Raw genomic sequence first — 230,686 nt, 5'->3', positions numbered from 1 at the left:
CCGTATGTCCCAGAGCGGCGTCCACCAAGACGTCGCGCAGCGCAGGATCGATCCGGTCCAGGTGGCGGAGGCTGAGCCGCGCCTCCACCTGCCCGAACGGCGACGGCATAGGGTCATCGATCGCCGCATGCGCATACGAATCGCGGCCTTTCTCCCACCGACGCTGGAACTCCCTGTAATGCGTCGTATGGTGCCACACGACCACATCCAGCCAGCGCCTCGTGGCCTGCTTCATCGACAGGTGCTCGCGCGCAGGGACCGCTCCTGCCTCGACTGTCCTCCATACGGAGAGCAGGATATCCTGCATCACGTCGTCTCGGTCGCACTCTGGAACCTGGAGGCGGCGCAGCCTGTCCCTGATCATGGGCCTTTGCTGCACGATGGCATCGAATGCAACGCGTGCCTCGGGGCGCATGCCCAGGTCCACCGCATCCGAGGCACGGTGGCGCTCACCCATGGCTCCCTACTCCCGGAAGTGTCGTTTTTAGCGGCGAGCGCTCTGCATCCTCCCAATCGGACGCGTCAGCGGAGCTCGCCCCCGCTTCGTCACGCTGTAGCGGGACGCTCGTCAACGTCGCAGCTCGCCCGGCGAGCTCCGCCCCTGCGGCGGCGCGGACAGGGAGCGGCGATCGAAGCCGCGGCACCGGTGGCGGAGGGAGCTTCGCCCGCGGGCTCCTGGCAACGAGCTCGGGAGACGGCACCACGGGCGGAGGAACGTCGAGCGCGCGAGGAGGCATCGTGGGCGGAGGCGGCGGCGCCGAGCTCGGCGCCGGGGACGATGCCGACGCGGGACGCGCCGAGCTCTCGCGCCTGGTGACGGGCTCGCCCACCTGGATCACCGGGGTCTGCTCTGCGTCGGTCCGGTAGTCGTCGTGCAGCCGCCACAGGCGCTCCCAGTACCGAGCAGGCGTGCCGGTGAACGCCTCCAGCTGCCGGGCAAGGCCGGGCGTCATGGGAAGGTCGCTCCTGAGCAACTGCTCCACCTCCCTCGGCGATAACCCCGTACTCTCGGCCAGCTTTCTCCTCCACGAAGGGTTCGTCGCGCAGAGCGACTCGAGGACCCTGCCTGGCCTGGGGACGGGGCGCGCGCGGACGTCTGTCAGCTCTGCGAGCGCCGCATCGATGTGACAGTCCAGCAGGCGCCGGTATCGGTCCCGCTCCGCCGCTGCCTGCTCCTTCGCCTCGGTGAGGGCTGCCGCCTCGTCATCCTGCGCATGCTCGCGCGCCTCGCGAAGCCCGCGCTCGCGTCCCAGCGCTTCGCGCGCGGTGACGGCGAAGCCGATCGCGACGCAGGCTATCATCGCGAGCCCGAGCGGCGAAATGAGCCACATCGCACCGAGCAGATCCTCCATCGTCGTCATCGCGTTTCGTTTCCTGGACGTGACCGTTCTTGTCGGGAACAAGGCGGATCGAAGCCTTGTGCTGTCCGAAGACATCACGAGCGTCCCCGCCTGCTTGCCGTCAGAGCACTGCCGGTGGCTCAGCGCAGCTGTCGGAGCATTGCCTCGCGCTCGGCGGCGAGCAGCCCATCGGGGAACTCCCGCGCGTGGGCGTGCAGCAGCTGGAGCGCCTCGACGTCGGCCATGGCATTGCCAGCCTCGATAGCCCTCCGGGCCTGGTCGATCAGGCTCCTCTCGTGCTCGCTGATGACGGTCGGTCGAATGGCCCTCGCTGGAGATGCGGGCCGCCCGTTGGTCCTGGTCGAGGGAGCGGGCGTGCTGCTCGCCGCCGCCTGCGCACGCGCGCTTCCTTGATCGCTGACCGACGATATCTCACGCGCGATCGGCGCGGCGGGCGCCGCGGCGCCGTGCGCGCCGTCTCGCGCAGGGGACGCCACAGCATCCTGCGCTGCAGGCGGGGTGACGGGGACGCGGACCGCCGCCGCCCCGAGCCACGATTCCAGGTCGGCCAAGGGCGGCACAGCGGAGACGATCGCGCCGGTCACCAGGACGAGCGCCGACTGAACGAGGATCCTCACCCCCAGATGGCGCAGCGAGGCCACCCACGACGCGCGACGGCGGAAACCCAGCGCGAGCGACAGGAAGGCGCTGTCGTCCCTTCCCTGCGAGCGCTCCTGCGCCTGCCACCGCTCCCGCTGCACCCGGAGCTCCTTGTGCGCCCGCCAGTGTCGCGTCTTCACCGTGGCCAGCGGGAGTCCCTGCTCGGCGGCGATCTCGGCGAGCGGGACGTCCTGGAGATCGTGCTTGATCACGAGATCCCTGTACTTGGGATCGAGCTGGTCTATCAGCTCCCGCGTGAACTCTTCCTGCTGCCGTCTCCGGAGCAGCTCTTCCGGGGTGGGGCACTCGTCTCGGATCTCGCACTCATCGAACGACGTCAGCACCTCGCCGCGGCAGCGGGCGTCACGGACGTGGTTGCGCGCCTGGTTGACGGCGATCGTGACGCGGTACGGGGCTGGGTCTCCCCCCGGGTCGAGCCGCTTGTCGGCCTCCAGCCCCCGCAGCAGCGCTTCCTGGGCGACATCCTCGGCGTTTCGCTCCGGCACGCCGTGGCGCCGCGCGAGGCGCCGGAAGAGCTCGAAGCCGGGGGAGACGGGTGCTGGCTTGTCCACGGTAGGCAGCACACTTGAGCCGGTCGAAAGGCTTCAAAGAAATGAGACGGTGACCAATTTTGGTCAGATAATGTAGTGCAATGTAGAATAATTACCCACATTCAGTCGACCCTTGCGAACGGCTGAGCGCATTCAACTGATCGGCCGAAAATTCTCACAAAAACGGATCCAATCTGGCGATTTCTGTCGATTGACGCCAAGAGGACGGCATCACTAGCGTGACTGGATGCGTTGCATCGCGCATTCTCTCTCGATCTTTCTTGCGCTCGGGGTCGCGACAGGACTCACGCGCTCGGCCAGCGCGGACGACATTCAAGCGAAGGCGAAACCGAGCGGCAGTTCCTCGGTGAAGGACCATGTTCGCCGTGGTCAGAGGGCGCGCAATGCCGGGCAGTGGGTCGAGGCGCACGCTGCCTACAAGGCTGCTTTCGACGCCGCAGACCCGACGACCAGCACCGAGCGAGAGCGCGCGGAGCTCGCCGGTGAGCTCGGCCTTTGCGAGGTCGCGCTGCACAGGTACCGCGACGCGGCCGAGCACCTCTCCAGGAGCCTGGAACAGCGCGAAGCGCTTCCGGACGCGCTCCGGCGGCGGTTCGAGGCAGGACAGCGCGAGGCAGCGAAGCACATCGCGACGCTCGTGCTCGGGGTCGATCCGCCCGACGCCGAGGTGTTCATCGACGGCGAGCGCATCGACCAGGTTGCACGGACGTACACGCGCTTCTTCGAGCCAGGCAAACACATGGTGCGGGCCCGCGCACCGGGCCGTGAGGAGGCGCTCCATTCGTTCCTCGCCGTGGCAGGCGCGGAGCACGAGATCACGATGCAGCTGCCCCGTGCGGCGGCGAGCAGCGCCAAGGAGGCGAGCAGCGCCAAGGAGACCGCGACAGCGGCGCCGGCCTCAGCGCGCAGGTTGCCCGCCGCGCGCGCGCAGGCTCCCAGCCCGTGGGCCTCCTGGCCGGGGACGCTGCGCATCACGGGGATCGCCGTCTCGACGGCGGGCGTGGCGGTGGGCACCATCCTCATCGTTCGGGCGGGCAAGCTCGATGACGACCTGAGCGCCCGGCGTGACCTGCTCCAGGCCGAGCCGTCATCGAGCGCGTCGATGTGCTGGCACGCGCCTCGAAACTCGCCGTGTGGCGAGCTGGCGCGCCTTCAGGACGCGCGCAACACGTACGGCCGCGCCGGGCTGGCCGCGGTGATCACCGGCGGTGTCCTCGGGGCCATGACCGCCGCGTCATTCTTCACGGACTTCTCCTTCCTGGGAGTCAAACCGGCTGGGGATCGAGTCAATGTCTCGCCCGTGGCGAATGGGAGCGAGATCGGCGCGCGAATCGAGGGCGAATGGTGAGCACGAAGGGGGCCGAGAGAATGGCGGCGATGACGGGCCGAGGCGCCGTGAGGCCGGTCATCGCCCTCACAGTCTGCTTGTGGGGAGCCGGTACGCTGACGGCTTGCGCTAGCTATTCCGATGATTGCTCGGAAAAGCTCGCGTGTGCTCCCGAGCCGGAGCCTCCGCTCGACCCGTGCGCGGGAGAGCCCAGCACAGCGCCAGCGCTCGACAAATGCGGCGTGTTCGTCAGCGAGAACGGTGACGACAAGCACCCCGGCACGAAGGATGCGCCCGTGAAGACCTTGCAACACGCGGTCGGGCTCGCCGCGCACGGGCGACGCCACGGCGAGGCAGCGACCCGGCGCGTGTACGCTTGCGGCGGGAGGTTCGAGGAGGCGCTCGTGTTGCCCTCGGGCGTCGATTTCTGGGGCGGGCGGCGCTGCGAGGACGGCGAGTGGTCGTATGAGGGGTCCTTCGGCGGGCCGGATCACCCGACGATCATCGCTCCGGCGGAGGGGATCCCGCTGCGGGTCCTCGGGGGGAACGACGCGGTCATCGTAGGGGACGACGCGACCTCCGTGATCTTCGGCGTGCACGCCGTGGCGGCCGACGCCTCCGCGAGCGATGGAAAGTCGTCGATCGCGATGATCTTGAGTCCGGGTGCCAAGGCCAGGGTGGCGTCGAGCGATGTCATCGCGGGCAACGGCAAGGACGGGGAGGCGGGCAAGGACGCGCTCAGCGTCCGCGCGAAGGACGGCGAGCAGGGGAACCACGGCGCGGACGCATGTACCGCGGACGCCGCCGTGGGCGCCCTGCCCGTCGTGACCATGTGCGACGATGGGAGCGAGTCGACGGGCGGATACGGCGGCGACGGCGGACTCGACGTCGGCCGCGATGGCATGCCAGGAAAGCCGGAGCCTGCGGAAAATCCGCAAGGCTACGGGATTGCGGGGCTCGGCGCGGGCAGCGATCCGTGCACGAAGGGGGGAGACGGTGCGCCCGGTGCCAGCGGTGGCCGCGCTGACAGCGCGGCAGGTGAAGGCTACCTCAACATCCACGGATGGGTGGGTGTCCGGGGTGAGGATGGAAAGAAGGGCGGCGCCGGCCAAGGGGGGGGCGGCGGCGGCGGCAGCAAATCGCGTGGGCCCATGGTTGCGTGTCCTGGAGACCGCCCTCAAAGCGGTGCGGCCGGCGGCTCGGGGGGGAGCGGAGGTTGCGGCGGCCAGGGAGGCCGGGGCGGCGGCTATGGCGGAGCGAGCATCGCCATCGTTGCACTGGAGGACTCGGAGCTAGAACTCGACGCCACGAAGGTTGTCGCAGGCAACGGCGGCAATGGCGGGGTCGGCGGAACTGGTCAACCAGGCGGCGTTGGGCGGTTCGGCGGCCACGGGGGGAAGGGCTTCACTAACACGAACATGTGGGAGGCATGTGCTGGTGGCCTCGGCGGCAACGGCGGCCGCGGAGGTGATGCGGGCGGCGGGCTCGGCGGCGCTGCCGTCGGCATCGCGTACGTGGTCCCCCATCTGACCATCCTGCCCGGCACGACCTTCGAGGTTGGGGGAGCTGGAGAAGGCGGCCCCGCAGGCAACGCCGATGTCAATGAGGAGGTGGGCAGCGGCGCGCGCGGCCCACGAGGTCAACTCTATCGTTTCGGTGCGGCAAACGAGCCGCCCCGTTGAGTCGCTCACCGCGGCGCCGCCGTCGAGGAATACCGATGATGTCAAAAGACACGATGGTCTTGCCCCTTGCCCTCTCTCTCGCCACGGTTGGCTGCGAGAGCGCGCCAGGCCCCATCGGCGCCGATGATCCGCCGTGTGCGCTCACATCGTCGTGCCAGGACGAAGCACCGCCGGAAGCCCTCTGCCTCGAGCACCTTGCGGCCGATCGGTTCGACGACGGCTGCGGCATATTCGTCAACACTTTTTTCTTTGGCGGCGATGACGCGAATCCAGGCACCAAGGCCAGGCCGGTTGGCTCTCTCCGGCGCGCGATTGCCCTGGCGCGCATCGGTCGAGGAAGGGTGTTCGTGTGCAGCGACGTCTTTGAAGAGTCCGTCATCCTACCCTCTGGCGTGGACCTCTACGGAGGCCTTCATTGCCAGACATTCGAACGCTTCAAAGAGAGTGTCACGACCGGCATCACCATCCGGGAGCGCCCATCTCCCATTGTTCTGACGGTCGAGCCGGCAGGCGCCGGCGACACCGGGGCGGCCGATGGCGTCTCGACGATCGACCACGTCGACATCTCCGGCGGAACCCATATCGGGATGCTCGTTCGTTCGGGCTCCGTGGTCGAGTTCACCCGGGGCGCGATCCACGGATCCTACGGAGTTGGTGGCGGCCATGGCGAGAGGTGGCCCGGGTTGAATCAAGCCCCTGACGGGCGGCACGGAATCTACGGGGGGGATGCGTGCTCGGCAGCCACCGTCGCCGGCGGACCCGCGGTGGTGAACCCGTGCGAGGACGGGCTCCCGAGCGTCGGCGGCAAGGGCGGCGACGGGCGCGCCGACGGCGCTGGAGATGGAGAGGCCGGCGAGCCCGTACCCGCGCCGAACCCCGGCCACGAGGGGCAAGGAGGACTCGGCAACCGCGAAGACGGTGGTTGCGCCAGCGGCTTCTCCGGGAAAAGCGGCACGTGGGGCGCGGCCGGCGCAGCTGGCAAGGGCATCGGGCGGCTCACGGAGACCGGATGGGAGGGCGACAAGGCAGCCGAGGGGGGCCGCGGCATGCCGGGCCAGGGCGGTGGCGGGGGAGGCGGGCGTCGCGGCGGGCTCGCTGTGTGCGACGTGGCCTCCAAGGGGGGCGCAGCGGGCGGTTCGGGCGGCGCGGGGGGCTGCGGAGGTCGAGGCGGCCAACCGGGCGGGAACGGCCGTCCAAGCATCGCCATCGCCGTGCTTCACGCCAAGCTGACCGTGCGCGACAGCCTGCTCACGACGGACAACGCCGGGGGAGGTGGTGACGGCGGGCCGCCCGAGCGAGGCGGCGACGGCGGTCGAGGTGCACCGGGCGGGGCCGTGGGGGACGGCACCTGGTCGTGTGGCGGCGGCGAGGGCGGCCGAGGAGGCGACGGCGGCTACGGCGGCCCTGGACGCGGCGGCGACTCGATCGGCATCGCCTACCTCGACGAGGACCAGCTCACGCTGGAGGGCGTCAGGTACGAACTGGGACCGCCGGGTAAGGGCGGCGTGAGCTGGGATTGGTCTGGCGAAGAGTTCGCGGGGGAGGACGGCATCAAGGTCGAGACGCTTCGGTTCAGCGAATAGCCCCGGTCATCGGTCAAGGGTTCAACGAGAGAGCCTTGGTTTCATATGCCACCGAGCATGATGACGATATCGCTGGCCACGGCCTTTGTCCAAGGCACATTACCCCCAATTCAAACAGGCCCTCTCGCTCACCCTGCACCAGCGAATGGCGGACGCTGGGAGGCACGTCCACAGCAACCAGCCGCGGCAGATCGCTCGTAAGTCTTCGCCCTGACCTGACGATCGCTTGACCTGCTGCACCTTCGACGTCACCGTCCGCAATTTTCAAACACAAAATGAAATGTTGTCGACTAGGTAGCCGTTCTCGTGGTGGAGCGCCCATACGCTCTCGATCTCGATGTGGTCGGCGACGTCGCCATCCTATTTGAACAGCAGCTTGACGCGTCCCATGGATGCATCACCGGTCCGACTTGCGTGGCCGTGCGCGTCGTGGTCGTGAGCCACGACGAACGGCGCCGGGTAAGTGACCGTCTCGACGAGGCCGAGATCGTCATCGGGCTCACGGATGTGATGTGTGTGGCCGCGTTCACGTGCTTCTTGACGAAGGCCGGCGGGAGCGTGGTACGCGCAATCTCGGGCGGAACCGCGACGCGGGCAGCCGCAGTGCGAACTCAGACGCGAGGAAGCGCACCTCGGCGTAGAGCAGGCCAAGGGGCGCGTTGCGCAGCATCGGACCGACGACCTGGACATGGTCGGTTTCCGCGCGACGAGCCGATTCATTCGCGCAATTTACCCACCGGCACGTGCTGGGGATCGATGAACGCGTCATGTCGCGCGTAATGAAGAACCGCTACGAGCCGCTCTTCAGCCGACGTATCGCGCCGAAGCTGGGCCTCGAGCCCGACGATGGCGTCCCTGACTTGCTCAAAACTCAGGATGTACTCGAGGTCTTCGACCCTCCGAGGACGATGCCGATCGAACGGAAGAATGACGACGGGTGTGTTCAAGGTGACACTCGTTCCAGATGGAACATATAGGTCGTCATCGGGCTCGTACTTTTCCCACTCCTGAAGAACTTCTTTTAGTAGAGGTGTCCCCATTCACTCATCCCTCCCTGTCCGTTTGGGTGAAGTAGATTTTGCCAGGACGAGCCCGACGCGTGTTGCTCGATTGGAACCAGCTGAAGCACACCAGGTCTACCGGGAACGTGATGCCATGTCCACCCCGTGGGTGATCTTCCAAGAACGCGACCTGTTGGACTCAGGACCGTGCTCTCGAACTGTTGCCCTAGGGTTTGACGAAGCATTTGCGCGAGCTGTGGATCTGCCATCGCTTGAAGCAAGTTTTCATTCGCTGCGGCGAAGTGCGCAGGGTATCTGCCGACCCCGGCCTTCGGGATGGTGGTCTCGAACACCACCGAGTACGCTCTCGGTGTTGCCGTCGCGGCTCCCGCCGCTGCCGCCTCCTCCGCCGCCCCCAGCCCCCTTCCCATCCCGAAGACGGTGGCCGCGGCGATGACCATCGCCTTGGTCCCCGCCGCGCCCGCTGTCCGATAGTCATCCCGATCGATGGCAAGGGCCGTGTCCGCCGCGCCGCGGCCGATGTGGTAGAGCGGGTTGACGGCGTTGAGCGCGCCGACGGGGCCGGCTTCGTCGTAGCCGTGCCACATCGCGCTAGCGAACTCGTAGCCGCTGTACATCCCAAGCGTCAGCGCATTCAGCACGAGCATCCGCGCGATCCCTGCTCCGAGGTCGCGCGTCCCCTCCGCGGCGCCCAGCAAGGTCTGGCCGACGACGGTGCCTGGGCCGCCGACGCCCGAATGCTCCGGCGAGACGGTCACCGGCTGCGGCACATACCCAGATGAACTTCCGGTCGTGCCCACGTCGATAGGCGCCGTCGTGGCGCCGACCTCCACGGCCTCGCGCGGCCCTTCTTCAGGCTGGTTTGCTTTCGGCCGCGAGTAGAAGAGCTCTACGGCGTATTGTTCCGGGTGCACCACCGAGGAGACCGGCAGGATCGGCGCCTCCACCGGCTCTTCCTGGAACCCGCTCGGATCCACGTGATTGAGCGGGCTGTTGCGCACGTAGCTGTACGGATTCCAGCTCTGCCCGAAGGACGGAATCGAAATGATCGGGTCCGTCGTCAAGAACCGCCCGATCCTGGGATCGTAGATCCTGCCCTTCATGTTCACGAGCCCGAGGTCGTCGTCGCTCTCGTGTCCGGTGAACCCCTGCGTCGTCTCGCTCGGGAACGACGCGGGCGGGCGCTCCCCCCACACCGGGTTCCTGCGCTGCCCGAACGGGTCGTAGCTCCGCCGCTCGATCAAGCCGCCGTCCTCGTCGGTGAGCGCATCGATCGAGCCGAGGTGATCGACATGCACGTAGCGCGTGCCGTCGTCCGAGCCTCCCCGGGTCACGATCGCCACCACGCGCTCCGGCGAGTGGACGTGGAACCGATGCTCCACGGCGCCTGACGCCGCATCGGTGACCCGCTCGTACAGATCGCCGAAGTAGAGCGTCTCCTTTTCCGGGGTGATCTTGCGGATCCGCTGCTGGTCGCCGTCGTAGCCGAACGTGATGGTGCTCGCACCCTGCGTGATGCGCTCCGGCAGGTCGAACGCCCTATAGCGCACCGTCGTGCCGCCAGGCCGCGCCGTCTGATTGCCGACAGCGTCATGCGCGTAGCTGTCCGTACCCGCGCCGGTGATCGCATGCGGGTGCAGCGGGTCGTCATACGAGAGGTCACCGACGTCGGACTTGAAGCTGAGATTGCCGTTCGGGTGGTAGCCGTAGCGCAGGGCGCAGGGCGCCGACGCGCTCTCGAGATCGCTGAAGTACGCGCACGTCAGCCGATGGAGCGAATCGTACCGGAAACGCTCCGTCGTGTTCTCGGGCTGGAGCGCGTCGGTGCGGCGCGTGAGATTCAGGAGATCGTCGAACCCGTAGTCCAGGTCCTGCACCTCACCAGCGCGGCTCTGCGTCGCCATGTGCCTCAGGCGCTGCTTGTCCGCGAAGTAGCTCCGCTCCGTGACAGCGCCGTTGCCGAACACCTCCTCCCGGAAGCGCCCCGCATCGTCCACGTCCGTCAAGCGCCAGTAGGCGAGGTTCGTTCCGCTGTCGCGCACGGCGAGCACATGACCGTGCGCGTCGCGATCGTGGGCCACGACGAACGGCGCCGCGCCGGCCGGCGCCGGGTACGTGACCGTCTGGACGCGGCCGAGCTCGTCGTAGCCCAGCCTGGCCTCCAGGGGAGAGCGCTCGCCGTCGAGGCGGAGCGCGATCGTGTCGAGCTGCCCGCGACCGGTGTACCCGTACGCCTTCTCTCCATCCGGGCTCGCGAGCGTGTGCAGCTTGCCGACGCCATGCGCCGCGGTGTCCCAGGTCCACGTGGTCGTCAGGCTCTCCGCGCCGTCCTGGTCCACGCGTGAGCGGGGTCGACCGAGCGCGTCGTACGTCCACGTGACCTTTCGCTCGAGCGCATCGGTCGACGAAATCAGCTCGCCGAAGCCGTCATGGATCGAGACCGTCGTGCCCCGATCGGGATCGTCGAGCTGACGGACGCGGCCGAATGCGTCGAGCGTCGTGCGCGTCAGCGCCTCGCCCGGATCGGTGACCGTGTGCAGCAGTCCGAAGGGGCCGTACGCGTAACGGGTGATCCCGTCGGCCGCGTCGGTGACGGTCTTGATGCGCCCCAGCGGATCCTGCTCGGTCACGGTCACGTGGTCGAGCGGGTCGGTGACGCGCACGCGAAGGCCATCGTACTCCGTCGTCGTGACAGCATTCCACGGCGTCGTATGGCGCACCTCGCGGCCCACGGCATCGTACTCGTAGCGATCGTACAGGATCGCGCTCTCGGGCGTGTCCTCCCTGACCGGCACGGAGCGCCGCGCGATGTTCTCGCCCAGCGCGTCGTACCCGATCTCCTGCATGATGCGCTTCGCACCGCCCGAGCCCTCCGACGGTTCCGGTTCGGGCCCGTATCCCAGCCACCGGATCGGGCGGCCGAAGCTGTCGAACTCCACCGTATCGTCGGCACCGCCGGTCGTGATCCTCTGCTGCCTCACCCGCCACGCATCCTGCGCCGGGCCACCGTCCTCGGTGCGGGAGAGCGTGACCGTCGTCGTCGTGCCGTCCGGACGCGTCTCGATGCCGAGTCGCCCGAATCCGTCGTGTGCCCACGTCGTCACGAGCTGATTCGGATCAACCTGCTTGAGGAGCACGCCTAGCGCGTCGTCGAAGTCTACGAGCGTGGCATGCCCGGCCGCGTTCACGTACTTCTCGGGGAACATGCCCTCCTCGTCGAAGTCCGTGCTGGATGTGCGCTTGTGCCCGAAGGCGTCCTCCGCCGTGACGCTGGTGATGTTCCCGAAGTCGTCGCGCGCGTAGGTAAGCTTCAGCTTCGTGTCCGGCAGACCGTCGTCGCTCTCGGTGGACTCGGTCTCGACCTCGCCGTAGATCGTTGTCGTTCGCGTGAGGGTCCTGCACTGCGACATCCCCGCCGCCGCGCTGCACTCCTTCTGCGTCTCGAGCTGGCCGAGGACCCAGCGCTCCGTGTCGTTCTTGAACGACCGCGTGACCTTGAGCGTCAGGTCGACGCCCTCCGTCGAGACCTCCTCGGCGCGCACGTTGCCGAACGTGTCGAAGTCCGTCACCTTCGATGCCGAGTCGCGCAGCAGCGTCGCGCCGTCGCCGCCGCGCCCGATCTCCCGCACGTACGCCTCGACAGAGGGCACCGCGCCGCCCGGGGGCGGATAGACCCCTTGCGCTCGCCTCACCCGGCGATCGGTGGGCAGCGTGAAGTACGTGGCGCCGTCGTTGGTCGGCACGAGCGTCCGCGTCACGTCGCTGAACGAGAGCTCGATCTGCTCCGGTCTGGGCTGGCTTGCGAGCCCCGGAGCGCCGTGCCACGTCCGCTGGACGCTCCCCGCGAAGGGAAAGACCTGGAGCCCGTCGTCGAAGGTGACGTGGTCGTAGACGTCAATCGTCACGGCACCCGTGTCCAGGTCGGTGACGATCCGCTCGCCGAACCCGAGAAATCCGCGGCCCAGCCGGTGGTAGCGTCCGTCGCGGTAACCGACCTCAAAGCGCCTTGCTCGATCCGCGCCGTTGTTGAGCGCGTACGCGCTGACCACCCGGCGAGGGCCCACGACGCAGCGCCGCGGATAGCCGCAGTCGTCCGCCGCGCCGGAACGCGCGACGTAGAGCGCGCTCCTCCGGTTCGGATCCTCCTCTGCGCCTCCGCTCGTGACCGGCGCATCGGTCAGGTGGCCGTACGAGATGCTCACGTTGGGCACGAAGCCCGGCTCGGTCGGCTCGTGCGCGTTCATCCCGTCAGAGACCGCGACCAGGAGATCCTGGTCGGCCGAGAGGTTCTGGAAGACGTTGAACACACCGCCGAGCGGCAGGATAACGTCCTGGGCCCCGTCCCCATTGAGATCGCCGGTGCGCGGCCCGTGCGGATCGGCGAGCGTGATCGCATCACCGAGCTTGGCCTCGAAAGGAACCCCTGCGTCGACGAGCTTGAACGGCGGCCCCTCCAGGTCGCCCGTCGCTTGCAGGACGGCCCAGGAGGGGAGGACATTGGAGCCACTCAGCAGCATGCCTGGTGGGACGGGCATGAGGAGATCCTGCCGTCCATCGCCGTTGAAGTCGAGCGGCACCGCCAGGCGGAAAAGCGCGTCCTGGTCCTGGACCCCCAGCAGATCCCCGAAGCTGAACGCGTCGACGGTCCGGAACGGCGATATCACGAACGTCGACCCCGTGTTGAGGTAGGTGTAGAGCTGGCCGCTAAAGCCGGATTCGACGGCATCGGGCAGGCCGTCGCCGTTGACGTCGAGAAAGACGACGCGGCCCTCGCGCGGCACGACAGGGAGCTTGGTGTCGATGACCCCCCAGCGTCCCTCGCCCCGGCGCATGATCGCCTCGTAGCTATCTTTGATGAGGGCCGTCCCGTCGTCAAACAACCTCACGGAGGGCACGATGAGATCGATCTTGCTGTCGGCGTCGATGTCGAGCGTGTGGAGCTCCATTGCGCAGGGATAGCCGGTGAGCAGCTCGATCGACTCGCCCGTGGGGTCGAATCCCGCGGGCGTCGTGCCGCGCGCGGGCCTCCAGAGGTGGACGGTCCACACCGCGGAGAGCGGGTCCGGCACCAGCTCCTCGGCGTGGTCCTGACACTGGATCAGATCCGGCACCGAGTCGCCGTCGAGATCGGCGAGGTGCACCGAGGCGCCGGCGCGTCTCAGGCTCGGCGGCGCAGGCGTGACCCCGAGCGGGAACGGCCGGCGGATGCCCGTGTCATGGAGCGCGAAGGTCCGGTTTGGCTGGGACAGGAGCACGTGCCATGTGGTCTTGGTGTCGAAGACGTCGTGGAGAAATACGTCCATCTGCCCATCGTCGTTGTAATCGAGCACCGTCCCGAGCTCGGGCTGAAGAAGGGCCGGGTCGGACGGTCCATCCGGATCGGCGACGAACAGCCAATCCTCGAGGAAGGCGAGCTCCGGCGCCGCGAGAAAGGACGGCGAGGCGCGGGGCCCGAGGTTGCGCGCCACCCCCCACGCGGTGATCGGATGCGACGGCGTGCTGGGCCCCGCGACGATGTCCGGAATCACGAGATCGTCGAGGCCGTCGGCGTCGATGTCGAACACCATCGGGCTGGCCTTCTCGGAGACCGGCTTGTCGATGTCCGTCGTGAGCCGCTCGAATCCGGGCTTTCCGCGGCTGTACTGTAACCGTGTCGGAGGCTTGCAGACCCCGTCGCTCGCGCACTCCTCGACCTGGGTCAGGAGCGTCCGGCTCGTCGTCGGGCTCAGCTCGTAGCGGAAACCGTAGCTCCGGACCAGCGCGTCGCCCGGACCGAGCATCTGGATCTCCTCCAGGCGGAGCGAGCGCTGGAGCGCCACGCCGCCCGAGTAGCCCGTGCGAACCGCGGCGGCATCCTTGGTCCCATAGACGAAGCGCACCGCCCGGGAAGGCTCGAGCGACGGCGTGCCCTCGAAGCTCGTGTAGCGGATCTCGTCCACCGCATATTCGGCCGCATGGCCGTCCTCGGCCTCTGCGAGGCAATATGCGTACGTCATGGCGTTTCCGCGGCCGTCGCGGGCCTCGTTCGCCAGCCACGCGCGCGGGACGCCGCCACGCGCGAGCGGCTTGCTGCCCTCGGTGCGCCCGTACTCGACCATGCGGCCGGTGGGCAGATAGGCCTCGAAGAAGAGCGCCTCGGCGGGCGCGCCGCGTTCCGGAGGGTAGTGACCGACCACCTTCACGAAGGTATCCGGGAACGTGCGGTACTCGATGGTTCCCGGCCCCTCTCCCACGGGGACGAGGCGCTGGCCGTCGAGGCAGAGCGCGTCGTCGCCGCCGTAGCGCACGCCGCGGATCTCCCCGTCTTGCGCGAGGCTCTTCGGACATGGTGTGATCGCGGACAGCCCGGTGAGGGAGAAACCGTTGCCGAGCACGCCGTCGCCGCCGTCGCTGCGGTAGACGATCTGGAGCCCAGGACCCATGCCCGCACGCGAGGGCGGGGTGGCCAGGTCCATGGCGTACACGGACTCGCCGGTGCTCGTGATGGAAAACGTCCCCGGGATGGTGCCGGCGGCGACGGTCTCTACCTCTGGCGCGGGGCGGGACGTGGCAGGGCTGTGCGCGCGCTGTGTCCGGCAGGCGACGAGGCCAGGCGGATCCGGAGGCGGCTCACCGAAGACGCACTGGCACCCGCCCGACCCGAGCACGCAAGCGAGAAACATCCAGAGCGGGACCAACGCCCGGAGCGACCAACGCGGAAATGGCGACATCGCAGCCTCCCCGGCGAACAGCAGTGCCACGGCGCTGCATCGCGCGTCAAGCGCTGCGCTCCTGCTGAACCGCACCATCCATGCCGGGGTCGAGGCATTCGTGAATGCCTCTGCCGCTGTCCGACGTGCACGCGGCGGACGCCACAGCTTCGCTCATCGAGGCGCGATTGGCCGTTTATGATAAAGTCACGGCGAGGAGAGGGCCATCCGAGCGTGAACGCGCTCATGGCGGCGTGCACACTGCCTCGCGATCACAACCGCGGTTCCCGGCTGAGCCTCGGATAACCCCAGCTTGAGTGGATTGAGCCGGTACAAAAGGTCAGCACCCGCGACGGCGTGCTCGGGACGCTCGCGGACGGCCCGAGCTCAGCGACGACTCGATCGGCGTTGCCTACCTCGACGAGGACCAGCTCACGCTGGAGGGGGGTTACCTACGATGTGGAACCGCCGGGCATCGGACGCTGGAGTCTCTGACACGGGGAGCGCTCGGCGCGCCAGCGCCGGCGCGACCCGTGTTAGGATCTCATCATGGCCGAGCTCATGCCGACGCCGGACGCCGCGCCTTCGCATCGCCTCGGAGCGCGTCCGGCGCTCGGGGCACGCGCCCAGGAGCTCTTCGAGGAGCTCTGCCCCTACCGCGGCGACGGGCTGCGCAACCACTGTCTTCGCGTATTCCACTTCACGACGCTGCTCCTCGAGCGCCGCCGCCAGAAGGCCGATCCCGACCTGCTCTACGCGCTGGCGATGATTCATGATCTCGGGCTGCTGTGCCCGGGCGAGCAGGGCGGAGACTACATGCAGCGCAGCCGCTCGCTGTTCCACCGCGCCTTCGCCGCGAAGTCGTTCGAGCTCTCCCCGTACGACCTGCGCGTGGCCGACGAGTGCCTCCTCTACAACCATCGCCTCCGCCCGACGCCGGCGTTGTGCCCTGAATCGACGGCGTTCCGGCAGTCGGTGTGGATGGACCACTCCCTCGGTGTGCGCCGCTACGACCTCGACGCCGCGTCGGTGCGCGACGGCTTCACGCGTCATCCGCGGGGCGACTTCAACGCGGTCCTCCTCGACTTCGCCCGGCGCGTCCTCACGCGCGAGCCCTGGACCCTCGTCGACGGCATCTTCATGTGAGGGATGGACGGCATGTCGACCCTGCGTGGCGCCATGTTCCGGGACCCCGCCGACGCGCGGCGGCTCGCCGTCGTCGCGGTAGCCGAGGTGACCCTTCTGGGGATCGTCGTGTGGAGCGGAGTCGGCGCGCTCGCCGGAGGGCTCCTCTGGGCGGCTGGGCTCGCGGGCTGGACCTTGATTGAGTACCTGCTCCACCGCTTCCTCTTCCACCTGCCGGCGAAGCACCCGCTCGCCTTCCTCGGCGCCCGTATCCACCTCGCGCACCACGAAACCCCTCACCGAACGCCCATCGTCAAACCACCCGTTGCCACGCTCGGGGCCTTCTCCGCCGGCTTCTGCGCGACCGCGGCGGCCGCGGGGGTCTCTCGCGCCGCGCCGCTCTGGGCCGGGCTCGTCGCCGGCTATTTTCTCTATGAGCTCTCCCACCTCGCGGCGCACCTGCTCGGCGAGGCGGAACACCCTCTTCCAGCGCAACGCCGCCACCACCTCCGGCACCACGCCGCGCCGCGCGCGCGCTTCGGGGTGAGCTCCGCGCTCTGGGACCGGGCGTTCGACACCGGGCGCGAGGCAGGCCGGTGAGCGCGGCTGGCCACGACGGCTCCCCCGACCCTGCCCCGCTCGACGACGCGGGCCGGGCCGAGCTGCGGCGGCGCCGGGTGATGTCGATGCCGCGGTGGTACTCTCCCTGGCTCCACCTCGCGAGCACGGTCGGCCTCGGCTGTGGGCTCGCGGCGCTCTCGCTCACGCGGTTGCGAAGCCTGCAGGCCTGCGAGCTCGCCGCGATCCCGCTTTTCTTCGTCTTCTGCAACGCCGTCGAGTGGCGGGCGCATCGGGGTCTGCTCCACCGGAGGCGGCGCTTCCTCGAGGCTTTCTACGACCGGCACACGCCGGTGCACCACCGCGTGTTCGTCGAGAGCGACATGGCCATCCGCACACCGCGCGAGCTCGGCTTCGTTTTGATCCCTTCCTACGGCATCGCGGGAGTCTTCGCGCTGACGCTCCCGCTCGCCCTCGCGCTCGGCGCGGCCGGTCAAAGCAACCTCGCTTCGCTCTTCGTGGCGACGTGCATGGGGTACATGGTGCTGTACGAGTGTCTCCATCTCTCGTACCACCTCCCGCCGGACAGCAGGATAGGCCGCAGCCGCCTCGTGGCGCGGCTCCGGCGTCACCACAGCGCGCACCACCGGCCGTCGTTGATGCGGCAGTGGAACTTCAACGTCACCTTCCCGCTCTGGGACCTGGTTCGCGGGACGTACCACCGCGGCGGCGGCGCCGCGGACGCGGCGACCCGGGATGGGCGCTCCAGATCTGCGCTCGAGCGCTAGGAACGGTGATGTCCAGAAGACACGCAGGTCGGCACGAAGGGCAACGAGGTCGGCTGGAGCGCGCACCAGGAGTGAATGAACGCCGGCGCGATCGTCTCGACCGGCCAGAGCCACGCGATTGTGATCGCTCACATTTTTTCTGATGTCAGCGATGATCCGTCGGTCCACGGCCAAGCTCGACGTCGGATGGCTGGCAAGTCTCCTCCGGAGCGGCGCGTCAAGAGGGCGGGCGCAGGGCCACGGTATTGTTCGATGTGGATTCCAATTTCGGGATCGAGGCTCGCCTCGCGCCGGTTCATTTGAGTTGACATGGTCAATGTGAACGTTCACAATTTCGTTTCAGGGTGTCGTTCCGCTTTGTCCCGGGTAGCCGTCGTGCGCACCGGACTCTTGATCCTTTGTATCGGGATCGATCTCTGCGCCGACTCCAACCGGGTGTCGTGAATGCAAGCCATGGCGAGATCGTGGGGGCTCACCCGCGCTGGGCTTGCTCAGGTGGAGCCGATCCAGGTGAGACAATCCTGGCGGAGGGAACAGCATGGCGATAGATAGGACGAGATCGTGGTTCGGATTGACGATGACGGCGTGCCTCGCCGGCGCATGCGGCGGCGCGCAGACCGTCGACACGCCCCCTGCGGCGGCGCCGCCCGCGCCGGCGGCGGCCCCCGCGCCGGACGCCTCTCCGGCGGCCCCGGCCGCCAAGCCCGAGCCACCTGGTGGTGAAACCATGAACGCAAAGCCCGCTTCCGTCTCCAAGGCGCCCTTCGGCAACGCCGATGGCAAAGAGGTCATCCTCTACACGCTCACGAACGCGAACGGCCTGGTCGCGAAGGTGATGACCTACGGCGCGACGGTGACCGAGCTCCACGTCCCCGACAAGACAGGGAAGATGGGCGACATCGTCCTCGGCCACGACAACCTCGACGGGTACCTGAAGAGCAGCCCGTACTTCGGGGCGACGGTCGGCCGCGTGGCCAACCGCATCAAGAACGCGCAGTTCCAGCTCGATGGCAAGACCTACAAGCTCTCCGCGAACAACGGCGCCCACACGCTGCACGGCGGCAAGAAAGGCTGGGACAAGGTCGTCTGGGACGCGGAAGCGACCGAGACGCCGGATGGCCCGTCCATCAAGCTCACGTACGTATCGAAGGACGGGGAAGAAGGCTACCCCGGCACGGTCAACGCGACCACGACCTACACGCTCACCAACAAAAACGAGCTCAGGGTCGAGATGTCGGCCACGACCGACAAGACCACGATCGTCAACATGGCCCACCACAGCTACTTCAACCTGGGAGGGCACGGCTCGGGCTCCGTCGCCGACCAGGAGCTGACGCTGCACGCCGACAGCTACACCCCGCCGGACGCCACCGGCGTCCCCTCGGGCCAGATCAAGCCGGTGAAGGGGACGCCGCTCGATTTCACCGCCGCCAAGCCGCTCGGCAGGGACCTGGAAGCCATGGGCGGCAAGCCGGTCGGATACGACCACAACATGGTCGTCAGCGGCGACCCGCACACGCTCCGCGAGGCGGCTCGGGTCAAGGATCCGAAGACCGGTCGGGTGCTGACGATCGAGGCCGATCAGCCGGGGATCCAGTTCTATACCGGCAACTACCTCGACGGGTCGATCAAGGGCAAGGGCGGCGCGGTCTACAACCAGTACAGCGGCCTGTGCCTCGAGCCGCAGAGGTTCCCGAACTCGATCAACGTCCCGGCCTGGAAGAACGAGGTCATCCTCAAGCCCGGCCAGCGCTACGCGCAGACGGCCGTCTTCCGGTTCACCACCGAGTAGCTCGTCGACGGTCACCCGCGCGGCCTCGCGGCGCCTGCGCGCTCACACGAACGTCACGATCGGCTTCACGTCCGCCGACCGGCGCGCGAGCGCCCCGGCCCGACGTCGGTGCCGCACACGCCGATGGCGTGCAACGCAATCCAATCCCAGGAGGATCCATGACCCGCTCGATCCCATGCAGTATCTCGCTCCTTGTCGCGCTTTCAATCGCTGCTTGCGGGTCCGACAAAGACGCCGCCGACGGCTCGGGCGGCAGCGGAGGAAACGGAAGCAGCAGCAGCAGTTCTTCGAGCAGCAGCAGCAGCAGCAGTTCTTCGAGCAGCAGCAGCAGCTCTTCGAGCAGCAGCGGCAGCACCTCGGGCGCGGGCGGCACAGACGACCCGAACCCGAGCGGCGGGGGAGGACAGGGCGGGACGGTCGATCCGGTCGGCACCGAAGGCGACGGCGATTTCGAGATCGGGCCCAACTACCAGGACGCCCCGGAGATCAAGAGGATCGACGGCGTTCCCCAGGGGCGGACGTTCGCGTTTTCCCTGTCGTCCCGGGAGAGCGAGATCTTCACCGGCCACGATTCGACGTTGAACGACAACGCCAAGGGGGATTTCAACCGCCGCGTGGAGGTCGCGATCCCCGCGACGTACGTCGACGGCGCGGAGGCGCCGTTCATGGTCGTCCAGGACGCGCGCGACAGGAACGAGATCATCAACACGATCAACAACTTCGTCGCGGACCCGAACAACCGTTTCCCGAGCGTCATCGCCATCTTCGCCGCGAGCGGAGGGGGCGACTCGTACGGCAGCGAGCGGGGGCTCGAATACGATACCATGTCGGACGCCTATCAGAGGTTCGTCGATACGGAGCTCCTCGAGGCGGTCAAAAACGACCGAGCCGTCCACGCCGCGTACCCCAACCTGAAGTTCACGACCAACCCGGACGGCCGCGCCACGTACGGATGCAGCTCGGGCGGGGCGGCGGCGCTCACCATGGGCTGGTTCGGCCACGACACCTACCGCAAGATCGTCACCTACTCCGGCACGTTCGTCGACCAGCAGAACCCCATCGCGCCCACCGAGGCCGAGTATCCCGACGGCGCCTGGGAGTACACGGAGGGGCTCATCCGGGAGAGCCCGCCCAAGCCGTTGCGCGTCTTCCTGCAGGTCGGCGAGAACGACCTCGGCAGCACTAGGGATGAAGCCAGCCACCACAACTGGCTGATGGCGAACCAGCGCGTGGCGGCGGTCCTCAAGGAGAAGGGATATCATTACCGCTTCGTCTACGCGAAGGGCGCCAGCCACTGCGACGGGAGGGTGATCAAGCAGACGCTCCCCGACACGCTGCGCTGGATGTGGCGGGGCTATCCGGTCGATTGACGGTACGGACCTGGGCCTGGGTAACGGTTCAGGCCGGCAGCCTCGGCTACCTTGAACAACGATCACGTTGTTCAAGCGAGGAATGAACCGTCAAGGCGCCATGAGACGCCAAGATGCCATGAAATAAAACCAATATATTGGCGTCTTTTGGCGTCTTGGCGGCTCGAATTCTGCGCATTTCGGGCAGTTTCAACCCGTTTGTCGCTCTAGGGAGTGTCCTTGCGCGGCGGAATGACGTCGAAGCGCCGGGTCCCCGGCTTCCCCAGGAGGACCTGATCAGCGAAGTCGAAGATGGCGTTCCAGTCCTCCTCGGTGGCGCCGTGCCCGCCGGGCCGGAAGTTCAACCCCACATGCTCGGGGACGCCGAGGAAGTCGTACGCCGGTCGAGCGCCGAGGTACGACTGCACTGCCGCGTAGGCCCTTCCGTACTGATCTTTGAGCGAGTTGCACAGGATGAAGAGCCGCGGCGCGGTGAGGGCCGGCAACCAGTGTTGGTCCGAGGGAAGGCGCTCCGTCCGGTTCCTGAACTCCGGAAGCAGCGGCCCGAACCAATAGGTGTTCTGATCGACGATCTCGGTGATGCCCTGCCCGAGCCCGCCGCCCATCTCGGCGCCCGAGAACCGAAAGGCCATGCCCCCCGCCACCGGGGCGGTGAGCGCGATGCGCTCGTCGAAGGCGCCCGCGAGCAGGACCGCCTGGCCCGTACGCGTAGTCCTCCAGGATCTGCATCATCTCCTTGCGGCGGGCCCGCCACTGCTCCGCCGTGCTGACCTTGGTCCCGTCGGCCATGGTGAGCGGATCGGGCATCTCGGGGACGACAGGGAGCTCGTCGACCGGGATCGGGGGGGAGTCGTCGACCGAGGAGCTCCCGCCGCTCGGGTAGGGATCGCTCGGGGCGCCCAGCCAGCAGCACCGCTCGCTCGGGACAGCGCAGCTGCCCTCCACCTCGAGAGCGCCCAGGGCAGGACAGTCGTCGTGGCAGGTGAAGGCGCACGGCACGCTGGCCGAGCCGCCGCCGCCGCTGCCACCTTCACCTGCCGACGTCGTGCCCCCGCTCGAACTCGAAGGCGAGCTCTCCCCCACCCCGCCGCCTCCAGCTCCACCGGGGAGGGGCGGCGCCTCGCTATCTGCCGCGGGGCCTCGCTCGCTGCAGCCCATGAGCGTCCCGCACAACGCGCCGATGAACAGGCTCGTAAAGCGGGTGCTCCGACGCTCGATCATGGAGGTCGCTCCAGGGGAAAATCAGGGCATCGGGATGACGAAGGTGGTGATGGAAAAGGCAGGGACCATGACCACCAGGCGATAGTCTTCGATCGCCATGTCGGGGAGCCGATCGAGGTCCTCCGTGCGCGAGGTGCGGTGCACTTCCGCGGCGGGACCGACCGCGGGGAGCCGGGTGAGATCGAGCGTGTAGCCGTGGCTCGCGTCGCGATCCCCGTTGCGGACCACGAGCGAGAGAGAGCTCCCGTCGGCGCTGACCGCGGCCACCATGTCCTCGCTATCGACGTCGACGAAGCGCGCGCCGGGCCGGATGTAACGGCTGAAGCCGGCATGCATGTAAAAGCGCTTGAGGGGCGCGTAGGACTGCTCGCTGTCGTTCAGCGTGAAGCTCGCCCAGCTGCGCGACGGATCACCCGACTGCCAGTCCACCCAGGCCTCCGGCTCCAGCTCGCGCAGATCCTTGATGATGCGCTCCGCCATGAACAGCGCCGCGTCCGTGTCGTCGCTGATGCTCTGCCCGAGCGGTCCCGACTCCGATTGCCACAGCCGCTTGCCGAGCCTCGTCGCGAGCTGCCGGAGCTGGCCGCGCTGGCTGCCGGCGTACGAGTGGACGTTGAGCTGCTGGAACGCCGCGTTCGTCTCCGCGCCGAAGGCGCCGATGTTCCGGACGGCGTCATCCATGCTGTTCTCGTCCGACGCGCTGACCACCGTCTCGCCGAGGCCCTTGCTGGTCAGCTGCCTGGCCACCTCCTGGATGATCTTCTCCTGACTCGCCCGGTCGAAGTGGCAGCCCTCCTGGGAGCCGTTCGATTTCCACCAGTCGGCGAAGGGCTCGTTCAGCGGCTCCAGCGTGCGAAAGGTGATCCCGAACTCGTCCCTGTAGTGACGGACGACCTCCGTGAGGTAGTGGGCGAAGTCGTCGTAATGGTCCGCTTTGAGGTTGTCTTTGCCGTTGCTGCTGCCCGAGGCGCAACCGCTGTTCGTCATCCAGTAAGGGGGAGAGTTGGAGAACGCCTCGAAGATCAGATCCGCTCCGCGCTCCGCGATGCGCAGGAGGACGGCGCGCTGCCTGGCGTCGTTCGACCACGTGAAGGTCCCGTCGGCGCTCTGGAACCCCGGCATCTCGCGATGCTCCTTCATGTGCTCGTGGGACGGGTTCTCCCCGCCGCCGATGTTGTAGCGGAACACGTTATAACCGAGCCCATTCACCGGATCGACGACCGCTTCGACCACGGCGTTGCGCTTGGCTTCCTGCCATCCGCCCACGTGATCGGCCCACCAGCACAGGCTCGTGCCCCAGCCCTCGAAGGATTGGTGCGCCACGCTCGTGTCGACCGTGACGAGCTCCGTGCCCGGAGCGGCGGTCACCGTGGGGCGTGGCTCGCCCGGCGCGCCCCCGCTCCCGCCCGACGAGCCGCCGCTGGTCGAAGCCGCGCTCACCGCCCCTGCCCCGCCGGAGCCAGCCAGCGCGCTGCTGCTCGAACCCGCCTCTCCTCCCGCTCCGGTCGAGGGCGTGCCGCCGCTTCCACCGTGCGACCCGGCCTCGTCCGAGGGAGCTGCCGAGTCACGACCGCAGCCCGATACGAGGACAAGGGCGATCGCGAGGATGGACGAGGTTCTCGACGTCCTGGTCATCATGGGCTGTCCCCGAGCTCCGGCGCCTCCCGGTCGCTCTATGGTGAGAGGTCTCAACAGCTCTCTCAGGTGGTCGATGACCTGTCCGGCCGGACAAGGCGACGAACAGGCAGCGTCTTCCCGAGAACGGCGACATGAGAGCATGACGGCGCGGAGCGTGGAAGATGGGACCCGAGCCGACCCCATCTTCCCGCCTTCATGTAGTTCTCTTGCGCTGTTTCACGCGGCCCGGCGCGTCAAGGGATCCAGCGCGTCAAGGATCCAGGGTGACGGGGGAAGCGCTTGCCTCGGCGGCTGTTCGCAAGCCCACCGTACCGGGGGCGCTTGTGCGACCTCGTCCGCGGCTCGGCCGGGTCGAGCCTGAGGGCGGGCCTTGGACCAACGGCTGGAATGACTCTACAGGCCGTTGTCGCCACCGAGCCCTGGTGCTAGCCATGATCACGAGATCGGCTGCGGGGAATTGAATCACTTCGCCAAGGAGGAGCCGTGAGTTTAACTTTGTTAAAACATTTTACTATCATCGTGGGTTTGGTTGCCGTGGGCTGCGCGGGGCCGGACGACGACTCCTCTGCAGAGACCGGAGCGGGTGGCAGCTCGTCTGGGACGGGCGGCGTGACCGCGGGCAGCACCGGCACCACCGGCACCACCGGCACCACCGCCACCACCGGCAGCACGGGGGGCCCGGGCGGGTCGACGACGAGTGGGACCACGGGCAGCACCACCACGAGCAGCTCCACCACGAGCAGCTCCACCACGAGCGGGACCGGGGGCTCGGACGGGGTCGGGGGCTCTGGCAGCACGACGACGAGCAGCTCCACCACGAGCAGCTCCACCACAAGCAGCTCCACCACGAGTAGCTCCACCACGAGCAGCTCCACCGCGAGCACCACAGCCTCGACCGGAACCGGCAGCACGCCTGTGGCGTGCACGGAAGGCGACGCGAAGATCTGCGACAACAAAACCGGCCAGCACTGCGGGTACACCTACGAGTACTGGAAGGACAACGGAAGCGGATGCCTGGTCAACACGAATGAGGGCTTCAGCGTAGACTGGAGCAACATCAACAACCTGTTGGGTCGTAAAGGCATCAGGCCCGGAACCAAGGACCTGGTCGTCACCTACGATGCCGACTACCAGCCGAACGGGAATTCCTACCTGACTATCTATGGGTGGACGAAAAACCCGCTCGTCGAGTATTACATCGTCGACAGCTGGGGCAACTGGCGTCCGCCGGGCGGAGAAGGAAAGATGGGCACCGTCAACAGCGACGGAGGCACCTATGACATCTATCGGACCCAGCGTGTCAACCAGCCTTCCATCGAAGGCAACAAGACGTTCTATCAGTTCTGGAGCGTTCGCACGCAGAAACGCACGAGCGGAACCATCACCGTCGCCAACCACTTCGACGCATGGCAGAAGGCGGGGATGAGCATGGGGAGCTTGTACGAGGTCTCGATGACCGTGGAAGGATATCAAAGCAGCGGGAAGGCCAACGTGAAGTTCTCGATGGAATGAGCGCTGGGCCTTGAGCATCGTCGTTCCGGCCAACCGCGAGACAACATAGGCGTTCACGGGCTGAGGGGGCTCCGGCTCATCGGAGCCCAGGACGAGTGAACGGCGCTTTCCCGGAACCTCGGTTGGCAGGGCGCGGTGTCAGGCGGCTCGCGGCGGGCGGCGGCGCGATCGGTGGAACGGGCGAACGGGCGGCACGTGCACGAACGTTCGCCCGACCGGAGCGAAAGTCCGGATTTCTGGCGGGCGGAACCCGTGCGGCGCTCGAAGGTGGACCGCCCGTCGGGTACGCTGCGGCCCGGACATGAAACAGCACGCGCCGCGCTCCCCTGACGCCCCGGCCCCCGGGGCCGACGCGAACGCGCCATCGCTGCCGTCGCCGCCTTCCAGCGCCACCACGCGGGTCCACAAGACGCGCGTCCCCGAGGCGTTCGGGGAGGCGCCCACGATCATGTACATGCCGGGCGACGAGCCCGATCGCGGGCCAGAACCTGCCCCGCCCGCCGCAGCCAAGCAGGCCCGGCCCACCGCGGCCGGCGGCGCCGCTGCGCCCGGAGACCGCGACCGAGGCGCTATCGACGAGGTCACCTTGCGCATGCCCTCCAGGGCCGGCGCCCAGGCCGGCGACGAGGCCACCCTGCGCATGCCCTCCAGGGCCGGCGCCCAGGCCGGCGACGAGGCCACCCTGCGCATGCCGCCCAGGGCCAGCACCCCGGGCGGGGAGCACGACGACCGCACGCTCAAGATGCCCGAGCGGCCAGCGCGCGGCACGGCGGCGGACGAGGACAACGCGCCGACCGTCAAGGCAGAGCCCAAGGCGTCCTACGTCGACCTGAACGCCGAGGACGAGGACAAGCCCGGGGACCTCAGGTCGTCCGCCCGCGCCTTCCTCAAGCGCCATCACAAGAAGCTCTGGTGGCTGCACACCGCGTATGCGCTCAGCCTCGGCGCCTTCGTGGTGACCTTCGCGCAGAAGGGGTTCCAGCACGCCCGCTTCCTCGCGGTCACGGTCAGCGTCGCCTGGCTGCTCGTGCTCCTCTTCTTCCGGCTCTTCGGCACCGGCGCCCGCCAGGACTTCGCGACGGCGTGGCGCGGCGCCCGGCTGCGCTTCCTCGTGATGACCTATGTCCTGAAGAACCTCTATCAGGGCATGCTCTTCTTCCTCCTCCCGTTCTACTGGAAGAGCGCCAGCCTGGACGCGCCGAACCGGTGGTTCGTCCTCCTCCTCGCCGCCTGCGCGGTGCTCTCGACGCTCGATCTCGTCTTCGACCGCGTGCTCATGCGCTGGAAGACCCTCGCCTCGGTGTTCTACGGGGTGACGCTGTTCGCGTGCCTGAATCTCGTCATCCCCGCGCTCCTCCCCGACACCCGCACGCTGTACACGCTGCTCTCCGCCGCCCTCGTGTCCGTGCTCGGCTTCTGCACGCTGCACCTGCCGTTCGGGGCGCTCTGGAGCCGGATGGGCGTCGTGTTCCTCGTCGTCGCGATGGCCGCCGGGGTCGGGCTCGCCTACGGGACGCGCGAGCTCATCCCCCCCGTCCCGATGCACCTGTCCTCCGCGGCCGTGGGCCCCTCGGTGCTCCAGGATGGGCGGCTCGCCATGTCCGTGAAGTCGCTTCATTTTTCCGTGATCCGCGAGCTCCGCGCGGTGACCGACGTGGTGGTGCCGGGCGGCGACGGCGATCGCCTCCTCCACGTCTGGCGGCGCGAGGGGCGCGAGGTCCTCCGCGCGCCGGAGGAGACGCTGCGCGTGCCCGGCCCGGAGGGCGCGGTGCGGCTGAAATCGCAGCTCGTGGGCGGGAGCCTGCCGCGCCGCCTGGCAGGACACTGGACGGTGGATGTCGAGACCGAGGACGGCCAGCTCGTCGGCCGCACCGCGTTCGAGGTGACGGAATGAGCTGGCCGCTCCGGGGTGAAGGTGGCGCGAGCGCCGCAGAGCGGGCGCGCTGGGTCGACGCCGGCAACATCGCGAACGGGTTCCTCGTGTTCGGCAACGTCGTCACGGGCTTCATCGCGATCGGCAACGTCGCGCGCGGCTTCATCGCGATCGGCAACGTCGCCGTCGGCGTCGTCGCGATCGGCAATGTCGCCTTCGGCGTCGTCGGCGGCTTCGGCGCCACGATCGCCGTGGGCGCGTTCGCCGGCGCGGGCGTGATCGCCCTGCCGGTGCTCGACGGGATGGCGGGCGTGGCCAGCCTGCTCGATCTGAATCCGTTCCTGTCGGCGCTCCCGATCGCCCTCTGGCTCTTCGCCGCGCGCGTCTTCCCGGGGCAGCGCGCGCCCCGGCTGGGGCCGGATCCCGAGCTCGCGCCGCTCTCGTCGGTGCTGGGCGGCGAGCGCTCCGAGGGCTGGGTCCGCGGGCGGGTCGAGCGCGCGGGGGACGGCGCGCTCCGCCTCACGCAGCGCGGCCGGTCCGTCGAGCTGCCCGCGACCCCGGAGGCGCTGCGCGCGGGCGCGGCGCTGCTCCCCGAGGGGCGCGGCGCGCGGCTCTTCGCCCTCGTGCGGGCGGAGGAGCACGTCCGCGGCGGCGAGGGTGGCTACCGCGCGGCGCAGGAGCGCGAGCGGGTCCTCACCGTCGCCGATCTGCTGGCGCCGCCGGCGTGGGTGCCGCCGTGGATCAACGGCGCCGAGGTGCAGTGGTGGCTCGCGCGCGCGTGGAACGTCGGGGCGGTCGTGGCGCTCGTCCTGAGGGCGGCGCAGCTCATCGCGGGCGCGATGGGATGAGCGCCCGCGACTCCCCTACTCCGTCCCTCCGTTGCTCCGCTCCTCCGCCGCCTTCCGCTCGCTCTCGGGCACCATGGCGGCGTCGCCTCCCTCGATCTCCGGAGGCAGCGGCAGCCGGACGCGGAACGTCGTGCCCTGGCCAGGCTCGCTGTCGACCAGGATCTCCCCGCCGTGCGCCCACACGATCAACCTGCAGACGTAGAGCCCGACGCCGAGCCCGCTGTGCGCCTCCGGTGTCCACCGGAACGGCTCGAAGAGCCTGTCCCGCTGCTCCGGCGTGATGCCGATGCCGCGATCGTGCACGGAGATCACCGCGAAGCCCCCCTGCCGGACGACCGACAGCGTGATCGGCTGTCCAGCGCCGTGCCGCGACGCGTTCGACAGCAGGTTCGTGATGACCTGCTCGATGCGCGCATCGTCCCAGTAGCCAAACACGGATCGGTCGAGCTGGAGCTCCAGGGAACACCCGTCGGCCTCGATCTGCTCTGCCACCTGCCGGGCGGTCCTGCGCGCGATCTCGTTGAGCTCCGTCCTCTGCAGGTTCAGCGCCGGCGGGCCGGTCGCGAAGCTCGCGACGACGAACATGTTGTTGATGACCTGCGTGATCCGGGCAAGCTCTCGCGACGACACCTTCAAGAAGCGGCTGATGTCCTTCGAGCCCAGCGTCACCATGAGGGGCTGCGATCGCGATCGCAGCATGTGCTCGTACAGGAGCCGCAGGCTCGTCAACGGCGTGCGCAGCTCGTGCGAGGCGAACCGCAGGAACTCCTCTCGGACGCGGATGGCCTCTTTCAGGTCCGTCTCGGCGCACTCCAGGCGACGGACACGATCCTCGAGCTCCGCGCGCAGCGCCTGCTCGCGCCGCACGCCGGTGGCCAGGTCCTTGGCGCGCCGCTGCAGCAGGATCGTCAGGACGAGCGTGGCGAACACCATCACGCCCCAGGCGGTGAGGACCACACGGCGCGTCACGACATACACGCCATAAGCGCTGGATTTGTCGATCTCGGTCGCCAGGCCCAGGTCGAGCTCGTGATCCCACAGCCACGAGCCGACGACCTCGACGCCGCGGTAATCGCGGTATCCCTCGACGTCGACCCCGGCGATCCCCGCGACGGCGCTCGTCGCCATGCGCGTGAGCGGCTGCTCCATGCGAGGCAAGGGGCGCGCGGAGCCGTCCGGCACCTCGCCCCCGGGATCGCGTATCTCCACGTTGAGGCTCGTGCGCTCGCCGGCCGCGAGGAGGCCCATGTCGCGGAGGTTCTGGGCGAACCTGAGCTCCGTGACGACACGGCCGTGCCTGTCGAACGCGTAGGTCTCCCCTGCCGCGCCGACCTGTCCGCGATGGGCGATCTGCGTCAGCTCCTTCCCTGGATCGATGCGGAAGGCGAGCGCCGCGATGATCTCCCCTTCCCCGGCGATGGAGCGCACCGGCGCCGCGATGACGAGGACGGGGGTGACCCTTCCGATGACCGTAGACCGCATGGCGAAGGGAGTACCCATGACCGTCGAGCCGCGCAGGGCCGCGGCGATGGTGTCCGGATCGTGGGCGCTCAGCGTCTTGGTGGCGAGGAGCTCATCGCGATCCGAGGCGATGTGGGTGCCATCCAGCGCGATGACGTCGAAGCCGAGGAACTGCTCCCGCTCGACGACGTTCTCCAGCTCCAGCCGCAGCTCCTGGAGGTACGGGCTATCGCGGAGCGGGCCATCGCTGCGGCGCAGCTCGACCTGGGCGGCGATCGCGCGCCGTACCCTCGGCTCGTTCGCCCAGAACCCCGCGGCGCCCTTCGCCTGCCGCGCCCACGTCAGGAGCCCTTCGCGGGTCGTCGAGAGCACCGCCTGCAGCGTCGCCGCGATGTTCCTGCGATGGACGTCCTGGATCTCGTGGAGGCTCAGGAGCAAGACGACGCCGATCGGCAGCAGCGCCGCCAGGGGCATCCAGTCGAGCCATTCCTTGCTTCGCCGTTCGTTTCCCATGCATGACGCAGGCGAGACGCAGGGAACGGCTCCTCACAAACCACGCCACACACCACGTGTGAGCGCGCTTCACGCTCGCCCGCTCGGCCCGGGCCCGCCTCGATCCCCCGGCGCCGAGGCGCGCCGGCGCATCGTGTCGATCCATCAATGCGCAGGCGGGCCCGAGGGCGCGGGGCTCCCCTCCACCATCGAAGGGCTCCCGCTGTACACCACCGCGTCGAGCAGCCGCTCCTCCCGCACCATCGCGAGCGCCGGCGCGTCCCGGCGCACCGAGATGCTGCCGCCGGGATCCGCGAACCCGCACGCCTCCGCCCCCCGCTGCGAGCCGATCTCCCAGAGCGCCTCGGCCGGCGTCGCCCCGCCTTCGCCCCGCAGCGTCACACGCCGGCCCGTCCGCAGCCGCTCGCCCAGCTCGACGCCGCGCATGTCCTCGAATGGATCGGTGATCACGTGGCTGTCGATCCCGACGCACAGCCGGGCGCCCGCCGCGCGCAGCGCGCCGACGTCGGGCAATCCGTCGCCGAGGTCGCGCTCGGTCGTCGGGCACAGGCACGCGAACGCCCGCGCCGCGCCGAGCAGCGCCGGCTCGTGCGGCGCGAGGTGCGTCGCGTGCACCGCAACGAAGCGCTCGCCGAGGACCCCGCGCTCGGCGAGGAGCTCCACCGGCCGCCGGCCCGTCTCGGCGAGGCACGCCTCGATCTCGGCCGGCTGCTCGGCCACGTGCATGTGCACCATGAGCCCGCGCTCCGCGGCGTAGCGCGCGATCTCGCCGAGCCACGCCGGGGGCACGGCGCGCACGCTGTGGGGCGCCACGCCGACGCGCACGTCCTCGCGGCCCGCGTAGCGCGCCCGGAGCGCCTCGACGTCCGCGAGCGCCGCATCGAGCGAGGCGTCCGAGAAGCGCCGCTGCGCCCCCTCGGGCGCCCTGCCCGCGCCCGCGCGCGCGTAAACGACCCGGAGGAGCGCGATCCGGAGGCCCTCCTCGCGCGCGGCCTCGATCACCGCGTCCGCGAGGACCGTGCGATCCGCGTAGGGCGCGCCGCCCGGCTGGTGGTGCACGTAATGAAACTCGCCCACCGTGCGCACGCCCGCGGCGCGGAGCTCGCGATAGGCCACCTTCGAGATCGCATGAATGGACTCCGGCGTGAGCGACTCGGCGAGCGCGTACATGGCGCTCCGCCACGACCAGAAGTCGTCCGCCCCCGACGGCCCCGGCCGCTGCGCCTCACCGCGCATCCCGCGCTGGAAAGCGTGGGAGTGGGCGCTCGCGAGCGCCGGCAGCTCGATGGCTCGCTCGGTCAGCCTCATGCCGCACGTCGCTCCCGTCGGTCCCGTCCATTCCGTCTATCACGCCGGGATGGCCGGGGAAAGGCGCGGTCGGCAGCGCGGCTGGCGCTTTGCCGCGAGCCAGCGCGGCGTTCGGTGCCGGAGCGGGGAGCAGGCGGCCCGAGGCGGGCCGCGTCCGCCTCCGATCACCCGTCGTTCGGCGTCGTGAAGAGCTGGAAGCAGCCAACGCCGAGCTTGCCACAAGCCCCGTCGAGCAGCGTGTCGCCCCTGTCGGTTTGCTCGTAGAAAGCCATGGTGAGCGCGCTGCACGCGGGGAGCACACCGCGCGTGTACGCTCGCATCTCGGCGGCGCAGGCGTCGATCTCCGCGATGGTGGCCGTGCACTGCCTCGGCTGGCCGCAGGGCTCTGCTTCGACCTCCACGAGGGCCTGCTCTATCAGCTGCTCTGCCTGGCTCGGGTCGGCCATGCACCCCTCGACCAGCTCGGAGCACTTCGCCTGCAGCTCGGCGTCGTTGGTCCCGGGGTCGTCCCCGTACGCCGCGCCGAGCACGCCCTGCATGAGGCACACGTACTCGACGGTCACCTCCTCGGCGCTGCAGCGGCGATACCCCTTGCACGCCTGATCGACCTCCGCTGGCGAGAGCTCGCTGACGAGCGCCGACGTGTCGAGTCCGGAGCAGGACGCAGCCCCGGAGCCCCCGCCCTCCGTCGAACCCGTCGAGCCCGTCGAGCCGCTCGGCGTCGCCCCGTCGTCGTCTCCCCCGCAGCCCAGCCCCGAGAGGCCGCAAGCCACGCACGCGCCCACCATCCCAGCCCAGAACGTCGTTCGCATTCCTCTGCACTCCCGATGAAAGGTCAAGAATCGAGCCCTGCCGCGGCAGAACCACGTTTCCTTACGCCGAGCGGCTTCGATTCCTCCCTGACGAGGCCGTCACGATGCTGCTCGCCGCGCCGCCGCAACCCCAGAACGTGGTCGTTTACGTGGTCGTGGTCGTGGTCGTGGTCGTGGTCGTGGTCGTGGTCGTCAACGATAGGCCGTGAACGACCACGACCACGACCACGTAAACGACCACGACCACGTAAACGACCACGACCACGTAAACGACCACGACCACGATCCGGCCCCGGTCGTCCGGCTCTTCCCCGGGCCTTCGTGGCCCGAGCGCGCTTCACCGCTTCGGCTCGACCTCGAGCTCGGGCAAGCCCGCGAGCTTCACCTCGACATCCGCGGCGGGCGGCGCCTCACGCGCCTCCTCGCGGCGGGGCGCCATGACCATCAGGGCGCGCGGGAGGCACTCCACCACGAGCGGAGTCGTCCCGGACTCCTCGCCGTCGATGAGCACGTTCTGGGGCGGCTCGGTGGTGATGCTGACCCGCCGGGCGGCGAGGAAACCGACGTTGTCGCGCTCGGCCGGCTCGCCGTCGATCGCGGTCCTCAGGAGGTGCAGCCCGGTCGCGACCGCCTCGACCAGCGTCGTGGCCGACACGATGGTGAGGTCGAGCCGCCCGTCGTCGGGGGACAGGACGGGCGGCCCCTGCGCCAGCACGGTGCGCGGAGGCGCCATGTTCGCGACGGTCACCGCGACCGCACGGCAGTGGATCCGCTGGTCCTCCGTCTCGATCTCGACCGCGAACGGCTCGAGGCTCATCAGCTTCTTGAGCCCGGTGCGGATGTACGCGAGCACACCCCAGCGCTGCTTCTCGTCCTGCGGGGTCTCGCCGACCGTGTCGGCGTGCAGCCCGACCGCCGAGAGCAGGATCATGGTCTTCCCATTGGCGCGGGCGGCGTCGATGCGCGTCGGCTCGCCGTGGACGAGCACCTCGATCGCGCCCTCCAGGTCGTCGGGGATCCCCAGGGAGTGCGCGATCGAGTTCGCTGTTCCGAGCGGCAGGATGCCCAGGCACGCATCGGTCCCGAGGAGCGCGGACGCCACGCTGGAGATCGTCCCGTCGCCGCCCGCCGCGATCACCAGGGAAGCGCCTTCGCGGCGCGCTGCATCGGCGCAGGCGGCGGCAGAGCGATCCGCGCTCGTCTCGTAGACGCTCAGCGTGAGCTCGCGCTGGAGCCGGGCAGGCAGCGACTCGACCACATCACCCGCATGGCCCGCAGCAGGGTTGACGATCAGCGCCGCTCTCCGCTCGGTCATGGCGGCATCGTAGAACGCCGAACCGGTTGAAACCCCAAGAAAAATCGGCAGGGTGGCCGCGAGCAGCGCCAGCGCGAGCGGCCGCGCCGCGGCCGTACGGCTGTGCCTGCGTGCGCCACGCGCGCGACAGCGACGCCCCGCCGCGCAGCCCCGAGGCGCCGCTCATCGCACGGTGGCACGGCAGTTGTACCGCGATGTTGTTCATGAGACTTCAGCGAATCGGTCGACCGGCTTGTCTTGCGCTCGCGCTCCTCGGCGCGGGGACGCTCGCCGCCTGCGGAGAGGACTCGTCAGAGGCGACGGGTGGCAGCGGCGCCACGAGCAGCGGGGGCGCCACCGGCGGCGAAGGAGGCGCGGGCGGCGACGGCGGGGGGAATGGCGGGAGCGCCGGAGGCGGCGCTTCATGGCCCGTCGACACCTACCCGATCGACATCACTCCATCGGAGGACTGGAAGAACCAGATCACCTTCCCCTTCGAGCCCTTCGTCGCCTGGCCCGCGACCTTCGAGACGCCGGGCTGGGTGAAGTTCACCGTGCTGATGCACGATCCCACCAAGGTCTATTACCAGGACAGCAACAAGTTCCCGTTCCACGGCGAGTTCGCCACGACGCGGCTCGACCCGTTCTTCGACATGTCGCAGTCCGAGTTCGACCAGGTCTCGCTGCACGAGGAGGGGCAGAAGGCCATCCTCGGCGCCGTGCTCTTCCCGCCGACCCCGGAGAGCGTGCCGGAGTACGGCATCCAGCTGGTCCGCCAGGACGCCTACGATCCCGAGGTGGCGCGCGTCGTCCTGGAGCTCGTGAAGGACAGCGTCATCGCGCCCCAGGGGGCGAAGCCCTTCTATTTCCCGACGTACGAGCAATCGGCGTCGGCCGCGGAGAACAGCGCGTTCTTCGAGGCGAGCGGGTTCCCGGTGAGCTCGGTCGAGCGGTGGCTGGACGGCGACGCGTGTTATGCGACGGGCTGGGCCGTGGGCCGGCTCCGCTATGTCCCGCCGGACGCGATCGACGCCGCCTATGCGAGCGGCGAGCTCCGGGCCGAGGACATCCTGCTCACCGACTCCATCCCTGCGGAGGTGCCTTATGTGGCGGGCATCGTCTCGCTGTCGCCCGCGACGCCGAACGCGCACACCGCCCTCCTCGCGACCTCGTTCGGCATCCCGTTCGTCTACCTCGGCGATCCGGCCGCCGCGGAGGCGGCGAAGGCGCTCGACGGCGAGGAGGTCGCGCTGCGGGCCTCGCTGCAGTACGGGTCCATCTGCCGCGCCGCGCTCTTCGAGGCCGGAGGGATCGCGCCGGCGGACAGGGAGCAGCTCCTCGCGCTGAAGCGGCCCGGCAAGCTCGAGATCCAGCCCAAGGAGCCCCTCGGCGCCTACGCTGGGTCCACCGAGGATCTCGGCCCCGCGGAGTTCGTCCATTTCGGGGGCAAGGCCGCGAACTATGGCCTGCTGCGGGACGCCATCCCGGAGAGCTCCGATGTCGCGGTCGCGCTGTCGTTCGATCTCTGGGACGATTTCCTCGATCAGGTCATGCCCGGCGGCCGCACGCTGCGCGCCGAGATCGCGGAGCGCCTCGCAGGCCACAGCTACCCGCCCGACATGCCGGCGCTCAAGGCCGATCTCGCGGCCATCCGCGCGCGGATCACCGGGGAGACCGCCTTCTCGGCGGGGCAGCGGCAGGCGATCGAGGCGGCGCTCGAGGGCTTCACGCCCACGAAGAAGATCCGGTTCCGGAGCTCGACCAACGTGGAGGACAGCGCCGTCTTCACGGGCGCGGGCCTCTACGACAGCTACAGCGGCTGCCTGGCCGACGATCGGGACGCGGACCAGGAGGGGCCGAGCCTGTGCGACCCCGGCGAGGCCGGCGAGCGCGGCGTGTTCCGCGCGATCCGCAAGGTGTACGCGAGCTTCTACAACGACAACGCCTTCCTCGCCCGGCTCCTCCATGGCGTGGACGAGGCGGAGGTCGGCATGGGCGTCCTCGTCCATCACTCCTATCCTGACGAGGACGAGATGGCGAACGGCGTCGCGACGCTCACGCGGCGCGAGCTGGTCAATGATCAGATCCAGATCGTGACGCAGCTCGGGGCGACGTCCGTCACCAACCCGGAAGGCGGAGCGCAGCCGGAGGTCGTGACCGCGAGCCTCTTCGACGATGCGACGTCCGTTTACCTCCTGTCCGGCTCGACGCTCGTCCCGCTCGGCGGCCACGTGATGCGATGGGAGGACGATTACCAGGCGCTCGCCGCCCTGCTCGGCCGCGTCGAGGCGCGGTTCAGCGAGCTGAACCCCGGCAGGAAGTCGCTCCTGCTCGATTACGAGTTCAAGAAGATGAAGCCTGGGAACCTCGTCGTGAAGCAGGTGCGCGAGGTCGCGCTCCCGGACACGACGCCGAGCCTCACGCCGTTCCTGCTCGACGAGCCCCGGGAGGTCTGCACCTTCCAGGGCGAGTTCGGCGACGTGTTCGCGAACCACCGGCTCAAGGTGCGCGCGAGGCTCTCGGCGAAGAGCGGGTTCCTCACGCCGGCGGCGCTCGCCGGCACGCTCTTCGAGGACGCGCGGCTCGACTACCTCTCCGGTGGATCGGTGGCGACGCTCTCGGGGAGCCCCGCTGCGTGGCCGGCCGCGTCCCACGCGTACGATAGCGAGACGACCACGGACTCCTTCGTGGACGGCGCCGGGGCCTCGGAGATCACCTATTCGCTCGCCGCCTCCCCGGTGCCCGAGCTCCTGCCGCCGTCGCTGGGCCCGCTGGTCGCGCTGCGCGACGTCGGGATGATGCTGAGCGCCGCCTACGCCACGCCCGTGCCGGCGCTCGACTGGGACGGCACGCCGCTCGACGTGTCCTCGGAGGTGGTACAGCTCGACGCCTGCCCCGCGGACGGCCCCGCGATGGCGGGCGCGCTGCTCCAGGAGCGCTCGCTCTCATGGACGTCCGGCGTCGCGGTGGAGACCTTGTTCTACTGGCCGCCGGGCCCCACGGGCCCCACGGCGGGGTACACGGCGCCGCTCCACAAGTGGGTGGGGACGCGCATCGAGGGGCTGACGAGCGCTCCGATCGTGCTCAAGGGCTACCACGCGCAGACGTACCACCCGCAGCACCACAACTTCTCGGAAGATTTCATCTTCGAGCCCCGCCTCGAGCCCGGCCTGGATCCCGCGATCCTCGCCGAGCTGGAGCAGAAGGGCATCCGGCTGATCTACGTCCGGACGTCGGACGGCGGCGGGGAGAGCGCGAAGCTGTGGACCCTCGATCCAGCGGGCGTGTTCCACCAGGTCGACTGATCGGCGCCCGGGCGGCCTGCGGAGCCCGGTGAGCCCCGCCGCCGCCTGAGGCTCCGCCGGGCGCGTCACTCGTCCTCGAAGCGCACAACCGGGCTCGGCTGCCGCTCCAGGCGACCGCGCGGCGTGGACCGGGGCCGGCGCGCGCGCGGAGTTGACGCGCGGAGGCCGCGGGTGGACCAGCGGCGCCTGCTGTTCCTGCTGACGAGGAGAAGATCATGAGCCTTTACGACAGCTCGTTCCCCCAGATGACTCGCATGCTCGGCCAGGTGCTGGTCTGGCTCGACAAGGCGGAGGCCTACGCACAGCAGAAGAAGTTCGATCCGGAGGTGCTCCTCGCCGCGCGCCTCGCGCCCGATCAGTGGCCCTTCAGGCGTCAGATCCAGACCCTCATCGCCTGGCCCGTGAGGCTGGGCGCGCTCCTCACCGGCGCGGAGCCGCCGCAGTTCGAGACGCGCGACGAGACGATCGCCGAGCTGCGCGCGCGCATCGGCAAGACGATCGAGCAGGTGAAGGCGCTGAGGCCGGAGCAGCTGAAGGGCGCGGAGGACCGCACGCTTCCGCTCTTCTTCCTGCCGGGCAAGGGCATGAAGGCCCCGGACTTCGTGTTCCAGTTCGCGCTCCCCAACTTCTACTTCCACGCCACCACCGCGTACTCGATCCTGCGGCACAACGGGCTCGACGTCGGCAAGTCCGACTTCATCGGGTCGCTCGACCTCCGCGACCTGTGACCGAGGCGGCCTCCGCCTCCCCGCCGGCCTGCGACCCCGACCCCTCCCCGCCGGCGGTGGACGTCGGCCCCGCGCGGCGCCCGCTCAGCGCACGCTCTCCCTCGGCTCCTGCTCGGCGAGCGCCGCGAGCGTCTCCTGCGCGACCCGCGCCGACGACGCAGGGTTCTGCCCGGTGACGAGCCGGCCATCCCGGACGGCGAACGGCTTCCACACCGGCCCTCGCTCGTAGCGCGCGCCCAGGGAGCGCAGCCGCGATTCGAGGGCGAACGGGACGACGGCCGCGAGGCCCACGGCCTGCTCCTCCTCGTCCGAGAAGGCGCTCACGCGACGCCCCTTCACGAGCGGCTCGCCGCTCGCGAGCCGGACGTTCACGAGCGCGCCGGGGCCGTGGCACACGGCGGCGACCACCTTGCCCTGATCGAACGCGCGGCCGAGCAGCCTCGCCGTGGCGGCGTCCTCGGCGAGATCCCACATCACGCCGTGGCCACCGACGACGAAGTACGCGTCGTGGTCACCGGCGATCCCGTCGATGCGGAGCGTCGACGAGAGCTTCGCCTTCGCCCGCTCGTCCTCGAGGAACGCGCGCACGGCGTCGGACGGATCCTCGGCGCTCTTCGGGTCGGCCGGCGGCTTACCCCCCTGAGGCGAAGCGATGTCGACGTCCGCCCCGGCCTCGACGAACGCGCGGTACGGCGCGGCGAGCTCCTCGAGCCAGAACCCGGTCGGTTGCCCGGTGTCGCCGAGGCGTGCGTGGCTGGTGACGATCAAGAGAACCCTCGCGTTCATGGCGTCTCGCTCCTCTGGGCGCCTCTGCGCCCGTTGCGGTCGCGCCCCTCGCGCCCGAGGCGCTCGGGCCCGCGGTGACGGGATGAACCTAGGCCTTCGAGTCGATGCAAACCAGCGAGATGATCTCACGCTATAGATGAGCCATGCTCATCAATTACGAGCTGCTCCGCACCCTGCTCGAGGCCGGCGTCGCGCCCACGTTCGCCGAGGCGGCCAGGCGCCGCCGCGTCACGCCGTCGGCCGTGAGCCACCAGATCAAGGCGCTGGAGGCGCAGCTCGGCGTCCCGCTGTTCGAGCGGGTCGGGCGCAACGCGCGGCTCCTGCCGGCGGGCGAGGGCCTGGTCGGCGCGCTGCGCGAGGCGTTCGCGCGCATCGACGACGCGCTCGCCGCGGCGTCGGACGACCACCGCGAGGTCCGCGGGGCCGTGCGCATCGGCGGACCGGGCCCGTTCTCCCGCATGTGGCTGCGGCCCCGGCTCGCTCGGCTCCTCCGCGAGCACCCCGAGCTCGTCATCGACGTGCGCTTCGACGTGCCCTCGGTGCTCACGCGGCGCCTGCTCGCGGGGGACGACGATCTGAGCCTGCTCGTGAGCGCCGAGGACACCCCGGGGCTCGAGGCGCGGCCCGTCTACGTCGAGGAGTTCTCGGCGGTCGCGTCGCCTGCACTCCTCGGAGCGCGCGGCCGCCCGGAGACGGCGCGGGAGCTCGGGGAGCACAGGTTCGTGGTCTTCGACGCGGATCTCGCGATGCACGCCGCGTGGTGGCGGGCCTCGTTCGGCAAGAAGGCCCCGCTGCCGCCGAAGATCGCCTGCCGCATCACGAGCCTCGACGAGATGCTGGCGCTCGCGATCGCGGGCGTCGGGATCGCGGTCCTGCCGAACTACTTCATCGCCGAGGCGGTCGCGGCGAAGCAGGTCGTCGTGGTGGGGCCGCGGCCGGGCAAGGGGCGCCGGGGCGCCCGGAACACGATCCACCTGGCCTGGCGCAAGGGCGCGGCGCAGAGCGCGCGCTTCCGGGCCGTGCAGGCGGCGCTGCTGGAGGAGGGCTGAGCGCCGAGGCCGAGCGCGGGCTCACCGACCCGTACCGCGGGGCGTGCTGGGCCTGGAACGTCCGCCGCCTGTCCAGAGTCCGCACGCTTCACCGGGCGCGGGCGCACCGTCGAGCGATTCAGCCAAACGACGGGCAGCGCGGCGGCTACACTCCACGCCGAGAGCCCATGCTGACCTCGATCACACTCGAGAACTTCAAGAGCTTCCGGAAGGCGGCGATCCCGCTGGGCCCCTTCACCCTGCTCGTCGGGACGAACGCCTCCGGCAAGAGCAACCTCCGCGACGCGTTCCGCTTTCTCCATGGCGTCGGCCGCGGCTATTCGCTGGCGGAGATCTTGGGAGAGAAGTACGGCGAGGGCGGCGAGCTTCAGTGGAAAGGGCTCCGAGGCGGTACAAAGGAGGTCGTCTTCGGAGGAGGAGCGGAGTTCTCGATCGGAGCAGAGCTCAACGAAATCGAGAACCAATACCACATAAAGTATCGAATCTCCGTCGCGACCGGGCTCTCGAACGCTGCTCCCAGGGTCATACGCGAGGCCCTCTACGGGAGCACAGACATGGACTTCGACTCGCACCCCGCTGAAAACGCGCCTACGCAGAGAGACAACGACCGCTTGCTCGTGCGCCTCGCGCGAGGTGGTGAGGAATCCACCTTGTCAAACTCGCCTGCGATAAGCTCGCCTGCGATCGCGCAGGTCAGGGATCCCCGTTACGTCCGGAGACAAGCAAAGCGGACGCTGCACACGCTGCGCTCGATGCGCTTTTTGGATCTCTCACCGGACGCTGCGCGGCTCCCCTCGTTGCCAGGCCGACAGGTGCTCGGGGATCGCGGCGAAAACCTCTCGTCCGTGCTGCAAGCGATCTCCCAGGATCCGAAGCGAAGAGACACTCTCCTCGAGTGGATCCGCGCCCTCACGCCGCTCGACGTGATGGATCTCGAATTTCCCCAGGATTTCGCCGGACGCGTCCTCGTGCACCTCGTGGAGCAGGGCGGGCGCAGGATCTCGGCCTACAGCGCCTCGGACGGCACGCTGCGCTTCCTCGCGATCCTCGCCGCGCTGCTCGACACCGACTCCGCTCACTTCTATTTCTTCGAGGAGATCGAGAACGGCATCCACCCGACACGCCTTCACCTCCTCGTGCAGCTCATCGAGCAGCAGTGTCGCACCAGAGATGTCCAGGTGATCGCGACGACCCATTCGCCCCAGCTCCTCGGCTTCCTCAGTCCGGAGTCCAGGGAGAGCGCCCTCCTTATTTACCGGCTCCGCGGCGCCGACGAGTCCAGCGTGCGCAAGGTGGTCGACCTCCCCGACCTGAACCGGGTCCTCGAGACGCAGGACCTCGCTCGCCTCCACGCTTCCGGCTGGCTCGAGGACATGGTCGAGCTCATGGCTGACGACGCAGGCGAGGCCGCCCAGTGAGCTATCGCGTGCTCGTCATCCCCGAGGACTTTCGCAAAGATCAATACGTCCTCGAGCCCATCGTCACAAAGATGTTCGATGCGATCGGCCGTAAAGCCAAGGTGCTCGTCTGCCGCGATCCGCTCCTCGGCGGCGTGGACCAGGCGCTTCGGTGGGAGCGCCTCCGGGAGATACTCCTGCGCTACCAGGCCATGATCGAGTGCTTCCTGCTCATCGTCGATCGCGACGGCAAGGCGGGGCGGCGCGAGGCCCTCGATAGACTGGAGTCGCTGGCCAGCACCGCTCTTCCCCCGGGAAAACGCTTTCTGGCCGAGAACGCCTGGCAAGAGGTTGAAGTGTGGCTCCTCGCCGGGCACGATCTGCCCTCCGAGTGGGCGTGGAAGGAAGTACGGGCCCACGAAAACCCGAAGGAGCAATACTATCAACCCCTCGCCGAGAAGCGCGGTGTCCTCCAGGAGCCGGCAGAGGGGCGCGGGCTGCTGACCCGCGAAGCGGCCTCGCGGTACAGCCGCATTCGCTCCCTGTGCCCGGAGGTCGCGGACCTCGAGCGACGCCTCGGCGCGTAGCGCCCCCGCGCCCCGTACAGGCTCACCCGCCCCAGTCGACCTTCGGCCTCCCCGGCGGCGTGACGTTCGGCATCTCGTGGAAGAGCCCCCGCGCGAGATCGGGCAGCGGCGCGCACGCCTGCTCGCCCAGGTTGGTGAGCTCCAGCGGGTCGTCGAGCACATTGAAGCAGTGGTACTCGCCGTCCCACTCGCGCGCCTCGATCTTCATCGGCCCCTGCATCATCCCCCAGTTGCGGAACGCGCAGCCCCACACCCACGTGCAGTTCGTGAGCGGCATCGGCGCGACCGTGCGCTCCGGCCGCGTCAACGGATGCCCGATCATCCGCCGGCGGAACGGATCGAGGCCCGGCTCGTCCCAGAGGCCCATCAGATCGAGGAACGTCGGCGCCAGGTCGAGGTGCCACACGAACGTGTCCTTCGCGCCCTCGATGCTCGCCCGCTCCTCCGGCGCGAGCGTCCCCTCCGGCGCGTCGACCCACGTCGGGACGAGGATCTCCTCGTCCCAGAGCGAGCTCGTGTGGCCGAGCTGCCAGTGCTCCCGGAACGACTCGCCATGATCCGACGTGTAGACGATGACCGTGCGCTCGCCGCTCGGCGCCCCGCGGATGTGCTCGATGAGCCGGCCGACCGCCATGTCCGACAGGTAAACGACGTTCTTGTAGTAGTTCTTGAAGTGCTCGTTCTTCTCGGGCGCCTTGGTCAGCTCGCTTGGTTGAAACGGTGAATGGAGCGGATCGCTCACGTACGGGAAATGGACGTTCGAGTAATGGACGACCGCGAAGAACGGCTCGACGAGCTCGTCCCACTCCTCGATCACCCGATCCGTGAGCTGCCGATCATAGGCGCCGTAATCGAGGTCGGCGCCCGGATCGAGCTGGGTCGCGACCGCCCTGTGCGAGACCGGGATATCCTGCACATAGAGCCGAGCGTTCCCGAACATGAGGTTCTGGCTCGTCCAGTACGCGGTGTCCCACCCGGCCGCATGGGCGTAATCCCAGAGCAGGGGGGCAGAGCCAAGCACAGCGAGGCTCTCCGTCGGAGGGACGCCGGACCAGATGTTCGAGATGGAGATGGCCGTCGTCGAGTCGTGAGCGCGCATCTGCAGGAGCGGCATGCGGCGGGGCGCGGCGGCGTTGGAGAACGGCGTCGCCTTGTCGCAGGCCGGGTCGTACGCGACGCACGTCACGTCCGCCCGCTGGCTCTCCTGCAGGATGAGCACCACGTTCCGCGGCCGCGCAGGCCGCGCCGAGAGCCGCGGCACGCGCTCCGGGTGGCGGCGCTGCACCCGCAGATCCGGCGAGTCGTTCGTGATGCCGAGGTGCTCCTTCACCAGGGCGGTGATGCCGTGGAAGTAGATCATGTCGGCCGACGACGACTGGATCACCCGGTAGCTCACCGGGATCATCGCCACGCCGGCCAGCGCGAGCGGCACGACCGCGGCGGCGAGGCGCCGCCGGAGCCGCCGGGGGCGCACGAGCCGGCGGGAGAGCCGGAGCGCCCCAAGAGCGAACCCGAGCGCGACGGCGAAGTGGGCGATCACGCTCGGGTGCCCGAGCGGGAGCGTGCCCACGATCGACCAGGGGATCGACTGGGAGTGGATCTGGGAGTCGATCGAACAGTAGATGTTGTAGAGGGCGTGGAAGCCCCCCTGGACGCCGCACGCGAGCGTGAAGAGCGCGACGAACAGCGCGCCCACGGCGCCGCGCGCCGCGCCGCGGCGGCCCGAGGCGACGTAGAGCAAGAGGCCCCAGAACCCCAGCGACGCCGCCACGGTCGCGGCGTACCCCGCGGCGTGCGGCCGATCGAACGTGGTCATGTGGCGGGCCCGGCGCAGCACGTCGAGGACGAGGAGCCAGAGCGCCGGCGAGGCCAGGAGAGCAACGCTGATCAGCCGGCCGCGGCGGAGCGCGGCCTTCCGCGCGGCGCGCGGGCGGGCGCGGGCGGCGCGAGCGTCGGCGCGCGCGGGGCGATCGTCCGCGTGCGCGGGCAGGCTGATGGCGGGGGACGCGGGCGGCTCGGCGAGCGCGCCGCCCTCTCGGTCGATGTCCTGGGTCATCCGGATCAGTCGTGGCGAGGCACCGCCGCGAGGTCGCGGAGGTGGGCGGGGACGTCGACGCTGCCGGCGGGGCCGCCGTAGAGGGCGTCCGCGAGCCGGGGCAGGTCGCCGCAGGCGGCCGGCCCGAGGTCGCGCTGCTCGCGGGGGTCGGCGAGCACGTCGTAGCAGTGCCAGGCAGTGTCCCAGGCGCGGGATTCGAGCTTCATGTTGCCGCGCATCATCCCCCAGTTCTTGAACGCGCAGCCCCAGATCCCTGTGCAGTTCGTGAGCGCCAGCGCCGCCGGCCCCGGCGACGGCCGGAGCAGGCTGTGCCCGACCATCGCCGCCCGGTACTCCGCGAGCGCCGGCTCCTCCCAGAGGCCCATCAGGTCGAGCACGGTCGGCGTGACATCGGTGTGGAAGACGGGCTCGTCCCGGGCCGCGCGCAGCGCGCCCTCCTCCGCGGCCGTCAGGGTGCCCGGCGGCGCGTCGACCCATCCGGGCACCCGGATCTCCTCGTCGAGGATCGAGCCCGTGTGGCCGAGCTGGCCGTGCTCCCGGAACGCCTCGCCGTGGTCCGACGTGAAGACGATGACCGTGCGCTCGCCGACCGGAGAGCTGCGGACGAAGCGGATGAGCTCCGCGATGGCCGCGTCCTGACGGTGGACCGCGTTCCTGTAGAAGTTGCGGTACGCCTCGTTGTCGTCCGGCGCCTTGCTCTCGAGGGCGGGCTGGAACGGCGCGTCCTCCGGGTCGACGAGGTAGGGGACGTGGGTGTTCCCGAAGTGAGCGACCGCGAGGAACGGCTCGCGCAGCGAGAGCACCTCGGACTGGACGTGCGCCGACAGCAGCCGGTCGTCGGCCCCGAGATCGATGTCGGCGAGCGGATCGAGCTCGGTCGCGCCGCACTGGTGCGAGACCGGCAGGTCCTGCACGTAGAGGCGCGAGTTGGCGAACATCATGTGGTGGCTCGTCCAGTAGGCGCTGTCGAAGCCGGCGGCGTGCGCGTAGTCGAAGACGAGCGGCGCCGTGTGGAGCGCCTCGCGGGTCGCTGTCGGCTGGAGGCCGGACCAGAGCACCGCGAGCCCGATCGCCGTCGTCGAGGCGTTCGAGCGCATCTGCGTGAGCGGGAGCCGATCGGGGACCGCCGCGTCGATGCGCGGCGTGCCGGGGCACGCGACGGGCGCCTCACCGGCAACGACGCCGACGCCGACGGGCACGCGCGCGGAGCACGTCGCGTCGGCGCGCACGCTCTCGGTCAGGATGAAGAGGACGTTGCGCCGCGGGCCCGGCCGCGGGGTGACCGGCGGCAGCGAGGGCGGCGTGCGGAGCCCGGGGCGCACCTGCGCGGTGGTCTGGACGCCGGCGAGCTCCTTGAGCAGGCCGCCGATCGCGTGGAAGTAGATGACGTCGGGCGTGGAGGCCTGCACCGTGCGGTAGGAGCACGGCAGGACGAACGCGGCCACCACGACCGCGGGCGCGGCGAGGCGGGCGGCGCGGGCCCACGCCGTGCGGCCGGGCCGCACGATCCGCCGGCCCAGCCACACGAGCCCGATCGCGAGCAGGAGCGGCGGGAGGACCGAGCGGAGGAAGTTCTCGCCGTCGGCCCGGAGCTGGCCGAAGAGGCTGGCCGAGAGCGAGGTCCCGAAGAGCGTCGCGTCGAGGTTGAGGTACGTCGCGTACTGGCGGTGGAAGTAGAGCTGGCCGCCGAGCGACAGCGTCGCGAGCGCCACGAAGAGCAGCGCCGCGAGCCACCGCGACGCGCCCCGCCGCGACGAGGCCGCGAAGAGCAGGAGCCCCCAGAGCGCGGCGCTCTCGACCATCGCGCCGACGTAGCTCGCGATGTGCTTCCCGCCCAGATCGAGCAGGCGATCGCCGCGGATGTGGACGTCCGCCACCACGATGAGGAGCAGCGGGAGCGCGAGGAACAGGCGGCCGTAGCGGCGGCGGACGCGGGCGACGGCGCGCAGCCGCGCGCGCGCCGCGGCGCGATCTGCGCCCAGATCGCGGGCGAGGCCGCGAGACGAGCGGCTTGCGGCGTCGGCCTCGACCGACGGGGGATCGTTGAGCGCCTTGGAGCGGAGCACGGAGGCGCGCGAGTTTACCGGGGACGTGGCGTACCGGGAACGTTTCTGAGTCGGCTCGGTGGCATCGGGGTGACGGCGCCGGCCGGGATTGCCCGCCCGGGGGACGAGAAAACCCTTCGACCGCCGCGCGAGGCGTGCCATGGAGGCGTTCGCATGGCGGAGCAGCTCTTCCTGAACGGGATCCGCGGCGCGCAGCAGGCCCCCGGGGCCGCGGCGCCGCCGGCCGAACCCGCGTCGACCGAGGCCGCCGCGCAGCCCGAGCCGCGGCCGTCGCCGGGCGCGCCGGCGCCCGAGCCGCCGCTCGAGGCGGCGGCCAGGCTCAGCGCCGAGCTGGAGGCCGCGCTCGTGCGCGAGCTCATGGCGGCGTACCAGAGCCTGAACTACACGCATTTCCGGCGAAAGCTGCGGTCTGCGTCCATCGAGCTGTCCGACGCCGCGAGCCGGCTCGGGCGATGGGTCTCGGAGGCGCGCGCGATCGAGATCTCGCGGCCGCTCGTCCTGACGCAGCCGTGGGGCGTCGTGATCGAGGTGCTGAAGCACGAGATGGCGCACCAGTACGTGCACGAGGTGCTGGGCGTCAGGGACGAGGCGGCGCACGGGCCGGCGTTCCGCGAGGTGTGCACGCGCCTCGGCATCGACGGGACGGCGGCCGGGATGCCAGCCGCGGGGCGCTCGCCGGCGGATCCGGCCGCGCGCGGCGACGGGGACGCGTCGGAGGCGAGCGTGGACGCCCGGATCCTCGATCGCATCGCGCGGCTGCTCGCGCTCGCCGACAGCCCGAACGCGAACGAGGCGCAGGCGGCGATGAGCGCCGCGCAGCGGCTGATGCTGAAGTACAACCTCGACGTCGCGAAGGCGCGCGCCGCGCGGCAGTACGGCTTCCGCCACCTCGGCGCGCCGAGCGGGCGCGTGGGCGAGACCGAGCGGATCGTCGGCGGCATCCTCGGGAAGCACTTCTTCGTCGAGGCGATCTGGGTGCCTGTCTACGTGCCTCTCGAGGGCAAGCGGGGCAGCGTCCTCGAGATCTGCGGGACGCCGGCGAACCTGGAGATGGCGGCCTACGTGCACGCGTTCCTGCACCACACGGCCGAGCAGCTGTGGCGCGAGCACAAGCGGACCCACGGGGTGAAGGGCAACAAGGACCGGCGGACCTACCAGGCCGGGGTGATGCTCGGGTTCCTGGAGAAGCTGAACACGGAGCGGAAGGTTTCCGTGGAGCAGGGGCTCGTCTGGGTGAGGGACGCCGATCTGGACGGCTACTATCGGACGCGCCACCCGCACGTGCAGCACCTGCGCCACGCGGGCAACCAGCGGACGGCGGCGCACGCGCACGGGCGCGAGGCGGGGCGAAAGATCGTCCTTCACCGCCCGATGCAGGGGGCGACGGGCAACCGGGGCATGCTGCTGCCGCCCGGCAAGAAGGGCTGAGCTCGCGACGCCGGATCCGGGCCGCGCGACTCGGACGGACGACGGGGACGAAGAGGACGACGAGAACGACGGGAGACGCCGCAGCGCCGGCGTCTCGGCGGCGGCGCGCGCCCGACGCGCTCGTTGACGGAGAAGGAGCGGTTCCGGCACGATGGCACGGCGCGCGGGCCAACCTGGGAGAAGAACGAGATGCCGCTCCTGTTCACCATTGAAGAGCGCTTCGATGCCTCGCCCGAGGACGTCTTCCGGCTCGCGACCGACATCGATTCGTTCGGCGACTGGATGCCCAATTTCGTGCGTGCAGAGAAGCTCACGGGCGCCGTCATCGGCAAGGGCGCGATGTGGCGTGAGACCCGCAAGATGTTCGGCAAGGAATCGACCGAGCTGTTCGAGGTGACGGCGGCGGAGCCTGGCAAGCGTCTGGACCTCTTCGTCGACGGGCAGAAGGGCACCACAGGGCGGGGGGCCTACCGCTTCCGGTATGTCTTCGAGCCTGAGGGCGCCGGCACGCTGCTCAAGATGGAGGGCGAGATCGCCGGGATGGGCTGGTTCATGGAGACGGTGGGGCGGCTGTTCATCGGCAGCTTCAAGAAGGCGGTGCACGGGGATCTCAAGGCGATGAAGACGCACCTGGAGCGACGGCGGGCGAGCTAGCGCTGCGCCGACTGGCCCCTGGAGAGGGCGCTGGCCCCGGCCGCCCGGCCCCCGGAGAGGGTGTCCGTGGGGCGGCGCGGGGGCCCCACCGAACTCGCCCGATCGACGTTCTCTCTCCGGCGCGCTACGCACGCCGGAGAGAGAACGTCGATCGGGCTCAGACAGCGGTCCGTCCCCCACGCCGCCCCACGGACCCCCTCTCCGGGGGCCTCTTCGGTGTTCATCAAGCTCGTTCGGTCGCGCTCAGAGCACCAAGCGCGATCCCCCAGCGCTCACCAACGTAATCGTGAACGTGGTCAGTTTATCATCCCTCGACACGAGCCGAGGGGACATATCCCTCGACACGAGCCTAGACGACATTCGCTGATGCAGCGAGGGCGATCCTGCGCGGCTCCGGCGCGCTTCCCGCGTTGCGCTGGGGCGGACGGCGTAACAGCATCCCGGAATGGAGATGCGAGGGCGGAAGGACGCGGCGAGGTCGAAGTCTTCTCTTATGCTCGATCGGCTGCCGTCCATCCTGCTGCCGCTGTTTGCGGCGTTCTTCGTGGCTATCGCGAGCTTCGTGATCTCCGCTGGCTACGCAGAGCACCGGGCCACCGAGATCGACGAGGCGGCCATGAGCTTGGCGGAGAACGCCACGCCGAGCATCATGGCCCTGGCGGCCGCGCGCGCCGAGCTGAGGCATACCCAGGCGCTCCTGAGCGACCTTGTCAACGACGCCGCGCTGGGCCGCCCGCGCGACCGCCGCGAGCTCGACGAGGCGCGCGACAATCTATCCCGGAGCATCGACGTTTACCTCGGCATGCCCGTCTATCCGGGCGAGCTCAAGCAATGGCAGACCGTCGCGCAGGCGCTCGGCAAGCTCGATCTGGACACCGATCGGGCCCTCTCGCTGGTGGCGAACGGCCGTCCGGACGAGGCCAACAAGCTCGTGGACGGCGCGCTGCGGGCGGACTTCAATTCGACGAGCGAGGCTGTGATGGACAGCATCGAGCTCAACGCGCGGCAGGCACGTCATCTGGCGATCGAGATAGCAGCCAACCGTGTCCGCTCTCGTCGGATCGCGCTCGTGCTCAACACGGTGAGCGTGACGTTCGCGGTGCTGGCCTGCGCGGCGGCCGCCGTGCAGATCCGGCGCCATGTGAGGCTGCTCTGGCAGCAGGGCGTGCTCCTGGAGCGTCGAGCGGATGAGCTCGAGCAGTTCGCCGGCCGGGTCGCGCACGACGTGCTGAGCCCCCTCGGCGCGGTCGCGCTCGCGCTCGATCTCGCCCTGCGGCGGTACGGTGAGGGAGAACCGGCGCGCAAGGCGCTCGAACGGGGCCGGCAGGCCATCATGCGAGTCAAGCGCATGACCGACGGACTCCTGGAGTTCGCTCGCGCGGGCGCGAGGCCGGAGCCAGGCGCGCGCGCCGAGGTGCGCCCCGTCGTCGACGATCTCATGGCCGAGCTCGTCCCTGCCGCGGCAGAGCTCGGCGCGGAGCTCTGCGTCGAGCCCTTCGCTCCGTGCGCGGTGGCCGCGAGCCCCGGCGTGCTGACCAGCATCCTCGCCAACCTGATCCGCAACGCGCTCAAGTACCTCGGCGACGCGGCGGTCTGTCGCGTCGTGATCCGGGTGCTCGACGAGAGAGATGCTGTGCGGATCGAGGTGGAGGACACCGGGCCCGGCATCGCGCCGGCCCTCGAGCAGATGGTGTTCGAGCCCCATGTCCGAGCGCAAGGCGCTCGAGTGCCGGGGCTCGGCCTGGGACTCGCCACCGTCAAACGCTTGACAGAGGCGCACGGCGGCCGCGTGGGGCTCCGCACGGTCGTGGGCAAAGGGAGCCTCTTTTGGTTCGAGCTGCCCAGAGCGAGCGCCGCGTCAGCGCGCGCGTTCGAGATCGGCTCGAGCACCAGCCCGTGACCTCCGGGATACTGCGCCCGGTCGCTCTGCGAGCGACGCGAGGACGCCGCTCGCGAAAGAGCGGCGCATCGGCGAGCGGGAGACCCACAGGCCGTGGAGCGAAGGCTGCCTCATCGTCGATGCATGGATCCCCATGGCGCCTCGAACTTGTACAAGGTTGCCCCCTCGGGCGACCCGCGGCGCCTCGAACTTGTACAAGGTTGCCCCCCTCGGACGACCCTGGTTTCTTTCCGTTCACACCGATCCGTCTTTGTTGACCCGGTGCGCGGCCCCAGGCACCATCGGCGCGCAGCGCCCGGCCGGCCTGCATGGCTGGAGGCTCGACTCCGGCTCGCTCCCCTTCCCCTAACAAGCTGTTGAGGTGCTTTGATGCCCGTTCGTACGATGCTTTTGCTCTGCTTCGCGCCCTTCGTCATTGGCGCTCTCCAAGGTTGCGGCGGTGATGACGGCGGGGGCGACACCTCCGGGGGATCGCCGCTCGGTGAATGTCCGCCGGACTCGGCCGCGCAGGCGGATACGGGCTACCAGGCGCTCCAGACCCAGTGCGCGCCCTGTCATTTGTCGAGCTCGGAGGGCGCGTCGCGCATCGGCGCTCCGGAAGACGTCAACGTCGACGACGCCGCCAGCGTCAGGGCCGAGGCGGCGGAGATCCTCGCGGAGATCCGGATCGGCGGGGCGAATGGCGGGGACGGGATGCCCATCGGCTCGAAGCTCTCCGACGACACGATCGAGGCCATCCGGGTCTACCTCGCCTGCGACGCGGCCCAGTAACGCCGCGCCCGCCACGCCCACTTTTCTCACGTCCGAACGCCGGCGCGCCAGCTCACGAGAGGGCGCTCCGGCGGCTCCCCGGCGCGCCGCTCGCCTCGATACGCTGTGCGACCGCGCGATCCGGAGTATGGTGCAGGCATGTTCAGGCTGGATGCCCGCTCCGGGGCCGCCGCGCTCGTGCTGGCCACCACGCTCGCGCTGACCGCCTCGCTCGGCGCCTCGTGCGCCGGCGCGCCCGCCGCGCAGCGCGGGGCGACGGCCTGCCCGCCGCTCTGCCCGCAGCCGGCGGCCTCGCCGAGCGCAGCGCCGCCGGGGCCCGTCGTCCCGGGCACGCCGGGCGAGGCGCCGGCGTTCGACCCCGAGCGCCTCACCCTCGTGCTCGATGACCCGCGGCTCGCGCAGGTGCAGAAGCTCGTCGAGCAGGAGGCGTACGCAGGCGCGGCCGCGGCGATGGCCCAGGCGCTCTCGGCGCCCCTGTCGCCCGCGGACGCGGCGGCGTTCCGCTACCAGCTCGGGCGGCTGCGCGCCCTCGCGGGCGATCCCCTGGGCGCCGCGAAGGAGTACGACGCCGCCGCGGCGGCGGGCGGGCCGCTCGCGGATCACGCGAGGTTCGCGGCGGCCGATCTCCTGGCCAGGGCGGGGCAGCCTGACGCGGCGCTCGAGCGCGCGCGCGCCGTCGCGTCGGACGTCGCGATCGCCGACGAGCTCGATCGGGTCGTCGCCGGCGCGCTCGCCGACAAGGGCGACATCGAGGGCGCGGCCGCGCGCTGGCGCGCGTACCTCTCCCGCAGCTTGCCGGCGTCGACGTGGGTGCCCGAGGCGCTCCGCTTCGCGCGCGCGCTGCTCCGCCACCCGAGCGAAGAGCACGCCGAGGAGGCGGTCCGCGTCGCCCGGCGCGTCATCGACGAGGCGCCGGGCGGCGCCGGCGCCGGGGAGGCGAAGGAGATCCAGGACCAGGCCCTGTCGACGCTGCCGTTCGCGCAGCGCAAGCCGTTCCTCGATCTGGGCCCCGCCGATCTGCTCGCCCGCGCGCGCGCCTTGCTCGCCTCGCGCCAGGACAAGGAAGCGCTCGCCGTCACCGACGCGCTGATCGCCCTCCCCGAGGCGCAGGCGCCCTCGGCCTTCGCCTGCGACGCGTTCGCCGCGCGCGGCGAGGCGCTCGGGCGCCTCCGGCGGCGGGCCGAGGCCGCCGACCTCTTCGGCACGGCGATCGAGCGCTGCGGGCCGGCTGCGCCCGCCGCTGCAGGTGCGAGCGCGCCCACCGCCGCAGGCGTGACGCCCGCCGCCGCAGGCGTGACGCCCGCCCCCGCGAGCGGACCGCCCGCCCCGCGGCGGCCCGAGACCCTCTACAACGCCGGGCGCGCGTCGCTCCGCGTCGATCGGCACGCCGAGGCGGCCGCGCGCTTCGCGCTGCTCGAGAAGGAATACCCGGATCACCGGCTCGCCGACGACGCGCGCTACCTCGGCGCGCGCGCGCTGCTCGGGCTCGGGGACCAGGCGCAGTTCGTGCAGCTGCTCACCGCCATGCCCGACGACTACCCGTCGGGCGACATGGTCGCCGACGGCCTGTTCGAGCTCGCGCTCTTCGAGATGGAGCGCGGCGACTGGGCGGGCGCGGTCAGGCCGCTCGAGCGCGCGCTCGAGCGGTTCCCGCACGAGCGCGCGTACCACGCCGCCGGCAGGCTCCCCTATTACCTCGGGCGCGCCCACATCGAGACGGGCTCGCCCGACAAGGGGAAGGCGCTGCTCGAGCAGGTGATCCGCGACTACCCGCTCTCTTTCTACATGGCGCTCTCCCACGCGCGGCTCGCCGACGTGGACCCGGCCGCCGCCCAGCGCGCCCTGTCCGCGGCCCTGGAGCGCGACGCGAGCGCGCCGTACACCGAGCTCAGGAGCCCGCTCTTCGCGCAGCCCGCCTTCACGCGCGCGGTCGAGCTCGCGCGCCAGGGGGAAGCGAGGCTCGCGCGGCGCGAGCTCGACCTGCTCGGCGTCGGGGGCAAGACGGCGCCGCGCGAGGTGATGTGGGCCTCGGCGTTCCTGCTGGCGCGCGCGGGCGCGCTGCCGCAGTCGTACAGCATCCTGCGCACCGCCATGGCGGCGCCGACGGCCGTCGAGCTCGCGGGCGAGTGGGTCGATCACTACCCGGTCGGGCGCTGGCGCGGCGCGTGGGAGCTCGCCTTTCCGCGCCCCTTCGTGGACGTCGTCACCGCGGAGACCAAGCGGAGCGGGATCCCAGAGGCCCTCGCCTACGCGATCATGCGCGAGGAGTCGGCCTTCGACCCGAGGGTGGCCTCGCCGGCTCAAGCGTTCGGGCTGATGCAGCTCATCGTGCCGACCGCGAAGCGGGTGGCCAAGCCGCTCGGGCTGCCGTGGAGCGCCGACGCGCTGAAGCGCCCCGAGGTCAACATCGCGCTCGGCTGCCGTTACCTCTCGGAGCTGCGCGGCCAGTTCTCGGACAACCCGCTGCTGGCGATCCCCGCCTACAACGCGGGGGGCGGCGCGCCGAAGCGATGGATCGCGGAGCGCCCCTCGCAGAGCTTCGACCTGTGGGTCGAGCGCATCCCGTACGAGGAGACGCGGCTCTACACGAAGCGCGTGATGACGAGCCTCGCCGTCTACGAGCTCCTCTACGCCGGCGCTCAGCCGGGCGAGGCCCTGCGGACGCCGCTCCCCGCGAGCCCGGCCGCGCGCTCGGCCGTGGCGAACGCCGCGCCCTGACCCGCGCTGGCGGAAGCCGCGCGCCGAAGCGCCGGCGGAAGCCGCGCGCCGCCGAGGTTTCGGCGAGCGGGCCGCGGTGAAGCTTTGGTAGAGTCCGCGTGTGATCGACCCATCGAGCCCTTCCCATCAGCTCGTGGGCGCCGTGCTCAACGGGCGCTTCCGGATCGTGCGTCTCCTCGGCGAGGGGGGCATGGGCGCGGTCTACGAGGCCGAGAGCCTGCGCGGCGAGGGCAAGCGGGCGATCAAGGTGCTCCACCCCGAGTTCACGCAGGAGGAGCAGGTCCTCCACCGGTTCTTCGCCGAGGCCGAGGCGACGAGGGGATTCGCCCACCAGAACATCGCCTCGGTCTTCGAGGCGACCCGCGCCGAGGACGGCACGCCCTACCTCGTCATGGAGCTCCTGCAGGGCGTCCCGCTCTCCGCCTACATCGACGCGGGCAACCCGATCCCGCCGCAGCAGGCCGTGCCGATCATCCACGAGGTGCTCCAGGCGCTCATGGCGGCGCACAGCCACAGGGTGATCCACCGCGATCTGAAGCCGGAGAACCTGTTCCTCATCCGCGATCCGCGCGGGGGCTTCCGCGTGAAGGTGCTCGACTTCGGCATCGCGAAGGTGATGGACGCGGCCGGCGGAATGGGCCTGAAGACCCGCGCCGGCACGCTCCTCGGGACGCCCGGCTACATGAGCCCCGAGCAGATCAAGAACGCGCAGGGCGTCGACGCGCGCGCCGATCTCTGGAGCGTCGGCATCATCTTCTACGAGATGCTCACGGCGACGCAGCCGTTTCCTGCCGAGAACGAGTTCGCGCGGCTCACCGCCGTGCTCGCGAAGGAGGTGCGCCCGATCGAGCAGGTCGCGCCCCACCTCGCGGCCTGGGGCCTCTTCTTCCAGCGCGCCCTCTCCAAGGACGTGGCGGGGCGCTTCCAGACGGCCGAGGAGATGGCGCAGACGCTGGGCGCCATCGCGCATCGCACGGGCATCACGACGCCCAGCGCGCGGCCCGATGCGCCGGCGTCGCCCGCGCTGACGCACCAGCTGCCCTCGCTGCCGCCGCCGCAGCCGCTCCCGAGCGCGACGCAGCCGCCGCAGAACATGGCGCTGCCGCCGCAGAACATGGCGCTGCCGCCGCAGAACGTGACGCAGCCGGTGCAGAGCGTGCCGCCGGTCGGGTCCAGGATCCCGACGGTGCCCCCGCCGCGCATGTCAGCGCCGCCGGTCCAGGCGTCCCCGTCGGTGGCGCCCACGGCGACCTTCTCGGTAACCAACAGGCCAACCCACATCAGCGCGCAGCAGCCCGCCGGCGTGCCGACGCTCACGGGCGGCCACTACGACGTGCGGGTCGTGGAGGTCCCCCTGGCTGCCGAGGGAGGTGGCTCGGAGGGCGCTGCCTGGTGGCTCGTGGGGCTCATCGGGCTCGTGTGCCTCGGGGTCGGCTTCGCGCTCGGCGTGCTGGTGAGCCGGTGAGCGCATGAACGGAAGCGCCCGCATCCGCGCCCTGCTCGCCGTCACCTGCGCCGCCGGCGCCCTGGGCGCGCCGCAGCCCACGCTCGGCGACCCGCCCGCGGAGCCCCCCGTGCCGGTCGTCGATCTGCACGTCGACGTGCCCTGGCAGGTCCACTTCAAGGGGCGCGACAGGCGCCTCGGCGAAGGCCACGCCCGCAGGGAGACACTCGTCGCGGGCCACTATCTCGGCATCGTGCTGCCGATCTACCTGCCCGACCAGGCGCGCCCCGAGGGCCCGCAGATCGAGGACGCCAGCGCGGTCCTCGCGACGATCGAGGCGATCATCGCCGCGAACCCGGTGTTCCTCCCGCTCGGCGCGGCGCGGGCCGAGCCGGGGAAGATCAGCACCTTCCTCTCGATCGAGGGGGCCGGCGCGTTCGCGGCGGACATCGCGCAGATCGACCGCTTCATCGCGCGCGGCGTGCGGCTCATCAGCCCGAACCACGCGAAGAACTCGCGGCTCTCGTCGTCCGCGACCGGCGAGCCGGCGGCGTACGGGCTGACCGAGCTCGGCAAGCGGTTCTGCGAGCGCGTCTACGAGCAGGGCGCCCTGATCGACGTCTCGCACATCTCGGACGCCGCGTTCGCGGATCTCGTCCCGATCGCCGCGGCGCACGGCGCGCCGATCGTCGCGACCCACTCGAACGCGCGCGCTGTGGCGAACCGGCCGCGCAACCTGACGGACGAGCAGCTGCGGCTCATCGCGCGGAGCGGCGGGGTCGCGGGGCTCAACTTCCACGCCCCCTTCGTGAACGGCACGAACGAGGCGGACGTCGACGACGTGGTCGCGCAGGTCGATCACATGGTCCGCGTGGCCGGCGTCGATCACGTCGCGATCGGCTCGGATTTCGACGGCGGCATCGTCCCGCCGAGGGGGCTCGGCGACGCGTCGGCGCTGCCGTCGCTCGCCGCGCGGCTCAGGCAGCGCGGCATGTCGCGCGAGGACGTCGTGAAGATCTTCTCGCAGAACGCGCTGCGCATCCTCGGCTGGCGGCCGGCGATGGATGCGAAGAGCGCGAGCGCGGCCGGCGGCGCGCGCCCGTAGCCGGAGGCCGCCGCGCGCGGCCCGCGCGATCGTGGTAAACGCCACGCATGCGCAGGGAAGGCGCTCGGTCGGCGCGGGGGCTTCTCGCCCTCGCGCTCTTCGCGTCCATCGCCGGCCCGAGCTGCGCCGAGCTCCCGCACGTCGAGGGCGCCGCCGATGCCTCCTGCCCCGAGCTGCGCTGCCAGGGCGACGTCCTCCGGGCCCAGCTCGCCGCGAACCTCGCGCACGTCGAGGGCGCCGGCGAGGCCTCCTGCCCCGAGCTGCGCAGCCCGGGCGACGTCCTCGGGGCCCAGCTCACCGCGGACGCCCGGGCGAACGCGAAGGTGAGGACGTTCGTGCAGGCCGCCAAGGACATGGCGGTCGTGTCGGTCGTCATCGAGGCGCAGGTGGCCGACGCGTGCCGCCGGATGGGCGCGGATCTCGGGGTACCCCCCGCGCAGATGGCGCCGCGCGACGAGGTGGGGGGCCAGGCCAGCGGCGCCTGCGGCCCGGTCTCGGCGGCGCTCGACGCCATCTTCCTCCAGGACGCCGGGGTGGGGGTCACGCTGATGCAGCCGGACTGCGAGCCGAGCGGCGCGCGGTGCAGCGGCTCGTGCAACGTGGAGCTGACCCCAGAGGATATCGTGGTGTACTGCGAGCCCACGCAGCTCTCCGGCTACTGCCAGGGCCGCTGCTACGGGCCGTGCGACGGGCGCTGCACCGGGCAGTGCTGGGGGGGGCAGTGCTCCGCCTACGACGCGCAGGGCCGCTGCGTGGGGCAGTGCGACGGCAAGTGCGACGGCGGCTGCGACGACACGTGCCACGAGCGCTGCGCGGGCACCTGGCAGGCGCCGCAGTGCTCCTGGATCGAGTGGCCCCCGAGCGGCGACGCCGAGTGCGAGGCGAGCTGCCGCGCGTACGCGGCCGTCCACGCGGCCTGCACGCCCACGCTGGTCCAGACGCGCGTGGTGCAGGGCGGCGAGATGGCCGCGCGGCTCGCGGCGACGCTGCAGGCCAACCTGCCGGCATTGCTGCACGCCCAGAAGGCGCTCGGCCACCGGCTCCTCGGCGACGCCCAGACGGTGGTCCAGGTCGGCGCCGCGCTCCCGCGGCTCGTGGGCGACGTGGGAGCTCACGCGCTCGCTTGCGTCGCCGGGGCGGCCGAGGCCTCGAAGAGCGCGTCGGAGCGCATCCAGGTGAGCGTGCGCGCGAGCTCGAGCGTCACGGAGCTCGTCGGGTACGGGTTTACGCACCAATGATCGCGGGGCTGCCGCGGGAGAGAGCGCGCGCCGCGCGGTGCGCGCGCTCTCCCGCGGCAGCCCCGATCGACGCGCGCTCGCGCCGGCGACGTGCGCTCGCGCTGCCAAGGACGTCCCGGTCGCAGCGCCCGGCGCCCGCGCCCGAAGCGGCGCCGAGCGCCTTCGCCTGCATCGATGGCATGGACGGCGCCGCGCCGGTCGGACTACCCTCCGGCTCCCGCCGGGAGGATCCCATGACCGATCTCGACGACCGCTGTCTCGACACGTTCCCCGAGTGGCTGCGCAGCCTCGCCTCGGACGCCACGGATCTTGCGGGCCTGCTCGCCTCGCCGGACAGCCCGGAGGCCACGCGCCGCTCGCTCGCGGGGGGCCTCAACTACCTCTTCAAGTCGCTCGACCTCATCCCGGACGGCATCGAGGATCTCGGCTTCCTCGACGACGCCTTCGTGCTGCGCGTCGCCGCGTCCTTCGCCGCGGCGGAGAGCCCGGAGCTGCGCGACCAGGCGCCGGCCCTCGCGCGGCTCGCCCGCGACGCGGAGCTCATCGCCGAGCTGCTCGGCGGCGACTACGCCCGGCTCAAGGGCTACGTGCGCTCGCTGGAGAAGGGCGCCGCGCGCGGCCGCACCGTCGACGACATCCTCGGCGACGAGCAGGTCCGCACCTCGTTCATGCACGAGATCACCGGCTGGGCATCGAGCTACACCGCCCCGAGCTTCAGCCGTGACGCGAAGAACCTGATCAAGCTGAAGTCCTTCCTCTCCGCCAAGCTCCCGGCCTGATCGCGCGCGTCGAGGCGCCGCCGCGGCGCGCCCACCGCTCGCCATGGTACACCCCCGATCATCCCCTGGAGGATCGCGTCCGATGTCAGCCGCTCCCCGCCTCACCGCGCTGCTCGCCGTACTGCTCGCCGCGGGCTGCGACGCCGACCGACCGGCCTCGACGGCGCACGGCCCGGCCGCCGCCGCCTCGTCTCCGCCCTCGCGCTCCGCCGAAGCCACGGCCTCGCCGCCGCCCGACGCGGATCGCTCCTACGCCTACCCGGCCGCCGAACGCGTGGTCGCCATCGGCGACGTCCACGGCGACCTCGCGGCGACGCGCGCGGCCCTGCGGATCGCGGGCGCGATCGACGGCGCGGATCGCTGGATCGGCGGCAAGCTCGTGCTCGTGCAGACGGGCGACGAGATCGACCGCGGCGACGGCGAGCAGGAGATCGTCGACCTCTTCGATCGCCTCGCCGTCGAGGCGCGCGCCGCCGGCGGCGCCGTGTACGCGCTGAACGGCAACCACGAGGTGATGAACGTCCAGCTCGATTTCCGCTACGTCACCGAGGGCGGCTTCAAGGACTTCGAGGACGTGCCGGGGCTCGACACGTCGGGCCCTCGCCTCACGCCGGTGCCGCCCCCCGCGCGAGCCCGCGCCGCCGCGTTCGTCCCCGGCGGTCCCTACGCCAAGAAGCTCGCGGCGCGCGACGTGATCATCGCGGTCGGAGACACCGTCTTCACGCACGGCGGCGTGCTCCCGGCCCACACGCGCTACGGCATCGCGCGGATCAACCGCGAGGTGCGCGCGTGGATGGAGGGCAAGAGCCCCTCCACGCCGGCCGTGATCGCGGCCGAGGACAGCCCGGTGTGGGCGCGCCTCTACTCAATCGAGCCGCCGCCGAGCCCGGGGTCGCCCCCCTGCGCGGCGCTGGACCAGACCCTCGCGGCGATGTCCGCGAAGCGCATGGTCGTGGGCCACACGGTCCAGAGGCACGGCGTCACGTCGGCCTGCGGCGACAAGATCTGGCGGATCGACGTCGGCATGGCGTCGCATTACGGCGGAAAACCAGCGGCGCTGGAGATTGTCGGTGACACCGTGCGCGTCTTGACGGCCGACGCAACCAAGGCGGCCGAGGCGTCCAGCGCAACCGATGCAACCGCGCCTGGGGCGACCAACGCGACCAACGCGACCAACGCGGCCAAACCGAAAAAATAGACGTGATGGTGAGAAAATTTCAGCGCCGTCCGCAACGCGATCGCGTGTCGTCATCGACCATGTTTACGTTCACAATCACGCCGAGAAGCGCTGGAGGCAGAAGGCCCCCGGGAGCGCCCGAGCTCCATTGACGGGCGCGGTGAGAACCGGATAACGTGAATAGCAAACTGGGGTTCTTCGATCCCCAGGGGAAGGGAATCAGATGCCCGAGCGGCCGCTCGCGCTGATCCACGAGGCGAATCTGAGCGACGGGGTGACTACCCTGACGCTCGGCGAGCGGCGCCCTCCCCTCCCGGTCCCCCCTGCTGCGCCGGCGCTCCTGAGCCGGTGCCGGCGGTTCGAGCGCGGTACCGCGCGGCTCGACGCGGGGAGCTGTTGATGGACGACGACGAGCTGCTGCGCGCCCTCACGCGCATCGCACAGCGGGATCCGACGACCGATCCGCGCTGGCGCAGGCTCGCCGAAGAGACGCGCCCGGAGGACGCGCAGAACGCTCCGGGAGACGCCGCGGACACCGCGGCGCGCTCGAGCGCCGAGCGCGAGGCGCGCGAAGTCCGGCCGCCCCTCGACGACGAGACGCGCGCCCGGCTCGCCGACCAGCTCCTCGCCCAGCTCCGGGAGCCGCGCGGCGGTGCGCCCGCGCCGTCTCCGCTGGCGCGTCCAGCGGTCGATCGGAAGTCCGGGATCCGCTTCCGGTGCCCCGAGGAGTGGGACTGCGACGCGGAGGAGGCGAGCGACGTCGCCGACGCCTCGCCGCTGGGCGCGGATGCCGACTCGCTCAGCGGGACGAGCGCGCCGTCCACCACGGACGCGCCGGTGTGTCGCGCGATCGACGGCGAATCGGTGCCGCCCGGGACATCGGAGCCGCCGGGGGATCCGCGCTCGAGCGCGGCGCCTGGGCAGCCTGCCCAGCGCGCGCAGGACGGCGCGGACGCCATCGCCAGGCCGCCGCGCAAGGGCCTGCCGTACCCCGAGCTGGCGGTCGAGCGGCGGACCGCGCGGCGGACGGCTCCGGCGGCGCGGGCCCGGGCGGCCGTGGGCGTGGTCGGCTGGGTCGTGTCGGCGGCGCTCGTGTCGCTGCTCGCGCTGCGGCCCGCGCCGTTCGCGCCGGGCGCCGCCCCGCTCCCCGACTACACGCTCGCGACGACCCTCGGCGACGGCCAACAGCAGGGCGACCGCGGGCCGGGCACCCCGCGCCACGTCGGCAGGGGCGAAAGGCTCACGATGGCGCTCTCGCCCGGCACGCGCGTGCCAGCGCCGGTCGCGGTAAGGGCCTTCCTTGTGCAGGGCGGGAGCGCACGCCCGTGGTCCGTGCAGGTCGCGCTGGACGGCGCCGGCGGCGGGCGCATCTCGGGCACGCGCGAGGAGCTGTTCCGGGACGTCGCCGAGGGCCCCTGCGAGGTCGTCCTCGTGGTCGGCCACCCCGACGCGCTGCCGGGCCCAGACGACCCGCTGCCCGATGAGAACGCCGTCCACCTGGCAGGTGGCCGGCTCCTGCGGCAGCGATTGTTCCTTGACTGACCGACGCCTGCGCGCATGAGGTAGCCCGTCCTTTCCCTGGCGGGGGAGGCCCGCCTCGCCCGCGGGCCTGCGGCGCGCGCCGCCGTCCCTGGTCGGGAAGGGCAGAGGGCATCACGCATGAACCGACGGATGTTCAAGAGCAAGATCCACCGCGCGACCGTGACCGACGCGGATCTGCACTACGAGGGCAGCGTCACGATCGACGCCGACCTCCTGGAGGCCGCCGACATCCTGCCCTACGAGGCGGTCGACATCTGGAACGTGACGCGCGGCTCCCGGCTCACCACCTATGCGCTGGCGGGGGCGCGCGGCTCGGGCGTCGTGTGCATCAACGGCGCGGCGGCGCACCTCAATCAGCCCGGCGACCTCGTGATCATCGCGACGTTCGCGGACATGGACGATGCCGAGGCGCGGCGGCACACGCCGCGCGTGCTCCGCGTCGACGGGCGCAACCGGCCGCTCGCCGACCAGCCGCCCGAGACGCCGGGGCCGCTCGCCCCCAACTGAGCGTGCGCGGGCCGGCCGGGCGCCTCGCCCGAGGCGCCGGCGCCGCGCGCCCAGCCAACCAACGGAGCGCGCATGTCACCCGGCGTGCGGCAGCGCCCGCGTCACCGGCGCGCGGGCCAGCCGGACGAAGCGCGCCGAGAGCCCCGCCGCGACGGCGATGAGCCCTGCGGTGAGCCCGAACCAGAGCCCGCGGACGCCGAGGTCGAGCCCGAAGGCGAGCCCGATCGACAGCGGCAGGCCGAAGGCCCAGTGGGCTCCGAGGTTGGCCCAGAACGGGAACCGCACGTCGCCCGCCCCGCGCAGCGCGCCGGCGGCGACCGCCTGGACCCCGTCGAACAGCTGGAAGAGCGCGGCGATGCGGAGCAGCGGGACGCCGATGGCGAGGACGTCGGCGTCCGGGGTGAACGCGCCGATGAGGGCGCGAGGGAACGCGGCGTACGTCGAGGCGCTCACGCACATGAGGCCGGCGCCGAGCAGGAGCCCGAGCACGCCGGGGCGCAGCGGCGACCGGCCCGCGCCGACCGCGTGCCCCACGCGGACGGCGGTGGCGCCGCCGACGCCGATGGCGCCCATGAACGTGAAGGAGGCGAGCCCGATGGCGATCTGGTGCGCCGAGACCACGGTCGCGCCGAGCCGCCCGGCGAGCAGCGCCGTCATCCCGAACACGCCGACCTCGGCGAGGAGCTGCAGCCCTATCGGCACGCCGAGCCGATAGACCGCCGCCACCGGCACCGCGCCCTCCTCCTCGCGGGGCGCCGCGCGCCGGCGCCGCGCGGAGAAGAGCACGATCGACGACAGCACCGCGCTGGCGAGGCTCGCGGCGAGCCCCGCGCCGAGCGCGCCGAGCTGCGGCAGGCCGAGCGGCGGAAGGCCCACCCAGCGCAGCGCCTCGTCGCCGCGGACCATCAGGTTGCAGGCCACGACGTTGACCGCGTTCGCCGCGATGACGGCGACGAGCGCGGGCCGCGTCGCGCCGTGGGCCTGGAGGAAGTTTTTCCCGGCGAGGAACACCGGCCAGAGGAAGATCCACAGCGCGTGGCCGAGGATGTACCGGCGCACGCCGGGGACGAGCGCCGGATCGACGCCCATGGGCGCGAGCGCGAAGGTCGCCGCGAGCGCGGCCCCGAACGCGACGGCGCTGACGGGCAGGCTCGCGCGCAGGGTCGCGCGCAGCGCCGCCCACGCCAGCCCCGGGCGACCGGCGCCGATCGCCTGCGACGCGAGCGGATCGACAGCGGCCGAGACGCCGGTCCCGAGCGCGTTGCTCGTGTGGACGAGGGTCCTCCCCATCGCGCAGGAGGCGAGCTCGTTCACCGAGACGCGCCCCACGATCGCGACGTCGACGAGCGCCATCGCGATGAGCCCCGCCTGCGCCACCGCGATCGGCAGCGCAAGGCGCGCCAGGACGCGCAGCTCGGACCGCGTGCTGTCCGCGGCGAGAGGGGCGGAAGCAAGGCTCAAGGGGTCACCGGCTCGACAAAGGGGCGCCACCATAGCGCGCCGGGGTGGGAGCGCTCGCCGGAGGTGGGGCAAAGATCTAAAAGATGAGCAGTTACGAAAGCTTATAAAGAAACGAACGAGCCAACCCGAGAAGAGAAGAAGAAAAAAACGCAAAGGCGCAAGGAGAGAGATAGAGCCTCTCTCAGCTCCGGGCGTCGTCTTGCACGGACAGCACATTTCCGTGCTTCGGCGCGTCGCCGTGCGCCCAGCAGCGCTCACTCATTCTTCTCTCTTTTTTGCGCCTTGGCGCCTTGGCGGTTTTTCGCCTTCCCGCTGCGCGTCGCTCCGCCCTCTTCGCGCCCGCGCCCCAGGCCTCACCAGGCGAGGTGGACCCTGCCGTCGAGGTACACGCGCTGCGCCTCGCCGAGGCCCGTCGACTCGCCCTCCACGACGCGCAGGATGCCCGTCGCGGGCCCGAGCGCCACATCCCGCCCTGCCTCGAAGCGCTGCGCTCGCACCAGGGCGCGGTAGGCCTTGTCCAGCAGGAGGGCCCGCTCGCGCGACGGCGCCACGAGGTACGCGAGATCGCGGTCGCCGCCGGGCGCGCCGCGCCGCACCTCCGCCTCGTCGAGCGCGCCGCCCGGGAAGAAGCGGGCGAGCATCTCCGCGTTCCCGCGGTAGTCGTCGGCCCCGCGGGCGCGGCGCAGGTAGGTCAGCACCTCCGGCTCCGCGTGGCCGGCCTGCGGCACGTCGGGCATGCCGCGCAGGTCCTGGTGCCGCCATCCGGCGGCGCCGGGCACCTTGCGCGCCAGCGAGAAGGTGTGATCGACCGTCACCCCCACCGCGCCGTGGCAGCCCATGCACGCCCGGTGCTCCTCCGCCGTCTGCAGCCGCAGCCGGCCCTGCTCGTCCTCGATGAACGCCTGGATCTGCCAGCCGAACGCGTTGCGCAGGCCGACCTCCGGCCCGCCCGGGTGGAACGGCGGCTGCCCCTCGTCCTTCTCTTCCGCCTCGCGCTCGTACGCGCGCGCGATGGCCCAGTCGTCCGGCTCGTCGACCTTGCGCGCGTGGCGCAGCTCCTTCATCCGCGCGGCGAGCAGCGCCGGGCGATCCGGGTCGAGGTACCGCACCGAGTGCAGGAGCTCCGCCCCGCGCGGGTAGAGCCACGCCCGCACCGGGATACCGGCCGCCCCGCCGGCGTACCGCGCGGGCAGGCGGACGATCCGCGTCACCGCGGGCTCGAGCGCGCCGTCGCCGTCGAGATCGACGCCGGCGAGGAGCTCGCTCACCGGCTCCACCTCCCGCCCGGCGGCCGCGTCGGCGGGCCCGGCCGCGCCCTCCCTCGCCAGGGGCGACGGCGACGCGATCGCCGCCTCGAGCAGCGCGAGGTTCAGCTTGTACACCTCGCGCGACGGCGCGCCCGAGGCGTCCTCGCGGAACGCGGCAGGCAGCCGGAGGAACACGTCGCCGGCGCTGCCGTTCGTGGGCCAGAAGCTGCCGGGGAACGGCTTGTAGCGGACCGCGCGGAAGCCGCTCCCGTCACGCGCGAAGCCCTCCTCGTCGAGCCCGGCCCCGAGGTCGAGATCCGGCACGTAGCCCGGGTAATCCCGGCGCGCGGCGAGCGCCTCGCGCAGCGGCGCGTAGTTGTCCTCCCGGATGTACTCGAGGATCTCCGCGTCGCTCGTCCGGGCGGCGGCGGCCGAGAGGTCCTCGAGCAGGTTCGTCCAGGGGTTCTTCCGGGCGGCGTCCGAGAACGTGGTTTCGCGCTGGAGCTCGTGATCGGCGAGCGTGTTCGGTCCGATCCCGATCGTGTGGCACGTCCAGCAGCCGTTCGCGCCGCTGGCCGTGGTCGCGTAACACATCGGCGGGATCGACGCCTCGGGGTTGCCCGCGTCGCCTGCGCGCGCGGCCGCGGTGGCGAGCGGGTCGTAGCCGCCCCCGCCGCAGCGCGCGCCCGCTGCGAGGACGGCGGACACCGCCGCGAAGGCCAGGGGCGCGGACAGCAGGCGCGCGCGGCGAGCGGGCATGGCGGAGATCACTCGGGCAGGAAGGTGACCGCGATCACGCTCGACAGGGAGGCGTCGCCCTTCGGCCACGTGCTGTAGGCGTTCTCGCCGGGGTGCTGCACCGACATGAAGATCGTGCCCATGTCGGGCGTGAAGGACGGGCCGGTCGCCTCCGCGTCGCTCGGCAGCGCCACGACGCGGAACGCCTTGCCGAAGCTCGGCTGGGTCACGCCCGGCTGGCCCGCGCGGTGGGCGGGGTCGAGATCGAGGTAGTAGAAGGCGTCCGCGTGGGAGGCCACGCCGAAGTTGCCGTCGGTGCCGAACCACACGCCGCCATCGCGGTCGAGGAGCAGGTTGTCAGGGCAGGAGGCGTCGAAGTCGCCCTGCCCCTTCGAGCCGTGCCACACCTCGAAGTACAGGAACTCGGTCGACGCGCCCGGGTTCTCGGGGTCGGACTCCTCCAGGGAGAAGATCGAGCCCACCGCGTCCGCGCGCTTCGGGGACTGGGTCGCGTGGGTCGCCGGATCGTAGACAGCGCCGCCCTGATCGAGCGACGTCTGCCCTGTGTGGTTGGTGAACGCCACGTAGATGCGCGGCTTGCCGCTCGGGTCGCGCGGGTTCCACTCGATGTCCTCGGGCCGGTTCAGCTCCATGATCCCGACCTTGTTGCTCGCCGTGAACAGCGCGCGCCAGACGTCATAATCGGTCTGGAAGCCGCCGATCCGGTTCCAGCTCACGTCGCGCAGCGCGTCGCCGACGGTCTTGGCCGGCGCGCCGAGCGCGGCCGCGTTCGGCGCGAGGGCGGCGCTGTCGACGGAGAGCTCGATCCACTGCCCCGTGCCCGGGGCCGCCTCGGTCGGGGCCGCGTGGGTCGCGACAAGGGTGTTGCCGGTCGTGTTGTCGAGCCCTGCCATGTGCGCCGCGTAGAGCTTGCCCTCGTCGAGCAGCGCGCGGATCGCCGCCCGCGTCATCCCGGCCGTGTAGTTGCCGCTGGTCACGTACTTGTAGATGCGGCCGCCGCGGCGATCGTCGGTCCCGTAGACAACGATCGGCCGGCCCGGCACGAGCTTCCACGCGTCGTCGACAGCGAACGTCGCGGCCTCCCAGCGGGCGCGGCCCATGAAGCCGAACTTCTTGTGGCCCGTGCCCGGCTGCGTCTTGCCGTCGTACTCGCCCGCGGGCTGCCCCGGGTCGATCTCGGTGAGGTAGCCGTAGTGGTCGCGCGGCTGCCGGCCGTTCGGATCGGAGATGCGCCCGAACTCCGCGCTGGTGCTCGCCTCGAAGACCGGGCTCACGGGCGCGCCCGGGTCGAAGCCCCGGCCGGTGAGGAACCGCTGATCTCCGGACCAGCTCGCCTCGAGATCACCGTAATAGTCCTGCACGTTCTCCTCGGCGGTGATCACCGTGCCCCACGGCGTCTGCCCGCCGGCGCAGTCGCCCATGATGCCGGCCACGAGCCCGCCCGCGAGCGCCGCGCCGGTCGCGTCGTCGTGACCCGGGCTCGAGAGCTCGTGCCCCGCGAGGCGGCTCAGCGTCTTGCTCGTCGCGTCGTAGCGCACGGCGGTCGCGCTCCGGTCGACCGACCACGCGCCCGTCGCCGGGTCCTGCACGGTCCGGAGCCAGGAGCCGCCGACCTCCTTCTTTTCCCAGCGGATATAGGTGTCGACGTCCGCCTGCGACCAGACGTTCGACTCGACGTCGTTCGTGAGGACGCCGAGCTTGCGCAGGTGCCGGGCCAGCGTGAGGTGCTGCCCCGTCGGCGCGGAGCTGACCGTCGGGCTTCGCCCGGAGACGTACTCGTGGTTGACCCAGAGCCACCCGGCCATGGCGGAGCCGTTCCACTGCGGCGCGTCCCCCGCGGTGGCGGCCCACCCTTCGCCGAAGAACGCGGTGTAATCGTTGTTGGCGCCGAAGCGGGGCGCGTCCGGCGCGGTGCTGAAGGTCAGCGGATCGAGCCAGGTCACCACGATGTCGGAGCGCACGCCGGCGAGCGCACGGATGGTGTCGGTCGCGGCCGCGCGGAGCGGGAACTGCTCGCCCTCGGGCAAGGTGCCGGTGGCGAACAGCGCGACGCGCTCCCTCACGTAGTCCGCGAGGTTCCCGGCGCTGCTCCACACCGGCGCATCCTCGCCGGGCGCACCGGGCTCGCCGGGTGCTCCGGGCTCACCAGGCGCCCCAGGCTCACCGGGCGCCCCGGGCTCACCTGGCGCCCCAGGCTCACCGGGCGCCCCAGGTTCACCGGGCGCTCCAGGCTCACCGGGCGCCCCGGGTTCACCCTGCTCACCCTGCTCACCGGGCTTCCCCTGCTCACCGTTCGCGCCGTCCTTGCCCGGTGCGCCCTGTTCACCGGGCGCGCCCTTCGCGCCATCCTCGCCGCAACCGCTCCCGATCGCGGCAAGGCCGCCTGCGAGCACCAGAAGCAACGCCGTCCTCAGGGTCCGCCTCGTCATCATTTCCTCGTCTCCGCCGGGTAATGGCCGCAGACGATGCCTGGCGACGGTGGCGCCCCAATGCCCCTCACGCGACGAGTTGTTGTCAGAGACCGCCCGACCCTCGAGCAGGCGTGTCATGAGCACCGCACGACCGGCGACCACGCGCGGACGCCACGGCGAAGATGCCCTCAGAGGACCGGCGGCGCCGCGCTGCTCGCCATCGCCGCGCGGTTGTCGTCACCGCGCGTTCGTCGTCGCCGCGCTACTCGTCGTCCTCATCGGGCACGACGACGTCTTGACCGAAGCGCGCGCGCGCTTCGAGCAGCTCCTTGTCCGAGATCCAGGTGCGCTCACAGCCGAGGAGCGGCTCTACCTGATAGACGTCCTTGCGCTGCTCGCCGTGTCCGTCTTCGAGGACCCGGACTACCTCGTGATGGAAGCCGCAGGTGGGGCAGAGCGCTCGCATGAAGGGTCACTATAGTGCGGGCGCGCTGGGCGCAAGGCCCTCCCCCCGCGCGCCGTCGACCGCGGAGCGGCGTCGGGCGGCGGGGGAGGTCAGCGTGTGTGAGGGGAGCGCCGGGGCGCAGGGAGCGCCGAGCGCGAGAGGAGACGCCCGGCTCAGGCCGTGGCGCGAGCGCCGGCAGCGGCGGTCGTCTTCTCGTCCGACTTGATCCGCATCCCGTAGAAGGAGCGGTACACGAACACCATCGAGAGCACGAAGAAGATGGCCGCGAGCACGAGGCTCGTCCCGCGGTCGATCTCGATCGCCAGCTCGACCGCGAGGAGGCCGAACAGCGTCGTGAACTTGATGATGGGGTTCATCGCGACGGACGAGGTGTCCTTGAAGGGGTCGCCCACGGTGTCGCCGACGACCGTCGCCGCGTGGAGCGGCGTGCCCTTCTCCTTCAGCTCCACCTCGACGAGCTTCTTCGCGTTGTCCCAGGCGCCGCCGGCGTTCGCCATGAAGATCGCCTGATAGAGCCCGAAGAGCGCGATGCTGATGAGGTAGCCGATGAAGAAGAACGGCTCGAGGCAGGCGAAGGCGAGCGTCGAGAAGAAGACGCCGAGGAAGATGTTGAACATCCCCCGCTGCGCGTACTGCGTGCAGATCTCGACCACCTTCTTGCTGTCGGTGATCGAGGCCTTCTCCACGCCCTCGAGGCGGATGTTCGCCTTGATGAACTCGACAGCGCGGTAAGCGCCGGTCGAGACCGCCTGGGTCGACGCGCCGGTGAACCAGTAGATGATCGCGCCGCCCGTCACGAGGCCGAGCAGGAACGGCGGGTGGAGCAGCGAGAGCTTGTCCACGTTCGACGTCAGCTTGTTCGTGAGCACGACGATGATGGAGAAGATCAGCGTCGTCGATCCGACGACCGCCGTCCCGATGAGCACCGGCTTGGCCGTCGCCTTGAAGGTGTTGCCCGCGCCGTCGTTCTCCTCGAGGTAGTGCTTCGCCTTGTCGAAGTTCGGGGTGAAGCCGAAATCCTTCTTCAGCTCAGCCTCGACGTTCGGGACGTTCTCGATGAGCGAGAGCTCGTAGACCGACTGCGCGTTGTCGGTCACCGGGCCGTAGGAGTCGACCGCGATGGTCACCGGGCCCATGCCGAGGAAGCCGAACGCCACGAGGCCGAAGGCGAAGACGCTCTCGGCGATCATGAGCTGCCCGAGGCCCTGGGCGGAGAAGTAGTACGAGATGCCCATCAGCACGACCAGGACGATGCCCATCCAGTACGCGCTGAAGTTGCCGGCGGTCAGGCCCGACAGCACGTTCAGCGAGGCGCCGCCCTCGCGCGACGCGGTCACGACCTCGCGGACGTGGCGCGACTCGGTCGAGGTGAAGATCTTGATCATCTCCGGGATGATGGCGCCCGCCAGGGTGCCGCAGGTGATGATCGACGAGAGCTTCCACCAGAGCGTCGTGTCGCCGCCGAGGTTCGGGATCATGAACGCCGACACGGCGTAGGTGAGCGCGACCGACACGATCGAGGTCAGCCAGACGAGGCGCGTCAGGGGGGCCTCGAAGTTCATCTTGTCGGCGTCGGCGTAGGACGCCTTCGCGATCGCCTCGTTGAGCAGGTACGAGCCGATGCTCGCGAGGACCATCACGATGCGCATCACGAAGATCCAGACGAGCAGCTGGACCTGGACGGCCGTGTCGGGGACGGCGAGGAGGATGAACGAGATGAGCGCGACGCCGGTGACGCCGTACGTCTCGAAGCCGTCGGCGCTCGGGCCGACCGAGTCGCCGGCGTTGTCGCCGGTGCAGTCGGCGATGACGCCCGGGTTGCGCGCGTCGTCTTCCTTGATGTTGAAGACGATCTTCATGAGGTCCGAGCCGATGTCGGCGATCTTCGTGAAGATGCCGCCCGCGATGCGGAGCGCGGAGGCGCCGAGCGACTCGCCGATGGCGAAGCCGATGAAGCACGGGCCGGCGTAGTCGGCGGGGATGAAGAGCAGGATCATCAGCATGAGCATGAGCTCGGTGCTGATGAGGACCGCGCCGATGCTCATCCCGGCCTTGAGCGGGATCGCGTACGTCGGGAACGGCTTGCCCTTGAGGCTCGCGAACGCGGCGCGCGAGTTCGCGAAGGTGTTGATGCGCATGCCGAACCACGCGACGCCGCAGCTGCCGGCGATGCCGACGAGGCTGCTCAGCAGGATGACCACGACCTTCGCGGCATCCATGTGACGCAGCACGCCGAAGTAGAGAACCATGACCGCGCCGATCAGGATCTCGAGGACAAGGATGAACTTGAACTGCGTGACCAGGTACGTCTTGCAGGTCTCGTAGATGAGCTCCGAGATCTCCCGCATCGAGCGGTGGACCGGGAGCTTGTTGAGCTGCGAGTAGATGACGAGCCCGAACACGAACCCGAGCGCGCAGACGCCGATGCCGCCCATGAGGAGCGTGCGGCCGTCGACGCCGCCGAAGGACTGGGTGCCTAGGTCGGGGAGGATCAGATCGGATTCACTGGCGCTGGCGAGCCCGCCGCTGAGCAGCAGCGCAAGCGCAGCGAGCCCGGCCAGCAGCGGTGCGAGCCAGGCCTTGTGGGACCGGAGAACGTTCATGGACGGTGTGCCTCCATCGCAAAATCAGAGGCAGAGGACGGCGCCATCGCCGCCCGCTGCTTCGTGGTTCCGAGGGGTTGGCCGCCTGCGTAAAGGGGAAGGGGACCGGCGCGTGCCGGAGGGGCTCTTGCTCTAACGCCGACGCTTCAGCACAGCCTCGTCCCTCGACGACCGGAGGGTGACGGAGTGCCCAGTGCTGCCAGGCATGCCTCCACCGTGACCGGACCCCCGAGGCGCGCGCTAGCTACCATGCACCGGAGACGCCGTCGAGAGGGCGCGATGCGCGCCCACGACGAGAAGGCCTGTCAGCAGCGCGACGTCAGGAGATGACTTAGGGAGATTACGTACGATGGTGGAAGAAAGAAGCGCGCACGACCGAACGCCGTCACGCGCTGTCGCGCTCGGACGCTTTCAGCCGCGCTCGATCGTGTTCAGCTGTGCTCGGCCGTGTTCAGTTGCGCTCGGTCGCGTTGTTCAGCCGCCGATCCGAGCCGGAGAGCCGCTGATCCGAGCCCGAGTCCGCGCCAGGGCTGGCGTGGGACGTGAGGAGCTCCGCCACGAGATCCCGACACTCCGGCTTGTTGCGGAGGTGGCTCAGCAGCAGGTTCGACGCCTCGCTGAACGACTTCTCGTAGGCGAGCCCCTCGCGCGTGCGCGCCGCGACGCGCTCGCGCCCCTGCGCCAGGTCCTCCTCCAGGGCCTCGGCGTAGCGGGCGAGCTGGGCGCGGAGCTCGTCGATCTGGCGGCGCAGGTCGCGCGCGTTCGCCTCGCGCGTGTTCTTCTTGTGCTCGTAACGCCCGAGCTGCTCGCGCTTCGCCTGCGCTGTCGCGCCGGCCGCGCCCGCGCGCTCGTAGACGAGCGGATCGTGGTTGCCCTGGCGGGCCGCCCCGTCCGCCAGCTGGCGCGCGGACAGCGCGAGCTTCTCGGCGGCGGCGAGCTCGACGCGGACCTTCTCGACGTCCTCGCCGTCGGCCATCGCCTCGCGCATCACGCGCGACTCCTCGTGCGCGAGCTCCTCGACCTTGCGGCCGATCTCGGCGCGCAGCGCGCGGCCGCGGCGCTCGAGCGCCTCGAGCTTGCGGGTGAGGCTCGCGACCTCGCCCTCGAGCTTGTTGGCGCGCGCGGCGAGATCCCAGGCCTGCGCAAGGCCGTTCTGGACCTCCTGCGGCACCTGCCCTGACGGGTAGGCGCGGGAGACCATGCGCGAGAACAGGGCCGCCCGGCTCGCCCACTCGATGACGCCGGCGCTCTGCGGCGGCGGCGGCGGCGGCGGCACCGGCACGCCGTCGCTCCCCTCGACCTCCCACGCGTGGGCCGGGAGCCCGCGCTGGAGCGCCTTCAGCTCCTCCTGGAGGTGGTGGGCGTCGCGGTAGCGCTTGCGGATGTCCTTCTCGAGCAGGCGCAGCACGATCGCCTCGCCCTGCGCGTGCGCGTCGGGGCGGATCGAGCGGGGCCGCGGCGGCGCGTGGGTCCGCTGCATCTCGAGGAGCGTGTCGCGGTCGTTCGCGCGGAAGGGGAGCTGCCCGGTCAGCATCTCGAAGAAGAGCACGCCGAGCGCGTAGAGGTCGGACTGCGCCGTCGCCTCCTCGCCGCGCGCCTGCTCGGGCGACATGTACTCGGGCGTCCCGAAGACCGCGCCCTTCGGGGCGAGGCGCGGGTCGCGCGCGATGGCGGCGAGGCCGAAGTCGAGGATCTTGACGAAATCCTTCCGGCCGCCGCGGTGGGTGAGCAGGATGTTGTCGCTCTTCAGGTCGCGGTGCACGACGCCGAGGTCGTGGGCGCGCGCGAGCGCGGCGCACATCTGCTCGAGGATGTCCACCGATCGCGCGATCGGCATCGGGCCGCGCGCGAGCTCCGCCGAGAGCGGCGTGCCGACGAGGTATTCCATGACGAGATAGAGCTCGCCCTCCTCGGTCTCGCCGATGTCGTGGATATCGATGATGTGGGCGTGATCAACGCGGTTTGCGGCGCGCGCCTCGCGCAGCATCCACGCGCGGAGGTGGGTCTCTCCGCGGAGATCGGGCCGGATGAGCTTCAGGGCGACGACCCGGTCGATCAGCACGTGGCGAGCGCGATAAACGACGCCCATGCCGCCTTCGCCAAGCCGTGCCTCGAGCCGGTACCTGCCGGCCACGACCTTGCCGATCAACGGATCGGTGCTCGAAGCCTTGGGACCTGCCGGTCGCTGAATCGCGCGCTCCATGGTGCCTTCGTTTCTCCTCAGCGCTTCCCCAGATGAGCCGTTCGCGTCTCTCAGGGCCTTATTGCGCTGTGCGGTGAGTCGGATCGCTCGCTGAACGTATCCGGTTTGAAACAGCTGGTCTACGGGCCCGCGGTAGGGTGGCGATGAATCTCTTCGCGCTCCGTTTGGAGGTGGGGTGGGAGACCGGCGCCGATGGCGCGCACGTCAAGCCTGCGCGACAGGTCGTACGGGCGGGCACGCCTCTGCGGGCGGCCGTGCGGGCGGGCACGCCTCCGCGGGCGGCCGTGCGGGCGGGGGGGCATCGCCTTGCGGACGGGCGCTCGCTGGGCGAGGATCGAGGGGTAAGCGACAGACGAAGCGCGCGCCGTGGAACGAGGCTTTCGCGCCGGCGGAGGACGGGCGCGGGCCTGCGCCGCGCCCGTCCTCCGCCGGCGCGAGGGCGAGCGTGCCGCCGTGCCTCCGGACGATGTCGGTCGAGATCGACAGCCCGAGGCCGGTCCCCTGCCCTCGCGGCTTCGTGGTGAAGAACGGATCGAAGATGCGCTGCGCGAGATCCGGCGGGACGCCCGGCCCGCTGTCCGAGATCGCGACGGCCGCCATGTCCTCGTCGATCCAGGTCTCGACGCAGATCGCCGGCGCGCCGGGCGTACGCGGCGCCGCGCCGCCGCCGGAGGTCCCCTCCTCTGCCGGCGCGGCGGGCGCCGGCGGCGCCTCGAGCGCCTGGATGGCGTTGACGAGGAGGTTCATGAACACCTGGTTGATCTCGCCGCCCCGGCAGGTGACGGGCGGCAGCTCGCCGTAGCGCCTGATCACCTCGATGCGGGCCTGCCGGAGCCGCGGGCCGAGCAGGAGCAGCGTCTCCTCGAGCCCCGCGTGCAGGTCGACCGGCAGCGGCTCCCCCGAGACGCGCGAGAAGCTCTTCAGGTTCGTGACGATGCGGACGCTGCGATCGACAGCGCGGTGGACGAGGGTCGAGATGCCGACGAGATCGTCGAGCGCCGCCTCGGTCTGGAGGCGCTCGCGGAGCGCCTCGAGCGCGCGGCGACGGTCGTCCGGGAGATCGCGCTCCGCCTCGCGGTACGCGTCGAGGACGGCGCGGAGCTCCGCGGCGCGCTCCTCGATCGGCTGGGCGGCGCCGGCGATGGCGTTCAGCGGGTTGTAGATCTCGTGCGCCACGCCGGCCACGAGCTCTCCGATGGAGGCGAGCCGCTCGCCCTGGATGAGCGCGGCCTGCGCCCGCTTCAGCTCGGACAGGGCGCGCGTGAGCTCGGCGGTCCGCGCGGCGACGTTCTCCTCGAGGCCGGCGCGCTCGGCTTCGAGCTCGGCGATCGTCCGGGACAGCGCCTGCCGCATGCGCTCGACGCTCTCGCCGAGGCCCACGACCTCCTTCGGCCCCGACAGCCGCGGCACGGCGGCGTCGAGCTCGCCTCGCGCGACCTCGTCGGCGGCGCGGGCGAGCCGCGCCATCGGCCGGGAGAGCTCGCGCGCCGCCCGCGCGACGACGCCGAGGGCGGCGAGGACGAGGAGGGACAGCGAGGCGAAGAGCGCCGCGATGGCGTTGAAGTCCTCGTCGAAGGACGAGCCGGTGGCGAGCGCGCGGTAGAGGCCGATCGAGGAGAAGAGCGAGAGGAGCCCCGTGAACAGGAGGGGCAGCCCGAAGTCGCGGAGCATGCGCCGCCGGAGGGGCATCGGGGGCGCGCCGCCGTGCTCGGGCGCGCCCGTCCAGGCGCGCAGGAGGTCCACCGCGCGGGCGACGGAGTCCTTGTGCCAGGCGCGCTGGTAGAACGAGACGCCGAAGGCGAAGAGGGCGCCGAAGCCGAGCTGCATGAGCGCGTCGGCGACGCTGGAGGTGGCGCTGACGCGCACGTAGGCCATGCCGATCGCGGTGCACCCGAGCCACAGCGCGAAGTTCAAGGAGGCGAGCACGTCGGGGAGCCGCTCGGCGCCGGCGAGGCCGCGGCCGAGCAGGGCGCGGTCGCCGGAAGGGCCGGCCGCGAGGGCGGCCACGGTCGGGCGCGTGGCGGGGCGCACGGCCAGGGTGAAGCCGAGGGTGCCGGAGAGGGCGAGGAGCGGGACGACCTCGAACCACGCCTGGAACACGACCTGGCTCTGGGTGCGGAGGAACGCGACGCAGAAGAGCAGCATGACGTGCCCGCCGACGATGCCCGCGGTCGCCGCCGACTCCGCGAGCCTCGGCCGGAGCGCCGCGGCGAGGGCGCGCGCCGAGGCGGCGTCTCCGGCGCCGCCCTCGACGGCGCCTTCGCGGAGCAGGGCGCGGTAGATCGCGCGGCGCATGCCGCCCGCCATGACGCCGAAGGCGACCGCGGTCACCAGGAGGCCGAGCCACGTCGGCGGCGTCGCGCGGCCGATCCCGAGCGGCCCTGGCCAGGAGGGGGGCCCTGTCGGGGCGCCTCGGAACGCGAGCGGCAAGACCGCGAGCGGCCACGAGAGGGTGCGGATCGCCGCGGCGACGGCGAAGCCGCGGTCGCCGCGGCGGGTCAGCGCGCCCGAGAGCGCGGCCGAGGCGGCCAGGGAGGCGAGCAGCAGGATCGCCGGCCACGGCGTCGTGAGGGCGGCGGGAACGACGGCGGAGAGGAACAGGAGCGCCGAGAACAGCTCCCAGCCGGTCGCGACGAGCTCTGCGCGAACGCGCGGGGCGCGGAGCACGGCGGTCGGGAGCGGCGGCGGCGTGGTCACGAGGCGGGCGGCATGGAAGCGCAGGGCGCGCGCCCTCGCAACGGCGCCCGGGCTCACGGCGGGGCGCGCCTCCGCGCGTCAGCGGCCGGGGAGGCGGACGCCCGGGAGGACGGTGCGGCGCTCGACGACCTCGTCGAGCGCGTCGGCGTCGATCAGGAGGTGCGCCCGCAGGCTGTCCTCGATCGCCGAGAACACCTTGCCCTGGTAATGGATCTCGCGGCCTGACCCGGCCGCGAGCCAGTAGTTGCCGCCGGGGCCGCCGCCGTCGCCGGCCGCGCTCGGGCTGGCGAGGAGCGGCTCCGCGTTGCCGGGAAACGGGTCGGGCGGGGTCGCGAAGCCCGGGAACGACGGCGCGGGCGGCGCGAGCGGCGAGGAGGCGAAGGGCTCGGGGCCTGCGGAGAACGTGAGCGACGCGCCGGGCTCGAAGCTCACCGACAGGGCGCCGCCGCGGGCGGCGACCACGACGCCGGGCGTGCGCTCCTCGACGACGACCTCCTCGATGACCTTCCCGGAGACGAGCAGGAGCTTGTGGCTGCTCGTCACCTGCGAGCTCTCGGCCGTGAGCTCGCGGCGCAGCGCGATCTGGTGCGAGACGTAGAATTGGAGGTTCTTCACGTCGCTGTCGCTCAGGTCGTGCTGCACCCGGAGCTCGTGCGTGAACGGGACGAGGCGGGGGCCGCAGCCCACGAGGAGGAGCGAAAAGAGCGCCAGGAAGAGCGGGGCGGACGCCGTGGACAGGCGCCAGCGCGCCGCGGCGTGGGTCGTGTGGACAGAGAACGGCATGGGAGCCCTCGTTGAGGAGGCCTCGGCGAGATGGCCGCGGCGCACCTCTCCGCAACGGGGCGGCCGGGCGCAGCTTACAGCGGGCGAAGAACCGCTCGGATGGTGCCTGCCGACGCCACGGCGGAATCGCCCCTGCCTCGGGGGCGCGCGGTGGGATGAGGCGCTCAGCCGGCTCCGGAACGATTGGCGATGTCCGCCAGGTGCTGTTTCAGCACGTCCGCGCGGATCGGCTTGACCAGGTGCACGTCGAACCCGGCCTCCCGGCTCATGCGGCGGTCCGCTTCCTGGCCGTAACCGGTCATCGCCAACAGCGATATGCCCGCGAGGCCCGGAATGCGACGCAGCGCGCGCGCGACGTCATAGCCTGTCATGCCCGGCATGCCGATATCGAGCAGCACGACGTCCGGCTGGAGCTGCGCCGCGAGATCGAGCGCTGAAGGACCGTCGAACACGGCGTGCACGTCGTGGCCCATGCGCTTCAGCAGAAGCGCCATGCTCTCGGCCGAGTCTCGGTTGTCGTCGACGACGAGGACGCGCAGCTTGCGCCCCGCTTGCGCTGCGGGCGCGCCCGCCGTCGGCGGCGCGAGAGGGCGCGTCCGCCGCGGCAATCGCACGATGAACTCGCTGCCGCGGCCGGGCCCCTCGCTGAGCGCCTGGACCGTCCCGCCGTGCAGCTCGACCAGCCGGCGCACGATCGTCAACCCGAGGCCCAGCCCGCCCTCGGAGCGATCGAGGCCGCGATCCCCCTGCGTGAACAGGTCGAACACCTGCGGCAGCAGCTCGGGCGATATCCCCGCGCCGTTGTCGCGGACACGGAGCGTCGCGTGCGCGCCGTCCGCCTCCACGGTGACCCGGATCGCGCCGCGGGGCGGCGTGAACTTCGCCGCGTTGTGCAGCAGGTTGCTCACCACCTGCGTGAGCCGCGCCAGGTCGCCCTGGACGATGGCGAGCGGCTCGGCGGGCAGCTGCACCTCGAGGACCTGCTCGCGCGCGTCGATCCAGGTCCGGGACGCTTCCGCCGCGCGCGCCACCACGTCGGCGAGATCGATGCGCTTGGACTCGAGGGCGATCTTGCCGCGCGTGATGCGGCTCACGTCGAGCAGATCGTCGACGAGCCGCACGAGCTGACCGAGCTGTCGTTCCATCAGGCCGGCCGCCCAGACGACCTGGGCGTTGTCCTTGCCTTCGAGCTTGAGGACGCTTGTCGCGTTGGCGATCGGCGCCAGCGGATTGCGCAGCTCGTGCGCCAGCATCGCCACGAACTCCTCCATCTGGCGCGCGTTGGACTCCATCTGTTCCAGGCGCTTGCGCTCGCTCAGGTCGCGCGTGATCTTGGTGAAGCCGCGCAGCTCGCCGTTCGGGCCGCGGATGGCCGTGACGAGGACGCTCGCCCAGAACGACGAGCCGTCCTTGCGCACGCGCCAGCCTTCGTCCTCGAAGCTGCCTTCGCGCCGCGCTTCGGCGAGCACCGTCTCTGGCCGGCCGCGCGCGATCGCCTCGGCCGGATAGAAGCGCGAGAAGTGCGTGCCGATCACCTCTTGCGCGGAGTATCCCTTGATCCGCTCCGCGCCGGCGTTCCACGTGGCCACCCGGCCCTCGGGGTCGAGCATGAAGATGGCGTAATCCTTCACGCCTTCGACCAGCGTGCGGAAGCGCTCCTCGCTGTGCCGCAGCGACTCTTCCTGGCGCTTGCGCTCGGTCAGATCGCGCGTGATCTTGGCGAAGCCGCGCAGCTCGCCGTCAGGGCCGTAGAGGGCCGTGATGATGACGTTCGCCCAGAACATCGAGCCGTCCTTGCGCACGCGCCAGCCTTCGTCCTCGAAGCGGCCTACGCGCCGCGCCTCGGCGAGCTCTGTCTGTGGCCACTTCCGCTCGATCGCCTCGGCCGGATAGAAGCGCGAGAAGTGCGTGCCGATCACCTCTTGCGCGGAGTATCCTTTGATCTGCTCGGCGCCTGCGTTCCACGTGATCACGCGACCCTCGGTGTCCAGCATGAAGATGGCGTAGTCCTTCACGCCTTCGACCAGCATGCGGAACTGCAGATCGGCGCCGAGCCCTGTCGGATCCATGCGGCACAGCCTACAGCATGGTTACACGTTCGCCACGCCATGCTCTCCCTTCCTGTCCTGCTCTCCGCGTCCGCGAGCCGTCATCGCGGCGGCCGGCAGCGGCGAGTGACGAGCACAGCAATGACCACATGAGCCGGCGTCGAGAGCGTCCGCCGGCGGCCGCGCAGGGCCGCCGCGACCCGCTGGAGCGGCTCGAGCGTGCCAAGGCGGCCTCATCGATTGTGGAGCCATCGAGCGTGTCCAGCGCGAGCCACCCGACCTCGAGGACCGCGATTGACGAGCGCTAAGGCGCCCCAGCTCCCCGGCCAGCCGCAGCGTGGAGGGGCCATGACGGCGCCGTGGATGGGTCGAGAGCAGGGTTGTCGCGCATTCCCGCGGACCACCCGGCATGAGTGGAGTGGAACGCGCGGCGGGGACGGCGCGGACCGTCGGAGTCGACACCGCTTCAGGCGGCGCTGCGCCTACTCCCAGTAAAGCGTCGCCCGCCCGATCGCCGTGAACGGCCACCCCGGCGAGTAGTGGATCCCGGTGACCGGGGCCGGCTCGTACGGCAGCCGCGACTCGCTCGCGAACTGGACCTCGCGCCACGTCGTGTCGAAGAGGTTCTGGATGTCCACGGCCACCTCGACGTGCTTCCACCGCAGCCCGGCGTTGGCGTCGACGACCGTGAACCCCTCGGCGGTGAGCGACTCGTCCTCGGTCGCGGGCCGCGCGCCGATCGCCTTGACCCGCAGCGCCGCGAACGGCGTGAACGCGCCGAACGTCGGGCGCACGCCGACGCCCGCGGTCAGCGTCCGGGTCGGCGCGAGGGCGACCGCGCTCGCGTTGCCGGCGTTCTCGCGGAAGCGCGCGCGGGTGAAGGTCGCGTCCACGTCCGCGAACAGCCAGCTCCCGAGCCGGTAGCGCCCGCCGATCTCGATCCCGTAGCGCCGCGTCTGCCCCGACGCCTCGGTCGCGCCCGCGTCGCCGCTCCACACAAGCTCCGAGTCCACGTCGAGGAGGAACCCGGCCCCGCTCAGCGACAGCCCGCGCAAGGGCGCGACCCGCACGCCGACCTCGTAGCCCGTCGCGGGCGTGATCAGCGTCGCCGCCCTCTCGCCCAGCACCGCGCCCTGCGCGTCGTTCGAGTGGAAGCCCCGCCCGAAGTGGGCGAAGAGATCGAGCCCCTCGACGGGCGACACGATCGCCGTGAGCTTCGGGAGCAGCTGCATCTGCCCCCGGGTGCCGCTCGATCTGTTCCCCGTCCTCTCGAGGTCCTCGCCCGGGTCGTCCACGTTGACGTCGATCCACTGCCCGCGCGCCCCGAGCACGACGCGGAGCCAGCGCCGGAGCCGGGCGTCCTGCTCGACGTAGACGCCGATCTGGCTCTCGTCGACGTGGGTCCTGCTCTTCTCCTCGATCCGCTCGCGCGCCTCGTCGTGGTGGAGGGACTTGTCGATCGCGTCCGCGCGGATCTGCGCGCCGAGCGAGGTCGTGAACCTCGCCCCGCCGATCTCGTATTGCCTGCGGAACCGGAGATCGGCGCCCCCGACGGTGCGGTCGTCGTTCTGCTCGATCTGATCGCCGTGGACGGCGTCCTCGCTGAAGAACGTGAAGTTCGAGTACAGCGTGAAGCGGTAGCGGACGAGGTAGGCCAGCGCGCTCAGATCGGCGTCCCGCCACGCCGTCGAGTAGGCGAGGGACGCCATGTGCCGCTCGGTCGCCCCGCCCTCCGTCGGATCCACGGCGCCGAAATGGTCGATGCACGGCTGTCCGAACGCCGACGGCGGCGGGTTCAGCCCGCCCTGCTCGCCCTCGCCGCACACGGCGCGCGCGGGGATCTGGCCGGAGCCGTGCCAGGTCGATCCATACGACATCCATGTCATCTGGACCTTCCCGGTGTCGCCGAGATCGTGCGTGGCCCGCAGGTACACATTGAAGCGCTTGAGCCGCTCCGGGCTCAGGAACGGCCCGTCGTTCCGGTAGATCTCCGCCGCGGCCACAGCGCGCCACGCGTCGCCGAGATCCGGCGAGGCGATGACGAGGCCGCGCTGGATACCGTACTGCCCCAGGCTGACCTGCGCGTAGCTCTCCTCGAGCTTCTCGGCGAAGCGCAGGTTGACGGCGCCCGCCGTACCGAAGTCGCCGATGCCGGCGTAATAAGGCCCCTTGTAGCCGTCGAGCCCTGTCACGAGCTCCGGGATCATGAAGTAGAGATCGGTGAAGCCGTGCCCGTGGCCGTGGCTGACCATGTTGACGGGCACGCCGTCGACGAAGAAGGCGACGTCGGTCCCGTGGTCCGCGTCGAACCCGCGGAGGAAGTACTGGTTCGCCTTGCCGCCGCCCGCGTGCTGCACGGCGAAGAGCCCGGGCACCGACTCGAGGATGTCGCCCGGCCGCAGCCTCGGCCTGAGCTCGAGCTCCCGGTGTCCGACGGAGACGCGCGACGCGGCCTCGCTGCCCGGCCTCTCCGCCTGGATCGTGACCTCGATCGCGGCGTCGCCCGCGGGCGCGCCCGCGCTGCCCGCCGGCGCCGCGGCGTCGCCCGCGGGCGCGCCCGCGCTGCCCACCGGCGCCGCGGCGTCGCCCGCGGGCGTGCCCTCACCGGAGGGCTCTGCAGCGGCGGCCTCCGGCGGGGCCGAGGGCGCCGCGGGGGTGTCGCCCTCGGCGCGCGCGGGCCGCGCGGCGGCCAGCACCATGGATAACGCGGCGAGCAGATGAAATGGATGGCGGTGCCCGTGGCTCGTCGTGACCGTCTCGCGCAGCATTCGTGTCCTCCTTCGCCGCAATCGCGCGGAGCGGCTTCGGGCCGCTCGCGTCGAGCTCCGCGAGGACGAAATGGCTGGCCATCGCACGGTGCGCTGGACCGACCTCTCGCCCCCGCGGGCGACCGGAAGGCGACGCGGGGGCGGTTCGGTATCCGGGACGTGGCAGAGGCAGAGCTGCACCGGCTCGGACCTCACCGCCTCCCTCGAGGCTCCCAGGTCGAACCGGCGCCGGATGTCTCCCGCCGCCGGGCGCTGGCAGGTCTTCGGGCTCGCGAGCGCTCCGGCCTGGCCGGCTCCCTACTGTCCACCGCTTCCCAGCCCTCGTCGGGCCAGTGCTTGGGGTGGAGGTCGTTCTCGCTTACCGCTGCGGGGCAGCCCCGGAATTTCACCGGGTTCCCTCTTCGGCCCAGGCGAACGCCCGGGCACCAGCGCGGCGCGCACCCTATGGCCGCGCGCCTTCGGCTGTCAATCGCTACCGCTCCCCTCGCCCGCCCGGCGCGGGCTCGCCCGCGCTACGCGTGCCTCGCGCTCTCCATCCGAGCGCCTCCCTGCGCGGCTGCCGCGCCGCTGCCGTGCAGGCCGAACGTTCGGGCTCTAGCGAGGATGGGCTCGCTCCTCCGTGGGTCGCGTGCTACACGGCCGCCGCCGTATATGCCCCGTAACGATCTCCGCAACATCGCCATCGTCGCCCACGTCGACCACGGGAAGACGACCCTCGTCGATCACATGCTCCGCCAGTCGGGCGCCTTCCGAGAGAACGAGGTCGTGGCCGAGCGGGTCATGGACTCGAACGACCTCGAGCGGGAGCGCGGCATCACCATCCTCGCGAAGAACACGAGCATCCGGTACCGCGGGGTCAAGATCAACATCGTCGACACGCCCGGCCACTCCGACTTCGGCGGCGAGGTCGAGCGCACGCTCATGATGGCCGACGGGGCGCTCCTCCTCGTCGACGCCGCCGAGGGCCCGCTGCCGCAGACGCGCTTCGTGCTCTCGAAGTGCCTCCAGCGCGGCTTCCCGGTCATCGTGGTCATCAACAAGATCGACCGGAGCGACGCGCGCGCCCACGAGGTGCTCTCCGAGGTGTTCGACCTCTTCTGCGACCTCGAGGCGAGCGACGCGCAGATGGACTTCTCGACGCTCTACGCGATCGCGAAGTTCGGCCAGGCGAAGCGCGAGCTCGAGCACGAGGCGAAGGACCTCGAGCCGCTCTTCGAGACCATCCTCGAGCGGGTCCCCGGCCCCTCGGGCGACCCCGACGGTCCGCTCCAGGTCATCGTCTGCAACACGACGCACGACGAGTACGTGGGCCGGCTCGCGGTCGGCCGCGTGGTCCGCGGCACCGCCCGGTCCGGCGCCGACGTCGCGCTCCTCGGCGAGGGCGGGCAGTCGCGCGGCTACGTGAAGATGCTCTACGCCTACGAGGGGCTGAAGCGCGTCGCGGTCGAGAGCGCCGTCGCGGGCGAGGTGATCGCGATCGCCGGGCTCGACGCGGTCACGATCGGCGACACGATCACGGATCCGGCGCACCCCGAGGCGCTGCCGCGCATCGTGGTCGAGGAGCCGACGATCAAGATGAAGATCGGCGTGAACACGTCGACGTTCGCCGGCAAGAGCAAGCAGTCGAAGTTCCTGACGAGCCGTCACCTGAAGGAGCGGCTCGAGCGCGAGGCGATGAAGAACCTCGCGATCCGGGTGGAGCCGACCGAGGTGCCCGACACGTTCGTGGTGCTCGGCCGCGGCGAGCTCCAGCTCGCGATCCTCGTGGAGACGATGCGGCGCGAGGGGTACGAGATGCAGCTCTCGAACCCCGAGGTGGTGACGCGCGAGATCGACGGCGAGGTGATGGAGCCGCTCGAGCTCGTGGTCGTGGACGTGCCGGACACCTACGTCGGCATCGTGACCGAGCGCCTCAGCTCCCGGCGCGGCCGGATGGTGAAGATGACGAACCCCGGCTTCGGCCGCGCCCGCCTCGAGTTCCGGGTGCCGTCGCGCGGGCTCATCGGCTTCCGCGGCGAGTTCCTGACAGCGACGCGCGGGACGGGCCTGCTCAACACGATGTTCGACGGCTGGGCGCCCTGGGGCGGCCCGATGATGCGCCGCCCGACAGGCGCCATCGTCGCCGATCGCGTCGGCGTGGCGACCCCGTACGCGCTGCACCACCTGCAGCCGCGCGGCATGTTCTTCATCGTCCCCGGCGTCGAGGTCTACGAGGGGATGATCATCGGCGAGCACAACCGGCCGAACGACACCGACGTCAACGTCATCAAGGAGAAGAAGCTGTCGAACGTGCGCAACCACGGCAAGGACGAGAACGTCCTCCTGGCCAGCCCGCGGCTGCTCACGATCGAGACGGCGATGGAGTGGATCGACGGCGACGAGCTCGTCGAGGTCACGCCCGACGCGGTGCGCGTCCGCAAGAAGGTGCTCGCGTGCAACCGCCGGGAGCGCCGCGAGGACGCGATCGAGCAATCGCAGGCGGTGGAGTGAGCGGCGGGGGGCGCGCGGGACGTCCGACGCGCGCCCCTGCCGTGCTTGCCGCGCTATAAGATGCCCTGATGAGAACGACGCCGCTCTTCGCTTTCCTGGCTTCGGTCGTCGTGCTCTCGGGGGCGGGCGCTTGCGGCGGGGCCGTCGTCGTCGACGGGCTCCCCGAGAGCTCCGACGGCGCCGGGGGCGCTGGCGCGGCCGAGGGGTCGCAGTCGGCGAGCTCCGGCCGGCCCTCCATCGAAGAGCAGAAGGCCTCGTGCGATTTCTTCTGCTCGCTCTTCGACGGCGTCACGTGTCCGGAGCTCCGGTGTCACGAGCGCTGCGCCGACCTGCTCTCCGAGCAGCGCCCCTGCAACGCGCAGACCGCTCCTTTCTTCGATTGCATGGGCGAGACCATCGTCTCCGCGGACCGGATCCCCTGCGACTTCCTCGCGCCGTCGATCGCGTCGCTCTTCGATTGCCTGAGCGGGCGAGATCGGGAGTGCAGGACCGATTTCCTGCCCCAGACGTGCGACGCGCCGTTCGAGGAGCTCAGGGCGTGTCAGCGCGATCAGGGCCGGTAGCGGGGGCGCTCGCCGCCTGACGCGCGCGGCCGCGCGCCGGGGTCGAGCGCGCTCCGGAGCGGCCCGAGGGCGTCGACGACGAACGCGACGAGCGCCTTCACGCGCGGCACCCCGCGCGTATCGCGGTGCACCCCGAGCCACAGCTTGCGCCCTGGCGGCGGCGAGGGCGGCGAGAGCAGGCGGAGGCCGGCGGTCGCGTCGCCGAGGTAGCGGGGCAGGCAGACGAGCCCGACGCCGGCGGCCCCCATCGTCGCCTGGGGCTCGCGGCCGTTGGTGCGCGCGGCGACGCGGGCCTTCGCGGCGACGGCGCGCACCCACGACAGGTCGGCGATCGCCGGAGGATCGTCGTTCATGGTGACGAGGGCGTGGCCCTCGCACTGCCGGCCCCAGTCCGGCGGGCCGTGCTCGGCGAGGTAGTCCTCCGATGCATAGAGGCCGAACGCGATCCGCGCGACCTCGCGCTGGAAGACCTCGTGGTGCTCGAACGCGGCGGGGCGAAGGGCGATGTCCGCTTCCCGCCGCGGCAGGCTCAGCCACCGCGCGTCCGCGATGAGATCGACGGAGATGGCGGGGTGGCGCGCGAGGAACGGGACGAGCAGCGGCCCGAGGACGCGCGTGGCGAGCCACTCGGACGCGGTGATGCGGAGGTGGCCTCTCAGGCCTGCGTCGCGCCCGGCGGCGGCGCGCTCGGCCGCGAGCGCGTCCTGCTCCATGCGCTCGGCGTGGCCGAGCACGCTCTCGCCCGCGGCCGAGAGCGTGAACCCCGACGGCGAGCGCTGGAAGAGCCTCGCCCCGAGGCGCCGCTCGAACGCCGCGACGCGCCGCCCCACGGTCGGCTGGGTGACCTTCAGCGCGCGCGCGGCGGCGGAGAGGTTGCCGTGCCGCGCGACGGCGAGGAAGTAGCGCAGATCGTCCCAGTCGAGCATGGCTCCGGGGCACGGGGCGCTGCTGCCGGAGAGCGCTCCGCGCCATGCAAAGGTGCATGCCGAGTCTACGTCGATGGTGGATCCCCCCGCAACGGCGGACCGCGCATGCTCTCCAGCGTGCGTTCGCGCACCCGCGACCCCGCGCACTCTCGCACTCTCGCACTCTCGCGCTCGGGCGCTCGGGCACTCGGGCACTCGCGTTCTCGCGTTCTCGCGTTCTCGCGCTCTCGCGCTCTCGCGCTCTCGCAGGTCGTGTGTTTCACCTCGAATGGTCGGATGGAGGCTGGCATGTTGACGAATCGTCGTGAGTTTCTCCACCGCGTGACCGGCACGGCCGCGGCGGGCTTCCTGGGCTCTGTCCCGGCCGCGAACACCTCCTGTGCCGCGCAGCATGGGCCGGCGCCGCCGCGACCCGCGGCGGGGTCGAGGATCAAGGCGGTCGCCTTCGACGCCTTTCCGATCTTCGATCCGCGGCCGATCGCCGCGCTCGCGGAGGAGCTCTGTCCGGGCAAGGGTGCATTGCTGAGCGAGGCGTGGCGCACCCGGCAATTCGAGTACACGTGGCTCCGGGTCGCCTCCCACGAGTATGCCGACTTCTGGCAGGTGACGGCGGATGCGCTGGTGTTCGCCGAGCGCGCGCTGGCGCTCGATCTCGGGGAGGAGAAGCGGGCGCGGCTCCTCGGCGCGTACCTCGATCTCCGGGCGTGGCCTGACGTGCTGCCGGCGCTCGGGGCGCTGAGGGGCGCGGGGATCCGGCTCTCGTTCCTGTCGAACTTCACCCCGAAGATGCTCGGGGCCGCCATCGAGAGCTCCGGTCTGGGGGGCCTGTTCGAGCACGTGCTCAGCACGGACAGGGCGAGGACGTACAAGCCGGATCCTCGCGCGTACCGGATGGCGCTCGACGCGTTCGGCCTCACGCGCGAGGAGATCGCGTTCGTCGCGTTCGCCGGCTGGGACGCCGCGGGGGCCCGGTGGTTCGGCTATCCCACGTTCTGGGTCAACCGCCTGGGCCTGCCGCCCGAGGAGCTGGGCGTGAGCGCCGACGCGACGGGAGTGAGCCTGTCGGATCTCGTGGAGTTCGTGAAGGAGAGGGCGTGACCGGCGGGGCCATGCCCTCGGCGCCTGCGTCGAGGCAGCGGGCGTGACCGACGGGGCACGCCGGCGACGACCGAGTCGAGGCTAGGGATTCCCTTGCTGCACGATGTCGTCTCCGACCGTGCCCTGCTCGACCTCCTCGCCGTCGACTGGGGCGTGTTCTGCTGGCTCCTGCTGTTGCTCCCCGCCTTGAGCCGATTGCGCCCGCGCGAGCAGGCGCGGCGTGATCTGCTCGAAGTCGTCGCCGTGGAAATAGTACCCGATCCTCCGGAGGTGCTGGTGACGCCGCACGATCAGGGTCCACAACCGATCTCGCGCGTCCTCGGCGGGCGATCTCTCCTTCTTCTTCACCTCGACCCGCGCGCCGTTCGGGGTCAGGTTCTCGAGCAGCCACTCGCTCGTGCGCCCGAGCTTCTCGATCTCCTCCCGCGTGAACGGGTGCAGCCCCTTCAGGGCACTCGCTTGCCGCATGAACAGCGCCGCGAGCTCCATCCCGTCGCGGGCCATATCGTACTTGCCGGTGCCGGCTCGGATCTGCGCGACCCGGTCCTTGTCGAGCAGCCCGCGCCGGGCGAAGAGCTCCGCCTGCGTCAGCAGCTCCTCGCGCGGGCCGCTGACCTCCTGCAGCGCCCGCTCTATCTCCCTCGGGCTCGCCGTGCGCGGCAGCGCTTCGCGCGAGGCGAAGAGGAGCGCCCTGGCGATGTCCGGCAGCTGCAGCACCTCTTTCAGAGGGATCCTGGGCAGGTGCTCGCTCACGGCCTGGGATTGCTTCCTCGTGCCGCACATCGCCGCGACGCCGCGCTTCACATTGACCAGCACGATGCGCGGGTCGGCGCGGCACGCCTGCACCTCGGCCTCCGGGATCTCCGCTGCCATCGGCAGGTATTGTCTGTAAAGGGCCTCGTAACTCCGGGTCTGCTCGTCTCCCGCATCCGCCGGCGGGGCGCTCTCTTGTCGGCTTTTCGTTCTCGCCATATCGCGGACCATAAGAAGCGGTCATCACGAGCGAAAGCGGCCGGTCATCGTCTGTAATCTGGTGAGGTATCATGCAGAGTCGCATGCGCCCGCGTACCTGAGCGAGCCGCCACAGGCAGGTCTGTATGATGCATTTCATCGGGAGGCACGCGCGCAGGCAGATTTGCATGACGGCTTACTTCCGGATGAGGCGTCGCAGGCATATCTGCACGCTGGATTACTTCCGGATGAGGCGCCGCAGCCACTTTTGTATGATTTTTCACTTTCAGGAGCCGACGCGCAGCCCCACCCGCGCATCGACCTGCTCCCGGGGAACTCTGCGAAGGCGGATCCGAGTGCTGTGGAGCTTCAGGGCGCTGCGGAGGATGCGATTCCGGGTGCCGGCGGATGGCCGTGCGGGCCCTCGCGTGATGTGGTGAGGGGGCGCTCGGCGCGCGGGTCCCGTCACGGGGACCGCTCCGCTCCCGGCGCGCCTCACGGCTGCGAGGTCACGGCGCTGCACATGGCGCGCATGGAGTCGCGGGCGAACCGCGCCTGGACCCGGCGCGCGTAGGGAAAGCCCAGCCGGGCGAGGAGGTGGTTCGGCCGGGAGACGGCGAAGATGTCGTAGGCGACCTCGCCGGAATGCTCGTCGTGCTCGACGAGAAAGCGCTCCTCGCCGCGCTCGCCGTGCTCCTCGAGCGTCCCGTAGGCGAAGCCGAACCGGCGCACAGGGCCGCTCGTGTCATCGACCGTGTAGACGATCCGGCACGCGTTGAGCCAGTGAATCCCGAGCACGCGGACGAGGATCGCCACGGTGACGCCGGTCTGGAGGGGAGCGTCGGGATAGCAGAGCTCGACCCAGCCGAGCCGGAACTGTGCCCAGCACCGCATCGCCTCGACAGCGCGGTCGAAGAGCGCGGCGCCCCGGCCGAGCACCACGCGGTGGTGGTCGACGTTGAAGCCGGCAGGCGGCCGCGGGCGGCCGTCGCCGGCGCCGGTGCAGCCGACCTCCGCGTAGGAGAGCGGCCGATCCGCCTGGCGAGCGAGGAAGGCGTGGATCACGGCATCCGAGGGGCGAGCGAGGGAGAGCACGAGGGGCAGGATAGCTCGCACGGCAGTATGTTCCCGTCACCTCCGCCTCGTGTGTCTTTGCAGTCACGACGACGCGCAAGGAGCACCTTCGCTGCTGGCCGACCTGCACGGATCCGCCAAGGCCTCTCACGTGGGAATCAGCATGGACATGAGATGGGCTGGACGATCGCGAAGCAGGCCTCAGGCGCGCCCCGCAGGTCGAGACAGCGCCGCGCGCACCACGCGACTCCCCCGCGCGGCTGGCACCTTCCGGCGAGCGCTGATACGCTCCTCGGCGACTCGTAACAGCGAGGAGGTGCATGGCCAATGGACATGCAATTCAATTTTCACGACGCCGAGGTCGAGGCGGACCAGCTGGACGCGATGCTCGAGAGCTTGATGCGCGACGTCGGCACCGCAGGCGCGACCCCGGCCCGCGTCGTCGAAGGGCGCCTCCCGAAGAACGCGAAGGGAGACGCCTTCACCGTCGGCGCGATCGCGGTCGCCGCGCTCCCCGCGGTGCTTCCTCAGGTGATTCAGCTCGTCAATGAGTGGGTCGTCCGCGCGCCGAAGCGCCGCATTCGCATCCGGGGGAAGAACGGTCTGGAGGTCGAGTTCACCTCGGACAAGCCGCTCGGGGAGAAGGAAGTGCTCGACCTCGCGCGCCGCATCAGCGCAATCAAATGACAGCCCTGGACAGAGATCTACTGCTCGGTGGACGGGACCGCATCGCGCTCATCATCGCGAACGGAATGTATGCGGACGGCAGGTTGCGCTCGCTTCAGGCGCCCGCCCTCGACGCATCGAAGCTCGCCGACACGCTGGAAAGCCCGGACATCGGCGATTTCCGCGTCCAGCTCTGCGTCGATGGCAGCCAGCTCGAGGTCCGGAAGGCCATCGGCGCGCTCTTCCATCGTCGCCATCCGGAGGATCTGCTCGTCCTCTACTACTCCGGTCATGGCCTGAAGGACGACTGGGGTCACCTCCACCTCGCCGCGCGCGACACGGAGAAAGAGCTCTTCAGCGCGACCTCGGTCGACGCGGCATGGATCAGCCGCCAGATCGATCAGTGCCCCGCGAAGCGCATCGTCCTGATCCTCGACTGCTGCTACAGCGGCGCGTACGAGAACTCCGCCAAGAGCGAGCAGGACAGCGTCGACATCGCCGGGACGTTCATGGGAGACGGCTCGGGTCGCGTCGTGATCTCCGCCACGACGTCGGTTCAGCTGGCATGGCAGGCCGACCAGCCCGTGGGGGTGCCCTCGCAGTCGATCTTCACGCGCCACCTCGTCGAGGGCCTGTCGACCGGCACAGCCGATCTGGACCGAGACGGATACGTCGATGTCCACGAGCTCTGCGAGTACGTGCAAGCGAGCATCAAGGCCGAGGGAGGCCGGCAAACCCCGCAGATGTGGACGCAGAAGTACGAAGGGCGGCTGCGCATCGCGAAGGCCCCGCTCCGGCCCACGATCCCGGCGTCGGGCGGGAACGCCGCGATCACCTACGAGCTCTTCGTGTGCAACGGGCCCCTCGAAGGTCGGCGGTTCGTGCTGCACCCTGGAGAGTTCAGGGTGGGGCGAGAGCCCGATTGCTTCATCCGCCTCGATGATCCGAAGGTGTCGCGAAAGCACGCGACGATCGTCGTCGGAGCGGATGAGGTGCGCGTGATCGACCAGGGAAGCACGCACGGGACCAAGATCGACGATCAGCGCATCACGAGCGCCTTGCTCCCGCAAAACGGCCAGATCATCGTCGGGGGCACCGTGCTCAGGCTGGTCCGCCTGGAGGCCGCAGGCGCACGTCAGACCGCGGAGACGGTCGCGCACCCGCCGACCGCGCCGAAGAAGCGATCGGCCACCCTGTTCACTCCCTGACGCCTGGCGCAGGCGCGCCCGCGCTATGCTTCGGCTCGCCCGGCGAGCGCGGCCTCCCGGTGGGTGTGACCGCGCCCCAGGGTGAAGGGGCACCGCTCGCCCGCAGCCCGCGGGCGGCCTGACCGCCCTCCCGTCGATGCACCAGGACCTCCTCGATCTCCTCCTCGCCCTCGACCGCGTGCCGCAGGATCCGCGCTGGCACCCCGAGGGCGACGCGCTCTTCCATTCCCTGCAGGTATTCGACCTGGCCCGCCGCGAGACCGCGGATCGCTCGCTCTGGGCCGCGGCCCTGCTCCACGACGTCGGCAAGGCGTTCGCCTGCGCCGATCACGCCGAGGAGGGGGCCGACGTGCTCGCGGAGCTCGTGTGCCCGCGGGTGGTCTGGCTCGTGCGGCACCACCTCCACCTGTTGCGCGCGCCCGGCGCGACCAGGCGGCGCCTGCGGCGCACGAAGGCGCTCGTGGACCTCGCGCGGCTCCGCCGCTGGGACGTCGGCGGCCGCTCGCCCGAGGCGACCGTGCTCCGCCCCGAGGCCGCCGTGGAGCTCCTGCTCGACGGCGCAGACTGGACCCTCCTGTCGATCGGCGGCGAGCCCGCCCCCTCCGATGACCTGCGAAAGGAGCCGCTCGCCTGAGCGCAAGATCCGCCGTGAGGTCCTCTGCGACGACGTCGACCGCTGGGGCGACGATCGCCGGCTCTGGGGCGGCGAGGCCGAGCCGCCCGGGCGAGCGCGGCTCTGCGCCGCGGTGCGGGACGCGGTCGAGACCGCGCTGACGGCGAAGCAGCGGGAGGTCGTCGAGGCCTATTTCTTCGACGGCCTGTCGCAGGGCGAGATCGCGCGCCGCCTCGGCGTGGCGCAGCAGGTCGTGCAGAAGCGCCTGTTCGGGGCGCCGCGGGGCGGCCGGGTGGTCGGCGGCGCGATGCTCCGGCTGCGGCAGGCCCTCGAGCCGGCGGTCGCCGCGGCGGCGGCGCCGGCGACGCGCGCGGCGCGGGTGGCGAGATGAGCGCCGAGCGCTTCGGCGGGCTGCGAGCCCGCATCGCCGCGGAGGCCGCGCGCCTCATGTACGAGGAGGGCGTGGACCAGTACTTCACCGCGAAGCGCATGGCCGCGAAGCGGATCCTCGGCGCGGTGGAGGGGCGGCGGGCGCGCTACCGGCCCGCGGACCTGCCCTCCAACGGCGAGATCCGCGAGGCGCTGCTCCTCTTCGCCGAGCGCGCCGAGGGGAGCCAGCGGACGCGCCGGCTCTTCGCGCTGCGCATCGTGGCGCTGGAGGCCATGCGCGCGCTCGCGCCGTTCTCGCCGCGGCTCATCGGCTCGGTCTCCACTGGCCATATCCGCCGTGGCAGCGACGTCGATCTGCACGTGTTCCCCGCCGACGAGGAGGCGCTGGAGCGGCACGTGCGGGCGCTCGGCTGGACGTTCGACCGCGAGCGCGTGACCCTCCAGAAGGGCGGAGAGCTCCGGGAGTACGTCCACTACCACGTGGCGGACGCGGCGCCCCTGGAGCTCACGGTGTACGCCCCGCGCGATCTGAGGGCGCGGCCCCGCAGCAGCACGGATGGCAAGCCGATCGTGCGCCTGGGCGTCGCCGCGCTCTCGGCGCTCTGCGCCCGGGATCACCCGGACGCGTGGGAGCGTTACCTGGAGACCGGCGAGGTGGAGGGCATGGACGCGCTGCTCGAGGCGGACGAGGACGAGCCGCTCCCCGGACCGTTCGATGGGCTGCTCGACGACACCGGCAGCACGGGAGAGGACGGCGACGAGCCGGTCTGCGCCGAGCCCGGCGAGGAGGACGACCCCGATCAGGACTACGATCCCCTGCCCGGCTTCGAGGGCGCAGCCTGAGGCCCCCGCCCCCGGAGGGCCTGCCGCCTTCACTCCACAGCCTGCGGGGCCGAGCGGCGCGGCGCCGGCGATGCGCCGGGCACGGCTCAGAGCGGGCCCGAGCTCCCGCCCGGAATCGAGGGTGTGACGGCGCTGCGCGTGCCCCGATACGGGCGCGGGGCAAAAGCTCACGATCCGGAGGAAGGTCCGCCGCTTCGAGCGGCGCTGCGAAGCCTCGGAGCGACATCGCAGGCGTGACACTCACACAGATCTGTTGGTCACACCACGCCGCCAGGATTCCTTGCCTCCGCGGAGCCAACGTCGATTGGGGGGGGCGAGAAAGCATTGCTTTTAACGCAAATTTGCGGTTGGCTGAGCTCGACGGGGGATCCATGAGCCATCACGGCCATGCACAATCCATGAGCGCCACTTGAGCGTGCTGCGATCAGACTCAAGCGGGTCCGTGTCCCCACTCACCCAACGACAAGGAACGAGCACAATGTGCGCGAGACTGCCACATGAATCTGCAGCGTCGGCGTCACGGCGATGGGGCCGAGTCTTCCTGATGGCAACTGCCGTCACTTTCCCGATCATTGGCTGCGTCTACGACAGTGATCAGCCGTGTGGGCCCGGCCAGACCCTGAAGGCCAACTCCGAATACTCGGCGCTCTGCGTCTGCGCCGAGGGCTATGCCGCGACGAAGAAGGGCTGCGTGCGCTGCCTCGAAAACGAGGAGGCCGGGGCCAATGGCTGTGTCTGCAAAGCCGGATATGGCCGCGCTGACGCCGCGGCCCCCTGCGATGCCTGTGGCGAGAACGAAGTGACTGGAGCGACAGGGGCATGCGAATGCGCGACGGGCTTCAGCAGGGCGTCCGCCGGGGCGCCCTGCACGGCGACCCCCGCCGGCCTGGACGCAGCATGCGATACAGCGACGACGCCTTGTCCCGACGCAACGTACAATCACTGCCACGCCGTCTCGGGGACCGCTGGCTACTGCACCAGCCAAGGATGCACGAGCTCCGCCGACTGCGCCGGCGGACACATGTGCGATCTCACGGTCACCCCATCCTACTGTCGCCGACCGCCCGTCGGGGCGGGAAAACCTTGCGCCAGCGACGCGGAGTGTGCGGGGACCGAGGCCACGTACTGCAATACCGCCGTGACGCAGAAGTGCCAGGTTCAAGGCTGCACGCTCTCGCCGGACAACTGCTTCACCGGCACCGTATGCTGCGACTTTACCGCCTATGGTGTTGCCCAGTACCAGTGCGTCGCGGAAGGGAGCTGCATCAATTGAGAACGCGATCCGTTGCATTCCGTGGCGTGCCCATTCACGTTACCTTGGCCATGTCCTCCGCGCTGCTGCTCGGGTCGTCGTTCGCGGCGGCTCAAGCAGCTCCGACGCCTGCGGAGACGGCTGGTCCAGCAGCCCCCTCCGGACCGGCTCCGGCGCCGGACGCGTCGGGTGCGGCTCCACCTTCGGAGCCAGCCTCTCCGGCTCAACCCGGCACGAGCGCGCAGCCGGGCGCAGCGAACGCGCCTGCGCTGGCAGCCAGCCCGGCCCCGGGCGCCGTGGCACCTCAACCAGGGACAGGGGCTGCCGGCACGGTCGACGCCAGCGCTGCCCCGAAGGCCGGCGGAGGAGCGGATGCTTACGCGCCGGCCGCCGAGGCGATCGCGGAGGACCTGACCGACGAAGCGACCAAGATCAGCATCTATGGCTTTGCTGATTTCACGTTCTCCACGCTGCTCAGCGACGCGAAGACGTCGGGCGCCTCGACCGGCGTGGGCCCGAATCCGAGCTTCTACGTCGGCAATCTGAACGTCTACCTCGACTCGAATTTGGGCAAGAAGTTCCGCTCCTTGATCGAGGTCCGCTTCACTTACCTGCCCGACGGGGCGGTCATGTTCGATCCGGCGACGTTCCAGAACACCCGCGTCAGCGCCGCCTTTCCGGACTACACCGACTTTTCCAGGACGAAGAAGGTGGGTGGGGTGATCATCGAGCGCGCGTGGCTCGAATACGCAGCCCATCCGCTCTTCAACATCCGGGCCGGACAGTGGCTCACCCCCTATGGGATCTGGAACGTCGACCACGGGTCACCGGTCATCCTGAGCAACACGCGACCCTATATCATCGGCGCCGAGTGGCTGCCGCAACGACAGACCGGCATCGAAGCGTATGGCAGCCATGGCATCAGCGACACACAGGTGGGCTACCACCTCACCGTTTCAAACGGCCGCGGCCCGGTCGACAGCTACATGGATCTGGACAAGAACAAGGCCGTTGGCTGGCGTCTCTGGCTTCAGCAAGACACTCCCTACGGCACCGTCACGGTCGGCACATCGGGCTACAAGGGCCGCTACACCGACGCCGCGCAGGTCGCAGCGCTGGAGGACGGCGCGTTTGTCACCAAGTTCCCCGTCACCGCGAGGTACGACGAGCTCGGCCTGGCCGCCGATCTCAAGTACACCTGGGGCGAGTTCCTGTTCCAGTCCGAGTACATCATGCATGACGTACGCTACGACGACGACTATCGGCCGGCTGGGATCATCCCGGGGACGTGGGCTCCCGACAACCGCACCTGGGGCGCTTACTTTCAAACGGGCTACCGGTTGCCCTGGTACGGCATCATGCCCTGGTTCGGCCTCGAGTACGACCGCCTCGGCAAGTCCAGCCCCGTGGTTGAGGGGGCCGCTGCCGTCGGCGGCTTGAACATCCGCCCCACGGACAACGTCGTCCTGAAGCTCGTCGGCGTGCATGTATGGATGCCCTACCTGAAAAAGAAGAGCCCCGACATGGATCAGCTGGTCGCGCAGGTCGCGTGGAGTTTCTAGGATGATCGATCGAAGAACCCTCTTGATATCGTGCGCATTCGCATTCGCGGCGATCACCTCGGTGACGCTGGCCGAGTCGTACGGCGCGGAGAACGTGGGACCTCTGGCGATCGTCGTCTCGAAGAGCTTCCCCACGAACGAGATCTCGTTTGGAGATCTGAAGCGCGCCTACATGGGCAGCCCGGTCGTAGCCAACGGGAAGCCGCTGGTCCCTATCACGTATCCCAGGGGTTCTCCGGAGCGCATCGGCTTCGACAAGGCGGTCCTCGGCATGTCGCCCGAGCAAATTGGCCTCTACTGGATCGATCGCAAGATTCGTGGACAAGCCGGTCCGCCGAAGCACGTCCCGGATGCGGCTGCGGTCCTGTGGATCGTGGGCAGGGTGGACGGGGCCATCGGATTCGTTCGCGCATCCGCGGCCGGGAAGGACGTCAAAATTCTTCGCGTCGACGGCAAGCTGCCAGGCGATCCGGGGTATCGTCTCTAGCGCATCGATTTCATTCGTTCGAACCACCGACGGCAGCCCGAGGCCGCCCCACGAGCGAACGCTCCCCGGGCGGTCGGCTGAACCCCGCGACGACGCTCCGGTGTCGTTGCGGGGCAGGCTTGACCCTCGTGAAGCCCCGGTGCTCTCATGGCACGGTGACATCGGATGCCTCGCCCACTCCCAGCGCGCCCGCGGCGCCTTCCGGAACGGCAGCAGCGGGGGTCCTGTGGCGCGCGCGCGGGCGGCTCCACCTCACGGTGATCGCCAAGGCGACCTTCGCCTTCGTCGACGGCGCGCCGATGGTCCCCGTCGAGCCGCAGCCGATCATCGACGCCGACATCCACCATCACAACAACCCGGGCCGCAGCGTCCGGTTGACGAGCGACCTCGCGCCCTACCTCGCGCGCATCGACGTGTTCTTCACGGGCCACGCGCACGCGCCGCCGGGCCCGCCTGCGGCGCCCTTCTCCGTGCGCCTCGCGCTCTTCGCCGGCGAGCGCCCGATCCTCGACAAGGCGCTCTCGATCGAGCCCGGCGGCGCGGAGAAGGCGGTCCCGCTCGCCTACGAGCGCGCGTTCGGGGGGATCGGCATGGCCGACAACCCGTTCGGCACCGATCGCCCCGCCGTGCTGGACCCTTCGCGGCGCGACCACCCGGCGGGCTTCGCGCCGATCGGGAGCGTATGGCCGTCGCGCAGGCGGCTGCTCGGGCGTACGCCCCACAAGGCGCTCGAGGGTCCCCTCCTCGAGATCCCCGACGATTTCGACTGGAGCTACTTCCAGGCGGCCCCTCCCGATCAGCGCGTCGAAGCGCTGGTCGGCGACGAGTGGCTCGTGCTCGCGGGGCTCCACCCGACGCTCCCGGCGCTGCGGACGCGGCTCCCCGGGGCGCGCGCCCTCGCGCGCGTGCACGGCCTCTCGGCGTTCGGCGTCACGGAGGGGCAGCCGCTCGATCTGGTGCTGGACACGCTGCACATCGACGGCGACAGGCAGTCGTGCTCGCTGGTCTGGCGACGCAGCTTCCCGCTCGCGGAGGAAGCAGCGCTCGCGGCGGTGCGCGTCGTCGTCGGCGTCGAGGTGCCGGGCGCACCGCCCGCGTGGCAGGCTCCCGCCGAGATCGCGATGGCCGCCCCGAGCGCCGTCGCGGCGGCCGATCCGACCGAGGTGACGCTCAACCGGTCCGATCAAGACGTCGAGGCGCGCGATCGGCGCGGCGCCGCCCGGCGCCCCGAGGCGACCGTCGCGCAGGCGACCGTCGCGCAGACGAAGCGAGCCCCCGTCGGGTCGGCGGCCCCGCTCCCGCTCCACCCGGCTGCGGAGCCGTCGCCCGCGGCGGCGCCCGGCCCGCAGACGCCACGCCCACCGAAGGGGCATTCCATCTCGTAGACCCAATTCGCTCTCCTTCGAGGAACAGGAAGATGTGGTATCTGGCCCCTCACCAGACGTCTCACTGCGTGCGGCCAGGCGCTCGATCTGGAATGGAGCAGTCTTGATGAAAACGCATCGCGAATCTCAGGGCGTCGTTGCTTCGAAGGACGGGGCGCTTCGCGGCGTGCGCTGCATCCGCCGTGCGGGCATGATGCTTCTCGCGGCGCAAGTGTTGGTGGCTTGCTCGAATGACACCGCCGCCAACGACAGCGGTGCCGGACGCGCCGGGGGCAACGGCGGTGACGGTGGCAGCGGCGACGCCGGGGGCAACGGCGGTCATGGCGGCAGCGACGGGAACAGCGGCGCTGGCGCCGGCGGTGACGGCGCCGGCAGTGGCGGCGCCGGCGGTGACGGAGGTGGCGGTGACGGAGGTGGCGGTGACGGAGGTGGCGGTGACGGAGGTGGCGGTGGCCACGTCACCGTGTCGGCCGAGCTCTTCGACGACTTCACCTACACCGGCATCACCGACGACGATCTCACGAGCTGGTGGTGGGTCCGCGCGGAAGACGGAGCGCCCGGGGTCGACGGCGCCCGATGGCTGCCGTCGAATGTGTCGTTCATCGATGATCCCGATCTCGCCTCGAACAGGCTGCTACGGCTCGAGGCGACCACACGCGGGTCCGGCGAGAGCACCTCGCACGCAGAGCTTCAATCGAACGACGACAAGTTCCGCCTGGGGACGTACTCCGCTCGGGTAAAATTCAGCAACACGCCTCTGACCGGGACCCGGCACCTCGCCGACAAGCCGGTCGAGACGTTCTTCGCGATCAGCCCGTGGATCAACGACCCCGAGACCGATCCCGGCTATTCGGAGCAGGATTTCGAGTACATGCCCAACGGCGGGTGGGGTCAGGAAGACACCAGCACGCTGTGGCTGACCTCGTGGGAGACGGCCACGCTGGAGAACACGCAGTCGAACCATGCGGCCGGGGACCAGTCCGGCTGGAAGAGGCTCCTCATCCAGATCACCGAGTCCGACATCCGCTACTACATCGAAGGCACGCTGCTCTGCACGCACGGTGCGACGTACGTCCCCGAGACGAACCAGCACCTCGACTTCAATCTGTGGTTCGACGAGCTCGCCGCTGGGCAGACCGAGCCACGGACGTACGCCGAGGACGTCGACTGGGTCTATTTCGCCAAGGATGCCATCCTGTCGCAGGCCGAGGTGGACGCGCAGGTGGCCCGCTTCCGCGCGTCGTCGATCGCCCGCGAGGACACCCTGCCTTAGGCAAGACGCCCAAGGAGCCAACGCCATGAACGCACACCTGGCACGGCCGCCGCGCGGCGGCGTAGGGCGAGCGCTGGGCGCGTTGCTCGGCCTCGCCGCCGCAGATACATTCGGTGACCCATGGAGGTCACGACGCTGGTGCGGGGCGAGGCCATCTCGGTGGTCGACTACCGGTGCAGCTCTGGACCTGGGGACGCGCCGTTCGCCGAGCTCCACCGGGGCTTCTCCGTCTCCTACGTGCGCAAGGGCAGCTTCAGCTACCGCGTCCGGGGGGAGGCGTTCGAGCTCGTGGCCGGGTCGCTCCTGGTCGGCCACCCCGGCGACGAGTACACGTGCTCGCACGAGCACGTCGTCGGCGACGAGTGCCTGTCGCTCCAGCTCGCGCCGGCGCTCGTCGAGGCGCTCGGCGACGGCGGCGGCGCGTTCCGTGCCGGCGGCCTGCCGCCGCTGCCCGAGCTGATGGTGCTCGGCGAGCTCGCGCAGGCGGCCGCCGAGGGCAGGAGCGACATCGGCGTCGACGAGGTGGGGGTGCTCCTCGCCGCCCGCTTCGTCGAGGTCGCCTCCGGCCGGCAGCGAAGGCCGCGGGACATCGGGGCGCGCGACCGCCGCCGCGCCGTCGAGGCGGCGCTCTGGCTGGACGAGCACGCGCACGAGCCGATCGACCTCGAGGGCGCGGCGCGGGAGGTGGGGCTCAGCCCGTTCCACTTCCTGCGGGTCTTCGGGAAGGTCCTTGGCGTGACCCCGCACCAGTACCTGGTCCGCGCCCGCCTGCGCCGCGCCGCGCGCCTCCTCGCCGACGAGGCCCGGTCGATCACCGACATCGCGCTCGACGTCGGGTTCGGCGACCTCTCCAATTTCGTCCGCACCTTCCACCGCGCGGCCGGCGTCTCGCCCCGCGGCTTCCGGAAGGCGGCGAGGGGGGATCGCAAGATCTTCCAAGATCGCCTCGCCGCGCGCTCCTAGGATGGCCGCCGGACGCGGGCGCCCTGCCTGCCCGCGAGCATCCCCATGACAGCAACGGCACACGGATTCCTCCTGTTCGACACGGCGATCGGCCGCTGCGGCATCGCGTGGGGCGAGCGCGGCGTCGCCGCCTTGCAGCTCCCCGAGGCGCGCGAGCCCGAGACGCGATCGCGCCTGCTCCAGCGCCTCCCGGGCGCCCGGGCGGCGGCGCCGCCGCCCGAGGTGCAGCGCGCGGTCGACGCGATCGTCGCGCTCCTGCGCGGCGAGGCGAGCGACCTGTCCGCCGTCGCGCTCGACATGGATCGGGTGCCGCCGTTCCACCGCCGCGTCTACGAGGTCGCGCGCACCATCCCGCCGGGCGCGACGCTGACCTACGGCGAGGTCGCGGCGCGCCTCGGCGCGAGCGGCTCGGCGCGCGCCGTGGGGCAAGCGCTCGGGCGGAACCCGTTCGCCATCATCGTGCCGTGCCACCGCGTGCTCGCCGCTGGCGGCAAGGCCGGCGGCTTCTCCGCGAACGGCGGCGTCACGACGAAGCTCCGCCTCCTCGCGATCGAGAGCGGCCAGGCGCGCGGCGCTCCGGAGGCCGCGCCCGGCGGCGACTTCGGCTTCGATCCGGGCGCCGCCGTCGATCACCTGCGCGCGTCCGACGCGGCGCTCGCGCGCGTCATCGACGCAGTCGGGCCGTTCGCCATGCGGATCGACAGGACGTCGAGCCTCTTCCTCGCGCTCGCGGAGTCGATCGTCTACCAGCAGCTCACCGGGAAGGCCGCCGCGACCATCTTCGCGCGCGTGCGCGCGCTCTTCCCGCGAGCGCACGAGGGCCCCACGCCGGCGCAGCTCCTGCGCGTCTCCGACGAGAAGCTCCGCGGCGCCGGCCTCTCGCAGGCGAAGCTCCTCGCGCTGCGCGACCTCGCGCGGAAGACGGAGGACGGCGAGCTCCCCACGCTCGCGGAGGTCCACGGCATGGAGGACGAGGCGATCATCGAGCACCTCACGCGGGTGCGCGGAATCGGCCGGTGGACGGTGGAGATGCTCCTCATGTTCCGCCTCGGCCGCCCGGACGTGCTGCCCGTGGACGACTACGGCATCCGCAAGGGTTTCGGGATCGCGTTCAAGCGACCCGAGCCGCCGGCGCGCGCGGACCTCGAGAAGCGCGGCGCGCGGTGGAAGCCGTACCGCACGGTGGCGAGCTGGTACCTCTGGCGCGCGGTGGATCTGGCGCGGAGCGGCTGAGGCCTCGCCCCCCACAGCGGCGCTCGGGCTGCCCGGGGGGCGCCTCCTCCGGCGCGGCCGCCGCCGCCCAGGCGGGCTGCCTTCGCGGCGCGGCCCTCGGTCGGGCTCGCCATTGCGGCGCGCCCCTCGGTCGAGCTCGCCATTGCGGCGCGCCCCTCGGTCGAGCTCGCCATTGCGGCGCGCCCCTCGGTCGAGCTCGCCATTGCGGCGCGCCCCTCGGTCGGGCTCGCCATCACGCTGGCCGGCGTCGAGGCTCGGGGCTAAGTTCTCGCCGGCCCGAGAGCGCCGCGTGGAGCGCCGCACGACGCTGGACAAGGTTGCCGTCGCCGATGGCGACGAGAAGAGCACGCAAGGAGCACGACAGTCATGCTGAAGAACCTCGAAGGGCAGCGCGTTCCGGATGTCACGTTTCGCACCCGTGTCGACGGTCAATGGAAGGACGTGGCCACCAAGGACGTGTTCGCTGGCAAGAAGGTGGTGGTGTTCGCGCTGCCGGGCGCCTTCACGCCGACCTGCTCGAGCAGCCATGTGCCGCGCTACAACGAGCTCGCGGACGAGTTCAAGCGGCGCGGGGTGGACACGATCGCGTGCGTGTCCGTGAACGACGCGTTCGTGATGGATGAGTGGTGCAAGGCGCAGGAGGCGGACAAGGTCCTGTTCCTGCCCGACGGAAACGGGGAGTTCTCCGAGAAGATGGGCATGCTCGTCGACAAGGCGAACCTCGGCTTCGGCAAGCGCTCGTGGCGCTACTCGATGCTGGTCGACGACGGCGTGATCAAGAAGATGTTCATCGAGCCCGAGGTCGCGGGCGATCCATTCGATGTGTCGGACGCCGACACGATGCTGAAGTACCTGGATCCGTCGTCGAAGGCGCCGCACGACGTGCTGCTGTTCACGAAGCCGGGGTGTGGCTACTGTACCAAGGCGAAGCAGCTCCTCGACGCGCGGAAGATCCCTTACGAGGAGGTGGCGGCCTCGCCGCGCCGCCTGCGCGCGGTGAGCGGCAAGGGCACGACCCCGCAGGTCTTCGTCGACGGCAAGTACATCGGCGGCGCCGACGAGCTCGAAGCCTACCTCGCGAAGGCCTGATTCACGAAGGCGGCCTGGGCGTCCCCCGTCGCCGGGGGGCGCCTACGCGCCGCCCTCCGGGTCCGACGGCTCGGCGCGGAAATGGGTCACCGCCGGCGCCGAGGGCGGGGACGCCGCCGCCGCCGAGGCCGGCGCCGCCGCCGCCGCCGAGGCCGGGGACGCCGCCGAGGCCGAGGCCGGGGACACCGCCGGCGCCTCCGCAGGTACGACAGCCGGCCTGCGGCGCGAAGCGGTCGTGCACCTGTCGCTCGCCATCGCGAACTCCCCGATGCTGTTCCAGAGCTTCTCGAACTGGCTCTGATCGAAGCCGGAGCGGGACTGGAGCAGGTCGTACCCGCCGTAGGTCGGATCGGCCCCGTCGCCGTCCTCCGGATCGATGAACCGATAATGGCCCATGACATCCGCGTGGTCGGCGTCGACAAGGATGCTATGCGCCGCGTCCGGGTAGACCATCGATACGGAGTTGACGATCCCGTCGTTCATCTCGGGCGTGAGCCGCTCGCTCCGGCTCGGGTCATCGAGCCAGGGGACGGCGCAGGAGGGCCCGAGGGCCTCGACCACCTTCGGACGCCCCATCACGTCGGCCGTGATGCCGTAAAGGAGGCTGAAGATGCCCAGGAACGACCCGCCGGGATCGCGCTTCGCCCTGGTGACGATCGACCGGAGCGCGATGCCCTTCTGCCTGTAGTAGTCGCTCAGGTCCTCCTCGACCTCGGCCCCGAGCAGCCCGGCTTTCCCTGTCTTCTTCGCGCTCTCGGCGCAGACGGCGAGCTCGCGCCGCCAGGCGGCGACGCTGCTCACGGCCAGGCGACGTCGGGAGTGGCCCCCGGCGCGCCGCGGCGTGCCTGAGGACGACAGCGGATCGAGATCGTCGAAGGCATCGGTGTCCTCCGCGACGTTCAGCAACCAGCAGAGCACGTTGAAGTACTCGCTGCGCGCCTCGGCCATGGAGAGGCCGTCGCGCTTCGCGGCGTGGAAGCGATCGATCGTGTCGAGCGCGGCGCGGGCGATGCCGTCCGACTGGCCGAGCGTCCGCAGGGCGCTCCTTGCGAGGCGGGCCGTGACGCTCGCGTACTTCTGGCCAGTCATGCTGAGCAGACCGTGGGCGACTCCGGCCGTGGACATGACGCCAGGCCTCCACCGGCGGAAGACGTGGGCGAGGTTCGTCCCGCGGTGCGGCGTCGAGAGGAACTGGATCGAGCAGATGCTCTCGAGGAGGGTCTGCGCCGGGACGCCGTAGACCGACCGGCCCTGCTCGGTCGCGGCCAGGAGCAGGAGCATGAGCGTCTTGATGTCCCTACCGCCCGTCGAGTGGCCGACGAGATGGAGGCAGTCCCGCTGGTCGGTGCCCACGCCCCCGTAGAACACCCCCTTCCTGAAGCGATCCGCGAGCCAGTGAAGGAGCCCATGCGCGCGCGTGTCCACGCTCGCCGTGGGCAGGTTCGCAAAGCAATGCACCGAGAGCGGGGCCCGATACGCCCCGGCGGCGGCCTTCCGGAGCACCTCCGTGACGCCGTAGTAATAGGAGACCGAGCCCAGGATATCGAAGCCCGCAAATCCGGGCACGAGGACGAGGTGGCTTCTTGATTGACTCATGCCTTTTCCCTCCCACTTGACGAGCTGCGCTCACCCGCTCCGGAGACGAGCACAGCCAGACGATCTCGTATCGAGCAGGCGCCCCCCAGCGCTCCGGGCCCCGCGGCCCCGCTCACTCGGCGGGATACATCTCGTCGATGGTCCCGCGGAAGCGCTGCTCGATCACGTTGCGCTTCATCTTGAGCGTCGGCGTCATCTCGCCGTCCTGCACCGAGAACTCGCGGCCGAGGACCGTGAACCGCTTGATCTGCTCGAAGCTGGCGAGCTCCGCGTTCAGGGCGTCGACGTGCGCCTTCACCTGGCCGACCACCTCGGGGCTCGTGATCGCGGCGTCGCCGCCCAGGGCGCCCCGCTCCTTCAGCTCGGCGAGCTTGCCCTCGGTCAGCGTGATCAGCGCCGAGAGGTACTTGCGGCCGTCGCCCACCATGCACACCTGGCTGATGATCTCCGCCGCCTTGAGCCTCTCCTCGATCGGGAGCGGCGCGATCATCTTGCCGCCCGAGGTCTTGAGGATCTCCTTCTTGCGGCCCCGGATCTTGAGCTGCCCGCGCTCGTTCCACTCGCCGAGATCGCCTGTGTGCAGCCAGCCGTCCTCGAGCGTGGCCTCCGTCGCCGCCTTGTCCTTGTAATAGCCGACGAACACGTGCCGGCCGCGCGTCAGGATCTCGCCGTCCTCGGCCAGCTTGAACTCGACGCCCGGCACGGGCTTGCCCACGGTGCCCGCGCCCTCGATGCCCGGCTCGGTCATGCAGATGACGCCTGTCGACTCGGTCTGGCCGAAGTCCTCGAGGATCTCGAGGCCCAGCGCGCGGAACCACGTCGAGATGTGCGGCGCGAGCGCCGCCGCGCCCGAGGCGAGCACCTCGGCCTTGCCCAGGCCGAGCGCCGCGCGCACCTTGCCCAGCACGAGCTTGTCGGCGAGCGCGAGCTGCAACGCGTCGAGCGCGCTCGGCGCGCGCTGCGCGTACTTCGCCTGGGCCACGCGGGCGCCCACGGCGAGCGCCCACTCGGCCAGCTTCTTCTTGGCGCCCTTGCCGCCGCGCACCTTCGCCATCACGCCTTCCATCATCTTCTCCCAGAGCCGCGGCACGCAGAGCAGCAGCGTGGGCTGCACCTCGGGGAGCTCGCTCGAGACGTTCTCGAACTTCGAGCAGAAGTTGACGGTGTAGCGCTGGGTAAGGCCGGCCCCGACGCACTGCAGCTTCTCGGCGATGTGACAGAGCGGGAGGAACGAGAACATCGTGCCCCGCGCGAACGGCAGGTTCCAGTACTTCACGGCCATGTCGGCCGTGTAAGCCAGGTTGTCGTGCGACAGCATGGCCCCCTTGGGGTTGCCCGTCGTACCCGAGGTGTAGATAAGGAACGCGCCGGCCCTGGGGTCGATCTTCGCGAGGTAGTCGGCGAACGTCTTCGCGCCCGGCTGCCCCGCGAGCGCGCGGCCCTCGGCCAGGGCCTGTTCGTACGAGATCGCCTTGGGAGAGATCGATGTGTCGCCATCGAAGACGAGGATCCACTTCACGCTGTCAGGGGCGGAATACTCGCCCTTCTCCCCGGAGATCTTCTGAAAGTACTCCTTGTTTTGCACCGAGAGCAGCGTCGCCTCGGTGTGGCTCAGGATGTACTGGATGTCTTTCGCCGTGGAGTTCGGGTAGAGGCCCGCCGACTTGCCCCCGACGAGCAACGCCGCCAGGTCGACGTGGACCCACTGCGGGCAGTTGTACGAGAGGATCGCGCCGACCTGGCTCGCGTCGAAGCCCTTGGACTCGAGGAACAGCGCGATGTGGTGGACCCGGTCACGGTACTCGCGCGCGGTCAGCGTCTTCCACTCGCCTTGAGATTTGAAGCGCTGGGCCGGCGCGTCAGGAGATTCGTTAGCCCACTGTTCCAGACGGTGGAGGACGGTGCTCATGGCATCTCCTGCGGCTCAAAGCCTCGGGGGGGGTCGCGGGATGGCCAGGATGCGGGAGCCGCCGGGGCATTGTCAATCAGCGTCGAGGAGCCCCTCGGAGCGCCGGCGACGAGCCGCCGGTCGTCCTGTTCCGTGCGCCTCGCCCTCGCCTGCCGGCGCCGCTGCGAGCGCGGCGGCGAAGTGCTCCGCGGCACGATCGAAGGAGAGGGCCTCGCGCCGAGGAAGGCCAGCGCGAGGGCGCGTCCCTCCTCGGGGATGAGGGAGCCGACGGCGAGGGGGCGCACGTCGCCCGCGTCCGCGTCGCTCGGGGCTGCCGGGAGCAGCCGCGTGACGAGCTCGCTCCGGTCGGCGTGTGTCCGGCGCCCGACCCGAACAGACGAGGCGCCGCGCGGGGCCGACGAGGGCGGCTCGTACCCTGCTCGTGGTGCAGGGGAGCGCCTCTTCGGTGCTCCGCCTACCGCGGAGCGGCGTGGTGCTCCTCGGCCTACCGCGCGGGTGGGCGGGGTGCAACGAGGCCCGCCCTCCTCGAGGAGGCAAACGGCCCGCCGATCACTTCGAAATGACCTTCGTGCACGTCGCGCCGAAGTCGATATAGCCGACCGGGCAGCTCCCCCAGCACACGGGGCCCGCGCCGCTGTAGCCGGAGGCGCAGGCCGGATAGCAGAGACCCGCGTCGTATTGCTGGCCCGCGCCGCAGCTCGTCGGCACGGAGCCGGCGCCGCGCCCGTAAGAGCTCTTGGCGAAGATGTGCGCGTCGCGCCGGCACGTGCAGCCGTCGTTGGTATACCCCGTCGGGCACGTGGAGCAGCCCTTGGCGAAGGTCAGGCCGCACGCGTCATACCAGGGGCACGCGGAGTTGTTGGCGTTGATGATCTGCGCGTCGCGCCGGCACGTGAGGCCGTCGTCCGAGTACCCGGACGGGCAGCTCTGCCAGCACACCGGGCCGACCCCGTAGTAGCCCGACGCGCAGGCCGGATAGCAGAGACCCGCGTCGTATTGCTGGCCCGCGCCGCAGAGCGTCGGCGCCGTGCCGACGCCGCGCCCGTAGCTCGGTTTTGCCACCGTGGAGGAGCACGTCGCGCCGTCATCGCTGAAGCCGGGCGGGCAGGCCGGCACCGCGGCGGGGGCCGGGACGGCGGGGTTCTGCACGTGGAGGCGCGCCTGGAACTCGTAAAGGCTGTGGATCGCACCCGGGTTCGCCTCCAGCACCTGGATCATCGCGCCGTCGCCCACGACATCGGACAGATCGAGCAGCGCGTTGGCGATGCGCTTCTCGTTCCAGTCCCGGTACTGGGTCGACGGGCACGCGGCCCCGCCGCCGCAGAGGCGGCCGCGCGCGCCGACCCGGGCTTGCTCCCAGTAGTTCGCGAAGCCCTCGTTGAAGGCGTACCCCGGGTTGGCGATCTCGGAGCCATCGTGAGAGCGTCCATAGACATAGGCCACGTCGTCACCATTCCAGTGGTTCAGATCGCCGTCGGCGACGTGCCGCACGCTGTGCCCGAACTCGTGGGTGATGACCCTCCGGCGCTCCGCGGCCGTGCTCCCCCAGGTGCTCGTGAGGAAGTCCGTGCGAATGTTGATGTAATCGTAGAACGTGAAGGGCGTGCCCACGTAGACCCCGCTCCAGCGCAGCATGCGCAGCGCGTGCGCGGGCGGCTGGGCCCCGCGGGCAGCGTGGAAGTCGCGCAGGGTATCGACGCCGAGCCGCCAGAGCTCGCAGTCGACGCCGCTCAGCGTAACCACATCCACGTCGAGATCGCCGCTCGAGCGCGGGCTGCCGGCGACGTCGACCCCCTGGCCGCGCGGGGCGTGCAGGTCGTCCATGATCGTGAGCGGCGTCGTCACGCCGCTCGAGCTCACGACGCCGTCGAACGTCACGTCGAGGTGCACGCTCGCGCTCGCGGTCGACGAGATGGGGATCCTGAAATCGCCGTTCGCGTCCGTCACGCCGCTCCCGAGGCCGGGAATGCTGAGCGGCGCGAACGCGAGCGCGCTCGTGACGGTCCCCGCGCCGTCCGGCGCGGCGCACTGCAGGCGCCCGATGACGGCCGCGGACGGCGGCACGCAGTGGAGGCTCGTCACCTCTGCGGCGCAGAGCGAGTCCCACTGGGTGTTGCAACAGAACGGGTCCGCCGCGCAAACGCAGCTCTGGACGGCCGCGTCGTTACAGCCGGCGAACGGGTGCGGGTTCACGCAGTCGTTCACCTTGAGCTCGCTGTCGGCCTCGGCCGTCGATTCGGCCGCGGCCTGCAGCTCACCTGGATCGCCGGAGGGCCCTGCGCCCTCCTCATCGCCCGACGGCTCGGCGCCCTCGGGGACGGCGCACGCGGCGAAGGCCCCCGCGGCGAAGAACAGCACGGTGGACGCAGAAAATCTCGCCATCCCGACGTTGCGTGTCGATGACATGCCCCTCTCCTTGATGTGGCCTGGACCGATCCATCTCGTCCAGCCACCCCAGGTACGCGGGCAACGCTCGGTGGTTTCGCGCCACCGTCCAGCTTCGCGGTGGCCGAACCAAGCGACGGCCGGCGGCGCGCCCTCCGCGCCGCCGGAGCGCCGACTACCGGTTGACGGCGCTCACGACAGCTTGCCACTCCGTCGAGAACGAGCCGTCCGTGCGCTTGATGTCCGTCCCCGTGTCCCACAGCACGGGGACGACGCCGCGCGACTTCGCCGCCTCCACCACCGACCGCATCCACAGCGTCCGCGACGCGGGCTCACGGGGGTAGTTCGTGCCCAGCGTGACGCCGAACTCGCCGAGGATGATCGGGATGCTCCGCTGCGCGCTGAACGCGCCGAGCGTGTCGAACTTGCTCTTCAGCTCCGCCTTCTCGGGCTCCGAGCCCCACGTCGTCTTGGGAGAGCCCCAGCTCTCCACCGTGTCGAGGCCGCAGAAGGTGTAGGGCGTGTAGTAGTGGATCGAGAGGAAGAGGCTCTTCGTGCCGGCCGGATCGGTCGGCACCTTGAAATCGCTCACACAGGTCCTGTCGACGTCCGTCACGAAGCCGGCGATGAGCAGGGCGCGGCTCGCGTTGTAGCCGCCCTGCTCGCGCACGGTGGTGACGAAGAGCTGGTTCATCTCGTTCAGGGCGGCGTAGTCCGGCGTCCCGCCGTCATGAACGCCGTTGACCCAGTAGTTCCCCTCCTCGTTCATGCCCTCGAGGATCAGCTTGTGGCCGACGTCGCTGAAGGCCGTGGCGATCTGGGTCCAGTAGGACGCGAACCTGGTCTTGACGGCGTCGGTGAGCTTGTATTTATCGGTATTGTCCTCGTTGTAGATCCAGCCCCCGTCCCAGTGGATGTTCACGATCGAGTACATTCCGGCGGCCTCGATCCAGCCCACCACCTCCTTGACTCGGGCCATCTTGGCGGCGTCGATCGTGCCGTTGGCGGCGTAGGTGTCCCAGGCCACGGGCACGCGCACCGTCTTGATGCCGTGGCTGGCCATGCCGTTGATGAACGTCTGCGTGATCAGCGGCTGGCCCCAGCCCGTCTCCCAGGCGGTGGTGTTCTCCAGCGTATTGCCGATGTTGGCCCCGATACCCATGCCGGGGACCATGGCCGCGGCATCCGCCGGCGTCGCCGCTCCGCCGGCCCCGCCGGAGCCCCCGGTTCCCCCCGTGCCGGCGCCGCCCGCGCCGGCATCGCCCGTACCGGCGCCGCCCGCGCCGGCGTCGCCCGTACCGGCGCCGCTCGTCGTGGCGTCGCCCGTGGCCGTGCTTACGCTGCTGCCGCCGGTGGCTCCTCCAGAGGCCGCGCCTGCGCCCGACGTGGCATCGGGATCCGTCGAGCTGCAAGCGACCAGCAAGCCGAGAATCGAGAAGGAAGCGAGTCGATACGAGTGAGTCATGGGTCCTCTGCGGGTGATGGGAAGGGAGCTCGTCTCGCTCAGGTTGCGCTGCGCCCCTGCCTGCCGTCACAAATCGCACGGACGCTCCCGGACCGCGCTCCGCGCCGGATCCCGGGACCCCGAGCTCCGCCTTCGCGGCCAAGGGGCGCCGCGGGGCTCGCCGTCACCCTGCCGCCGCTCGCGGGCGGTGCGCCGCCTCGGCCCTCGGGCTCGGATGACTCAGCCGCTGGCCCAGGCGTTGATCCGCTCTGCCCAGCCGGCAGCATCGTCGATGGTGAGGACGAGCCGCCGATACCACTCCCCCTCGAGCTCGATGGTCAGCGGGTGCTCCTTCCGGCTCCGCACCCAGTACCAGAACTCCTTGCCGCGCGCGGTGAAGTACGTCCCCGCCTTGATCACCCCCGGCAGGGCCGTCCCGGGCGCGCGGATCTCCTTCCATGTGGAGGGCGGCAGCGCCGCCTCCGCCCGCGCCACGTGCTCGCGAGGCACCACGATGGGCCGGAGCCTCACGGCCCACAGCCGCTCGGCGCCTTCCAGGGTGAGCGTCAATCGATCCCCTTCGATACGAAGCTGCACGGCGACAGTCTAGCTGTTCGCGAGCACCTGGCGAGCAGGGGCCGCTGCACGACGCGCGCCGGCGCGCGGCTCACCCCGGTCACCCCGGATCGCGCCCGGGGATCTCCGGCCGCACGCGCACGCTCTTCCACCGCGCGAGCTGCACGAGCCCCGCGGGCGCGCCCCGCGGCTTGCTCACGTCGGCCGCGCGGCAGACGTGGACCTCCACCTTGGCGGCGCTCCTCGCCTTCGAGTACCACGCCGCCGCCGCCGCCGCGCGCTCGACCACCTCGCGCGGGACCTCCACGCGCTCGGGGTTGCGCACGATCACGTGGCTGCCCGGCGTACCGCCGGCCACGTGCAGCCAGAGATCGTGCGGCTCGGCGATCTCGAAGGTCAGCGCGTCGTTGTCGTCGTCGCCGCGGCCGACGAGCACCTCGAAGCCATCAATCGTGAGCGTGCGGTACGGCCGCCCCTTGCTGCCCATGCCGGCCCCCGTCGTCAGCCGGGCGCGGCGCCGGCGCGCGGCCCGGCGCCCGATTGCGCGGGCCTCTCCGGAGCTCTCGCCTCGCTCGCCACCTCGGCGGCGAGCCACGCGAGCAGGTCCCGCACGACCTCCTCGCGGTTGATCTCGTTCAGCATCTCGTGGCGCCCGCCGGGGTAGAACCGCTGCGCCACCCTGCGGAGGCCGGCGGCGCGGTACGCCTCGATCATCTGGGTGACGCCCTTGAGCAGCCCGCCGACCGGATCGCGAGAGCCGGAGAAGACATAGAGGGGCAGGTCCTTCGGGATGCGCGAGAGCCGCTCGGGGCGCGCCAGCGCCGCCATCCCGTCGAGCAGGTCGACCCAGAGCGAGGTCGTCGCGGGGAAGCCGCAGCGGGGATCGGCCATGTACACGTCGACCTCGGCGCGATCGCGAGAGAGCCAGTCGAAGGGCGTGCGCGTCGGCGCGAACACCTTGTTGAAGCTGTCGAAGCTCATCGTCTGGAGGAGCTGGCTCTTGCCGCGCTCGCCAAGCCGCCTCCGCTCCGCGCGGGCCACGAGCCGGCCCGCGTCCACGAGCGCGTTCGCCTTGCCCGCGGCGCCGGAGAGCACCGCGCCGTCGATCGAGCCGCCGTGCTCGATCAGGATCTCCTGCGCGAGGGCGGCGCCCATGCTGTGGCCGAAGAGGACGACCGGCAGGCCGGGGTGCTCGCCGCGCGCGCGCGCGAGGAGCTGCGCGAGATCGCGGACGACCCGCTGGAAGCCGCCCTGGCTCGCGAAGAAGCCGAGCTCGTCGCTCCCGCGCGCCGTCGCGCCGTGGCCGCGGTGGTCGTTCGCGTAGACGGCCCACCCGGCGGCGCAGAGCGCCTGCGCGAGGCGCGCATAGCGGCCCGCGTGCTCCGACATGCCGTGCGCGACGTGGACGACGCCGCGCGCCCCGCCGTCCGGGAGCCAGCGGTACACGAAGAGCTCTCGGCCGTCGTCCGCCTGAAACGTGAAGGTGTCCGCGGGCATCGCGAGCCGACCCTACCACCGCTCCGCGCTCGGCTGACCACGATTCTCGATGCTTCCGCGCCGAAAGGAGTTTTCGGTACGGTCCTCCATGGCATGACGTTCGCACAAAGGCCGGTCATGCCCGAGCGCCGATCGTTGCCCGTGCTCTCGTTGCGCGACACCGTCCTCTTCCCTGGGATAGCGACGCCCATCACGGTCGGACGGCTGAAGACGCTCCGCGCGGTGGAGGCCGCCCTCCGGGTCGAGGGAGAAGACAAGCGCATCTTCGCGGTCGCCCAGCGCGACGCCGCCGAGGAGCCCACCGCGGGCGGCCTCTTCTCGATCGGCGTGATCGCCCGCATCACCCAGGTGCAGCGGTTCGGGTCGGGCCTTCAGCTCGTGCTCTATTGCGAGCGGCGAGCGGCCGCGCCCCGCTACACCGAGGTCGACGGCGTGATCCGAGCCCCCGTCATCGAGCTCGCCGATCTACCCCTCCGTCCAGAGGAGGACGGCGCCCTCGAGGCGCTCTCCCGCGAGGTGCGCGAGCGCGCCGTCGAGTACGGCCGGCACCGCGGCGCGCCGGAGGACGTGCTCAAGCAGTTCGTCGGCAGCATGTACGGCCCGGCCGAGCTCGTGAACCACATCGCCTTCTACCTGGACCTCCCGACCCCCGAGAAGCAGGCGCTGCTCGAGATCCTCTCGACGGAAGAGCGGATGCGCAGCCTCGCGCTGCACCTCTACCGGCAGATCGGCATCGTCGAGACCCAGGAGAAGATCAGGACGACCGTCGAGGAGGAGCTCGGCGAGCGGCAGCGGGAGATCTACCTGCGCGAGCAGCTGCGCGCGATCCAGAAGGAGCTCGGCGAGGAAGACGACGAGAACGCAGCGGCACGTCTGGAGCACAAGCTGCAGCGGGCCAACCTGCCGCCGGAGATCCTGCAGGAGGCCCGGCGCGATCTCGCGCGGCTGCGGCGCATGGGGCGGGAGACGTCGCCCGAGGCGCAGGTCCTCATGACGTGGCTCGAGTGGGTGGCGGATCTGCCCTGGAACCAGCGGACCGACGACCACGTCGATCTCGATCGGGCGCGGGCGATCCTCGACGAGGATCACTACGGCCTGGGCGACGTGAAGGACCGGGTGCTCGAGTTCCTGGCCGTCCGGAAGCTGCGCCTGGAGCAGGCGAGGAGCGAAGGCGAGCGGAGCCGCGCCATCTCCCGCGGGCCGATCCTGCTCTTCCTCGGTCCGCCCGGGACCGGCAAGACGTCCATCGCGGAGTCGATCGCGCGGGCGCTCGGGCGCAAGTACGTCCGCGTCTCGCTGGGCGGGGCGCGCGACGAGGCGGACATCCGCGGCCACCGGCGCACGTACGTGGGCGCGATGTCCGGCCGCATCCTCCAGGGCATCAAGCGGGTGGGCTCGAAGAACCCTGTGATCGTCCTCGACGAGGTCGACAAGCTCGGCGCCTCCTACCAGGGCGATCCCGGCGCGGCGCTGCTCGAGGTGCTGGATCCGGCGCAGAACGACGGCTTCGTCGACCACTACCTCGGCCTGCCGTTCGACCTGTCCGAGGTGCTGTTCATCTGCACGGCGAACTTCCGGGAGACGATCCCCCCTCCGCTGTTCGACCGGATGGAGCCCGCGCTGTTCGCCGGATACACGGAGCAGGAGAAGCACGAGATCGCCCGGAAGTACCTGCTCCCCCGGCAACGGAAGGAGTGCGGGCTGCGCGAGGAGCAGCTGCGCGTGACGGGCACGGCGCTCGGCGGGATCATCAGCGGATACACGCGCGAGGCGGGCGTACGCCAGCTGGAACGGACGCTCGGCGCGCTGGCGCGGAAGGCCGCGCGCAGGATCGCGGGCGGCGAGATCGAGCGGGCTGTGGTGGGCGCCGACGAAGACGTGAAGGAATTGCTCGGCCGAGCGAAGATGCGCCTTGAGCGGAGGCTGCAATACGATCAGCCGGGGGTCGCGACCGGCATGTATTACACGCAGATGGGTGGCGACATCATGCACGTCGAGGCGAGCGTGATGCCCGGCAAGGGCGATTTCGTCCTCACGGGGCAGCTGGGCGACGTCATGAAGGAGAGCGGCCGCGCGGCGCTGAGCTATGCGCGCGCGCACGCGGCGGAGCTCGGCGTGCCGTCCGATCGGCTGCAGCGGCGGGACGTTCACATCCATGTTCCGGCGGGGGCGGTGCCGAAGGACGGGCCGAGCGCGGGCGTGACGATGGCCGTGGCGCTGGTGAGCGCCCTGTCGGGCAGGCCGGTCAGGAGCGACATCGCGATGACGGGGGAGATCACGCTTCGCGGGACGGTGCTGCCGATCGGGGGGATCAAGGAGAAGGTGCTGGGGGCGCACCGCGCGGGGATCTTCGAGATCCTGCTGCCGGCGGACAACGAGGCGGATCTCGACGATCTGCCGGCCGAGGTGAGGAGCTCGCTCGAGTTCTACCTGGTGAACACGCTCGACGAGGCGCTCGCGCTCTGCCTGCGGCTCCGCTCGATCCGCCTGGAGGCGCCCGAGGAGATGCCGCACGCGCGGGCATCCTGACGCGCGTCAGGTGGGCGGCGGGGAGGCCGGCGCGCCGGCGCCGCCGAGCGCGCTGGCCGGCGCACCCGCAGCGCCGAGCGCATCGGCCAGCGCGGCGGCCGCAGCGGCGGCGAAGGCGTCGAGCGTGGCGGGCTCGGTCCAGCGGGTCGCCTCGCGGGCGTCGAGCGCGTGGTGGGTCTCGACGAGGATGGAGGGCATGGAGGGGCGGCGCAGCACGAAGATGCGCTGTCCCGGGGGGCGCCGGTCGAGGAAGACGCCGGGCTGGGCGGTGTCCGGCTCGTACAGGCCGCTGTACGCGGCGCCGTCGTAGGGCAACAGGCCTGCTTCTTCCATGCGCCTCGCGAAGCCGCGCGCGAGCGCGAGCCGGAGGGCGCAGAGGGCAGGCTCGCCTTCGTCGGACCACAGGACGGCGAACCCCGGCGCGGCGAGGCTGAGCGGGCACTGGCGGCCCTGGCCGGGCGACCACGTCTCGGTCCTGCCGCGCACGTCCGAGTGCAGGCTGACGAAGGCGTCGGCGCCCCACCTGGCGGCGTCCTCGACGCGCTCCGCGTAGGGCAACGGCCGGTCGCCGGTCCTGCCCACGCGCGCCTCGAAGCGCCCCGTGGCGACGAGCCGCTCGGCGAGGGCGCGCGCCGCGGCGAGGGTGAAGTCCTGCTCGTCGACGCAGAAGCACGAGAGGTTGCCGGAGTTGCCAGGGGCGCCATGTCCGGCGTCGAGGTAGACGCGGCGGACCCCGAAATCCGGCGGAAAGACGGCGGAGGGGGCGACGACGCGGGCCCCTGGAAAGGGCCACCCGCTCGGCGCGATCGGGAGCTTGAGGGCGCGCCGCGCCGCGATCTCGCGCGGGGAGCCCGGGGCGAGCGCCCGTGAGAGGGCGGCTGCGCCGGCGGCGCCGGCGAGACCGAGGAGGAGCTTCCTGCGCGAGATCACCGCGGCTCCGCTTGCTATCAAAGGCGGAGCGCGGCGTCAGGTTCTCGGCAAACGAGCGTGGCCGAGGTGACGAAGGAGGCGCGACGTGGCGACATCCCGAGATCGCCCGGGACGCCCGAGGGATCGTGCCGCGGCGTGCCCCTCCGCACCTCGGCCAGATCCCGCTACTGGGCCGGCGTGTAGCAGACCTCGAGCTTCGGCCGGGGGGCGATGTTCGTTTGCTCGCTCGATCGGATGTCGGTCCGACCGTTCACATCGTGGAGCGCGACGCCGTAGTTCGGGGAACCATCCACCCAGGACTGCACGAGGGCCGCCACGTTGGTGGTCACGACGGCGCTCGCCTGGGCGACGGTGGCGATCGACGCCTCGACGGCCGCGTTGTACCCGGGGAAGTTGCCGGCGTGCACGGTCGACTCCTGCCAGGGGCCGTTCACGCGGTGCAGCTCGATGGTGCTGGCGCTCTCCTTCCACGTGTGAGACAGCGAGAGGGTCGCGGACTCGACGTCGGAGCCCGCCGGGATGAACGACAGATCGAAGGCCAGCACGCCCAGCTGCACGCCCTCGGGGAACGTGTTCATGACGACATACGGGTAATCGCCGTACGGCCACGAGACGCCGGGCTGGATATGCGCATCCTGCACGCTCCCGTACGTGCCGCGCTGCACGACCACGCACAGGGGCTCGGCCGGCGGGGGGGGCTCGCAGGCGTCGCCGATGCCGTCGGCGTCTGCGTCGGCCTGGGAGGGGTTGGCCTGCGCCGGGCAGTTGTCGCATGAATCGAACACCCCGTCCTGGTCCGTATCGGCGGCGACCACGGTGACATTATCGAGGAGCGTCCCCTGGCCGTTCGAGATGCCCAGATCGTTGAACTGGAGGCGCGTCGTCGTGCCGGAGGCCACGAGGGTATAGGTGTAATTGACCCATGCGGAGCTGGCGGTCGTGAGCGTGGCCACCTGCTGGCCGCCCCAGACGACGCCGAGCACGTTCTGGCTCGCGCTCGTGCCGGGGCGCGCGGCGAAGGCGAACCGGAGCTGGTAGGTCGCTCCCGGCACGGTCGTGAGGTTCTGATAGATGCCGCTCGAGTCCGTGGCGTCCAGCTCGACGTGCTGGCTGCCGTGCGCGGGGCTCATGCCGTTCGAGTGGTCGTGGATCTGGATCTGACCATAGGCGGCCTGCCAGCCGGTGATCGAGCCATTGTATATCGACGACGTGCCGGACGACACGTTCGGCGATTCGAAGCTGCCGTTCGTGACGATGTTGCCGGACGGGAGCACCGAGCAGGAGAGGAGCGCCGCCGCGCCCTCGCCGATGGCGTCTTCGTTATCGTCGCGTGGCTCGGCTGTCGCCATGCAGCCGGAAATGATCGAGGCGAGCGCGAGCGTAGAGGCAGAGATCGACAGATAGGCGGTTCTCATGGGAGAGCTCCTCGTCGCGGCGACGGCATAGCGGCGCCGCGCAGTGCGGCGAGCTGCCGCACGCTGTGGATTTAGAAAATACTATTTACAAATCGGGCGATGCTGAGGTGGTGCTCCATTTGCCCGAAGGCGGAGCGCTGAAGGCGTCATTCATCAACCAGCGCGTGCGGCACGACGGCACGGCCGTTACCAGGCGCTCGCCTCCCGGATCGTGGCCGATCTCGAGCTCCCTGGCCCCCAGGAGGACCTCACCCCCCTGGGGGGATGAGGGTCGTCGCCGGCCGGGCGATCGATGGACGAAGTCGGGCGAGCGCGGTCACGAGCGATTGTTGCAGCAGTCAGCCGTAGCGCTGTCTGGTTATATCATGAAGTGGGCGCGCGGATCATGGTCTTTCGCACCAGCCAGCGCCGCGACGAAGAATGCTGTCCTCCTGAGCTCGTGAGAAAAAGAGCCATCGTGGGCACCGTTGGCGCCGAGGGAAGAGGAGAGAGCAAAAATTCTCCATCTCTCCTCTTTCCCTCGGCGTTTCGGCGTCTTCGGCGTCTTCGGCGTCTTCGGCGTCTTACTTGCCTCTACAATTCAATTTCGCCACGTCACGGAACTGGGGCGAAATGGGGCACTGGGGCAAAATGGGACGGCCGGGCCCGCTCACCCCTCGCCCGCTCTCCGCTCGCGCAGCGGCAAGAGCAGCCCGAGAAAGACAACCGAGATCACGGTCCCCAGGGCGAACAGGCCTGCATAGCCGAGCCGCTGGGCGAGCGCGCCCGAGAGCCACACCGCGGGTGATTTGCCGAGCACCTCCACGCTGGCCAGCAGCGTGTAGTGCGTCGCGCCGACCGAGCGCCGGACACGCGACATCATGAAAGCGAACACCGCGGTCGTGAGGGCGCCGCCGAAGAGGTGCTCGGCCACGGTGACCGCGACGACGGCATTCGCGGTGGGCGCCCCCGCCGCGGCGAGGTACCACTCGCCCGCCATCGCGACGGTGCGCAGCGCCGAGGTCACCCCGACGGCGGCGAGCAGCGGGATCCGATGCGACAGGAGGCCTCCCGCGAGCGAGCCGGCGATCGACGCGACGAGGCCGTACGTGCCCACCCAGAGGCCGATCTGGTGCGGCGGGAAGCCGGCGTCGACGAGGAACGGCTTGAACATCATGTCGACCATCGCCTCGCCGAGCTTGTAGGTCCCGAGGAACGCGACGACCCAGAGCGCGCCGGGCGCCCGCAGGGCGGCGAGGACCGTCGCGAGCACCTCGCGGAGCGACCGGCGCGCGTGCGCCTCGACCTCGCTCGCGGGAGGCTCGCGCAGCGCGAGCGAGGCCAGCGCCGAGAGGAAGACGAGCACGGCCATCGCCCCGAACTGACCGCTCCAGCCGATCCAGGCGCTCGCCCAGACGAGCAGCCCGCCGGCGGCGAGCATGCCGACCTTGTAGCCGACCACCTGCGCGGCGTTCGCCAGGCCGAGCTCGCCGCGCCCGAGCAGGTCGATCGCGAGCCCGTCGACAGCGATGTCCTGGGTGGCCGCGAGCAGGTTCATCAGGAAGACCAGCGCGAGCAGGGCGCCGAGGTGGCGCGACGGCGGGACGAACGCGGCGGCCGCGCACGTGAGCGCGAGCAGCACCCCGAGCGGCAGGATCCACGAGCGGCGCCTGCCGATCCGCTCCCAGCCGTAGCGGTCGACGAGCGGCGCCCAGAGCGCCTTTGCCGCCCACGGGATCGCGAGCGCTCCGGCGAAGCCCACGCCGGAGAGCGAGACGCCGCTCGCCCGAAGGAAGACGGGGAGCGCCGTCGCCTGGAAGCCGAACGGGATGCCCTGGGCGAAGTACAGCGCGGCGAGGGCGGCGATCGTGCCGGCGCGCGTTCGGTCTGCCACGACGGACAATCGTAACCGAGCGGACGAGCTTCGGTCGCCCGAAACACGGACACTGGCGTACGGTTCGATCTCGATCCGGTCTCGATCCCGATGAGCACGCCGCACCGACTCACCCCGTCTGCCGGCCGGACGAGCCCGCGCCGATGATCGCCGACACGTTCTCTCCGCGGTCGCTCGCGCCGGCGGGCACGGTCCGGGTGCGGTGGCTGGGCACGGCGGGGTTCGCGATCGAGCACGCCGGCGCGGTGATACTCATCGATCCCTACCTCACGCGCGCTTCGCTCCTCCATTGCGTGGTCGGCCGGCTCGTCCCCGACGTGGCCGCCATCGCGCACCACGCGCCGCGCGCCGATGCGGTCATCGCGGGGCACACCCATTTCGATCATGCGCTCGACATCCCGGAGATCGCGCTCCGCACGGGGGCCACGGTCTTCGGATCCCGCTCCGCGGCGGCGCTCTGCCGCGCCGCCGGCGTCCCCGCGGCGCGCGTGCGCGACGTCGAGCGGGCGCCCGGCGGCGAGCCTGTGCTCGCCGAGGTCGGCCCGTTCCAGCTGCGCTTCTTCCCGAGCGCCCATTCCCGCCTGCTGCTCGGCCGGGTCCCCTTCCCCGGCGACATCTCCGATTGCGACCAGGTCCCGCTCCGGGCCGAGCGTTACCGGTGCGGCGCCGTCTTTGCGGTGGAGATCCGGGTCGCGGGCCGGCGCATCGTCCACCTGGGCAGCGCGGAGCTCGTCGAGGCGGGCCTCGATTGCAGGGAGCCCGACCTGCTCCTGCTCTGTGTGGCCGGCTGGACCGCATCGCGCGATTTCCCCGAGCGCGTCGCGCGCGCCCTGTCGCCGCGCGCGGTGCTCTTCTCGCACTGGGACAACTTCTTTCTGCCCCTCGATCGCCCCGCCGTCGCGCTCCCCGCGATGCAGGGGGAGCGCCTGGCAGAGCGCCTCGGCCGGGCGTCGCGCGACATGAGATTGGGTGTGCTGCCGCTGCTGGGCGAGGTGTGGCTCTAGGTCGAGACTCGCTATTTCCACGCCGTCCGCGGGGACTCTGTACCAGCGTGGAGGGGAGCTGTCCGGACAACCGTTCATTCGGTGGTCGAGGCGATGTTCCGACGCTCACCCGACCTCCGCCACGTGCCTCGCGCAGCCGGAACCGTCCCTGGCGAACGCGCTACCAGCTCCGCGCCGTTCTCACGGCCCGGCGCGCAGGAACGCCACCTTGATCCGCTTCTTCCCCCACCCGGAGAACTTCACCGTCGCGATCGGATCCGCCCCGGGATCCACGCTCTCGACCACGCCCGGCCCGAACCGCTCGTGGTACACCCGCATCCCGCGCCGCAGCGCGAGCCCCTCGCCGCCCTCGGCGCCCGGGTCGACCGCCTCCCGCTCGACATAGCGCTCGCCCGGCGCCCGGTCGGGGACGTCCATGCTGCGGCCCATCGCTCCCCTCGCGGGCTCGCCCTCCCGCGAGAACCGCGCCCCTGCGAACCGCTCTTCACCCTGCGCCTGCGCCCCGGGCCTCCGCTCGCGGCCCTCCCACGAGCGCTCCTGGCCGCCGAACCGGAGCCCGGACGCGGCGTACCCGCCGCCCCCGCCGAACCCGCCCTCGACCCGGCGCTGCGCCATCATGCTGGCGGGCGTCGCGATCGGACGCACCGAGGCCGGCGGCAGATCCGCGAGGAAGCGGCTCGGCAAGCCGTAGCGCGTCTGGCCGAAGATCGCCCGCCGCGCCGCGTGCGTGATCCAGAGCCGCTCGCGCGCCCGCGTGATCGCGACGTAGGCCAGCCGGCGCTCCTCCTCGATGTCGCCCTTGCGGTTCGGATCCTGGCTCCGGAACGGGAACAGATCCTCCTCCATGCCCGTCAGGAACACCGCGTGGAACTCCAGCCCCTTCGCGGCGTGGATCGTCATCATCGCGACCTTGGGCACGTCCGCGAGCGCGTCGACGTCCGACACCAGGCTCACCCGCTCGAGGTAGCCCGCGAGCGTCGCCTCGTCGCCCGCGGCGATCGCCTCCTGCTCGTAGTCGACGAGCGACTGCACGAGCTCGCGCAAGTTCTGGAGCCGCGCCTCCGACTCGACGCTGTCCTCCTGCTCGAGCGCCTTGGCGTAGCCCGATCGCGCGAGCACCTCCTCCGCCAGCGCGCTCGGCGACGCGCTCTTCGCCTCGGTCATGAGCCCGAGGATCAGATCGCGGAAGCCGAGCAGGCTGCGCTTCGCCGCCGGCGCGAGCGGCGGCAGCTGGCCCCCCGGCATCGCCGACGGCGGCACCCTCCCCTCCAGGATCGGATCGATCGCCTCGAACAGCGACACGCCCAGCAGGTCCGCCGCCTGGATGAGCTTGTCGACCGTGCTCTGGCCGATCTTGCGGGCCGGCACGTTGATGATGCGGTTGAGATCCACGTCGCTCTTGGGGTTCGCGATGACGCGCAGGTACGAGAGCAGGTTCTTCACCTCCGCCCGCTCGAAGAAGCGCGTGCCCCCGATGATCTGGTACGGGATGCGCGCCTCGCGCAGCACCTCCTCGAGCACGCGCGACTGCGCGTGGATCCGGTAGAACACCGCGATCTCGTTCGGCGAGACGCCCTGCGCGATGAGCTCGCGGACGCCCTCGACCACCCACGCCGCCTCGTCGTGCTCGCTGTCCGCCGCCACCACGTCGATCGGCGTGCCGTCCTGGTTCGCCGTCCAGAGCTCCTTCGGCTCGCGATCCGACGCGTGCCGGATCACGCCGAGCGCGCCCCGCACGACGTGCCCGATCGAGCGGTAGTTCTGCTCGAGCTTCACCACCGTCGCGTGGGGAAAATCGCGCCGGAAGCCGCGGACGATCCGGACGTCGGCGCCGCGCCAGCGGTAGATGCTCTGGTCGTCGTCGCCGACGACGCAGAGGTTGTCGTGGCTCTTGCAGAACGCCCGGACGAGCCGGTACTGCACCTGGTTCACGTCCTGGAACTCGTCCACGAGCACGTGGCGGAAGCGCCCCCGGAGATCCTCGCCGGCGAAGCTCGTCGGGTCCTCCGCGATGCGCAGCACGGAGAGCAGGAGGTCGTCGAAGTCCACCGCGCTCGCCGCCTTGAGGTGCCGCTCGTACGCCTCGAAGCACCGCGCGATCGCGTCGTCGAAGTAGCCCTTGCGCTCGAACTCGGCGGGCCCCCGCCCCTCCTGCTTCTCCGCGTGGATGCGCGAGAGCACCTGGCGGGGCGGATAGCGCCGATCGTCGAGGTTGAGCTCCTTGAGCACGCGGTTCATGACCGCCCGCTGATCGTCGTCGTCGTAAATGATGAAGTTCTTGTCGAGCCCGGCCGCCTCGTGGTGCCGGCGCAACAGGCGCGCGCACACCGCGTGGAACGTGCCCACCCAGAGGTCCTTCACGATGTCGGCCCCGATGAGCCCCTCCAGCCGGCGCTTCATCTCGGTCGCCGCCTTGTTCGTGAACGTCACCGCCAGGATCCGGTAGGGCGGGACACGGTGCGTGACGATGAGGTTCGCGATCCGGTACACGATGACCCGGGTCTTGCCGCTCCCCGCGCCCGCGAAGATGAGGAGCGGCCCCGCCGCGTGGCTGGCCGCGCGCGCCTGCGGCTCGTTCAGCTCCTCGTGAGGGAGGCCAGGCTCGGGCGGCGGAGAGCGGTCGGCGTCGTGTGCGGCGAAACGATCCACACGGGGTCGCTAGCACGACCTCCGCGCGAGCGGGAGCCCGCCGAGCCCCGGAGCCTCCAGCGGCGCTCCCCTGTTTTTTCCCCGGCAAATCACGCCCGCTGGCCGTAACCTCGCACGTCCGTGCGCCTCCGGCAGAGCACCGGGGGAGCAGCGGCCCGGACGACCGGCCCAGGAGAGACCATGCGCATCGCGCTGACGCACAACCTGAAGATCACGAGCTCCGCCGAGGAAGCCGAGTTCGACAGCCCGGAGACGATCGCCGCCATCGCCGGCGCGCTCGAGCGGGCCGGGCACGAGGTGGAGCGGATCGAGGTCAGCGGCCCGGCCTCCCGGGTCCTCGCCCGGCTCGAGGCGCTCCAGCCGGACCTCATCTTCAACACGGCCGAGGGCCACAAGGGCAAGACGCGCGAGGCCTTCTATCCGTCGCTGTTCGACGAGCTCGGCATCCCGTACACAGGCTCCGACGCCTACACGCTGAACGTCGCGCTCGACAAGTCGCTCACGAAGCGCGTCCTCGCGAGCTACGGCGTCGCCACCCCGCGCGCCCGCCTCGTCAACCGGACCACCCTGGAGAGCGGCGCGCTCGACGACATGAGCTTCCCCGTCATCGTGAAGCCGAATTTCGAGGGCTCCTCCAAGGGCATCTTCCGGGAGTGGAGCGTCTGCGAGGACGCGCACCACCTCGCCGAGGTCGTCGAGCGGCAGCTCGCGCGCTTCGAGGCGGGCCTGCTCGTCGAGCACTACATCGCCGGCATCGACGTCGCGTGCGCCTTCGTCGACGGCCTCAAGGACACGAACGGCGCGCGATCGAGCGGCACCGGCATCCCCGAGGGCGTCCTCACCCCGATCGAGTTCGTGATCGATCCCGAGGTGCCGGGCAGCTACAACGTGTACGACTTCAACCTGAAGCACGCGAAGCCCGAGCAGGTCACGCGCCGGCCCGCGCAGCTGCCCCCGGCCACGATCGAGCGCATCCGGTCGCTCACGGCGCGCGTCGTGCGCGCCCTGGACCTCAAGGATCACGCCCGCTGCGAGTTCCGGGTCTCGCCGTCGCCCTCGCGCAGCCAGGGCCACGACGTCCACTTCCTCGAGGTCGACGGGCTGCCCACCCTCCAGCCGGGCGCCAGCGTCTTCGTCGCGGCGGCGCAGCGCGGCGTCGACTTCGACGGCGTCATCCGGGCCATCGTGAGGAGCGCCTGCAAGCGGCGGGGGCTCCTGCCGCTCCTGGAGAGCAACCAGCAGCGCCGGGCGAAGCGCACCGCGCTCCGCGTCGGGTTCACCTACAACATGAAGCGGAGCGACACGGCCGCGGCCGACAAGGCGGGCCCCGGCACGATGCACGACCTGGAGGCCGAGTTCGACTCGCCGCGCACGATCCAGGCGATCGCGAGCGCCATCGAGAGCTACGGCCACACCGTGGTCCCGCTCGAGGCGACGCCGGACCTGCCGCGCGCGCTCGCGGCTTCCGGGGTCGACGTCGTCTTCAACATCGCCGAGGGGCTCCGCGGCCGCGGCCGCGAGGCGCAGGTGCCGGCGCTCTGCGAGCTGCTCGGCATCCCCTACAGCGGCTCGGACGCGACCACGCTCTCGCTCGCGCTCGACAAGGGCCTCACGAAGCAGATCCTGCGCGCGGCCGGCATCGAGACGGCCGAGTGGCAGGTGGTCACGACCGGGCGCGAGAAGCTGAAGCCGTTCCGCTACCCGGTGATCGTGAAGCCCAACGCCGAGGGGACCTCGAAGGGGATCACCTCGGCGTCCGTCGTCAAGGACGAGGCCGCCGCGCGCGCCGCGGCGAAGCAGCTGGTCGATCGCTACCACCAGCCGGCCCTCATCGAGGAGTACATCACGGGCCGCGAGTTCACCGTCGGCCTGCTCGGCGAGCGGCGGCCGAAGGTGCTGCCGCCGATGGAGGTCGTCTTCGTCGACCCGCCCGCCTACCCCGTCTACGGCTACGACGAGAAGCAGTCGGACACGCCGCGCGTGCGCTTCGAGTGCCCCGCGCAGCTCACGCCGTCGGAGCTCCGCCGCGTCGAGAAGGTCGTGCGCGACACGTTCGCGGCCCTCGGTTGCCGCGACGTGGCCAGGGTCGACCTGCGCATGACGAAGGACGGCAGGGTGTACGTCATCGAGATCAACCCGCTGCCCGGCCTGACGCCCGACTTCAGCGATCTCTGCGTGATCGCGAAGGTCGCGGGGATGGATTACCGGATGCTGATCGGCGAGATCCTGGCCGGCTGCCTCAAGCGCCACCGCGACGCCCGGGCCGCCGCGACGCCGCGGCCCGCGTTCACCGCGGCGGCGCCTGCGGCGGGCGCCGCCGCGCCCTCCGCGAGCGCGGCGGCCGCCGCGCCGGCCGCCGACCCGGGCCTGCTGGCCGCGCCCTGCCCTGCGCACGCCGGGCCCGCGCCGCTCCCGGCGGAGCCCGCGCCCCTCTCCGACGCGGTCTCCGCCGCGAACGGCGAGGTCGCCGGCCCATGAGCGCGCCCTCGGCCGCGCTCAGGCGCCCTCGGCTGCGCGATCTCGGCGTCGCGATCGGCCGCTTTCCGACGGGTCCGGACAACGCCATCACGGACGTCGCCGGGGTGCGGGTCCACCACGTCACCAAGATCCAGGGCGAAGGCGAGCTCGTCCCCGGCCTCGGCCCCGTGCGCACGGGCGTCACCGCGGTCGTCCCGGCCGACGGTGACGTCTTCCTGGATCGGGTGTTCACCGCGAGCTACGTGCTCAACGGCGCAGGCGAGGTGACCGGCCTCTCGCAGATCAACGAGTGGGGCCTCTGTGAGACGCCGATCCTGCTCTGCAGCACGCTCTGCGTCGGCCGCGTCCTCGACGCGACCGTCGCGTGGCTCTCGCGCCGCCATCCCAAGATCGGCAAGGACTACGATGTCGTGATCCCGGTCGTCGCCGAGTGCGACGACAGCTTCCTCAACGACGCCGTGGGGCGCCACGTGACGCAGGCCGACGTCGACGAGGCGATCGACGGGGCCCGGAGCGGCCCCGTGGCAGAGGGGTGCGTCGGCGCCGGCACGGGCATGCAGACGTTCCACTTCGCGGGCGGGATCGGCACCTCGAGCCGGTCGGTCCCTGTCGGCGGGGTCGACGCCGTCGTCGGGGCGCTCGTGTTGTCGAACTTCGGCGATCGCGAGCTGCTCCGCGTCGATGGGGTCCCGGTCGGGCGGCTCATCAGCGATCGCTTCAACCACGTCCCGCGGCGGGGCCCCGCCGGCTCGATCATCGTGCTCGTCGCCACCGACGCCCCGCTCATCCATCGTCAGCTCGCGCGCCTCGCGCGGCGCGCCGCGCTCGCGATCGGCCGGACCGGCGGCTACGCGGCCAACAACTCGGGCGAGATCGTCCTCGCCTGGAGCACCGCGAACCGGGTGCCTCGCGTCCCCACGGAGCAGTGGAGCGCCCCCCGCTCCAGCCGCTCGCTCAGCGTGCACCCCCTCGCGCCGGGCCGGCACATGGCCGAGCTCGTCCTCGACACCGAGATCGACGCCCTCTACGAGGCCACAGTCGACGTCGTGGAGGAGGCGATCCTCAACGCCATGTTCGGCGGCGTCGACATGACCGGCCACAGCGGCCACCACGCGCCCACCCTCCCGCTAGACGCCGTGGCCGAGATCCTGAAGCGATACCGCCCCCCGCACCCCTGCGACCCGCCGCCCCTCTTCTAGCGACGCGTCGCCCGCGCCTCAGCGCTATTCAGGATCGCCGTGGAGGAGCCACTCGTGGGCTGCGTCCTCGTCCCAGAAGCGCCGGAGGACCTTGTCCGTGCCGCTCTCGCGCGCCACGCGGTTCAGCTGGAGCGCGACGATGTCGCTTTCGATGATCTCGGCGACGCGCATCACCCCGAGCTCCAGGCCGAACTCCTGGACGGCGCGGATCTTCTCCGCCACATCGGGGGACATCGGCCTGAACCCGCGGACATCGGCCTTGATCTTGATCTCCCGGCCCTGGAGGCTCTCGCACGCCTTCCTCAGCTCGCTGACGAAGTTCTCCATCTCCTCGAGGCGGACACGCCCCTCGAGGACGAAATCCACCATGGCGATGATCCGGTCGACTTTGATCTCGAACACGTTGAGAGACCTCCTGCCAGTTCCCGAAGGGGCGGGATGGGGCCGCGCGATCATACCCCGGATCGCGCACGGACGCGCCTAGGGATCGCGACGCTCACGCGGCAGCGACGCTGGCCGTCGGCCGTGGGAAGCTCGGGCTGGCGTCGCCGCCCTTCACGCCGCGCGCGGCTCGCCGACGCGCGACTTGCCCTGTCCGCGCCGCACGGCGATGGCCTGCTCGTAGATGGTCTCGTACCGCGAGAGCAGCGTGGGCCACTGCCGCTCCTTGAGGATCCACGCCCGCGCGTTCTTGCCGACCTGATCGAGGCGCGCCGGGTCCTTGAGGGCCTCCACACACCGCTTCGTGAGGTCGGCGCTGTCGCCCGCCTTGAAGACGAACCCGGTCTCGCCATAACGGACGAGCTCCCCCATGGCCGCGACGTCGCTCACCATCACGGGCCGGGCCATCGACATCGCCTCGAGCGGCTTCAGCGGCGTCGTGAGCTCGGTCGTCCGGGTCCGGATGCGGGGATACACGAGCAGGCTCGCCATCGCGTAGATGTTGAACACCTCGTCGTGCGGCACCCGCCCGGTGAAGGTCACCTTGGACTCCACCCCTCGCTCGCGGGCGAACGCCTTGAGCTCCATCTCCTGGCCGCCGGCCCCGGTGATCACGACGTGCGCGTCCGGGATCTCCCGCGCGATGTCGCCGATCGCCGCGATGAGCGTCTGGAGCCCCTCGTACGGCTGGAAGGTGCCGACGTAGCCGATGAGCTTCTTCCCGGCGAGCCCGAAGCGCTCCCAGGCGCCGGGAGGAGCCTCCCGCGGCGCGAACTTGTCCGAGTCGACGCCGTTGCCCACGACGTGGAGCGCGTCCGTGCTGCGCACCCGCGGCGCGACCGCGTTCTTCAGGGCCTCGCAGATCGTGACCGTCGCGTCAGCGTACTTGTAGACGATCGTCTCGAGGCCGGCCGCGATCTTGTAAGGCGCCGAGTCCTCTTTGAATTTGCCCCGGTCGACGGAGGCGTTCTCCCAGAGATCGCGCACCTCGTAGACGAGCGGCAGCCCGAAGCGGCGCGCCGCCGCGAGCGCCGGAAGCCCGACGAGCATCGGCGAGTGCGCGTGCACGAGATCGGGCTGGAACTCCCGGATCGCGTCCTCGACGCGCGCCTCCAGCGCCCGCACGAGCGAGAGCTCCCTGACCAGCGGCAGCTTCTTGCCGGTCGGCTCGCGCGTCCGCCAGTACGAGATGCCGCCGATCTCGTCCTTCAGCGCATCCCCGGACCCTTGCTGCGCCGACGTCACCACCGCCGGCCGCATCCCGTGCTCGGCCTGATGCTTGATGATGTAGTCGCTGCGGATCGTGTACCCCGCAATGACAGGCAGCGACGTATGAAGAACATGGAGCACGCGCACGAATCACCACCCTTCTTTATGCTGCGCCGCGCAGCCTACCCGAGGCCGCCGCGACCGTCATCAAGCTCCTCCACGCGCGTCCACGCGCGTGGAGGAGCTTGGACGCGTCCACGCTGTTCGGCGGGCCGGCGGAGAGCCTAGCTCTCGGCTGCCACGTTGCGGTACGCTCCGCCGCCGCATGACCCTCAAAATCGCGATCGTCGGCTGCGGCAAGATCGCCGACGGCCACATAGAAGAGATCCAGAAGATGCCGGAGCGGGCTCGGGTCGTCGCCGTATGCGACCTGGAGCTCCTGATGGCCGAACAGATCGCGGTGCGCTACGGCATCCCGAGCCACTACGACTCGTTCGACCGCCTGCTCGACGTCGAGAAGCCCGACGTCGTCCACATCACCACCCCTCCGCAGTCGCACCTGTTCCTCGCCCGGCGAGCCATCGAGGCGGGCGCCCACGTCTACGTGGAGAAGCCGACTGCGCTGAACCTCGCGGACGTGCGGCGCCTCATCGAGCTCTGCACCGCCGCCGGGAAAAAGATGACCGTCGGCTGGGAGTACCAGTTCGATCCCCCGGCCGTCGAGATGCGCAGGCTCGTCGGCGACGGCGTGCTCGGCGATCCCGTCCACGTGGAGAGCTGCTTCGGCTACAACCTCGCCGGCCCCTTCGGCGCGGCGCTGCTCGGCGACGGCTCGCACTGGGTCCATCGCCTCCCGGGCAAGCTGTTCCACAACAACGTCGATCACCTGCTGAACAAGATCGTCGAGTTCGTGGACGACGAGCAGCCGAAGGTCACCGCGACCGCCTACGCGCTCCGCGAGAAGCGGTTCGGCGACTCGCGCGACGACATGCTCGACGAGCTCCGCGTCACGGTGCAGGGCGCGCGCGTCAGCGCCTACGGGACCTTCTCATCGCACGCGCGGCCGCCCGGGCACTTCCTCCGCGTCTACGGCACGAAGAACACGCTCCACGTCGACTTCACGAGCCGCACGGTCACCCTCGACGCGTCGCCGAAGCTCCCGAGCGCCATCGGGCGCGTCGTCCCGGCCTTCGATCAGGCCCTCTCGTACCTCCGCGAGGGGGGCAAGAACGTGGTGCGGTTCGCCCGCAGCGACTTCCACTTCTTCTCGGGGCTGAACCGCCTGATCGGCCTCTTCTACGACAGCATCACGCGGGGCGCGGAGCTGCCCATCTCGTACCGGGACATGATCCGGGTCGCGTGGATGATGGATGAGATCTTCCGGCAGGTCCCGCAGGAGAAGGCGCGCACATGAAAGTCCTTGTCACCGGCTCGAACGGCTTCCTTGGGTCGGCCCTCGTCGACCGGCTGCTCGCCCATGGCGAGACCGACCTCCGCTGCCTCGTCCGCCCCGCGAGCAACCGCTCGCGGCTCGAAGAGATCGAGAAGCGGCGGGGCGTCCCCCTCGACATCGCGGTGGGCTCCCTCGCAACGAAGGAGGCCGCCGAGCGCGCTGTCGAGGGCGTGGACGTCGTCTACCACGTGGCCGCGGCCATGGGCGGCGCGCCCGCGGACATGTTCCTGAGCACCGTCGTCGCCTCGAAGAACCTGCTCGAGGCGCTCGTCCACACCGGCCGATCGCCGCGTGTCGTCCTGGTCAGCTCCTTCGGCGTCTACGGCGTCGCCGATCTCCCGCGGGGGTACATCGTCGACGAGAACACGCCCCTGGAGGCGCGGCCCGCGCAGCGCGATCTCTACTCGCAGGCGAAGCTCCGGCAGGAGAAGCTCTTCTGGGAGTACCAGGCGCGCTACGGCTTCCCGCTGACGGTGCTCCGCCCCGGCGTCATCTACGGCCCCGGCGGCAACGCCTTCTCCAGCCGCGTCGGGATGAGCCTCTTCGGCGTGTTCCTGCACCTCGGCGGCCGCAACATCCTCCCGCTCTCGTACGTCGACAACTGCGCCGAGGCGATCGCCGTCGCCGGCCGGAGCGACGTCGCGCGGGGGCAGGTCTACAACGTCCACGACGACGACCTGCCCACGGCCGACGTCTACCTCGCCCGCTACAAGCGCGAGGTGAAGCCGATCCGCTCGCTCACGGTGCCCTACTTCGCCCTCACCGGGATATCGAAGCTCGTCGAGCGCTACCACGCCTACTCGAAGGGGCAGCTGCCGGCCATCTTCACGCCCTACAAGAGCGCGACCTCGTGGAAGGGGAACCGGTTCGACAACACGAAGCTGAAGGCGCTCGGGTGGAAGCAGCTGGTCTCCACGGAGGAGGGCCTCCAGCGGACGTTCACGTACCTCAAGGAACGCGCGACATGACGGGCTGGCGGCCGCTCGCGTCGCTCGGGCTGGCGCTCGGCCTCGCGGGTCTCCTCGCCGGCTGCGAGCGGCGGCAGACCCCGGGGCCGCCGGCGGTCCACAGCGGCGAGGGCACCCAGTCCGCGACCGCGGCCCTCGCGGCCGCGGCGCCGCGCTTCGAGGGGCCGCCCGCGCCGCCGGCCACGCCGACCAAGGGGCACCCGCGGCTCTGGGTGCGCGCGGCCGATCTGCCGAAGCTCCGGGCGCGCGCCACGCAGGCGAACCCCCTGTTCAAGGAGCTCGCCGCCGTGACGGCCGAGGCCGCGGCGGCGATGGACAAGGGCGACATCCCCTCCGAGGGCGACTGCACCCACGCCCGCATCTACTGCGAGGCGCACGCGGAGCTGTTCGCCTTCATGTCGCTCGTCTCGAGCGACGAGGCGGCCCGCAACGACTACGCCGCCCGCGCGCGCAAGATCCTTCTCACCATCGTCGATCGCGTGAACAAGGGGGATCCGCAGGATCCCTTCGTCCGCAGGTTCTCGACCGGCGACCGCGCCCGCTGGGCCGGAGAGTCGTTCGGCCTCACGGTCGACTGGATCTACGGGTACCTCTCGGCCCAGGACAAGGCGGCGATACGGCCCGTCTTCCTCCGCTGGGCGGAGGAGCAGCTGCAGTCGTCGACGACGAGCCACGATCACCCCGAGCCCGTGGGCAAGCTGAACGACCCGGCGATGCTGAAGGAGCCGAGGAAGCGCAGGTACGCCGTGAACAACTACTTCACGTCGCACATGCGCAACCTGACGCTCCTGTCGCTCGCGTTCGACGAGGCCGACGATCCGCCGGATCCGAAGCCGAGCGGCACCTACCCGCGGCTCAGGGACTACTTCGCCAACGTCACCGGGGCGTGGCTCTACATGACCGACAGCGTCCTGCGGAACGACGCGCGCGGCGGCGCGCCGCCGGAGGGCTTCCAGTACGGCCCCGCGACGCTGGCCTACGTGAGCGAGACGCTGCTCGCCATCCAGACGGCCGGCGAGGCCGATCCGGCGAAGTGGGGCCCGCAGGTGCACCTCGACGGCAACCCGTTCTGGCACGAGTTCATCCCGGCCCACCTCCACAGCCTGAGCCCCGCCACGCCGGCGGGCCGGCTCGGGCCGACCCACGAGGCCGCGTGGACGGGCGACGGGGAGCGCTACGAGTACACGGATCACATCGACCCGTTCGCGGCGCTCGGCCTCCACGCCGAGAACAGCGGCAACGCCGAGCGCCTGAACGCGCTCCGCTGGATGGCCATCCACGCCGGCCCTGGCGGCGCCGCGGCCCTCGCGCGGCGCGCCCGCTCGCAGCTCGGCCAGACCCACAAGCGCCACTCGATCCTGTACTTCCTCCTGCTCGACCCGGCGGTCACCCCGACCGACCCGCGCCCCTCCATCCCGCTCACGCACTACGGCCCCGGCCTCGGCCAGGTCTTCGCGAGGACGAGCTGGGGGCCCGAGGCCACGTGGCTCCAGTTCCAGCTCGGCTGGGAGCAGATCGACCACCAGCACGGCGACGGCCTCAGCTTCGGCTTCTACCGCGGCGGCGAGTGGCTCACGAAGGAGCGCGTCGGGTACGGCGCCTTCATGGCGAACTCCGAGCAGCACAACACCCTCGCGGTCGAGAACGACAAGAACCGCCGCCACGACGACCCGAACCGCGGCGAGCTCTGGCGGCGCGGATCCCAGTGGCCGCTCGTGCACACGGGGGATCCCAGGGTCCTCGCGAAGAGCTTCGCGCAGGACTACGTCTACGTCCTCGGCGACGCGACCCCGCTCTACAACTCCGAGTACGAGAACATCCGCGACGTCACGCACGTCAGCCGCGCGCTCGTGTGGCTCAAGCCGGACCACCTCGTCCTCTACGACCGCGCCGCGACGGGCAAGGACGGGCGCTTCAAGCGCTTCTTCGTGCAAACACCGAGCGCCGCGCAGGTCGCGGGGAAGCTCGCGACGGCCACGACCGCGAAGGGGCAAAAGCTCTTCGTGACCACGGTCCTGCCGGAGAACGCCGTCGTCGTGGCCGAGCCGTACAAGCCGACGGGCACCTGGGACACCAAGCCTGCCGAGAACGAGCCGATGCTCGCGACCCTGCGGGTCGAGCCGCCGGCCCCGATGCCGAAGGACGCGCGCTTCCTGCACGTGCTCCAGGGAGCGGCCGGCAACGCGACGGCGGATCCGGTGGCGCTCGTGCGCACGAAGCGCGGGACGCCGTTCGTGGGCGCGGCGGTGAAGGGCACGCTGGTCCTGTTCCCGGTCGAGCTGGGCGCAGTGTCCGAGGTGCAGTTCACCACGCTCGCCGGCGTGGCGAAGCACGTCGTCACGGGCCTCTCCCCCGGCGCATCCTACGACGTGATCAGGAAGCCCGCGGCCGACGGAGACGAGATCACGATCCGCACCGGCTCGGCCGCCAAGGCCGACGAGGGCGGTGTCCTCGCCTTCTGAGCGCCGTGTCGCAAACGGCAAACGTGACGATGGCGCCATCCGCGCCCGCTTGTCCTCGGCGTGGCGCGCTGCAATAATCCATCCTCCTTGCCCACGTCCTGTACGGAGATGCCATGAGCAAGAAGCGACTCGTCTCTGCCGGCACATTCCTCGTCGCGCTGGGCGCCCTGTTCATCCCCATCGAGGGCACGGCGCCGGCCGCGACCGGCCCCATCGCGAAGGCAGGCTCGCTCGATCTGTCGGGCTTCGCGAGCACCCGGCCCGATACCCCGCTGGATCTCCTGTTCATCCATCACTCGTGCGGCGGCCAGCTCCTCACGGAGCCGGGCGCCGAGAAGGAGAAGGCGTCGTGCGTCTACGAGGCGCACCCGAACGGAGGTGGGCTCAAGAAGAAGCTCACGGAGCAGGGTTACCGCGTCCACGAGGCCTCCTACGGCAGCGAGATCGGCGAGAACACCGACCTCTTCGACTGGGCGCCCAAGTTCCGCGACAAGATGGACAAGGTGCTCCGGGTCGCGCTGAACGACCAGATGCACCCGGACGGCGTGGTGAACCGGATCGTCGTCTTCAAGTCCTGTTATCCCAACAACCGCTTCGTCGGCGAGGGCTCCGCCCCCGGCAACCCGGCCGGCCCGGAGCTCACCGTCTGGAACGCGAAGGCCACGCTGGCGTCGATCCTGCCCGACCTCGCGAAGCGGAAGGACACGCTGTTCGTCTACATCACCGCCCCCGCCAACATCCTCAAACGCTCGAAGGAGCCCGCCTGGAAGTGGACCGCCAAGCGGCTCCTCGGGAAGCCCTCCGACGCCGAGATCGCGCAGCGCCAGGCGGATCTCGCCCGTTCGTTCAACAACTGGGTCAAGTCGCCCGACGGCTGGCTCAGCGGCTATCCGGAGAGGAACGTCGTCGTCTTCGACTACTACGACGTGCTCACGAACAAGGGCGAGTCCAACTTCTCCCTCCACGGCTCGGAGGGCAACACCGACAACCACCCCTCGAGCGCGGGCAATGCGAGGGCGGCGGACGAGTTCGTCCCGTTCCTGAACCAGGCCGTGCGCCGCGTGGGCCTCAGCACCTAGCGTCGAGGGCCCTGCAACCGCGCCGGAGGGAGCGAGCGCAAGTCGCTTGACGCGAGCCGCGATCCTCCGGAACGTCCCCCACCACCCGAACGGCGTCTTCGCCGAGGACCCTCGACATGCTCGCGCTCCCCGGGGTCATCCTTCTCATCATCTTCATCTACGGCAGGCCCCAGGAATGGGACGAGCGCTTCGAGAACCTGCCGTTCCTGTACCTCTGGCTCGGCCTCGCCTTCATGGGCATGGGCCTCGACCTCGCCATGGGCAAGGTCAGGCTGAAGGCGACCCCGCAGCTCCGGTGGGCCATCGTCGTCTACTTCTGGTGCGTGTTCACGCTCGGCTTCCGGAACCCCGCCGAGTTCTCGGAGGGCTTCGTCTCGATCAGCGTGACGTTCGTGCTCTTCTTCCTGATCGGGCACAGCACCGACGGCTTCAAGGGCTTCCAGAAGCTCGCCACCACGGTGCTCATCATGGGCCTCTTCGTGGCGGGCGTCGCCGTGCACCAGGGGTTCTCCTCGTTCCAGTGCCTGGCGATGACGCAGACCATCGGCGGCTCGCGCGGCGAGGCCGGCATCCCCGACGGCCGCTCGTGCGAGCTGCGCGTGGACTGCCGCGAGGGGCCGGGCGCCGATCCCGAGGTCGAGTACCTGTGCGAGCGCGTCGGCCTCTTCAAGACGTCGACGATCAACGGCCGCGTGCGCTGGCGCGGCGTGCTCCAGGATCCGAACGAGCTCGCGCTCACGTCGGGCATCGTGCTGCCGTTCAGCTTCGCGATGTTCGAGCAGAAGCGCTCCTTCATGCGCGCGCTCCTGGTCTTCGGCTCGCTCCTCTTGATCGCGACCGCGATCATCCTCACGCAGTCCCGGGGCGGCCAGCTCGTCTTCGCGACGGTGCTGGGCGTCTACTTCGTCAAGAAGTACGGCATCCGCGGCGCGATCTTCGGCGCGATCTGCGCGGCGCCGCTCATGATGCTCGGCGGCCGCGGCGGCGACGAGGCCGACGAGTCGGCGGGCGAGCGCACGGAGATCCTAGGCGAGGGGCTGAACATCTACCGGATGTTCCCGCTCATGGGCGCGGGCTTCCGCCAGTTCACGGAGCACCACTGGCTCACCGCGCACAACGCGTACCTCCTCGCGCTCTCGGAGCTCGGCCCGCTCGGGATGTTCGCGTGGTCGGCGATGATCTACCTCACCCTCAAGATCTCGCTGGTCGCGCTCAAGCGGTACGAGCACGGCGCCCAGTTCGCGACGATCCGCGCCTGGGCCATGGCGATCATGGCCGGGTTCTGCGGGATGATGGTCGGGATCTTCTTCCTCTCGTTCACCTACCACTACGTGCTCTGGATCTACTTCGGCCTGGCGGGGTCGCTGTATTGCGCCATCAGGAGCGTCGATCCGAGCTTCTCGATCCAGTTCGAGAAGCGCGACCTCTACCGGCTCATCCTGGCCGACCTCGGCCTGGTGTTCGTGATCTTCTTGCTGAGCAAGAGGGCCTAGCGCAGCCGCGCGGAGCTGCCCCGGTTCTGCAGAGAGAGCGCCATGACGCGCGGAGCGATCGCGGCCGCGACGCCCGCGTCGGCGTTCCGGAGGCGCGGCGCCCGCTCAGCGCCCCAGGCCGAGGACCATCACGAGCGGCGTCTTCACGATGATCGAGAGCTCCATCTGCAGGAACGTCGAGAGCTTCTCGAGCGACGCGGCGTACGCGAGGTCGAAGAGCAGCTTCATCCGCATGTCGTCGGCCTCGGCGCCCTCCGCCTCCTCGAGGCCGAACGGGTTCGTCAGCGTCGCCTCGAACGCGGCGACCTCGCTCTCCGCCGGGGCGCGCCCGGTATACCCGAGCGACACCTGCGCGAGCCCCGTGATGCCCGGCTTGATGTCGCGCATCCGCTCCTCGAAGAACGGAATGGCGAGCGCGAGGTTGACGAGCAGCTCGGGGCGCTCGGGGCGCGGCCCCACGATGCTCATGTCCCCCATGAGCACGCTCCAGAACTGCGGGATCTCGTCGAGGCGCGTCTTGCGCAGGAAGCGGCCGACCCGGGTGATGCGCGGGTCGTCCTGCTGGGCGAGCACGGCCCCCGTCAACTTCTCGGCATCCACGCGCATGGAACGAAATTTGCGCATGTGGAATTCGACGAATCGCGGGTAGGCCACGCCGTCCCGCACTTCCGTGCCGATGAGCATCCCGGCACGGCGCTGCATGTAGAAGATCGGCCCGGGCGACTCGAGGTAGATAGCCGCGCCGATGAGAGGGTAGAGCGGGAGGGTCAGCGTGAGACCCACGAGCGAGCCCGCGATGTCGATCGCACGTTTCGCTACACGAACGCCAGGTGTCACTGTTTACCTTGTGGCTCCCATAGTCGAGAACGTGGTAGGGTACAAGCTCGGATGGAGGTTTGGGCGTGATCCGACTCCGCGTACCAGGTTCGTTGACCTATCGCCACCTCGCCCTCCGCGTGGTGGCGGCCGCATGCAAGATGGCCGCGCCTGGGAGGGTCGAGGGCGGGTCGCCCGGCCTCACCCAGGAGGATTTCGAGGACCAGACCGTCTCGGCGTTCGGCGAGGCGTTCAACAACATCGCGATTCACGGATACCGCGCTGGCCCGCCGGGCGACGTCGACATCGAGATCGAGTCCGACGCGGACGGCATTATCATTCGCTTGATGGACACGGGCTGCAGCTTCGATCCCGCGGCCATCGACAACCCTCCCATCGACGACCTCCCCGAGTCCGGGATGGGGCTCTTCATCATCAAGTCGTTCATGGATGAGGTCGACTACTGTCCCGGCAGCCCGAATGTCCTGCGTCTGGTGAAGCGGAGGGAGGGCAGCTCGTGTATTGCCGGCGACGAGGGTGAAGGCAGCAGCGAACAAGAGCATTCCGACGCCGATTTCGCCGGGGCGACAGGGCATCGGACAAGCAGTTTTCGAATGCGGAGCGTCTCCCGTTCGGGCGCGACCCGCGCCGCAGGGGGAATTAAAATCCAATGAGCTATACGCGGACCGATAACGGCAGTGAGACGGTCGTGCAGTTCGAGGGGACCCTCGACGCAGTGACCGCACCGGAGTTCAGGACATTGGTGGACGAGCTGGTGGCCGAGAACCGGCAGAACATCACGCTCGAGCTCTCGTCCCTCCGGCTGATCGACAGCTCGGGCGTCGGCGTCATCGTCTCGCTGTTCAAGCGGGTACGGGCCAACGGCGGCCAGGTGCGCATCGTCGGGCTGAGGGATCAGCCGCGCGCGATCTTCCGCCTGCTGCGCCTCGATCGGGTGTTCCCCACGTGACGCTCGGTGGCGGCGCGCGCGCCGCCACCCCGGCCCCCCGGCCCACCCGTCGACGACGGCCGCGGTGGCAGCGCCGCGCGGCAGGTGTCGCGCGGACGTTGCTGAGCGGCTGGAGTCGCCCGGACGGCGCCCACCCGTCGCCGCGGCGCTGGTTGCGCGTGCTGCGCGTGCTGCGCGTACCGGAGGCGTGTTAGGCGTGGGGTTGCGCGCGGCGGGCACGCGGCGGGCACGCGGCGGGCACAGCCGAGTGCAACAAGCTGGCGCTCGGGCGTCGCACGTCTACCATAGCCAACCAGCCTGCCAGACCGGGGTGCGCGTCCTCCGGGCCGGGCGGAGCAAGGCAACCTTCGAGGAGCGGGGACCATGGACAAGAAGATGAACCAGCAGCCCTCCGGGCCTACCCCGCCCCAGGAGGCGCTCGGGGCGATTCCCGCCGACGCATCGGCGCGGCCGGCAGGTCCGCAGCCGCCCAGCGTCAGCGGGATGATCAACCGGACGCTGGCGCACTGGTACGTGGCGGTGCTGGTAGCGATCGCGGGGCTCGGGTTCACGGTGCTCGTCGTGCAGTCGAGGAAGCCCGCGTACCGCTCCGAGACCGTGATCTTCTACCGCGAGGGCGTCAAGGCGACGTACCTCGGGCCGGACGGGCCCGACCCGCTCCGCACCCTCTCCGCGCGCCTCAAGGAGACGCTGCTCGCGCGCTCCAACCTCGAGAAGGTCGTGACCGAGTTCAACCTCTTCCCCGACGTCCTCGAGAAGCGGGGCATGGTCGACGCTGTCGATCGGCTCCGCGCCAAGATCACCTTCAAGGCCCGCTCGCAGGACACCTTCGCGATCTCGGCCGAAGGGGAGACGCGCGAGCAGGCGCAGGAGGTGACGCAGCGGCTCGCGGACATCCTCGTCGAGGAGACGACGCGCATGCGCAGGTCGCAGGCGAAGCTGACGAACGAGTTCCTCGACGCCGAGCTGAAGCGCGCCGAGCAGGACGTCGAGAAGGCCGAGACCGAGCTCGCGGCGTTCCTGGCAGAGCACCCCGAGTTCGCCACCGAGCAGTCCACCCCCGGCGGCTCGCAGGGCGGCGCCGCCATCCGCGAGCGGGAGCGGCGCGCCACCGGGACCGACCCGACCCTCGAGGCGCTCGAGCGGCAGGTGCCCCGCCTGCGCAGCCGGCTCACCGGCAAGCCGGAGCAACCGGCGGTGAGCGCCGCCGGGGTGCCCTCCCCCGCGCTCACCCGGCAGCGGGATCAGGCCGAGCAGGAGCTCGCCACCGCGCGGCGGGATCTGGCCGACAAGCAGTCCCGCTTCACCGAGCAGCACCCCGACGTCCGGGCGGCGGCGGCCCGCGTGACCAACGCCGAGGCGGCGCTGCGGCGCGCCGAGCAGGCGCTCGTCCTGCCGCCGGAGCCGGTGGTGGAGGTCCCCGCGACCGACGAGGCCGAGAAGGCGAAGATCAAGTCCCAGCTCGCGGCTCTCGAGCGGGAGATCGCGGTGCGCAGGGGCGCGAAGAAGGGCAACGCGGCCGACGCCAGCGAGGCGGCGAAGCAGATCATCAACACCGAGACCGACTGGTCGCGGCTCACCCGCGAGAAGGCGCGCGCGCAGCAGCGCCTCTCCGACCTCGAGGGCAAGTCGTTCCGCGCCGAGATCGCAGCGAGCTCGGAGCAGGGCGGCTACTCGGCGCAGATCGAGGTGCTCGACCCGGCATACCGGCCGAGCGCGCCGTCGAGCCCGTCGCGGTTGATCATCGCCATCGGCGGGCTGTTCTTGTCCGTTGCGGCCGGCATCGCGGCCGCCGCGGCGCGTGGCATCGTGTTCGACGATCGGGTTTACGACATGGAAGATATCGATCGAATGGCGCTCGCTCCGGTGCTCGTCGTCGTACCGCCCGCCGCGCGCGCGCCCCGAGGGCGCCGTGGCTGAGGCAGGCGGAGCTGAGCCGGGAAAGCCGCCGCCGGTCGCTTCCCTCGAGCGGGCGCTCGATCAGGTCTGCGACTTCCTGAGTCGCGCGGAGCAGACCGCGCGGGTCCGCGCCCTCGTCATCGAGGCGCGCCGGCTCCGCAACGTGGTCGGCAACTGGCGCTCGATCGCGCCGGATCCGGACGTGCGCGAGGAGATGATCGCCCGCGTCCTGCGCCTCGCGAACGACGCGGAGGACGTGGTCGCGGCGGAGCGCCCGAGCTCCAGCCAGGACGACCCGAGCGCCGCGTTCGACTCGCCGACCATCCGGCAAGATCTCCCCCCTTCGCCGCAGCACCCGCAGGCGATGGGGCTGCGCCTCGGCGCCGCGCAGGCGCCGGGCGCTCACCCCGGCGCGCCGCAGCCGCTCAGGGGGCCGTCGCCGGCGACGGCGCTCTTCCTCGGGGGTCCTGCGGCGGACCACGGCGAGCACCGCGGGCATCCGGGTACCGCGACGGTGCTCGGCATGCCCGCGCCGGCGCTGCCGCCCGGCCCCGACCGGCAAGGCTCATCCCCGGCGATCGCGCGCGTCGTCGATCTGAGCGCGACGCTGAGCAGCCCCGGGCTCGTGTCGAGCGGCGGGAGGCCGGGCAGCTCGCCGGCGCTGCCGGTGCCGATCGACCGGGTCATCGCCCCGCCGGCGCGCGACGTGGGGGTCCGTGACGCGGCGGCGCCCCCCGGGGGAGCGCCGCCGCTCGAGCGATCGTTCAGCGGCGCGTTCACCTCGCCTCCTTCGCTCGTCTTCGATCGCGTGGTGCCGCCCGCGACGCGCGAGGTGACCGTGCGCGAGGTGCCGCAACCACATCAGCAGCCGCCGCCGCAGCAGCCGCCGCCCGAGAGGCCGATCGAGCGCTCGCTCACCAGCACGTTCAGCTCGCCGCCCTCCCTGATCTTCAACCGCGTGGTGTCGACCCCGGCGCACCAGGCCGTGGACGCGAAGCTGCAGTCGCTGGATCCGACGTTCGAGGAGCCGCCGTCGCTGCACATCGAGCAGCTGCGCTCCCTGCCCACGACACCGGAGAACGCCGGGCTGCTCCCGGAGGAGTCGCTGCGCGGCCCGGGCGAGATCACCGTGCGCCCCGTGCCGATGCCGGACGCCGTGGATCCGAACATCGTGATGCTCCGCGCGCCCTACTCGCCCCAGGCCGACGCGTACCGGACGCTCCGGCGCAAGCTGCCGACGGGCTCGGGGATCACCATCGCCGTGACGAGCGCGGGGCCCGGCGAGGGCAAGACGTCCTGCGCCATCAACCTCGCGCTCGCGCTCCGCGAGACCGTCCGCGGGAAGATCCTCCTCGTCGAGGCGAACATCCGCAAGCCCGGCATCGCGAAGGCGCTGCGGTTCGAGCCCCCGAGCTGCTTCACGGAGCAGCTCCAGCGCCATGTCAACGACCGGTTCGCGCCCTGGGTCGTCGTCGACCAGGCGGCGCCCGCCGTGGCGCCCGGCGACGACGGCGGCGAGTCGTCGTCGGACAGGAACGCCGCGCCGATCGGCGGCAGGTCGCCCGACGCGAGGCTCGCCCTCCAGACGCCCGTCCATATCCTGGCCGTCGATCCCCGCACGGAGCGGCCGCCCATCTTCGACGGGGTGGCGTTCTCGACCGCGATCGAGAGCCTCAAGCGCGCGGGCTACTCGTACATCATCATCGACACGCCGCCGGTGCTCGGCAGCATGGACCTGAACGTCATCGGCGACTCGGTGGACGGCGTGGTCCTGACCTCGCTTGTCAAGAAATCGACCCGCAAGGCGATCCGCCAGGCCATCGAGCAGCTCCGACCGGCGCCCATCCTCGGTGTCGTCCTGCTCGACGCCTGAACGGCCGGCGCGCGGCGCTCGCCTCCTTGCACCGAAAGGTCGGGGAGGCGTAGCCGAGCGCCGGCTCCATTGTTACCTTGCAGCCCTCATGCGCTCCGGACGAGGCATTGCGGTCGCGGCCTTCGGCTGCGCGATCCTCACCCACCACGACGCCCGGGCGCAGGACGCAACCCTCCACGGCGTCTTCACCGGGTCGATCGGCGTCACCGACAACGTGAGCTCTGCGGCCGAGCCCCCGGCCGGGCCCGGTCCCGACGCCGACGGCCTCGCGACCGTGAGCCCCGGCCTGATCTTCACCTACACGACGCCGCGGACCGCGCAGACGCTGTCCTACACGTTCTCGACGAGCCTCTTCTTCCGGCACTCGGAGGCGAGCTCGTACTCGAACGTGGCCGCGTGGTCCGGCCGCTTCGTCACATCGCCGAGGACCTCGCTGACGCTCGGGGCGTCCGGGTCGCAAGGCCAGCTCAACACGTTCCAGCTCGAGCAGACGCCGGGGACCACGACGCTCCAGGGCAACGCGGGCGGGACGACGAACTTCGTGCAGGGGTCGTTCAACGAGGGGTTCTCGTTCCAGCCCTCGCCGGTCTGGTCGCTCGGGCAGGCGGCGACGTTCGCCGTCTACAACCCGCTCCTGGATCGCCCGCAGCGCACGTACAGCGTGACGAACACGCTGAACGTGAACCGGAGCTTCCGTCACGACGTCGCGGCCCTCGCGCTCTCGGTCGGCTACACCCATTTCGACAACGTTCCGGTCACCGACACCGATCCCGCGACCGAAGACACGTACGCGTCGCGCGACCAGCTCCTCAGCACGCTCGTGGCGAGCTGGCAGCACGACCTCGGGCGTCGCTTCTCGAGCCAGCTCGACGTCGGCGGGGTCGTCGCGACGGACCTGGCAGGCGGCGCCGGGTCGCTCGCGCGCCCGACCGGGCTCGCGGCGCTGCGCTACTTGCACGAGCGGGGCGACGCGGCCGAGCTCGCGTACACCTATGCGGCCACGCCGAACGTCTTCCTGCAGCAGATCCAGCTCTCCCACATGCTGACGCTCCGCGCCGCGGTGCCCGTCCACGCCGCCTGGCACCTGTCGGTCGAGGGCTCGGCCAGCGCGCAGCTCGCGCAACCTCTCGAGACGAACGCGAAGGGTGATCTCGACACGGGGCCGACGACGCTCGCGGTGCTCACCGACGTCGGGCTGCTCTACAGCCCCGTCACCGTCATCCCCGACTTCGCGCTCGCGCTCCGGTACCAGCACGCGAACCAGCGCACCGAGGCGAGGAGGGCGGAGCTCCCCGACACGCGCGTCGTCCGGAACACGCTCCTCCTGTCCGTGTCGGGCGCGTTCCCGCGGCGGATGGCGCCGGGCTCGCGCATCTTGATGACCCAGCCCTTCGGCTCTGCAGGCCCCGCCGGCGTGCAGCGCCGGGAGGCGACGCCGAGCGAGCCGCTGGAGGGCGAGGCGCCGGCGTCTGCTGGCGCGGGCGACGCCGCTCGCTGAGCGCGACGGGGCGCGCTCCTCAGGGGCGGCCGGAGCCCCGCCCTCGGCGCGCTCAGGGGCTCCGCCGGGCTGCCGAGAGCGGCGCGCTCAGGTGCGCCGCGCGAGGAGGAAGGCCCTGTCGTCCTCGGGCAGCTGGTCGCCGCGGAACTCCTCGAGCATGTGCGTGAGCTTGTCGGCGATCGACGCGACCGGGCGGCCAGCGCTCGTCGCGCAGAGCTTGGCGAAGCCCGTGCCGAGCGCGTGCAGGCCGAGCATCTGCTTCGACGAGTTGCGCAGCTCGGTGAGCCCGTCGGTGTACATCGCGAGCACCTCGCCCGGCGCGAGCACGCTCTGGTGCGCCTCCATCGGCACCGGGCCGACCCCGAGCGCCGGGTTGACGGCCGCCTGGAGGTGCCGCAGGCCGCCCTCCGCGGTCGCCACCAGCGCCGGTGGGTGCCCTGCGTTGACGCACTCCATGCGGCCCGTCGCGGGGTCGAGGGCGACGGCCACCATCGTGACGAACGAGTGCTCCGGCAGGTACTCGCAGAGGTAGGCGTTCAGCCGGTCCATCATGCCCGTGATCCCGCGGCCGGCGTCGACCGTCGCGCGCACCATCGTGTGGACGCTCGAGCCGATGAGCGCGGCCTGGAGCCCCTTGCCGCAGACGTCCGCCACGGCGAGCATGAGGCGGCCGTCCGGCATCGGGACGATGTCCACGTAGTCGCCCCCGACCCACCGGCACGGCTCGAAGCCGAGCGCCACGTCCAGCGCCTTGAACTCCAGCCGCTTCGGGACGAAGGTCCGCTGGATCTGGTGCGCCATCTCGAGCTCGCGCTCGATCGCCGCGTGCGCCTGCGCGTGGCGCCGCGCCTCCCAGGCCGACTCGGCCTGCTGATAGACCTCCGCCGCGAGCGCGATGAGCCCGAGCCACTCGACGCTGCCGAAGTCGGGCGGCAGGGTCACGTAGAGCAGGTTCATCATCTGCTCCTCGACGCGCAGCGGACAGGCCACGACCCAGAGGGCCATGACGTCGCGCGACATCGTGAGCTCGACCGTGGCGCTGTCGCTCACCAGGTTGCCGGCGAGCACCGGCTCGCGCGTGTCCTGCACCGCCGCGAGCACGCGGCGCGAGATGTACGGCGGGGCGACGGAGTCCTCGCGCCGGAGCGACTGGAAGGGGCGGTGCGGCCCGGACAGGATCGTCAGCGCGCCGTTCTGCCGGAGCCGCAGCGCGAGCGCCATGCTGCCGTGGAAGTCCTCGCGGACCATCAGCTGGCAGAGCGCGTCGAACCGATCCGTCGCGTCCTCGATGCTGAGGAGCCGCCGCGACAGGTCCATCAGGGTGAACAGGTGCTTCGCCGCGATCCGCGGCGGGTCGAGCTCGCCGAGCTTGCGGATCGCGGTCGGTTTGTCCTCCTCGAAATGGAGGCCGCCCGGGTCGATCGGCACGCGAGGGGCCCGCGCCGTGAGCTGGAACTCGAGGATGTAGTCGCCTCCCGATGCGATCGCCCGGCTTCAGCACCTTCTCGTTGATCCGCTCGTCGTTGACGAGCGTCCCGTTGGTGCTGCCGAGGTCGCGGATCCACCACCGGCCGAACGGATCGCAGAAGAGCTCCGCGTGGCGCCGGGAGACCGTGTAGTGGTCGAGCGTGAGCTGCACGCCCGGCGCCCTGCCGATGACGATGTGGGACTCCGTCAGCGGCCGTCGCGTCCCCGGGAGATCGCCGAGCCGGATCTCCAGGTGGCCCTTCCAATCCGAGCTCGATGGCGCAGGGCCCAGGCTGTCATCTGCAGGCGACATCGTTCGACCTGGCCCGACCATGGGCGGCGGCGTGGACATGGACCGTCTTTGATGGGTACCGAACCGGCGCCCTGACATCAAGGGGATGCTCGCGATTTCGCGAACTCGGCAAGAGCCGCATCCAGTGACCGGTTACGGGTTACAGGGTTACGGGTTACAGGGATACGTGGTTGCGAGGATACGCGGACACCAGGTGACGCGGCTACGATGTCGCGAGGACACGCGGAGCCCCGGCGGTTGTCGAGGAGTCACCCAGGAGCTCGACCTTGACGCGCCCGCGCGGAGGCGTGGGCAGCACGCGGGCATCGCCGCGGCGCGCCGCCCACAGCGCGGGAATTGAGCGACACGCCACCGGGCCAGCGACGGCGGGCAAGGACGCCGCCGCCGGATGCCCGGTCACCAGGACCGCGCGCCCGCGTGCGAGCCTGCCCGCGCCGCTCGGGGCGCCCTCCGTCAGGCCTTGACGACCTTGGGGTTCGCCGCGCGGTAGACGCCGCGGGCGTCGACGATCAGGGCGGCGTGGTTCAGCACCAGATCGTAGTCGACCACGGAGTGGTCGGTGACCAACATGACCGCGTCGTGGCTCTTGAGCGTGTCCTCGTTGAGGGGGATGGACGAGAGCTCCGGCAGATGCGGCCAGGTGCGCATGCGCGGCAGCTTGGGCACGTGCGGGTCGTGGAAGCTCAGCACGGCGCCGAGCCTGCGCAGGAGCTCGATGATCTCGAACGCGGGGCTCTCGCGCGGGTCGTCGATGTCCTTCTTGTAGGCGACGCCGAGGAGCAGGACCTTCGTGCCCTTTAGCGCCTTGCCGCGCTCGTTCAGCGCGAGCTGGAGCTTGTTGACGACGTAGTGCGGCATCTCGACGTTCACCTCGCCGGCGAGCTCGATGAACTTGGTGGACACGCCGTACTCGCGCGCCTTCCACGCGAGGTAGAACGGATCGAGCGGGATGCAGTGGCCGCCCCAGCCCGGGCCGGGGTTGAACCGCATGAAGCCGAACGGCTTGGTCGACGCGGCGTCGAGCACCTCCCAGACGTCGATGCCCATGGCGTCGTAGACGACCTTGAGCTCGTTCACGAGGGCGATGTTGATGGCCCGGAAGATGTTCTCGGTGAGCTTCGCGGCCTCGGCCGCGCGCGCGGAGGAGACGGACACGGTGCGCGCGATCGCCTGCGAGTAGAGCGCCACCGAGAGGGCCAGCGACGCGCGATCGACGCCGCCGACGACCTTCGGGATGGTCGCGGTGCTGTGATCGCGGTTGCCCGGATCCTCGCGCTCGGGCGAGAAGGCGAGGTAGAAATCCTGGCCCATGCGCAGGCCCGATTGCTCGAGGATGCCCTTCACGAGCTCATCGGTCGTGCCCGGGTACGTGGTGGACTCGAGCACGACGAGCTGGCCCTTCCGCAGCCGCTCCTTGATCTTCTGGGCCGAGCCGACGACGTAGCTCATGTCGGGCTCCCGCTGCGCCGTCAGCGGGGTGGGGACGCAGATGAGGATGGCGTCGGGCTCGTTGAGCCGCGAGAAGTCGGCCGTCGCCTCGAACAGGCCGGTCTTGGCGGCAGCCGCGACGCGCGCGGGATCGAGGTGCTTGATGTAGCTCTTCCCCTCGCTGAGCGCGGTGACCTTCTCGGGGTCCACGTCGAAGCCCAGCACGCGGAAGCCCTTCTCGATGAACGTGAGCGCCAGCGGCAGGCCGACATAACCCATGCCGATGATGCCCACCTGGGCTTCGCGAGAGTTGATCTTGGCCAGGAGGCTCTCGACCGCAGCGGGATGCGTCTCTGCCATTTCCTTTTATCTCCAGTGGTGGAGGGGAGCCGCCACGCGGATCCCGACCCAGTTTCGAAGAGAGGGGCCCGACGCTACCACAGGCCCCTAAATTTCGCTCGAGTGTCGCGTGGGACCTCAACGATTGGGCGAGGAGAGGTGCTCCTCGTTGCGCTGCGCGCCGTGCGCTTGTTGAGCTCGTTGCGCTCGCTACGCTTGCTACGCATGTTGCGCTCGCTCACGCGCGTTGCGCTCGTCACGCTCGTCACGCGTATTGCTCTCGTCACGCTCGCTGCGCGCGCTTCGCTGGTCACTCCGGATCGGTGACATTCAGGAAACGCCTTAACGGCGGCGGCGGACCGCCTCGCGGGCGAGCTGGAGGAAGTCCCGTGATGCCTGCCGCGCGATGACGAGCGCGGAAGCGACGAAGGCGAGCCCGCCGACCACCACCTCGGCGCCAAGGCGGCACCCGCGGGGCAGGCCGTGGAGCGACCGCATGCCGTAGCGGACGGCGAGCACCGCGACGACCAGGGGCAGGCACGCGAGGAGCGGGCGGACCAGCGGGCGCAGGAGCCGCATGTACGGGACGCCATCGGCGCGCTTGACCACCCAGAGGCTCGCCAGGGCGTGCACCCCGAACGCGACGCCGACGCCGGCGCAGGCCCAGAGGACCCCGCCGATCGTCCCGAGCAGCGCGATGCTGCCGACGATCGCGGCCACCTTGAGCCACTCAAGGACCATGATCGTCCGCGTCCGGCCGTAGACCTGCATGTACGAGGACAAGACCCAGCCGATCGGGCGCGTGACGCCGAGCGCGGACAGCACGGCGAGGAGCGGGCCGGCCGGCTCCCATGCCTCGTTGAAGAAGGTGTCGTTCAGGATCGTCGGGGCGACCGCGCCGAGGCCCACGGCGAGCGGGAAGATGAGGAGCGCGAGCAGCGTGAGCGCGCGGACGAGCGCCGCCTTGCGCTGCTCCGGCTCGAGCTTCGCGAACGACGGGACGAGCACGTCGCCGATGCGCTCGCCGACCTGGGAGGCCGGGATGTCGGCGAGGTTCCACGCGAGGTTGTAGAGCCCGCCGACCTGCTCCCCGAACAGGCGGATCATGACGAGGTTGTCCCACTTGGAGGCCCCGAAGTTCGCCAGCGACCCGAAGTTGAGCGGGATGCCGAAGGCGAACAGCTCGCGCGCCTTCTCGCCCGACAGCGGGCTCGGCGTCAGCCACTCGGAGAGCTTCACCGCCGGGACCGTGGTCACCACGCGCACGACGGCGCGCAGGAGCGTCGCGACCACGATGGCGTTTCCTCCCCAGCCGAGCATGGCAAGGGAGACGGACGCCGCGGTGTAGGTGAGCTCGCCGGCGGCGTTCCGGAGGCTGACGCTGCGGAAGCGCATCTCGCGGATGAGCAGGCGATCGGGGACGTACCAGATCCGATCGATGAACATCGCGAGGATGAGCCCCGGCATGAACTGGAGCATCCCGGGCGCGCCGACGAGGTGCACCGCGATCGGCTCCCGGAGGAGGTAGACGGCGGCGATGGCGACGAGGCCCGCGACGTGGAAATAGACGGTCGCGTTGAAGACCATCTGACGGTCGAGGTTGGGCCTCGACGCGATGAACTGGCCGGTCCCGAGGCTCGACATGAAGTGCGCCGTCATGATCACGACGGACGCTGCCGAGACCTCGCCGTACACATCCGGCGCGATGAACCGGGTGAGCACGAGGGTGCCTATCAGGCCGAGCACGCGCGAGCCGAGCCCGGTCGCGATCGTCCAGACCGCGCCGAGGACGGCCTTTCGAGCAAGCGCGGAGGAGCCGGCCACGATCAGGGCACGAAGACGGTATCGCCGGCCTTGAGCACGAGGTCCTGCTCGGGCCGCTTGCGCGAGGCGATTTCGTCGTAGTTGATGGGATGTGCCGGAATTTGCCCGGGCTATCCATGCGGATGAGCAGGATCTGATCCGTCGAGGCGAACTGGTTTGGACCGCCGGCCAGCGCGAGCGCCTCCGAGACGGAGACGAAGTAGTTGGAGGCGAAGATGCCGGCGCGCGCGACGTTGCCGCTGACCACGAACCGGTAGCTGTTGATCCCGGTCACGGCGACGGTGATCACGGCCGTCTCGTCCTTCACGAACTCGGCGAGCCGCTTCTTCAGCTCCTCGCGCACCTGGGTCGGGGTCCTGCCGGCCACGTAGACGTCGCCGATGAGCGGCATCGTGATGACGCCATCGGCCCGGACGAGCGCGTCGCTCGACAGGTCGGCCATGCGCCAGACGTTGATCCGGATCTGGTCCCCTACCCCGATCGTGTATTCGTGCTTACGCGGGTCGTACTCCTTCGCGTAGTTCGCCGGATTGTACACGTACGTGGGCGCGCACCCGGCGGAGAACGCGGCGAGGGCGAGCCCTGCCGCTGCCGTCAGAAGCACTCCTCGCATGAAGGACCGTTTCGAGGGACGGGTTGTGCCTTCCATGGGCGTCTGCATTGAGGAGGATGTCAGGCGGTACGGGGTTGCGATCAAGCGGCGATCACGGGGCCACGAGGTGAACTCGGCCGTACGGCGGCGCGATTCACCGAGCGGCGCCAGCATTGCAGGAAGGCCGTCCGCCGCCAAGGGGAAGTTTTCGTACCGCGGCAAGACGCGGGATCCTCGCGAGGAACCAACTTGACGGGCCGATGACCTCTCTCGAAAGTCGGCTTTGATGCTGCTTCATCTGCAACGGATCGCGGTCCCCTTCGAGTACCCCGTCTACTTCACGGAGGGCGTCTTCTCGCCGAGCAACGCCGACCTCGCGGCCGCCATCGCCGCGAAGGAGCCGCGCCGGCGCCACCGCGTGCTGCCGGTGATCGACGGCGGCGTCGCGGCGGCGTGGCCGTCTCTGGCGGACGACATCGCGCGGTACATGGGCGCGCGCCCGGACCTGCTCACGCTCGCGGCCGAGCCGATCGTGGTCCCCGGCGGCGAGGCGGCGAAGAACGACGGCGCGGCGACGGCCGCGCTGCAGGCGAGGCTCGACGCGCTGGGGATGGATCGGCAGTCGTTCGTGATGATCGTCGGAGGCGGCGCGGTGCTCGACATGGTCGGCTACGCGGCGGCGACGGTGCACCGAGGCGTCCGGGTCGTGCGGGTCCCGACCACGGTGCTCGCGCAGGCCGACTCCGGGGTCGGCGTGAAGAACGGCGTCAACGCGTTCGGGAAGAAGAACCTGCTCGGCACGTTCGCCCCGCCGTTCGCGGTGCTCATCGATCCGCGCTTTCTGGAGACGCTGCCCTTGCGCGACAAGGTGGCGGGGATGGCGGAGGCGGTGAAGGTCGCGCTGATCCGGGACGCGAGGCTGTTCTCGTGGCTGTCCGAGCACGCGCCCGCGCTCGCGTCGGGGTCGCTCGCGCCGCTCGCGCAGCTCGTGCGCCGCTCGGCGGAGATCCACCTCCAGCACATCGCGAGCGCGGGCGACCCGTTCGAGCTCGGGAGCGCGCGGCCCCTCGACTTCGGGCACTGGGCTGCGCACAAGCTGGAGTCGCTCACGAAGCACAGGCTCCGCCACGGAGAGGCGGTCGCGATCGGGATCGCGATCGACACGCTGTACGCCGAGCTGGCCGGCCTGTGCAGCCAGGCGACGGCGGCCGCGGTGGTGGCGGCGCTCGAGGCGCTCGGCTTCACGCTGTGGGACGACGCGCTCGCGCTGACGCGCACGTGCGAGCGGGGCGAGCGGGGCGAGCGAGGCGAGCGGCTCTGCGTGCTCGATGGGCTGGACGAGTTCCGCGAGCACCTCGGCGGGGAGCTCACGGTGACGTTGCTCGAGGACGTGGGGCGCGCCCGCGAGGTGCACGCGATGGAGGAGCGGCACATCGTCGCGGCGATCGCGCGGCTGCGCGAGCGCGCCGCGAGGCGGGGCGCGCTCGCGGCGACCGGCGCGGCGGGCGCGGCTACGGGAACGGCGGGCACGGCCACGGGAGCGGCGGGCGTGGCCACCGGAGCGGCGGGCGCGGCCACGGGAGCGGCGGGCGCGGCCACGGGAGCGGCGGGCGCGGCCACGGGAGCGGCGGGCGCGGCCACGGGAGCGGCGGGCGCGGCCACGGGAGCGGCGGGCGCGGCCACGGGAGCGGCGGGCGCGGCCACGGGAGCGGCGGGTGTGGCCACCGGAGCGGCGGGCACGGCCATGGGAGCGGCGGGCGTGGCCACGGGAGCGGCGCAATCATGAGGCTCGCGTGCGCGGGCGCGCCGCACCTCACGTACTGCACGAACATCCACGCGGGCGAGACGTGGTCGGAGGTGAAGCAGAGCCTCGAGACACACCTGCTCGCGATCTGGTCGCGCGCGGCCGGCGGGGAGGAAGGGGCGCTGCGCGGACAAGGCGGCAGAGGGGCGGAGGGCCTCGGGCCAAGCGCGCGCCGCCGGTGCGGGGTGGGGCTGCGGCTCTCGGCGAGGGCGGCGGCGGAGCTCGCCGCGCCGGCGGAGCTCGACGCGTTCCGCGATTTTCTCGAGCGGAACGGCCTGTACGTGTTCACGCTGAACGGCTTTCCCTACGGCCGGTTCCACGGCGCGGCGGTGAAGGAGCGCGTGTACCTGCCCGACTGGCTCGACGAGGAGCGGCTCGCGTACAGCAATCTCCTGGCGACGCTCCTCGCCGAGCTGCTGCCGGCGAACGAGGGCCTGATGGGCAGCGTCAGCACGGTGCCCGGCGCGTTCAGGCCGCGGGTGCGCACGCCGAGCGACGCGGCGGCGATGGCGCGGCGGCTGGTCGAGCACGCGGCGCACCTCGTCGAGATCCGCCGCCGCACGGGCAAGCACATCGCGCTGGCCCTCGAGCCGGAGCCGTGCTGCTTCCTCGAGACGACGCCCGAGGCGATCGGCTTCTTCACCGATCACGTGTTCGCGCCAGAGCGCGCCCGCGAGCTGTCGGCGCTGGCCGGGATGAGCCTGCCGGACGCCGAGGAGGCGCTCCGGAGCCACCTCGGCCTCTGCTTCGACGCGTGCCACATGGCGGTGGAGTTCGAGGACGCCCCCGCGTCGCTCGCGGCGCTCCGCGCGGCGGGGATCGGCGTGCACAAGGTGCAGCTCAGCGCCGGGCTGCGCGCGCGCGTGGCGGAGCGCGAGCCGGCGACGATGGCGAGGCTGCGCGCGTATGCGGAGGACGTCGTCTACCTGCACCAGGTGGTCGAGCGGCGCGAAGGCGGGGGCGAGCTCGTTCGCTACCTGGATCTGCCCGAGGCGCTGGCGTCGCTCGAGGGCGCGAAGGCGGCGCCGCCCGGAGCGCAGTCGGAGGAGTGGCGCGTCCACTTCCATGTGCCGATCTTCCGGGAGCTCGAGGGCACGCTCGCGACGACGCAGCCGGAGCTGGCAACGCTGCTGTCGCACCTGCGAGACTCGCCTGCGACGCAGCACCTCGAGGTAGAGACCTACACCTGGGATGTACTGCCGGAGGACCAGCGCCGCGGCGGGCTTGTCGAGGCGGTGGCGAGGGAGCTCCGCTGGGTGGAGGAGCGGATGGTGGGTAACGGGAGCGTGGGCGTCGGCGTCGGCGAGGGCCGGGGCGTTAACGTCGGCGAGGGCCGGGGCGTTGGCGGGAGCGGTGGAGTCGGCGGCGGCCGCGAAGTCGGGGCAAGCTACGGTGGGCGAGCGGACTCCGGAGTCGGGGCGAGCTCCGGTGGGCGAGCGGACCGCGGAGCGGGGGCACAGCGATGAGCTCGCGCGCACGGGTGTATCTGCGGCTCGGCCGCGTCTCGAACCTGCCCACGGTGTGGACGAACGTGCTCTGTGGCATGGCCCTATCGGGGTCTGGGCCGCGGGCGTCCGAGGTGGCGCTGGTGGGGTTCGCGGTGTCGCTGATGTACGTGGGCGGCATGTTCCTCAACGACGCGTTCGACCGGGAGATCGACGCGCGCGAGCGGCCCGAGCGGCCGATCCCATCCGGCCTGGTGAGCGCTCGGGAGGTGTTCGCGGTCGGCTACGGCCTGCTCGTGGCGGGGGTGCTGATCGTGGGCGGCCATGCCTATGTGGCGCACCGAGGGATGGCGCCCGCCCTGGCGAGCGCGCTGCTCGCCGGGGCGATCGTCCTTTACGATGCCTGGCACAAGGGGAACCCGCTGAGCCCGGCGTTGATGGGAGCATGCCGCGTGCTGGTCTATGTGAGCGCCGCGCTCGCGGCGGGCGGGCAGCTCGGGAGCGCGGTGATCGGTGGGGGCGTGGCGCTGCTGTTCTATCTGATCGGGCTGACCGCGATCGCGAAGCAGGAGAACCTGCTGGCGGTGCGCAGCCTGTGGGCGCTCGGCTTCATGGCGGTCCCCTTCCTGGCAACACTCGGTGCGCCGCTCACGGGGACGATGGGGACGATCGCGTACGGGGCGCTCGCTGGCTGCGTGATCCACGCGGTGAAGTTGCTGCGGGGGACGCGGAAGGACCGCATCCCTCGCGCCGTGGTGACGCTCATCGCGGGGATATCGCTGCTGGACGCGGTGCTCATCGCGAAGAGCGGAGCGCCAGGCGCCGGCGGCGCGGCGGCGCTGGCGATGATGGGATTCCCGCTGACGCTGGCGATGCAGCGGGTGGTGAGGGGGACGTGAAGACTGGCAGGTGAGCCAGTGCACATCGGATCTCCTCATGGAAGGCTACGGACAACAGCTCGGACTACCGGAGACATGATTCATGATTTCACGTAGCGTCCGCATCATCCCGGCAGGGCTCCTTGCGTTCGTCATCGCCGGATCCGGATGCGCGCTCGTCCTCGGGCTCGACGACTTTGAAGACGCTCCTGCGCCAGAAGACCAGAACACAGGCGGAAACGGCAGCGCGAACGCCTGCAAGCCGAACAGGACAGAGGAATGCTACAGCGGCCCGCGAGGCACCGCAGACATCGGCCTGTGCAAATCTGGGACACGAACATGCGACGAGAATGGGACCACGTGGAGCGCATGCAAGAACGAAAGATTGCCAGCCCAAGAGCTCTGCGCGTCTGACGACGACGAAAATTGCGACGGATTCGACTGCATCTTGTGGGCACAGACGTTCGGCAGCGATGCAATAGCCAACTCAATAGCAATCGACAGAGAGGGCAATATCATCGCAGCCGGCGGCTTCTCGGAGCCCGTACGCCTTGGCGCGGGACCACTCACGAGCGCTGGCGGGTCCGACATATTCGTCGCAGCATTTGACAAATCCGGAAATCACCTCTGGAGTCACAGATTCGGAGATGCTGCGGCCCAGGAAGCGACGTCCGTCAGCACAGACGCATCAGGCAACATCTTCTTGACTGGCGTCAGCAGCGGCACGATCAACTTCGGCGGCAGCGATGTAGGGCCAGGCCTCTTTGTAGCGAAATTCGACAACAAAGGAGCCCACATCTGGAGCCGCGGCTTCCCGGCGAACCTCGTCAATGAACGCATCTTCGACCAATTCGTCAGGATCGTTCGCCCCAAGATCAACAGCACACAACACGGCGACGCGCTGCTCTCAGGAACGTTCAGGGGGAACATTGAGTTCGACGATGCGATCCTCACCTCCGCTCCAGCGAACACGCTGGACATGTACATCGCAAAGCTCGACGGGAGCACAGGCTCCGCGAGCGTCGAGCAGGGTGGATGGGCACGGAGATTCGGCAGCTCCGGCGACGACATGCTCATAGACACCGCCATCGATCGCAGCAACAACATCGTCATCACGGGGAATCACCAAGACTCGATCAGCTTTGGCGATTCGCCGGAGCTTGACGGTGCGGGAATGTTCCTGGCAAAGCTCGACAGCGACGGTAACCCGACGTGGACGCGCGGCTTCCACAATGGTTACCCCTCTGCTCTGGACGTCGACGCCCTCGGCAACATTTCTGCCACGGGCAATTACGACGAGAGCATCGAGTTCGAAATCGGCAAGACCCTCGGCGCATCCGCAGAGCACACAGCAGTCTTCGTCGCTCAATTCAACACATCCGGAGAGCACCGATGGAGTCGAGACTTCGAAGGAACCATCCACAACGCGACAGCCGACATCAGCGCAGACGCTCTTAACAATATCGTTGTCACCGGCGATTTCAGCGGAGAGCTGAGAGTGGACAACGAGATACTGGAGCACGCCGAGCTTCCGTCCCCCTGGGTACTCAAGCTGGACTCGTCAGGAAAGACGCTATGGAAGGAATCCTACCCGAGCGGCGGACCGTCATTCGGAATCGCGGCAAGGACGGATCCGAGCGCTGAGACTATCATCGCCGGATCGTTCTCTCGAACAATCATGTTCGACTCTGGCACACTGAGGAGCGACCACGAAACCGTCTTTATAGCAAAGCTTGGATTGTAGCATCGCGATTCGAGCAAGCTGAGCACGGCTCATCACACAAACAGTCCAAGCTGCGTCAGTCAAAAATGTGGTCCAACACAATTTTGCTGACGTCGACAGCGTGCACGCGTTCGTCTGGCAGCATCGAATCACAAGTAGACAGAATGAGCGGCCCCTGCTCCGATCGCTCGGTCAAACGACCGTGCGATCCATTTACCAGCGCGGCGTCTAGCGGGATCACGTCCATGAGATAGCGAAACCCAAGCTTCTTCTTGAGAAGCCTCCAAGCGATACGGACGGGCAAGGCGCGCAGCTTGGGATCAGCAAATAACTCCACAGGATCGTACCCAGGCTTGCGATGAATATCGACAGTCCTGGCAAACTCTGGGGCACTGTCGTCATCGAGCCAGTAGTAGTAGCTAAACCACCGGTCCGCTCGTGAGATCGCGATGAGCTCCCCCGATCGTGCATGTTCGAGCCCGGCGGAACGCTTGCCTTCCGCGTCGAGGACGACCTCAACTCCGGGGAGCCTCTCAAGAAGCGCCTTCACCTCTTGAATACGCTCCGGGCGACGCACATAGACATGCGCTATCTGATGATCCGCCACTGCGAACGCCTCGGACGCGCCGGCGTCGAGCTTCTCGAGACCACGCTCGTTCCGGACGCGAAGAAGGTCCTGCTCTCGGAGCGCACGGTTGATGTGCACCACGCCGGACACGCGCGTGATGCCGTACTCGGACAGGACGATCACCCGTGCCCCGTCCTTGCGCACATGGTCGATCAGCTCCCCGCACACGGCGTCCACCGCGCGAAGGTCATCCTTGATCGCCGGATGATCCGGCCCTAGCCGCTGCAGGTTGTAGTCGAGGTGCGGGAGGTAGACCAGCGTCAACGTTGGTCGGCGCGTGTCGTACATATGGCGCGCGCACCGTGCAATCCACTCCGTCGATCGGATGTCCGCGTTCGGACCCCAGAAATTGAAGAGCGGGAACTCACCCAGCCGGACGACGAGCTCATCGCGCAACGACGCCGGCTCGGTGTAAATATCCGGCAGCTTGAGCCCGTCCGCCCAGTAGATCGGCCGCGGCGTCACCGCATAATCCGCCGAGCTGTACATATTGTACCACCAGAACAGCTTGGCACATGTGAACGTCGGATCGCGCCGACGCGCGGCCTCCCAGATTTTCTCCCCTGCCACCAGCTGGTTCGCCTGGCGCCAGAGGTTCACCTCGGCGATGTCACGGAAGTACCAGCCGTTCGCGACGCAGCCGTGCCCGCTCGGGAGGAGCCCTGTCGTGAAGGTCGACTGGACCGTGCACGTGACCGCTGGCAGCACGGTCTGGAGCGGGCGCATCGCCCCTTCCCGAGCGAGCCGCTTCAGGTTCGGCGTGGCGTCGCCGAGGAGCTCGCCGGTGAGCCCGACGACATTGAGGACGACGGTGCGGTGCATGCGCGCTCTCGATCAGCCTTTCACGACGGGGGCCTGACCGCGCAGCACCGAGTTCCCCTCGAACAGGGCGCGCTGATCCACCGCCGGCGCCTCGCCGAACTCCGCGAGATCGAGCCGGCCGCTCTGGGAGAAGAAGGCGAGGGGGTTCTTCCAGACGATTTGCTCGATCGCCTTGTCCGCGATCCCGTTCTCGCGCATTCGCGCCGCCGTCTTCGGGACCTTGAGCGGATCGCTCACGCCCCAGTCCGCCGCGCTGTTGATCAGGATCCGCTCGGCGCCATAGGTCTTGACCAGCGCGACCATCCGATCCTCGTCCATCTTGGTATTTGGATAGATGGAGTGACCGGCCCAGCAGCCGGTCGCGAGCACGAGCGGCAGCGTCTCCTCGTTGTTGTGATCGATGAGCACGCGCTCTTCAGGGAACCGGAGCTCCCGCACCAGCGCGAGCGTCCGCTCCGTGCCGCGCTTCTTGTCGCGGTGCGGCGTGTGTACGAGGATCGGGAGATCGTGGTCTCGAGCGAGCTCGACCTGCTGGGCAAAATACTTCTCTTCCTCCGGCGTCATGTCGTCGAACCCGATCTCGCCGACGGCGACGACGCCCTCCTTGTCGAGATAGCGCGGCAGGAGCTCGATCACGCCTTGCGCTACGCGGGGGTTGTTGGCCTCCTTCGGGTTGAGCCCCAGCGTGCAGAGGTGGCGGATACCGAACTGGCTGGCCCGGAAGCGCTCCCAGCCTAGCAGGGACGTGAAGTAGTCCTCGAAGGTGCCGACATGGGTCCTCGGTTGGCCGAGCCAGAACGCCGGCTCGAGGATCGCGACGACGCCGGCCGCAGCCATCGCCTGGTAGTCGTCGGTCGTCCGCGATGTCATGTGGATGTGAGGATCGAATAGCTTCAATGGTCCCTCCGCATCGCGCCGCTTCACTCGGGGATCCGCGTCGCGCGCTCGCGCTCATGGTCCAGGGAGAGCAGGCCGATGTCGGCCGGAACGCTCCGGCCAGCCGCCCTCCGTTCGCTCGCGAAGTCCTCCGCCATCCTGGCGAGCTCGCTCGAGCGCCGCCGATCGAGCCCTACAATCCGGGCGAGCGCCACGCCGATGAACATCGCCTTGAGGACCATCTGGTTGAAGTTGAGATCGGGAAAATAAGCCGCTGGGTAGGGATTCTCGCAGGTGATCGCCTCGAAGACGGGCAGTTCGTTGGTGCGGCACGCCTCGACGGCCAGCGGAACGAAGCGCTCCGCCTCGACCAAGAACGGCAGTGCCCGCAAGAGCGCCTGCCGCTCCCGTCCATCTCCCTGCTCGTAGCAAACCCGGAGCAGCAATTCGAGCTCCGGTGCGGGAAGGCGCCTCGAAACCTGCACGAGCATCGTTACCCGGCCGAGCTCATCCAACCCTCGCCCTTCGATCGCCCCGGCGATCCCGGCATCAGCCAGCTCATCCCGCTCCTCGGCGTGAAGCCCGAGCGGCTCCTTGCCGAGCACCCGTACCGCCGCAGTGAACGTCGCTAGGAAGCGGTCGCGATCGAACCAGGTCGACGCCTCGCTCACCGGTGCACCAAGGCGCGCACCGGTCCCAGTCAATGTCTCGACGCGCTCCAGCCAGGAACGCGCCACCGGCGGAATCCGGCGCGACAGAATTTTAACCAGCAGTAGGGAAGAGTCTTGCATTGTAGTCATCCCCGCCGATCCAGGGCGCCTGCCGCAAGATACCGACGTCGCCGAGCGGTGGAAAGTTATACCAAGGGGCGCGCTGTTCGGATAGTGTCCTACTGCATGATAGACCAGAAGCGTTTCCGTTTGTCTTTCATGCCCATCGCAGCCGCCGTCGTCGGGATCGGCTTCATGCTGAATGGCTGCGGCGGCAGCGACTCGGGAGCAGGAGGCGGCGGCGGGGGAGGCTCCGGTCCCGGTACGACGGGCACCGGCGGCGGCAGCACCTCGGCGGGCACTCCGACGAGCAGCGGAACCAGCTCGGGCACCAACTCGACCAGCTCGGGCGCCAACTCGACCAGCTCGGGCGCCAACTCGACCAGCTCGGGCACCGACCCGACCAGCGGAGCGGGAGCCGGCCCAGCGAGCGGAACCGGCGTGGGAGGGAGCGGGACGATCGAGTGCGACGAGCCGGGCGGGACCGTACCGCCGCTCCGCCTCACCGAAGTAGCACGCGGCCTGAATCAGCCCTTGTTCGTGACGAGCGAGCCCGAAGATCCCAGCCGGCTCTACGTCGTGCAGCAGGGCGGAACCATCCGCCTCATCAACGGAGGGGAGCTGCAGAGCGCTCCGTTCCTCGACATCACCGCGGACGTCCAGGGTAGTGAGTACGATGAGGACGAGCGAGGGCTCCTCGGACTCGCGTTCCACCCGCAGTATGCGAGCAACGGAAGGTTCTTCGTTTACTACAATACAAGGTCACGAACGCTGGTCCTCCGGGAGTACAAGCGTTCAGCGAGCAATCCGGATCGAGCCGACCCGCAGGCGACCGAGCTCTTCTCGATACCGGTGCTGCGAGGCAACCACAATGGCGGGATGCTCGCGTTCGGCCCCGATGGGATGCTCTATATCGGCGTGGGAGACGGCGGCGGGGATACCTCCGACCCGGACCCGAACAACAACGGGCAAAACATCGAGGTGAAATACGCCAAGATACTTCGCGTAGACGTCGAGAATCACCCGACGGCGCCGGCTGGGAATGTCCGCGGCGGAGACCCGTACGTGTGGGACTACGGACTGCGCAACCCGTGGCGGTTCAGCTTCGACCGCTGCAGAGGCGATCTCTACATCGGGGATGTCGGTGGGCGCCTCTTCGAGGAGATCAACATCGAGCCGCGCGGACAGGGCAACAAGAACTACGGATGGAGCGTCACCGAGGGGGGTACGTGCCTCAAGGACGACGAGGCGACCAGCTGCGACTCGCCGACGATCACACGGCCCGTCGTGGCATATGACCACGACAGCGGCGATGGCTCAGTGACAGGCGGCTATGTCTATCGTGGGAGCAGGATCCCGGCGCTTCGTGGGAAGTACCTGTTCGGCGACTTTGAAACGGACCGGGTCTGGATGCTCACCTGGAAGGACGGCGTCGCCACGCCGAGGAGCTCGCTCAGCCAGGACCTCGCCTCTGAGAGCACCATCCAGGGCCTGGCTTCGTTCGGCGAGGACGCTGCCGGCGAGCTGTACATCGTCTCCTATGGAGGCAGCATCTTCCGGATCGATCCGGAATAGATTGGCACGTGGTCCGCAGGGACCAGCGCGGCCGTCCGTCGTTGGTCCCTATTTTCCGAAGAGCAGCTTACCAGATCTGGATTCGAGCCATGCAGAAGACGCGGAGACTGGCGGTAGGTTGGGCGCTCGCGCTCGGGTTGCTGAGCCACGAAGCAGCAGCTGGAATCGATGACCTCCAGGGCACGGGCCCCGACGAGATGCCACAGCCAAACAACCTGGGCACCGCTGAGCGCTGCGCCGGCTGCCATCGAGCAGAGATCGAGGAGCACCGGGATTACATGCCCACCGACACGTGGGCAGGCACCATGATGGCCAACGCATGGCGCGACCCCGTCTTCAAGGCCGCTCTTGCGATTGCCAACCAGGACGCGCCGGGGGTCGGGACCTTCTGCCTGCGATGCCACTCCCCCATCGGGTTCCTGAACGGGAGGGCGACGCCCCCGGACGGCTCTGGATTCGACCCCGAGGCGTCGGTCGACGGCAAGATCATCGACGGCCAGGGGGTCAGCTGCAGCGCTTGTCATCGCGCGCTGACGACGCCAGGCGCTGACGACGCGTACATCATCGGCAATGCTCAGCTCGTGTTCGACGTCACGCCCGCGGTCGCCGGATTCACGGCCACGCCCATGGTGTCTGGCCCCTATGAGGACGTCGTCTCTGAATCTCACACTGGAGAGAGGACGCCCGAGCTCGCCGAATCCGCGTTTTGTGGCCAATGCCATCAGGTCACCAATCCGGAGATCAAGCTGAAGGACGCGGACGGAAGCGATACCAACATCGAGTTTCCGCTCGACACGACCTACGAGGAGTGGGCTTCCAGCGACTTCCGCAATGGCGGATCGAGCGCTCAAAGCTGCGTCGATTGTCATATGCAGAGGAGGACCGGCGAGGTGCCTGTCGGCGATCGCGGACCGATTCGAACCGATCCGCGCACGCACATCCTCGTCGGCGGCAACCACTGGGGCATCCAGGCCGTCATGGCGGCCGACCCGGCGCGCGCCGCGGACTACGCCGACTCCTTCCAGCTCGCGCTCGACAGTACGCTCAAGAGCCTCGCCTCGGCCGCCTCGGTCACGCTCGTCGAGGCCCCGCAGGAGGCAGCGCCCGGAGAGGAGATCGCCGTCACCGTCCGGGTCGAGAACCTCGCCGGTCACAAGTTCCCGACAGGCTACGCGGAGAGCCGGCGCGCCTGGATCGCCGTGTTCCTCGTCGACGAGAACGGCGTCGAACGGCCGCTGCTCGGCGGCTACGACGCCGAGACCGGGGAGATCCAGCACGAGCCGCCCACGCACGAGTACCGGGCCGTGCACGGGAAGTGGAACAGCGATGCGGGCGTGGGCGAGAAGGAGGAGCACCTCGCGCGCCACGACATGATCATCTCCGACACGCGCATCCCGCCGAAGGGCTTCGTCCCGTCGCGGACCACCCAGCCGACCCAGGAGGTCGACTTCACCGATGGGAACGGCGGATACCGCAACTACGACGAGGCGCGCTTCACGCTCACCGTCCCGGCCGACGCCTTCGGCAGACAGACGCTCTCGGCGCGCGTGTACTACCAGTCGATGACGAAGGAGTACATCGAGTTCCTGCAGTCCGCGAACAGCACGGACGAGACGGGAGACGATCTCCTGGCCATCTACGAGGAGACCGGCGAGGCGCCGCCCATCCTCGTCGCGGCCGATGACGCGGAAGCGCCGCTCGATCTGGGAGAGCCGCCCGTCAACGCCAGCAGCGGCAACGGCGCCGGCGGAAGCGACAGCAGCGGCAACGGCGCCGGCGGCGACAGCTCGACCGGCGGCAACGTGGGCCGCTCCGGCGACGACGGCGGCTGCGGCTGCAGGATGCCCGGCAACGCCCCGAACGGGTGGCTCCCCGCGGGCCTCGCGGGGCTCGCCCTCGCGGCCGCAGCCAGGCGCCGGCGCACACACCGGCGGCATTGAACCTCGCTCCACCACGAGCCGCCGCGAGCACGCATCGCCTCGGGGCGGGCGATCCCCGATCGATTCCGTCCCGCCGTTCACCTGGAGACGGCCCCTTTTTCGCTCGCATCACCTCCCCGGCGCCTGCATAGATCGAGCGTACCCGGCGCCTCACGGCGAGCATCGCCTTGCCCATCTCCCGCCTCGTCGATCCCCTCCTCGTGCTCCTCGTCGCCGCCGGCGTCGGCCTCGCGCTCTCCGGCAGCGACTGGAGCTTCCGAACACGCGGGGCGAAGATCGGGCGGGCGCTCGCGTGGAGCGCTTGGCTCGCGCTGTGGCTCCTCTCCACGCCCTGGCTCTCCAGCACGCTCGCGGGCCGGATCAGCACGGTGCCGAGGGACCTGCACGCGGAGCTCGCCGGAAGCTCACCCGAGCGGCGGGTCCTCGTCATCCTCACCGCCGGCATCGACGCCGACGAGTTCGGCGAGCCGCCCATGGAACGGCAGTCGGCGGAGGGCCTCGAGCGCGGCCTCGCCGCCGTGCGCGTCTACCGCGAGTACGGCTTCGGCCACATCATCGTCTCGGGGAAGGACCTCAGGAGCGCGCCCACCGAGCTCGCCAGCGCCATGGCCGATCTGCTCGCGGAGCTCGGCGTTCCCAGGAAGAAGATCATCCTGGAGACCGAGTCGCGCGATACCCGAGAGAACGCCCTCCACTCCACGCGGATCGCCCGCGGCCTGTCGGCCGACGCCGTCGTGGTCGTGACAAGCGCGCTCCACATGCCGCGCGCCATCCGCATGTTCGAGCGCGCTGGGCTCGACGTCCTCCCCGCGCCGGTCAGGTTCCAGTCGCGGCCGCCCGACGGGCTAGAGCAGCTTCTCCCTGAGTCGCTCTCCCTCAGGCGGTCGCATCGCGCCGTTCATGAGCTCGTGGGCCTGCTGGAGCCGTAACCCCGGCGCGCCCCCGCGCTACCAGGTGACCTTCTGCGAGCCGCGGAGGTATCGCCAGAGGCCGACCACCGCCGCCGCGTTCAGGACCACGAACGTCCGCGCGAGCGCGCCGAGCTTGCCCGCAGCGCCCCCGAGCGCCGCGAGCAGGTAGAAGGCCACCTGCCCGCCGAACAGCGCGCGCGCCGCGTAGAGCGTCCACGAGGCGTCGCCGCTCATCTCGGCGCCCGTCCACGCGACCGTCGACGTGATCAGCAGCGCGGCGAGCGCCCAGGGGCACACGAGGCGGAGCAGCTTGTGCGAGAAGATCTCGAACCAGGACGGGTTCCTGAACGGGACGAGGAGCGCCGGGAGCAGCGAAAAGAGCTGATAATTGCCGGCCAGCGTGCGCACCTTGCGGCCGAACTCGCGCTCGTCGCCGAACGCGTCGTCGTACGCGATCGCGTCGGGTGCAAACAGGATCGAGCGCCCCTCGAGGCGGAGCCGCATCGGCACCCACATGTCGTCGAGGATGACGCCCTCCGGGAGCTGGCTCATGTCGGCGCGGCGGATCGCATAGATGGGACCGGTCACGCCCACCATGCTCCTGAACCGACCCTCCTGGAGGCGAATCCAGTTCTCGTAACGCCAGTAAGCCCCCGACCCTGCCGACCCCTTCAGCACCAGGTTGCCAGAGACGCAGCCCGCGTTCGGATCGGCCAGGAGCCGCACGAGCGCGCGCAGCGCCCCGGGCACGAGCGGCTGGCGGATGTCCGTCATCAACAGCACCTCGCCCGTCGCGACCTCGAGCATCTTGTTCACGCCGATCGGCTTGCCACGGCGCGCCTCGCTGACGATCACCTTCACCCGAGGATCGCGCTCGGCCAGCTGTCGCGCCACGAGCACTGTGTCGTCCGTGGAGCCGTCCGAGAAGAGCAGGACCTCCAGCTTGTCCTTCGGATAGTCGAGCGCGAGGAGGCTCTCGACCTTCGCCGGGAGATACGACGACGCATTGAAGACGGGAATGCACGCCGTCACCGTGGGGACGTAGTGCGGATCCTCCTTCCGCTGCGCAGGCCAGAGGCGCGCCAGGATGCCGATAACGATCGGGTACCCGAAGTAGGTGTACACGAGCACCGCGACGGCCAGAAAGGAGGCAATGACCACGCTAAACTGTAGAGCGCCGGTCGGGGGCGGTTGTCAACCGACATGGATGGGCCACGCCGCGACACGGCCGTTCACGTTTGCACGCGCACGCGCGTCACGCTCCGCACACGAGCGATGCGTGGCGCATGTCGCACACTCCTTGAAGCGCGCCGCGTGAGGCGCGTCGTGCGCCGCGCGCACGCCGCAGGCGCCGCGCGCCCAAGGTCGTCACAGGACGCGCGCGCAACGCGCCGACCGCGATCAGTCCCGCACCTTCACGCTCCGGATGACGTCCCCATCCGCGAGCGCAGCCCACGGCCCGGCGGCGACGCCGACGGCCGCGTACTGGCCGTCGAGGTGCGGCGCGCGCGCGTGCATCACGAAGAGCTGGCTCGATCCGGTGTCGCGGCCGGCGAGCGCGACGCCGACCCGGAGCGGCTCGAACGCGACCGGCGACGTCTCGCAGCGAAGCGCCGGCCTGCCGGGCGGACCTCCGGCGCCGTCGCCGAACGGCGCGCCGAACTGGGTGACGAAGCCGGGCACCACGCGGTGGACGATCTTGCCGTCGTAATAGCCGGAGCGCGCGAGGTCGACGAAGCGGGTCACCGCGACCGGCGCGAGCGCAGGGTCGAGCGTCATCGTGAGCTCGCCGGCGTCCGTGTCGAAGATCAGCGCCGCGGGCGCGCGCACGAGCGCGGAGGCCTCGGCCGGCACCTCGCCGACCGGCGGCGCGACGGCCGGCCGCCCCGCCCCGCCCGCGTCCCCCGGCAGACCGGCGTCGCACGCGATCTTGCGGCCCCTGAGCACGCCGAGCGCCGTTCCGGCGCGCGCCCGCGTCGTGGGGTGGCTCGATCGGCAGAGCTGCTCCAGGCGAGCCTCCGCCGGCTTGAGCGCCAGCGCCCCGACCGCGTCGACGACCGCGCCGATCAGCTCCGGATCGTCGCGCGCGCCCGGGCGGTCGAGGATCGAGAGCAGCGCGCCCTCGATCGCCGGCGACGTCACCGCAGCGGGAGCGTCCTTCTCGTCGCTCCGCTTCCTGCGCTTGCGCTTCCCCTGCCCCGGCGCCTCCGACGCGCGCTGCGGCTGCCGCGCGATGACCTCCGCCGCGGCGGCGACGAGGCCCGGCTCCTCCGCGGCGAGCGCCTTCGCGAGCAGGTCGGGCGCGCCGGCGATCTCTTCATGCGCGGCGATGAGCTCGATCGCGGCCTCCCGCGCGCGCAGCTCGCCCGACGCGGCGTACGCGCGGAACGCGGCGAGCCGCGCGCCCGTGATGGCGTCGCGGCCGATCACCTCGACGACCGCCCGGGCGCCGATCGAGCCGCGCACCGGCGCGCCTGCGTCCGGCTTGCTCCCCGGCTCCGCCGGCGCCGTGACGTCACAGCCGAGGAGCAGCGGATCGCGGTAGTCCCCGCCCGCGAGGAGCCTGGCGGCGCCGCAGCGGAGCCACGCGACGCGGCGGAGGATCGCCGCGGGCGCGCTCGGCGGCGGCGGGAGGGCGGCGAGATCGCGGAGCGCCTTGCGCGCGGCGCCCGCAGATCCGAGCGCGTCGAGCGCGGTGAGCAGCACGCCGAAGTCCTCGCTCACGAGGCCCGTGAGCGCGATCGGGTCCGCGCTCGGGGCGAGCGCGGCGACCGCGTCGGCGAGGGCGCGCTGGCCCGGCGGGCCGAGCCGCTTGAGGGCGCGCGCGGCCTCGGCGCGCTCGCTCGCGGTGAACACGCCCTTCGCGGAGAGCACGCGCGCGAGCTCGGAGGCGGCCGCCTCCCCTGCCCGGCCGAGCGCGCGCACCGCGAAGAGCCGCGCATCGGAGGCCTCCGCGAGCCGCGCGGTCGCGACGTCGCGGATGCGGGGGATGACCGTGAGCGGGACGTGCTCGAGCCGCCCGATCGGGTAGAGCGCCTCGGGGACCGGCGGGCTCGCCGCGCTCCCCGAGGCGAGGTTGAGCAGCGCGACGAGCGTCTCCTCGCGCAGCTTGAGCTTGATCGCGGCGAGATCGCCGAGCGCGTACGCTGCGTGGATCGCGCGCTCGCGCGGGCCGTCGAGCCACGCGACCAGCGTCGGCTCCGACGCCTCCGCGCCGCACCGCCCGATGGCGCGGGCGATCGCGCCGCCCGCGTCGAGCAGCGGCGCCGCCGCGGGCGCGCCGCCGCTCGACGCCGCCGCGGGCGCGCCGCCGCTCGACGCCGCCGCGGGCGCAGCGGCGCTCGACGCGCCCGCGGGGCTCGGGCGGGCATCGCGGGCGAGGGCGCGCGCGACGAGCGCCGAGACCGTCTCGGCCTCGCGCTCCTTGCACGAGAACCCGAGGCCGTAGGCGGCCCACGCGACGATCTCGTCGTCCTCGTCGGCGAGGGCCCGCGCGAGCCCAGGCCACGCCGCTTCTCCGCCGATGCGCGCGAGGGCCCGCGCGGCGGCGCGCCGCACGCCGACGTCGCGGCTCTGCTGGTCCGCGGGGCTCACCTCCAGGGCGGCGCGGCGCTGCTCGGCCGCGAGGAGGGCGCCCCGCCGCTCCGCCGCCCCGGCGCTGGCGGCCGGCGCCGCCGCGGAGCTCCCCGCGTCGGGCGCGGCGCCCGGCGCCGGCTGCCCGGTGCAGGCGGAGAGGGAGAGGAGCAGCGCGAGGACGAGGAGAGGAGAGGAGCGCCTTCTCGGCATGATCACGGTTCACCCTGACGAGCGGTGTCGAGCAGCCAGGCGGCGCTCTCGCTGAGGATCCGCCTGCGGCGCATCGCGCGCGCGTCGAGCCACATCGAGATCACCTCGTGACCGCGCTGCCACGCGCGCGCAACTGCCGGCTCGCCCACGCGCGACGCCGGCAGCCCGCAAGCGTCGATCCCGACGTCGTGGAAGTTCTGGAGAGCCCTGGCCATGTGCCAGGAGCAGGTGACGATCGCCGCGCGCCGCGCGCCCACGCGGCGCAGGAGGGCCGCGCTGAAGATCGCGTTCTCGTGCGTCGTCAGCGACCAGAGATCCTGCAGAATCGCGTGCGCCGGGACGCCGGCGCGCCGCAGCTCGGCGGAGAGCACGCGCGCCTCGATCTGCGCGCCCCAGCGGCGCCCGCCGCTGGCGATCACCCACGGCGCGACGCCGTCGCGGTAGGCCTCTGCGGCGCGCGCCGCGCGGCGCGCGCCGGGGGCCGCTGGGCGTCCCGACGGAAACACCCTGCAGCCGAGGACGACGATGGCGTCCGCGTGGAGCGGCATGCGACCGACCATAGCCCATCGGCCGCGGCCTTCGCGTGCCCGCTGCGCTCGATCGTCCTGCCCTCCCGCCGCCGTCCGCGGGCCGTGCCGCTGCCATGCCTGCGCCGCCCTCGGGCCGACCTGGGACCGCCCCCTGCGCCCCCGCCCCGCCGCCACCGCCTCTGCCCCGCCGCCCCCGCCTCGCCTCTGCCCTGCCGCCACCGCCTCTTCCCCGCCGCCCGCGCCTCCGCCCAGCCGCCGCGCGCTCCCGCCCTCCAGAGGCGGGAGCGGCCTGCCGCCGGGCCGCGACCTATCCTCTGACTACATTGGCGCCTTGGCCCTGCTCCCCCGGCCAGGTCTCCACGTCTGCGACCTTCCTTGCTCCCGGTGCACCAGGCGGCTTGACGCTGCCCGCGCTCGGAATCTAATAGCTCTACCTTGAAACGGGCGGGGTTCAGCGAGCGAGGCAGGATGCGGATCAAGATGTGGGGGGTTCGCGGAAGCATCCCCACGCCCGGTGCAGGCACGGTCGAAGTTGGCGGCAACACGAGCTGCTATGAGATCCGTGCCGGTGAAACGCTGGTCATCCTCGATGGCGGGACGGGGCTCCGTCTCCTCGGCCAGGATCTGGTCAAGGAGATGCCCTTCGAAGCCTGGATGTTCTTCAGTCATGTGCACTGGGATCACATCCAGGGCTTCCCGTTCTTCACGCCGGCGTTCGTGCGCGGGAACAAGATCCATCTCTACGGTGGCCTCAACGTCTCCCGGACGCTCGAGGAGACGCTGGCCGGGCAGATGGACTACCCGAGCTTCCCGGTGCACCTCACGGAGATGGGCGCGGCGATGACCTTCCGCGACCTCTACGAGGGCGAGGTGGTCACGATCGGCCCGAACGACGATGTTCGCGTGACCAACGCGCGCGGCAACCACCCGAACGGCGTCTACGCGTACCGCGTCGAGCACGAGGGCAAGGTCGTCGTGTACATCACCGACTCCGAGCACTACGCGATCGTGGATCCGAAGCTGAAGAAGCTCGCGATGGGCGCCGACGTGCTGATCTTCGACGCGATGTACACGCCCGAGGAGTACGCGGGCGAGGTGGGCGGCGGCCCGAAGACGGGCTGGGGTCACGCCACGTTCGTCGCGGGCTGCGAGCTCGCGAAGGCGGCGGGCGCCAAGCAGCTCGTCCTGCACCACCACGACCCCAACCAGACCGACGCGATGGTGCGCGAGAAGGAGATGCGCGCCCGCGAGCTCTTCCCGAACACCATCGCCGCGCGCGAAGGCACGGTCATCGAGATCTAGGGCGCCGCCTCCGGCTCGAGGCGGCAAGGAGCAGTGCGCGGCCAGATGCGGCGCTGGAGCGCGCCGCGTCTCGCTGCCACAGGCGCCTCAGGCGCTCTTGGCCATCGGCTCGCGGGTGATCTCTTCGATGCGCGCGCGCATCCGCTTCTTCGCGCGCTCCTCGATCTGCCGCACGCGCTCCTTGCTGACGCCGAAGTCGGCGCCGAGCTGCTCGAGCGTCACGGGGCTGTCCGTCAGCCAGCGCTGGTTCATGATGGAGCGCTCGCGGGGCGACAGCTCGTTCACGACCTGGAGCAGCGCGCGCGAGAGCTGCGCGCGCTCGTCGGCGGCGCAGGCCTCCTCCTCCGGCGTGTGCCCGCTCGACGCGAGCCGCTCCACCGGAGCTATGCCGTCCTCGGTCGGAGAGCGCTCCAGGCTGACGTCGCGCGCCATGAGCAGCGGCAGCAGCTCGGCCGCCCGCTCCTCCGACAGGCCGCTCAGCTCCGCGAGCACCGCCGGGTCCTTCTCGTGCGTCTTGCGGTAGATGCGCAGCGCGCGCCGCTCGCTCTTCGACGACCCGAGGCGCACGATCCGGTACCCCCGCGCCACGTGCTCGCGGATCTCCGCCCGGATCCAGTAGGCCGCGTAGGTCGCCAGGCGGCAGCCGCGGTCCGGATCGAAGCGCTCCGCGGCCTTCAGGAGGCCGATGTTCCCCTCCTGCACGATGTCCTCCATCGGCAGCCCCCAGCGGCGGTACTCGAGAGCGATCGTCATCACGAAGGGCAGGCACGCCTCGATGAGGCGCCGGCCAGCGTCCCGGTCACCTGCTCGCCAGCGGAGCGCGAGCTCCCGCTCGGCGTCCGGGCTCAGGGTGGCGTAGTTCGCGAGCTCTGTACGATAAGCCGAGAATGCCGCACGATCCCAGGTGGCGCTCATGATCTCTCCGCTCTCCACCGCGCGCGCCGATCAAGGAGGGCTTGCGAGCCCCTGCGAGCCGGCGGGCGGCACCGGGGCAGATGCAGGCGTGATGCCGGGATAAACCCTAGGAAATCGCCTTTTTTTGCGCTGGAATGCGCAACGTGTTCGGATCCACCGACGGAAGCGAAAGCTTTGCGGGAAAGCGGAGGAGCACGGATGCGCAGCGCTGAGCCCAGATCCACGGCGCACGAGCGGCGAACGAGGCGGACGAGGTGCGCGCAGTGTCCCCAGGCCGCGGGCGACGGCGCCGCCCGCGCGGCGCGCGCGCTCGCTCTCCGCGCGCACGCGGCCGCGGTCGCCCCTGCCCCCGCGCGCCGCATCGTGATATCCGGGGAGCAGTGAGGACGCGCGTCGCGGGCTCCGTCGCGTGCATCGCCGCAAGCCTGGCGACGCTCGCCCTGCTGTCGCGCGAGGCGGAGATCCCCCTCGCGAGGGCGCGGCGCGGGCTCGCGCAGCCCTTGCTCCACACCGTCGCGCCGGACGACGAGGAGATCGACGGCGTCGGATGTGACCCGAACGCCCTCGACCGCGGCATGGCGGTGCCGAGCGGAGCGCCGACGTCGCTCGACTGCGAGCAGGCCCGCGCCATCGTCGCCCAGGCCCGCACCACGCTGGCCGCTCCGCCGCTCCGCGTCGATCCCGCAAAGTTTGCCGAAGCGACCTCCGACTGGCTGGATCCGCACGGGCTGTGGTCGGTCGCCCCCGACGCGCCCGTGGGCGCCTCGCTGCGGCGGGAGGCCGCCGCGCTCCTGGACGAGCTGCAGGCGCCCGTTGGCAGCGGGCCGTGCGCGGCGGCGCTGCGCGTCGGCCAGGAGCTCGCCCGGTGGTCGCGCGAGCTCGATAGGCTCTTCGACGAGGGCTACAGGCGCGGCCTGGCCAGCCCGCCCGCGACCCACGCCGCGGCGTGGGAGCTGGTCTCGTCGGCGCCGTTCGAGGACGGCGAGGTGACGCGCAGCGCCCGGGACCTCGCGCGCAAGCTCGGCCGGGAGGTCGGCGGGCTGCGCGCGCACCTCGGGGAGCCGCTCGCCCGGTACGCCGACGCCGTGCGCGAGCGCGCGGCGCCCTCGATGAGCGAGGACGGCTGGGCGCGCACGGTGATCGCCGCCGCGGTCCGCGCCTACGTGCCCCAGCTGGACGCGCACGGCGCCTGGGCGCCGCTCGAGGAGGAGGTCTCCATCTACGATCTCGACCTCGAGGCGCACCCGCCGGCCCGGCTCTGGCAGGAGATGACGCGCACCGCGATCGGGGTGCGCATCGACCGCGGCGCGCTCGCGCCGCTCGAGGACGGAGACGTTGTGATCCGGATCCAGGATCTGCCGATCTCCGGCATGAGCGTCGAGCAGGCCGAGCAGCTCGCCGTGCTGTCCGACGTGCACCCCGGGACGACCGCCCGCGTGGCGCTGCTGCGGCGCGGGGCCGCGGCGCCGCTCGAGCTGACCGTGGCGCCGCACCCGGTCGGACCCCAGCCGCCCGAGGCGGCGCCCTCCGAGCTGCCGCTCGATCTTGTGCGCTACGGGGACGGCAAGGTCGCGGTGATCGCCATCCCCGACGTGCCCGACGACCTCGGGGATCGGGTCGCGGCGGCGCTCCTCCGCGCGCGCGCGCAGGGCGACACGCGGGGCGTGATGCTGGACGTGCGCGCCAACGGCGGCGGCTCGACCGACGGCGCGATCGCCGCGCTGGCGCTGTTCCTGCCGGGTGTACCGCTGTTCCCGATGCGGCGCCGCGACGGCGGCGTCGAGGTGGAGCGCTCGCCCGACGTCCCGGAGGAGCGCGGGTGGAGCGGGCCGCTCGCGGTGCTCGTCGACGGCGACTCCGCGAGCGCGGCGGAGATGATCGCCGGCGCGATCGGCAGCTACCGGCGCGGCGTGATCATCGGCGATCGGACGTACGGCAAGGGGTGCGCTCAGGAGTACCTCGACGACGACGCCCACGTCGGCGTGCTGCGGCTCACGACGCTCCTCTACGCGCTCCCCGACGGCGCGCCGGTGCAGAAGGTGGGCATCGTGCCGCAGGTGCAGCTCTCGCTGCCGGCGACGAGCGAGCGCGAGGCGCGCGTGGACCGGGCGCTAGGCCCGTGGCGAGGCCCCGACGTGCGCGATCTGCACCGCGTGCGCGACGTGCCCTGGCCGGCGCACGCCGGGCGGATAGGGCCCTGCCGCGACGAGACGGTCTGCCGCGCGCTGCGGTCGCTCGGCGCGGTGCCCGCGGCAGCGCGCTGAAGCGCGTGCGCTGACGCGCGTCAGCGCTTCCAGAACTTGCCGAGGAGGCCGCCCGCGGGCGTCGGATCGGTGGTCGTGCGGCTCCGCATCTCCTGCAAGCGGACCTCGCGGATGGCGTCGAGGTTCTTCGGGTTGAGCTCCGCCGCCAGGCGGAAATCGCCGATCGCCTTGTCGATCCTCCCCGAGCGCTTGAGGAGCATGCCGCGGTAGAAGAGCGCCCGCTCGTAGCGAGGCTCCCTCTCCAGGACGGCATCCAGCGTCTGGATCAGGTCGTCGTAGTGCGCGCTGGTGGCCCCCTCCGCGAGCACAGGCGGGTCGCCGCGCCGCTGCGCCTGGATCCAGACGAGCAACGTCATGTACTCGGGCTGCTCCGGGTCGGCGTTGAGCGCGCGCCGCGCGCGGGCCTCGGCGCCCGCGAGGTCGTTCTTCTTGAGCAGGATCTCGGCCTTCTGGAACTCGAGCGCGGCGTCGACGGCGCGGGCGATCTTCTGCTCGTCCTCGGCGGGGGGCGGGGCCTCCTTCGGCGCGCTCTGGTACTCGGCGCGCCGCTTCGGATCGCTCAGCGTCTGGTAGGCCTCGCTGATGCGGGCGAACACGCGCGCGACGAGCGGCTTGACGTCCTGGAGCTCCGCCGGCGTCCGGTCGGGGTGCCACCGCTTGGCGAGCGCGAAATAGGCGCTCTGGACGCGCTCCGGAGGGGCGTCCTCCGCGACGCCGAGCATCTCGAAGAAGCTCTCGCCGTCGATCGACGCGGCGCGCGCCTCGATCTCGGCGCGGCGCGCGGCGAGCTCGGGGTTCGGCGCGGCGCGCGGCAGCGGCGGGAGATCGGGCGCGAGCGCCGCCGCTCCCTGCGGCTTGGCTGGCTCCGCGGCGCGCGCCGGCGGCACGGGCGACGCCGCCTCGGCGCGCCCTGCCCCGCGCGCGGCCCTGACCTCCGGGCCGACCGCCGCCATCTTGACGGTGGGCGCCTGCGGGGGCGGCGGCTGAACGCGGGCGGTGGTGAAGGTCGGCGCAGGAGGCGGCCTCAGCGCCTTGGGGTCCACGCCGCGGTAACCGCCGCCCGGATCACCGCCGGACGCGCGCGGGTCGAAGGGCGCCGCCGGGCTCGGGGTCGGCGCGCCGCTCCAGGACGCGGCCTCCGGCGCCGCGGCCGGAGGCGGCGCCGTGGAGCGGCGCGGAGCGACCGGGGCCCCAGCGCGCCTGCTGGACGGCGCCGCGACGTCGTCGGGCTGCCGCAGCGGTGCGCGGCCGTCGGCCTCGCCGCGCGCCGGGCGTGGACCAGGCATCGTCGAGCCCGCGGCAGGGCGCGGCGAGCGCGCCGCCGCGCCGGACGGCTCGCGCTGGGGCGCTGGCGCCGCGTCGGCCGCTGGCGTGCCGGCGGCCCGCTCCCGGCCGGGCCCGGCGGGACCGCCGACCCCGACAGGGCGCCGGCCCGGCGCGCCGAGATCGAGGTGCCGCGTGATCGCGAGCGCATAGATCATCAGGCGCACCACGCGCTCCTGCGCGACCCCCGAGGCGAGCAGCTCGGCCAGCGTCATGCGCCGCATCCGCAGGAGATCCACGATGGCCGCCTCGTCGCGATGGAGCTGGAACCGCTTCATCTCGGCCTCGACGTGGAGCCCGAGCTGCCGGTTCTGGATCCGGTCCAGGGTCGTGTCGATCAGCGGATCGTCGGCGTGGAGCCGGACGCCCGCCATGATCACCGCGAGGGGCTCGCACCCGATGAGATCCGGACCGCCGTAGGACGACAGCAGGTTCTGGGCGTCGTAGTAGGCGTAACGCGTCTCGGGCGGGAGATCGTAGAGCGCGACCAGCTTGCGCACGAGCTGCTCGCGCAGCACGCCGAACACCGTCTCCCTGTCGAGCAGGCCCCGGGAGACGAGCAGCCGGCCATGCAGCACCCGTCGCTTGGTGATGTCCCGGAGCGTCTCCCGGAGCGTCGCCTCGTCCAGGAGGCCGAGATCGAGGATCACCCGATCGAGCGGGGCGATGATCGTCCCGGTCCAGATCTTGGCCGGCACGCCGTCGCTGAAGAAGATGCCGTGGCGGACGCCCTCGGGGTTGATGAAGCACGTCGTGCCGGTGAGGCGCCGGTCGAGCATGTACACGAGGAGGTGGACGAGCGGCGTGCGCGCGAGCGTGCCCTCCGCGGTCGGCGGGTCGCCCGGCAACGAGAGCACGGCGATCGGACCGGCCATCGCCGATGGCGGCAGATCAGACACCGGGTTGCGCTCGCGCCGCTGCGGCGGATCTCCCCAGCCGCGGGTTCGCACCGAAGGCGGCCGCGCGCTCTCCTCGGGGACCTCGTCCGGATCGCTGTCTGTCTGCACCGACCACGACTCCTCTCCATGAGCGCCCGGGGCGGGCGAGTGCGGGTCCGCCACCGAGGCGGGCTCCAGATGCGGTGGATCGGGCCAGCGCGCCGTCGTGCGCCCTGGCCGCAAGGTCGGAGAGAGCCTGCCGGACGGCGCAGGCGGCAGATCCGCGAGCATCCTGGCGTCCGCGCCGTCGCCGGGCAGCCCCCCGAACGTGGCCTCGGGCGGCGAGGCCGGCCCGCGGGCGGCGTCGCTGGCCCGCGGCTGCGTCCTCCGGCTCGCCGGCGCGTTGGTCATCGGCAGCGTGGGCGACGAGGGCCGCGTGATCTGCTGCTGCGGCGGCATGCGCAGGTTGCCGAGCGGCGACGCCGGCGCGGTGCGGATCGGCGGCGACTCCGCCGCGAGCGCCGGCGAGCGGAGCGACACCTGCGGCGCCTCCTGGATCGCCGCGTGGGCGCGCATCGACGCGGCGGCGGGGTCGTCGCTCGTCGCGACGATCCGGCGGATGTGCCGCGGCGGCTCGCCCTGGCGAGGCCGCTCGGCGAGATCGACCTCGAGCGCGCGCGGGATGGGGCCGCCGGAGGCGTCGAGGACCAGCCGGACGCGCGGCTGCGAGTACCGGGCCGGGTGCGCCGGCGTCTGCACGACGAGCGCGACCTCCCCGGTCGAGAGCTCCACGAGCGTGCCGGTCGGAAAGATGCCGAGCGCGCCCACGAGCAGCCGCAGCACCGTGCGGTCCGCCGGATCGGCCGCCTCCTGCTCGAGCTTGGCGATGGCCTCGTCGGCGGAGAGCGGCGCCTGGCCCGGAGCCGCCGTCAGGAGGTCGTTGAAGGCGCGGGCGGTCGCGAGGATCCGCGCCTGGAGCGTCGGCTGGCGGAGGCCGCGGTAGACAGGGCCGAGCGCCGGCTGGCGGCGCACCCAGTGCGCCTCGTAGGCCACGACGGTGCGCATCACGCTGGGCTCGTTCACGAGGCCGAGCGCGGTCAGCACGACCGCCGTGCCCGCCGGGACGTCCGCCTCCTGCTGCTCGCTCAGCTGCGGGACGAGCCCGCCGGAGCCGCTCGTCGCGGCGCCCGTGAGGCGCGGCCGGGCGATGTCGAAGAGCAGCGCCGCCATCGAGAGCCGCTGGAGCAGGACGACGTCGCTCGTGATCTGCCGCGCCATCGCGAGGCTCAGGATCGCCGTGTTCACGGCGCGCCCGGCGTCGTCGTGGTTCTGGTTGCGCAGCGCGGTGACGCCCAGGAAGGCCGGCGTCTCGTTCGAAGACAGGTCGACGAGGCGCTGGGTGATGCGCTTGACGCCCTGCCGCAGGGTGTACCGGCCGTGCCGCAGGTCGTCGTAGAACCGGCGGATCATCACGATCGCCGTCGCGTAGGTGCGCACGATCGCGGAGGTCTCGTCGCCCTCGCGATCGATCGCCACCTCGCGGCGGAGCACGGCCTCGTCCACGGCGCGCAGGCGGACGCGCGGCGCCGGGCGGTCGGCGAGCGCCGGCTTGCTGCTGCGGAGCGCCTCGGCGAGCGCGGAGGCCAGCGCGTAGAGATCGCTCGCGCGGACGTCCTTGGCGACGCCGATCTCGGAGTAGCCGCAGCGGCTCAGGACCTCGCCGAGCTCGAGCGCGCCCTCGTAGACGGCGCGGTTCGCCTTGAGCAGCTGCCCGGAGACGAACACCGACCCGCGGGTGAACAGGATCGAGACGTTGTGGCCGGAGCGCTGGCCGAAGTCCTGGACCAGCGAGACCGTCTCCTCGACCTGCCGCACCATGGCCTGGTTGTCGATCGCGTGCAGCGTCGAGAGCTTCACCAGCCGGAAGAGGGCCTGCACGACGCTGGCGGCGAGATCGCGCGCCTGCTCGCGGCGGATGTTCTCCGACACGTTCTGGCTGATGACGTCGACCTGGGGCGCCATCACGGGACCTCCCCGGCGGTCGAGATCCGCTTGCCGAGCCGCGCGGCGATGGCCTCGGCGGCGGCGCCCGCGGCGTCGCGCAGCGCCTGGCTGTTCCAGGGCCGCCGCTTCGTGGCGGCGAGCGCCGCGTCGAGCGCCTCCTGCGAGCGCGCCTCGCGGCCGAGCAGCTCCGCCGAGAGGCAGCGTGTCTGCTCCGCCGCGTCGTCCGCGAGGAGGCCGTGCCGCTGGAGCAGCTCGACGGCGACCGACTCGCCGCGCGCCGGGTTGAGCGTGTAGAGCGCGCCGAGGAACTCGCGCCGCTCGTCGAGCGTGAGCTGGTGGAACGAGCTGTCCTGCACGCGGCGGACGAGCAGCGGGCCGGCCGCGCGGACCTGGTGGTGCGCCAGCGTGCGGAGCGCCGCGACGCGCACGTCGGGCGGCGCCGACTCGGCGAGCGAGAGCAGCTCGTCCCGGATCTGCTCGGGGCTCGTCGCGAGGTGCGCGATCGCCTCGCAGCGGAGCGCCGCGTTCGCGCACCCAGAGAGCCGCTTCAGCGCGCCCAGGGCGCCCTGCGTCCGCGACGCGGCGAACATCTTGAGGATCGGGCGGGCCACGTCGAGATCCAGCGTCATGAGCGCGTCCACGACCCCCTCCTCGTGCCCGGGCAGCGTCCGCTCGACGTGGCCGAGCAGCGCGCGGCGCAGCGCCTCGTGGCCGGTGTGCCCCACGACCTCCATCGCGACGGGCAGGGTCTCGCTGCCGAGCTTGTGCAGGATGGGCGCGAGCCGCTGCGCGACCAGATCGAGGTCGACGGGGGCGGGCTGCGCCGCGCCGCCGGGGGCGGCCGTCATGACGACGCGCGTCGCCTCGCGGAGGAGCAGCCGCATCGTGTCGGGCGGGAACATCCCCCGGGCGAGCTCCGTCGCGAGCGCGCCCCCCTGCTGCTTGGGCGCGAGCGCGTCGAGGGCCTTTTCGATCGCGTCGTGCATCCCGAAGAGCACCTCGAAGCGGCGCGCCAGGATGAGATCGCGCGCCGAGGCGGCCATCGGCTCGGTCACGAGCTCGACGTCCTTGTACCGCCTGGCGTTCAGGAAGGCGTCGGCCACGACCTCGACGAAGCGCTCGCTCCAGCGATCCGGGCTCATGACGAGCTGCGTGCCGAGCGCGCGCTGCGCGACCGGGTCGAGCGCGAGCGCGCTCGCGGCGCGGCGCGCGGCCCGCAGCGCGGCGGCGTCGGTGTCGATGACCATCGCGGCCGCCTCGGCGCGGTTCGCCTTCTCCTCGGCGGCGCGCCGGGCCATGCCCTCGAGGTCGTCGGCCTCGTGCCAGAACTGCTCGCGGTCGGCCGCGTCCCCCTCGACGAAGACGCTCACCACGTCGTAGCGCACGTGCTCGAGGCGGCGCTCCCACAGGGCGGCCGCGACGTCGTCCTCGGGGGCGAGGTCGCGCAGCGGATCGAGCAGCAGCACCTCGCAGAGGGCGCGCAGCTCGTCCTCCGTGATGCCGGGGAGCAGCTGGACGCGCCGCACGCCGGCCGCGAAGAGGTTGTACGGGACGAGGTCGAGCGGGTGCTGCGGCTCCCACACCGTCCGCCGGCGATGCTCGAAGGCGTACGGCGTCAGCGTCCAGTGGACGAGGGTCCCGTCAGCGCGCAGCGCCTCCACGATCGCCTGGAAGGTCGCGCGGAGCTTGTTGTCCGCGTCCGGATGGCGAAAGCCGTAGTGACGCACCGCCGGGAGCAGCCGCTCCATGCGGCGGAACACCTCGGTCAGCCGCGTGACCGCAGGGTCGTCCGGCTCCGCCTCGCCCGGCTCGTCCTGAGGCGCGGGCTCCTCCGCCGCCCGCATCCCGACGGCCGTGGGCGAGTCGTCCGGCGGGGGGCGCCTCGTGCTCGTCGGCGAGGAGCGGCGGGGCACGGACGCGCCGACCTCCTCGAGGACGCGCAGCACCTCCTGCCGCATCTGCGCGGCCGACTCGAAGCGGTTGCGCTTGTCCCAGGCGAGCGCCTTGTCGACGAGGCCGATGACCGAGGCGGGCAGCTCGGGCGCGATCCGCGCGAGCGACGGCGCCGGCGTCGTCGCGGCGAGGATGAACGCCTCGTTGTCCGAGCGCCCCTGGTGGAGGCGCTGCCCGCTGAGCACGGCGTACAGGGTCGCGCCGATCGAGAAGAGATCCGCCCGCCCGTCGACCCCCTCGGTGAGGCCCATCGCCTGCTCGGGCGCCATGAACGACGGGGTACCGAGCGCCGTGCCCGCCTTCGTCTTGTCGCCGGGCGCGCCGCGCATCCTCGCCACGCCGAAGTCGAGCAGCTTCACCACGTTGTCCTTCGTGATGAAGATGTTCGCGGGCTTCAGGTCGCGGTGGACGATGCCTTCCGCGTGGAAGCTCTCGAGCGTGAGGAGCACCTCCCCCGCGATCCAGAGCGCCTCGGCGACGGGGAGCTTCCGGCTCTTGCGCTTCCAGAGCTGCTGGACGGTCTCCCCGTCGAGCAGCTCCATCACGAGGAACGGCTCGTCCTGCTCGGTGATGTCGTCGTCGAGGATCGCGACCCGGCCGGGGTGATCGATCTTGTTGGCGACGTAGCCCTCGCGCAGGAACCGCTCGCGGATGCCGACGTCGCGCGCGAACTCGGCGTGCAGGATCTTCAGCGCGGCGCGCGAGCCGTTCCGGTGGTGCGTTGCGGCGTACACGGAGGCCATGCCGCCCACGCCGAGGAGCGAGTCGATCCGCCACTTGTTCTTGACGGTCATCCCGAGGCGGGCGCGCGCCCGCTGCTTCTCGTCCGGCGCGTCCGTGACTTCCGAGGGCGGAGGGATGACGGACTCGGGGAGGACGCCACGTGAGGTCATTCGGCCACCGGAAGGCGGGAAATCGTATCACCTCCCCGCCCGCACGAGGTTCCGGATTTCGGCGAGCCGGCAGTGCACCTTACCGTTTCCTGGCGCCGGGCGGGTGCAGGGCGACGCTGGCACGGTAGCTCGTTCCGCCCGCCGGAAGTCCGGCCCAGGGATGCGAGGGAGCGCCGCACGGGCGGCGCCGGCCGGGATTACGAGGGCTGGCCGCCGGCCGATACGGCACCAGGGCGAGGCCCTGCGCGTCGCTCGGGGAAGCGATCGCCAACGCGAACGGCAAGCGGGTGCTTGCGTGCGCGAGCGGCACGTTCGCGGAGAGCGTGACGATCGGGGTGGGGGTCGAGGTGATCGGGGGCTTCGTGCGAGGCGGCGACCCCGGCGTGACGACGTGCGAGGACCGGGCTCAATTCCTGGCTGCGATGGTGGTCGAGGCGGTCGTGGAGACGGAGGCCCCGGCGCTGGCGGTCGAGGCGGCCGCGCAGCAGGCATCGCCCATGCGGCGGCCCCGGGCGACGCGCCGGCGGTACAGTTCACTCCGGGCACGGCCGGCGACGGCGGCAGCGCCGCGCCCGGCGGTCCGTCGGAGAGCGCCGGCGCGCCGGGAAGTGCTGGGCTCTGCTGGGATTTTGCGTCGCAGACGCCGTGTGGAGGAGGACCGCCCATGAACACACCGAAGTATATCCGCGCCCGGCTGCTGGCGGACCCGGCAGCCTCGCTCGATCCGTGGATGGATCCGGTGTGGTGCGCGACGACGCCTGAGGCGGAGAAGCAGCGGCATGCGGAGAAGCGTGCCCGCCGGGTCATGGAGATCTACGGGGTCGAGGACCCCCGGATGGAGGCGCTGCTCGTGCGGCTGGCGAGCCAGGTGGAGCAGTGGGCCGCCGAGGAGCGAGCCACCACGCAGGAGGCGGACGACGCGGCATGGGTCAGCGCGGTGCCGGACAAGGGCGAGACCGAGCGGCGCAGCTCGCGCCTGGCGCTGATCGGCGCGGTGCTCTTCGTGCTGGGGGTCTTGTGCGGCGTGGCGCTGGCGGCGCTGCGGCTGCGCTGAGACAGCGACGTAGCGAAGCCGCGCACGGCGCGGTTTGATCAGGAGCAGAGGAACACGCGCCGCGGAGGGCGGCGCGCCATGGCTCGGCTCGTCTCGAAGGGCGGCGCTGGGGGCCCTGCCGCTGGCGGCCGAGACGGAAGCCCGCCGGCGCACCACCGCCGCCAGAGCCGCCGAGCCGCGTGCCCGGCACGTGATGACCATCCGCGCTGGGGGCTCGGAACACCGATGGGCGGAGGGCGGCTCGATGCGCGAGGTCCACGGCGTGCTCGAATCCGCTTCCGGAGATCCCCGGCGGGACCGCCGGTGCGCGGAGCTAGGACGGCCCGGCAGGGCGCCCGAGCGCGCGGCACCGGGCGTCCTCGAGCACCACACGCACGCCGCGGTTGGAGGCAAAGATCGCGTTGAGGCGCGCGGTGACCGCAGGATCGCCGGTGAAGACGTCGATCTGCCGTCCGACGACCTTGATGCCGCGATCCTCGGCGACGAAGCAGCCGTCGTGTCGGCCCCCGCCCGGGAGCGGCAGCCCGACGAGCTCGGGCACGAAGAGGGACGTGCCGAGCGGAATGACGCTCGAGTCGACCGCGACCGTGCGCAGCGGCGTGATCGGGCGCCCGGTCGCGCCGCGGCCATACGGGAACCGCCGCGGATCGAGCCGCTCGAAGCAGACCTGCTGGCCGGTGCGCGGGCAGACATCGGCGCATGCGCAGCCGCGCCGCGCGAAGCTTACCGTGTCACCCGAAGCGAGCCGGCCGCTGCCCTGGACGCAGACCTGGTCGTGGAACGCGCGCGGGACGCTCGCGAGCGCCGCGCAGGCGGCGTCGTAGAGGACCGCATCCTTCGGCCCTCCGCCCTCGCTCGGGAAGTCGTAGTAGGTGTTCCGGAACATCCCGGGCGCGAGCCCCGGCGCCACCTGTGGCACCGGCGCCGGCACGGCCTGCGGCGCCGGCGTCGCGCGCGCGGGCCGGCCGTGCTCGCGCACGAGGATCACGGGGTCGCCCTCGCCCGCGGCGCCGCCCAGATCGGCCTGCGCCGCGCCCGGCGCCTCGCCCTGCGCGCCGTCGACAGCGGCGCTGGCGCCCCGGTCGCGATCGCCGTCGTCCGGGGAGGGCTCGTGGAGCCACCCGCCGCCTCCGCGCGCGATCTGCGGCTCGCTCGAGCCGTCGTGGACCCAGTCCGCGCCTCCCTTCGTCGTGCACCCCGCGGGGAGCGCGAGCAGGAACGCCTGGAGCCCGCCGATGACGAGCGCTCGCGCGCGTGCCGCGCTCGTCAAAAGGCGCCTCCGAGCCGGGCGAGCTCCCGGAGCGCCGCGGCGGCGATGTCGGCGCGCGCCCAGAACGCGGCGGGTGAGCCGGCGCTCTCGGGCGCGGCGCCGGCGGCGATCACCACGGGCGCGGTGTCGCCCGCGCCCGGCTGGCCAAGGCGGCTCGCGACGAGCCGCAGCGGCTCGACCACCAGCGCGAACGCGATGTCCGAGCCGAGCGGCGCCAGCGCCTTCTTCATGGACGGGACCTCGCCGAGGCGCTCTCCCTGGAGCGCGGCGACCACGCCGCGGAGCCCCGCGCCCGGATCGTTGCCGACGGCCGCGAAGAGGCCGTCGTCGCGGACCAGGTAGAGCAGCTCGATCGACGACGGCGGAAGCGACGCTCCCTGCGCGGCGGGCCCGCCCTTCCCGCCCTGCGGCCCCGCGCCCTGCGTCCCGCCCTGCGGCCCCACTCCCTGCGGGCCCTTGCGCGCCTGCGCCCCTCCGGCGCCAGGGGGCGCGCTCACGCCGGCGGTCCGCTCGAACCGCACCCGCCGCACGTCGCCGTCGAGCAGCGGAAGCGCCGCCTTGCCCGCGGAGACCCGGAGCCCCTCGCGCTGCAGCGCGGCCTTGAACGGCGGGAGCTCCGCGGTCCCGAGCAGATCCTGGATGGAGGCCTCGAGCTTGGCCCGGTCGCCCACGGCGGCGCGCACGAACGCCGTGGGACCCGCGCCGTCGAAGCGGAGCCCGCCGGCGAACCAGTCGCCGCGCGCGTCCGACGCCGCGCGGATCGCGGCGCCGAGCCGCTCCCGCTCCGCGGCCGGGAGGTCGCCCTCGACGAGCCCAGCGAGGGCGTCGACGAGCCTGGGCACGTTCTCGGCGCGCGTCGCGGCCCGATCGCGGACGAGGATCCCGACGAGCGAGTCGGCGGGCAGATCGAGCAGCGGCTTCACGTCGCCGACGGCGAGATCGGCCGACGCCTTCGACGCCGGGCCGCCCCCTGCCTTCGGCGTTCCGGAGACGCGCAGGTGCGCGTCCTCGTCCAGCACCAGCGTGAGGCGCGCTCGCTCGAGATCGCCGAGCATCGCGAGCGCGCCCTCGATCATCGGGCCGAGCGGCACCGCGGTGGCGCGCGGCGCGCCGTCGGGGCCGCGCGCCTTGTCCCAGGCGCTCCGCGCCGCCTTGAGCACCGGGCCCTCGAGCGCGGCCCTCGGGAGCTCGACCGCGAGATCCTCCTTCGGCACCTGCGCTTGAGGCATCGTCCGCGCGACGTAGGGGCCCAGGGAGATCAGGTCCCCGGGCGTCTCCGCGACGAGCAGGTAGTTGCCGAGGACGCCGAGGGCCACCGGGCTCGCCCCCTGGAGCGGCTCGAGCAGCGCGATGGCGGTCGCCGCGTCGGGCTTCGCGCGGAAGCGCGCCCCCTCGCCTCGCGTGAGCTGGTCGATGAAGCGCCCCCCGTCCTTCACGTGGATGCCGAGCGCGGCCCGCGGGCGCGCCCCGTCCGCGGCCTCCACGGCGGCGCCGAGCACCGGCACCGCGCCGTCGATCTCGGACGCGACGGTGATGGGCAGGCCGAACAGCGACGCGGCAAGGGCGCCGGCGCTGCTCGGGAGGAGCGCCGCCGAGCCGCCGACGAGGGCGCGCGCCTTGGCCCACGTGGCGTCCGGCGTCGGGAGGAACGCCTCGGCGATGAGCCCCGCCGGCGCGGGCACGGGGCTCATCGCCGAGGCGCCGGCGTCGGACGGCGCGCCAGGCGATTTGCAGCCCAGGGCGCCCGCGCTCAGGCCGAGGACGATGGCCAGGAGCGCCGCAGCGCCGCGGCGCACGGCAGAGGTCGATCGCACGATCACGACCCGAACGGTAGCGCCTTCTCGCCGCGGTCGACCACGAACCTGCAAAATCGCAGCGCGCGCCGGGCGACGCGCGCGAGGTCCTCGCCGCCGAGCTGCTCGTGCGCGAGGAGGCGACTCCCGGGCACGCCGCGTCGACCGGGCGAAGAACCGTCGAGCCGCGATCGCGGACGGGCTAGCCCTTGGCTGCAGCCGCGGGTGCACGCCCCGGCCGGACAGCGGCGCGCGGCGTGGCAGCTGCCCGCATCACCCCTGCGCTTGTGCGAGGCGGCGTCAGCGGAAAGCTGCGGAGCAGGCGCACCGCTGCGGTAAGCTCCAGCCGATGCCTCGCCCCGGCTACGACAGCGTGGTGCTCATCACCGGCTTCCCCAAGTTCATCGCGCGGAAGATGCTGCAGCACATCCTCGCGTCGGAGCCGCGCACGCTCGTGGTCGCCGTCGTGCTCGCGAAGTCGTCAGCGCAGGCGAGCGCGGAGCGCGACGCGCTGCCGGCGGCGGACCGCGAGCGCCTCGTGCTGCTCGAGGGGGACGTCGCGGCGATGGATCTCGGGCTGTCGGGCGCCGAGTTCCGGCAGCTGGCCCGCGAGGTCGACCGGATCCATCACCTCGCGCACGTGGGCCACGCCGGGGCCGACCAGAGCACCGCCCACGCCGTGAACGTCGTCGGGACGGCCGAGGTGATCGAGCTCGCTCGCGCCTGCACCTCGCTCCAGTGCCTCGTCCATCAATCGACCGCGTTCGTCGCAGGGGACCGGACGGGGACGGTGTACGAGGACGATCTCGAGGCCGGCCAGGCGTTCCGCAACCCCGTCGAGGAGACGCGGATGCGCGCGGAGGTGCTCGTGCGGCGGGCGATGCGCCACGTGCCGGCGGCGGTCGTCCGGCCGACCACGGTGGTGGGCGACGCGACGACCGGGGAGATCGACCGGCTCGACGGCCTGTACCTCCTGGTGCTGCTCATCATGGCGGCGCCGGCCGACATGGCGATCCCGATGCCCGGCCGCGGCGACGTGCCGCTCAACATCGTCCCGATCGATCACGTCGTCCGCGCGTCCCACGCGATCGGCCTGAACCGCCTCGCGCTGGGTCGCACGCTCCACATCGCCGACCCGCACCCGCTGTCGGCGCGGCGGGTCTTCGATCTCATCGCGCGGGCGAGCGGCCGCCGCGCAGCGCGCGGTCACATCCCGTCGAACCTCGCCAAGGCGCTGCTCCGTACGCCCGGGATCGAGCGCTTCGTCCGCAGCCCGCGCGCGTTCGTCGAGCAGCTGATGACCCCCGTGCGCTACGACGCCCGGAACGCGGATCTCGTGCTCACGGCCGCAGGGATCGCGTGCCCGCCCTTCGAGTCGTACGTCGACGTGCTCGTCGGCGCCGTCCAGGAGCGCGTCCGCGAGCGGCGCGAGCGCCAGGAGATCGAGGTCAGCGCGGACGCCGAGCTCGACGTCGAGGATCCGCTGTCGTGAGCGGCGCAGCCCGCTCCGCAGCCCGCGCGGAGATCCCGGAGCGCCGCGCGGCGCCCTGCAGCACCCCGCAGCGGCCCGCGCCGGCGCGGCCCTTCACCGGGGCGTCGCGGCGCGCCCTCGCGGCGCTGCTCGCGGCGCTGCTCGCGACCGCTGCGCTCGGCTGCAGCGCGACGCGCGAGCACGTCGCGCCGCCCGCGCCCGAGGTGGGATCCGCGCCGCCCGCGCCAGCGCCCGCGCCGCGCCTCGCAGAGGCCCCCGCCCCGGAGACAGCCGCGCCGCGCCCCGCGGAGGCCGCGCCGGCGCGCCCGCCGGAGCTGGATCTGCTGCGCCCCGAGGACGGGGTGTACGCCCACTTCTTCGCGGCGCTCCGCGCGCTCGAGCAGGGTCGCCGCCGGGATCACGTGCGCATCGCCTGGCTCGGCGACTCGCACGCCGCAGCGGACTTCTGGAGCGGCGCGGTCCGCGCCGCCCTGCAGCGGCGCTTCGGCGACGGCGGGCTCGGCTTCGTGCACCTCGGCTATGCCGCCTACCGCCACGACGGCGCGCGGCTCACGGCCGACGGCAAGTGGCGGACCCGCCCGAAGTCGCCGGGCGGCTCCGCGCCGGCCGACGACGGCGTCTTCGGGCTCGGGGGCATCCTCTTCGGCGCGCAGACGGCCCCGGTGCGCGCGGAGATCGCGCTCACCTCGGCGCGGCCCCCCGCGCGGCTGCTCTGGGACGTGTGCTTCCGCCCGAGCGCGCCGAGCGACGAGGTCGCGGTGACGATCGAGGGCGGCCCGAGCGAGGTGCTCCGCGCGGCCGCGGGCGAGGCCCCCGGCGCGCTGCAGCACGCGCGGCTGGCGAGCGCGGGCGCGGTGAAGCTCGGCGTCGCGCCGTCGGGCGGGGCCGAGCTGTGCGGGCTGGTCGTCGAGCGCGATCCGGAGGCCGGGGCCGGGGTGGTGCTCGACACGCTCGGCATCAACGGCGCCCGCCTGGCGACGCCGCTCCGGTGGAGCGAGCTCGGCTGGGCCGCCGAGCTCGCGCGGCGCTCGCCGGAGCTCGTCGTGATCGAGTACGGCACGAACGAAGCGGGCGACGTCACCGCGGATCCGTCCCTCTACGCGAAGCAGCTCGCCGAGCTGCTCGCCCGCGCCCGCAGGGTGGAGCCCGACGTCGACTGCCTGGTGCTCGCGCCGACGGACCGGAGGGACGCGCCGGAGCGCACGCCCGTCGTCCGAGACGTCCTGCGCGACGCCGCGCGCGAGGGCGGCTGCGCGTTCTGGGACACGTACGAGGCGATGGGCGGAAGGGGCTCGATCGAGGCCTGGTACCGCGAGCGCCCGCCGCGCGCGTCGCGCGACGGCGTCCACCTGACCTTCCGCGGCTACCAGGAGCTCGGCGTGAAGCTCTCGAACGACATCCTGGAGCGCTATCGCCCCTGACGAGCGGCCCCGCCTCCGGGGCCCGTTCGACGCCGACGGCGGGCGGCCGACCCGGTGGCCTTGCTCGTGCTTTTCGGTCTCGTCGCTCGATCGGCGTGAAGGCTTCTCACGCGCGATGGGCGAAGGGGGCACATGCTTCATGCCGGGGACGTTGCAGGAGGTCGCTTCCGGCTGATCCGGCAGATCGGCGCGGGTGGGATGTCGAGCGTGTGGTGGGCGCGCCACGAGCTCATCGGCCGGGACGTGGCGCTCAAGCTGTCCCCGGCGCTCCGGGACGAGCAGGTCGTCGGGCGGTTCATCCGGGAGGCGAAGATCATCGGCAAGTTCCAGCACCGGAACATCGTCGGCGTCGTCGACGCCGGCCAGCTCCAGGACGAGGGCTACCTGTTCCTGGCCCTGGAGCTCCTGCGGGGCTCGCCGTTCGCTGACCGCCTCCAGCCGAACCGGCCGCTGCCGCCCGAGGAGGTGGTGCCCGTCCTCATCGAGGTGTGCTGCGGGCTCTCCGCCGCCCACGCCGAGGGCGTCGTCCACCGCGACATCAAGCCGGAGAACATCATGATGGCGACGGTCCCCGGCGAGGGGATCGTGCCGAAGATCGTCGACTTCGGCATCAGCCAGCTCACGGGCGCGGGCGACGCCATCACCATCGACGGACAGCTGCTCGGGACGCCCTCGTACATGAGCCCGGAGCAGGCGCTCGGCAAGCGCACCATCGACGCGCGCGCCGATCTCTGGGCCGTGGGCGTCATGCTCTACGAGGCGCTCAGCGGCGCGCAGCCGTTCACGGGAGGCAACCACCACGCGGTCCTCCGGCGCATCCTCGAGACCGAGCCCGCGCCGCTGCCGGCCTCGATCCCGCCGCGCCTCCGCAAGATCGCCGGCCGATGCCTCGAGAAGGACCCGGCGCGGCGCTACCCGGACGCGGCCTCGCTGCGCGCGGATCTAAAGGCCGCGCTCGACGATCTCGGCGCGAGCGCGCCCGCGCCGATCGTGGTCCTCTCGCCGCCGGCCTCTGGCTCGCGGCCCGGGGAGATGACGCGAGCCCCCGGCGCGCTCGCCGCGCCCCCGAGGCTCGCCGTTCGCGCGCTCGAGCGGCTCTGGACCCGGGCGCCGCGGGCGCCTGGATGGCGGGAGGCGACGACGATCGGGCGCACGCAGGGCGCCGCCGCCCCGCAGGACGCGGCGCGCCGCGCAAGGACGATCCTGGCGATCCGGCTCGCGGGCGCGGCGGCGCTCGCGGCGACGCTCTGCTCGGCCGCGCTGCGGGAGCAGGCGGACGCGGGGCCCGAGAGCGCGGCGCGCGAGAGCCTGCGCCCCGTGCTGGCCACGGCCTTCGCCGACAGCGGCGCCGCCTGGCGGCGCGGCGCCGGCGCGCCCGAGGCGACGCGCAGCGGCGCGCCGCTACGGAACGCGGCGAGCCACGACCGCGCGCCGGGCTCGCCGGAGCGCGCCTCGAAGGACCCGGGCAGCGACGAGCTCGGATCGGCCTCCGAGGACAAGCCCCCGCGCTGGCAAGCGCCGCGCGGGCCATCTCGACGCCGCATCACGAGCCCCGGGTTCTGATGACCAGCGCCGCACCGATCACCGCTCTTCGCCGACGCCGCTGGCGGCGCGCCGCTGCGCTCGGGCTCGTTTGCTGGGCGCTGCTCTCGCCATCCTGGCTGCACGCTCAGGACGACAGCGCGACGCGCGCGCTGAGGCTCCAGTTCGCGCAGGGATTGTCGCTCGAGATCGCGGGGCGCTGGGCCGACGCGCTCGACAGGTTCGAGGCAATCGCCCGCCGGCGGCCGACGGCGAACGTGACGTACCACATCGGCCTCTGCCACGAGCGGCTCGGCCGGCTGCGCACGGCCGAGCGGACGTACCACAACGCGCGCGCGATCCTCGGCGCGGACGCGGACGCGCGGAAGGCGTCGCCGGCGGTGCTCGCCGAGATCGACGCGCGCCTCGAGGACCTCGAGGGACGGATGCCGAGGATCGTGCTGAACCTCGTCGGCGCGACCGACGGCGTGACCTTGCTGCTCGACGGCGAGGTGGCGCAGCCGTCGCGGGCGATCCGGGTCGATCCGGGCCCCCACGTCGCCGTGGCGCTCCGGCACGGGATCCCCGTGGCCGCGAGCGCCTTCTCGAGCCACGAGCGCCGAACCAGGTTCGTGACGCTGACCGTTCACCCCGTCGCGCTCCGCGTGTCCAGCGTGTCGCGCCCCTGAGCTCGCCGAGCCTGGACGGCCCGCACCGAGCTCCCCACACCCCGGCACCTGTGTGTGAGCGGCGGGGCCCGCGCCCCTCGCTCCGGACGTGATCGCGCTGCGGTGGCGCGCCCTGCGAGGAGCGTCCTCTCCACGCGGCCCTGCGGCTCGTCGCGGGCGTGTGTCCGGCCGCGCGCGGAGCGCCCACACGCCGGCCAGATCTCGCGGGCCGTGGCGCTTTGCCGCACGCGCGGCGCTGGCCCGACCGTCCAGCGCCCGCTTGGATCCCATGCGAGGCGCACCTGACAGGGCGCTCCGGACACGCCCAAACTCGCCGAGTCGTCGGCCGTGAACGCTGGATCCAGCTTCTGACGTCCTGATAGCATGCGAGACCCATGGCGCTCGACAGGCCGCCCGGTGCGGGCTCTGCTTCGCGACTCGGCAACTATGAGCTGCTGAGAGAGCTCTCCGGTGGCGGCATCGGCTCCACGTGGCTCGCGCGGGCGTCCTCCGACGAGGGCGAGGCGAAGAGCGCGCCGCCGGTCACGATCCTGCGCATCTACCGGCACCTCACGAAGAAGGCCGAGACCGCCGACAGCATCCTCCGCGAGGCCGGGATGGCGCAGCAGGTCCGCTTCCCCAACGTGCTCTCGGTGCTGGACGCCCGCACCGCCGACGGCGAGGTCTTCATCGTCTCGGAGTACGTGGAGGGCGAGCCGCTGGGCGCGCTGGTGTCGGCGGCCGGCGCCGAGGGGCTGCCGCCGCCGGTGTCCCTCCGGATCGCGATCGACGCGCTGCGCGCGCTCGCGTCCGCGCACGCGGCCCAGCCGGCGCCGCTCGTTCACGGCGAGCTGAACCCGACCCACGTCTCCGTCGGCATCGACGGCGTCACCCGGGTCGGCGGGCTCGGCGTCGCGCGGGCGATCGCGGGGCTCGCGCCCATGGGGACGAGGAACCCCGATCGGCTCGCCTATGCCGCGCCCGAGCGGGTCAAGGCGATGGCAGCGCACGCGGAGGCCCCGCTCGATCCGCGCGCGGATCTCTTCTCGGTCGGCGTGATCCTCTGGGAGCTGCTCGCGCGGCAGCGGCTGTTCTCGTCGAAGCTGGAGGCCGCGGTCATCCAGAAGGTGCAGTCGGCGCCGATCCCGCCGCTCGCGGGGCTCGCCGGGGGCGCCGTCCCGGCCGAGGTCGTCGATGTCGTCCAGACGGCGCTGGAGCGCGATCCGGCGCGCCGCTTCGAGAGCGCCTCGGCGATGCTCGCGGCGCTGGAGGCCGCGGGAGCGGGGCGGATCGCCGGGGACGAGGACGTGGCGGCGGCGGTGAGCAGGCTGGCCGGCAAGACGATCGAGCCGCGCAGGACGATGATCGCGGCGGCCATGGCGAGCCCCGCCGGCGCGGACGGGTCGCGGCCGCCGCCGCGCGCGCGGGGCATGACGCTGGTGGGCGTGGCGATCCCCGCGGCCGACGGCGCGCTCTCCCCCCGCGGCGACGGCCCGCGCCAGGCCATCACCGCGCCGACGCCGCGCGCGCGCGGCGCGACACCGGGCGCGCCGCCGGTGGCCGCGGCGGGCGCGCTCGCCACGAGCCAGGTTCGCCCGACGGCGGCGAAGGACGCCGCCGCGCCGAAGAACGGCCTGGCGGCCAAGCCGGCGGTCGGCGCAGGCGCGTCGAACGGCGCCGGGCCTGCGGGCGCCGATGCGGCGCACGCCAGCATCGACACCGAGTGGGGCTCGGTGGAGGACGTCCCGGCCCGCGACCTGCCCGGGCCGCGGCGTCCCGCAGCGACCCTTCCGCGGATCGAGCTGTCGGGCCAGGGCACGGAGGACCGCGCCGCCGCCGGTGCGAGCCCCGAGCGCGCCGCTGCGACGGGGGCGACCACGGCGAAGGAGCAGCCGCCCGCGCGACCGGCCGCGCCGCGCCCGGGCGATCCGGGCGACGCCCTCGCGGCGCGGGCGACGCCGACGCCGGCCGAGGGGACGGTCCCGAAGCCGCCGGCGCCGGCCCCGGGGGGGCCGTCCCCGAGGCCGCCACGCCCGCCGCCGCCGGCTCGCGCGGCGTCGCCGGCGCAGCCCGAGGCGCACGGCAAGGTCGCCGCTGCAGCGCCCGCGGCTGTCGGGCCAGCGCTCGCGCCGAGCCCTCCGACGCCTCGGGTACCTGTGCCGCCGCTGGGGCCGCCGGCCGCTGCCACGCGCCGCACGCCCGTGGTGCCCGCCGTGACGCCGGCGCCACGCGCGGCCGCCACGCCCCCGCCGCCGCCGGCGAAGACGATGAGCCGCGCGCCGGTGACACCGTCGGCGCCCCTCCCGCCGGCGGCGCCCGCGCCGGCTGCGTCGCCCGAGCCTTCTCAGCCGCTGCCCCCCGTTGCGCCCGCGTCGGCCACCGCGCCTGCGATCCCTGTCCCCGCGAAGACCCCGCCGCCCCCGCCCGTGGCGGCCGCGCTTCCGGGCGGGGCGCCTGCGACGCAGGAGAGCGCGCGCGGCAACGGTCCGGCATCGACCTCCACCAGGACGATCCCCACGCCGACCGGAGTCCAGGGCCAGACGAAGCTGTGGGGTCGCGTGGCGTCGGCCGTGGACCAGCTGGGCCCGGGGAGCACCCTCGGCCGCTACGAGATCCTCATGCCGGTCGCCAAGGGCGGCATGGCGGCCGTCTGGGCCGCGCGCCTGCAGGGCACCCGCGGCTTCAGGAAGATCGTCGCCATCAAGACGATGCTGCCCGACGTCTCCGACGACCCCGACTTCGAGTCGATGTTCCTCGACGAGGCGCGGGTCGCGGCGCGGATCAGGCACCCCAACGTGGTCGAGATCCTCGACCTCGGCGAGGAGGACGACGTCCTCTACATCGTGATGGAGTGGGTCGACGGCGAGACGGCGGGCACGCTGCAGAAGGCCGCGAAGCGGCTCGGCGGCATCCCGCAGCGGATCGTGCTCCGCATCGCCTCGCAGATCTGCGCGGGGCTCCACAACGCGCACGAGCTCCGCGACGACAGCGGCGTGCTGCTCGACCTCGTCCACCGGGACATCTCGCCGGCGAACGTGCTCATCTCGACCGCCGGGTTCGTGAAGATCGTCGACTTCGGCGTGGCGAAGTCCAAGGGGCGCCTGCACGTCACGCGCGCCGGCGGCATCGTCAAGGGGAAGACGCCGTACCTCTCGCCGGAGCAGCTCGGCGGGCTCCCCATCGATCGCCGGAGCGATATCTTCTCGCTCGGCGCGCTGCTGTACGTGCTCACGACGGGGCTGCACCCCTTCCGCGCCGAGACCGACCTCGCGACCATCGAGAACATCACCATCAAGAACCCGCTCCCCCCGCGGGAGCTGAACGGCGCGATCCACCCCGAGCTCGACAGGATCATCCTCAAGGCGCTCGAGAAGGACCCCGAGAGCCGCTTCTCGACGTGCGCGGAGATGCAGCGGGCCATCGATCAGGTCGCGTCGACGCTCGGCGAGCCCACGACCGACGAGGACGTGGCGGCCTTCGTGCGGCAGGCGATCGGCGAGATCCAGTCGAAGCGCGCGCAGGAGCTCCGCGACGCGATCGCGGCCGTCGACGCAGGCGCCGCCGTGAACTCGGAGCGCCGGCCCGGGGCCTCTCTGGAGGGCCACGCTGCGCTGGCCGACGTCGGCGCGGGCTCGCACGAGGGCGGTCCCGCCGCCGCGCCTCCCCCTGCGGCACAGGCGCCGGCTGGCGCCGGTCCGGCGTCCAGCAGAGGGGCCGCATCACCGATCGCGGAGGAGGAGCCGCCGGTCAGCCTGGAGCCGATCTCGTTCGAAGAGATCGCCGCGCCGGCGCAGCCCGCCGAGGCGCCGCCGCGGCTCATCATCGCGCCCGCGCTGCAGCCCGACGGCGAGCCGGCCGAGCCGGTGAGCCCGCGGCCCGCCGCCCGGGAGGGCAAGCCGCTCGGCCCATCCGCCAAGCGGATCCTCCCGGCGGCCGGCGTGCCCGCCACGAAGGTGCTCGCGGCGGCGGATCCTCCCGCGTCCCGGGCCGCGGCGCTCAGCGAACGCCTCGCGAGGCGCGGCTCGCGGAGCCTCGCCAACGACGTCGGCGAGGTCACGGCGGTCGACCGATCGTTCGAGACCGGGCAGCGACGCAAGCGGCTCCAGCTGATCGTGGCCGGCGCGGCGATGTTCTGCGTGGCGCTCGGGGCCGTCGCGCTGGTCGTGCGCGGCGGCGACGAGCGCTCGCGTCCGGAGGTCGGCAAGGCGCGCGTCGATGCGTTGCCCGCGGCCACGGCGCCCGACACCACCGCCACCGCGGCCGCCGCGGAGGCCGTCCCAGCTCGGCCCGTTTCGCCGGTGGAGCCTCAGACGGCGCAGCCGGCGTCGCCGCCCGCTCCCGAGGCGTCGGCGACGCCTCCCGAGGCAGCACCGGCGCCCTCGCCGACGCCTCCCGCGGCGGAGCCGACGCCTCCCCCGACGGTCAAGGCGCCCGCGGCCGCGGCGGCGCAGCCCGTCGCCGCACCGCAGGCGTCGCGCCCACCGTCGACCACGCGCCCCCGGACGACGTCCACGCCGGCGAAGCCTGCGCCCAAGCCAGCGACGACCGGCAAACCCAGCCCCAAGAAGAAGTACAACCCATCGGGTATCTGAACACCGTGCGATCTCGACCCTGGCTCCGTGCGCTGCTCTTCGGTGCGGCATCTTGCGTGTGCTTGTGCACGCTCCCCGGGCCCGCGGCCGGCGCGGACGGCGCCGCGGCGACGCCCGCGCCGGACGCGGTGGAGAAGGCGCAGAACCACTTCAAGAAGGGCGCTGCCCTCTACGAGAGCAAGCGCTATGCGCTGGCGCTCGAGCAGTTCCGGGCCTCGTACGCCACCGTGCCGAGCCCGAACTCCCACCTCTACATCGCGCGCTGCCTCGCGGATCTGGGCGATCACATCGAGGCGTACCTCGAGTTCGATCAGGTCGCGGCGGAGGCCGCGTCCCGGGCGAAGGACGAGCCGCGCTATGCCCAGACGGAGCAGACGGCGCAGCTGGAGCGCGACGAGATCGCGCGCAAGATCGCCCTCGTCACGGTCACTGTCGCGCATCCGGACGCGGCGACCTCGCTCGCGGTGGCCGGCAAGGACGTCCCGCGCGAGCGGTGGGGCAAGCCGTTCCCGGTCAAGCCCGGCAAGACCGAGATCGTCCTGCGCACGAAGCTCACCTCGACGCCGCAGACCCTCGATCTCTCGGCGGGGGAAGCGAAGACCGTCGTGCTCGACGCCGAGCCGAGCGGCCCGACCGAGGCCGTCTCCGGCTCTCCGGCGCTCCTCGACGAGGGCCCGAGCCCGCCCTTTTCGGAGGCGCCCTCGCCGCGTGCGTACCTGCGGCCTTACGCCTACGCCGCTGGCGGCGTGGGTGTGGCGGGGCTCGCGATGTTCACCGTCGCCGGGCTGATGGCGAACAGCACCTACAGCGATCTCACCGAGACCTGCAGGGGCCCCTGCCCCGCCGATCGCCAGGACGACGTCGACGCCGGCAAGACCCAGAAGACGGTCGCGAACATCGGCGTCGTGGTCGGCGCGCTCGGGCTCGTCACGGGCACGACCCTGCTCATCCTGAGCTTCACCGGAGGCGGCGCCGGCGGCTCGCAGAGCGCCACGGCCTCGACGCAGCTGCTCGTCGGCCCCGGTTTCACCGGTCTACGCGGCCAATTCTAACGCGCGGGGCTCACCCGCTGCGGAGACGGGCCCATCTCGACGTTTTCGGTACTCGGCGTACGGGAGTACGCCTCCGTGCCGAAAACGCCGATCTGGACCCGTCTCCTGTACGGGTGAGCCCCGCGCAGCGACGCGGACGCCGTCAGGCCGTAGCTGCGCAAAAAGGAACGGGCAGGGTCGCTGCTGCGACCCTGCCCGCTTCATGTCGATGCGCTCGCGGTTGACGCGGAGCGATCAGCGACCGCCCGGGCCGCCCTTGGCGACCTTGGCCTTCTTGTCCCCGGAGTGGCCGTGGAACGTGCGCGTCGGGGCGAACTCACCCAGCTTGTGGCCGACCATGTTCTCCGTCACGAACACGGGAACGAACTTCCTCCCGTTGTGCACGGCGAAGGTCAGGCCGACCGACTCGGGCAGGATCGTCGAGCGGCGCGACCACGTCTTGATCACCTTCTTGGCATTGGTCGCCTGGGCCGCCTGGATCTTCTCCAGCAGGTGACCGTCAATGAAGGGCCCTTTCTTAATGCTCCTCGGCATGACTAACCCTTGGTCCCGCGCCGCCGGACGATCATGCCGTCGGTGCGCTTGTTGTTCCGCGTCTTGAGGCCCTTGGAGAGCTGACCCCACGGCGAGCACGGGTGGCGCCCGCCGCTCGTCCGGCCCTCACCGCCGCCCATCGGGTGATCGACGGGGTTCATCGTGACACCGCGGTTGTGCGGCCGGCGCCCGAGCCAGCGCGAGCGCCCCGCCTTGCCGAGGCTGATGTTCGCGTGCTCGGAGTTCGACACCTGCCCGATCGTGGCGCGGCAATCGAGGTGCACCTTGCGGATCTCACCGCTCGGGAGGCGGACCTGCGCATAGTCGCCGTCCTTCGCCATGAGCTGCGCGGCCACGCCGGCCGAGCGCACGAGCTGACCGCCCTTGCCCTTCTTGACCTCGACGTTGTGGATCGAGGTGCCGGGCGGGATGTAGCGGAGCGTCAGGCTGTTGCCAGGCTTGATGTCCGCGTTCCGGCTCGCGAGCAGCGTCGCCCCGACCGCGAGGCCGTCGGGCGCCAGGATGTAGCGCTTCTCGCCGTCCACGTAGTGAAGGAGCGCGATGCGCGCCGTCCGGTTCGGGTCGTACTCGATGGCGGCGACCTTCGCCGGGACGCCGATCTTGTCGCGCCGGAAATCGATGATCCGGTAGCGCTGCTTGTGACCACCGCCGCGGAACCGCGACGTGATCCGGCCGTTGTTGTTCCGGCCGCCGGTGGACGTCTGCTGCTCCAGCAGCGACCGCTCGGGCTCGACCTTCGTGATCTCCTTGAAGTCGCTGACCGAGTAGTAACGCCGCGCCGGCGAGGTCGGCTTGAAGGATCTGATTCCCATCGCTATTCCGCCTTCTCGTCGAAGAACTGGATCTCGTCACCCTCCTTGAGGGTGACGATCGCCTTCTTCCAATTGCGCAGCTTCGCGTAGCCGCGCCCCATGCGCTTGTCCTTGCCGCGCATGATCAGCGTGTTGACGTCCACGACGCCCACCTTGAAGAGCGTCTGGATGGCGTCCTTGATCTGGATCTTGTTCGCCTCGCGGCGGACCTCAAAGATGACCTTGTTGCCTTGGTCGCGGAGCCGGCTCGACTTCTCCGTGAGGATGATTGGCCGGCGGATGATCTGCTCGGGCTGCATGTCGGACTCCCCTGACTAGCGAAGGCAACGCGCCTCGAGCGCCTTGGCGGCGTCCCTCGAGACGATGAGGTGGTCGTGCCTGAGGAGGTCGTAGACGTTGACCCCTTCCGGCGGCAGGTACTGGTGGTTCTCCAGGTTGCGGAGGCTCTTCACCAGCTTCTCGTTGCCGGCCGTGTCGACGACCAGCGACTTCCGGTCCGCCTGCAGGGTCGTCAGCGTGGCAGCGATCGCCTTGGTCTTGATCTCGGAGACCTCCAGGCTGTCGAGCACGATGAGCCGCCCCTCCTTCGCGAAGAGCGAGAGAGCGCTCTTCAGGGCGCCGATCCGCACCTTGCGCGGCGGACGGTACGACCAGTCCTTCGGCTCCAGGGCGTGCGCCATGCCGCCGCCCGCGTGGTGCGGCGCGCGGATCGAGCCCTGGCGAGCGCGGCCGGTGCCCTTCTGGCGATAGAGCTTCTTCGTGGAGCCGGCGACCGCGCTCCGCTCCTTGGTGGCCTTGGTGCCCGAGCGGCGGGACGCGAGCTGCGCCTTCACGACCTCATAGAAGAGGTGCTCTTTCACCTCGGTCCCGAAGACCTCGTCCGAGAGGTCGAGTTCGCCGACCTGCTCCCGCTTGAGGTTGTAAACGGTAACCTTCATGGTACCTGGACTCCTAGCTCTTGATCTCGACGTCGACGCCGGCCGAAAGGTCGAGCTTCATCAGCGCGTCGAGGGTCTGCTGAGTCGGCTCGATGATGTCGAGAAGCCGCTTGTGCGTCCGGATCTCGAACTGCTCGCGCGACTTCTTGTCGACGTGGGGCCCCCGAAGAACCGTGTAGCGGCGGATCTCGGTGGGCAGCGGGATGGGCCCCGCGACGTGCGCCCCGGTCCGCTTCGCCGTCTCGACGATATCGCTCGTCGACTTGTCGAGCAGCTGGTGGTCGAAGGCCTTGAGGCGAATCCGGATCTTGGTTGTATCAGGCATGGTGCTCTTCCTACGCGAGGATCTTGGTGACGACGCCGGCGCCCACCGTCTTGCCGCCCTCGCGGATGGCGAAGCGCATCTGCTCCTCCAGCGCGACCGGCGCGATGAGCTCGATCGTCATCGTGATGTTGTCGCCCGGCATCACCATCTTCACCCCCTCGGGGAGGTTCACCGTGCCGGTCACGTCCGTCGTCCGGATGTAGAACTGCGGCCGGTAGTTGGTGAAGAACGGCGTGTGGCGCCCGCCCTCCTCCTTCTTGAGGACGTACACCTCACCGGTGAACTTCGTGTGCGGCGTGATCGACCCGGGCTTCGCCAGCACCTGGCCGCGCTCGATCTCTTCCTTCTCCACGCCGCGGAGCAGACACCCGACGTTGTCGCCCGCCTGCCCCTGATCGAGCAGCTTGCGGAACATCTCGACGCCGGTCACGACCGACTTCTTCGTGTCCTTGAAGCCGATGATCTGCACCTCGTCGCCGACCTTGATCACGCCGCGCTCGATGCGGCCCGTGGCCACCGTGCCGCGGCCCTTGATCGAGAACACGTCCTCGATCGCCATCAGGAACGGCTTGTCGATGTCGCGCACCGGCTCGGGGATGTAGCTGTCCAGCGCGCTGAGGAGCTGCTGGATCGTCTCCTCCCACTTCGGGTCGCCCTGCAGCGCCGGCAGCGACGCGCCCCGGACCACCGGCGCGTTGTCGCCGTCGAACTTGTACTTCGACAGCAGCTCGCGGACCTCCATCTCGACCAGGTCGAGCATCTCCGGGTCGTCCACCGCGTCGCACTTGTTGAGGAACACGACGATGTGGTTCAGGCCGACCTGCCGGGCGAGCAGCACGTGCTCGCGCGTCTGCGGCATCACGCTGTCGAGCGACGACACGACGAGGATCGCCCCGTCCATCTGCGCCGCGCCGGTGATCATGTTCTTGATGTAGTCGGCGTGCCCGGGGCAGTCGACGTGCGCGTAGTGGCGGTTCGCCGACTCGTACTCGACGTGCGCCGCCGCGATGGTCACCGTCTTGGTCTCGTCACGGACCGTCCCGCCCTTCGCGATGTCGGCGTACGAGATCGCCTTCGCCAGGTTGCGCTTCGACTGCACCTTGACGAGCGCCGCCGTGAGCGTGGTCTTGCCGTGGTCGATGTGACCGATGGTGCCCACGTTCACGTGCGGCTTCGTACGAGTGAATTTCTCCTTGGCCATGGCGTCTTTTTAACCTCGCTGCTTGGCGACGATCTCTTCCTGGATCGCTGCTGGAACCGGTGCGTAATGAGAGAACTGCATCGAATGGGTCGCGCGGCCTTGCGTCTTGGAACGGACGTCGGTCGCGTAACCGAACATGGTTGAGAGCGGGACCTCCGCGCGGATCACCCGGGTGTTCGCGCGTTGCCCCATATCGAGGATGCGGCCACGCCGCGAGTTGAGGTCTCCGATGACGTCCCCGAGGTAGTTCTCGGGCGACACGACCTCGACGGCCATCATCGGCTCGAGGAGCACGAGCCCCGCCTTCTTGGCGCCGTCCTGGAAGGCCATGGACGCGGCGACCTCGAACGCGGGCCCGGAGGAGTCGACCTCGTGGTAGCTGCCGAAGTGGAGCCGCACCTTGATGTCGACGACGGGGTAGCCCGCGAGCACGCCGCGGCCCATCGCGTCCCGGATGCCCTTCTCGATCGAGGGGATGAACTCCTTCGGGATGATGCCGCCGACGATGTCGTTCTCGAACACGAAGCCCGCGCCGCGCTCGGCGGGCTCGATGTCGATCCTCACGTGACCGAACTGGCCGTGTCCGCCCGACTGCCGGACGAAGCGCCCCTCCACGTCGGTCGCCTTCTTCGAGATGGTCTCCTTGTAGGCGACCTCGGGCTTGCCGACGTTGGCGTCGACCTTGAACTCGCGCTTCAGGCGGTCGACGATGATCTCGAGGTGGAGCTCGCCCATCCCGGCGATGATCGTCTGACCCGTGTCCTCGTTCGTGAAGGTGCGGAACGAGGGATCCTCGTAGGCGAGCTTCTGCAGGCTGAGCCCGAGCTTGTCGAGATCGGCCTTGGTCTTCGGCTCGATGGCGATCGAGATCACGGGGTCGGGGAACTCCATCCGCTCCAGCACGATCGGGTTCTTCTCCTCGCAGAGAGTGTCCCCGGTGCGGGTGTCGCGGAGCCCCACGGCAGCGTAGATGTTGCCCGCGTAGCAGACGTCGATCTCCTCGCGCTTGTTCGCGTGCATGCGGAGGATGCGCCCGAAGCGCTCCCGCTTGCCGCGCGTCGAGTTGAGCACGCTGACGCCGCTCTTCGTCGTGCCGGAGTAGACACGGAAGAAGGTGAGGTTGCCGAACTGGTCGTTCATGACCTTGAACGCCAGCGCCGCGAACGGCTCTTCATCGCTCGCCTTGCGCGAGACGACCTTGTCCTTCTTGTCGGGCAGCGTCCCCTCGACGGCCGGGATGTCGACCGGCGACGGCAGGTAGTTCACGACGCTGTCGAGCAGGAGCTGGACCCCCTTGTTCTTGAACGCAGAGCCGCACAGGACCGGGACGATCTTGAAGCCGAGGGTGCCCGCGCGGATGGCCGCGTGGATCTCCTGCTCGGTGATCTGGTCGACCTCACCGGCGATGAACTTCTCCATCACCTTGTCGCTCGCGTCGGCGCACGCCTCGATGAGCTTCTCGCGGAGCTCCTTGCACCGCGGCAGCAGGTCGCCCGGGATCTCCTGCCAGTCGTAGCGCTGGCCCTTCGTCTCCTCGTCGAACACGGCGGCCCGCAGGGTCACGAGGTCGATCACGCCGCGGAACGAGTCCTCCGCGCCGAGCGGGTAGTGGATCGCCACCGGGTTCGCGCCGAGGCGCTCGCGGATGGAGTCGACGCACATGTCGAAGTCGGCGCCGACCTTGTCCATCTTGTTGATGAACGCGATGCGCGGGACGCCGTACTTGTCCGCCTGCCGCCACACCGTCTCGCTCTGCGGCTCGACGCCGTTGCCGCCGTCGAACACCGCCACCGCGCCGTCGAGCACGCGGAGGCTCCGCTCGACCTCGATGGTGAAGTCGACGTGACCGGGCGTGTCGATGATGTTGATCCGGTGAGAGACGCCCTTCTCGGGGCCCTGCTCCGGCGCCCAGAAGCAGTTCGTCGCGGCGGACGTGATGGTGATGCCGCGCTCCTGCTCCTGGACCATCCAGTCCATCGTGGCTGCGCCCTCGTGGACCTCGCCGATCTTGTAGTTGACACCCGAGTAATAAAGGATGCGCTCGGTGACCGTGGTCTTGCCCGCATCGATGTGGGCCATGATCCCGATGTTGCGCGTCCGTTCCAGGCTGTACTCGCGTGCCACTTTTCCTTCTCCGTCGTGTGATGCGTGGGGTGAGGGTTCCGGACTCAGGATGCAAAACACCCTCTCCAGCCCGGCCCGCCTCCGTTGTGGCGGGCACTTGAAACCTGGAGAGGGTGTCGGGGTACAGCAGCAGCTTTTCTAGGTCCCGCGAGGGTGGGCGCTGTCGCGCTCCCTCGAGAGGACCGGCTCTGTAACCCGATCCTTATGTCAGCTGTGCCATCTCGCTCTACGCGTCTCCTCGCCTGGGGATGGGACCTGAAATGACGAACCAGCGCAGATCCGGGATCCGCGCTGGCCTCGCTGACCTACCAGCGGTAGTGGGCGAACGCCTTGTTGGCCTCCGCCATCTTGTGCGTGTCGTCGCGCTTCTTGACCGCGTTGCCGCGGTTCTGCGCCGCGTCGACGAGCTCGGCGGCGAGCCGCTCGCGCATCGTCTTCTCGCCGCGGCCGCGCGAGTAGGTCACGAGCCACCGCATCGCGAGGGCGACGCGGCGCTCGGGGCGGACCTCGACGGGGACCTGGTAGGTCGCGCCGCCGACGCGCCGGCTCTTCACCTCGAGCTTCGGCTTCACGTTGTCGAGCGCCTTGCGGAAGACGTCGATCGGCTCCTCCTTGAATCGGTCGCGCACGATGTCGAACGCGCCGTAGAGGATCCCCTCGGCGGTCGCCTTCTTGCCCGACTGCATCAGGGAGTTCGTGAACTTGGCGACGAGCTTGTCCTTGTACTTCGGGTCCGGAATGATCTTCCGCTTCGGGACTTCGCGACGACGGGGCATCTTCGTTCCTCTGTCAGGCCTTCGGGCGCTTCACGCCGTACTTCGAGCGCTTGCGGTTGCGGGTCGCTTTGTTGGTGGAGCTCGGCCCGGCAGCGCCGGACGCGTCGAGCGTGCCGCGGACGACGTGGTAACGCACGCCCGGCAGGTCCTTGACACGGCCGCCGCGGATGAGGACGACCGAGTGCTCCTGCAGGTTGTGGCCTTCGCCCGGGATGTAGCTCGTCACTTCCATCTGGTTGCTCAGCCTGACGCGGCAGACCTTGCGGAGCGCCGAGTTGGGCTTCTTCGGCGTCGTGGTGTAAACACGTACGCACACGCCTCGCCGCTGCGGGCAGGACTTGAGCGCAGGAGAGGCCGTCTTGTAACGAGCGGCCTCGCGGCCTTGGCGGATGAGCTGGCTGATGGTCGGCATAGTGACGCGGATTTCCCCCTGAGGGATGGGGACGCGCAGGATACCCAGGAGGCGACCCATGTCAAGCGGGACGATACCCGTTCGTGTTGGATACGCCAGCGAGCCGTTCGTTCGCGTCGATTCGCGTCGCTTCCCGTAGGTTCCCGTAGGTTCTCGTCGCTTGCGTCGACGCGTCCGCCGCGTGGGTCGCATCGTTCACGTAGGTTGCGTCGGTCCCATCCGTTGCGCTCGCCGAGGCGCTGCATCGTTCGTGGCGGTCGCATGGGTCGCGTCGATCCCGCTGCGCCGGCGGGGGCCGTGCTCTGCGCGTCCTGGCCCCGCGCGACGAGCTCGTGGGTCACGGCGCGCTGCGGGGGCCGTCCGCGCACGTCTCGTTCGACGGGGCGCTCGGCGTGCGCCGGCGGCTCCCGGGATGCGCGGGCCCCTGCGCGCGCCGCACGAGTCGGACGCCGACGCGCGCCGCGGGCCCCTTGGCGGCCCGCCTGCTGTTCGGTACGGTCGCTGCGTGACGAAGAAGCTTTCACGCGCCCAGCGTAAAGAAAGCCGGCGCAAGGCGCCGCAGAGCAGCGCTGCGTCGAGGACGGCGTCCGGCGTGGATCCGGGGAGCGCGGCGCCCTCGTCGCGAAGCGATCAGGGCGACAGCGCGACGGCACGAGGCCCCGCGGGGGCGCGCGTCGATCCGACGGTGAGCCGAGGCGGCGACGACCCGCGCGGCGCGCGGGCGCGCGGCGCCGCTGCTCCGAGCAGCGCGGAGCCCGCGCGGGCGCGCGACGCCGCGGAGAGCGCGCGGGCGCGCGACGCCGGCGATCGATCCCATCGGAGAGGCGGCGTCGAGACGCAGCCCGCGCGAGCGCGCGGCGGAAGCACACAGACGAAGCCAAAGCGAGATCGCGTGCTCCTGGTCTTCCTGGGCCTCGTGGCGCTCGCCGCGGTGATCGTGTTCGCCGCGCAGTCCCCCCGCACCCCGGAGCGCGCTGCGCCGGAACCCGCGAAAGGCGCTCCGGCAAAGACACACACGGCGGAGCCGTCCACCGCGTCCCCTGCCACGCCGACGGAGACGGCCGAGCTGCCGGCTCCACCTCCCGTCGACTCGTCGCCGCCGACGATCGTCACGGCCGAACCTGCCGCAGCGGAGACGGCGCGCGCGACAGCCCCGCAGCGCGCTGCTGCCGGCGCCTCGCCAGAGGGAACCGCTGCCAGCGCCTCTCCGAAAGGAGCAGCCACCGGAGCAGCCGCGGCCGCCCCGCCGAAGAAGCGCACCAGCGCACCGAAGCCGGCCGCCGCGCCCCCCGTGGCGACACCTTCAGCGGGGGCGACGCCGGCAGCGGAGGCGGCGCCTCCGCCAGAGCCGGCGCAGAAGCCTGCCGAGCTTCCACACGAGTGATTGCAACCGCCGTGATGAAAGGACGCCCGAGATGCTTCGCTTGAATGCTTCGCCCGACGCCGCCCGAACGCCGGGCCGCTCGCCGCGCGCCCGCGCGCGGGCGCGCGCCCTGCCGCTCGGCGTCGCGCTGTCCGGCCTCCTCGCCGCGGCGACGGCGGGCGCGCAACCAGCGCCGCAACGACAGCCTCCTGCAGGGTCGCCCGTGGCGCCGGGCGTCGCGCGGCAGCAGCCCGGCGCCGCCGCTGCGCCGCCGGCCGCCTCGCCGCCAGCCGCGCCGACCCCGGCTGCTGCGACGCAACAGCCCGGCAGCGCGCCTGCTGCACCGCCAGGCGCTGCGGCGCCGCAACCCGCTCCGCCGGCTGCCTCCGCGCCGCCGGGTGCCTCCGCGCCGCCGTACCCTGCGGTCCCCTACCCGGCGCCGCCGCAGGAGGCCCCTCAGGCTCTGCCAGGCGCCTCGCCGGGCTATCCGCCCCCGGGTCCCCCGGGCGGCTACGCTCCTTACGGCGGCGCTTACCCTCCGCTCCCGCCGGGCTACCCCGTGAGCCCGTCGGAGATCCCGCCTGCTCCGCCCCCGGTTCCCCTGCGTCGGAAGAGCCCGGGCCTGATGCTGGGCGGCATCGCGCTCACCGCCGGCGGCACGATCGCGTTCTTCACCGGGACCGGCCTGCTCGCGTCGGCGAGCAACCGATACGAGATCTACTGCGATTTCGGGGGCTTCACGGGCATCTGCGAGACGCGCACCGATGGGCGCCGTCAGCTCGCCGGCGCGCTCGTCTCCGTGGCGGGCGGCCTCATGATCGCCGTGGGCATCCCGCTCTGGGTTATCGGCGGGAAGAAGGTGCCAGCCGGCGACACGGCGCCCAAGGCCTCTGTCGAGACCACGCTCTCGCTCGGCCCCGGCTCCGCCGCGTTGCAGACGCAGTTCTGAAGGGCTCCCGCGGCCCGATGCTCCTCCCCGCGCGCGAGGCCGCGGGGACGCCTCTCCTGCGCGCCGTCGTTCAGAGCAGACCCTTCTTCTTCTTGGCGCCCTTGCGGTGGCGAGGCTCGCCGTCGTCCGCGCCCGCGGGCATGCGGAGGATGTGGAAGCGCCCGCCGCCGCGCGCCAGCGGATCGCTGAGCTTCACCCGCTCGCGCGCGAGCTCGATGAAGCGGTGCTGCGACCGAAGCAGGGGGGCGCCGGCGGGCTGCTGGAGCTTGTGGTAGCTGCCGTCGCTCGCGAGCTCCCAGGTCTTCGCCGTGTCGGACATCACGGTGTTCAGCATGTCCTCCACGCGCGCGCGGGTGGCGGGCTCGATGATCGGGATCATCAGCTCGACGCGGCGATGGAAGTTGCGCGGCATCCAGTCGGCGCTCGACATGTAGATCTCCTCGCTGCCGCCGTTCGCGAACCGGAACAGGCGCTTGTGCTCGAGGAAACGATCGATGATCGCGCGCACCTGGATCCGCTCCGACAGGCCCGGGATCCCCGGCCGGAGGCAGCAGATGCCGCGCACGGCGAGCTTGATGTCGACCCCGGCCTGCGACGCCGAGTAGAGCGCGTCGATGACGTCGACGTCCACGAGCGCGTTCATCTGCGCCACGATCTCCGCCTTGCGCCCGGCCCGCGCGTGGGCCTCCTCGCGCGCGATGAGGCCCAGCACCGCCTGGTGCAGGCCGAGCGGCGCCACGAGGAGGCGGTTCCACTTGGGCGGCGCGCTGTAGCCGGTCAGCAGGTTGAAGAGCGACGTCATGTCCTCGCCGATCTCCCGGTTCGCCGTGAACAGGCCGATGTCCGTGTAGAGCCGCGCGGTCTGCGGGTTGTAGTTGCCCGTCGACAGGTGCACGTAGCGGCGCAGCTTGTCCTTCTCGCGCCGCACCACGAGCAGCGCCTTCGCGTGCGTCTTCAGCCCGAGCAGGCCGTAGATCACCTGCACGCCGCTCTGCTCGAGCGTCCTCGCCCACTGGATGTTGCTCGCCTCGTCGAACCGCGCCTTCAGCTCGACGATGGCCGTCACCTGCTTGCCGCTCTCGGCCGCGCGCGCGAGCGCCTTCAGGATCGGCGAGTCACCGCCGGTCCGGTAGAGCGTCTGCTTGATCGCGAGCACGTTCGGGTCGTCGGCGGCGCGGGAGACGAACTCGGCGACCGGATCGAACGACTCGTAGGGGTGGTGCAGGAGCACGTCCTGCTCCCGGATGACGGCGAAGATGTCCTCGACGTCCCGGAAGAGCGGCGGGACCTGCGGGGCGAACGGCTCGTCCCGGTACTCGCGGCGCTCGTCGTCCGCGACGATGCCGATGAGGTCGGCGATGTGGAGCGGCCCCGGCACCCGGTAGACGGCGTGCGACGCGTCGACCTTGAGCGCGCGGCAGAGCCGCTGGACCGAGGTGCCGGCGCCCTCGCCGAAGCCGATCTCCAGGCGCACGGCGTTGCCGCGATCGCGCCGGCGGAGCTCGGCCTGGATCGTCTCCAGCAGGTCCTCGCCCTCCTCCTCGTCGATCTCGAGGTCCCAGTTCCGGGTGACGCGGAAGGGGTACGTGCCGCGCAGCCTGCCCGAGGGGAAGAAATCCTTCACGTGCCGGGCGATCACGTCCTCGAGCAGGACGAACGCGCGCGCCGCGCCCTCCACGCGCACCCGCATCAGCCGGCTCAGCCCAGGCGGCACCTGGATGACCGCGAAGCCGGGCTCCTGCGCTTCATGCTCCCGGGAGAACATGATCCCGAGGTTGATCATCTTGTTGCGCAGGTGCGGGAACGGGTGCCCCGGGTCGATCGCGATCGGCGTGAGGATCGGGAAGATGTCGGTGCGGAACCGATCGTCGAGCGCGCTGAGCTCCGTCGCGCCGAGCTCGTCGGGCCGGACGATCACGATGCCGGCGCGCTGGAGCGCCGGGATCAGATCCGAGTGCCACAGCTGGTAGGCGTCATCGACGAGCGCGTGGACGCGCGCGCTGATCGCCACGAGCTGCTCGTGGGGCGTGAGCCCGTCCGGCGGGACCTCCGCGATCGTGCGCTGCGTCTGCGCCTGGAGGCCGGCGACGCGCACCATGAAGAACTCGTCGAGGTTCGAGAAGAAGATGCTCAGGAACTTGAGGCGCTCGAACAGCGGCACCTCGTGCGACCTGGCCTCCGCCAGCACCCGCGCGTTGAACTCGAGCCACGAGAGCTCGCGGTTCAGGTAGTGCGTCGGGTCCCCCTCGATCGCGATCACCCCCGGGGCGGCCGATATCGGCACCGGGCCGCTGGACGGGGCAGAGCTCCCCCCGGACCGAGTGCTGGAGGGGCCGCCCGGTCGCGATCCAGGCCCGGCGGCCGGAGCTGAATCGATGGCGTCTTCCGAGTCGGGAGCGATGGCGTTGTCTGGGCTGGACGGCGGGTCGACCATGATCGAAGCTCCGATTTTGCCGTACGTCTGATAGGATTCCATTATGGAGTTTTGGCGACATCCTGGCGACCTCAGGGTGGCGTGCGAGCGGGCTCGTGCGGCAGGGCGCCGCGTCGGCCTCGTCCCGACGATGGGCGCGCTCCATGCAGGCCACCTCGCCTTGATCGCGGAGGCGCGGCGGAGGACGGACTTCGTGGCCGTGACCGTCTTCGTCAACCCGACCCAGTTCGGCGTGGGCGAAGACCTGGCGCGCTACCCGCGGACGCTCGAGCGAGACCTCGCCGCCTGCGCGGAGGCCGGCGCCGACGGCGTGTTCGCGCCGGACGTCGCCGCGATGTACCCGCCCGGCGAGGAGACGCGCGTGCGCGTCGGCGCGACCGCGGGCCCGCTCTGCGGCGTCCATCGGCCCGCGCACTTCGAGGGCGTCGCCACCGTGGTGACGAAGCTGCTGTCGCTCGCCGGCCCGTGCGTCGCCGTCTTCGGCCGGAAGGACTACCAGCAGCTCCAGGTCATCCGGCGGCTCGTCGCCGACCTGTTCCTTCCCGTCGAGGTCGTCGGGGCGACGACGGTGCGCGAGCCGGACGGCCTCGCCATGTCGTCCCGGAACGCCTACCTCTCGCCCGAGCAGCGGAGCGCGGCGCGCGCCATCCCGCTCGCCCTCGCCGGCGCGTGCCGCGCGTTCGCTCGCGGCGAGCGGCGCGCCGCGGCGCTCCTCGAGCCCGCGCGCGCGCGCCTGGCGGCCGTCGCGACGAGCATCGATTATGTGGACCTCGCCGATCCGGAGTCCCTGGCGATCTGGAGCGACGCACCGGCGATCGGCGATCGGGCGCTGCTGGCGGTCGCCGTCCGCGTCGGGACGACGCGGCTCATCGACAACGTCGTGCTCGGGGAGGACGCGCCGCCCGTCGTGGAGGGGAGCGAGGAGGCGATCTAGATGCCGAAGACGAGAGGCGAGCAAGAGAGCCCGGCGGAGGAGGCGGGCCGTGGCGTCTTCGTGGTGTTCGAGGGCATCGACGGCGCCGGCACGAGCACGCAGGCCGAGCGCTACGCGGCGCACCTCAGGGCGGCGCGGCGCCTTGTCCACGTCACCCGAGAGCCGAGCGCCGGGCCGGTGGGCGCGCTGCTCCGGCAGGTCCTGACCCACCGGATCTCGCTCCCCGGCGCCCACCAGGCGGAGATCATGGCGCTCCTCTTCTCGGCCGATCGCCTCGATCACCTCGGCGCCGAGATCGAGCCCCTCCTCCGAGACGGGTACGTCGTGATCTCGGATCGCTACGACCTGTCGAGCCTGGCCTACCAGTCGACGACGGCGAGCGAGGACGGGGGGCGCTCCGAGGAGATCATCGAATGGATCCGTGAGCTCAACCGCCACGCCCTGAGGCCCGACGTCACGGTGGTGATCGACGTGACGCCCGAGATCGCCGAGAAGCGCCGCCGGGGCCGCGGGGGGGCGGAGGAGCTGTTCGAGAAGACAGAGCTGCAGGCGCGGCTCGCGGAGGCGTACCGCCGGGCGGAGGAGCTCGTCCCGGGGGACCGCATCATCCATATCGACGGGGATGGCCCGGTCGACGAGGTCTCCCGGGCGATCACGGCGGCGCTCGCGGCCGTCGTGGAGCGGTGAGCCAAGGGCCCCGGCCGAACATCGGAGTCGAGCCACCGAGGGCGCAAGGTCCCTGTGGCTCCCCGCGCCCGCGTCGCGCGCTCTACGGGCAAGCGGCGTTCGCGATCTCCACATCGTCGATGTTCCAGCTCGACACGATGTCGACGAAGGACTCCCGCCCGATCTCGTAGCCGAAGCGGACCCGCAGGCTGGCGTTCTTGTGGGGCGTCAGGTCATAGACGACCTTCGTCCAGGCCGAGTCGCGGACGCCGGGGTACGCCCCCGACTCGAAGAGCACCTTCCAGCGGACGCCGTCGTAGACCTCGACACGGTTCGTCATGTGGGGCGTCTCATCGCTGTTCAGGAGACGCCAGAACGTCAGGTACACGCCGCCCGCGACATCGGCGTTGACGACCGGGCTCGTCAGGTAGAAGTACGGGTGGACCCCGACGGGCGCGTTCCCTCCGATGACCACGCCGGCCACCCCGTTGTCCGACGTCGCCGTGTGATCGAGCGCCGGATCGGCGTGCCCGTAGGTCTGGCCGGTTGACGCCTTCGCCGCGCCGATCTGCCAGGTCGGACCGAGCTCCCACCCGGCCGCGTCGCTCTCGAACGTATCCCGGAAATAGACCACCGGCGCCGCCGCGGCGGCGCCGCCCTGACAGACGCCAGCCAGGCAGGACTCCCCCACGGTGCACGAGTCGCTGTCAACGCAGAGCCCGCCATCGGGGACCGGGCGCGCCGTGCACACCCCGGACTCGCTGCAGACGCCGCGCGTGCAACCGATCGCCCGCGAGGGGCACGGCTCTCCGGGGGTGGGGATGGAAATACAGGCGCCGCTCTCGTCACAGACGCCACGATTGCACTCGTCGGTCCCAGAGAGGCAGGCGCCGCCCGGTCCGATCGGCTCAGCATAGCAATTGCCAGAGCCCGGATCGCAGGCGCCATCGTTGCACCCGACGCTCAGCGCGCTGCAGTCCTTCGGGACGCCCCCCTCGCAGCGGCCGCTCTGGCAGGTCTTGCCGACCATGCAGAGATCGCCGGAGTCCGCGCACGGCGCCCCCTCGTTCCCCGGAACCGCCTCGCACGCACCGGAGGCAGGGTCGCACGCACCAACATGACAGGAGTCCGGCACGTGGAAGAAGAAGCAGTCCCGCGGGGTCCCGACGCAGGCGCCGTCCAGGCACGCCGCGTCGAGGATACAGCGGTCTTCCGTCGCGCACGGGGCCCCGTTCGCCCTCGGCTCCACGCCGCAGCGAGGAGCGCCGCCCGCGTCGACGCACGTGACCACGTGACAGGCGTCCGGCGCGAGGCCGCAGTCCTCCTGGGCCCCGCCCTGACAGACACCCTCCTCGCACACCTCGCCGACCGTGCAGGCGTCCCTGTCGTCACAGGGCTCCCCGCCCGCGCTGGGGACGAGCTCGCAATCACGCGTCGCCTCGTTGCACACGGCCACGACGCATTGCGAGGTCGGAACGAGCGAGCAGTCGATCCGGCACGGCGCGCCGTCCCCGCCTGCGCCGCCCCCTCCGCTCGAGACAGCCGCCCCAGCGGCGCCGCCGGCCCCCGCCGGGCCCGAGCTGCCCGCGGATGTCGCAGTCGAACAGCCGAGATCCGTCAGGGCGACAGCGGAAAGTACCCATGGAATCCACCTAGTCATGTTCGCCTCTTTCCAGCAAGCGTGACGCACCTCGTGGGAATTACGCGTCCTTCGCGGCTGCGCAAGGAAACATGATGTTCCCGCGCGCGAGCACCCGGAACGGTCGGCGCAATCAGCGACGAGCGAAGACACCGAGCCCCGCCGCGCCGACGAGCGCGCGAGACCCTGCGAGAGCAACGAGAGCAACGAGAGCTGCGACAAGCGACGAGAGCCGTGACAAGCAGCGAAAGACAAGAGAGCAACGACAGCGCGACACGAGCCAGGCTTACAAACCGGAGAGCCCCTATCGCGCCTCGATCGAGATACGCATACACTGACGAGATCGTCTCGGAGCTCGGCCATCCCTCGATAGACAGACCACTTCGCGCGTGGAGCCCCGCGGCCCCGACCCACGTCGCACCCATTTCCAGAGGAGCGCAGAGATGTCCTTCCGACGTCATTTCGTGTTTGCCCCTATCCTCGTCGCCGCCGGGATCGCGGCTCAGTCGGGCGGCTGTGCGGCCACCGAGGACGAGAAGCCCGCGAGCATCCCCCGGCCGGATGACGCCGCGAGCGGCGGCGACGGCGGCTCCTTCGGCGTGAGCAGCGCGAGCGGAGACACGTCGCTCGGCGAGGGGGGAGGGCTCGGCGGCGCCGGCGAGGGCGGCCTCGGGGAGGGGTCCTCCTGCGCCCAGGCGAGCGCGGAGGCCACGCTCCTGCCGCTCGATATGCTCATCCTGCTCGACCGATCCGGCAGCATGCTCGGCTCGAAATGGGTCGGCGTCACGAACGCGCTCTCGGCGTTCGTCACCGACGCCGCCTCGGCCGGGATGAACGTGGGACTGACCTACTTCCCGCGGAGCAGCAACGGGCAAAGCGACTGCAACCACACGAGTTACGACGAGCTCGCGGTCGCCATCGGCGAGCTGCCGCTGAACACGCAGGAGCTCACCGCCTCCATCCAGAGCACCTCGCCGGGCGGCGGGACGCCCATGCGGCCGGCGCTCCAGGGGGTGCTCACGAACGCGACCGCCTACAAGGACGCGAACCCTTCTCACAAGGTGATCGTCGTGCTCGCGACCGACGGCGATCCCTCGGGCTGCTCCGGAAACACCGTCGCGAGCACCGCGGAGATGGCGCAGAGGGCCCTCCGCTACAACGGCGTCCAGACCTACGTCATCGCGGTGCAGGGCTCGACGCTCACCAACCTGGACCAGATCGCCGACGCCGGCGGGACGACCCGCGCGTTCGACGTCACGGCGGACATCACGGCGTTCTCGGCGAAGATGGCCGAGATCCGCGCGTCGGCGCTCCCGTGCGAGCTCCTCATCCCCGCGCCGCCCGCGGGCGCGGTCCTCGATACGAGCCGGGTCGCTGTCAGGTTCGCGCCCGAGGGCGCGAGCCCGCTGGAGGTCCCGAAGGCGGACGACGCAGCGGACTGCGGCACGGGGCCGGGGTGGTATTACGACGACGAGGCGCTCCCGAAGAAGATCATCCTCTGCCCCGCGTCCTGCACGACGGTGCAGCACGAGGTGCGCGCGGAGCTCGACGTGCTCTTCGGGTGCGCGCCGACGCTGAACTGAGCCGCGCGGGCCCCTCCCCCGCCGCCCGGGCGGGGCTCACGGCCGCTTCGGCGCCGCCGTCTTCAGGGCGTCGAGCGCCGCGAGGAGCTCGGCCTCGGTGAACGGGAGCCTCGCGAGCGCCGCCTGCTCGTCGGCGAGCGCGAGCTCTATCTCGCGCTGCGCGTCGCGGGCGCGGAGGACCCACCCCGACGACTCCCCCGTGCGGTCGCCGAGGCGCACGGTGCCGGCGAGCATCTTCTGCCCCTTCTCCAGGAGCACGCGGTAGCGCAGGCGCATCGCCCCCTCGAACAGCTGCCTCTCCCTCGGGGTGTCGGCGCTCCGCGGCGGCGGGACCTGCATCACGTCGCGGTGGAGCTCCTTGTAGAGCTGCCCGATGCGGTAACCCGCCATCGCCGACCAGTGGGCGTCGAGGCTGCGCATGGCCTCGGTGTAGGCGCTCTGCGCGTCGAGCAGGCCCTGGCAGCGGCGCTCGAGCGCCTCGGCGAAGCTCGCCGGCACCGGCACGAAGGTGATCGCCTCGCTCCGGCGGCGCCGCACCTCGCCGAGCGCGAAGCTCACCTGCGCGAGCTCGATCGGCGGCTTGCCTGACTCGCCCAGCCGGTGCTCCTCGATGAGATCGCGCGCGAGCGCGACCTGGCGCGCCGCCTCATCCACGAGATCCTGCTCGACAAGGCCGAGCGCGAGCGCGCCGCGCGCCTCGATCGCCTCCAGCACGCTCAGATCGCCGAGGCGGAGCAGGCGGCGCGACACCTCGACGAGCTCGGGCCACCGCTCGAGGGCGGCCGCCGCGCGCGAGAGCCGGAAGAGCGCGCCGCGCGCGACCGCGTGGTCCGGGAAGCGCTGCGCGACCTCGCGGTAGCGCTCGGCCGCGAGCGCGCGGTCGCCGAGCGCCTCGTGCGCGAGGCCGGCGTTGAAGAGGCTCGGCGGCGCGACCTCGCCGCCCGGCGCGAGGCGGGCGAGCCGCTCGAACAGGGGCGCCGCCTCACGCGCCTTGTCGGCCAGGAGCAGCGCGCGCGCCCGCTCGAACTCCGCCGCGAGCTCGGCGTCCGAGTAAGGCGACACGACGACCGGCGCGAGCTCGACCGGCGGGCGCGCCGAGGCCGGCTGCGGCGATCGCGCCCGCGCCGGCACGGTGGCCTGCGAAGTGCATCCGCCCAGGACGACCGCAAGGGCCAAGAGGGCGACCGAGGTGGCGCTGGAACTCGACATTGCCGGGGAAGAATAGCCCCGCGCTTGAGGTTGTTCCGCAACGTGCATGGACGGAGAGTCCGGCCCGGCCGTCCGGGACACCGGTGGATTGCTGTACGCCTTAGGGCAATCCCTGGCTACAACGGCCGCTCTGTGAAATTGCAGAATGGCCTCGCCCGACAAAAAGCCTGCATGGATCCGCCATGTTGCGGTAATCTCGCATTCGTTCATCAGGCCGCTGTCTCGGCGTGTACCACGGTCGGCGGCGGTCTCCTCTCCAGCGACGATCAGGACGAGGGCTTCTGTTGTGGGCCCTCGAAGGCATCACGGCCCCGTTGTGGGGCCTTGGAGGTGGGCACATGAAGCATCAGATCATCTCTCCTCGCGCGGTGACTGCAGTCGGCCCGGAGCAGCGGCTGAGCATGGTGGAAGCGCGTCATCGCGAGCTCGACTCACGCCTCAGGCAGCTGGGTCGACGGGCGTTCCTGACACCGGGGGAGAGAATGGAAGCTGCCCAGCTCAAGAAGCACAAGCTCGCCGCGAAGGACGAGATCGAATCCCTGCGCCGGCGGTTGTCGTAGCGAGCGACCCCTAGCCGACCCTCGATCCTGCGCCACATACGGCGCACCCCCGCCCCTTTCCGCTCCATTCCAGACATCCAGCGCGCCAACGCAATGGGCAGCTCGCACGCTGTGCACGCCGCACGGCTCTGGGCGCGCTGCAGGGACGCGCGCACGCCCGATCGCCATGGCGGATGCACCGGCGGGGGCGCGCACGCCGCGGGAGGCTCGCACCCAATTCGATGCCCGCGAGGCGCGACGTGCGAGGGCGCCTGCGCGCTGCGGTCAGAGCGCGGGCGCCGACGGCTCGGACGGCGGCTCCTCGGGCGATGCGGGAGCGTCGGTCTGCGGCGCGGCGCCCCCCTCGGGCAGCGCCTCGGCGCCGCCGTACACGTCGCGGTTGAGGTCCGCGAGGGTCTCGGTCAGGCGGTTCTTCTGCTCGCTGGTGATGCCGCCGGGGGCCTGCTTCTCGGTCGCCGCGGCGAGCCCGAGCCAGTGGCGCGCGTTGTCGCGGTAGCCCTTGCGCGGATCGGCGACGCCGGTGCCCTGCGGCGCCAGGTCGGCCAGGCGGTAGTCCGTCATGCCCCGGAGGTAGGCGTACTGCGCCCGCTCCGGGACCGAGAACGAGTCCTGATCGTTCTCGAGCACCCGGAACAGCGCCAGCGCCTGCTCGAACCGGTTCGCCTCGTAGTGGCTGCGGGCGCGATCGAGATCCTGCGTGTAGGTCGCGCAACCCGACGCAAGGGCGAAGGACGAGAGAAGGAGGACGCACGGGACGAGGCGGCGCATGCGCGCAGGGTATCTCCCGCGTCGCCGGGCGATCAAGCACGAAGGCAGCGCACCACACACCACGCGCCACGCTGGCCGCTGACGCGCGCCGCGCCGCCGCCGTCGCACGCCGCTCCGCATCCAGCGGATCGCCGTCAGCGCAGGAGCGTCGCGGCGAGCACGCCGCTCACCGCGAGCAGCGCGATCGCCAGCAAGACGACCGCCCAGACGAGTACGCGCGCGGGCGCAACAGGGCGCGCGGCCGCGACCGCGCCCGGCCCCGTCGCCGACGACAGGGGGGCGACCGGGGGCTGCGGCGCAGCGGCGACCGGGGGCTGCGGCGTGGCGGCGACCGGGGGCTGCGGCGCAGCGGCGACCGGCGCCCGCCCGTCGCCCGAGGGCAAGGCCACCGTATCGGCCGTCTCCCACACCCCGTCAGGGGGCCGCACGGCCGAGGGCGGCTTGCCGTCCGGGAGGCCCGCGGAGGAGCCGCGATCCATCGAGTCGGCCACGCCCGACGCCACCATGAACGCCTCGGAGAGCTCCCGGGCCGAGGCGAAGCGCGCGTCCGGCTCGACGGCGAGCGCCTTCCGCATCCAGGCCTCGACCTCCACCGGGATGCCAGCGCCCGGCGCCGCCGCGGACAGCGCGGGCGGGGGCGTCCCCAGGATCTTGGCGATGAGCGGCCCGAGCGCCGGGGCGGTGAAGGGACGCGCCCCCGTGAGACACTCGAAGACCACGACTCCCAGGGACCAGAGATCGGACCGGTAATCGACGCTCTTCAGGCCTCTCGCCTGCTCCGGGCTCATGTAGTAGGGCGTCCCGAGGAGCGCCCCCGTGCGCGTGGGATCCATCCCGGTGATGGCGAGCGCGTCTGTCACCTTCGCCACGCCGAAGTCGAGGATCTTGACGATCTCCCCATCATCCTCGCGCGCGATGAAGATGTTCTCCGGCTTGATGTCGCGATGGACGAGCCCGACCTCGTGGGCGCGCGAGAGGGCGCGGCAGATGTGAGAGACGATCTTCGCCGTCTCCGCCGGCGTCAGGCGCCGGCGCGCGGAGAGGCGATCGCGCAGGCTCTCGCCTGCCAGACACTCCATCGCGATGTACGGCAAGCCATCGTCGGTGAGGCCATGGTCGAGCACCTTGACCACATGGGCGCTGCGGATCCGCGCCGCGATCTGCGCCTCACGATCGAAGCGGGCCCGGGCGGTCGCGTTCTTCGCGGCCTCGACGTCGATGAGCTTGATGGCCACCGGCGTGCGCAGCGACAGGTGCTCTGCCAGCCACACCGAGCCCATCCCGCCCCTGCCGAGGAGCCGGGCAAGGCGGTACTTCCCGGCGATGCGTTGACCTTCCATGGCCGGCAGCAGGGTAACGCGCTGCGCGCTCGCCGTCAGTACGGGAGTTGGTCGACGATCCCCCTCGCTTGCGTCGTCGGCGCCGACGGCGGCGGGGCCGATGTCGCCGGTGTCGCCGGCGCCTTCAGCGTGCCAGAGAGCGCTCTCGGTGAGGGCCGCCTGGACGACGACGCCGCGGACGGCAAGACGTCTGCCACAGCAGGCTCGTCTCGAGCGGGGAGGGGCGCGGTGGGCGAGCTCGCCATGGATGCGGGAGGCGCCGCGACCGCCGCGGGCGGCGGGTGCACCGCCGCTTCCGCCGAGGCGGGGACCGGAGCGGCAGGCCCGTCCGCCGTCGAGCGGCGGAGCGCAGCGAACGCCGCCACGAAGGCCACCACGAGGAGCGCCGCGACCGCGACGGCCCTCGACGGCGATCTCGCGCGCCCGTCGGGGGCCGCGAGGGCCGGGGGCGCCGCGACGGCTCCCGAGCTCGGAGACGCGGCGAGCGGCGCGAGCGCGCCGACGACCTTGCCTCCAGCGAGCGCGCCCGCCGACGTGGGATCGGCGTAGCGGCCGAGGACCTCGACGAGCGGCCCCAGATCGTCGAGCCGATCCTCGCGCCGCTTCTGCAGGCAGCGGTCGAGCACCCCGGCGACGTCCGCGGGCAGGTCGGGCACGGCCGATCGGATCGACGGCACCTCGCGCTGCAGGAACGCCGTGTACATCTCGCCGAGGTTCTCGAACTCGAGCGGCCTCCGGCCGGTGAGCGCCTCGAAGAGGATGACGCCCATCGCCCAGATGTCCGCGCGATGATCGATGTCCTTCTCGCTCATCGCCTGCTCGAACGACATGTAGTGAGGCGTCCCGAGGATCGAGCCGGTGCTCGTGTTGCCTCCCTGCGTCTCCGAGCTGATGGAGGTCGGGTCGAGCACCTTGGCGATCCCGAAGTCGAGCACCTTGGGCATGCACCCGCCGGCCTGCGGCTCCGAGAGGAAGATGTTGTCCGGCTTGAGGTCGCGGTGCACGATCCCCTTCTCGTGCGCGGCGCGGAGCGCGGAGGCGACCGGCGCGAGCAGGCGCGCCGCCTCGTACAGCTGCAGCGCGCCCCTGCGCTTGCGCAGCCCGGAGAGCGGCTCGCCGCGGAGCAGCTCCATGACCATCACGGGCGTGTGGTCCTCCTCCTCGAAGACGTCGAGCACCTCGATCACGTTCGGGTGCTGGATCGCGGTCGCCGCCTTGGCCTCGCGGAGGAAGCGCCGGGTCTGCGCGGCGTCGACGACGCCGCGGATCATCTTGAGCGCGACGTCGCGCCCGGTGCCGACGTTCCTGGCCGCGTACACCTCGCCCATCCCGCCGCGGCCGATGAGGCGCTCGATCCGGAAGCGCCCGGCGATGATCTTGCCGGCCGGGAGGGAGCCCTGGAGATCGTCCGACACGAGCGGCAGCGTACCGTGGTTCCCGGCCGGACGCAGCGTACCGCGATCGCCGGCCGGCGCCGCTCCGCGGCAGCGCGATCACATCGGCTGCGCGCAGCGGAAGCCGGTGGCCGGATTGAACGCCGACGCCCTCTCATGGCTGCGCGCCGTGGCCCGGGCCCCCAGCTTGTAACCCGACCAGGAGCTCCCGCGATAAGAGAAGCTCGGCGCCGCGCCGGGCGCGGGCTCACGACACACCGGATCGACGAGGAGCGGCCCGCCCGACTGCCAGCAAGGCGCGGCGTAGGGAGCGAAGGTGTCGGCCACCCACTCGGACATGCTCCCGGCGAGGTTCCGGATGCCGAGGGCGGTCACGTCGCTCGGGGCTCCTCCGGCGACAGGCCCCCAGGGCACCGGCGCGTCGAGCGGGCGACAGCCGGAGTTCTCGAACACGCCTTGGTCGACCTCCCCGCTGCCCCGGCCCCTGCCGAGCAGCGCCATCGCGCAGAGATCCCCGCCGTTGCCCCAGGGATAGGCCGTCTCGTCATCGAGGTTGCCGGCCGCGTACTCCCATTCAGCCTCGGTGGGGAGCCGCAATCCCCGCGCCGAACAGGCTTCCTCCGCCAGCGCGTGGGTGACGCAGTTGACGGGCAGCGCGTCGTTCGCGCCGTCGGACGCGCCGAGGTACGTGCAAGCGCCCAGGTCCGACCCCGGCGCGTCGAGGTCCCTGACAACGGGCTCTGACCGGATCTGCCCTGTCGCCACGAGCTCCCGGACGGTGCCCACGGTCACCTCGTCCGCGTCGATGGCGAACGCGCCGAGCTGCACGAGGCGCTCGGGCTGGCTCAGCTCGTCGAGATCGACGGTGTAACCGGGTCGCGGCGTCCCGAGAAGGAAGACCCCTCCGGGCACACACACCATCCCCGCGGGCGCCGGCCCCTGGCAGGGTACCGGGGCCGCGCCCGGCCAGGAGCCGGGCTCTGGCCGGGCCTCGGCCTCGGACAGCAGCGGGAGCACCGGCTCCGGCGCGAGCGCGCCCGCCTCCGGATCGCAGGTCGCGCGCTGCTCGGGGAGGCTCGGGACGCCGAAGCAGCGCATGGACAGATCGAGCGCCACGCGCGTCTCGCCGTCGAGCGGCGGGAGCCTGGCCACGGCGTCGATCAGCGCAGGACCGCGTGGGAGGCCGTCGGGGCCCGCCTGCTCGGCCCGGTAGAGCCGCGCGCGGACCCGCACGGCGGCGCCTTCCTCCTGCGGGACCACGCCGAAGCTGACGGGCAGGCTGTCCGGCCCATCCACCCCGATGAGCCGCATGCACCCGGTGCAGATCGCGCCCTCGCCCATCACCTCGAGCAGCAGGTGATCGCCGAAGCGGGGCGCCGGTGCGTCCGTGGAGACGCTGACGAGCCACTGGCGAGGCTCGGGCTCGCACGCCGAGAGCGCCGGGAGCAGAAGCCCGGCGGCCGCGAGCGCCGTCGACAGGCAACGAGCCGTCACGGCGCACCTCCCGCGTAGACGCACCGGAAGCCGTGCAGCGAGTCCAGGACATCACCTCTCCGGAACGCGGGCCTGGTGTTCGCGGGGCCGCTGGCCCAGTCTCCGCCACGGGCGGCATGGGCGTTGATGCCGTCATCGTCGCAGCGGGGCTCGACGAAGACCCCGGGCGCGCTCCAGCAGCCCTCTCCGTACGGAACCAGCCTGTCGGCGCACAGCTCGCTCAGGCTCCCGCCGAGATCCAGGACGCCATCCCTGGAGCTGTCGCCCAGGCCGCCGCACGCCGCCGAGGGCCGATGCGAGCCGACCTCCTCCGGCCCCGGATCGCCAGGGCACAGCGTCCCCCGCCCGGCGCTCGCCGTGCAGCACGCGGGAGACGCGTCACCCCAGGGATAGATCCGCCCCTGCCCTCGACCCCGCGCTGCGTGCTCCCACTGCGCCTCCGTCGGCAGATCACCGCCGCTCGCTCTGCACGCCTCGCGGGCGAGGCGCCACGAGATGCAGTTGAGGGGATATTTATCGTTCGCGCCGTCGGCGGCGCCCAGCCAGCGGCAGTCTGCGAGCCCCGCCCTGCCCGGATCAGGCCCGGCGAGGTCATCGCCTTCCGCGTGGAGGAGCCCCTCGTTCAGCAGCGCACGGAAGCGACCGACCGTGAACTCCGTCCTGTCCATGAAGAACGGGCCCACATGCACCGGCCGCGGCGGCACGACCGAGACGTAGCTCTGCTCGTCGACGCCGGCGAGCTCGGCCTGGCCGAGGACGCTGAATCCGCCGGGGATGCAGACGGCATCGGCGCCCTCGGGCGCGGCGCCGCAGGGGATCTCCCGCGCGCGCGACCACGTGCCGGCGCGCGTCGCGCCCATGTCTGCCTCCGATCCGACGAGGACGCCATCCGACGGGACCGCCGTGCGCCTGGAGGCGTCGATGCACGTGTGCGGCGGCTTGCGCAGCGACGCGGGCACGCCCAGGCAATCGGCCGAGAGCACGAGTTGCACCGTCTCCACGCCGGACGCGGGGAGCGCGACCTCGATCAGCCGGTCGATGGCGGCCTCTGGCGGAGGATCGATGGTCGAGAACCCCCTCCCCTCGATGGAGTCCTTACCCCGCGTCGCGACGGCGCCGCGGAACGCCCGGATGCGCAGGCGGAGCACGGCGCTCCGCTCCTCCGGCGCGGCCACCCCGAAGGAGAACGGCCAGGACGAAGGGTCCGGCAGGACGAAGTTCGCCGTGCAGTCGACGTCATCGATGCAGCCGGGGCGCCACGCTTCGTCGAACCCGTCGATGCGCACCGTATCGATGACCGCCTCCGGAGAGATGGAGGGGTCCGCCAGGAGCTGCGCAGCAACCGGCGCGTCGGTGTCCACGACGACGAGGAGCTGCCGGCGCTCTCGCTCACCGCAGGAGGCGGATAGCCCAGCCGCAGCGAGCACGGAGAGGATCGAGAGCGCGCGTGTCGGTTCGACCACCTGCCGCCTTTCGCCTTTCTCGTTTCTCGTTGCCGCCCGACAGGACCCAGGAGTAGTCTCCTCGCTATCATCGAGGAGCGGCGAGGCCAAGCGGGTTCTTTCGCCGCTTCACCCGAATCACGCCAATCACCCGAATTACCCGAACATCGCTCTGCCGCTCGCGAGGAGATTGTATGTCGTGGTTCACCCGGCCAGTGCTCGCCGCGCTCTCCGTAGCCATCGCGGCGGCGCTCTCCCCCGCGTGCGACGGCGATTCCCCAGAAGCTCCGGGAGCGGCGGCGAGCACGGGATCGGGCGGCAGCGGCGGCAGCGGTGGTGGCGGCGGCGAGGCCACGTACGGCGCGAGCGCGTGCGGCACGTGCGTGGAGCAGACAGCGTGTTTGTCCCAGGTGAACGCCTGCGCGGCCGACCCGGGCTGCGCCGCCTACCTCGACTGCCTCGACGCTTGTCCGCTGGGCCCGGGCGGAGACGCGGACATCGCGTGCGAGCAGGCGTGCCCGCCCGTCACCGGCTCTCTTGGCCAGAGCGCGAAACAGGCCTTCATCGACTGCCGCCTCTCCGGCCCGGGCGCGGCGTGCGCCGGTTGCGGTCAGATCCCCGCCCCGACAGACCCGGATTTCAACCAGACGTGCTCGCCGTCGGCGGATCCGAACACCTGCTATCAGTGCGAGGACGAGCGCTGCTGCGAGACCTACCAGGCGTGCAAAGACGACCAGGATTGCCAGGACCTTGTCACGTGCGTCAAGGCGTGCGCCGAGGCCCCGGATGATGCCGCCTTCTCGCCCTGCGAGAGCGCGTGTTACGAGGCGCACACGGCAGGTTACGCCGCCTACAGCCACCGGATGGCGTGTATGCAGTACTTCTGCTTCGACGACGACGCTTGCGGCAACGAGCCGCTGGACCCCTGCGTCAAGTGCCAGAACCTGCACTGCGCCGATGAGATGGCGGCTTGCCAGCATGAGATCGAGTGTGCGTTGCTGGACAACTGCCAGGTCCCGTGCGACGTCGCGGACCAGGCCTGTCTCCAGGAGTGTGACGCCATGTTCCCGGACGCGGTGGCGACCCACAAGGCCGGGCTCGATTGCGCGCTCGCCCACTGCGAGATCGCTTGCGGCGGGACGGACTGAGGGGGCGACCAAAGACGAGGGATACGATGCGGACGCGATGGATCCTGGGTGGCTTGGTCGTGGCGGCGCTCGATCTCTCGACGGCCGGGCGCGCGCGCGCCGAGGCGCCGGCCCCGGCGGAGGCGCCGGCGGTCGATGAGCGCACCGCGCGCGGCAGGGCGGCGTTCCTGCTCGGCGTGCAGCGATCGAAGGACGCGCAGTGGGGCGAGGCGCTCGCCGCCTTCGAGGAGGCGGCGGCGGCGCGGGACGCGCCCATCGTCCAGTACAACATCGGCTTCTGCGAGCGCGCCCTGGGCCGCTACGTCGCTGCGCGCCGCACCTTCCGCCGCGTGCTCGCGGGCACCGAGGGCCTCGCGGCCGCGCAGATCGACGACGCCAGGGCGTTCGTCGCCGAGCTGGATCAGCTCGTGGTCCGGGTGGCGGTCACGCTGGATCCCCCGGGCACCCCGCTGACCGTCGACGGGCGCGCGCTCCGGCCGGCCACCGACGATGGGACCCGCGTCTTCGTGACGCTCCCCGGGTCTGCCGAGCGCGCGGCGGCGCCGGTGGAGAAGAGGTTCACTGTCGAGCTCGATCCCGGGGTCCATCTCTTCCGCGCGGCGCGGCCAGGACGCCAGGATGCGTTCGTTCAGAAGACCTACCGGCCGGGGGAGAAGGCGACGCTCGATCTGCACCTCGACATCCTGCCCGCGCGCGTGGCCGTGCGCGCGGAGCCGGCGCAGGCGCTCGTGCGTGTGGACGGCCGCGAGGCCGGGCTCGCGCCCATCGACATCGAGCGACCGCCGGGGAAGTACAGGATCGAGGTGGTGCGGGACGGGTTCGAGACGTACGCGGCGACGCTCGATCTGCACGCGGGGCAGCGGGCGGATATGACGGCCAAGCTGATCCAGGTGCGGCCGTCGCTGTGGACGCGGTGGTGGTTCTGGACGGGCGCGGCGGCGGTGGTGGCGGGAGGCGTGGTGCTGACGTACGCGCTGACCCGGCCGGAGCCGGACTACAACGGGGGAAGCCTGAACTGGGTCGCGGAGCCGGCGGCGATCAGGTGGTGAGGGGCCAGGGCGCGCGCGTGTCGCGACCGAAACGGCGGCCGTGACACGCGCGCGGCGACGGCTCGTTCCCGGGGTCGAGCCGCGGCTCACCCCCCGAGCCGCCTCCCGATGAGCCGCGCGGCGAGCTTCCGCAGCCAGTCCGCCCGCCGCGCGTCGGGCGCGACGAGCCGCCCCGTGCGCGCGGCCTCCAGGATCGCGGCTGTCTCCGGCGTCGGGTCGGCGCACGCCTGCAGCACCCGGAAGACCGTCGCGTCCTCGTGCGCGACGCCCGCCTCCTCCACCCAGGCGTCCACCGACGCCGCGAACGCAGGATCCCCGGGGAACGGCTGCTCGACCGCGTTGCTCGGGCCGAGCCCGTTGATGCCGCTGATCACGAGGTCCTTGCGATCCTTGTAGGTCAGCCCCGCGAGCTCCTCGGGCAGCAGCGGGCGGCCGATCCAGATGTCCTGCACGCCCATGCCGAGCGGGAACTCGAGCCGCCGCTCGAGCGGCTCCGGCGGCAGCGCGCCGGAGAAGCGCACAGGCACCACCGGGACGCCCACCGCGAGCGCCATGTCGATGAACGAGCCGCTCATCTTGCGCACCGGCGTGCGGCACTCGAGCGACCGCGTGCCCTCGACGTGCACCATCACGCCCTTGCCAGCCCCCTGCATCTCGGCCCCGAGCTCGGCGATGATGCTCCCGAGCGACGCCTTGTCCTCGCGATCGAAGTACGTGATCACCTTCGGATCGCGCGCGCCCGGGTACGCGAAGCAGTGCGCCAGCATCGTGCCGAGCCACGTCGTCCGGTGCTCGGCCTTGGCCAGCGTGACCGTCGAGACCTCCGTCAGGCCGGACACGGCGATGCCGAACAGCAGCGACTCCACGCCGACCTGGTGGTTGCCCAGGTAGAGCAGGCTCCGGCCCTTCACGGCGCTGAACGCTGCGGGATCGACGACGTGCACCCGGCGGATGAACCGCTCGATGAGCCCGAAGTAGAGGTCCTCCGCCGGCCACCGGCCGATGCCCATGGCCGCGCCCCAGTAGCGGCGGACCGGCGCGATGTCGATCATGGGCGGGCCCGCGTCGCGGACCACGACCTCCGAGCCCTCGCGCGCCACGGTGAACGGCCAGCGGGTCAGCGGCTGCGCCGACGAGACGCCGGCGAGGGACACGGTCGACGGGTGCACGCCCGCGCGCCGCGCGACGTGATCCTTCACCGCCGCCGCCTCGACGAGGTCGCCCGACGCGGCGTAGAGCTGCGCCACGGTGCCGGGCATCCAGTCCATCGTGCGCACGTCGGCGGGGCTGCAGCGCGCCTCGCCCGACGCCGCGTCGACGCGCGAGACGGCGAGGTCGACCGGCGCGCGATCGCGCAGGAACGCCCGGCGGATCCCGGGCGGCGCGCCGCCGATCGGCCCCTGCGGGAGCAGCACCTCGACAAGCCGGAGCTCCAGCCAGACGCGCTCTCCCGCCGCGGCCCCGACCTCGGCCCCGGCCTGCGCGATGGCCTGCACCCGGAACGAGACGAAGCGATCGTCACGGCCCTCGTAACGCACCTCCACGCGCACCGGCGACTCGGGCGCCGGCCCGTACACGCGGAGCGACGGGATGCGCGACGGGAACGCGATCTGGGCGGGCGGGCACCCTGGATCCCACAGCGACAGCCGATCGTGCGGGATGGTGTGGGTCAGCGCGTCGAGCATGCCCTGGTGCAGCGTCCCTGGGGGCACCGAGCCCCTCCGGGGGTCCAGCACCGCCGACGAGCCGCGCGCGCCGAGCCTGAGCGAGGTCAGGTACTGGAACGCAGGGCCGTGGAACAGCGTCCCCGCCGCGTACGGATCGTCCGCCTCAGGTGCGTCGAGCGCCGGCTCCGGCGCCGGGGCGGGCGGGTAGTCACGGGCCACCCGCACGCGGCCGGTGCACACGGGCTCGAACCGCGAGAGCGCCGGGTTCGATGCCTCGCGCCACGCGAGCAGCCGGACATCGAGCTCGTCGCCCGAGCCGGTCGCCTCGGCCTTGACGCGCACCGGCCCCGGCACGGGCAGCCAGCGCTGCACCACCACGTCCTCCACGGCCACGACCACGCTCCCCGGGCGCGCTCGCAACGCGGCGCCGGCCAGCCGGTCGACCATGCTCATCCCGGGGAGCGCCGGGACCGTCCACGTGGGGCGGTGATCCGCAACCCACCCGTCCGGGTCCAGCACCTCCTCGACGTCGTCGAGCGCCGGCGCAGGCGCGGCCTTCGCCGCGGGTTGCTCCTGCGGGCGCAGGCGCGGGCTCCCGCCCACGGCGCCGGGGAGCGACGCGAGGCGGCGCGCGCTCGCGCGCGGGTCGAAGCCGACGTCGCGACGCGCGCGGGGCGAGGCGCCGTCGACGATCCGCACGCCGAGCGTCGCGCCGTAGATGCGCAGGCCGTCCACCCAGAGGTAGGACTCGGCGATGACGTAGGGCCCGCGGTCGTCGCGGCCGACCTCGAGGATGTCGGTGTCGACAGTCACCCGCCGGCTGGCCGGCAGCACCTGGCCCCGGTACCGCCAGGAGTGCTCGTGCCCCGTCATCACGGGCTCGAACCGCGGATCGCGCAGGCCCGCGTGGAGGTCCTGGTGCAGCATCCAGAACTGGATCGTCTGCAGCATCGCCTCGATGCCGAGCGAGCCTGGCTGCACGGGATCGCCCAGGAAATGGGCCTTGAAGAACCACTCCGACGCGTGGACGTCCCGCCGCGCGCGGAGCCGGCCGAGCCCCTTCCGGCCGCCGGCCTGCCACAGGCCGTCGATCCGGTCGATCATCAGCAGCGACGGCCGCGCGAGCCCGAGCTTGCCGCCGCAGTACCGCGCGGGGCGCTCGCGGAGATCGACGTCGAAATCGGACGGCTCATCGAGCGCGGCGACCTCCTCGGGCCTCGGCGGGATCCCGATCTGCGTCGCGAGCGCGGCCTTCGGGAAGAAGCCGAACACCGTGTCGAGCTCGTACACCCGCGCGCCGCCGAGGCTGCACTCGACCCGGAACGAGAGGATGATCATGCCGCCCGACCGGGACATGTTCGTGAGCCGCGACCTGGTGCGCAGCGCGCTCACTGCCGGCGCCGGCGCCGGCAGGACCTCGGCGTGCAGCGTGCCCTTGCCGTCGAGGTTGCGGAAGTACAGCGCGCCGTCGGTCGAGAGCGCGCAGCCGGTGTAGCTCGCGAGCCAGCCGCACGTCTGGAGCGCGGCCTCGAGCACCACCGCGAACGGCATCGTGAGGCTCGCGTTCTCGTCGAAGTACCACGCGTCCTCCGGGACGTCGTACTCGACCTCGACCTCGGCGCCGGCCTTCATCGCCGCCATGGGGCGCGAGACCGACAGGACCCGGCTCATGAAGTGGTACGGCGGCCCCGGGAGCCGGGCGACGTGCTGTCCCCCGTCGAACCTGCGGTAGAGCGGCCCGAACGCGTCCGACGGCCTGCCCCAGGCGCACGAGAGCAGGCTCCGGTAATCGAACGGGAAGCCGCCGGCGTCTGCAGAGGCGCCATCCGGCGGCGCCGCACCCGTCTCGGACCAGGGGACACGCGCGACCGGCACCGGCTCGACGTGGCCGTCGAGCAGTTCGGGGGCGCTCGTCAGCGGCCAGTCGGGGCTGAGGCGCAGGCCCACGCGGCGGGCGTGGAACGCCTTGAGGCCGTCGACCGTACACAGGAAGTCGGCGAACACCGTCGGGCACGGGCCGTCGTGGACCTCCTCGACGAACACCTCGTAGGTGAGCACCCGGCTCGTCGGGACCACCTGGCCGCGGCAGCGGAGCAGGTAGGGGATCTCCGGCACGGGCTCGAAGCGGAAGCCGTCCGCGTCCACCGTGAAGCCCATGGCCGCCATGTAGAACGCGAGCGCCTGCAGGCAGCCCTCGAACATGAGCGTCCCCGGCATGCAGGGGTCGTCCTTGAAGTGGCCCTCGAAGTACCAGCCGTCCTTCGTGATCGGCAGCGTGGCCCGGAGATAGCCGCGCTTCCACGGGCCGCCGGCCGGGTCGAACACGTCGACGCGATCGAAGAACAGCATCGGCGGCGCGCTGATCCGCGGCGTCCTGACGTGGGTGCTCAAACGATCGAAGGCGGGGCCGAACGCCGCCGCGCCGTCGCCGGCCGCGAACGCGAGGAGGTCGGCCCGGTCGAACGCGGACTTCTGGCACGCGATCCGGGGCGGATCGAGGCGGGCGGTCTTCGCATGCTCGGCGGTGTCCGCGTCCCAGAGGACGCCGCCGGAGCTCGCGAGCTCCTCGTCGGTGAAGAAGCCTGCCTGGCCCTTGCGCGTCTTCAGGCGCAGCTCGCCGCCGATGCGGCAGTCGTAGTGGAAGAAGAACAGGCGGACGTCGCCGTGCTTCGCGTGCCCGTCGACGTGGATGTCGTAGACGAGCGTGTCGCCCGGGCGCGGCAGGCCGCCGTAGAAGGTGAGCTCGCAGCCGAGCAGGCGGTAGACGCGCTCGCCCTTGTTCTCGAAGTCCGCGCCGAGCCAGCTGATGAGCAGCAGGTCGGCCTGGCCGCTCTCGATCATGACGCCGGCCGGCATCGCGCCGTCGTGCAGGTACCAGGAATCCCACCGCACGTCGGTCTCGGTCCACATCGTGCCGAGCTTCATCGAGCCGGGCTCGGCGTCGATCCCGGTGACCCGATCGGCCAGCAGGAGCGGCGGCATGGGCATGCGCACCTGGCGTCGATAGGCGTCCTGCCGGGCGAAGAGCGGGCCGAACACGTCGGAGATCCGGCCCGAGGCGAGGTGCTCGAGCTGCTCGCGGCTGAACCGGGGGCCGCGGGGCGCGAGGGAAGACGCCGCAGGGAGCTCCGGCTGGGCGGCGGGGCGCGGCGCAGGCGGCGCGGCGGCGGGGCGCGGCGGCTCGAACGAGCGCGGCGGCTCGGCGCGGGCGGGCTGCGGCGCCTCGGCGCGAGCGGGCTGCGGCGCAGCGGTGGGGCGCGGCGCGTCGAGGCGCGCGAGAGCCGGCGCATCGATCGGCTGCGGCACAGCAGCGGGGCGCGGCGCGTCGAGGCGCGCGAGAGCCGACGCGCCGACCGGCTGCGGCACAGCGGCGGGGCGCGGCGACTCGACCGTGCGCGGGGCATCGATCCAGACCGGCGCGGCGTGGGGCGCCTGCGCCAAGGGGGCCTCGACCACCACCGCGGCCGCGCCCGACGACGCCTGCACGAGCGAGTCCAGCGCGCGCTGCCGCATCTGAAGGAACCGACGGTGGACCTGGGCTTGCTGCTCCGCCCACTCCTTGTGGATCTGCGCAAGCTGCACGGTGAACGCCGCGGCGCCGGCGATCACGTCGCCCGGGATATCCACGGCAGCGGCCGCGACGACCGCCGGTCCGACCGGCGGCGGCTCCTCTGCCAGGCGCGCGGCGACGGCCGCGACGACCGCCGGCTCGACCGCCGCCGGCTCGTCCCAGGACGGCGCCCGCTCCGCGTCGGCGGCAGAGAACCCCGTGGGCCCGGGGTACAGCGGCGGCAGGTCGTCGAGAGCGGACGGCAGAGGCGGCGCAGGTTCCATGGAGTCTCCGGGGGATGAACAGGAGGCCGCGCCGGGCACGACGATCGCCGGCGGGTGGGCGGGGAGCGTGAGCATCGGCCCCTCCGCCGATCGCGGCGGCGGGAGCGGCGCGGCAGGGCCGCCGGCCCCGATGCGGACCGACAGCGAGCCGCCGCCGAGGCCGGCGCAGCGGACCTCGGCGACCCGGATCTCGTCGGACCACGGCGCCCCGTCGAGCCTGCGGCCGTGACGGCACGCGAGCACCGCGGCGGCCACGTGCAGCAGCCCCGACGCGGCGTGCGCGTGGCCGAACCGCGGCGCGAGATCCGTGGACGACAGCACGAGGCCAGGGTCGCCCGGCTCGTCCACGACCACCGCCAGGACCGGGTGCCGCTCCCGGACGGCGTCGTCGAGGCGCTCGAGCACGAGCACCACGGCGGCGTCGCCGGGGGGCAGGCGGACGCCGAGCGCCTCGAGCGCGGCCGCGTGGGCGGGCTCGCACGAGAGATCCACCGCGCCGACGATCGCCGCGTCGACCGCGCCGGCGCGCAGGGCGCGGGACGCGACGCGCAGCGCCCAGGGGCCCGACAGCTCCTCGGCGGCGATCGTGAACGACGGTCCACCGACGTCGAGCTGGCTGTTCAGCCGGTTCGCCGGGATGTTCGGCATGTTCCCGACGACGCCCGCCGCCTGCAGCGCAGGGATGATCGCGTCCTGGAGCGCGCCGACGTCGACCGACGGACCGAGCCGCGGCGGCGCCGTCTCGGCGAGCCGCCAGCGCGTCATGTACCTGCACACCTCGGTGTCGGCGCCCATGCCGATGAGCACGGCGGTGCGATCGCGCGGCAGCGCGAGCCCCTCGGTGGCCTCGATCGCCGCCTCGAGCAGCAGCGTCTGCTGGGCGAGCGCCTGCTGAAGATCGCGCGGCGGGAACCGGAGCCGGTCCGCCGGCAGCGCGACGGCCGCGCGGCGAGGATCCGCGCCGCGGCCCGAGAGGAGCGGCTCGGCGAAGGCCCGGACGCCGCTGAGCTCACCGACGCACAGGCCCATGGCCACCACGGCCAGGTGGCCTGCCGGCGCGGGGCGCGCGGCATCGACAGGGCGCGAGGCCGCTGCAGCGACCTGCGGCGCGGCGTGGGCCGCTCGGCTCCTCGGCGACGACGGCTCGTACGCCTCCACGAGGAGGTGGGCGTTGTTCCCGCCGAACCCGAACGCCGACAGGCCCGCGAGCCGACGCCCCTCCCACGGCTCGGCGCGCTGCAGCACCCGGAAGGGGCTCGAGGCGACCGCCTCGCTCAGCGGATCGGCGTGCAGCGTCGGCGGGCGGACGCCCGCCGCCATGGCGCCGAGCAGCTTGAGGAGCCCGGCCGCGCCGGCCGTCGTGACGAGGTGACCGAGGTTCGACTTGAGCGAGCCGAGCGGGACCTCGCGGGAGCCGAACACCTCCTTGAGGGTCGCGATCTCGGTCGCGTCGCCGAGGGGCGTGCCCGTCGCGTGGCACTCGAGCAGCGACACCTCGCGAGGATCGAGGCCGGCCGTCGCATACGCGGCCCGCATCGCGCGCAGCTGGCCCTCGACGGCGGGCGCGAGGAGGCCGCGGCCGCGGCCGTCGTTCGACAGGCCGACCCCGCGGATCACGCCGAGGATCGGCCTGCCCGCGGCCTCCGCGTCCGACAGGCGCTCCAGGACCACGAACGCCGCGCCCTCCGCCGGGACCAGGCCGTCGGCCTCCGACGAGAACGGGCGGCTCTGCCCGGTGCGGCTCATGGCCGACAGCGCGCAGAACCCGATGTGGATGAAGAGATCGTCCGAGCGGCACACCGCGCCTGCGAGCATCCGGTCGGCCTCGCGATCGTGCAGCCGCTCGCAGGCGAGCGCGATCGCGTACAGTGACGACGCGCACGCGGCGTCGAGCGCGAACGCGCCGGCCCCGAGGCCGAGCACGTCGGCCAGCAGGTGGGCGGGCAGCCCCGACATGAACCGGTTGCGCGGATCGGGCCGCGTGAGGACGCTCGTCGCGAAGAGCAACGCATGGTCCTCCCCGCGCACGCAGGCGGACAAGCAGGAGGCCATCGCGCTCGTGACCGAGCTCCTGCAGCAGCTCGGCATGGACGCCCGAGTCGTCGACAGGGCGGGCGAGCAGGACAAGGACACGCCTGATACCGAGCTCCGCCTGCACGTGCGTCCGTTAGGCTAGCGCCCGCGTCAGCCCCCCTCCGCGGGCGCGCTCCGTCTGCCTCCTCGCCAGGGCACGGCTCGGCCGCTTCAGGCGAGCGCGATCCTCATCGGATGAGCAGCGCTCCCGGCGCCGAGCGGCTAAGCTCGGGCCGCGCCAGCCCATGAAGTTCGTCCACGCCGCCGACCTCCACATCGACAGCCCCCTCCGCGGGCTCGACCGTTACCCGGGCGCCCCCGTCGAGCAGATCCGCGGGGCGACCCGCCGCGCGCTCGAGAACCTCGTGAACCTCTGCCTCGCCGAGGAGGTCGACCTCCTGCTCCTCGCGGGCGACATCTACGACGGCGACTGGAAGGACTACAGCACAGGCCTGTTCTTCGCCGCGCAGCTCTCCCGGCTGCGCGCCGCCAAGGTGGAGGTCGTGCTCCTCTATGGCAACCACGACGCCGAGAGCAACATCACGCGTCACCTGGAGCTCCCCGAGAACGCCCGGCGGCTCGATCCCCGCCGCCCCGAGTCCATCGTCTTCGATCGGCTCGGGATCGCCGTCCACGGACAGAGCTTCGCGACCAAGGCCGTCACCGACGATCTCGCCGCGGGTTATCCGGACGCGCGGGCAGGCCTCTTCAACATCGGCATGCTCCACACCTGCCTGGGCGGCCGCGAGGGCCACGACAACTACGCTCCTTGCAGCCTGAACACCCTCGTCGGGAAGCGATACGATTACTGGGCGCTCGGCCACGTGCACACCCGGGAGGTGCTCTCGCGCGATCCGTACATCGCGTTCCCCGGCAACCTCCAGGGCCGCCACGCCCGCGAGACCGGCGAGAAGGGCGCCCTGCTCGTCGCGGTGGACGAGGGCCGCATCACCTCGGTCGAGCACCGCCCCCTCGACGTCGTGCGCTGGTGCGCCTGCGAGGTCGATCTCTCCCCGGCCGCGAGCGCCGACGACATCGTGGATCTGACGCGGGAGGAGCTCGAGCGGCGCCTCGCCGAGGCGGACGGGCGCACGCTGGCCGCGCGGGTCTTCCTGTGCGGCGCGACGAAGGCGCACGCCGCGCTCCGCGCCGATTTCGAGCGCTGGATGGGGCAGATCCGCGCGATCGCCAACGACCTCGGCGGCGCGCTCTGGATCGAGCGCGTCCTCTCCCGGACGATCTCGCCGCTCCAGGTGGGCGCGCTGGACGAGCGGGACGACGCGATCGGCCAGCTCACGCGGTCGCTGCGCGCGCTGCGCGACGACGAGGCGGGCCTGTCCTCGCTGCTGCGCGAGTTCGCGAGCCTCAGGAACAAGCTGCCCGTCGAGGCGCGCGAGGGAGACGACGCGATCCGCCTCGACGACCCGTCGTTCCTGCGCGAGGCGCTCGACGACGTGGAGCACACGCTGATCTCGCGGCTGCTCGGCGCGAGCGACGCGCCCTGAAGATCGGGCGCGCTCCCGCGGCGCGCTCGAGATCCGGGCCCGCGGCTCGATGGATCGCCGCGCTCCGACCGCCGCTTGACGGCGCGCGGTTCTCCACCATGCACACCTCGCGATCCGGCGTGACGCGAGCATCACCTCGAACGTCCGGACGCCATGGAACGAACGGGGGAATCATGGTCGACCAGGACGCTTTTCCGGAGCTGTTCCATCCGAGCAGCCGCGCCGAGCCTCACGCGATCTACGCGCGCATGCGCGCCGCGGGGCGCCTGCATCGCCTCATTCACCCCCGCCTCGACGTGCCCATCTGGGTGGCCATGCGTCACGACGACTGCGTGGAGCTCCTCAAGGATCCGCGCCTGATCCGCGACGTCCACAAGCTCCCTGCCGAGGTGCGCCGGCGTTACTTCCCGCTCAGCGAGCGCACGACCTTCATGGATCGGCACATGCTCGACGCCGATCCGCCGGATCACACGCGGCTCAGGGGCCTCGTCCAGCGGGCCTTCTCGCCGCGGATGATGGAAGGGCTGCGCCCGCGCATCCAGGCGATCGCGGACGGGCTCATCGACGCCGTGATCGACCGGCGCCGGATGGAGCTCGTGGCAGACTTCGCTTTTCCGCTCCCCACCGGGGTGATCGCCGAGCTCCTCGGCCTCCCCGTCGAGGATCGCGACCGGTTCCGCCGGTGGACCAAGGTCCTCCTCGCGCCCGCGAAAGATCGCGAGTTCGTGGAGCGCGGGCAGTCCGCGGTGGAGGAGTTCGGGGCGTACTTCCGGGCGCTCTTCGACGCGCGCCGCAAGGCCCCGCGCGACGACATGATCAGCGGCCTCGTGCTCGCCGAGGAGCAGGAGCACAAGCTGAGCCCGATCGAGCTCTCGAGCATGGTGTTCCTCCTGCTCGTCGCGGGCCACGAGACCACCGTGCACCTCATCGCGAGCGGCATGCTCCTCCTGCTCTCGCACCCCGCGGAGCGGCGCCGGCTGGCCGAGGACCCCGGGCTCGTCGGCTCCGCAGTGGAAGAGGCGCTGCGCTGCGAGGGGCCGGCAGAGCTCTCGACGATCCGCTGGGCGCTCGAGGACATCGAGCTGTTCGGCGCCCGCGTGCCGGCGGGAGAGGGGGTCGCGGCGGGGCTCCTGGCCGCGAACCGGGATCCGGAGCACTTTCCGGATCCAGACCGCTTCGACATCGGCCGCTCGCCGAACCGGCACATCGCCTTCGGGAGCGGGATCCACTTCTGCCTGGGCGCGATGCTCGCGCGGATCGAGGCGGCGATCGCCTTCTCGACGCTCCTCCGGAGGCTGCCGCGCATCGAGCTCGCCACCTCGCCCCGCGACATCGTGTGGAGCGAGTGGCCCGTGATCCGCGGCCCGGCGGCGGTTCCTGTGGTGTTCTGAGCGGGCGAGCGCTCAGCCCCCCGAGGGGGCCGTCCGGGCATAGGCGCGCAGCACCTCGGCCACGCTCCACGCCTGGGCGACGCACCCGCGGGGCGTGAACGGCGGCTCGGCGTCGAAGATCTCGCTGATCGAGCCGGCGCAGGCCTCGTCGAGGTGCGGCGCGAAGCCCTCGAGCAGGCGCCGCGCCCCGGCGAGATCGGTGGGATACACCTTCAGCCAGGCGTCGATGAACGGGCCCATGAGCCACCCCCACACGGTCCCCTGGTGATAGGCCATGTCCCGGGCGCGGAGGTCGCCGAAGTACTTCGGTTTGTAGTCCGGGTGCCCCGGCGCGAGCGACCTGAGGCCCACGGGCGTCCAGAGCCGCTCCTTCACCTGATCGACGATCCCCTTCCAGCGCGCAGGGTCGAGGACGGGGTGAGGCAGAGAGATCGCGAGGAGCTGGTTTGGCCGGAAGGCGTCGTCGACGCCCTGCTCGCCGTCGATCACGTCATATAGATAGCCGTGCTTCTCGGACCAGAAGCGCCGGTTGAAGGAGGCCTTGACCTGCTCGGCGGCCACGCCGTAGCGCTTCGCTGCGCCGTCGCCGTCGGACTCGCGCGCCCAGCGCTCGATGAGGCGCAGGGCGTTGTACCAGAGCGCGTTGATCTCCACGGCCTTCCCCCGGCGTGGCGTGACGACGTAATCGCCGACCTTCGCGTCCATCCAGGTCAGCTGATACCCCTCTTCCCCCTGGCGGATCAGGCCGTCCTGCGGGTCGGCGCGGATCCCGAAGCGCGTCCCGCGGGTGTGGTGCTCGACGATGTCGATCAGCGTGGGGAGGATGAGCCGGAGCGTCTCGCGATCCTCGGTGGTCGCCAGGTAGCGATCGAGCGCGTGGAAGAACCAGAGGGTGGCGTCGGCGGTGTGGTAGAGCCCGTCGTTCTTGCCCTCCGGGAACATGTTGGGGATGAGCCCATCCTTCACGTAATGGGCGAACGTGCGCAGGATGTAGCCCGCCTCGGTGTGGCGCCCGGTGACGAGCGTCAGCCCCTCCAGGCTGATCATGGTGTCCCGGCCCCAGTCGGTGAACCAGTGATAGCCCGCGATGACGGTGCGCACCTCGTCCCCGGCGGCCCGGGCGCGGGCGGCGTCCTCGACGCGGCCGGCGGGGCTGATGAGGAACTGATCGGCGCCGAGGACGAGCTCCGCCGCCGGCCCGGTGCGGACCTGGGGCGCCGCCGCGAGCAGGAGCCGTGTCCGGCGCTTGTGCTCCGCGCGCTGCACCTCGTCCGTGGAGAGGGCGTTGAGCGTCTCCCAGGCCTCCGTCGACGCGATCAGGGTCACGCTGCCGGAGACCGGGAGCTCCAGGCTGAAGCGGCCAGGGCTGTAGAACTCGCCCACGGCGTCGTATCCGCGGCTCTGCTCGATCCGGTAGCGCACGTTGCGCAGCCGGGCGCTCTCGATCCTGAACTCGGCCCGAGCGCCCTGGACCTTCAGCCGGAGCGGCGGCAGGTCGCTCGGCGACGCGAGCTCGTAGCGATCCTCGACCACGGTGAGCGCATAGGGGCCCGCCACCGGCCGATCGAGCGCGCCCTCGTGCGGCCGGAAATTCACCCACGGCTGGAGCTCGATCCGCACCGGCCCCGTCCCCTCGACGAGCGTGTACGTGACATGGACCGTGTTCTGCGCGTGGGGCATGAGGAGGCGCCGCTCGATCGCCATCCCCGCGCCCTCGTAGCGCCAGACGGGGAGCCCGGCCTCGAGGCGGAACTCGGCGAGATCGATGACCTGCGCGCCGCCGTCGTCGAGCCAGGGCTCCTGACCGCCCACCTGGTACACCCTGTCGTCCGCGGTGAAGATCCGGGTGGAGAGATCGCTGAGCATCATGGTGCGGCCGAGGGGGGCCGGCAGCGCGGAGATCAGCAGTCCATGGAAGCGGCGGGTCACCGCGCCGGAGACGGTGCCCGACGCGTAACCGCCGAGGCCGTTCGTGACGAGCCATTCCCGCGTGAGCGGGTCCGAGCCGCGCTCGGCGTCGTCCTGCGAGGTGGGGGCGGCGCCCCGGGACCAGACCATCCTCCGGCAGATCTCGTCAGCGTACATGCTTCTTGGGCTCCTCCGGGCGCGGGTTGGCGCTCGTCTTCTCGGGCACCGGCGTCCCGACCACGGGGTGGAGGAGGATCGCCGCCTCGCCCGGGATATGGACGCCCTCCTCGGTGATGACAGGTGGGCTGCCTTGGCCCCCGTAGCGGGGGGACTCGCTGGACCACGACGTCTCCCAGCGGCGCCCCGGCGGCGGGGCGAAGAGCGGCTCCGGCAACGACCCTCGGTGGATGTCCCGCCCGAGGTTGACGAGGAGCAGCCGGTCGTCGCCGTCGTCGCCGAAGTAGCGCAGGAGGAAGGCGTGCGCCGAGAGGACGGCCCCGTCGACGCCGCGCGGGCGCTGGGCCCGGATCACCGGATCGCGCCGGCGGAGCGCGATGAGGTCCTCGTGGAGGGCGTAGATGGCGGCGTTGCGCTCGCGCTCGGAGAAATCGAGCTTGCAGCGCTCGAACGTCCGCGGGTCGCTCGGATCGTCGAGCTGCGCGCGGACCTCGGGCGCCGCGCAGGACGGGAACTGCTCGAGGAACTCCGCCCTGCCCTTGCGCACGAGCGGGGCGAGCTCGGGGTTGTGGTCGGCGAAGAAGAGGAACGGCGCCGAGGACCCGAACTCCTGCCCCTGAAAGAGCATGGGTGTCCCCGGGGCGAGGAGCAGGGCCGCCGACATCGCCCGGAGCCTGCCCGGGCTCACGATGTGGCAGAGCCGCTCGCCTCGCGCGGTGTTGGCGACCTGATCGTGGTTCTCCAGGAAGAGGACGAAGCGGGCCGGATCCACGCCGAGCGCCGGCGTCCCTCGCCGCTGCCTCTGCCAGTGGTAGCGCTGCCCCTGGAAGAGGAACCCGTGCTTCAGGGCGGAGAGGAGCTCCTGGGGCGAACCCTCGTGATCGCTGTAATAGGCCTCGTTATGGCCGGTGAGCGCCACCTTGGCGCTGTGGTGGAAATCGTCGTTCCAGATCGCGTCGAGCCCGTAGCCGCCCCGCTCGGCGGCGCGGATCAGCCACTCTTCCTGGGACTCGTTCTCGGCCACGAGGAACGTCTCCTTGCCCTTCGCCGCCTCCCGCACGCGGCGCGCGATGGCGGCGAGGATGTGGTCCTTCGAGCCATCGTAGATGTTCTGCGTCGCGTCGAGCCGGAGCCCGTCGAGGTGGAACTCGTCGATCCAGTAGCCGGCGTTGGAGATGAAGTATTCCCTCACCGCCTCGGATCGCGGGCCGTCGAAGTTGATCGCCGCTCCCCAGTCCGTCTTGTGACGATCGGTGAAGTAGTCCGCGGAGAACTGGCCGAGGTAGTTGCCGTCCGGGCCGAGGTGGTTGTAGACGACATCGAGGATCACCGCGATCCCGGCGCGGTGCGCCGCGTCCACGAAGCGGCGGAGATCGTCCGGGCTTCCATAGAGGCGCGTCGGCGCGAAGAGGTTCACGCCGTCGTACCCCCAGTTGAAGCGGCCGGGGACCTCGGCGATGGGGAGCAGCTCGATCAGGGAGACGCCGATCCGCGCGAGCTCGGGCAGCTCGCGGGCCGCGGACTCCCACGTGCCCTCCCGGGTGAAGGTCCCGATGTGCATCTCGTAGACGACTTGCCCCTTCAGCGG

At 71.3% G+C, this 230,686-nt stretch carries 162 protein-coding genes, 3 pseudogenes and 1 riboswitch (1 of these 166 cut by a window edge); of the genes and pseudogenes, 85 read left to right on the top strand and 80 right to left on the bottom strand.

The annotated features are described in order from the left end of the window. The 3 genes from POL72_RS32215 to POL72_RS32205 form a co-directional block, all read right to left on the bottom strand. Positions 1-457: the 5' portion of an RNA polymerase sigma factor gene (locus POL72_RS32215; protein WP_272100360.1), read on the bottom strand. Its footprint begins 215 nt before the window's first position; the window shows 457 of its 672 coding nt (coding positions 1-457); it begins with the start codon at positions 455-457; the stop codon falls past the left edge of the window. After that, positions 450-1,352 carry a helix-turn-helix transcriptional regulator gene (locus POL72_RS32210; RefSeq protein WP_307730656.1) on the bottom strand — a complete coding sequence of 301 codons (903 nt, stop codon included), beginning with the start codon at positions 1,350-1,352 and terminating at the stop codon, positions 450-452. The genes POL72_RS32215 and POL72_RS32210 overlap by 8 nt, the downstream gene beginning before the upstream one ends. Before the next feature lie 128 nt (positions 1,353-1,480). Beyond that, positions 1,481-2,572 carry an RNA polymerase sigma factor gene (locus POL72_RS32205; RefSeq protein WP_272100356.1) on the bottom strand — a complete coding sequence of 364 codons (1,092 nt, stop codon included), beginning with the start codon at positions 2,570-2,572 and terminating at the stop codon, positions 1,481-1,483. A gap of 346 nt (positions 2,573-2,918) precedes the next feature. Here POL72_RS32205 and POL72_RS32200 point away from each other — a divergent pair, with 346 nt between their 5' ends. From POL72_RS32200 to POL72_RS32190, 3 genes are all read left to right on the top strand, one after another. Further along, positions 2,919-3,920 carry a hypothetical protein gene (locus tag POL72_RS32200; RefSeq protein WP_373372268.1) on the top strand — a complete coding sequence of 334 codons (1,002 nt, stop codon included), beginning with the start codon at positions 2,919-2,921 and terminating at the stop codon, positions 3,918-3,920. Between the two features lie 20 nt (positions 3,921-3,940). Continuing rightward, complete coding sequence (locus tag POL72_RS32195) at positions 3,941-5,581, top strand: hypothetical protein (protein ID WP_272101785.1); 1,641 nt, start codon at positions 3,941-3,943, stop codon at positions 5,579-5,581. A 392-nt stretch (positions 5,582-5,973) separates the two neighbouring features. Then, entirely contained in the window at positions 5,974-7,164 is a 1,191-nt protein-coding gene (locus tag POL72_RS32190; protein WP_272100351.1) for a hypothetical protein, read from the top strand. A gap of 716 nt (positions 7,165-7,880) precedes the next feature. On the opposite strand, the gene POL72_RS32185 is transcribed toward POL72_RS32190, so the two are convergent. Further along, on the bottom strand, positions 7,881-8,204 hold the full coding sequence (locus tag POL72_RS32185; protein WP_444547645.1) for a DUF7716 domain-containing protein: 324 nt from the start codon (positions 8,202-8,204) through the stop codon (positions 7,881-7,883). Beyond that, positions 8,186-14,896 (bottom strand): RHS repeat-associated core domain-containing protein, encoded by a 6,711-nt coding sequence (locus POL72_RS32180; RefSeq protein WP_272100348.1) that lies wholly within the window; start codon positions 14,894-14,896, stop codon positions 8,186-8,188. Before POL72_RS32180 ends, POL72_RS32185 begins: the two co-directional genes overlap by 19 nt. Positions 14,897-15,424: 528 nt before the next feature. On the opposite strand from POL72_RS32180, the gene POL72_RS32175 reads away from it, so the two are divergent. The 5 genes from POL72_RS32175 (at position 15,425) to POL72_RS32155 (ending at position 20,508) form a co-directional block, all read left to right on the top strand. Further along, the gene (locus POL72_RS32175; RefSeq protein ID WP_272100346.1) at positions 15,425-16,021 is read left to right on the top strand and encodes an HD domain-containing protein; all 597 of its coding nucleotides are present in this window, start codon (positions 15,425-15,427) and stop codon (positions 16,019-16,021) included. Between the two features lie 12 nt (positions 16,022-16,033). Beyond that, positions 16,034-16,600: a sterol desaturase family protein gene (locus POL72_RS32170; protein ID WP_272100344.1), complete on the top strand. Its 567-nt coding sequence runs from the start codon at positions 16,034-16,036 to the stop codon at positions 16,598-16,600. Continuing rightward, positions 16,597-17,346 carry a sterol desaturase family protein gene (locus tag POL72_RS32165; protein ID WP_272100342.1) on the top strand — a complete coding sequence of 250 codons (750 nt, stop codon included), beginning with the start codon at positions 16,597-16,599 and terminating at the stop codon, positions 17,344-17,346. Before POL72_RS32170 ends, POL72_RS32165 begins: the two co-directional genes overlap by 4 nt. A gap of 577 nt (positions 17,347-17,923) precedes the next feature. After that, positions 17,924-19,138, top strand: coding sequence for an aldose epimerase family protein (locus tag POL72_RS32160; protein ID WP_272100340.1), 1,215 nt, complete (start codon positions 17,924-17,926; stop codon positions 19,136-19,138). Between the two features lie 158 nt (positions 19,139-19,296). Continuing rightward, complete coding sequence (locus POL72_RS32155) at positions 19,297-20,508, top strand: alpha/beta hydrolase (RefSeq protein WP_272100338.1); 1,212 nt, start codon at positions 19,297-19,299, stop codon at positions 20,506-20,508. A gap of 206 nt (positions 20,509-20,714) precedes the next feature. Here the strand turns inward: POL72_RS32155 and POL72_RS32150 are convergent. The 3 genes and pseudogenes from POL72_RS32150 to POL72_RS32140 form a co-directional block, all read right to left on the bottom strand. Next, positions 20,715-21,203, bottom strand: a pseudogene (locus tag POL72_RS32150) (glucuronyl esterase domain-containing protein); the annotation flags it as partial. Positions 21,204-21,750: 547 nt separating this feature from the next. Continuing rightward, complete coding sequence (locus POL72_RS32145; RefSeq protein WP_272100334.1) at positions 21,751-23,169, bottom strand: glycoside hydrolase family 30 protein; 1,419 nt, start codon at positions 23,167-23,169, stop codon at positions 21,751-21,753. 623 nt (positions 23,170-23,792) lie between these two features. After that, entirely contained in the window at positions 23,793-24,278 is a 486-nt protein-coding gene (locus POL72_RS32140) for a hypothetical protein (RefSeq protein WP_272100333.1), read from the bottom strand. A 4-nt stretch (positions 24,279-24,282) separates the two neighbouring features. Here POL72_RS32140 and POL72_RS32135 point away from each other — a divergent pair, with 4 nt between their 5' ends. From POL72_RS32135 to POL72_RS32125, 3 genes are all read left to right on the top strand, one after another. Next, positions 24,283-24,879: a glycoside hydrolase family 11 protein gene (locus POL72_RS32135; protein ID WP_272100330.1), complete on the top strand. Its 597-nt coding sequence runs from the start codon at positions 24,283-24,285 to the stop codon at positions 24,877-24,879. 301 nt (positions 24,880-25,180) lie between these two features. Then, the gene (locus POL72_RS32130; RefSeq protein ID WP_272100328.1) at positions 25,181-26,773 is read left to right on the top strand and encodes a DUF5924 family protein; all 1,593 of its coding nucleotides are present in this window, start codon (positions 25,181-25,183) and stop codon (positions 26,771-26,773) included. Further along, positions 26,770-27,600 (top strand): hypothetical protein, encoded by an 831-nt coding sequence (locus POL72_RS32125; protein WP_272100327.1) that lies wholly within the window; start codon positions 26,770-26,772, stop codon positions 27,598-27,600. The genes POL72_RS32130 and POL72_RS32125 overlap by 4 nt, the downstream gene beginning before the upstream one ends. 15 nt (positions 27,601-27,615) lie before the next feature. On the opposite strand, the gene POL72_RS32120 is transcribed toward POL72_RS32125, so the two are convergent. The 5 genes from POL72_RS32120 to POL72_RS32100 all read right to left on the bottom strand — a co-directional run bounded on the left by POL72_RS32120 (position 27,616) and on the right by POL72_RS32100 (position 33,009). Next, positions 27,616-29,535: a sensor histidine kinase gene (locus tag POL72_RS32120; protein WP_272100325.1), complete on the bottom strand. Its 1,920-nt coding sequence runs from the start codon at positions 29,533-29,535 to the stop codon at positions 27,616-27,618. Between the two features lie 183 nt (positions 29,536-29,718). After that, positions 29,719-30,882, bottom strand: a complete 1,164-nt coding sequence (locus POL72_RS32115; RefSeq protein WP_272100323.1) for a formimidoylglutamate deiminase — start codon at positions 30,880-30,882, stop codon at positions 29,719-29,721. A 164-nt stretch (positions 30,883-31,046) separates the two neighbouring features. Continuing rightward, the gene (locus POL72_RS32110) at positions 31,047-31,694 is read right to left on the bottom strand and encodes a hypothetical protein (RefSeq protein WP_272100322.1); all 648 of its coding nucleotides are present in this window, start codon (positions 31,692-31,694) and stop codon (positions 31,047-31,049) included. 145 nt (positions 31,695-31,839) lie between these two features. Beyond that, complete coding sequence (locus POL72_RS32105) at positions 31,840-31,977, bottom strand: hypothetical protein (protein ID WP_272100321.1); 138 nt, start codon at positions 31,975-31,977, stop codon at positions 31,840-31,842. Positions 31,978-32,031: 54 nt separating this feature from the next. Next, on the bottom strand, positions 32,032-33,009 hold the full coding sequence (locus POL72_RS32100; protein ID WP_373372267.1) for a YegS/Rv2252/BmrU family lipid kinase: 978 nt from the start codon (positions 33,007-33,009) through the stop codon (positions 32,032-32,034). A gap of 203 nt (positions 33,010-33,212) precedes the next feature. Here POL72_RS32100 and POL72_RS32095 point away from each other — a divergent pair, with 203 nt between their 5' ends. Then, positions 33,213-36,293, top strand: coding sequence for a PEP/pyruvate-binding domain-containing protein (locus POL72_RS32095; RefSeq protein WP_272100318.1), 3,081 nt, complete (start codon positions 33,213-33,215; stop codon positions 36,291-36,293). A 215-nt stretch (positions 36,294-36,508) separates the two neighbouring features. Beyond that, on the top strand, positions 36,509-37,021 hold the full coding sequence (locus POL72_RS32090; RefSeq protein ID WP_272100316.1) for a DUF1993 domain-containing protein: 513 nt from the start codon (positions 36,509-36,511) through the stop codon (positions 37,019-37,021). A gap of 84 nt (positions 37,022-37,105) precedes the next feature. Here the strand turns inward: POL72_RS32090 and POL72_RS32085 are convergent, their stop codons facing one another. Beyond that, positions 37,106-37,807, bottom strand: a complete 702-nt coding sequence (locus POL72_RS32085) for a type 1 glutamine amidotransferase domain-containing protein (RefSeq protein WP_272100314.1) — start codon at positions 37,805-37,807, stop codon at positions 37,106-37,108. 143 nt (positions 37,808-37,950) lie between these two features. Between POL72_RS32085 and POL72_RS32080 the strand changes: the two genes are divergently transcribed. The 3 genes from POL72_RS32080 (at position 37,951) to POL72_RS32070 (ending at position 40,840) form a co-directional block, all read left to right on the top strand. Further along, positions 37,951-38,856 carry a LysR family transcriptional regulator gene (locus tag POL72_RS32080; RefSeq protein ID WP_272100312.1) on the top strand — a complete coding sequence of 302 codons (906 nt, stop codon included), beginning with the start codon at positions 37,951-37,953 and terminating at the stop codon, positions 38,854-38,856. A 167-nt stretch (positions 38,857-39,023) separates the two neighbouring features. Then, positions 39,024-40,274: an AAA family ATPase gene (locus POL72_RS32075; protein ID WP_272100311.1), complete on the top strand. Its 1,251-nt coding sequence runs from the start codon at positions 39,024-39,026 to the stop codon at positions 40,272-40,274. Next, positions 40,271-40,840 carry a hypothetical protein gene (locus POL72_RS32070; protein WP_272100309.1) on the top strand — a complete coding sequence of 190 codons (570 nt, stop codon included), beginning with the start codon at positions 40,271-40,273 and terminating at the stop codon, positions 40,838-40,840. Before POL72_RS32075 ends, POL72_RS32070 begins: the two co-directional genes overlap by 4 nt. Before the next feature lie 22 nt (positions 40,841-40,862). Here POL72_RS32070 and POL72_RS32065 read toward each other — a convergent pair whose 3' ends face one another. Together POL72_RS32065 and POL72_RS32060 are read right to left on the bottom strand one after the other, a co-directional pair. Further along, positions 40,863-42,896, bottom strand: coding sequence for a sulfatase-like hydrolase/transferase (locus POL72_RS32065; protein WP_272100307.1), 2,034 nt, complete (start codon positions 42,894-42,896; stop codon positions 40,863-40,865). A gap of 5 nt (positions 42,897-42,901) precedes the next feature. Then, the gene (locus POL72_RS32060; protein WP_272100304.1) at positions 42,902-44,962 is read right to left on the bottom strand and encodes a sulfatase-like hydrolase/transferase; all 2,061 of its coding nucleotides are present in this window, start codon (positions 44,960-44,962) and stop codon (positions 42,902-42,904) included. Positions 44,963-45,115: 153 nt separating this feature from the next. On the opposite strand from POL72_RS32060, the gene POL72_RS32055 reads away from it, so the two are divergent. The 13 genes from POL72_RS32055 (at position 45,116) to panD (ending at position 60,225) form a co-directional block, all read left to right on the top strand. Beyond that, a complete protein-coding gene (locus tag POL72_RS32055) occupies positions 45,116-46,390 on the top strand; it encodes a DUF2786 domain-containing protein (protein WP_272100302.1) in 1,275 nt (424 codons plus the stop codon). 123 nt (positions 46,391-46,513) lie between these two features. Continuing rightward, on the top strand, positions 46,514-47,044 hold the full coding sequence (locus tag POL72_RS32050; RefSeq protein ID WP_272100300.1) for an SRPBCC family protein: 531 nt from the start codon (positions 46,514-46,516) through the stop codon (positions 47,042-47,044). 493 nt (positions 47,045-47,537) lie between these two features. Continuing rightward, complete coding sequence (locus tag POL72_RS32045; protein ID WP_272100299.1) at positions 47,538-48,944, top strand: sensor histidine kinase; 1,407 nt, start codon at positions 47,538-47,540, stop codon at positions 48,942-48,944. Positions 48,945-49,313: 369 nt separating this feature from the next. Further along, a complete protein-coding gene (locus tag POL72_RS32040; RefSeq protein ID WP_272100296.1) occupies positions 49,314-49,715 on the top strand; it encodes a c-type cytochrome in 402 nt (133 codons plus the stop codon). Between the two features lie 138 nt (positions 49,716-49,853). Further along, positions 49,854-52,433, top strand: a complete 2,580-nt coding sequence (locus POL72_RS32035) for a transglycosylase SLT domain-containing protein (RefSeq protein ID WP_272100295.1) — start codon at positions 49,854-49,856, stop codon at positions 52,431-52,433. A gap of 100 nt (positions 52,434-52,533) precedes the next feature. Beyond that, positions 52,534-53,898, top strand: a complete 1,365-nt coding sequence (locus POL72_RS32030) for a serine/threonine-protein kinase (protein WP_272100293.1) — start codon at positions 52,534-52,536, stop codon at positions 53,896-53,898. 4 nt (positions 53,899-53,902) lie between these two features. Next, positions 53,903-54,982: a dipeptidase gene (locus POL72_RS32025; RefSeq protein ID WP_272100291.1), complete on the top strand. Its 1,080-nt coding sequence runs from the start codon at positions 53,903-53,905 to the stop codon at positions 54,980-54,982. 47 nt (positions 54,983-55,029) lie between these two features. Then, positions 55,030-56,220 carry a hypothetical protein gene (locus tag POL72_RS32020; RefSeq protein WP_272100289.1) on the top strand — a complete coding sequence of 397 codons (1,191 nt, stop codon included), beginning with the start codon at positions 55,030-55,032 and terminating at the stop codon, positions 56,218-56,220. Positions 56,221-56,453: 233 nt separating this feature from the next. Then, positions 56,454-56,999, top strand: a complete 546-nt coding sequence (locus tag POL72_RS32015; protein ID WP_272100287.1) for a DUF1232 domain-containing protein — start codon at positions 56,454-56,456, stop codon at positions 56,997-56,999. 82 nt (positions 57,000-57,081) lie between these two features. Next, positions 57,082-58,197, top strand: a complete 1,116-nt coding sequence (locus POL72_RS32010) for a metallophosphoesterase (protein WP_272100285.1) — start codon at positions 57,082-57,084, stop codon at positions 58,195-58,197. Between the two features lie 202 nt (positions 58,198-58,399). Beyond that, a complete protein-coding gene (locus POL72_RS32005) occupies positions 58,400-58,576 on the top strand; it encodes a hypothetical protein (protein ID WP_272100284.1) in 177 nt (58 codons plus the stop codon). Beyond that, on the top strand, positions 58,576-59,718 hold the full coding sequence (locus POL72_RS32000) for a hypothetical protein (RefSeq protein ID WP_272100282.1): 1,143 nt from the start codon (positions 58,576-58,578) through the stop codon (positions 59,716-59,718). The genes POL72_RS32005 and POL72_RS32000 overlap by 1 nt, the downstream gene beginning before the upstream one ends. Before the next feature lie 117 nt (positions 59,719-59,835). Beyond that, complete coding sequence (gene panD, locus POL72_RS31995; protein ID WP_272100281.1) at positions 59,836-60,225, top strand: aspartate 1-decarboxylase; 390 nt, start codon at positions 59,836-59,838, stop codon at positions 60,223-60,225. 75 nt (positions 60,226-60,300) lie between these two features. Here the strand turns inward: panD and POL72_RS31990 are convergent, their stop codons facing one another. The 10 genes from POL72_RS31990 to POL72_RS31945 all read right to left on the bottom strand — a co-directional run bounded on the left by POL72_RS31990 (position 60,301) and on the right by POL72_RS31945 (position 79,671). After that, positions 60,301-61,686 carry an MATE family efflux transporter gene (locus tag POL72_RS31990; RefSeq protein ID WP_272100279.1) on the bottom strand — a complete coding sequence of 462 codons (1,386 nt, stop codon included), beginning with the start codon at positions 61,684-61,686 and terminating at the stop codon, positions 60,301-60,303. Positions 61,687-62,039: 353 nt separating this feature from the next. Further along, a complete protein-coding gene (locus tag POL72_RS31985; protein ID WP_272100277.1) occupies positions 62,040-63,692 on the bottom strand; it encodes an Aq_1262 family (lipo)protein in 1,653 nt (550 codons plus the stop codon). An 8-nt stretch (positions 63,693-63,700) separates the two neighbouring features. Beyond that, positions 63,701-65,788 (bottom strand): PhoX family protein, encoded by a 2,088-nt coding sequence (locus tag POL72_RS31980; RefSeq protein WP_272100275.1) that lies wholly within the window; start codon positions 65,786-65,788, stop codon positions 63,701-63,703. A gap of 577 nt (positions 65,789-66,365) precedes the next feature. Continuing rightward, positions 66,366-66,569, bottom strand: coding sequence for a hypothetical protein (locus POL72_RS31975; protein ID WP_272100273.1), 204 nt, complete (start codon positions 66,567-66,569; stop codon positions 66,366-66,368). Between the two features lie 152 nt (positions 66,570-66,721). After that, complete coding sequence (locus tag POL72_RS31970) at positions 66,722-69,172, bottom strand: sodium-translocating pyrophosphatase (protein ID WP_272100272.1); 2,451 nt, start codon at positions 69,170-69,172, stop codon at positions 66,722-66,724. 451 nt (positions 69,173-69,623) lie between these two features. Next, positions 69,624-71,375: a serine/threonine-protein kinase gene (locus POL72_RS31965; RefSeq protein WP_272100271.1), complete on the bottom strand. Its 1,752-nt coding sequence runs from the start codon at positions 71,373-71,375 to the stop codon at positions 69,624-69,626. A gap of 204 nt (positions 71,376-71,579) precedes the next feature. Next, complete coding sequence (locus POL72_RS51365) at positions 71,580-74,129, bottom strand: sensor histidine kinase (protein ID WP_272100269.1); 2,550 nt, start codon at positions 74,127-74,129, stop codon at positions 71,580-71,582. Between the two features lie 21 nt (positions 74,130-74,150). Beyond that, positions 74,151-74,855 carry a DNA-directed RNA polymerase gene (locus POL72_RS31955; RefSeq protein ID WP_272100267.1) on the bottom strand — a complete coding sequence of 235 codons (705 nt, stop codon included), beginning with the start codon at positions 74,853-74,855 and terminating at the stop codon, positions 74,151-74,153. A 164-nt stretch (positions 74,856-75,019) separates the two neighbouring features. After that, a complete protein-coding gene (locus POL72_RS31950; protein WP_272100264.1) occupies positions 75,020-76,924 on the bottom strand; it encodes a PAS domain-containing hybrid sensor histidine kinase/response regulator in 1,905 nt (634 codons plus the stop codon). 461 nt (positions 76,925-77,385) lie between these two features. Further along, positions 77,386-79,671 carry a TonB-dependent receptor gene (locus tag POL72_RS31945; protein WP_272100262.1) on the bottom strand — a complete coding sequence of 762 codons (2,286 nt, stop codon included), beginning with the start codon at positions 79,669-79,671 and terminating at the stop codon, positions 77,386-77,388. A 237-nt stretch (positions 79,672-79,908) separates the two neighbouring features. Next, positions 79,909-80,116, bottom strand: a riboswitch (cobalamin riboswitch). A 206-nt stretch (positions 80,117-80,322) separates the two neighbouring features. On the opposite strand from POL72_RS31945, the gene typA reads away from it, so the two are divergent. Then, entirely contained in the window at positions 80,323-82,161 is a 1,839-nt protein-coding gene (typA, locus tag POL72_RS31940) for a translational GTPase TypA (protein ID WP_272100260.1), read from the top strand. A gap of 68 nt (positions 82,162-82,229) precedes the next feature. After that, a complete protein-coding gene (locus POL72_RS31935; RefSeq protein WP_272100258.1) occupies positions 82,230-82,724 on the top strand; it encodes a hypothetical protein in 495 nt (164 codons plus the stop codon). Here POL72_RS31935 and POL72_RS31930 read toward each other — a convergent pair. Continuing rightward, positions 82,712-83,650, bottom strand: coding sequence for a LysR family transcriptional regulator (locus POL72_RS31930; RefSeq protein WP_272100257.1), 939 nt, complete (start codon positions 83,648-83,650; stop codon positions 82,712-82,714). The two genes, POL72_RS31935 and POL72_RS31930, sit on opposite strands and share 13 nt — an antisense overlap. A 288-nt stretch (positions 83,651-83,938) precedes the next feature. On the opposite strand from POL72_RS31930, the gene POL72_RS31925 reads away from it, so the two are divergent. Beyond that, positions 83,939-84,748, top strand: a complete 810-nt coding sequence (locus tag POL72_RS31925; protein WP_272100254.1) for a haloacid dehalogenase type II — start codon at positions 83,939-83,941, stop codon at positions 84,746-84,748. Between the two features lie 81 nt (positions 84,749-84,829). Here the strand turns inward: POL72_RS31925 and POL72_RS31920 are convergent, their stop codons facing one another. Next, positions 84,830-85,621, bottom strand: a complete 792-nt coding sequence (locus tag POL72_RS31920; RefSeq protein WP_272100252.1) for a hypothetical protein — start codon at positions 85,619-85,621, stop codon at positions 84,830-84,832. A 573-nt stretch (positions 85,622-86,194) separates the two neighbouring features. Then, positions 86,195-86,815, bottom strand: a complete 621-nt coding sequence (locus tag POL72_RS31915) for a DUF1990 domain-containing protein (RefSeq protein WP_272100250.1) — start codon at positions 86,813-86,815, stop codon at positions 86,195-86,197. Positions 86,816-87,100: 285 nt separating this feature from the next. On the opposite strand from POL72_RS31915, the gene POL72_RS31910 reads away from it, so the two are divergent. From POL72_RS31910 to POL72_RS31855, 12 genes are all read left to right on the top strand, one after another. Beyond that, positions 87,101-87,460: a hypothetical protein gene (locus POL72_RS31910; protein ID WP_272100248.1), complete on the top strand. Its 360-nt coding sequence runs from the start codon at positions 87,101-87,103 to the stop codon at positions 87,458-87,460. Beyond that, on the top strand, positions 87,457-88,647 hold the full coding sequence (locus POL72_RS31905) for a caspase, EACC1-associated type (RefSeq protein ID WP_272100246.1): 1,191 nt from the start codon (positions 87,457-87,459) through the stop codon (positions 88,645-88,647). The genes POL72_RS31910 and POL72_RS31905 overlap by 4 nt, the downstream gene beginning before the upstream one ends. A gap of 136 nt (positions 88,648-88,783) precedes the next feature. Then, positions 88,784-89,281: an HD domain-containing protein gene (locus POL72_RS31900; RefSeq protein ID WP_272100244.1), complete on the top strand. Its 498-nt coding sequence runs from the start codon at positions 88,784-88,786 to the stop codon at positions 89,279-89,281. Further along, entirely contained in the window at positions 89,253-89,651 is a 399-nt protein-coding gene (locus POL72_RS31895; RefSeq protein ID WP_272100242.1) for a sigma factor-like helix-turn-helix DNA-binding protein, read from the top strand. Before POL72_RS31900 ends, POL72_RS31895 begins: the two co-directional genes overlap by 29 nt. Beyond that, on the top strand, positions 89,648-90,493 hold the full coding sequence (locus POL72_RS31890) for a nucleotide-binding enzyme (RefSeq protein ID WP_272100240.1): 846 nt from the start codon (positions 89,648-89,650) through the stop codon (positions 90,491-90,493). Before POL72_RS31895 ends, POL72_RS31890 begins: the two co-directional genes overlap by 4 nt. Positions 90,494-91,816: 1,323 nt before the next feature. Continuing rightward, positions 91,817-93,307: a putative porin gene (locus POL72_RS31885; protein WP_272100238.1), complete on the top strand. Its 1,491-nt coding sequence runs from the start codon at positions 91,817-91,819 to the stop codon at positions 93,305-93,307. A 1-nt stretch (position 93,308) separates the two neighbouring features. Beyond that, a complete protein-coding gene (locus POL72_RS31880; protein WP_272100236.1) occupies positions 93,309-93,794 on the top strand; it encodes a type 2 periplasmic-binding domain-containing protein in 486 nt (161 codons plus the stop codon). Positions 93,795-93,949: 155 nt separating this feature from the next. Next, positions 93,950-95,179 carry a DUF2169 family type VI secretion system accessory protein gene (locus tag POL72_RS31875; RefSeq protein WP_272100234.1) on the top strand — a complete coding sequence of 410 codons (1,230 nt, stop codon included), beginning with the start codon at positions 93,950-93,952 and terminating at the stop codon, positions 95,177-95,179. 217 nt (positions 95,180-95,396) lie between these two features. Further along, positions 95,397-96,452: a glycoside hydrolase family 16 protein gene (locus tag POL72_RS31870; RefSeq protein ID WP_272100232.1), complete on the top strand. Its 1,056-nt coding sequence runs from the start codon at positions 95,397-95,399 to the stop codon at positions 96,450-96,452. A gap of 120 nt (positions 96,453-96,572) precedes the next feature. Next, entirely contained in the window at positions 96,573-97,415 is an 843-nt protein-coding gene (locus POL72_RS31865; protein ID WP_272100230.1) for an AraC family transcriptional regulator, read from the top strand. Positions 97,416-97,460: 45 nt separating this feature from the next. After that, a complete protein-coding gene (locus POL72_RS31860) occupies positions 97,461-98,648 on the top strand; it encodes a methylated-DNA--[protein]-cysteine S-methyltransferase (protein ID WP_272100229.1) in 1,188 nt (395 codons plus the stop codon). Between the two features lie 366 nt (positions 98,649-99,014). Then, on the top strand, positions 99,015-99,737 hold the full coding sequence (locus POL72_RS31855) for a glutathione peroxidase (protein ID WP_272100227.1): 723 nt from the start codon (positions 99,015-99,017) through the stop codon (positions 99,735-99,737). Positions 99,738-99,779: 42 nt separating this feature from the next. Here POL72_RS31855 and POL72_RS31850 read toward each other — a convergent pair whose 3' ends face one another. The 7 genes from POL72_RS31850 to POL72_RS31820 all read right to left on the bottom strand — a co-directional run bounded on the left by POL72_RS31850 (position 99,780) and on the right by POL72_RS31820 (position 109,144). After that, positions 99,780-101,333, bottom strand: a complete 1,554-nt coding sequence (locus POL72_RS31850) for a lipase family protein (RefSeq protein ID WP_272100225.1) — start codon at positions 101,331-101,333, stop codon at positions 99,780-99,782. A 112-nt stretch (positions 101,334-101,445) separates the two neighbouring features. After that, positions 101,446-103,242, bottom strand: coding sequence for an AMP-dependent synthetase/ligase (locus POL72_RS31845; RefSeq protein ID WP_272100223.1), 1,797 nt, complete (start codon positions 103,240-103,242; stop codon positions 101,446-101,448). Between the two features lie 549 nt (positions 103,243-103,791). Further along, positions 103,792-105,648 carry a hypothetical protein gene (locus POL72_RS31840; protein ID WP_272100221.1) on the bottom strand — a complete coding sequence of 619 codons (1,857 nt, stop codon included), beginning with the start codon at positions 105,646-105,648 and terminating at the stop codon, positions 103,792-103,794. A gap of 154 nt (positions 105,649-105,802) precedes the next feature. Next, the gene (locus POL72_RS31835; protein WP_272100220.1) at positions 105,803-107,092 is read right to left on the bottom strand and encodes a glycoside hydrolase family 5 protein; all 1,290 of its coding nucleotides are present in this window, start codon (positions 107,090-107,092) and stop codon (positions 105,803-105,805) included. 219 nt (positions 107,093-107,311) lie between these two features. Then, positions 107,312-107,668, bottom strand: a complete 357-nt coding sequence (locus tag POL72_RS31830) for a hypothetical protein (RefSeq protein WP_272100218.1) — start codon at positions 107,666-107,668, stop codon at positions 107,312-107,314. Between the two features lie 79 nt (positions 107,669-107,747). Then, positions 107,748-108,134, bottom strand: a complete 387-nt coding sequence (locus POL72_RS31825; RefSeq protein WP_272100216.1) for an NFACT RNA binding domain-containing protein — start codon at positions 108,132-108,134, stop codon at positions 107,748-107,750. 14 nt (positions 108,135-108,148) lie between these two features. Next, on the bottom strand, positions 108,149-109,144 hold the full coding sequence (locus tag POL72_RS31820) for an alpha/beta hydrolase (RefSeq protein WP_272100214.1): 996 nt from the start codon (positions 109,142-109,144) through the stop codon (positions 108,149-108,151). 117 nt (positions 109,145-109,261) lie between these two features. Here POL72_RS31820 and lon point away from each other — a divergent pair, with 117 nt between their 5' ends. Then, positions 109,262-111,673, top strand: a complete 2,412-nt coding sequence (lon, locus tag POL72_RS31815; protein ID WP_272100212.1) for an endopeptidase La — start codon at positions 109,262-109,264, stop codon at positions 111,671-111,673. 6 nt (positions 111,674-111,679) lie between these two features. On the opposite strand, the gene POL72_RS31810 is transcribed toward lon, so the two are convergent. The 3 genes from POL72_RS31810 to POL72_RS31800 all read right to left on the bottom strand — a co-directional run bounded on the left by POL72_RS31810 (position 111,680) and on the right by POL72_RS31800 (position 115,891). Continuing rightward, the gene (locus POL72_RS31810; protein WP_272100210.1) at positions 111,680-112,603 is read right to left on the bottom strand and encodes an N-acetylmuramoyl-L-alanine amidase family protein; all 924 of its coding nucleotides are present in this window, start codon (positions 112,601-112,603) and stop codon (positions 111,680-111,682) included. 164 nt (positions 112,604-112,767) lie between these two features. Further along, positions 112,768-114,018, bottom strand: a complete 1,251-nt coding sequence (locus POL72_RS31805) for a DNRLRE domain-containing protein (protein ID WP_272100208.1) — start codon at positions 114,016-114,018, stop codon at positions 112,768-112,770. 649 nt (positions 114,019-114,667) lie between these two features. After that, positions 114,668-115,891, bottom strand: a complete 1,224-nt coding sequence (locus POL72_RS31800) for an MFS transporter (protein WP_272100206.1) — start codon at positions 115,889-115,891, stop codon at positions 114,668-114,670. A 143-nt stretch (positions 115,892-116,034) separates the two neighbouring features. Here POL72_RS31800 and POL72_RS31795 point away from each other — a divergent pair, with 143 nt between their 5' ends. Continuing rightward, positions 116,035-116,895 carry an MBL fold metallo-hydrolase gene (locus tag POL72_RS31795; protein WP_272100204.1) on the top strand — a complete coding sequence of 287 codons (861 nt, stop codon included), beginning with the start codon at positions 116,035-116,037 and terminating at the stop codon, positions 116,893-116,895. A 180-nt stretch (positions 116,896-117,075) separates the two neighbouring features. Here POL72_RS31795 and POL72_RS31790 read toward each other — a convergent pair whose 3' ends face one another. Further along, positions 117,076-119,544, bottom strand: a complete 2,469-nt coding sequence (locus tag POL72_RS31790; protein ID WP_272100201.1) for an ATP-dependent helicase — start codon at positions 119,542-119,544, stop codon at positions 117,076-117,078. A 180-nt stretch (positions 119,545-119,724) separates the two neighbouring features. On the opposite strand from POL72_RS31790, the gene POL72_RS31785 reads away from it, so the two are divergent. Continuing rightward, positions 119,725-122,022, top strand: a complete 2,298-nt coding sequence (locus POL72_RS31785; protein WP_272100199.1) for a D-alanine--D-alanine ligase family protein — start codon at positions 119,725-119,727, stop codon at positions 122,020-122,022. After that, positions 122,019-123,221, top strand: a complete 1,203-nt coding sequence (locus tag POL72_RS31780; protein WP_272100196.1) for a P1 family peptidase — start codon at positions 122,019-122,021, stop codon at positions 123,219-123,221. Before POL72_RS31785 ends, POL72_RS31780 begins: the two co-directional genes overlap by 4 nt. A 24-nt stretch (positions 123,222-123,245) precedes the next feature. Here POL72_RS31780 and POL72_RS31775 read toward each other — a convergent pair whose 3' ends face one another. Next, positions 123,246-123,623: a type 1 periplasmic-binding domain-containing protein gene (locus tag POL72_RS31775; protein ID WP_272100194.1), complete on the bottom strand. Its 378-nt coding sequence runs from the start codon at positions 123,621-123,623 to the stop codon at positions 123,246-123,248. 153 nt (positions 123,624-123,776) lie between these two features. Then, positions 123,777-125,018 carry a glycosyltransferase gene (locus POL72_RS31770; RefSeq protein ID WP_272100193.1) on the bottom strand — a complete coding sequence of 414 codons (1,242 nt, stop codon included), beginning with the start codon at positions 125,016-125,018 and terminating at the stop codon, positions 123,777-123,779. A gap of 178 nt (positions 125,019-125,196) precedes the next feature. Here POL72_RS31770 and POL72_RS31765 point away from each other — a divergent pair, with 178 nt between their 5' ends. The 5 genes from POL72_RS31765 (at position 125,197) to POL72_RS31745 (ending at position 132,326) form a co-directional block, all read left to right on the top strand. Beyond that, the gene (locus POL72_RS31765) at positions 125,197-126,285 is read left to right on the top strand and encodes a Gfo/Idh/MocA family protein (protein WP_272100191.1); all 1,089 of its coding nucleotides are present in this window, start codon (positions 125,197-125,199) and stop codon (positions 126,283-126,285) included. Then, positions 126,282-127,292, top strand: a complete 1,011-nt coding sequence (locus tag POL72_RS31760; RefSeq protein WP_272100189.1) for an NAD-dependent epimerase/dehydratase family protein — start codon at positions 126,282-126,284, stop codon at positions 127,290-127,292. The genes POL72_RS31765 and POL72_RS31760 overlap by 4 nt, the downstream gene beginning before the upstream one ends. Next, the gene (locus POL72_RS31755; RefSeq protein WP_272100188.1) at positions 127,289-129,754 is read left to right on the top strand and encodes a hypothetical protein; all 2,466 of its coding nucleotides are present in this window, start codon (positions 127,289-127,291) and stop codon (positions 129,752-129,754) included. Before POL72_RS31760 ends, POL72_RS31755 begins: the two co-directional genes overlap by 4 nt. A 113-nt stretch (positions 129,755-129,867) precedes the next feature. Continuing rightward, the gene (locus POL72_RS31750; protein WP_272100186.1) at positions 129,868-130,833 is read left to right on the top strand and encodes a hypothetical protein; all 966 of its coding nucleotides are present in this window, start codon (positions 129,868-129,870) and stop codon (positions 130,831-130,833) included. Positions 130,834-130,949: 116 nt separating this feature from the next. Then, positions 130,950-132,326: an O-antigen ligase family protein gene (locus POL72_RS31745; protein WP_272100184.1), complete on the top strand. Its 1,377-nt coding sequence runs from the start codon at positions 130,950-130,952 to the stop codon at positions 132,324-132,326. Between the two features lie 105 nt (positions 132,327-132,431). Here POL72_RS31745 and POL72_RS31740 read toward each other — a convergent pair whose 3' ends face one another. Continuing rightward, entirely contained in the window at positions 132,432-133,163 is a 732-nt protein-coding gene (locus tag POL72_RS31740; protein ID WP_012233516.1) for a sugar transferase, read from the bottom strand. Positions 133,164-133,228: 65 nt separating this feature from the next. Here POL72_RS31740 and POL72_RS31735 point away from each other — a divergent pair, with 65 nt between their 5' ends. From POL72_RS31735 to POL72_RS31715, 5 genes are all read left to right on the top strand, one after another. Continuing rightward, entirely contained in the window at positions 133,229-133,816 is a 588-nt protein-coding gene (locus POL72_RS31735; RefSeq protein ID WP_272100182.1) for an ATP-binding protein, read from the top strand. Further along, positions 133,813-134,112, top strand: coding sequence for an STAS domain-containing protein (locus tag POL72_RS31730; protein ID WP_012233514.1), 300 nt, complete (start codon positions 133,813-133,815; stop codon positions 134,110-134,112). Before POL72_RS31735 ends, POL72_RS31730 begins: the two co-directional genes overlap by 4 nt. A 363-nt stretch (positions 134,113-134,475) precedes the next feature. After that, positions 134,476-136,032, top strand: a complete 1,557-nt coding sequence (locus tag POL72_RS31725) for a protein kinase (RefSeq protein WP_272100178.1) — start codon at positions 134,476-134,478, stop codon at positions 136,030-136,032. Next, complete coding sequence (locus POL72_RS31720) at positions 136,025-137,884, top strand: hypothetical protein (RefSeq protein WP_272100176.1); 1,860 nt, start codon at positions 136,025-136,027, stop codon at positions 137,882-137,884. The genes POL72_RS31725 and POL72_RS31720 overlap by 8 nt, the downstream gene beginning before the upstream one ends. A gap of 88 nt (positions 137,885-137,972) precedes the next feature. Further along, complete coding sequence (locus tag POL72_RS31715) at positions 137,973-139,382, top strand: hypothetical protein (RefSeq protein WP_272100174.1); 1,410 nt, start codon at positions 137,973-137,975, stop codon at positions 139,380-139,382. Between the two features lie 87 nt (positions 139,383-139,469). Here the strand turns inward: POL72_RS31715 and POL72_RS51360 are convergent, their stop codons facing one another. The 5 genes and pseudogenes from POL72_RS51360 to POL72_RS31690 all read right to left on the bottom strand — a co-directional run. Beyond that, positions 139,470-140,810, bottom strand: coding sequence for a PP2C family protein-serine/threonine phosphatase (locus POL72_RS51360; protein WP_272100172.1), 1,341 nt, complete (start codon positions 140,808-140,810; stop codon positions 139,470-139,472). A 109-nt stretch (positions 140,811-140,919) separates the two neighbouring features. After that, positions 140,920-141,162: pseudogene (locus POL72_RS31705) on the bottom strand (FHA domain-containing protein); the annotation flags it as partial. Positions 141,163-141,615: 453 nt separating this feature from the next. Then, positions 141,616-142,950 carry a nucleotide sugar dehydrogenase gene (locus POL72_RS31700; protein WP_272100170.1) on the bottom strand — a complete coding sequence of 445 codons (1,335 nt, stop codon included), beginning with the start codon at positions 142,948-142,950 and terminating at the stop codon, positions 141,616-141,618. Positions 142,951-143,271: 321 nt separating this feature from the next. Beyond that, positions 143,272-144,753, bottom strand: coding sequence for an oligosaccharide flippase family protein (locus tag POL72_RS31695; protein ID WP_272100168.1), 1,482 nt, complete (start codon positions 144,751-144,753; stop codon positions 143,272-143,274). Between the two features lie 337 nt (positions 144,754-145,090). After that, a pseudogene (locus POL72_RS31690) lies at positions 145,091-145,195 on the bottom strand (polysaccharide biosynthesis/export family protein); the annotation flags it as partial. Between the two features lie 433 nt (positions 145,196-145,628). Here POL72_RS31690 and POL72_RS31685 point away from each other — a divergent pair. From POL72_RS31685 to POL72_RS31670, 4 genes are all read left to right on the top strand, one after another. Beyond that, a complete protein-coding gene (locus POL72_RS31685) occupies positions 145,629-147,131 on the top strand; it encodes a 3-dehydroquinate synthase (RefSeq protein WP_272100166.1) in 1,503 nt (500 codons plus the stop codon). Next, positions 147,128-148,615 (top strand): metabolite traffic protein EboE, encoded by a 1,488-nt coding sequence (gene eboE / locus POL72_RS31680; protein ID WP_272100164.1) that lies wholly within the window; start codon positions 147,128-147,130, stop codon positions 148,613-148,615. Before POL72_RS31685 ends, eboE begins: the two co-directional genes overlap by 4 nt. Beyond that, positions 148,612-149,493: a UbiA family prenyltransferase gene (locus POL72_RS31675; protein WP_272100162.1), complete on the top strand. Its 882-nt coding sequence runs from the start codon at positions 148,612-148,614 to the stop codon at positions 149,491-149,493. Before eboE ends, POL72_RS31675 begins: the two co-directional genes overlap by 4 nt. A gap of 82 nt (positions 149,494-149,575) precedes the next feature. Next, positions 149,576-151,216, top strand: a complete 1,641-nt coding sequence (locus tag POL72_RS31670; RefSeq protein ID WP_272100160.1) for a hypothetical protein — start codon at positions 149,576-149,578, stop codon at positions 151,214-151,216. Positions 151,217-151,271: 55 nt separating this feature from the next. Here the strand turns inward: POL72_RS31670 and POL72_RS31665 are convergent, their stop codons facing one another. Genes POL72_RS31665 through POL72_RS31655 form a run of 3 tightly spaced genes read right to left on the bottom strand, consistent with a single transcriptional unit; the run spans position 151,272 to position 154,312 of the window. Next, a complete protein-coding gene (locus tag POL72_RS31665; protein WP_272100158.1) occupies positions 151,272-152,645 on the bottom strand; it encodes an alkaline phosphatase family protein in 1,374 nt (457 codons plus the stop codon). Positions 152,646-152,657: 12 nt separating this feature from the next. Further along, a complete protein-coding gene (locus POL72_RS31660; protein WP_272100155.1) occupies positions 152,658-153,569 on the bottom strand; it encodes a TatD family hydrolase in 912 nt (303 codons plus the stop codon). Beyond that, positions 153,566-154,312 carry an EboA domain-containing protein gene (locus POL72_RS31655; protein ID WP_272100153.1) on the bottom strand — a complete coding sequence of 249 codons (747 nt, stop codon included), beginning with the start codon at positions 154,310-154,312 and terminating at the stop codon, positions 153,566-153,568. The genes POL72_RS31660 and POL72_RS31655 overlap by 4 nt, the downstream gene beginning before the upstream one ends. Before the next feature lie 138 nt (positions 154,313-154,450). Here POL72_RS31655 and POL72_RS31650 point away from each other — a divergent pair, with 138 nt between their 5' ends. The 3 genes from POL72_RS31650 to POL72_RS31640 all read left to right on the top strand — a co-directional run bounded on the left by POL72_RS31650 (position 154,451) and on the right by POL72_RS31640 (position 158,735). Then, on the top strand, positions 154,451-155,866 hold the full coding sequence (locus POL72_RS31650) for a PQQ-dependent sugar dehydrogenase (protein ID WP_272100152.1): 1,416 nt from the start codon (positions 154,451-154,453) through the stop codon (positions 155,864-155,866). An 89-nt stretch (positions 155,867-155,955) separates the two neighbouring features. Next, positions 155,956-157,806: an MYXO-CTERM sorting domain-containing protein gene (locus POL72_RS31645; RefSeq protein ID WP_272100150.1), complete on the top strand. Its 1,851-nt coding sequence runs from the start codon at positions 155,956-155,958 to the stop codon at positions 157,804-157,806. 167 nt (positions 157,807-157,973) lie between these two features. Then, complete coding sequence (locus tag POL72_RS31640; RefSeq protein WP_272100149.1) at positions 157,974-158,735, top strand: YdcF family protein; 762 nt, start codon at positions 157,974-157,976, stop codon at positions 158,733-158,735. An 18-nt stretch (positions 158,736-158,753) separates the two neighbouring features. Here POL72_RS31640 and POL72_RS31635 read toward each other — a convergent pair whose 3' ends face one another. The 3 genes from POL72_RS31635 to POL72_RS31625 form a co-directional block, all read right to left on the bottom strand. After that, positions 158,754-159,878 (bottom strand): glycosyltransferase family 2 protein, encoded by a 1,125-nt coding sequence (locus POL72_RS31635; protein ID WP_272100147.1) that lies wholly within the window; start codon positions 159,876-159,878, stop codon positions 158,754-158,756. Between the two features lie 240 nt (positions 159,879-160,118). Further along, positions 160,119-162,503, bottom strand: coding sequence for a peptidylprolyl isomerase (locus POL72_RS31630; RefSeq protein WP_272100145.1), 2,385 nt, complete (start codon positions 162,501-162,503; stop codon positions 160,119-160,121). A gap of 2 nt (positions 162,504-162,505) precedes the next feature. Continuing rightward, the gene (locus tag POL72_RS31625; protein WP_272100143.1) at positions 162,506-163,051 is read right to left on the bottom strand and encodes a YdcF family protein; all 546 of its coding nucleotides are present in this window, start codon (positions 163,049-163,051) and stop codon (positions 162,506-162,508) included. A gap of 450 nt (positions 163,052-163,501) precedes the next feature. Here POL72_RS31625 and POL72_RS31620 point away from each other — a divergent pair, with 450 nt between their 5' ends. Further along, positions 163,502-164,335 (top strand): MBL fold metallo-hydrolase, encoded by an 834-nt coding sequence (locus POL72_RS31620; RefSeq protein ID WP_061621449.1) that lies wholly within the window; start codon positions 163,502-163,504, stop codon positions 164,333-164,335. An 87-nt stretch (positions 164,336-164,422) separates the two neighbouring features. On the opposite strand, the gene POL72_RS31615 is transcribed toward POL72_RS31620, so the two are convergent. After that, positions 164,423-165,250: a sigma-70 family RNA polymerase sigma factor gene (locus tag POL72_RS31615; RefSeq protein WP_272100138.1), complete on the bottom strand. Its 828-nt coding sequence runs from the start codon at positions 165,248-165,250 to the stop codon at positions 164,423-164,425. A 380-nt stretch (positions 165,251-165,630) separates the two neighbouring features. On the opposite strand from POL72_RS31615, the gene POL72_RS31610 reads away from it, so the two are divergent. Further along, positions 165,631-167,514 (top strand): S41 family peptidase, encoded by a 1,884-nt coding sequence (locus tag POL72_RS31610; protein ID WP_272100136.1) that lies wholly within the window; start codon positions 165,631-165,633, stop codon positions 167,512-167,514. A gap of 20 nt (positions 167,515-167,534) precedes the next feature. Here the strand turns inward: POL72_RS31610 and POL72_RS31605 are convergent, their stop codons facing one another. Beyond that, entirely contained in the window at positions 167,535-171,737 is a 4,203-nt protein-coding gene (locus POL72_RS31605) for a DnaJ domain-containing protein (RefSeq protein ID WP_272100133.1), read from the bottom strand. After that, positions 171,737-174,565 carry a serine/threonine-protein kinase gene (locus POL72_RS31600; protein ID WP_272100131.1) on the bottom strand — a complete coding sequence of 943 codons (2,829 nt, stop codon included), beginning with the start codon at positions 174,563-174,565 and terminating at the stop codon, positions 171,737-171,739. The genes POL72_RS31605 and POL72_RS31600 overlap by 1 nt, the downstream gene beginning before the upstream one ends. 664 nt (positions 174,566-175,229) lie before the next feature. Between POL72_RS31600 and POL72_RS31595 the strand changes: the two genes are divergently transcribed. Beyond that, the gene (locus POL72_RS31595; RefSeq protein WP_272100130.1) at positions 175,230-175,619 is read left to right on the top strand and encodes a hypothetical protein; all 390 of its coding nucleotides are present in this window, start codon (positions 175,230-175,232) and stop codon (positions 175,617-175,619) included. 313 nt (positions 175,620-175,932) lie between these two features. Here the strand turns inward: POL72_RS31595 and POL72_RS31590 are convergent, their stop codons facing one another. The 3 genes from POL72_RS31590 to POL72_RS31580 are packed head-to-tail and all read right to left on the bottom strand — an operon-like array spanning position 175,933 to position 178,837. Next, on the bottom strand, positions 175,933-176,889 hold the full coding sequence (locus tag POL72_RS31590) for a 3D domain-containing protein (RefSeq protein WP_272100127.1): 957 nt from the start codon (positions 176,887-176,889) through the stop codon (positions 175,933-175,935). After that, the gene (locus POL72_RS31585) at positions 176,886-178,709 is read right to left on the bottom strand and encodes a hypothetical protein (protein ID WP_272100125.1); all 1,824 of its coding nucleotides are present in this window, start codon (positions 178,707-178,709) and stop codon (positions 176,886-176,888) included. The genes POL72_RS31590 and POL72_RS31585 overlap by 4 nt, the downstream gene beginning before the upstream one ends. Next, on the bottom strand, positions 178,706-178,837 hold the full coding sequence (locus POL72_RS31580) for a hypothetical protein (RefSeq protein ID WP_272100123.1): 132 nt from the start codon (positions 178,835-178,837) through the stop codon (positions 178,706-178,708). Before POL72_RS31580 ends, POL72_RS31585 begins: the two co-directional genes overlap by 4 nt. Before the next feature lie 194 nt (positions 178,838-179,031). Here POL72_RS31580 and POL72_RS31575 point away from each other — a divergent pair, with 194 nt between their 5' ends. The 6 genes from POL72_RS31575 to POL72_RS31550 all read left to right on the top strand — a co-directional run bounded on the left by POL72_RS31575 (position 179,032) and on the right by POL72_RS31550 (position 189,428). After that, positions 179,032-180,174 carry an SDR family oxidoreductase gene (locus POL72_RS31575; protein WP_272100121.1) on the top strand — a complete coding sequence of 381 codons (1,143 nt, stop codon included), beginning with the start codon at positions 179,032-179,034 and terminating at the stop codon, positions 180,172-180,174. Continuing rightward, complete coding sequence (locus POL72_RS51005) at positions 180,171-181,595, top strand: GDSL-type esterase/lipase family protein (RefSeq protein WP_272100119.1); 1,425 nt, start codon at positions 180,171-180,173, stop codon at positions 181,593-181,595. The genes POL72_RS31575 and POL72_RS51005 overlap by 4 nt, the downstream gene beginning before the upstream one ends. 132 nt (positions 181,596-181,727) lie before the next feature. Beyond that, complete coding sequence (locus POL72_RS31565; RefSeq protein WP_272100117.1) at positions 181,728-183,158, top strand: serine/threonine-protein kinase; 1,431 nt, start codon at positions 181,728-181,730, stop codon at positions 183,156-183,158. Then, positions 183,158-183,805: a tetratricopeptide repeat protein gene (locus POL72_RS31560; protein ID WP_272100115.1), complete on the top strand. Its 648-nt coding sequence runs from the start codon at positions 183,158-183,160 to the stop codon at positions 183,803-183,805. Before POL72_RS31565 ends, POL72_RS31560 begins: the two co-directional genes overlap by 1 nt. A 374-nt stretch (positions 183,806-184,179) precedes the next feature. After that, the gene (locus POL72_RS31555; protein ID WP_272100113.1) at positions 184,180-188,376 is read left to right on the top strand and encodes a protein kinase domain-containing protein; all 4,197 of its coding nucleotides are present in this window, start codon (positions 184,180-184,182) and stop codon (positions 188,374-188,376) included. Positions 188,377-188,432: 56 nt separating this feature from the next. Next, entirely contained in the window at positions 188,433-189,428 is a 996-nt protein-coding gene (locus tag POL72_RS31550; RefSeq protein WP_272100111.1) for a tetratricopeptide repeat protein, read from the top strand. A 234-nt stretch (positions 189,429-189,662) separates the two neighbouring features. Here the strand turns inward: POL72_RS31550 and rpsS are convergent, their stop codons facing one another. The 9 genes from rpsS to rpsL all read right to left on the bottom strand — a co-directional run bounded on the left by rpsS (position 189,663) and on the right by rpsL (position 196,571). Continuing rightward, entirely contained in the window at positions 189,663-189,962 is a 300-nt protein-coding gene (gene rpsS, locus POL72_RS31545; protein WP_012233480.1) for a 30S ribosomal protein S19, read from the bottom strand. Between the two features lie 2 nt (positions 189,963-189,964). Then, positions 189,965-190,795: a 50S ribosomal protein L2 gene (gene rplB / locus POL72_RS31540; protein WP_272100109.1), complete on the bottom strand. Its 831-nt coding sequence runs from the start codon at positions 190,793-190,795 to the stop codon at positions 189,965-189,967. Between the two features lie 2 nt (positions 190,796-190,797). Continuing rightward, on the bottom strand, positions 190,798-191,094 hold the full coding sequence (locus tag POL72_RS31535; RefSeq protein ID WP_012233478.1) for a 50S ribosomal protein L23: 297 nt from the start codon (positions 191,092-191,094) through the stop codon (positions 190,798-190,800). Between the two features lie 15 nt (positions 191,095-191,109). Then, positions 191,110-191,733, bottom strand: coding sequence for a 50S ribosomal protein L4 (gene rplD, locus POL72_RS31530; protein ID WP_272100107.1), 624 nt, complete (start codon positions 191,731-191,733; stop codon positions 191,110-191,112). A gap of 13 nt (positions 191,734-191,746) precedes the next feature. Beyond that, positions 191,747-192,058 carry a 30S ribosomal protein S10 gene (gene rpsJ, locus POL72_RS31525; RefSeq protein ID WP_272100105.1) on the bottom strand — a complete coding sequence of 104 codons (312 nt, stop codon included), beginning with the start codon at positions 192,056-192,058 and terminating at the stop codon, positions 191,747-191,749. A gap of 10 nt (positions 192,059-192,068) precedes the next feature. Next, on the bottom strand, positions 192,069-193,259 hold the full coding sequence (tuf, locus tag POL72_RS31520) for an elongation factor Tu (protein WP_012233037.1): 1,191 nt from the start codon (positions 193,257-193,259) through the stop codon (positions 192,069-192,071). Between the two features lie 9 nt (positions 193,260-193,268). Continuing rightward, the gene (gene fusA / locus POL72_RS31515) at positions 193,269-195,383 is read right to left on the bottom strand and encodes an elongation factor G (protein WP_272100102.1); all 2,115 of its coding nucleotides are present in this window, start codon (positions 195,381-195,383) and stop codon (positions 193,269-193,271) included. A gap of 305 nt (positions 195,384-195,688) precedes the next feature. Beyond that, on the bottom strand, positions 195,689-196,159 hold the full coding sequence (gene rpsG / locus POL72_RS31510; RefSeq protein WP_012233474.1) for a 30S ribosomal protein S7: 471 nt from the start codon (positions 196,157-196,159) through the stop codon (positions 195,689-195,691). 13 nt (positions 196,160-196,172) lie between these two features. Continuing rightward, a complete protein-coding gene (gene rpsL, locus POL72_RS31505) occupies positions 196,173-196,571 on the bottom strand; it encodes a 30S ribosomal protein S12 (RefSeq protein WP_012233473.1) in 399 nt (132 codons plus the stop codon). A 505-nt stretch (positions 196,572-197,076) separates the two neighbouring features. Between rpsL and POL72_RS31500 the strand changes: the two genes are divergently transcribed. Next, positions 197,077-197,955, top strand: coding sequence for a hypothetical protein (locus POL72_RS31500; protein WP_272100095.1), 879 nt, complete (start codon positions 197,077-197,079; stop codon positions 197,953-197,955). Between the two features lie 31 nt (positions 197,956-197,986). Beyond that, positions 197,987-198,883, top strand: coding sequence for a hypothetical protein (locus POL72_RS31495; protein ID WP_272100093.1), 897 nt, complete (start codon positions 197,987-197,989; stop codon positions 198,881-198,883). Between the two features lie 70 nt (positions 198,884-198,953). Here the strand turns inward: POL72_RS31495 and ppk1 are convergent, their stop codons facing one another. Then, positions 198,954-201,167, bottom strand: coding sequence for a polyphosphate kinase 1 (ppk1, locus tag POL72_RS31490; RefSeq protein WP_272100091.1), 2,214 nt, complete (start codon positions 201,165-201,167; stop codon positions 198,954-198,956). A gap of 193 nt (positions 201,168-201,360) precedes the next feature. Here ppk1 and panC point away from each other — a divergent pair, with 193 nt between their 5' ends. Both panC and tmk read left to right on the top strand, forming a co-directional pair. Then, the gene (gene panC, locus POL72_RS31485; RefSeq protein WP_272100089.1) at positions 201,361-202,251 is read left to right on the top strand and encodes a pantoate--beta-alanine ligase; all 891 of its coding nucleotides are present in this window, start codon (positions 201,361-201,363) and stop codon (positions 202,249-202,251) included. Continuing rightward, complete coding sequence (tmk, locus tag POL72_RS31480; protein ID WP_272100087.1) at positions 202,252-202,938, top strand: dTMP kinase; 687 nt, start codon at positions 202,252-202,254, stop codon at positions 202,936-202,938. A gap of 82 nt (positions 202,939-203,020) precedes the next feature. Here the strand turns inward: tmk and POL72_RS31475 are convergent, their stop codons facing one another. Next, on the bottom strand, positions 203,021-204,577 hold the full coding sequence (locus POL72_RS31475) for a hypothetical protein (RefSeq protein ID WP_272100085.1): 1,557 nt from the start codon (positions 204,575-204,577) through the stop codon (positions 203,021-203,023). A 422-nt stretch (positions 204,578-204,999) separates the two neighbouring features. Between POL72_RS31475 and POL72_RS31470 the strand changes: the two genes are divergently transcribed. After that, positions 205,000-206,139 carry a vWA domain-containing protein gene (locus POL72_RS31470; RefSeq protein WP_272100083.1) on the top strand — a complete coding sequence of 380 codons (1,140 nt, stop codon included), beginning with the start codon at positions 205,000-205,002 and terminating at the stop codon, positions 206,137-206,139. A gap of 36 nt (positions 206,140-206,175) precedes the next feature. Here POL72_RS31470 and POL72_RS31465 read toward each other — a convergent pair whose 3' ends face one another. Then, positions 206,176-207,348, bottom strand: a complete 1,173-nt coding sequence (locus POL72_RS31465; protein WP_272100082.1) for a tetratricopeptide repeat protein — start codon at positions 207,346-207,348, stop codon at positions 206,176-206,178. Between the two features lie 338 nt (positions 207,349-207,686). Between POL72_RS31465 and POL72_RS31460 the strand changes: the two genes are divergently transcribed. After that, a complete protein-coding gene (locus POL72_RS31460; protein ID WP_272100080.1) occupies positions 207,687-207,908 on the top strand; it encodes an HP1242/YdcH family protein in 222 nt (73 codons plus the stop codon). 264 nt (positions 207,909-208,172) lie between these two features. On the opposite strand, the gene POL72_RS31455 is transcribed toward POL72_RS31460, so the two are convergent. From POL72_RS31455 to POL72_RS51355, 5 genes are all read right to left on the bottom strand, one after another. After that, entirely contained in the window at positions 208,173-208,676 is a 504-nt protein-coding gene (locus POL72_RS31455) for an outer membrane protein assembly factor BamD (RefSeq protein ID WP_272100077.1), read from the bottom strand. Positions 208,677-208,810: 134 nt separating this feature from the next. Beyond that, on the bottom strand, positions 208,811-210,016 hold the full coding sequence (locus POL72_RS31450; protein ID WP_272100075.1) for a serine/threonine-protein kinase: 1,206 nt from the start codon (positions 210,014-210,016) through the stop codon (positions 208,811-208,813). 35 nt (positions 210,017-210,051) lie between these two features. Beyond that, the gene (locus POL72_RS31445) at positions 210,052-211,431 is read right to left on the bottom strand and encodes a serine/threonine-protein kinase (RefSeq protein WP_272100073.1); all 1,380 of its coding nucleotides are present in this window, start codon (positions 211,429-211,431) and stop codon (positions 210,052-210,054) included. Positions 211,432-211,509: 78 nt separating this feature from the next. Next, complete coding sequence (locus POL72_RS31440) at positions 211,510-212,904, bottom strand: formylglycine-generating enzyme family protein (RefSeq protein WP_272100071.1); 1,395 nt, start codon at positions 212,902-212,904, stop codon at positions 211,510-211,512. Then, positions 212,901-214,367, bottom strand: a complete 1,467-nt coding sequence (locus tag POL72_RS51355) for a formylglycine-generating enzyme family protein (protein WP_272100069.1) — start codon at positions 214,365-214,367, stop codon at positions 212,901-212,903. Before POL72_RS51355 ends, POL72_RS31440 begins: the two co-directional genes overlap by 4 nt. Positions 214,368-214,540: 173 nt before the next feature. On the opposite strand from POL72_RS51355, the gene POL72_RS31430 reads away from it, so the two are divergent. Both POL72_RS31430 and POL72_RS31425 read left to right on the top strand, forming a co-directional pair. Then, entirely contained in the window at positions 214,541-215,494 is a 954-nt protein-coding gene (locus POL72_RS31430) for a hypothetical protein (protein ID WP_272100067.1), read from the top strand. A gap of 26 nt (positions 215,495-215,520) precedes the next feature. Continuing rightward, positions 215,521-216,543 (top strand): PEGA domain-containing protein, encoded by a 1,023-nt coding sequence (locus POL72_RS31425; protein WP_272100065.1) that lies wholly within the window; start codon positions 215,521-215,523, stop codon positions 216,541-216,543. 86 nt (positions 216,544-216,629) lie between these two features. Here POL72_RS31425 and POL72_RS31420 read toward each other — a convergent pair whose 3' ends face one another. Next, positions 216,630-224,051 (bottom strand): beta-ketoacyl synthase N-terminal-like domain-containing protein, encoded by a 7,422-nt coding sequence (locus tag POL72_RS31420; protein ID WP_272100064.1) that lies wholly within the window; start codon positions 224,049-224,051, stop codon positions 216,630-216,632. On the opposite strand from POL72_RS31420, the gene POL72_RS31415 reads away from it, so the two are divergent. From POL72_RS31415 to POL72_RS31405, 3 genes are all read left to right on the top strand, one after another. Next, on the top strand, positions 224,026-224,220 hold the full coding sequence (locus POL72_RS31415; protein ID WP_272100062.1) for a hypothetical protein: 195 nt from the start codon (positions 224,026-224,028) through the stop codon (positions 224,218-224,220). The genes POL72_RS31420 and POL72_RS31415 overlap by 26 nt on opposite strands. A 142-nt stretch (positions 224,221-224,362) precedes the next feature. Next, positions 224,363-225,622, top strand: a complete 1,260-nt coding sequence (locus tag POL72_RS31410; RefSeq protein WP_272100059.1) for a metallophosphoesterase family protein — start codon at positions 224,363-224,365, stop codon at positions 225,620-225,622. A gap of 173 nt (positions 225,623-225,795) precedes the next feature. Beyond that, positions 225,796-227,013 carry a cytochrome P450 family protein gene (locus POL72_RS31405; RefSeq protein WP_272100057.1) on the top strand — a complete coding sequence of 406 codons (1,218 nt, stop codon included), beginning with the start codon at positions 225,796-225,798 and terminating at the stop codon, positions 227,011-227,013. Positions 227,014-227,025: 12 nt separating this feature from the next. Here POL72_RS31405 and POL72_RS31400 read toward each other — a convergent pair whose 3' ends face one another. Then, a complete protein-coding gene (locus tag POL72_RS31400; protein WP_272100055.1) occupies positions 227,026-229,098 on the bottom strand; it encodes an amylo-alpha-1,6-glucosidase in 2,073 nt (690 codons plus the stop codon). Continuing rightward, positions 229,088-230,686 (bottom strand): alpha-amylase family glycosyl hydrolase (locus POL72_RS31395; protein WP_272100053.1); only part of this gene is annotated, 1,599 nt, incomplete at its 5' end. The genes POL72_RS31395 and POL72_RS31400, both read right to left, overlap by 11 nt.

Origin of the sequence: Sorangium aterium (assembly GCF_028368935.1) — a bacterium.
Lineage (GTDB): Bacteria > Myxococcota_A > Polyangia > Polyangiales > Polyangiaceae > Sorangium > Sorangium atrum.
Note: the sequence above shows the minus strand (reverse complement) of the source record. Positions and strands in the feature narration are given on the sequence as shown.

Bases quoted from the DNA above. Each gene is read 5' to 3' on its own strand.
- POL72_RS31975 (WP_272100273.1), bottom strand. From the start codon at position 66,569: ATGCGAGCGCTCTGCCCCACCTGCGGCTTCCATCACGAGGTAGTCCGG.
- POL72_RS31475 (WP_272100085.1), bottom strand. From the start codon at position 204,577: ATGACTAGGTGGATTCCATGGGTACTTTCCGCTGTCGCCCTGACGGAT.
- lon (WP_272100212.1), top strand. From the start codon at position 109,262: ATGCCCGAGCGCCGATCGTTGCCCGTGCTCTCGTTGCGCGACACCGTC.
- POL72_RS31430 (WP_272100067.1), top strand. From the start codon at position 214,541: ATGTCGTGGTTCACCCGGCCAGTGCTCGCCGCGCTCTCCGTAGCCATC.
- POL72_RS32155 (WP_272100338.1), top strand. From the start codon at position 19,297: ATGACCCGCTCGATCCCATGCAGTATCTCGCTCCTTGTCGCGCTTTCA.
- POL72_RS31895 (WP_272100242.1), top strand. From the start codon at position 89,253: ATGACCTGCGAAAGGAGCCGCTCGCCTGAGCGCAAGATCCGCCGTGAG.
- POL72_RS31665 (WP_272100158.1), bottom strand. From the start codon at position 152,645: ATGCACCGCACCGTCGTCCTCAATGTCGTCGGGCTCACCGGCGAGCTC.
- POL72_RS31470 (WP_272100083.1), top strand. From the start codon at position 205,000: ATGTCCTTCCGACGTCATTTCGTGTTTGCCCCTATCCTCGTCGCCGCC.
- POL72_RS31700 (WP_272100170.1), bottom strand. From the start codon at position 142,950: ATGGCAGAGACGCATCCCGCTGCGGTCGAGAGCCTCCTGGCCAAGATC.
- POL72_RS31755 (WP_272100188.1), top strand. From the start codon at position 127,289: ATGACGGGCTGGCGGCCGCTCGCGTCGCTCGGGCTGGCGCTCGGCCTC.
- POL72_RS31920 (WP_272100252.1), bottom strand. From the start codon at position 85,621: ATGGCAGCGGAGATCCCGGAGGCCGAGGTGCAGGCGTGCCGCGCCGAC.
- POL72_RS31935 (WP_272100258.1), top strand. From the start codon at position 82,230: ATGAGAACGACGCCGCTCTTCGCTTTCCTGGCTTCGGTCGTCGTGCTC.
- POL72_RS31495 (WP_272100093.1), top strand. From the start codon at position 197,987: ATGCTTCGCTTGAATGCTTCGCCCGACGCCGCCCGAACGCCGGGCCGC.
- POL72_RS32080 (WP_272100312.1), top strand. From the start codon at position 37,951: ATGCTCATCAATTACGAGCTGCTCCGCACCCTGCTCGAGGCCGGCGTC.
- POL72_RS32185 (WP_444547645.1), bottom strand. From the start codon at position 8,204: ATGGGGACACCTCTACTAAAAGAAGTTCTTCAGGAGTGGGAAAAGTAC.
- rpsJ (WP_272100105.1), bottom strand. From the start codon at position 192,058: ATGCCTGATACAACCAAGATCCGGATTCGCCTCAAGGCCTTCGACCAC.
- POL72_RS31620 (WP_061621449.1), top strand. From the start codon at position 163,502: ATGCGGATCAAGATGTGGGGGGTTCGCGGAAGCATCCCCACGCCCGGT.
- POL72_RS32005 (WP_272100284.1), top strand. From the start codon at position 58,400: ATGCCCGAGCGGCCGCTCGCGCTGATCCACGAGGCGAATCTGAGCGAC.
- POL72_RS31560 (WP_272100115.1), top strand. From the start codon at position 183,158: ATGACCAGCGCCGCACCGATCACCGCTCTTCGCCGACGCCGCTGGCGG.
- POL72_RS31465 (WP_272100082.1), bottom strand. From the start codon at position 207,348: ATGTCGAGTTCCAGCGCCACCTCGGTCGCCCTCTTGGCCCTTGCGGTC.
- POL72_RS31645 (WP_272100150.1), top strand. From the start codon at position 155,956: ATGCAGAAGACGCGGAGACTGGCGGTAGGTTGGGCGCTCGCGCTCGGG.
- POL72_RS31715 (WP_272100174.1), top strand. From the start codon at position 137,973: ATGCGCTCCGGACGAGGCATTGCGGTCGCGGCCTTCGGCTGCGCGATC.
- POL72_RS31805 (WP_272100208.1), bottom strand. From the start codon at position 114,018: ATGAGAACCGCCTATCTGTCGATCTCTGCCTCTACGCTCGCGCTCGCC.
- POL72_RS32045 (WP_272100299.1), top strand. From the start codon at position 47,538: ATGCTCGATCGGCTGCCGTCCATCCTGCTGCCGCTGTTTGCGGCGTTC.
- POL72_RS31900 (WP_272100244.1), top strand. From the start codon at position 88,784: ATGCACCAGGACCTCCTCGATCTCCTCCTCGCCCTCGACCGCGTGCCG.
- rplD (WP_272100107.1), bottom strand. From the start codon at position 191,733: ATGAAGGTTACCGTTTACAACCTCAAGCGGGAGCAGGTCGGCGAACTC.
- POL72_RS31745 (WP_272100184.1), top strand. From the start codon at position 130,950: ATGCTCGCGCTCCCCGGGGTCATCCTTCTCATCATCTTCATCTACGGC.
- POL72_RS31625 (WP_272100143.1), bottom strand. From the start codon at position 163,051: ATGCCGCTCCACGCGGACGCCATCGTCGTCCTCGGCTGCAGGGTGTTT.
- rpsL (WP_012233473.1), bottom strand. From the start codon at position 196,571: ATGCCGACCATCAGCCAGCTCATCCGCCAAGGCCGCGAGGCCGCTCGT.
- POL72_RS31410 (WP_272100059.1), top strand. From the start codon at position 224,363: ATGAAGTTCGTCCACGCCGCCGACCTCCACATCGACAGCCCCCTCCGC.
- POL72_RS31605 (WP_272100133.1), bottom strand. From the start codon at position 171,737: ATGGCGCCCCAGGTCGACGTCATCAGCCAGAACGTGTCGGAGAACATC.
- POL72_RS31890 (WP_272100240.1), top strand. From the start codon at position 89,648: ATGAGCGCCGAGCGCTTCGGCGGGCTGCGAGCCCGCATCGCCGCGGAG.
- POL72_RS32115 (WP_272100323.1), bottom strand. From the start codon at position 30,882: ATGAGGCTGACCGAGCGAGCCATCGAGCTGCCGGCGCTCGCGAGCGCC.
- POL72_RS31675 (WP_272100162.1), top strand. From the start codon at position 148,612: ATGAGCTCGCGCGCACGGGTGTATCTGCGGCTCGGCCGCGTCTCGAAC.
- POL72_RS31950 (WP_272100264.1), bottom strand. From the start codon at position 76,924: ATGGATCCGACAGGGCTCGGCGCCGATCTGCAGTTCCGCATGCTGGTC.
- POL72_RS31650 (WP_272100152.1), top strand. From the start codon at position 154,451: ATGCCCATCGCAGCCGCCGTCGTCGGGATCGGCTTCATGCTGAATGGC.
- POL72_RS32130 (WP_272100328.1), top strand. From the start codon at position 25,181: ATGAAACAGCACGCGCCGCGCTCCCCTGACGCCCCGGCCCCCGGGGCC.
- POL72_RS31785 (WP_272100199.1), top strand. From the start codon at position 119,725: ATGCGCATCGCGCTGACGCACAACCTGAAGATCACGAGCTCCGCCGAG.
- POL72_RS32015 (WP_272100287.1), top strand. From the start codon at position 56,454: ATGACCGATCTCGACGACCGCTGTCTCGACACGTTCCCCGAGTGGCTG.
- POL72_RS31835 (WP_272100220.1), bottom strand. From the start codon at position 107,092: ATGACTCACTCGTATCGACTCGCTTCCTTCTCGATTCTCGGCTTGCTG.
- eboE (WP_272100164.1), top strand. From the start codon at position 147,128: ATGAGGCTCGCGTGCGCGGGCGCGCCGCACCTCACGTACTGCACGAAC.
- POL72_RS31930 (WP_272100257.1), bottom strand. From the start codon at position 83,650: ATGCTCGACTGGGACGATCTGCGCTACTTCCTCGCCGTCGCGCGGCAC.
- POL72_RS31925 (WP_272100254.1), top strand. From the start codon at position 83,939: ATGTTGACGAATCGTCGTGAGTTTCTCCACCGCGTGACCGGCACGGCC.
- POL72_RS31730 (WP_012233514.1), top strand. From the start codon at position 133,813: ATGAGCTATACGCGGACCGATAACGGCAGTGAGACGGTCGTGCAGTTC.
- POL72_RS32125 (WP_272100327.1), top strand. From the start codon at position 26,770: ATGAGCTGGCCGCTCCGGGGTGAAGGTGGCGCGAGCGCCGCAGAGCGG.
- POL72_RS32035 (WP_272100295.1), top strand. From the start codon at position 49,854: ATGTTCAGGCTGGATGCCCGCTCCGGGGCCGCCGCGCTCGTGCTGGCC.
- POL72_RS31725 (WP_272100178.1), top strand. From the start codon at position 134,476: ATGGACAAGAAGATGAACCAGCAGCCCTCCGGGCCTACCCCGCCCCAG.
- POL72_RS31985 (WP_272100277.1), bottom strand. From the start codon at position 63,692: ATGCCCGCTCGCCGCGCGCGCCTGCTGTCCGCGCCCCTGGCCTTCGCG.
- POL72_RS31600 (WP_272100131.1), bottom strand. From the start codon at position 174,565: ATGACCTCACGTGGCGTCCTCCCCGAGTCCGTCATCCCTCCGCCCTCG.
- panD (WP_272100281.1), top strand. From the start codon at position 59,836: ATGAACCGACGGATGTTCAAGAGCAAGATCCACCGCGCGACCGTGACC.
- POL72_RS31825 (WP_272100216.1), bottom strand. From the start codon at position 108,134: ATGGGCAGCAAGGGGCGGCCGTACCGCACGCTCACGATTGATGGCTTC.
- POL72_RS31885 (WP_272100238.1), top strand. From the start codon at position 91,817: ATGTCCTCCGCGCTGCTGCTCGGGTCGTCGTTCGCGGCGGCTCAAGCA.
- POL72_RS32090 (WP_272100316.1), top strand. From the start codon at position 36,509: ATGAGCCTTTACGACAGCTCGTTCCCCCAGATGACTCGCATGCTCGGC.
- POL72_RS31965 (WP_272100271.1), bottom strand. From the start codon at position 71,375: ATGGAGCGCGCGATTCAGCGACCGGCAGGTCCCAAGGCTTCGAGCACC.
- rplB (WP_272100109.1), bottom strand. From the start codon at position 190,795: ATGGGAATCAGATCCTTCAAGCCGACCTCGCCGGCGCGGCGTTACTAC.
- POL72_RS31655 (WP_272100153.1), bottom strand. From the start codon at position 154,312: ATGCAAGACTCTTCCCTACTGCTGGTTAAAATTCTGTCGCGCCGGATT.
- POL72_RS31845 (WP_272100223.1), bottom strand. From the start codon at position 103,242: ATGAGCACCGTCCTCCACCGTCTGGAACAGTGGGCTAACGAATCTCCT.
- POL72_RS31850 (WP_272100225.1), bottom strand. From the start codon at position 101,333: ATGAGTCAATCAAGAAGCCACCTCGTCCTCGTGCCCGGATTTGCGGGC.
- POL72_RS32085 (WP_272100314.1), bottom strand. From the start codon at position 37,807: ATGAACGCGAGGGTTCTCTTGATCGTCACCAGCCACGCACGCCTCGGC.
- POL72_RS31575 (WP_272100121.1), top strand. From the start codon at position 179,032: ATGCCTCGCCCCGGCTACGACAGCGTGGTGCTCATCACCGGCTTCCCC.
- POL72_RS31630 (WP_272100145.1), bottom strand. From the start codon at position 162,503: ATGCCGAGAAGGCGCTCCTCTCCTCTCCTCGTCCTCGCGCTGCTCCTC.
- POL72_RS31460 (WP_272100080.1), top strand. From the start codon at position 207,687: ATGAAGCATCAGATCATCTCTCCTCGCGCGGTGACTGCAGTCGGCCCG.
- POL72_RS31820 (WP_272100214.1), bottom strand. From the start codon at position 109,144: ATGCCCGCGGACACCTTCACGTTTCAGGCGGACGACGGCCGAGAGCTC.
- rpsG (WP_012233474.1), bottom strand. From the start codon at position 196,159: ATGCCCCGTCGTCGCGAAGTCCCGAAGCGGAAGATCATTCCGGACCCG.
- POL72_RS31405 (WP_272100057.1), top strand. From the start codon at position 225,796: ATGGTCGACCAGGACGCTTTTCCGGAGCTGTTCCATCCGAGCAGCCGC.
- POL72_RS31615 (WP_272100138.1), bottom strand. From the start codon at position 165,250: ATGAGCGCCACCTGGGATCGTGCGGCATTCTCGGCTTATCGTACAGAG.
- POL72_RS32110 (WP_272100322.1), bottom strand. From the start codon at position 31,694: ATGCGAACGACGTTCTGGGCTGGGATGGTGGGCGCGTGCGTGGCTTGC.
- POL72_RS31970 (WP_272100272.1), bottom strand. From the start codon at position 69,172: ATGAACGTTCTCCGGTCCCACAAGGCCTGGCTCGCACCGCTGCTGGCC.
- POL72_RS31905 (WP_272100246.1), top strand. From the start codon at position 87,457: ATGACAGCCCTGGACAGAGATCTACTGCTCGGTGGACGGGACCGCATC.
- POL72_RS31765 (WP_272100191.1), top strand. From the start codon at position 125,197: ATGACCCTCAAAATCGCGATCGTCGGCTGCGGCAAGATCGCCGACGGC.
- POL72_RS31670 (WP_272100160.1), top strand. From the start codon at position 149,576: ATGATTTCACGTAGCGTCCGCATCATCCCGGCAGGGCTCCTTGCGTTC.
- POL72_RS32010 (WP_272100285.1), top strand. From the start codon at position 57,082: ATGTCAGCCGCTCCCCGCCTCACCGCGCTGCTCGCCGTACTGCTCGCC.
- POL72_RS32075 (WP_272100311.1), top strand. From the start codon at position 39,024: ATGCTGACCTCGATCACACTCGAGAACTTCAAGAGCTTCCGGAAGGCG.
- POL72_RS31840 (WP_272100221.1), bottom strand. From the start codon at position 105,648: ATGTCATCGACACGCAACGTCGGGATGGCGAGATTTTCTGCGTCCACC.
- POL72_RS32180 (WP_272100348.1), bottom strand. From the start codon at position 14,896: ATGTCGCCATTTCCGCGTTGGTCGCTCCGGGCGTTGGTCCCGCTCTGG.
- POL72_RS32195 (WP_272101785.1), top strand. From the start codon at position 3,941: ATGGCGGCGATGACGGGCCGAGGCGCCGTGAGGCCGGTCATCGCCCTC.
- POL72_RS31880 (WP_272100236.1), top strand. From the start codon at position 93,309: ATGATCGATCGAAGAACCCTCTTGATATCGTGCGCATTCGCATTCGCG.
- POL72_RS31450 (WP_272100075.1), bottom strand. From the start codon at position 210,016: ATGGAAGGTCAACGCATCGCCGGGAAGTACCGCCTTGCCCGGCTCCTC.
- POL72_RS32055 (WP_272100302.1), top strand. From the start codon at position 45,116: ATGGCGGAGCAGCTCTTCCTGAACGGGATCCGCGGCGCGCAGCAGGCC.
- POL72_RS32170 (WP_272100344.1), top strand. From the start codon at position 16,034: ATGTCGACCCTGCGTGGCGCCATGTTCCGGGACCCCGCCGACGCGCGG.
- POL72_RS31750 (WP_272100186.1), top strand. From the start codon at position 129,868: ATGAGCAAGAAGCGACTCGTCTCTGCCGGCACATTCCTCGTCGCGCTG.
- POL72_RS31595 (WP_272100130.1), top strand. From the start codon at position 175,230: ATGAACACACCGAAGTATATCCGCGCCCGGCTGCTGGCGGACCCGGCA.
- POL72_RS31555 (WP_272100113.1), top strand. From the start codon at position 184,180: ATGGCGCTCGACAGGCCGCCCGGTGCGGGCTCTGCTTCGCGACTCGGC.
- POL72_RS32020 (WP_272100289.1), top strand. From the start codon at position 55,030: ATGCGCAGGGAAGGCGCTCGGTCGGCGCGGGGGCTTCTCGCCCTCGCG.
- POL72_RS31565 (WP_272100117.1), top strand. From the start codon at position 181,728: ATGCTTCATGCCGGGGACGTTGCAGGAGGTCGCTTCCGGCTGATCCGG.
- POL72_RS32065 (WP_272100307.1), bottom strand. From the start codon at position 42,896: ATGACCCAGGACATCGACCGAGAGGGCGGCGCGCTCGCCGAGCCGCCC.
- POL72_RS31955 (WP_272100267.1), bottom strand. From the start codon at position 74,855: ATGCCGTTCTCTGTCCACACGACCCACGCCGCGGCGCGCTGGCGCCTG.
- POL72_RS31860 (WP_272100229.1), top strand. From the start codon at position 97,461: ATGACAGCAACGGCACACGGATTCCTCCTGTTCGACACGGCGATCGGC.
- POL72_RS31795 (WP_272100204.1), top strand. From the start codon at position 116,035: ATGATCGCCGACACGTTCTCTCCGCGGTCGCTCGCGCCGGCGGGCACG.
- rpsS (WP_012233480.1), bottom strand. From the start codon at position 189,962: ATGCCGAGGAGCATTAAGAAAGGGCCCTTCATTGACGGTCACCTGCTG.
- POL72_RS32120 (WP_272100325.1), bottom strand. From the start codon at position 29,535: ATGCCCCTGGCGGCGCTGCTGCCGATCGGCGTCGTCTTGCTCCTGAGC.
- POL72_RS31760 (WP_272100189.1), top strand. From the start codon at position 126,282: ATGAAAGTCCTTGTCACCGGCTCGAACGGCTTCCTTGGGTCGGCCCTC.
- POL72_RS31780 (WP_272100196.1), top strand. From the start codon at position 122,019: ATGAGCGCGCCCTCGGCCGCGCTCAGGCGCCCTCGGCTGCGCGATCTC.
- POL72_RS31425 (WP_272100065.1), top strand. From the start codon at position 215,521: ATGCGGACGCGATGGATCCTGGGTGGCTTGGTCGTGGCGGCGCTCGAT.
- POL72_RS32175 (WP_272100346.1), top strand. From the start codon at position 15,425: ATGGCCGAGCTCATGCCGACGCCGGACGCCGCGCCTTCGCATCGCCTC.
- POL72_RS31945 (WP_272100262.1), bottom strand. From the start codon at position 79,671: ATGCTGCGCGAGACGGTCACGACGAGCCACGGGCACCGCCATCCATTT.
- POL72_RS32040 (WP_272100296.1), top strand. From the start codon at position 49,314: ATGCCCGTTCGTACGATGCTTTTGCTCTGCTTCGCGCCCTTCGTCATT.
- POL72_RS31910 (WP_272100248.1), top strand. From the start codon at position 87,101: ATGGACATGCAATTCAATTTTCACGACGCCGAGGTCGAGGCGGACCAG.
- panC (WP_272100089.1), top strand. From the start codon at position 201,361: ATGGAGTTTTGGCGACATCCTGGCGACCTCAGGGTGGCGTGCGAGCGG.
- POL72_RS32000 (WP_272100282.1), top strand. From the start codon at position 58,576: ATGGACGACGACGAGCTGCTGCGCGCCCTCACGCGCATCGCACAGCGG.
- POL72_RS32100 (WP_373372267.1), bottom strand. From the start codon at position 33,009: ATGACCGAGCGGAGAGCGGCGCTGATCGTCAACCCTGCTGCGGGCCAT.
- tmk (WP_272100087.1), top strand. From the start codon at position 202,252: ATGCCGAAGACGAGAGGCGAGCAAGAGAGCCCGGCGGAGGAGGCGGGC.
- POL72_RS31455 (WP_272100077.1), bottom strand. From the start codon at position 208,676: ATGCGCCGCCTCGTCCCGTGCGTCCTCCTTCTCTCGTCCTTCGCCCTT.
- POL72_RS32160 (WP_272100340.1), top strand. From the start codon at position 17,924: ATGACGGCGTGCCTCGCCGGCGCATGCGGCGGCGCGCAGACCGTCGAC.
- POL72_RS31535 (WP_012233478.1), bottom strand. From the start codon at position 191,094: ATGCAGCCCGAGCAGATCATCCGCCGGCCAATCATCCTCACGGAGAAG.
- POL72_RS32025 (WP_272100291.1), top strand. From the start codon at position 53,903: ATGAACGGAAGCGCCCGCATCCGCGCCCTGCTCGCCGTCACCTGCGCC.
- tuf (WP_012233037.1), bottom strand. From the start codon at position 193,259: ATGGCCAAGGAGAAATTCACTCGTACGAAGCCGCACGTGAACGTGGGC.
- POL72_RS32210 (WP_307730656.1), bottom strand. From the start codon at position 1,352: ATGGAGGATCTGCTCGGTGCGATGTGGCTCATTTCGCCGCTCGGGCTC.
- POL72_RS32095 (WP_272100318.1), top strand. From the start codon at position 33,213: ATGAGACTTCAGCGAATCGGTCGACCGGCTTGTCTTGCGCTCGCGCTC.
- POL72_RS31865 (WP_272100230.1), top strand. From the start codon at position 96,573: ATGGAGGTCACGACGCTGGTGCGGGGCGAGGCCATCTCGGTGGTCGAC.
- POL72_RS31855 (WP_272100227.1), top strand. From the start codon at position 99,015: ATGCTGAAGAACCTCGAAGGGCAGCGCGTTCCGGATGTCACGTTTCGC.
- typA (WP_272100260.1), top strand. From the start codon at position 80,323: ATGCCCCGTAACGATCTCCGCAACATCGCCATCGTCGCCCACGTCGAC.
- POL72_RS31400 (WP_272100055.1), bottom strand. From the start codon at position 229,098: ATGTACGCTGACGAGATCTGCCGGAGGATGGTCTGGTCCCGGGGCGCC.